The organism is Streptomyces sp. SID8374, from assembly GCF_009865135.1.
Lineage (GTDB): Bacteria > Actinomycetota > Actinomycetes > Streptomycetales > Streptomycetaceae > Streptomyces.
Genome location: NZ_WWGH01000002.1, coordinates 1030549 through 1261234 on the forward strand (window position 1 = coordinate 1030549; position 230686 = coordinate 1261234).

At 71.8% G+C, this 230686-nt stretch carries 194 protein-coding genes and 4 pseudogenes (2 of these 198 running past the window's edge); 101 read left to right on the forward strand and 97 right to left on the reverse strand.

All coding sequences use genetic code 11. From position 1 onward, the window contains the following. Together GTY67_RS28055 and GTY67_RS28060 are read right to left on the reverse strand one after the other, a co-directional pair. A protein-coding gene (locus GTY67_RS28055) for a PaaX family transcriptional regulator C-terminal domain-containing protein (RefSeq protein WP_093686206.1) crosses the window boundary here: on the reverse strand, positions 1 to 438 show its 5' portion. Its footprint begins 384 nt before the window's first position; 438 of the gene's 822 nt are visible here — the first part of the coding sequence; its start codon is at positions 436 to 438; its stop codon lies beyond the left edge, outside the window. 72 nt (positions 439 to 510) lie between these two features. Then, complete coding sequence (locus GTY67_RS28060; RefSeq protein WP_161280719.1) at positions 511 to 2259, reverse strand: AMP-binding protein; 1749 nt, start codon at positions 2257 to 2259, stop codon at positions 511 to 513. A 97-nt stretch (positions 2260 to 2356) separates the two neighbouring features. On the opposite strand from GTY67_RS28060, the gene GTY67_RS28065 reads away from it, so the two are divergent. From GTY67_RS28065 to GTY67_RS28105, 9 genes are all read left to right on the forward strand, one after another. After that, the gene (locus GTY67_RS28065; protein WP_161280721.1) at positions 2357 to 3577 is read left to right on the forward strand and encodes an acyl-CoA dehydrogenase family protein; all 1221 of its coding nucleotides are present in this window, start codon (positions 2357 to 2359) and stop codon (positions 3575 to 3577) included. Beyond that, on the forward strand, positions 3574 to 3975 hold the full coding sequence (locus GTY67_RS28070; RefSeq protein WP_093686204.1) for a RidA family protein: 402 nt from the start codon (positions 3574 to 3576) through the stop codon (positions 3973 to 3975). Before GTY67_RS28065 ends, GTY67_RS28070 begins: the two co-directional genes overlap by 4 nt. Before the next feature lie 297 nt (positions 3976 to 4272). Then, a complete protein-coding gene (locus GTY67_RS28075) occupies positions 4273 to 7176 on the forward strand; it encodes a Na+/H+ antiporter subunit A (protein WP_161280723.1) in 2904 nt (967 codons plus the stop codon). After that, the gene (locus GTY67_RS28080) at positions 7173 to 7793 is read left to right on the forward strand and encodes a Na(+)/H(+) antiporter subunit C (protein WP_093686202.1); all 621 of its coding nucleotides are present in this window, start codon (positions 7173 to 7175) and stop codon (positions 7791 to 7793) included. The genes GTY67_RS28075 and GTY67_RS28080 overlap by 4 nt, the downstream gene beginning before the upstream one ends. Next, entirely contained in the window at positions 7790 to 9442 is a 1653-nt protein-coding gene (locus GTY67_RS28085) for a Na+/H+ antiporter subunit D (RefSeq protein ID WP_093686201.1), read from the forward strand. The genes GTY67_RS28080 and GTY67_RS28085 overlap by 4 nt, the downstream gene beginning before the upstream one ends. Continuing rightward, positions 9439 to 10065, forward strand: a complete 627-nt coding sequence (locus GTY67_RS28090; RefSeq protein WP_093686200.1) for a Na+/H+ antiporter subunit E — start codon at positions 9439 to 9441, stop codon at positions 10063 to 10065. Before GTY67_RS28085 ends, GTY67_RS28090 begins: the two co-directional genes overlap by 4 nt. Next, positions 10062 to 10415 carry a monovalent cation/H+ antiporter complex subunit F gene (locus GTY67_RS28095; protein ID WP_093686199.1) on the forward strand — a complete coding sequence of 118 codons (354 nt, stop codon included), beginning with the start codon at positions 10062 to 10064 and terminating at the stop codon, positions 10413 to 10415. Before GTY67_RS28090 ends, GTY67_RS28095 begins: the two co-directional genes overlap by 4 nt. Further along, positions 10412 to 10783 (forward strand): monovalent cation/H(+) antiporter subunit G, encoded by a 372-nt coding sequence (gene mnhG / locus GTY67_RS28100; RefSeq protein ID WP_093686198.1) that lies wholly within the window; start codon positions 10412 to 10414, stop codon positions 10781 to 10783. The genes GTY67_RS28095 and mnhG overlap by 4 nt, the downstream gene beginning before the upstream one ends. A gap of 88 nt (positions 10784 to 10871) precedes the next feature. Beyond that, entirely contained in the window at positions 10872 to 11600 is a 729-nt protein-coding gene (locus GTY67_RS28105; RefSeq protein WP_161280725.1) for a CDP-alcohol phosphatidyltransferase family protein, read from the forward strand. Here the strand turns inward: GTY67_RS28105 and GTY67_RS28110 are convergent. Beyond that, entirely contained in the window at positions 11569 to 12018 is a 450-nt protein-coding gene (locus GTY67_RS28110) for an adenylyltransferase/cytidyltransferase family protein (RefSeq protein ID WP_015612087.1), read from the reverse strand. The genes GTY67_RS28105 and GTY67_RS28110 overlap by 32 nt on opposite strands. Positions 12019 to 12169: 151 nt before the next feature. Between GTY67_RS28110 and GTY67_RS28115 the strand changes: the two genes are divergently transcribed. The 3 genes from GTY67_RS28115 to GTY67_RS28125 are packed head-to-tail and all read left to right on the forward strand — an operon-like array spanning position 12170 to position 16349. Beyond that, on the forward strand, positions 12170 to 13432 hold the full coding sequence (locus tag GTY67_RS28115; RefSeq protein WP_161280727.1) for a glycosyltransferase: 1263 nt from the start codon (positions 12170 to 12172) through the stop codon (positions 13430 to 13432). Continuing rightward, positions 13429 to 15108 (forward strand): CpsD/CapB family tyrosine-protein kinase, encoded by a 1680-nt coding sequence (locus GTY67_RS28120; protein ID WP_161280729.1) that lies wholly within the window; start codon positions 13429 to 13431, stop codon positions 15106 to 15108. The genes GTY67_RS28115 and GTY67_RS28120 overlap by 4 nt, the downstream gene beginning before the upstream one ends. Beyond that, positions 15105 to 16349 (forward strand): hypothetical protein, encoded by a 1245-nt coding sequence (locus GTY67_RS28125; protein ID WP_161280731.1) that lies wholly within the window; start codon positions 15105 to 15107, stop codon positions 16347 to 16349. The genes GTY67_RS28120 and GTY67_RS28125 overlap by 4 nt, the downstream gene beginning before the upstream one ends. On the opposite strand, the gene GTY67_RS28130 is transcribed toward GTY67_RS28125, so the two are convergent. Next, positions 16318 to 17862 (reverse strand): hypothetical protein, encoded by a 1545-nt coding sequence (locus GTY67_RS28130; RefSeq protein ID WP_161280733.1) that lies wholly within the window; start codon positions 17860 to 17862, stop codon positions 16318 to 16320. The genes GTY67_RS28125 and GTY67_RS28130 overlap by 32 nt on opposite strands. Positions 17863 to 17970: 108 nt before the next feature. Between GTY67_RS28130 and GTY67_RS28135 the strand changes: the two genes are divergently transcribed. Continuing rightward, entirely contained in the window at positions 17971 to 19134 is a 1164-nt protein-coding gene (locus GTY67_RS28135) for a glycosyltransferase (RefSeq protein WP_161280735.1), read from the forward strand. Here GTY67_RS28135 and GTY67_RS28140 read toward each other — a convergent pair. The 5 genes and pseudogenes from GTY67_RS28140 to gmd form a co-directional block, all read right to left on the reverse strand. Further along, positions 19079 to 19986: pseudogene (locus GTY67_RS28140) on the reverse strand (glycosyltransferase family 2 protein). The gene GTY67_RS28135 and the pseudogene GTY67_RS28140 sit on opposite strands and share 56 nt — an antisense overlap. Then, positions 19983 to 20723 (reverse strand): hypothetical protein, encoded by a 741-nt coding sequence (locus GTY67_RS28145; RefSeq protein ID WP_161280737.1) that lies wholly within the window; start codon positions 20721 to 20723, stop codon positions 19983 to 19985. Before GTY67_RS28145 ends, GTY67_RS28140 begins: the two are co-directional and overlap by 4 nt. 3 nt (positions 20724 to 20726) lie before the next feature. Beyond that, on the reverse strand, positions 20727 to 22982 hold the full coding sequence (locus GTY67_RS28150; protein ID WP_161280739.1) for a LamG-like jellyroll fold domain-containing protein: 2256 nt from the start codon (positions 22980 to 22982) through the stop codon (positions 20727 to 20729). Continuing rightward, positions 22979 to 25762, reverse strand: coding sequence for a LamG-like jellyroll fold domain-containing protein (locus GTY67_RS28155; RefSeq protein ID WP_161280741.1), 2784 nt, complete (start codon positions 25760 to 25762; stop codon positions 22979 to 22981). Before GTY67_RS28155 ends, GTY67_RS28150 begins: the two co-directional genes overlap by 4 nt. Continuing rightward, positions 25759 to 26772, reverse strand: coding sequence for a GDP-mannose 4,6-dehydratase (gene gmd / locus GTY67_RS28160; protein WP_093686188.1), 1014 nt, complete (start codon positions 26770 to 26772; stop codon positions 25759 to 25761). The genes GTY67_RS28155 and gmd overlap by 4 nt, the downstream gene beginning before the upstream one ends. Positions 26773 to 26888: 116 nt before the next feature. On the opposite strand from gmd, the gene GTY67_RS28165 reads away from it, so the two are divergent. Next, positions 26889 to 27872 carry a GDP-L-fucose synthase gene (locus GTY67_RS28165; RefSeq protein ID WP_093686187.1) on the forward strand — a complete coding sequence of 328 codons (984 nt, stop codon included), beginning with the start codon at positions 26889 to 26891 and terminating at the stop codon, positions 27870 to 27872. Positions 27873 to 27943: 71 nt separating this feature from the next. On the opposite strand, the gene GTY67_RS28170 is transcribed toward GTY67_RS28165, so the two are convergent. The 18 genes and pseudogenes from GTY67_RS28170 to GTY67_RS28250 form a co-directional block, all read right to left on the reverse strand. Further along, the gene (locus GTY67_RS28170; protein WP_202462370.1) at positions 27944 to 29494 is read right to left on the reverse strand and encodes a sugar transferase; all 1551 of its coding nucleotides are present in this window, start codon (positions 29492 to 29494) and stop codon (positions 27944 to 27946) included. A gap of 377 nt (positions 29495 to 29871) precedes the next feature. Then, complete coding sequence (locus GTY67_RS28175) at positions 29872 to 32139, reverse strand: hypothetical protein (RefSeq protein WP_161280743.1); 2268 nt, start codon at positions 32137 to 32139, stop codon at positions 29872 to 29874. Between the two features lie 76 nt (positions 32140 to 32215). After that, positions 32216 to 32755, reverse strand: coding sequence for a hypothetical protein (locus GTY67_RS28180; protein WP_093686184.1), 540 nt, complete (start codon positions 32753 to 32755; stop codon positions 32216 to 32218). 133 nt (positions 32756 to 32888) lie between these two features. Beyond that, the gene (locus GTY67_RS28185; RefSeq protein WP_161280745.1) at positions 32889 to 35402 is read right to left on the reverse strand and encodes a SpoIIE family protein phosphatase; all 2514 of its coding nucleotides are present in this window, start codon (positions 35400 to 35402) and stop codon (positions 32889 to 32891) included. Positions 35403 to 35530: 128 nt separating this feature from the next. Then, positions 35531 to 36160 (reverse strand): alpha-ketoglutarate-dependent dioxygenase AlkB, encoded by a 630-nt coding sequence (locus tag GTY67_RS28190; RefSeq protein WP_093686182.1) that lies wholly within the window; start codon positions 36158 to 36160, stop codon positions 35531 to 35533. Between the two features lie 80 nt (positions 36161 to 36240). After that, positions 36241 to 37818 (reverse strand): GMC family oxidoreductase N-terminal domain-containing protein, encoded by a 1578-nt coding sequence (locus tag GTY67_RS28195; RefSeq protein ID WP_161280747.1) that lies wholly within the window; start codon positions 37816 to 37818, stop codon positions 36241 to 36243. 14 nt (positions 37819 to 37832) lie between these two features. Next, entirely contained in the window at positions 37833 to 39407 is a 1575-nt protein-coding gene (locus tag GTY67_RS28200) for an APC family permease (protein WP_093686180.1), read from the reverse strand. Further along, positions 39404 to 40873, reverse strand: a complete 1470-nt coding sequence (locus GTY67_RS28205; protein WP_161280749.1) for an aldehyde dehydrogenase family protein — start codon at positions 40871 to 40873, stop codon at positions 39404 to 39406. Before GTY67_RS28205 ends, GTY67_RS28200 begins: the two co-directional genes overlap by 4 nt. Positions 40874 to 41062: 189 nt before the next feature. Next, a pseudogene (locus GTY67_RS28210) lies at positions 41063 to 41418 on the reverse strand (alpha/beta hydrolase); the annotation flags it as partial. Between the two features lie 159 nt (positions 41419 to 41577). Next, on the reverse strand, positions 41578 to 41703 hold the full coding sequence (locus tag GTY67_RS35380) for a hypothetical protein (protein ID WP_272925846.1): 126 nt from the start codon (positions 41701 to 41703) through the stop codon (positions 41578 to 41580). A gap of 106 nt (positions 41704 to 41809) precedes the next feature. After that, positions 41810 to 42364 carry a class F sortase gene (locus GTY67_RS28215; protein ID WP_342636738.1) on the reverse strand — a complete coding sequence of 185 codons (555 nt, stop codon included), beginning with the start codon at positions 42362 to 42364 and terminating at the stop codon, positions 41810 to 41812. Positions 42365 to 42572: 208 nt separating this feature from the next. Next, entirely contained in the window at positions 42573 to 43166 is a 594-nt protein-coding gene (locus GTY67_RS28220) for a hypothetical protein (protein WP_161280750.1), read from the reverse strand. Positions 43167 to 43337: 171 nt separating this feature from the next. Further along, entirely contained in the window at positions 43338 to 44165 is an 828-nt protein-coding gene (locus GTY67_RS28225; RefSeq protein ID WP_093686178.1) for a poly(aspartic acid) hydrolase, read from the reverse strand. After that, entirely contained in the window at positions 44162 to 44485 is a 324-nt protein-coding gene (locus GTY67_RS28230) for a DUF4387 domain-containing protein (RefSeq protein WP_093686177.1), read from the reverse strand. Before GTY67_RS28230 ends, GTY67_RS28225 begins: the two co-directional genes overlap by 4 nt. Positions 44486 to 44490: 5 nt before the next feature. Then, the gene (locus GTY67_RS28235) at positions 44491 to 45852 is read right to left on the reverse strand and encodes an acyclic terpene utilization AtuA family protein (RefSeq protein WP_093686176.1); all 1362 of its coding nucleotides are present in this window, start codon (positions 45850 to 45852) and stop codon (positions 44491 to 44493) included. Positions 45853 to 45893: 41 nt separating this feature from the next. Next, positions 45894 to 47201 carry an MFS transporter gene (locus tag GTY67_RS28240; protein ID WP_237502936.1) on the reverse strand — a complete coding sequence of 436 codons (1308 nt, stop codon included), beginning with the start codon at positions 47199 to 47201 and terminating at the stop codon, positions 45894 to 45896. Between the two features lie 221 nt (positions 47202 to 47422). Next, positions 47423 to 48139, reverse strand: coding sequence for a GntR family transcriptional regulator (locus GTY67_RS28245; RefSeq protein WP_161280754.1), 717 nt, complete (start codon positions 48137 to 48139; stop codon positions 47423 to 47425). A gap of 97 nt (positions 48140 to 48236) precedes the next feature. After that, a complete protein-coding gene (locus GTY67_RS28250) occupies positions 48237 to 49178 on the reverse strand; it encodes a LysR family transcriptional regulator (protein WP_343238776.1) in 942 nt (313 codons plus the stop codon). A gap of 147 nt (positions 49179 to 49325) precedes the next feature. On the opposite strand from GTY67_RS28250, the gene GTY67_RS28255 reads away from it, so the two are divergent. The 8 genes from GTY67_RS28255 to GTY67_RS28290 all read left to right on the forward strand — a co-directional run bounded on the left by GTY67_RS28255 (position 49326) and on the right by GTY67_RS28290 (position 58060). Continuing rightward, positions 49326 to 50426, forward strand: a complete 1101-nt coding sequence (locus tag GTY67_RS28255; RefSeq protein WP_161280755.1) for a tartrate dehydrogenase — start codon at positions 49326 to 49328, stop codon at positions 50424 to 50426. Then, positions 50423 to 51706, forward strand: a complete 1284-nt coding sequence (locus GTY67_RS28260; RefSeq protein ID WP_161280757.1) for an MFS transporter — start codon at positions 50423 to 50425, stop codon at positions 51704 to 51706. Before GTY67_RS28255 ends, GTY67_RS28260 begins: the two co-directional genes overlap by 4 nt. A 55-nt stretch (positions 51707 to 51761) precedes the next feature. Beyond that, on the forward strand, positions 51762 to 52748 hold the full coding sequence (locus tag GTY67_RS28265; protein ID WP_161280758.1) for a phosphoglycerate dehydrogenase: 987 nt from the start codon (positions 51762 to 51764) through the stop codon (positions 52746 to 52748). A gap of 105 nt (positions 52749 to 52853) precedes the next feature. Further along, entirely contained in the window at positions 52854 to 54236 is a 1383-nt protein-coding gene (locus GTY67_RS28270) for an acyclic terpene utilization AtuA family protein (protein ID WP_093686170.1), read from the forward strand. After that, complete coding sequence (locus GTY67_RS28275) at positions 54229 to 54555, forward strand: DUF4387 domain-containing protein (RefSeq protein WP_093686169.1); 327 nt, start codon at positions 54229 to 54231, stop codon at positions 54553 to 54555. Before GTY67_RS28270 ends, GTY67_RS28275 begins: the two co-directional genes overlap by 8 nt. 73 nt (positions 54556 to 54628) lie before the next feature. Then, positions 54629 to 55990 carry an MFS transporter gene (locus tag GTY67_RS28280; RefSeq protein ID WP_237502937.1) on the forward strand — a complete coding sequence of 454 codons (1362 nt, stop codon included), beginning with the start codon at positions 54629 to 54631 and terminating at the stop codon, positions 55988 to 55990. A 235-nt stretch (positions 55991 to 56225) separates the two neighbouring features. After that, a complete protein-coding gene (locus GTY67_RS28285; protein WP_237502938.1) occupies positions 56226 to 56834 on the forward strand; it encodes a hypothetical protein in 609 nt (202 codons plus the stop codon). A gap of 236 nt (positions 56835 to 57070) precedes the next feature. Continuing rightward, positions 57071 to 58060: a hypothetical protein gene (locus GTY67_RS28290; protein ID WP_161280761.1), complete on the forward strand. Its 990-nt coding sequence runs from the start codon at positions 57071 to 57073 to the stop codon at positions 58058 to 58060. 7 nt (positions 58061 to 58067) lie between these two features. Here the strand turns inward: GTY67_RS28290 and GTY67_RS28295 are convergent, their stop codons facing one another. Both GTY67_RS28295 and GTY67_RS28300 read right to left on the reverse strand, forming a co-directional pair. Next, complete coding sequence (locus tag GTY67_RS28295) at positions 58068 to 59294, reverse strand: cytochrome P450 (protein WP_161280763.1); 1227 nt, start codon at positions 59292 to 59294, stop codon at positions 58068 to 58070. Positions 59295 to 59306: 12 nt separating this feature from the next. Continuing rightward, positions 59307 to 60242, reverse strand: coding sequence for a class I SAM-dependent methyltransferase (locus GTY67_RS28300; RefSeq protein ID WP_343238777.1), 936 nt, complete (start codon positions 60240 to 60242; stop codon positions 59307 to 59309). Positions 60243 to 60565: 323 nt separating this feature from the next. On the opposite strand from GTY67_RS28300, the gene GTY67_RS28305 reads away from it, so the two are divergent. The 5 genes from GTY67_RS28305 to GTY67_RS28325 all read left to right on the forward strand — a co-directional run bounded on the left by GTY67_RS28305 (position 60566) and on the right by GTY67_RS28325 (position 64323). Then, a complete protein-coding gene (locus GTY67_RS28305; protein ID WP_343238778.1) occupies positions 60566 to 61324 on the forward strand; it encodes a hypothetical protein in 759 nt (252 codons plus the stop codon). After that, positions 61321 to 61710, forward strand: coding sequence for a GntR family transcriptional regulator (locus tag GTY67_RS28310; RefSeq protein WP_093686164.1), 390 nt, complete (start codon positions 61321 to 61323; stop codon positions 61708 to 61710). Before GTY67_RS28305 ends, GTY67_RS28310 begins: the two co-directional genes overlap by 4 nt. 99 nt (positions 61711 to 61809) lie before the next feature. Next, positions 61810 to 62586, forward strand: a complete 777-nt coding sequence (locus GTY67_RS28315) for a BTAD domain-containing putative transcriptional regulator (RefSeq protein ID WP_161280767.1) — start codon at positions 61810 to 61812, stop codon at positions 62584 to 62586. 179 nt (positions 62587 to 62765) lie between these two features. Next, positions 62766 to 63143 (forward strand): hypothetical protein, encoded by a 378-nt coding sequence (locus tag GTY67_RS28320; protein ID WP_161280769.1) that lies wholly within the window; start codon positions 62766 to 62768, stop codon positions 63141 to 63143. A 757-nt stretch (positions 63144 to 63900) separates the two neighbouring features. Next, entirely contained in the window at positions 63901 to 64323 is a 423-nt protein-coding gene (locus GTY67_RS28325; RefSeq protein WP_093686161.1) for a peptidoglycan-binding domain-containing protein, read from the forward strand. 555 nt (positions 64324 to 64878) lie between these two features. Here the strand turns inward: GTY67_RS28325 and GTY67_RS28330 are convergent. The 4 genes from GTY67_RS28330 to GTY67_RS28345 form a co-directional block, all read right to left on the reverse strand. Then, the gene (locus GTY67_RS28330; RefSeq protein WP_093686160.1) at positions 64879 to 65373 is read right to left on the reverse strand and encodes a phosphatase PAP2 family protein; all 495 of its coding nucleotides are present in this window, start codon (positions 65371 to 65373) and stop codon (positions 64879 to 64881) included. Between the two features lie 406 nt (positions 65374 to 65779). Beyond that, positions 65780 to 67309 (reverse strand): UDP-N-acetylglucosamine 1-carboxyvinyltransferase, encoded by a 1530-nt coding sequence (locus tag GTY67_RS28335; protein WP_093686159.1) that lies wholly within the window; start codon positions 67307 to 67309, stop codon positions 65780 to 65782. A 195-nt stretch (positions 67310 to 67504) separates the two neighbouring features. Beyond that, positions 67505 to 67702 carry a DUF4236 domain-containing protein gene (locus GTY67_RS28340; RefSeq protein WP_093686158.1) on the reverse strand — a complete coding sequence of 66 codons (198 nt, stop codon included), beginning with the start codon at positions 67700 to 67702 and terminating at the stop codon, positions 67505 to 67507. A gap of 119 nt (positions 67703 to 67821) precedes the next feature. Then, positions 67822 to 68658, reverse strand: a complete 837-nt coding sequence (locus GTY67_RS28345; protein ID WP_161280770.1) for an alpha/beta hydrolase — start codon at positions 68656 to 68658, stop codon at positions 67822 to 67824. 195 nt (positions 68659 to 68853) lie between these two features. Between GTY67_RS28345 and GTY67_RS28350 the strand changes: the two genes are divergently transcribed. Then, positions 68854 to 71643, forward strand: coding sequence for a hypothetical protein (locus GTY67_RS28350; protein WP_161280773.1), 2790 nt, complete (start codon positions 68854 to 68856; stop codon positions 71641 to 71643). A gap of 321 nt (positions 71644 to 71964) precedes the next feature. Further along, entirely contained in the window at positions 71965 to 74691 is a 2727-nt protein-coding gene (acnA, locus tag GTY67_RS28355; RefSeq protein ID WP_093686155.1) for an aconitate hydratase AcnA, read from the forward strand. A 69-nt stretch (positions 74692 to 74760) separates the two neighbouring features. On the opposite strand, the gene GTY67_RS28360 is transcribed toward acnA, so the two are convergent. Further along, positions 74761 to 75378 carry a hypothetical protein gene (locus GTY67_RS28360; protein ID WP_161280775.1) on the reverse strand — a complete coding sequence of 206 codons (618 nt, stop codon included), beginning with the start codon at positions 75376 to 75378 and terminating at the stop codon, positions 74761 to 74763. 98 nt (positions 75379 to 75476) lie between these two features. On the opposite strand from GTY67_RS28360, the gene GTY67_RS28365 reads away from it, so the two are divergent. Continuing rightward, complete coding sequence (locus GTY67_RS28365; RefSeq protein WP_161280777.1) at positions 75477 to 76097, forward strand: histidine phosphatase family protein; 621 nt, start codon at positions 75477 to 75479, stop codon at positions 76095 to 76097. 56 nt (positions 76098 to 76153) lie between these two features. Here GTY67_RS28365 and GTY67_RS28370 read toward each other — a convergent pair whose 3' ends face one another. Then, a complete protein-coding gene (locus GTY67_RS28370; protein ID WP_161280779.1) occupies positions 76154 to 80026 on the reverse strand; it encodes a GH92 family glycosyl hydrolase in 3873 nt (1290 codons plus the stop codon). Between the two features lie 509 nt (positions 80027 to 80535). Here GTY67_RS28370 and ngcE point away from each other — a divergent pair. From ngcE to GTY67_RS28415, 9 genes are all read left to right on the forward strand, one after another. Further along, positions 80536 to 81984 (forward strand): N-acetylglucosamine/diacetylchitobiose ABC transporter substrate-binding protein, encoded by a 1449-nt coding sequence (gene ngcE, locus GTY67_RS28375; RefSeq protein WP_093686151.1) that lies wholly within the window; start codon positions 80536 to 80538, stop codon positions 81982 to 81984. Between the two features lie 49 nt (positions 81985 to 82033). Continuing rightward, on the forward strand, positions 82034 to 82954 hold the full coding sequence (locus tag GTY67_RS28380; RefSeq protein WP_093686150.1) for a sugar ABC transporter permease: 921 nt from the start codon (positions 82034 to 82036) through the stop codon (positions 82952 to 82954). Then, a complete protein-coding gene (locus tag GTY67_RS28385) occupies positions 82954 to 83883 on the forward strand; it encodes a carbohydrate ABC transporter permease (protein ID WP_093686149.1) in 930 nt (309 codons plus the stop codon). Before GTY67_RS28380 ends, GTY67_RS28385 begins: the two co-directional genes overlap by 1 nt. Before the next feature lie 239 nt (positions 83884 to 84122). Beyond that, the gene (locus GTY67_RS28390; RefSeq protein ID WP_093686148.1) at positions 84123 to 85322 is read left to right on the forward strand and encodes an ROK family transcriptional regulator; all 1200 of its coding nucleotides are present in this window, start codon (positions 84123 to 84125) and stop codon (positions 85320 to 85322) included. Positions 85323 to 85442: 120 nt separating this feature from the next. Next, entirely contained in the window at positions 85443 to 86555 is a 1113-nt protein-coding gene (locus GTY67_RS28395; RefSeq protein WP_093686147.1) for a sugar ABC transporter substrate-binding protein, read from the forward strand. 444 nt (positions 86556 to 86999) lie between these two features. Then, positions 87000 to 87788 (forward strand): ATP-binding cassette domain-containing protein, encoded by a 789-nt coding sequence (locus GTY67_RS28400; RefSeq protein ID WP_093686146.1) that lies wholly within the window; start codon positions 87000 to 87002, stop codon positions 87786 to 87788. Continuing rightward, positions 87785 to 89095: a sugar ABC transporter permease gene (locus GTY67_RS28405; RefSeq protein WP_176727344.1), complete on the forward strand. Its 1311-nt coding sequence runs from the start codon at positions 87785 to 87787 to the stop codon at positions 89093 to 89095. Before GTY67_RS28400 ends, GTY67_RS28405 begins: the two co-directional genes overlap by 4 nt. 164 nt (positions 89096 to 89259) lie before the next feature. After that, positions 89260 to 91173, forward strand: a complete 1914-nt coding sequence (gene dxs, locus GTY67_RS28410) for a 1-deoxy-D-xylulose-5-phosphate synthase (protein ID WP_093686145.1) — start codon at positions 89260 to 89262, stop codon at positions 91171 to 91173. A 191-nt stretch (positions 91174 to 91364) separates the two neighbouring features. Next, positions 91365 to 92831: an amino acid permease gene (locus tag GTY67_RS28415; protein WP_161281627.1), complete on the forward strand. Its 1467-nt coding sequence runs from the start codon at positions 91365 to 91367 to the stop codon at positions 92829 to 92831. Here GTY67_RS28415 and GTY67_RS28420 read toward each other — a convergent pair. Further along, positions 92828 to 93229, reverse strand: coding sequence for an NYN domain-containing protein (locus tag GTY67_RS28420; RefSeq protein WP_161280781.1), 402 nt, complete (start codon positions 93227 to 93229; stop codon positions 92828 to 92830). The genes GTY67_RS28415 and GTY67_RS28420 overlap by 4 nt on opposite strands. Positions 93230 to 93257: 28 nt before the next feature. Further along, positions 93258 to 94337 (reverse strand): LCP family protein, encoded by a 1080-nt coding sequence (locus GTY67_RS28425; RefSeq protein ID WP_161280784.1) that lies wholly within the window; start codon positions 94335 to 94337, stop codon positions 93258 to 93260. A gap of 290 nt (positions 94338 to 94627) precedes the next feature. Here GTY67_RS28425 and GTY67_RS28430 point away from each other — a divergent pair, with 290 nt between their 5' ends. The 4 genes from GTY67_RS28430 (at position 94628) to GTY67_RS28445 (ending at position 102548) form a co-directional block, all read left to right on the forward strand. Beyond that, complete coding sequence (locus GTY67_RS28430) at positions 94628 to 95710, forward strand: hypothetical protein (RefSeq protein ID WP_202462374.1); 1083 nt, start codon at positions 94628 to 94630, stop codon at positions 95708 to 95710. Between the two features lie 351 nt (positions 95711 to 96061). Beyond that, positions 96062 to 99871 carry a bifunctional glycosyltransferase family 2 protein/CDP-glycerol:glycerophosphate glycerophosphotransferase gene (locus GTY67_RS28435; RefSeq protein ID WP_237502939.1) on the forward strand — a complete coding sequence of 1270 codons (3810 nt, stop codon included), beginning with the start codon at positions 96062 to 96064 and terminating at the stop codon, positions 99869 to 99871. Continuing rightward, entirely contained in the window at positions 99864 to 101333 is a 1470-nt protein-coding gene (locus GTY67_RS28440) for a hypothetical protein (protein ID WP_161280786.1), read from the forward strand. Before GTY67_RS28435 ends, GTY67_RS28440 begins: the two co-directional genes overlap by 8 nt. A 69-nt stretch (positions 101334 to 101402) precedes the next feature. Beyond that, the gene (locus GTY67_RS28445; protein WP_202462375.1) at positions 101403 to 102548 is read left to right on the forward strand and encodes a hypothetical protein; all 1146 of its coding nucleotides are present in this window, start codon (positions 101403 to 101405) and stop codon (positions 102546 to 102548) included. A gap of 4 nt (positions 102549 to 102552) precedes the next feature. Here GTY67_RS28445 and GTY67_RS28450 read toward each other — a convergent pair whose 3' ends face one another. From GTY67_RS28450 to GTY67_RS28475, 6 genes are all read right to left on the reverse strand, one after another. Continuing rightward, positions 102553 to 103476, reverse strand: a complete 924-nt coding sequence (locus GTY67_RS28450; RefSeq protein WP_161280787.1) for an endonuclease/exonuclease/phosphatase family protein — start codon at positions 103474 to 103476, stop codon at positions 102553 to 102555. A 95-nt stretch (positions 103477 to 103571) separates the two neighbouring features. Continuing rightward, complete coding sequence (locus GTY67_RS28455) at positions 103572 to 105701, reverse strand: 3-hydroxyacyl-CoA dehydrogenase NAD-binding domain-containing protein (protein ID WP_093686139.1); 2130 nt, start codon at positions 105699 to 105701, stop codon at positions 103572 to 103574. Beyond that, positions 105698 to 106918 (reverse strand): acetyl-CoA C-acyltransferase, encoded by a 1221-nt coding sequence (locus GTY67_RS28460; protein ID WP_161280789.1) that lies wholly within the window; start codon positions 106916 to 106918, stop codon positions 105698 to 105700. The genes GTY67_RS28455 and GTY67_RS28460 overlap by 4 nt, the downstream gene beginning before the upstream one ends. A gap of 277 nt (positions 106919 to 107195) precedes the next feature. Then, positions 107196 to 108473 (reverse strand): ribonuclease D, encoded by a 1278-nt coding sequence (locus tag GTY67_RS28465; RefSeq protein WP_161280791.1) that lies wholly within the window; start codon positions 108471 to 108473, stop codon positions 107196 to 107198. 116 nt (positions 108474 to 108589) lie between these two features. Further along, positions 108590 to 109252, reverse strand: a complete 663-nt coding sequence (locus GTY67_RS28470; RefSeq protein ID WP_003965521.1) for a response regulator transcription factor — start codon at positions 109250 to 109252, stop codon at positions 108590 to 108592. A gap of 212 nt (positions 109253 to 109464) precedes the next feature. After that, a complete protein-coding gene (locus GTY67_RS28475; RefSeq protein ID WP_093686137.1) occupies positions 109465 to 110124 on the reverse strand; it encodes a DUF3000 domain-containing protein in 660 nt (219 codons plus the stop codon). Between the two features lie 92 nt (positions 110125 to 110216). Between GTY67_RS28475 and hemE the strand changes: the two genes are divergently transcribed. After that, positions 110217 to 111302 (forward strand): uroporphyrinogen decarboxylase, encoded by a 1086-nt coding sequence (gene hemE, locus GTY67_RS28480; protein ID WP_161280793.1) that lies wholly within the window; start codon positions 110217 to 110219, stop codon positions 111300 to 111302. 49 nt (positions 111303 to 111351) lie between these two features. On the opposite strand, the gene GTY67_RS28485 is transcribed toward hemE, so the two are convergent. Both GTY67_RS28485 and GTY67_RS28490 read right to left on the reverse strand, forming a co-directional pair. After that, entirely contained in the window at positions 111352 to 112740 is a 1389-nt protein-coding gene (locus tag GTY67_RS28485; RefSeq protein WP_093686135.1) for an FAD-dependent oxidoreductase, read from the reverse strand. A gap of 43 nt (positions 112741 to 112783) precedes the next feature. Then, on the reverse strand, positions 112784 to 113797 hold the full coding sequence (locus GTY67_RS28490; RefSeq protein WP_161280795.1) for a DUF4349 domain-containing protein: 1014 nt from the start codon (positions 113795 to 113797) through the stop codon (positions 112784 to 112786). A gap of 126 nt (positions 113798 to 113923) precedes the next feature. Between GTY67_RS28490 and hemG the strand changes: the two genes are divergently transcribed. Together hemG and hemQ are read left to right on the forward strand one after the other, a co-directional pair. Beyond that, positions 113924 to 115411 (forward strand): protoporphyrinogen oxidase, encoded by a 1488-nt coding sequence (hemG, locus tag GTY67_RS28495; protein ID WP_161280797.1) that lies wholly within the window; start codon positions 113924 to 113926, stop codon positions 115409 to 115411. A gap of 4 nt (positions 115412 to 115415) precedes the next feature. Further along, a complete protein-coding gene (hemQ, locus tag GTY67_RS28500; RefSeq protein WP_093686132.1) occupies positions 115416 to 116144 on the forward strand; it encodes a hydrogen peroxide-dependent heme synthase in 729 nt (242 codons plus the stop codon). Between the two features lie 161 nt (positions 116145 to 116305). On the opposite strand, the gene GTY67_RS28505 is transcribed toward hemQ, so the two are convergent. The 6 genes from GTY67_RS28505 to GTY67_RS28530 form a co-directional block, all read right to left on the reverse strand. Continuing rightward, positions 116306 to 117871, reverse strand: a complete 1566-nt coding sequence (locus tag GTY67_RS28505) for an alpha/beta hydrolase (RefSeq protein WP_161280799.1) — start codon at positions 117869 to 117871, stop codon at positions 116306 to 116308. A 203-nt stretch (positions 117872 to 118074) separates the two neighbouring features. Next, positions 118075 to 119109 (reverse strand): TIGR04222 domain-containing membrane protein, encoded by a 1035-nt coding sequence (locus tag GTY67_RS28510; RefSeq protein WP_161280801.1) that lies wholly within the window; start codon positions 119107 to 119109, stop codon positions 118075 to 118077. Positions 119110 to 119114: 5 nt separating this feature from the next. Continuing rightward, positions 119115 to 120404 (reverse strand): DUF692 domain-containing protein, encoded by a 1290-nt coding sequence (locus GTY67_RS28515; protein ID WP_161280803.1) that lies wholly within the window; start codon positions 120402 to 120404, stop codon positions 119115 to 119117. A gap of 191 nt (positions 120405 to 120595) precedes the next feature. After that, the gene (locus GTY67_RS28520) at positions 120596 to 121342 is read right to left on the reverse strand and encodes a DUF4142 domain-containing protein (protein ID WP_202462598.1); all 747 of its coding nucleotides are present in this window, start codon (positions 121340 to 121342) and stop codon (positions 120596 to 120598) included. 167 nt (positions 121343 to 121509) lie between these two features. Then, positions 121510 to 122199, reverse strand: coding sequence for a haloacid dehalogenase type II (locus GTY67_RS28525; RefSeq protein WP_161280806.1), 690 nt, complete (start codon positions 122197 to 122199; stop codon positions 121510 to 121512). A 109-nt stretch (positions 122200 to 122308) separates the two neighbouring features. Further along, a complete protein-coding gene (locus tag GTY67_RS28530) occupies positions 122309 to 123061 on the reverse strand; it encodes a peptidyl-tRNA hydrolase (RefSeq protein WP_161280808.1) in 753 nt (250 codons plus the stop codon). A gap of 72 nt (positions 123062 to 123133) precedes the next feature. Between GTY67_RS28530 and GTY67_RS28535 the strand changes: the two genes are divergently transcribed. From GTY67_RS28535 to GTY67_RS28545, 3 genes are all read left to right on the forward strand, one after another. Next, positions 123134 to 123808 (forward strand): AIM24 family protein, encoded by a 675-nt coding sequence (locus GTY67_RS28535; protein ID WP_093686125.1) that lies wholly within the window; start codon positions 123134 to 123136, stop codon positions 123806 to 123808. A gap of 66 nt (positions 123809 to 123874) precedes the next feature. Further along, positions 123875 to 124063 carry a hypothetical protein gene (locus GTY67_RS28540; protein ID WP_161280810.1) on the forward strand — a complete coding sequence of 63 codons (189 nt, stop codon included), beginning with the start codon at positions 123875 to 123877 and terminating at the stop codon, positions 124061 to 124063. A 415-nt stretch (positions 124064 to 124478) separates the two neighbouring features. After that, complete coding sequence (locus tag GTY67_RS28545; protein ID WP_093686124.1) at positions 124479 to 125192, forward strand: restriction endonuclease; 714 nt, start codon at positions 124479 to 124481, stop codon at positions 125190 to 125192. A gap of 72 nt (positions 125193 to 125264) precedes the next feature. Here the strand turns inward: GTY67_RS28545 and GTY67_RS28550 are convergent, their stop codons facing one another. The 4 genes from GTY67_RS28550 to zapE form a co-directional block, all read right to left on the reverse strand. Beyond that, positions 125265 to 125999 carry a polysaccharide deacetylase family protein gene (locus GTY67_RS28550; RefSeq protein ID WP_237503022.1) on the reverse strand — a complete coding sequence of 245 codons (735 nt, stop codon included), beginning with the start codon at positions 125997 to 125999 and terminating at the stop codon, positions 125265 to 125267. 272 nt (positions 126000 to 126271) lie between these two features. Then, positions 126272 to 127675, reverse strand: a complete 1404-nt coding sequence (locus tag GTY67_RS28555) for an alkaline phosphatase PhoX (RefSeq protein ID WP_161280812.1) — start codon at positions 127673 to 127675, stop codon at positions 126272 to 126274. A gap of 204 nt (positions 127676 to 127879) precedes the next feature. Then, positions 127880 to 128305 (reverse strand): OsmC family protein, encoded by a 426-nt coding sequence (locus GTY67_RS28560; protein WP_093686122.1) that lies wholly within the window; start codon positions 128303 to 128305, stop codon positions 127880 to 127882. An 89-nt stretch (positions 128306 to 128394) separates the two neighbouring features. After that, positions 128395 to 129489: a cell division protein ZapE gene (zapE, locus tag GTY67_RS28565; RefSeq protein ID WP_093686121.1), complete on the reverse strand. Its 1095-nt coding sequence runs from the start codon at positions 129487 to 129489 to the stop codon at positions 128395 to 128397. 37 nt (positions 129490 to 129526) lie between these two features. On the opposite strand from zapE, the gene GTY67_RS28570 reads away from it, so the two are divergent. The 4 genes from GTY67_RS28570 (at position 129527) to msrB (ending at position 132968) form a co-directional block, all read left to right on the forward strand. After that, entirely contained in the window at positions 129527 to 130345 is an 819-nt protein-coding gene (locus GTY67_RS28570) for a pyrimidine reductase family protein (RefSeq protein WP_161280814.1), read from the forward strand. Positions 130346 to 130572: 227 nt separating this feature from the next. Further along, positions 130573 to 131025, forward strand: coding sequence for an indole-3-glycerol phosphate synthase (locus GTY67_RS28575; protein WP_176727342.1), 453 nt, complete (start codon positions 130573 to 130575; stop codon positions 131023 to 131025). A gap of 69 nt (positions 131026 to 131094) precedes the next feature. Continuing rightward, on the forward strand, positions 131095 to 132495 hold the full coding sequence (gene murC, locus GTY67_RS28580) for a UDP-N-acetylmuramate--L-alanine ligase (protein WP_161280815.1): 1401 nt from the start codon (positions 131095 to 131097) through the stop codon (positions 132493 to 132495). 65 nt (positions 132496 to 132560) lie between these two features. Then, positions 132561 to 132968 carry a peptide-methionine (R)-S-oxide reductase MsrB gene (gene msrB / locus GTY67_RS28585; protein ID WP_093686117.1) on the forward strand — a complete coding sequence of 136 codons (408 nt, stop codon included), beginning with the start codon at positions 132561 to 132563 and terminating at the stop codon, positions 132966 to 132968. 105 nt (positions 132969 to 133073) lie between these two features. Here the strand turns inward: msrB and GTY67_RS34705 are convergent, their stop codons facing one another. From GTY67_RS34705 to GTY67_RS28605, 5 genes are all read right to left on the reverse strand, one after another. Next, entirely contained in the window at positions 133074 to 133220 is a 147-nt protein-coding gene (locus GTY67_RS34705; protein ID WP_010072536.1) for a hypothetical protein, read from the reverse strand. An 88-nt stretch (positions 133221 to 133308) separates the two neighbouring features. Next, positions 133309 to 133779, reverse strand: coding sequence for a hypothetical protein (locus GTY67_RS28590; protein WP_161280817.1), 471 nt, complete (start codon positions 133777 to 133779; stop codon positions 133309 to 133311). A 356-nt stretch (positions 133780 to 134135) separates the two neighbouring features. Next, positions 134136 to 134348: a hypothetical protein gene (locus GTY67_RS28595; protein WP_237502940.1), complete on the reverse strand. Its 213-nt coding sequence runs from the start codon at positions 134346 to 134348 to the stop codon at positions 134136 to 134138. A gap of 222 nt (positions 134349 to 134570) precedes the next feature. Further along, complete coding sequence (locus tag GTY67_RS28600; RefSeq protein ID WP_161280819.1) at positions 134571 to 134819, reverse strand: DUF397 domain-containing protein; 249 nt, start codon at positions 134817 to 134819, stop codon at positions 134571 to 134573. Then, positions 134816 to 135691 (reverse strand): helix-turn-helix transcriptional regulator, encoded by an 876-nt coding sequence (locus GTY67_RS28605; RefSeq protein WP_161280821.1) that lies wholly within the window; start codon positions 135689 to 135691, stop codon positions 134816 to 134818. The genes GTY67_RS28600 and GTY67_RS28605 overlap by 4 nt, the downstream gene beginning before the upstream one ends. Before the next feature lie 155 nt (positions 135692 to 135846). On the opposite strand from GTY67_RS28605, the gene GTY67_RS28610 reads away from it, so the two are divergent. Further along, positions 135847 to 136311 carry an ATP-binding protein gene (locus tag GTY67_RS28610; protein ID WP_093686114.1) on the forward strand — a complete coding sequence of 155 codons (465 nt, stop codon included), beginning with the start codon at positions 135847 to 135849 and terminating at the stop codon, positions 136309 to 136311. A gap of 60 nt (positions 136312 to 136371) precedes the next feature. Here GTY67_RS28610 and GTY67_RS28615 read toward each other — a convergent pair whose 3' ends face one another. From GTY67_RS28615 to GTY67_RS28630, 4 genes are all read right to left on the reverse strand, one after another. Next, positions 136372 to 136956, reverse strand: coding sequence for a hypothetical protein (locus GTY67_RS28615; RefSeq protein ID WP_161280823.1), 585 nt, complete (start codon positions 136954 to 136956; stop codon positions 136372 to 136374). Between the two features lie 92 nt (positions 136957 to 137048). Beyond that, on the reverse strand, positions 137049 to 137408 hold the full coding sequence (locus GTY67_RS28620; RefSeq protein WP_093686112.1) for a hypothetical protein: 360 nt from the start codon (positions 137406 to 137408) through the stop codon (positions 137049 to 137051). Between the two features lie 92 nt (positions 137409 to 137500). Continuing rightward, entirely contained in the window at positions 137501 to 137791 is a 291-nt protein-coding gene (locus GTY67_RS28625) for a hypothetical protein (RefSeq protein ID WP_161280824.1), read from the reverse strand. Positions 137792 to 137852: 61 nt separating this feature from the next. Continuing rightward, positions 137853 to 140288, reverse strand: coding sequence for a GTPase-associated protein 1-related protein (locus tag GTY67_RS28630; protein WP_161280825.1), 2436 nt, complete (start codon positions 140286 to 140288; stop codon positions 137853 to 137855). Between the two features lie 141 nt (positions 140289 to 140429). On the opposite strand from GTY67_RS28630, the pseudogene GTY67_RS35200 reads away from it, so the two are divergent. Then, a pseudogene (locus GTY67_RS35200) lies at positions 140430 to 140522 on the forward strand (phosphatase); the annotation flags it as partial. 85 nt (positions 140523 to 140607) lie between these two features. Here the strand turns inward: GTY67_RS35200 and GTY67_RS28635 are convergent. Beyond that, the gene (locus tag GTY67_RS28635; RefSeq protein ID WP_161280827.1) at positions 140608 to 143637 is read right to left on the reverse strand and encodes a family 16 glycoside hydrolase; all 3030 of its coding nucleotides are present in this window, start codon (positions 143635 to 143637) and stop codon (positions 140608 to 140610) included. A 281-nt stretch (positions 143638 to 143918) separates the two neighbouring features. On the opposite strand from GTY67_RS28635, the gene GTY67_RS28640 reads away from it, so the two are divergent. The 7 genes from GTY67_RS28640 (at position 143919) to GTY67_RS28670 (ending at position 154006) form a co-directional block, all read left to right on the forward strand. Beyond that, positions 143919 to 144761: an alpha/beta hydrolase gene (locus tag GTY67_RS28640; RefSeq protein ID WP_161280829.1), complete on the forward strand. Its 843-nt coding sequence runs from the start codon at positions 143919 to 143921 to the stop codon at positions 144759 to 144761. A 218-nt stretch (positions 144762 to 144979) separates the two neighbouring features. Then, a complete protein-coding gene (locus GTY67_RS28645) occupies positions 144980 to 145744 on the forward strand; it encodes a hypothetical protein (protein ID WP_343238780.1) in 765 nt (254 codons plus the stop codon). Between the two features lie 9 nt (positions 145745 to 145753). After that, positions 145754 to 148078, forward strand: a complete 2325-nt coding sequence (locus GTY67_RS28650; protein WP_161280833.1) for a bifunctional serine/threonine-protein kinase/ABC transporter substrate-binding protein — start codon at positions 145754 to 145756, stop codon at positions 148076 to 148078. Position 148079: 1 nt separating this feature from the next. After that, a complete protein-coding gene (locus GTY67_RS28655) occupies positions 148080 to 150383 on the forward strand; it encodes an ABC transporter substrate-binding protein (RefSeq protein WP_161280835.1) in 2304 nt (767 codons plus the stop codon). Positions 150384 to 150742: 359 nt separating this feature from the next. Further along, positions 150743 to 151771 carry an L-threonine 3-dehydrogenase gene (gene tdh / locus GTY67_RS28660; RefSeq protein ID WP_093692702.1) on the forward strand — a complete coding sequence of 343 codons (1029 nt, stop codon included), beginning with the start codon at positions 150743 to 150745 and terminating at the stop codon, positions 151769 to 151771. Positions 151772 to 151831: 60 nt separating this feature from the next. After that, the gene (locus GTY67_RS28665) at positions 151832 to 153034 is read left to right on the forward strand and encodes a glycine C-acetyltransferase (RefSeq protein WP_161280837.1); all 1203 of its coding nucleotides are present in this window, start codon (positions 151832 to 151834) and stop codon (positions 153032 to 153034) included. Positions 153035 to 153082: 48 nt separating this feature from the next. After that, positions 153083 to 154006: a LysR family transcriptional regulator gene (locus GTY67_RS28670; RefSeq protein ID WP_093692700.1), complete on the forward strand. Its 924-nt coding sequence runs from the start codon at positions 153083 to 153085 to the stop codon at positions 154004 to 154006. A 235-nt stretch (positions 154007 to 154241) separates the two neighbouring features. On the opposite strand, the gene GTY67_RS28675 is transcribed toward GTY67_RS28670, so the two are convergent. The 3 genes from GTY67_RS28675 to GTY67_RS28685 form a co-directional block, all read right to left on the reverse strand. Further along, a complete protein-coding gene (locus tag GTY67_RS28675; protein WP_161280838.1) occupies positions 154242 to 155516 on the reverse strand; it encodes a low temperature requirement protein A in 1275 nt (424 codons plus the stop codon). Between the two features lie 76 nt (positions 155517 to 155592). After that, positions 155593 to 155985 (reverse strand): VOC family protein, encoded by a 393-nt coding sequence (locus GTY67_RS28680; protein ID WP_161280840.1) that lies wholly within the window; start codon positions 155983 to 155985, stop codon positions 155593 to 155595. Positions 155986 to 156059: 74 nt separating this feature from the next. After that, positions 156060 to 156812 carry a phosphotransferase gene (locus GTY67_RS28685; protein ID WP_161280842.1) on the reverse strand — a complete coding sequence of 251 codons (753 nt, stop codon included), beginning with the start codon at positions 156810 to 156812 and terminating at the stop codon, positions 156060 to 156062. 366 nt (positions 156813 to 157178) lie between these two features. On the opposite strand from GTY67_RS28685, the gene GTY67_RS28690 reads away from it, so the two are divergent. The 4 genes and pseudogenes from GTY67_RS28690 to GTY67_RS28705 all read left to right on the forward strand — a co-directional run bounded on the left by GTY67_RS28690 (position 157179) and on the right by GTY67_RS28705 (position 160390). Beyond that, positions 157179 to 157499 carry an STAS domain-containing protein gene (locus GTY67_RS28690; RefSeq protein WP_202462380.1) on the forward strand — a complete coding sequence of 107 codons (321 nt, stop codon included), beginning with the start codon at positions 157179 to 157181 and terminating at the stop codon, positions 157497 to 157499. Between the two features lie 166 nt (positions 157500 to 157665). Next, entirely contained in the window at positions 157666 to 158283 is a 618-nt protein-coding gene (locus tag GTY67_RS28695; RefSeq protein ID WP_161280844.1) for a hypothetical protein, read from the forward strand. Between the two features lie 93 nt (positions 158284 to 158376). Beyond that, a pseudogene (locus GTY67_RS28700) lies at positions 158377 to 159032 on the forward strand (nucleoside/nucleotide kinase family protein). Between the two features lie 218 nt (positions 159033 to 159250). Further along, on the forward strand, positions 159251 to 160390 hold the full coding sequence (locus GTY67_RS28705) for an aminopeptidase P family protein (RefSeq protein WP_161280846.1): 1140 nt from the start codon (positions 159251 to 159253) through the stop codon (positions 160388 to 160390). Between the two features lie 18 nt (positions 160391 to 160408). On the opposite strand, the gene treZ is transcribed toward GTY67_RS28705, so the two are convergent. After that, entirely contained in the window at positions 160409 to 162169 is a 1761-nt protein-coding gene (gene treZ, locus GTY67_RS28710; RefSeq protein WP_161280848.1) for a malto-oligosyltrehalose trehalohydrolase, read from the reverse strand. Between the two features lie 188 nt (positions 162170 to 162357). Between treZ and GTY67_RS28715 the strand changes: the two genes are divergently transcribed. Together GTY67_RS28715 and GTY67_RS28720 are read left to right on the forward strand one after the other, a co-directional pair. Then, positions 162358 to 163746, forward strand: coding sequence for a GH1 family beta-glucosidase (locus tag GTY67_RS28715; protein ID WP_161280849.1), 1389 nt, complete (start codon positions 162358 to 162360; stop codon positions 163744 to 163746). Positions 163747 to 163760: 14 nt separating this feature from the next. Then, entirely contained in the window at positions 163761 to 164909 is a 1149-nt protein-coding gene (locus tag GTY67_RS28720; protein ID WP_161280851.1) for an alpha-L-fucosidase, read from the forward strand. Here the strand turns inward: GTY67_RS28720 and GTY67_RS28725 are convergent. Beyond that, complete coding sequence (locus tag GTY67_RS28725; RefSeq protein ID WP_161280853.1) at positions 164869 to 165792, reverse strand: GNAT family N-acetyltransferase; 924 nt, start codon at positions 165790 to 165792, stop codon at positions 164869 to 164871. The genes GTY67_RS28720 and GTY67_RS28725 overlap by 41 nt on opposite strands. A gap of 323 nt (positions 165793 to 166115) precedes the next feature. Here GTY67_RS28725 and GTY67_RS28730 point away from each other — a divergent pair, with 323 nt between their 5' ends. Together GTY67_RS28730 and GTY67_RS28735 are read left to right on the forward strand one after the other, a co-directional pair. After that, the gene (locus tag GTY67_RS28730; protein ID WP_161280855.1) at positions 166116 to 166682 is read left to right on the forward strand and encodes an FHA domain-containing protein; all 567 of its coding nucleotides are present in this window, start codon (positions 166116 to 166118) and stop codon (positions 166680 to 166682) included. A gap of 130 nt (positions 166683 to 166812) precedes the next feature. Continuing rightward, the gene (locus GTY67_RS28735; RefSeq protein ID WP_161280857.1) at positions 166813 to 167802 is read left to right on the forward strand and encodes a cytochrome P450; all 990 of its coding nucleotides are present in this window, start codon (positions 166813 to 166815) and stop codon (positions 167800 to 167802) included. A 192-nt stretch (positions 167803 to 167994) separates the two neighbouring features. On the opposite strand, the gene treY is transcribed toward GTY67_RS28735, so the two are convergent. Together treY and glgX are read right to left on the reverse strand one after the other, a co-directional pair. After that, positions 167995 to 170367, reverse strand: a complete 2373-nt coding sequence (treY, locus tag GTY67_RS28740; protein WP_161280859.1) for a malto-oligosyltrehalose synthase — start codon at positions 170365 to 170367, stop codon at positions 167995 to 167997. 69 nt (positions 170368 to 170436) lie between these two features. Then, positions 170437 to 172566, reverse strand: a complete 2130-nt coding sequence (gene glgX / locus GTY67_RS28745; protein ID WP_093693056.1) for a glycogen debranching protein GlgX — start codon at positions 172564 to 172566, stop codon at positions 170437 to 170439. Positions 172567 to 172960: 394 nt separating this feature from the next. Between glgX and GTY67_RS28750 the strand changes: the two genes are divergently transcribed. The 3 genes from GTY67_RS28750 to GTY67_RS28760 all read left to right on the forward strand — a co-directional run bounded on the left by GTY67_RS28750 (position 172961) and on the right by GTY67_RS28760 (position 176331). Further along, on the forward strand, positions 172961 to 174196 hold the full coding sequence (locus GTY67_RS28750) for an SAV2148 family HEPN domain-containing protein (protein WP_093693061.1): 1236 nt from the start codon (positions 172961 to 172963) through the stop codon (positions 174194 to 174196). Between the two features lie 145 nt (positions 174197 to 174341). Continuing rightward, positions 174342 to 175055 carry a 3'-5' exonuclease gene (locus tag GTY67_RS28755; RefSeq protein ID WP_161280861.1) on the forward strand — a complete coding sequence of 238 codons (714 nt, stop codon included), beginning with the start codon at positions 174342 to 174344 and terminating at the stop codon, positions 175053 to 175055. Positions 175056 to 175440: 385 nt separating this feature from the next. Next, positions 175441 to 176331 carry a S1 family peptidase gene (locus tag GTY67_RS28760; protein ID WP_093693054.1) on the forward strand — a complete coding sequence of 297 codons (891 nt, stop codon included), beginning with the start codon at positions 175441 to 175443 and terminating at the stop codon, positions 176329 to 176331. 122 nt (positions 176332 to 176453) lie between these two features. Here GTY67_RS28760 and GTY67_RS28765 read toward each other — a convergent pair whose 3' ends face one another. Beyond that, on the reverse strand, positions 176454 to 177320 hold the full coding sequence (locus GTY67_RS28765) for an aminoglycoside phosphotransferase family protein (protein WP_161280863.1): 867 nt from the start codon (positions 177318 to 177320) through the stop codon (positions 176454 to 176456). 134 nt (positions 177321 to 177454) lie between these two features. Here GTY67_RS28765 and GTY67_RS28770 point away from each other — a divergent pair, with 134 nt between their 5' ends. From GTY67_RS28770 to GTY67_RS28835, 14 genes are all read left to right on the forward strand, one after another. Next, positions 177455 to 178384: a sugar ABC transporter permease gene (locus tag GTY67_RS28770; RefSeq protein WP_343238813.1), complete on the forward strand. Its 930-nt coding sequence runs from the start codon at positions 177455 to 177457 to the stop codon at positions 178382 to 178384. 100 nt (positions 178385 to 178484) lie between these two features. After that, entirely contained in the window at positions 178485 to 179324 is an 840-nt protein-coding gene (locus GTY67_RS28775) for a carbohydrate ABC transporter permease (protein WP_161280867.1), read from the forward strand. Continuing rightward, positions 179324 to 180622, forward strand: coding sequence for a sugar ABC transporter substrate-binding protein (locus tag GTY67_RS28780; RefSeq protein WP_161280868.1), 1299 nt, complete (start codon positions 179324 to 179326; stop codon positions 180620 to 180622). The genes GTY67_RS28775 and GTY67_RS28780 overlap by 1 nt, the downstream gene beginning before the upstream one ends. Positions 180623 to 180679: 57 nt before the next feature. Then, on the forward strand, positions 180680 to 181879 hold the full coding sequence (mgt, locus tag GTY67_RS28785) for a macrolide-inactivating glycosyltransferase (RefSeq protein ID WP_161280870.1): 1200 nt from the start codon (positions 180680 to 180682) through the stop codon (positions 181877 to 181879). Between the two features lie 574 nt (positions 181880 to 182453). Further along, on the forward strand, positions 182454 to 183659 hold the full coding sequence (locus GTY67_RS28790; RefSeq protein ID WP_093693049.1) for a S8 family peptidase: 1206 nt from the start codon (positions 182454 to 182456) through the stop codon (positions 183657 to 183659). A 130-nt stretch (positions 183660 to 183789) separates the two neighbouring features. Beyond that, positions 183790 to 184338 (forward strand): DUF1697 domain-containing protein, encoded by a 549-nt coding sequence (locus GTY67_RS28795; protein WP_161280872.1) that lies wholly within the window; start codon positions 183790 to 183792, stop codon positions 184336 to 184338. Next, positions 184331 to 184714 carry a nuclear transport factor 2 family protein gene (locus GTY67_RS28800; protein WP_093693047.1) on the forward strand — a complete coding sequence of 128 codons (384 nt, stop codon included), beginning with the start codon at positions 184331 to 184333 and terminating at the stop codon, positions 184712 to 184714. The genes GTY67_RS28795 and GTY67_RS28800 overlap by 8 nt, the downstream gene beginning before the upstream one ends. Before the next feature lie 251 nt (positions 184715 to 184965). Further along, on the forward strand, positions 184966 to 185697 hold the full coding sequence (locus GTY67_RS28805; RefSeq protein ID WP_256062351.1) for a DUF1775 domain-containing protein: 732 nt from the start codon (positions 184966 to 184968) through the stop codon (positions 185695 to 185697). A 197-nt stretch (positions 185698 to 185894) separates the two neighbouring features. Beyond that, entirely contained in the window at positions 185895 to 187583 is a 1689-nt protein-coding gene (locus GTY67_RS28810; protein ID WP_161280873.1) for an ABC transporter ATP-binding protein, read from the forward strand. Further along, the gene (locus tag GTY67_RS28815; protein ID WP_161280875.1) at positions 187580 to 189448 is read left to right on the forward strand and encodes an ABC transporter ATP-binding protein; all 1869 of its coding nucleotides are present in this window, start codon (positions 187580 to 187582) and stop codon (positions 189446 to 189448) included. Before GTY67_RS28810 ends, GTY67_RS28815 begins: the two co-directional genes overlap by 4 nt. A 54-nt stretch (positions 189449 to 189502) precedes the next feature. After that, a complete protein-coding gene (locus tag GTY67_RS28820) occupies positions 189503 to 190561 on the forward strand; it encodes an iron-siderophore ABC transporter substrate-binding protein (RefSeq protein WP_093693044.1) in 1059 nt (352 codons plus the stop codon). A 90-nt stretch (positions 190562 to 190651) separates the two neighbouring features. Beyond that, positions 190652 to 191677 (forward strand): iron chelate uptake ABC transporter family permease subunit, encoded by a 1026-nt coding sequence (locus GTY67_RS28825; protein ID WP_161280877.1) that lies wholly within the window; start codon positions 190652 to 190654, stop codon positions 191675 to 191677. Continuing rightward, the gene (locus GTY67_RS28830) at positions 191674 to 192747 is read left to right on the forward strand and encodes an iron chelate uptake ABC transporter family permease subunit (protein WP_161280878.1); all 1074 of its coding nucleotides are present in this window, start codon (positions 191674 to 191676) and stop codon (positions 192745 to 192747) included. The genes GTY67_RS28825 and GTY67_RS28830 overlap by 4 nt, the downstream gene beginning before the upstream one ends. A 3-nt stretch (positions 192748 to 192750) precedes the next feature. Continuing rightward, positions 192751 to 193584 (forward strand): ABC transporter ATP-binding protein, encoded by an 834-nt coding sequence (locus tag GTY67_RS28835; protein WP_093693041.1) that lies wholly within the window; start codon positions 192751 to 192753, stop codon positions 193582 to 193584. A 45-nt stretch (positions 193585 to 193629) separates the two neighbouring features. On the opposite strand, the gene GTY67_RS28840 is transcribed toward GTY67_RS28835, so the two are convergent. Beyond that, a complete protein-coding gene (locus tag GTY67_RS28840; protein ID WP_161280880.1) occupies positions 193630 to 194100 on the reverse strand; it encodes a hypothetical protein in 471 nt (156 codons plus the stop codon). 238 nt (positions 194101 to 194338) lie between these two features. Between GTY67_RS28840 and GTY67_RS28845 the strand changes: the two genes are divergently transcribed. After that, the gene (locus GTY67_RS28845) at positions 194339 to 194956 is read left to right on the forward strand and encodes a DsbA family protein (RefSeq protein WP_093693039.1); all 618 of its coding nucleotides are present in this window, start codon (positions 194339 to 194341) and stop codon (positions 194954 to 194956) included. A 13-nt stretch (positions 194957 to 194969) separates the two neighbouring features. Here GTY67_RS28845 and GTY67_RS28850 read toward each other — a convergent pair whose 3' ends face one another. The 14 genes from GTY67_RS28850 to GTY67_RS28915 all read right to left on the reverse strand — a co-directional run bounded on the left by GTY67_RS28850 (position 194970) and on the right by GTY67_RS28915 (position 208711). Further along, entirely contained in the window at positions 194970 to 195722 is a 753-nt protein-coding gene (locus GTY67_RS28850; protein ID WP_161280881.1) for a sirohydrochlorin chelatase, read from the reverse strand. A gap of 8 nt (positions 195723 to 195730) precedes the next feature. Further along, positions 195731 to 196657 carry an ABC transporter permease gene (locus tag GTY67_RS28855; protein ID WP_161280883.1) on the reverse strand — a complete coding sequence of 309 codons (927 nt, stop codon included), beginning with the start codon at positions 196655 to 196657 and terminating at the stop codon, positions 195731 to 195733. Beyond that, positions 196644 to 197435 (reverse strand): ABC transporter ATP-binding protein, encoded by a 792-nt coding sequence (locus tag GTY67_RS28860; RefSeq protein ID WP_161280885.1) that lies wholly within the window; start codon positions 197433 to 197435, stop codon positions 196644 to 196646. The genes GTY67_RS28855 and GTY67_RS28860 overlap by 14 nt, the downstream gene beginning before the upstream one ends. A gap of 37 nt (positions 197436 to 197472) precedes the next feature. Continuing rightward, entirely contained in the window at positions 197473 to 198588 is a 1116-nt protein-coding gene (locus GTY67_RS28865; RefSeq protein ID WP_161280887.1) for an aliphatic sulfonate ABC transporter substrate-binding protein, read from the reverse strand. A gap of 236 nt (positions 198589 to 198824) precedes the next feature. After that, positions 198825 to 200174 carry a GTP-binding protein gene (locus GTY67_RS28875; protein ID WP_093693033.1) on the reverse strand — a complete coding sequence of 450 codons (1350 nt, stop codon included), beginning with the start codon at positions 200172 to 200174 and terminating at the stop codon, positions 198825 to 198827. A 163-nt stretch (positions 200175 to 200337) separates the two neighbouring features. Continuing rightward, a complete protein-coding gene (cysD, locus tag GTY67_RS28880) occupies positions 200338 to 201273 on the reverse strand; it encodes a sulfate adenylyltransferase subunit CysD (RefSeq protein ID WP_093693032.1) in 936 nt (311 codons plus the stop codon). Continuing rightward, on the reverse strand, positions 201270 to 201839 hold the full coding sequence (gene cysC, locus GTY67_RS28885) for an adenylyl-sulfate kinase (protein WP_161280889.1): 570 nt from the start codon (positions 201837 to 201839) through the stop codon (positions 201270 to 201272). The genes cysD and cysC overlap by 4 nt, the downstream gene beginning before the upstream one ends. Then, positions 201839 to 202555 carry a phosphoadenylyl-sulfate reductase gene (locus GTY67_RS28890; protein ID WP_161280891.1) on the reverse strand — a complete coding sequence of 239 codons (717 nt, stop codon included), beginning with the start codon at positions 202553 to 202555 and terminating at the stop codon, positions 201839 to 201841. The genes cysC and GTY67_RS28890 overlap by 1 nt, the downstream gene beginning before the upstream one ends. Beyond that, on the reverse strand, positions 202552 to 202731 hold the full coding sequence (locus GTY67_RS28895) for a hypothetical protein (RefSeq protein WP_007449013.1): 180 nt from the start codon (positions 202729 to 202731) through the stop codon (positions 202552 to 202554). Before GTY67_RS28895 ends, GTY67_RS28890 begins: the two co-directional genes overlap by 4 nt. Then, positions 202728 to 204425, reverse strand: coding sequence for a nitrite/sulfite reductase (locus GTY67_RS28900; RefSeq protein WP_161280892.1), 1698 nt, complete (start codon positions 204423 to 204425; stop codon positions 202728 to 202730). The genes GTY67_RS28895 and GTY67_RS28900 overlap by 4 nt, the downstream gene beginning before the upstream one ends. Before the next feature lie 117 nt (positions 204426 to 204542). Then, on the reverse strand, positions 204543 to 204626 hold the full coding sequence (locus tag GTY67_RS35585; RefSeq protein ID WP_309500612.1) for a putative leader peptide: 84 nt from the start codon (positions 204624 to 204626) through the stop codon (positions 204543 to 204545). A 174-nt stretch (positions 204627 to 204800) separates the two neighbouring features. Beyond that, entirely contained in the window at positions 204801 to 205436 is a 636-nt protein-coding gene (locus tag GTY67_RS28905) for a GNAT family N-acetyltransferase (protein WP_202462383.1), read from the reverse strand. 85 nt (positions 205437 to 205521) lie between these two features. Continuing rightward, positions 205522 to 206814: a GAF domain-containing protein gene (locus GTY67_RS28910; RefSeq protein ID WP_161280894.1), complete on the reverse strand. Its 1293-nt coding sequence runs from the start codon at positions 206812 to 206814 to the stop codon at positions 205522 to 205524. Positions 206815 to 207061: 247 nt separating this feature from the next. Next, positions 207062 to 208711 carry an acyl-CoA dehydrogenase family protein gene (locus tag GTY67_RS28915; RefSeq protein ID WP_161280896.1) on the reverse strand — a complete coding sequence of 550 codons (1650 nt, stop codon included), beginning with the start codon at positions 208709 to 208711 and terminating at the stop codon, positions 207062 to 207064. A 17-nt stretch (positions 208712 to 208728) separates the two neighbouring features. Here GTY67_RS28915 and GTY67_RS28920 point away from each other — a divergent pair, with 17 nt between their 5' ends. After that, entirely contained in the window at positions 208729 to 209946 is a 1218-nt protein-coding gene (locus GTY67_RS28920) for a YihY/virulence factor BrkB family protein (protein ID WP_343238781.1), read from the forward strand. 28 nt (positions 209947 to 209974) lie between these two features. After that, positions 209975 to 210739, forward strand: a complete 765-nt coding sequence (locus GTY67_RS28925; RefSeq protein ID WP_161280897.1) for a helix-turn-helix domain-containing protein — start codon at positions 209975 to 209977, stop codon at positions 210737 to 210739. Here the strand turns inward: GTY67_RS28925 and GTY67_RS28930 are convergent. The 4 genes from GTY67_RS28930 to GTY67_RS28945 all read right to left on the reverse strand — a co-directional run bounded on the left by GTY67_RS28930 (position 210673) and on the right by GTY67_RS28945 (position 214626). Next, positions 210673 to 211071 carry a VOC family protein gene (locus tag GTY67_RS28930; RefSeq protein WP_161280899.1) on the reverse strand — a complete coding sequence of 133 codons (399 nt, stop codon included), beginning with the start codon at positions 211069 to 211071 and terminating at the stop codon, positions 210673 to 210675. The two genes, GTY67_RS28925 and GTY67_RS28930, sit on opposite strands and share 67 nt — an antisense overlap. Positions 211072 to 211302: 231 nt before the next feature. Next, on the reverse strand, positions 211303 to 212850 hold the full coding sequence (locus GTY67_RS28935; protein ID WP_161280901.1) for a 3-hydroxyacyl-CoA dehydrogenase: 1548 nt from the start codon (positions 212848 to 212850) through the stop codon (positions 211303 to 211305). A 43-nt stretch (positions 212851 to 212893) separates the two neighbouring features. Further along, entirely contained in the window at positions 212894 to 213688 is a 795-nt protein-coding gene (locus GTY67_RS28940) for a CoA-transferase (RefSeq protein ID WP_161280903.1), read from the reverse strand. Continuing rightward, positions 213685 to 214626: a CoA-transferase gene (locus tag GTY67_RS28945; RefSeq protein WP_343238782.1), complete on the reverse strand. Its 942-nt coding sequence runs from the start codon at positions 214624 to 214626 to the stop codon at positions 213685 to 213687. The genes GTY67_RS28940 and GTY67_RS28945 overlap by 4 nt, the downstream gene beginning before the upstream one ends. 121 nt (positions 214627 to 214747) lie before the next feature. Between GTY67_RS28945 and GTY67_RS28950 the strand changes: the two genes are divergently transcribed. Further along, positions 214748 to 215653, forward strand: coding sequence for a LysR family transcriptional regulator (locus GTY67_RS28950; RefSeq protein WP_093686511.1), 906 nt, complete (start codon positions 214748 to 214750; stop codon positions 215651 to 215653). A gap of 121 nt (positions 215654 to 215774) precedes the next feature. Next, positions 215775 to 216995, forward strand: coding sequence for an acetyl-CoA C-acetyltransferase (locus tag GTY67_RS28955; protein WP_161280907.1), 1221 nt, complete (start codon positions 215775 to 215777; stop codon positions 216993 to 216995). Here the strand turns inward: GTY67_RS28955 and GTY67_RS28960 are convergent. Together GTY67_RS28960 and GTY67_RS28965 are read right to left on the reverse strand one after the other, a co-directional pair. Beyond that, the gene (locus GTY67_RS28960) at positions 216985 to 218172 is read right to left on the reverse strand and encodes an FAD-dependent monooxygenase (protein WP_202462384.1); all 1188 of its coding nucleotides are present in this window, start codon (positions 218170 to 218172) and stop codon (positions 216985 to 216987) included. The genes GTY67_RS28955 and GTY67_RS28960 overlap by 11 nt on opposite strands. A 124-nt stretch (positions 218173 to 218296) precedes the next feature. After that, positions 218297 to 219211: a chaplin family protein gene (locus GTY67_RS28965; RefSeq protein WP_161280909.1), complete on the reverse strand. Its 915-nt coding sequence runs from the start codon at positions 219209 to 219211 to the stop codon at positions 218297 to 218299. 600 nt (positions 219212 to 219811) lie between these two features. Here GTY67_RS28965 and GTY67_RS28970 point away from each other — a divergent pair. The 6 genes from GTY67_RS28970 to GTY67_RS28995 all read left to right on the forward strand — a co-directional run bounded on the left by GTY67_RS28970 (position 219812) and on the right by GTY67_RS28995 (position 222705). Further along, on the forward strand, positions 219812 to 220213 hold the full coding sequence (locus GTY67_RS28970) for a rodlin (protein WP_093686514.1): 402 nt from the start codon (positions 219812 to 219814) through the stop codon (positions 220211 to 220213). Positions 220214 to 220557: 344 nt separating this feature from the next. Continuing rightward, positions 220558 to 220749, forward strand: coding sequence for a chaplin (locus GTY67_RS28975; RefSeq protein ID WP_202462612.1), 192 nt, complete (start codon positions 220558 to 220560; stop codon positions 220747 to 220749). A 249-nt stretch (positions 220750 to 220998) separates the two neighbouring features. Beyond that, positions 220999 to 221289 (forward strand): hypothetical protein, encoded by a 291-nt coding sequence (locus tag GTY67_RS28980; protein ID WP_093686516.1) that lies wholly within the window; start codon positions 220999 to 221001, stop codon positions 221287 to 221289. 69 nt (positions 221290 to 221358) lie between these two features. Next, positions 221359 to 221769: a rodlin gene (locus GTY67_RS28985; protein ID WP_093686517.1), complete on the forward strand. Its 411-nt coding sequence runs from the start codon at positions 221359 to 221361 to the stop codon at positions 221767 to 221769. 187 nt (positions 221770 to 221956) lie between these two features. Beyond that, positions 221957 to 222163 (forward strand): hypothetical protein, encoded by a 207-nt coding sequence (locus GTY67_RS28990; protein ID WP_093686518.1) that lies wholly within the window; start codon positions 221957 to 221959, stop codon positions 222161 to 222163. A 134-nt stretch (positions 222164 to 222297) separates the two neighbouring features. Continuing rightward, positions 222298 to 222705, forward strand: a complete 408-nt coding sequence (locus tag GTY67_RS28995) for a rodlin (protein ID WP_093686519.1) — start codon at positions 222298 to 222300, stop codon at positions 222703 to 222705. Positions 222706 to 222879: 174 nt separating this feature from the next. Here GTY67_RS28995 and GTY67_RS29000 read toward each other — a convergent pair whose 3' ends face one another. Then, positions 222880 to 223380 (reverse strand): DUF5949 family protein, encoded by a 501-nt coding sequence (locus tag GTY67_RS29000; RefSeq protein WP_093686520.1) that lies wholly within the window; start codon positions 223378 to 223380, stop codon positions 222880 to 222882. Between the two features lie 332 nt (positions 223381 to 223712). Here GTY67_RS29000 and rsgA point away from each other — a divergent pair, with 332 nt between their 5' ends. Together rsgA and GTY67_RS29010 are read left to right on the forward strand one after the other, a co-directional pair. Then, a complete protein-coding gene (gene rsgA / locus GTY67_RS29005; protein WP_161280910.1) occupies positions 223713 to 224870 on the forward strand; it encodes a ribosome small subunit-dependent GTPase A in 1158 nt (385 codons plus the stop codon). A gap of 69 nt (positions 224871 to 224939) precedes the next feature. Further along, the gene (locus GTY67_RS29010; protein WP_161281633.1) at positions 224940 to 226397 is read left to right on the forward strand and encodes a DNA-3-methyladenine glycosylase 2 family protein; all 1458 of its coding nucleotides are present in this window, start codon (positions 224940 to 224942) and stop codon (positions 226395 to 226397) included. On the opposite strand, the gene GTY67_RS29015 is transcribed toward GTY67_RS29010, so the two are convergent. After that, complete coding sequence (locus tag GTY67_RS29015; protein WP_161280912.1) at positions 226322 to 226804, reverse strand: DUF456 domain-containing protein; 483 nt, start codon at positions 226802 to 226804, stop codon at positions 226322 to 226324. The genes GTY67_RS29010 and GTY67_RS29015 overlap by 76 nt on opposite strands. A gap of 36 nt (positions 226805 to 226840) precedes the next feature. Next, positions 226841 to 227866, reverse strand: a complete 1026-nt coding sequence (locus GTY67_RS29020; protein ID WP_161280914.1) for a LuxR family transcriptional regulator — start codon at positions 227864 to 227866, stop codon at positions 226841 to 226843. A 211-nt stretch (positions 227867 to 228077) separates the two neighbouring features. Between GTY67_RS29020 and GTY67_RS29025 the strand changes: the two genes are divergently transcribed. Then, positions 228078 to 230686, forward strand: the 5' portion of a protein-coding gene (locus tag GTY67_RS29025; RefSeq protein WP_161280916.1) for a S8 family serine peptidase. 1156 nt of this gene lie beyond the right edge of the window; only the first 2609 of its 3765 coding nucleotides appear in the window; it begins with the start codon at positions 228078 to 228080; its stop codon lies beyond the right edge, outside the window.

Here is a 230686-nt window from a genome sequence, read left to right on the forward strand (position 1 = left end):
CCGGGTCTCCTCGTAGAGGCCGGCGGGGGCGATCCACACCCCGGGGGCCGCCGTGCCGAAGCCCAGGCGGGCCAGCCGGGAGCGCAGCAGGTGGCGCTTGGCGCGTTCGGCCTCGGGGACGGAGAAGACCGCGAGGACCCAGCCGTCCGCCGGCCGGTGCGCCGGGCGGCCGTAGATGCGCGCGTCGCCGTCGTCGAGGAGCTGGCGGGCGTCCGGCGACAGGGCGTACCCGGCCGAGCCGTCCGCCGCCCGCGCGGCGACCAGCAGACCGCGCCGCTTCAGGCGCGAGACACAGGAGCGTACGGAAGGGGCGTCCACGCCCACGGCGTGCAGCAGGCGGATCAGCTCGGCCACCGCAAAGGGCGAGCCGTCCGCCGGACGGCCGTAGGCGCCGTAGAGCGTGATGATCAGGGAACGGGGGGTGCGCAGCTCGGCCACGTGATCACTCTAGGGCCTCTCGTCTGGATCATGCCGGGGCCCGAGAGCCCGGCATGATCCAGACGAGAGGCCCTAGAGGTGCCGGTCCCGGAGCAGGAACCGCTGGAGCTTGCCGGTCGCGGTGCGCGGCAGGGACTGTTCGAAGACGAAGGCGCGCGGGCACTTGTGCGGGGCCAGAACGGCTTTCATGTGCGCCCGCAGGGAGTCCGCCGTCTGCTCCGAGCCCTTCGTCAGCACCACGTGCGCCACCACGATCTCCCCGCGCAGTTCGTCCGACCGGCCCACCACGGCCGCCTCCGCGACCTCCGGATGGCGTAGCAGAGCGTCCTCCACCTCGGGGCCCGCGATGTTGTAGCCGGAGGAGATGATCATGTCGTCGGCGCGGGCCACGTAGCGGAAGTAGCCGTCCGGTTCGCGGACGAAGGTGTCACCGGTCATGTTCCAGCCCTGGCGGACGTACTGCGTCTGCCGGGGGTCGGCCAGATAGCGGCAGCCGACCGGGCCGCGTACGGCGAGCAGCCCCGCCTCGCCGTCGGGCAGCTCATCCCCGTGCTCGTCGACCACCTTGGCCTGCCAGCCCGGCACGGGGACGCCGATGGTGCCGGGGCGGATGGCGTCGTCGGCGGCGGAGATGAAGATGTGCAGCAGCTCGGTGGCCCCGATGCCGTTGATGATGCGCAGCCCGGTCGCCTCGTGCCAGGCATGCCAGGTCGCCGCGGGCAGGTTCTCCCCGGCCGACACGCAGCGGCGCAGGGCGGAGAGGTCGTGGCCGTCCAGCTGGCCGAGCATCGTGCGGTAGGCGGTCGGCGCGGTGAAGAGGACCGAGACCCGGTGGCGTACCAGCGCGGGCAGCAGGTGGTGCGGCCCCGCCTGCTCCAGCAGCAGCGCCGAGGCCCCGGCGCGCAGCGGGAAGACCAGCAGGCCGCCGAGGCCGAAGGTGAAGCCGAGCGGCGGGCTGCCCGCGAACACGTCGTCGGGGAGCGGGCGCAGCACCTCGCGGGAGAAGGTGTCGGCGATGGCGAGCAGGTCCCGGTGGAAGTGCATACAGCCCTTGGGGCGGCCGGTGGTCCCCGAGGTGAAGGCGATGAGGGCGACCTCGTCGGCGGCCGTGTCGACCGCGCGGTACGGGCCGGAGCCTGCGTGGGCGGCCGCCCGGCGGGTCAGGTCGTCGGGGCCGTCCCCGCCGAAGAGGACCGTGCGCGGACCGCCCACGTCCGCCCCCACCGGGTCTTCCGCCTTCACCAGGCCCTCCGCCTCCACCAGCTCCGCCGCCTCCGCCAGGTCCTCGGCCGAACGGGCGTCGCACAGCGCGTGGCTGACCCGGGCCAGCGAGCAGATGGTGGCCAGTTCGCCCGCCCGCGCCTGCGCCAGTACGGTCACGGCGACCGCGCCCGCCTTCATGACGGCGAGCCAGCACGCGGCCAGCCAGGGCGTGGTGGGGCCGCGCAGCAGCACCCGATTCCCGGGCGCCACTCCCAGGTCGTCGGTGAGCACATGGGCGATGCGGTCCACCGTCTCGCGCAGCTCGCCGTAGCTCCACACCGTCCCGTCGCCGGAACGCAGCGCGGGGCGGTCGGGGCCGCGCTCCTCCACCGTGCGGTCCACCAGCTCGTGACCGCAGTTCAGCCGGTCGGGGTAGTGCAGCGCGGGGGTGTCCAGGAGGAGCTTCGGCCACTGCTCCGGCGGTGGGAGGTGGTCGCGCGCGAAGGTGTCGGTGTGCGCACCGGGGACGCGCTCGGATCGCTCGGGATGCGCACCGGGGACGCGTACGGACGCGTCGGCGGCGGCTGTGGGCGTGTTCGGCGAGGAATTCGGCTCCATGAAGGATCGCCCCCTTGTCGCCTTCGGAGCGTATCGTTTGGGTGACGGTAGTCAACAGTCCGCGATAAGGCAGAGACGCGACAAGAGAGGCGCCGCCATGACGGCATTCTCCCTCGAACCAGAACAAACCGCCTGGTGCGAAGAGCTGCGCACCCTCGCCGAGCAGGAGCTGCGCCCGCTGGCGGAGAAGGGAGAGCCCGGACGCGTCAACCGCCCGCTGCTGGCCGCCCTCGGCAAGCTGGGTCTGCTGGAGCGGATGTTCGCCTGCGGCGCCCTGGACCTCTGCCTGCTGCGGGAGTCCCTGGCCCGGGGCTGCACCGAGGCCGAGACCGCGCTCGCCCTCCAGGGCCTCGGCACCACCCCCCTCGTCCGGGCCGGCACCCCCGCCCACCGAGAGCGCTGGCTCCCCGAGGTCCGGGCGGGGCGGGCGGTCGCGGCGTTCGCGCTCAGCGAGCCGGGCGCCGGGTCCGACGCCGGAGCCCTCTCCCTGGCCGCCGAACCCACCCCCGGCGGCTGGCGGCTCACCGGCGAGAAGTGCTGGATCTCCAACGCCCCCGAGGCCGACTTCGCCACCGTCTTCGCCCGCACCACCCCCGGCGCGGGATCACGCGGGATCACCGCCTTCCTGGTCCCCGCCGACCGCCCCGGACTCACCGGTTCCGCCCTCGACATGCTCTCCCCGCACCCCATCGGCACCCTGGAGTTCGACGGCGTACCGGTCACCGCCGACGATGTCCTCGGCGAACCCGACCGGGGCTTCCGGGTCGCGATGGACACCCTCAACCTCTTCCGCCCCAGCGTCGGCGCCTTCGCCGTCGGGATGGCCCGCGCCGCCCTCGACGCCACCGTGGCCCACACCGCCACCCGCACCGCGTTCGGCGGCCCCTTGAGCGACCTCCAGGCCGTCTCCCACCAGGTCGCGGAGATGGCCACCCGCACCGAGGCCGCCCGCCTCCTGGTGTACGCGGCGGCCGCGGCGTACGACGCGGGGGAGAGCGGGGTGCCGCGCCGCGCCGCGATGGCCAAGCTGTACGCCACCGAGACCGCGCAGTACGTCGTCGACACCGCCGTCCAGCTGCACGGCGCCCGGGCCCTGCGCCGGGGCCATCTGCTCGAACACCTCTACCGCGAGGTCCGCGCGCCCCGGATCTACGAGGGCGCCAGCGAGGTGCAGCGCGCCATCATCGCCAAGGAGATGTACGCCACAGCCGCCGCCCAAGAGCCTGAGGAGCCCGCAGCCCAGGAGCCCGCAGCCCAGGAGCCGCAGGAGCCCGCCGTCGCACCCCGTATCCAGCGTCCCCAGGAGCCGCCCGTATGAGCCCGTCCCACCGGATCAACCCGCCCGAACTCTCCCCGCCCACCGGCTTCTCCCACGCCGTCGTCGCCACCGGGGGCCATCTGGTCTTCCTGGCCGGGCAGACCGCCCTCGACCCGGACGGCAAGGTCGTCGGCGCCACCCTGCCCGAACAGTTCGCCACCGCCCTCACCAACCTGCTCACCGCCCTGCACGCGGCGGGCGGCGCCCCCGCCGACCTGGCCCGCGTCACGGTGTACGCCACCGACGTGGCCGACTACCGCTCCCACGCCGCCGAACTCGGCCGGATCTGGCGCCGGCTGGCCGGGCGTGACTACCCTGCGATGGCGGTCATCGGGGTGGCCAGACTCTGGGACGAGCAGGCGATGGTGGAGATCGACGGGATCGCCGTACTGCCCTGAGCAGGCCGGGGCCCCGGCACATGCCGCATTCGCGCAGAGAACCCGAAACGCACCCCCCGTAAAGAATTCGTCAAGAGAGTCGCGTTAGGCTCTCCGGGTGCGGCACCACATGGAACACCTTCACCTGCGTTCACAGCGGCCTCCCCGTCCCCGGCTGACGCTTCCTCAGGCCCGTCGGGGGCCTCAGCGGGCCGGAGCACGCGCGGCGTGCCGGTCCGATGAATCCACCGGGGCGATATATCTGTATTTGGTGCCCTCTATCTCGGTTGTCTCTCCGCTCGACCCGGACGCCACGCTGTGATCGGGCTCATCATCGGCCACTTCGTCCTGGCCGCCTTCGCGGGCCCGCTGGTCCACCGGCTCGGCAGGCGCGCCTTCCTCGTGCTGGCACTGCCCCCCGCCGCCGCCACCGTCTGGGCGTTCACCCAGTGGGGCACCGCCGCCTCCGGTGAGGCCGTCACCTGGTCCTGGCAGTGGATCCCGGACTACGACGTCTCGCTCGACCTCCGCCTGGACGCGCTCTCCGAGCTGATGGTCCTGATGGCCGCCGGGGTCGGCGCCCTCGTCCTCGTCTACTGCGCCTCCTACTTCCGCGACAACACCCCGCAGCTGGCCCGGTTCGCCGGGAACCTCCTCGCCTTCGCGGGGGCGATGCTCGCCCTGGTCCTCGCCGACGACCTGATCACGCTGTACGTCTTCTGGGAGCTGACCACGGTCTTCTCCTTCCTGCTGATCGGCCACGGCAGCGAACACCGCCACAGCAGGCGCTCCGCGCTCCAGGCGCTCACGGTCACCACGCTCGGCGGCCTCGCCATGCTGGTCGGCTTCCTGATCGTCGGTCACGCCGCCGGTACGTACCAGATCTCCGCGATCGTCGCCGATCCGCCGGAGACGACGCTCGCCATCTCCGTCGCCCTGGTGCTGATCCTCTCCGGCGCGCTGTCGAAGTCCGCGATCTGGCCGTTCTCCATGTGGCTGCCGAACGCCATGGCCGCGCCCACCCCGGTCAGCGCCTATCTGCACGCCGCCGCGATGGTCAAGGCCGGGGTCTACCTGGTCGCCCGGCTCTCCCCGGCCTTCGCCGACGTACCCGTGTGGAAGCCCGTCATCCTGGTCCTCGGCGGCGCGACCATGCTGCTCGGCGGCTGGCGTGCCCTGCGCCTCAACGACCTCAAGCTCGTCCTCGCCTACGGGACCGTCAGTCAGCTCGGCTTCCTCACCCTGCTCGCCGGGACCGGCAACCGGAACGCGGCCCTCGCCGCCGTCGCGATGATCCTCGGCCACGCCCTGTTCAAGGCGCCGCTCTTCCTCGTGACCGGCATCGTCGACCACTCCACCGGCACCCGCGACCTGCGGAAACTCTCCGGGGTCGGCCGCTCCCTGCCGTACGTCGCCGCCGTCGCCGTCCTCGCCGCCGCCTCCATGGCCGCCCTGCCACCGCTGCTCGGCTTCGCCGCCAAGGAGGCCGCGTTCGAGGCGCTGCTGCACGGCTCGGCCGCCGACCGCTGGGCGCTGGCCGTCGTCGTGCTGGGCTCGGCGCTGACGACCGCGTACACCCTGCGCTTCGTCTGGGGCGCCTTCGCCCGCAAGCCCGGCGTCCCCGACACCCCCGTACACAGCGTGGGCTGGGCCTTCCTCGCCCCGCCCGCCCTGCTCGCCGTCCTCGGCCTGGTGCTCGGCCCCGGCGTCGGGCTGACCGACCGCCTGTTCAGCGCCTACGCCGACACCTATCCGGCCGCCGAGGACCCCTACCACCTCGCGCTCTGGCACGGGCTCGGCATCGCGCTGCTCCTGTCCGCCGCCGCCTGGGCGGCCGGTACCGGCCTCTTCCTCGTGCGCGACACGGTCACCAGGGTCTCCCGCCGCATCGCCTGGCCCACCGCCGACAGCGTCTTCGGCCATCTGCTGCTGGGACAGGAACGGTTCGCCCTCCAGGTCACCGGCTTCATCCAGCGCGGTTCCCTCTCCGTCTACCTGGCGACCACGCTGCTCGTCATGGCCGGCGGGCAGCTGGCCGTGCTCGCCACCGACCAGCCCTGGCAGGGCGCTCCGGCCCCCCGGCTCTGGGACAACGAACTCCAGGGCGGCGTCGCCGTACTCACCTGCATCGCGGCGCTGCTCTGCCTGACCGTACGCCGCCGGATGAAGGCGGTCGTCCTCAGCGGCCTGATCGGTTACGGCACCGCCCTGCTCTTCGTCGTCCAGGGCGCGCCGGACCTGGCGCTCACCCAGTTCTGCGTCGAGACCGTGGCGATGATCGTCTTCGTCCTGGTGCTGCGCCGGATGCCGGTCCACTTCGAGGAGACCGTCTCCCCCTGGCGGCGCGCGATCCGCATCCCGGTGGCCCTCCTCGCGGCCGGCACCATCGGCGTCGCCGTCTGGGTGGCCGCCGCCGCGCGGACCGAGGAACCCGCGGGCGCCGCCATGGTGAAGGAGGTCGCCGACCACGGGTACAAGGACGTCGTCGCCACGATCCTCGTCGACCTCCGTGCCTGGGACACCATGGGGGAGTCCGCCGTACTGGCCGCCGCCGCCATCGGTGTCACCAGCCTCATCTACCTGCACCGCCGCAGCGACGGGCCGATGCTCCCGGACGAGCTGAAGGGCCGTACCGCCTGGTCGATCGCGGCCCAGCACACCGCGCGCCTGCCGCAGGGCGACGAGGTGGCGCCCGAGCGCGGCTGGCTCGCCGCGGGCTCCACCCTCGCCCCCGAGCACCGCTCCATCGTCTTCGAAGTGGTGGCCCGGCTGCTCTTCCACCCGATCCTGATCCTCTCGGTCTACCTGCTCTTCTGCGCCGAGAACATGCCCGGCGGCGGCTTCGTCGCGGGGCTCGTCGCCGGAGTCGCCCTCATCACCCGCTACCTGGCCGGCGGCCGCTTCGAACTGGCCCAGGCCGCGCCCCTGCAACCGGGGCTCTTCACCGGACTCGGCCTGTTCATCTCGACCGGGGTGGGGCTCCTCGGCCTGATCGACGGCACCGTCCTGCACGCCTTCACCTACCACGGGCACCTGCCGGTCTTCGGCGAGTTCCACATGAGTACGCCGCTCCTCTTCGACTTCGGCGTCTACCTGCTGGTCCTCGGCGTCGTCCTGGACATCGTCCGGGCCCTCGGCGCCAAGATCGACCGGCAGATCGAACGGGCCGCCGGCGCCCTCACCGCCTCCAACAGCACGACGGCGGAAGGGAACCCCCGATGACCGTCAGCGCCTCACTCCTCCTCACGGCCGTGGTGCTCTGCGCCGTGGGCGCCATCCTCATGCTGACCCGGCCGCTGACCCGCATCCTGCTCGGCGCCGTCATCCTGAGCAACGGCGTCAACCTGCTGATCCTGGCCTCGACCGGCACCGCCGGCGCCGCACCCCTCCTCTACGGGGTCGACCTGCGCCGGGTCACCGACCCGCTGCCGCAGGCCATCGCGCTGACCGCCATCGTGATCACCCTCGGCACCACCGCGTTCCTGCTCGCCATGGCCTACCGCAGCCACCAGATCACCGGCACCGACGAGGTGCACGACGACCTGGAGGACCGGCGCATCGTGCTCCGCGCCGAAGTGCTCTCCGAACGCGCCCAGCTGCGCGAGGAGTTCCGCTCGGGCGCCGAGCCCACCGCGGACGAGCGCGAACGCTACCGGGAGGAGCGCCGCAAACTCCGCGACCGGCTCCGCGCCGACCGCGCCCGCCAGGCCCGCGGCCGTGACGCCTCCGGCGACCTCTGGAACGACGTCATCGGCGCCGACCCCGAGGACTACGAACGCGACGGCGACGCCAAGGCCGACGACCGCTACCCCCGCGACGACCGAGGAGCCACCGGATGAACGCGCTCGTCCCGCTGCCGGTGCTGCTGCCCCTCTGCGCCACCGGACTCAGCCTCACCTTCGGCACCCGCATGCAGCGCTTCCAGCGCTTCATCAGCGTGGCCGTACTCACCGCCGTACTGGCGCTGTCGATCATCCTGATGATCGCCGCCGACCGGCAGGGCCCGCTCTCCGTCCACCTCGGAGACTTCGCCCCGCCGCTCGGCATCACCCTGGTCGCCGACCGGCTCTCCGGGCTGATGCTCACCGTCTCCTCGGCCGTCACGCTCTGCGTCCTGATCTACTCCCTCGGCCAGGGCATGACCGACCGGGACAAGGAGACCCCGCTGGCGGTCTTCCACCCGGCCTATCTGATCCTCGTCGCCGGGGTCTCCTGCACCTTCCTCGCGGGCGACCTCGTCAACCTCTTCGTCAGCTTCGAGATCATGCTGGTGGCCAGCTTCGTGCTGCTCACCCTCGGCGGCACCGGGCCCCGCATGCGGGCCGGCTCCACCTACGTGATCATCTCGCTGTTCTCGTCGATGGTCTTCCTCATCGCCATCGCCATGACGTACGCCGCCCTCGGCACCGTCAACTTCGCGCAGCTCGCCGAGCGGCTGCCCGGACTGCCCCTCGGCGTGCAGACCCTGATCCAGGCGATGCTGATCACCGTCTTCGCCATCAAGGCCGCCGTCTTCCCGGTCGCCGCCTGGCTCCCCGACTCCTACCCGACGGCGCCCGCGCCCGTCACCGCCGTCTTCGCCGGACTCCTCACCAAGGTCGGCGTCTACTGCATGATGCGGACCGAGACCCTGCTCTTCCCGGGCAACCGGATCGGCGACCTGCTGATGGCCGTCGCCCTGGCCTCGATGCTCATCGGGATCCTCGGCGCGGTCGCCCAGACCGACCTCAAACGGCTGCTCTCCTTCACCCTGATCAGCCATATCGGCTTCATGGTCTTCGGGATCGGCCTCGCCACCCGCGAGGCGTACGGCGGTGCCATCGTCTACGTCGTCCACCACATCACCGTGCAGACCACCCTGTTCCTGGTCGCCGGGCTGATCGAACGGCGCGGCGGCACCACCGAGCTGACCCGGCTCGGCGGACTCGCCAAGGCCGCGCCGATACTGGCTCTCCTCTTCTTCGTCCCCGCGATGAACCTGGCGGGCATCCCCCCGCTCTCCGGCTTCATCGGCAAGCTCGGGCTGATGCGCGCGGGCGTCGCCGACGGTTCCACCTGGGCCTGGATCCTGGTCGCCGGATCGGTGGTCACCAGCCTGCTGACGCTGTACGTCACCGCCAAGGTGTGGAACCTGGCGTTCTGGCGGGCGGCCCCGCCCGGACAGGCCGAGGCGGGCACGGTCCTGGAGTCCGGGGACGACAGCGACGACGACATGGACGAGGGGCCCGACGGAGTCCCCGGCACCGGTGACGAGGGCATCGAGCGCGCACCCGGTCCGGCGGGCCAGGCCGTCGCGGCGACCCTGCACGGACGCGCCGTCACCACCACCAGCCGGCTGCCCCGGCCCATGATGGCGGCGACCGCCGCGACCATCGCGCTGGCCCTCTCCTTCACGGTGTTCGCCGGACCGCTCACCGCCTTCACCGACCGCTCGGCCGTCGAACTGCTGAAGCGCACGCCCTACATCGAGGAGGTGCTGGGCAAGTGAGCCGTTTCCTGCGGTTCTCGTTCCGCGACGCCGAACTGCCGCCGATGAGCTGCAAGGTCGGCCGGCGCGGACGGGTGCTGGACCTGCCGCTGATCGCCTGGCTCACCTTCATCTGGGTGCTGCTCTGGTCCACCTTCAACCTGGCCAACATCATCACCGGCGTCATCGTCGCGAGCGCCGTCTGCCTGGCCTTCCCGCTGCCCCCGGTCGACCTGGGGCTCCGGCTCCACCCGTGGGGCATCATCCGCCTCGCCGGATATCTGCTCTACGACATGTACACCTCGGGCGTGCGGGTCACCCGGCAGATCTTCAGCGGCACCCCGCACCAGGCCGCCGTCATCGGCGTGCCCCTGCGCTGCCGCGGCGACCTGATGCTCGCCGCCGTCGCGGTGGCCGTCTCCAACGTTCCGGGCGGCTCCGTCATCGAGGTGCGCCGGGCCACCGCCACCGTCTTCCTGCACGTCCTGGACGCGGACCGGCCCGAGGAGCTCGAAGCCGCCCGCAACCAGGTCTGGCGACTGGAGGAACTGACCGTACGGGCCTTCGGCACCCGGGACGAGATCGCCCGGGTCGCCGAACCGCCCCCACCGCCGCAGCTCGCCGCCGGAAGGCCCGCACCATGAGCGTTCTCGAACAGGTCGACCGTATTCTGCTGACCGCCGCCGTCGTCCTGGTCCTGGTGGCAGGCCTTCTGCTGCTGGTCCGGATCTGGCGGGGCCCCTCCATGCTGGACCGGGCGATCTCGCTGGACGTGATCGCCGCCCTGATCATCGCCGGCCTCGGCGCCAAGTCGGCCGTCGCGCTGGACTCGTTCTACTTCCCGATCATGCTGGTGCTCGCCTTCCTCGGCTTCACCGGCTCGGTGGGCATCGCCCGCTTCATCGCCGTACGCGACCGGCCCGCCGTCACGGTCCCCTCCCGGGCCGCGAGCCGGGACGCCGACGCAGGCGAGACCAAGGAGGGCCCGCAGTGAACACCTGGCTCCAGATCCTCGACACGGCCGGGGCCCTGCTCGTCCTCCTCGGTGCCGCGATCTGCCTGCTCGGGGTGATCGGCATGCTCCGGCTGCCCGACGTCCTCTCCCGCAGCCATGCCGCGACCAAGCCCCAGACCCTCGGCATGCTCCTGGTGCTGGCCGGGGTCGCCCTGCGGCTGCGCACCGGGATGGACCTCGCCACCCTGGCGCTGATCGGCTTCTTCCAGATGCTCACCGGGCCGGTCGCCTCGCACCTGGTCGCCCGCTCCGCGTACCGCACCGGGCAGGTCCAGCACGAGGAGCTGCTCTTCGACGAGCTGGACGAGCAGCTCACCGACGGAAGGCAGCCGCCCGGCCCGGCATGATCACGGAACCGTCCCGGCCCGGCCAATCGCACCCCGGCCCCGGTGCCCGCATGCCATGATGCGGGCAATGCCGGACGCTGGGGGGCGTATGGGAAGCACGGGCACAGTGCTGCGCGAACTGCGCGGCGCACAGAAGAGCGCCAAAGGCGTCTCGCTCTACTCGCGGTACGTGAACCGCCCGGCCGGGCGGGTGCTCGCGGCGGGCGCGTACCGGGCCGGGCTGACGCCCAATCAAGTGACGCTGATCAGTGCACTGTCCACCTACGCCGCACTGGCGGCGGTCGCACTCGTCGAACCGTCCTGGACGCTGGGGCTCGCGGTCTACGCGGCGCTGGCGATCGGTTTCGCCTTCGACTCCGCCGACGGCCAGCTCGCCCGGCTCACCGGCCGGGGCGGGCCCGACGGGGAGTGGCTGGACCATGTCGTGGACTGCGGCAAGCTGGTGCTCGTCCACACCGCCGTGCTGATCTCCTTCTACCGCTTCGGTGAACTGCCTTCGGACGCTTGGCTGTTGCTACCGCTGGGCTTCCAGCTGGCAGCGGTGGTGACCTTCTGCGCGGGGCTGCTGCGCGAACAACTGGGCAAAGCGGCGGCAGCCACGGCCCCGGCGGCGCCTGGAACCGCTCCCGCGTCAAGGGTGCGGGCCGTCGCCCTGCTGCCCGCCGACTACGGGGTGTTCTGTCTGGTGTTCCTGCTGCTCGGCGCACCCGGGGCCTTCCGGGCCGGGTACGCCGTGCTCGCGGTGGTCCACACGCTCTTCCTGGCGGCCTTCCTCACCAAGTGGTTCAGGGAGCTGAGAGCGCTCCGTCCCGGCTGACCAGCACGTCCAGCGCCCGGCGCAGCTGGGTGCTGGACGTGTGCACGGTGTACGGGAAGTAGACGACCTCCACGCCGACCTCGGCGAAGTCGCGCTCCAGCTTCTTCCCCTTCTCCGTGCCCCGCCAGTCGTCGCCCTTGAAGATCACGTCGAACCGGACCTGCTGCCAGGTCTCGACCTTGTCCGGCACGGTCTCCACGAACGCGGCGTCGACGAACCGCACGCTGCGGACGATCTCCAGCCGTTCGCGCAACGGGATGACGGGCGTGTGGCCCTTGGCGAGGGCGGCCATCTCGTCCGAGACGACCCCCGCGACCAGGTAGTCGCACTGACTGCGGGCATGCCGCAGGATGTTGAGGTGTCCCACATGGAACAGGTCGTACACCCCGGGTGCGTACCCCACCCTGTGCTGCACCATCCGTATCTCTCCCCCCACGGTCGATCTGATCCGGTGATGTTCCAACGACCTTACTGTGAAGAACACTTGTGCAAGCCGTGAACGGATAAGCTCGGCAGGGGGCTGTTCCCGCAGGGAGCAGCGGCTGCTGTGGGGGGAAGGCGATCGTCCGATGTCCGATGCCGAACGGCACAGGCCGTTTCTGAACCGCCGCCTTCTGGTGGTCTCGACGAACTACGCACCAGAGGTCACGGGCATCGGCCCGTACGCCACTCAACTCGCCGAGCACTGGGCCGCGTCGGGCGCCCGGGTGCGGGCGCTCACCGGTATGCCGCACTACCCGTCCTGGCGGCTGGACGAGGCGTACCGGAGCGTATGGCGGACGGTGGAGATACGCGGCGGCGTCGGCGTGCACCGGCGCAGACACTATGTGCCGCCCCGTCAGACCGCCCTCAGGAGGGCCGCGTTCGAGGCGTCCGTCCTCGCCACCGGGCTGTTCGCGCCGCCGCCGGGCAGACCCGACGCCGTGATCGCGCAGATGCCCAGCCTCGCCGGCGGCGTCATCGGCGCCCGGCTCGCCCGCCGCCACCGCGTCCCGTACCTCCCCGTCGTCCAGGACCTGATGGGCGCCGCCGCCGCACAGAGCGGCATCCGGGGCGGGGGCAGGGCGGCAGCCCTCGCCGCGGCGGCCGAGCGGTACGCGCTGAGCGGCGCCGCCCTCGTCGGCGTCATCCACGAGAGCTTCGTCCCCGGCGTCACCGCCCTCGGCGTCGACCCCGGCCGCATCCGGATCGTCCCCAACTGGACCCATGTGCAAGGTCCTACGGCTGACCGGGCCGCCACCCGCGCCCGGCTCGGCTGGGACCCGGCCACCCCCGTCCTGCTGCACTCCGGCAACATGGGCCTCAAACAGGGCCTCGAAGTCCTGATCGACACGGCCCGTCTCGCCCTCGACGTCCGGGTCGTCCTGATGGGCGACGGCAACCAGCGCGACGCCCTGCGCGCCCGCGCCGAGGGACTGCCCAACGTGGACTTCCTGGAGCCCGCCGGGGCCGGGGAGTTCACCGACATCCTCGCCGCCGCCGACGTCCTCGCGGTCACCCAGCGGGCCTCCGTCCTCGACATGAGCGTCCCCTCCAAGCTCACCTCGTACTTCACCTCCGGCCGCCCCGTCGTGGCCTCCGTCGCCGACGAGGGCGGCACCGCCGACGAGGTGCGCCGCTCGGGCGCCGGGGTGCTCGTCGCCCCCGAGGACCCGGCCGCCCTGCTGGCGGCCCTGCGGAAGCTGGCCGCCGACCCGGCCGCCGCCGACGCGCTGGGGGCCGAGGGCCCGGAGTACGTGGCGCGCCACCTGAGCCGCGAGGCGGGCCTCGCCCGCTTCGACGACCTGCTTGCCGAGGCCTTGCAGGACGGACAAGGGAGCCCCCGTAGATGACCCCCGTGAACCGTGTCCTGGACGACCAGGACGAACCGGCGCTGCTGCGCGACCAGTTCCGCCAACTCCTGCGCTACCGCGCCCTCCTGGCGGTCGGCGTCGTCATCGGGCTGCTGGGCGGCGCCTACCTCGCCCTCAGCGGCGAGGACACCTACACCGCCACCGGCGAGGTGCTGGTCCGCTCCGCCATCTCCGACCCCTTCGCCAGCGGCGCCACCGCCGACAAGGGCATCAACATCGGCTCCGAGCGCCAGACCGCCGTCAGCGACACCGTCGGCACCCTGGCCGCCGCCACACTGCTCAAGAAGGGCGACGACGTCGCCGCCCGGGAGCTGCTCGCCGGGCTCCAGGTCACCAACCCGCCCAACACCCTCACCCTCCGCTTCGCCTACACCGGCGCCACCCCCGAGCAGTCCCGGGCCCGCGCCGAAGCCCTCGCCAACGCGTATCTGGCCCACCGCAAGGCGCGCACCGAGGACTCCATCAAGAACATGTCCGACGGCTACCGCGCCCAGCTGGACCCGCTGGAGGAGAAGCGCGACCTGCTGGAGAAGGGGACCACGGGCGCGGCCGACGACGTGTCCAGCGCCCGGGCCAACATCATCGTCTCCATCTCCGAGCTCAGCCGGAAGATCTCCGAACTCAAGGCCCTGGACACCACCCCCGGCTACCTCAACAAGAAGCCCGTCGCCCCCACCTCGCCCACCGGCCCCGGCCTGCCGCTCCTGCTCGGCCTCGGCGGGGTCGTCGGCCTCGCCCTCGGGCTGCTGCTCTCCTGGGTGAGGCTCGTCTTCGACCCCGCCGTACGCTCCACCCGCGAGCTGGTCCGCTCGCTCGGCGCCCCGCTGCTCGGCACCCTGCCCCGGGAGCGCGGAGCCGCCGGGACGGTCCTCGCCATCGGCCGCAGCGGCTCCCGGCTCGCCGAGGAGTACCGCGCCGTCGCCTTCCGGCTCGCCTACGACCCCTCGTTCGCCGAGAGCCGCCGCCTCCTGGTCACCGCCCCGCGCGGCGACAACGAGGAAGCCGCGGCCGCCGCCGCCAACCTGGCCGCCGCCTTCGCCGAGATGGGCCGTGACGTCCTGCTGGTCGAGGCCGACCTGCGTACGCCCTCCCTCGCCCGCGCCCTGGGCTCCGCCGCCCACGAGGTCCGCCCGCCGCGCTGGGCCGCCGAGGAGGGCGACGGCAGCTGGCCCACCGGCGGCCGCTCCAACGTGGACGTCCCCGGCTCCGGCGCCTTCGCCCTGATCCCCGGCACCACCGTCGACAACGTGCCGCGCGCCCTCACCTCCACCCCGGTCGGCCGGATCGTCGCCGAGGCCGACCGGCCCGGCAACGTCGTCATCGTCCTCGCCCCGCCCGTCCTCTCCTACGCGGACGCGGTCGCCCTGGTCGACCGGGTGGAGGGCGTGATGATCGTCTGCGACCCGCGCGATGTGCACCGCAGCGACCTGGAGCGCATCCGCGAGATCATCGGCGCCTCCGGCGGCTCCGTCCTCGGCGCCCTGCTCCACCCGGCCCGGCGCAGGCTGACCCGGTCCGAGCGCCACCCGAAATCCACCCGGCGCCGGGGCGGCGGCCCCACCCCCACCACCGAGCCGGACGAGCCCGAGATCACCGGCGACCCCACCGAGACCCTCGGCCTGCGTTCGCTGACGCTTCCGGCGGCGCGGCGGTGAGAGCCCGTACGGCCGTCCTCTGCTCGGTCGCGGACCAGGGCGTGGCGGCGCTGACCAACATCCTGGTGCTGGTGGCCGCCGCCCGGCTCTCCACGGTGGCCGACTTCGCCCGCTTCTCCGCGGTCTACCTGGTCTTCACGGTGCTGCTCGGCGTCTCGGGCGCGTACACCGGGCAGCCGCTGGTCCTCAAGCGCGGGGCGGGGACGGAGACCCGCGGCGCCTGCCGCTCCGCCGTGGCCTTCACCGTGCTCGCCGCCGCCACGCTCGGCGTGCTCCTGGCCGCCGTCTGCTTCCTCGTCCCCGGGGACACCGCCCGGGCGCTGATGATGCTCGGCCTGGTCCTGCCGGTGGTGCTCGGCCAGGACGCCGTACGGTACGCCTTCTCCACCCTCCAGCAGCCCCATCTCGCCCTGCTCTCCGACCTGTTGCGGCTGACGTGCGTCCTCGGTGCGCTGGGGACGCAGGCGTACGGTGTTTCGCCCGCCCGCCTGATCACGCTCTGGGGCCTCTCCGCCCTGCCCGCGCTCCTGCTCTCCGCCGCCCTGCTCCACCGCGCCACCGCCGGGGCCCCGCTGGTGCTGCGGCCGATGCTCCGGCGCGGGCACCTCGGGCAGCGGTTCACCGTCGAGTTCGGCGTGGGCAACGCGACCAGCCAGCTCTCCGTCCTCGGCCTCGGCGCCGTCGGCAACCCGCTCCTGGTCGGCGCCCTGCGCGGGGCGACCACCCTGTTCGGGCCGCTCAACGTGCTGTTCACCTCCGCCACCTCCTTCGGCCCCCCGCTGCTCGGCCGCATCCCCGACGAGCGGAGCCGTATCCGGGCCACCGCCGCCCTCGCCGCCGCACTCGCCGCCACCGCAGGGCTCTGGGCCACCGCCCTGGCCCTCCTCCCGGACCGCGCCGGACGCCAACTCCTGGGCGACACCTGGTCAGTGGCCGCAGGGCTGCTGCCCGCGACCGGCAGCCAGTACGCGGCGATGGCCGTCGGCACCTGCGGGATGCTCGCCCTGCGGATGCTGGACCCGCGCACCACCCTCGCCATCCAGGTCGTCTTCTCGCTCACCGCCGTGGCGTTCCTCGCGGGCGGTTACGTCGTCGGGGGCGTCCTCGGCGCCGCCTGGGGGCTCTTCCTCGGCTCGCTCTGCAAGGCCGCCGCCACCTGGATCCGGGTGGCCCGCATCCGGCGCCGCAAGCAGACAGCCGGCGAGGCCGTCACCGCCGACGCGCTGTCCGCTGCTCCCTGAACGTGCTGATCAGCAGCAGACACAGCGCCGCGATCGCCAGCTTCCCCGCCGCCTGGAGCAGCGGGCCGCGCAGCAGGATGAAGGTGTATCCGGCGATCAGCGGCGCGGCGATGGCCAGCACACTCCCGGGCCCGGGCCCCGCACGGGTGACGGCCAGGGCATAGCGGCGGTCGGTGCGGGCCGCCGCGTAACCGATCACCGCCATCCCGCCGACCATCCCGGTCGCGCCGAAGTCGACCCAGAACTCCGTCCACAGCGGGGCCGAGAGGTTGGTCATCCGCAGCCCCATCCACTGCCCGACCCGGACCCCGGTGTCCTCCGGCTTCCCGCTCCACACCGCACGCGGCACGAAGAACAGGGCGGAGCCCGCGAGTTGGCGGCCGTAGGTGTGGTCCCGGGTGTCCACCCACGAGATGGTGTTGGCGAACATCACCATCTGGTCGTAGTCCTTGGTCACCAGCGGCTCGAAGACCGAGGCCGACTGCGCGGGCCGCTGCCCCTCGTCGTCGTACCGGAACTTGTCCGCGTACGGGAACACCACCAGCGCCCCCACCACCCCCGCCGCCAGCACCGTGCGGTACACCGCCGCACTGCTCGGCATCGCGGTGAACACGAACGCCATCAGCACCGTCAGGAACCAGTAACGGGCGTTGGAGATCGGGTTGTTCACCACCAGGTTCAGCGCCACCAGGGCCACCCACACCAGCACCGTCGACGGCGTCCGCCGGGCCCGGTAGGAGGTCGCCAGACGGCGGGTGTAGAAGAGCAGCGCCAGCAGCGCCGGGACCTGGCCGAACCCCTTGATGAAGGCCGAGCCCACATTGGACCCTTCGGTGACCACCCCGCTCGCCGCGACGGTCTCGTTGATCTCCTGCCGGCTGGTGAAGAAGACCGCGGGCCCGCCCAGCTTCATCACGTAGAACGCGCTCGCCGCGAACGCCACCAGCACCAGCAGCCGCAGCCGCAGCGGATGCGCCACGGCCGGCCCGCCCCCGCCCGAGCCGCGCGCGGAGGCCGTACGCCGCCGCAGCGGCCGGCGCGAGGCCAGCAGCGCCCCCAGGTCGTAGGCGGCACACCCCACCAGGACCATGGCCGTGGCCGTGATCAGATCCTGGCGCGGCCCCACCATCGGCGTCGGCGTCTGCCCGATCACCACCTGGGCGAACGGCGCCACGCCCATCGCGATGTACACGAACATCCAGAAGACGCCCTGGAGCAGCCGCCGCCGGGTGGAGAGGATCATCGTCGCCAGGCGGGCCCCCGCGTAGCAGGTCAGCACCAGCTGGAGCCAGTACGCCGTGTCCCGGACCCCATTGCCGGGCTGGGCGGCGATCACCGCGGGCAGGAAGCAGACCAGCCCCAGGATGAGCGGCACCGACAGCGCCCGCGACAGCATCGACCACGCGATCGGCCGCTCGGCCGGCTCCAGCACGCCGCCCGGAGCCCCCGGCCACGCGGGCCGCGCGGCAGCGCCGTCGACCTCTCCCCGCGCCGACGTGTGCACCGACGTCATGCGCCCCCCAGAGATCAGTGAACCGCTGAACACTCTAACGAATCAGCCCACTTGGGGAGGGGCGATGGCTAGGCTGTGAACAAGTGGCCATGGTCGAGGGGAACTCTGGTGAAAATCCTGCACGTTGTCACGCTCCATACTCCGGACCACGCCTTCGGCGGTCCGACGCGGGTGGCGTTCAACCTGTCCAAGGTCCAGCGGGCCGCCGGTGACGACGCCCGCGTCATGGCCCTCGGCGACGGCTTCCCCGGTGGCGAACTCCCCAGCCACGTGGAGGGAGTTCCGGTCCACCTCTTCCAGGCCCGGCACCTGCTCCCGATGTTCGAGGTCAGCGGGATCACCTCCGCCGCGCTGCTGCGCACCGCACGCCGCATGATGCGCGGCGCCGACCTCGTACACGTCCATCTGATGCGGGACCTGGTGACCCTGCCCGCGGCGCTGCTCGCCCTCGCCACCCGTACGCCGCTGGTCGTCCAGACCCACGGCATGATCGACCCCACCGAGAAGAGGGTCGCCCAGCTCACCGACGTCCTCGGGGTCCGCAAGGTGCTGCGCGAGGCCGACGCCGTGCTGCACCTCACCGAGATGGAGCGGGTCGATGTGAACGCCGTCGCGGCCCCCGTCCCGCTCACCCGTACCGTACGGCTGGTCAACGGGGTCCGCCCGCAGGAGCGCAAGTCTGCCCGTGACCCCGGCCGCCCGCCCACCATCCTGTACCTCGCCCGGATCCAGGAGCGCAAGCGGCCCGAGGACTTCGTCTCCGCGATGCCGCACGTCCTGGCCCGCCACCCGGACGCCCGCTTCGTGCTGGCCGGGCCGGACACCGGCGCCCTGGCCGAAACCCTCGCCCTGGCCCGGGAGCTGGGCGTCACGGACTCCCTGGACCATGTGGGCCCGCTGGAGCACGACGAGGTCCTCGCCGCCGACCGCGAGGCCGATGTGTATGTGCTGCCCGCGATCGAGGAGCCGTTCCCGGTCTCGGTCCTGGAGGCGATGTCGGTCGGCACCCCGGTGGTCATCACCCGCACCTGCGGGCAGGCGCCCGACGTGGCGGCAGCGGGCTCGGGCCGGGTCATCGACAGCCGGGTCGGCGAGGACGCGGCCAACGCCCGCAAGGTCGCCGACGCGATCCTGGAGCTGCTGGAGCCGGAGGCCGCCGAGCAGGCGGGCAAGGCCGCCTGGGAGCTGGTCAACGAGCAGTTCACCATCGAGGCCGTCACCGCCACCCTCCGGCGGACCTACGAGGACGTGGTCCGCCGGAGGCGAGGGTGAAGAGGCCGCGCGTCAACGTACGGGCTTCTCGCGGGACTTGAGGGCGATCTGCCAGCGGTAGAAGCTCATCGCCAGCGCGAAGTCGAACCCGGCGCGGCCGTCCAGGAAGCCCCGCCGGTAGAGGTACATGTACGCGAACGACACCACCGGCTTGAACGGTGCCTTGTGGAACAACTGCCCCTGGCGTGACTTGACCTGGCGCACCTGCTCCTTCACCTGGGGGTGGTGCTCCAGCCACGCCTCCCAGTCCGAGTACCGGTTGTGCCGCTCGAACCAGGCGGTGACCGGGTCGAGGTCCTGGTGCTCGATCGGGTGCTTGAGCGTCCCCACCGTCGCCGCGACCGGCTGGTAGTGCCCCTCCACCTCCCCGATGCCCGGCGCGTCCAGGTCCCCGACCTCCGGGTAGTAGGAGCGGGTGCGGTCGGTCAACGACCGCTTGCGGATGGTGTATCCGTGCCGCAGCCGCTTCCCCGAGAACCAGTACCCGAGCGGGACGTCGTACGCGGCGGGCTTCGGCGCCGCCGGATCCCGGAAGGTCTCCCGCAGCTCGGCCAGCAGCCCCGGGCTGAGCCGCTCGTCGCCGTCCAGCAGCAGGATCCAGTCCAGATCGGTACGGACGTTCTCCAAACACCACTGCTTCTTCCGCGGATGGCCCCCGTCCCAGGTGTACGTGACCACCTCGGCCCCGCACTCCTCGGCGATCTTCACCGTGTCGTCGGTGCTGTGGGAGTCCACCACGACGACCGCCTCGAAGTGACCGAGCACCGACTTCACCGCCTCGGCGATGTTCAGGCCCTCGTTCTTCGTGGGGATCGCCACGGCTATGGGAAGCTTCGTCTTACCTGCGGTCATCCCTTGGCTCCTTCGGGCAGCCAGGCGTAGCAGCCTGTGGAGGTGAACGTACGGGCGGATTTCGGGATGGTGATCTTCCGGGACTTGCCCGTGTCGGAGGTTCCGGCGGCCAGTTCCTTGCCGCCCGCCCCCTCGATCTGCCATGAGCAGTGCGTGGTGGGGGAGGCGGAGCGGTAGATGCCGGGCCGCAGCGCCTTCCCGGTGTGGGTGCCGTCCGCATAGGCGTACGCGGCCTCGTCGACCAGGTCCTGGTGCTGCGGGCAGAGGCCCGCCACTGCGGCCGGTACGTCGGGGATCTCCTGGGTGGCGATCGCGCCCACGGCGGTGTCCCGGTCGGCCTTGACCAGGTAGCGCAGCTTGTCGCAGGTCTCCTGGCCGGTCTGGAGCACGGCGGCCGGGTCCATGCCCTTGGGCACCCGGTCCTCCAGGTACTCCTTCTGCTGCTTGGTGAAGGTCCCGGTGGCCGGGGTGATCTCGTCGGAGGGTGTCTTGGGGCCCTCGGCGGTGGCCGGGGGAGCGGACGGTCCGGGGGCCGCCGGCTCCTCGGTGGCGGGTGCGGTGGGCGCGTCGGGTGTGGCCGGTGTGGCGGCGGACGGGCCGGGGACGGAGGGCCCGGAGGCCGCGGGGCGCTGGGCGCCCGCGGCCTCCGGCCCGTTCCCGTCCGCGGACGAGCCGCAGGCGGCCAGCGCCGCCACCGTCATGACGACGGCGGCGCCGGCCAGGAACGGATTCCTCATCGATCAGCCATTCCTCAGGGCGTAGTGCGCGCTGACCTGGGAAGCGGTGAGCGCGGTCGGATAGACGGCGGTCTCGTCGATCTGCCCGGCGAAGAAGTTGCTCGTCGGACGGTTCGGCCAGCTGGCGAGGTTGTCCCCGCCGACCCGCCAGTACCCCGGGTAGTTCTCGTTGCCGGAGTACAGGATGTTCGACGCGCGCAGCTGCCCGTCGACGTACAGCGCCATCCCGCTGGCCCCCTGGGTGGCGACGACGTGGTGCCACTGGCCGTCGTTGTACGCCGCCGTGGTGGCGATGGTGCGGGCGGCGCCGCTGTGGACGCCGAAGGTGAGGCGTCCGTCGTTGCGCATGTAGACGTGCTTGTCGTGGCGGGTGCTGTTCTGCTGGTTCAGGTTCCCGAAGCCGATGATCTTCCCGCCCTGGGTGGTGGTGGTCTTGATCCAGGTCTCCACCGAGAACCGGGTCGGCTGGGGGTGCTGCCGGTTGCTGTACGCGTACTGGTTGGTCCCGTTGAAACCGATCGCGGTGGACGGACCGGCGACGGCCGCCGGGGTCTGCCGGTAGGCCGGGGCGTTGCGCAGGAAGCCGTTGTTGAGGTTGCCGCTGCTGTCGTGGGCGAAGGTGGAGGTGCCCTCGTCGTAGCGCCAGTAGAGGGTGGCCCCGTCGGCCTTGACCCGGGCGGGGTACGCCTCGGTCGTGGTCGCCACGGTGGCGGACTGGGCCGGGGACTTGGCGCTGGTGTTGGTGCCGTCGCTCGCGGTGATCCGGTACGAGTAGGTCTGGCCCGGCACGACGTCGGTGTCCGTCCAGCTCAGCTGCGGCCGGTTCCAGAAGACGGAGTAGCCGGTCGTGGTGTGGATGGGGGTGGCGGCGTTGTCCTTGTAGATCCGGTAGGTCAGCTCACCGTCGTCGGTGTCGAAGCTGGTCTGCCAGTTCACCTCGATCTTCCCCGGATTCAGCGTGGACAGGCTGACGTTGGGCACCCAGGGCGCCCCGGTGTCCGGGCCGTCCGCGAACCGGGTCAGCCCCTGCTGGGGGGCGCTGTTGACGGTGGTGAACTCGCCGCCGACCCACAGGTAGTGGCGGCCGCCCTTGCCGGTCTGGGTCATCACCCGCGGACCGACCGGCTCGCCGATGCCGTCGTTGGTGTCCGGGAACCAGGGCAGCAGCTTCGGGTCGTCGACCGACTGGGCCAGCAGGTGCTTGCGCGGCTGGTCGGGGAAGGCGCCCATGGAGGAGCAGTCGTGGGCGTGGCTGCCGCTGTAGAGCACACCGGAGTGGACCGCCACGGCCTGGGTGGCGCCCAGGCAGGTGTCACGCCAGCGCTGCTGGAAGTCGCTCAGGTTCAGGGCGATCCGGCCGTCGAACACCCCGCCGCCGGTGCCCTCGTTGGCGGTGTAGAAGCCGGTGGCGTCGGTGGTGATGTCCTGGACGGTGGAGTTGTTGTGGATGAACCCTGGGTAGGTCTTGGTGAGTTGTCCGGTGGTGGCGTCGACCACGGCCAGGGCGTGGGTGGTCGTGCCGTTGATCCGGAAGAAGTCACCGCCGAGCAGCACCTTCTGTCCGTCCGGGGTCACCTCGATCGCCCGGGCGACCTCGTCGGCGTTGGCCGTGAACGGCAGGAGCGAGGCCCCGGCGGTGGAGACGGCCGCGAACTTGTTCCTGGTCTGGCCGCCGACGGTGTTGAAGTCACCGGCCAGATAGACCGTGTCGGACGTGACGGCGAGACCGCGCACGGTGGCCGAGACGGCGATCTTGAAGTTGTTGCGGACGGTGCAGGTGGCGGTGTCGATCGCCGCGAAGTTGCTGACCCCGACCCCGTTCACCGCCCCGAACTGGCCGCCCGCGTACAGCGTTTCCCCGTCGGGGGAGAGCGCCAGCGAGCGTACGGTCGCGGTCCCCGAGGAGATCGTGAACGACAGGGAGCAGTCGGTGGGCGCCCCTGTCGCCGCGTCGAAGGCGGCGAAGTTCACCGCGGGCTGCTCATTGGTCCCGGCCGCCGCCTTGGGCGGCCGCAGGGTGGAGAAGGTGCCGCCCGCGTAGACGACGCCGTCGCCGGCCGCCAGCGCCCAGACGATGCCGTTGGTCTGCCAGGTGGAGAGGTCGTCGGCGGTGATGGCCACCGGAGGGGTCAGCGCCGTCGCCGGGGAACCCCCGACCGCCGTGGCGGTCAGGGCTCCGGCCAGCAGGCAGAGAGCGGCGGCAGCGGCCCGGAAACGGCCACGTCCTCCGGTTCTTTGCCCCGTACTTCCGTTCATCATTCAGCTCCGAAGGTGAGAACGAGCTGCGGCCTGGCGGCCGCCGATCCTGCCTCGCTCGACCAGATGCGCAGACTGTCCGTCCCGCTGCTGGTCAGGGCGAGTGAGTAGGCGGAGCCGAGGGCCCCGCCCAGTGCCGGCGCGGTGAGCTCCACCGAGTAGTCGGTGGAGACGGCGGTTGCGCCGGTGATGCTCCCCAGCACGGACGCGGAGAGCGCCGGCCGGGAGTTGTAGGTGACCGCCGACTCGGTCCAGGCGCCGGTGACCGGCACCACGGTGTGGCTGTCGGTGGAGCCCGCCGTCGGATCCGGCGACGTACGGAACTGGAGCCGGGCCCCCTTGAGGACCTGCCCGGCCGGGGCGGCGGGCAGGGTGAAGCGCAGATAGCCCAGGTAGGGGGTGGTGCCCCGGGAGGCCAGCTGCTGGTCGTCGTAGTTCACGTTGGGCGATACGCCGTTGGCGTACGCGTCCTCGGTGGGCAGGAGGCTCACCGTGGTGTCGCCGGGCGGGGCGGGCGCCTGGGCCAGCTGGTGGTGGGCGGCGACCTGCGCGGCGGTCAGGGCGGTGGGGTAGATGGCCGTCTCGTCGACCTGGCCGGCGAAGTAGGGGGAGGAGGGCCGGTTCGGCCAGGCGTTGTTCATGGCGTCACCGCCGACCCGCCAGTACCCGTTGTACGAACGGTTGCCCGCGGTCGTGTTGGAGGCGGCCCGCACCCCGTCCACATACAGCGCCATACCGCCGGGCCCCTGGGTGGCGACGGCGTGGTGCCACCGGCCGTCGTTGAAGCTCCCCGAACTGGTCAGGGTGGGGCGGCTGTTGGTGCTGCCGGCCTGGACGCCGAAGGCGAGCCGCCCGTTGTTCGTCAGGTGGAGCAGCTTGTCGGAGACCGAGCTCGTATGCCCTTGCGCCGTGCCGATGTTGTTGCCGAACCCGACGATCCGCCCGCCGCTCGTCGATGTCGTGCGGAACCACGTCTCGATGGAGTACGGGGTGGGCGAGGTGTAGCGGTGCAGCCGGTCGCTGTGGACGTACTCGTCGCTGCCGTTCAGCGAGAGCGCTGCCGAACCGGCGACGGCCGAGGGCGTGGAGCGGTACGTGGGGGCGTTCACGTACACCCCGCCGTCGAGGCTGCCCGACGCGTCCGCCGCGAACGCCCCGCCCGGCTCGTCGTAGCGCCAGTACAGGTTCGCCCCGTCGGCCAGCACCCGCTCCTGGTACGGGGAGGCGGCGGTCACGGAGGCGGCGGGGGAGAGGGCGCTGGTGTTGCCGGCGCCGTCGGTCGCCGTGATCCGGTAGGAGTAGCTCTGCCCGGCGGCCACGTTCCGGTCGGTGAAGGTCAGTTGGGGGCGGCTGAAGAAGAGCGACGAGCCGGTCGTGGTGTGCACCGGCGCCGCGCCCCCGTTGCGGTACACCCGGTACGTCAGCAGGCTGTCGTCCAGGTCCAGCGAGGACCGCCAGCTCACCCGCACCTCACCCGCGCGCGGCGCCGACACACCGGCGGCGGGCACGCTCGGCGCGCCGGTGTCCGGGGTGTTGGCGAACCGGGTCAGCGCCTGCTGCTGCACCCCGTTGACCGTGGTGAACTCCCCTCCTACCCACAGGAAGTCACGGCCGTCACGGGTGGAGACCGTCAGCGCGCGGGGCCCGACCGGCTCCCCGATCCCGTCGTTGGTGTCGGGCAGCCAGCCCAGCAGCGCCGGGTCGTCGACGCTCTGCGCGGTGAGGTGCTTGCGCGCCTGGTTGGGGAAGCCGCCCATCGTGGAGCAGTCGTGGACGTGGCTCGCTGCGTAGAGCACCGACTTGTACACGCGCAGGGCCTGCGTGGCGCCCTGGCAGGTGTCCCGCCAGCGCTGGCCGAAGCCGTCCAGCTCCATCGCGAGGCGGCCGTCGAAGGAGTTGCCGCCCCGGCCCTCACCGGCCGCGTACCAGCCGCCGGAGGCGGAGTCCGTGACGATGTCCTTGATGACGGCGGTGGACGGGATGAAGTTGTTCGGATAGCCCCGGGTGAGGGAGCCGGTGGTGGCGCTCGTCACCGCGATCGCATGGGAGTTGGCGCCGCCCACGGTGAAGAAGTCACCGCCGATCAGCACCGACTGCCCGTCCGTGGTCACCCGCAGCGTCCGCCCCGGGGCGTCCGCGTCCGGATTCCACCCGGTCACCGCACCCGCCGGAGTCAGCGCCCCGAAGAAGCGCCGGGTCTGCCCGTTCACCGACTGGAAGTCGCCGCCCGCGTAGACCGTGCCGTCCGCCGCCACGTCCAGCGCGCGGACCGTCGCCGAGACGTTCGGCGAGAACCCCGCACGCCGGATGCAGGTGGCGGTGTCGACGGCCACCAGCCCGTTGGCGCTGCTCCCGTCGACCGCGTTGAAGTAACCCCCCACGTACAGCGTCGACCTGTCCGGCGAGACGGCGAGCGCCCGGACGGTGGCGGTGCCGCTGGTCCGGGTGAAGGAGAGCGAGCAGCCGGCCGGAGCCCCCGTCGCCGCGTCGAACGCCGCGAAGTTGACGGCGGGCGTGGAGGCGCCGCCGGAGGGCGTACCGGCCCGGCGGACGGTGGAGAAGGTGCCGCCCGCGTAGACGACCCCGTCGGCCTCGGCCAGCGACCACACGATCCCGTTGGTCTGGTAGGTGGGCAGGTGGTCGGCGGTGAAGCCGACCGGGTCGGTGAGCGCGGCTGCCGGGGGCGCGGTGGCCACCGGGGCGAGCACCCCGGCGGCCAGCGCGAGGACGGCGGTGAGAACGCAGCCGCGCGGGGTACGTCCTCGACCGCCCGCCCCCCTCATCTGTCCACCCGGACGGCGGCCCCGGTCAGCTGGTCCGAGAGCAGGCGGATGTCCGCGTCGACCATGATCCGGGCCAGCTCCTTGGACTTGACCTCGGGCTTCCAGCCCAGCAGCTCCTCCGCCTTGGACGCGTCACCGATCAACGCGTCGACCTCGCTGGGGCGTTCGTACTTCGGGTCGTACCGCACATGCTCGGCCCAGTCGAGGCCCGCGTGCTCGAAGGCGAACTCCAGGAACTGCCGGACGCTGACGCCCTCGCCGGTCGCCACCACGTAGTCGTCCGGGGTGTCGCACTGGAGCATCCGCCACATGGCGTCCACGTACTCCGGCGCATACCCCCAGTCCCGGATCGCGTCCAGGTTGCCCAGGTGCAGCCGGTCCTGGAGCCCGGCCTTGATCCGGGCCACCCCGCGGGTGATCTTCCGGGTCACGAAGGTCTCCCCGCGGCGCGGCGACTCGTGGTTGAAGAGGATCCCGTTGACGGCGAACATGTCGTACGCCTCGCGGTAGTTGACCGTCGCCCAGTACGAGTAGACCTTCGCCACGCTGTAGGGGCTGCGCGGGTGGAACGGGGTCTTCTCGTTCTGCGGCGGCGGGCTGGCGCCGAACATCTCGGAGGACGAGGCCTGGTAGATCCGGGTCTGGACGCCGCTGGCCCGGACCGCCTCCAGGAGCCGGATGGTGCCGAGCCCGGTGACGTCACCGGTGTAGAGCGGGGCGTCGAAGGAGACCCGCACATGGGACTGGGCGCCCAGGTTGTAGACCTCGTCGGGCTGGATGTCGCGCAACAGGTTCACCAGCGCCACCCCGTCGGTGAGGTCCGCGTGGTGCAGGACGAAGGAGCGCTCCGGCTCCTCGGGGCCCTGGTAGATGTGGTCGATCCGCTCGGTGTTGAAACTCGACGAGCGACGTATCAGGCCGTGGACCGTGTACCCCTTGTCGAGAAGCAACTCCGCCAGGTACGAGCCGTCCTGGCCGGTCACTCCCGTGATGAGCGCGGTCTTCGCCACGATTCCCCCTTCTCTGCTGTCCGTCTGTGCGACGAACAGGTCACCGACATATCGGAATTGGAGCGTTCTGCGGCAAAACATCACCACAGTCCCTTACTGCTGGCACAATCCGAGCCATGACGACCGAACTCCCCGTCCCACCCCAGGAATCCGCCCGCCCTCTACTGCGCCCGGGCTCCCGCATATTCGTCGCGGGCCACCGCGGTCTGGTCGGCTCTGCGGTGGCCCGCCGCCTCGCCGACGACGGCCACGAGGTCCTCACCCGCGGCCGCGACCTCCTCGACCTGCGCGACGCCGCGCGGACCGAGACGTATCTGCGGGACATCCGCCCGGACGCCGTGGTGCTGGCCGCCGCCAAGGTGGGCGGGATCATGGCCAACAGCACCTACCCGGTGCAGTTCCTGGAGGACAACCTGCGCATCCAGCTCAGCGTGATCGCCGGGGCGCACGCGGCGGGGACCGGGCGGCTGCTCTTCCTCGGCTCGTCGTGCATCTACCCCCGGCTCGCCCCCCAGCCGATCCGCGAGGAGTCGCTGCTCACCGGGGAGCTGGAGCCCACCAACGAGGCGTACGCGCTGGCCAAGATCGCCGGAATCGTCCAGACCCAGTCCTACCGCCGGCAGTACGGCGCCTCCTACATCAGCGCCATGCCCACCAACCTCTACGGGCCCGGCGACAACTTCGACCTGGAGACCTCGCACGTCCTGCCCGCGCTGATCCGCCGCTTCCACGAGGCGCAGCGCGACGGGGCCGAGGAGGTGACCCTCTGGGGTTCCGGCTCGCCGCGCCGCGAGTTCCTCCACGTCGACGACCTGGCCGCCGCCTGCGTACGCCTGCTGGAGGCGTACGACGGTGACGCGCCCGTCAACATCGGCTGCGGCGAAGACCTCACCATCCGCGAACTCGCCGAGACCATCGCCGAGGTGACGGGCTACCAGGGTCGGATCGGCTGGGACACCTCGAAGCCCGACGGCACCCCCCGCAAGCTCCTCGACGTCTCCCGTCTGACCTCCCTCGGCTTCAAGCCGCAGATCCCGCTGCGCGACGGCATCGCCCGCACCTACGCCTGGTGGCTGGGCCAACTCGCCCCCGCCGCATGACCGTTCGCCACCGCGCTCGCCGGACGCGCGGTGGCGCACCGGGGTTCCTCGCATCGCCGCGCCCGCCCGTCTCAGTACGCCCCGCGGCCGTCGGTGACCGCGCGCACCGTACGGGCGAGGAGCCCCATGTCCGTGGCCACCGACCAGTTGTCGACGTACCAGAGGTCCAGCGAGACGGTCTCCTGCCAGGACAGGTCCGAGCGGCCGCTGACCTGCCACAGCCCGGTCAGCCCCGGTTTCACGGCGAGCCTGCGCCCCTCCCGCTCGTCGTACCGGGACGCCTCCTCGGGCAGCGGCGGCCGGGGCCCCACCAGGGACATCTGGCCCAGCAACACGTTGAACAGCTGCGGGAGTTCATCGATCGACGTGCGGCGCAGCGTCCGCCCCACGGGGGTCACCCGGGGGTCCCGGCGCATCTTGAAGAGCGGCCCGTCGACCTCGTTGGCCTCGGTGAGCTGTGATTTGCGCGCCTCCGCGTCCGCCACCATCGTGCGGAACTTCCACATGGTGAACGGCTGGTTGTGCTGACCCTGGCGGACCTGGCGGTGGAAGACCGGGCCGCGCGAGGAGAGCCGCACGCTCAGCGCCACCGCGAGCAGCAGCGGTGAGAGCACCAGCAGGCCGAACAGGGCGCCGCCCCGGTCCAGCGCGGCCTTGAGCGCCCCCTGCGGGCCACCGCGCAGCGGCGGCGCGATGTGCAGCAGGGTGAGCCCGGCCGCCGTCACCGGGCGGACCCGGCCGGCCGCGATGCCGGAGAGCTCGGAGGCCACGCACAGGGCGACGCCCGCGTCGTGCAGCCCCCAGCCGAGCCGCCGCAGCCGGTCCCCGGTCAGCTGGGGTCCGGGAGCCACCAGCACCAGGTCCGCGTCGTGGGCGTAGGCCCCGCCGAGCACCGTCGTCACATCGTCGTCCGCCGGGCAGGAGGCGAGCCGCCCCGGCACCTGCACGCCCTCGAACCCCGGCCGGTCGGGGCCCACCGGGATCGCGGCCACCAGCCGATAGGCGTGGTCCTTACGGGAGTTGAGCAGCTCCGCCGCCCGGTCCAGCCCCGCCGCCTCACCCACCAGCAGCACCCGGCGCACCCCCCGCCCCCGCCGCGCGGTCTGCGGCCAGCGCCGCAGCCCCTCCACGGCGGTGGCGACCAGCAGCCCCGGCGCCACGGCCACGACGGCCGTCGCCGGGTCCACGGAACCCCCCGCCGCCGCGTGCAGGACGGCGAGCACCCCGAGGAGCACCAGCCAGTCCCCGAGGGCGCCGAACGCACCGCCCGGCTCGGCGTGCACCGGGTCGGCGTACCGGCCGCGCGCACCGCGTAAACCGGTCCACAGCAGGCCCGCGACCGCCGCGGCGAGCCACGGGCGGGGCTGTTCGCCCAGGTGGAGCAGGAGCCAGGCGGGTCCGGCCATGGCCGCCAGATCGGTCAGCGCACCGCCCGACGGGTGGTGCCCCGGCTTCCGGCGGGCCGGAGCCCGCCCGGCCGGGTCGCGCTCTGCTGTCGGGGCCCTCCACAGCTGTTCCAGGGCCGCCGTACGATTCCGGGAGGCGGCGGTGCGGGGGCGCGGCGCGCCCCGGACCCCCACCGGTCCGGATATGTCAGTTTCCGGTATTTCGACATGCCCCATGAACCCCCCAGTCACAGTCGCACCCCCACAAACGCGACGCATCCGTCGATCCCATGGACTGACGGATGCGCCCTCGCTCGGTGCACGATATCCACACACGTGCCATTTCGCTGGAGTTCTCGTGAAGTTCAGACGGCTCGGTCCAGACTCCCGCGATCCGGCGCAACCGGCTGATCTCGCCTGTGAGGGGCGGTAGTTGACGGATCAACAGGTTTGCAAGCGCTTGTGGGGCGGGGCCTCCGGTGGCCGGACGCGGAGGCGCGCACTCCGGGCGCACGCCGGAGTGAACGGACGAACCCCCTGGCAGCGACCTGCGCTGCCAGGGGGTTCGGGGTCCGTGGGCGGCCCACCCGGGGTGGAAGGGGGCGCCCACGGAGTCACGCGAGGCCCGTCATCCGCCTCCGGGCCCGGCGGTGGATCAGCAGCCCGCCGCCAAGGAGCGCTGCGGCAAGGAGAGTTACCGAGATCACAGTGAGCCCGGTCGCCGCGAGACTGCCGCCGGACGCCGTCTCCGTACCGGAGGAGCCGCCGACACCGCCGCCGACCGTGGAACCTGCGCCGCCGGCCGGTGAACCGGAGGATCCGGAAGAGCCGGACGCGTCGGCGGAGGAGCCGCCGTCGGGACTGCCGCCGGTGCCGCCGCCACCTGTCGAGGCGTCACCACCGGTGGCCGAGCCACTAGTTGGGGAGCCGCCGGTCTGACCGCCCGTGTCACCGGAGCCGCCGGAGTCACCCGAACCACCGCTGTCACCGGAACCACCGCTGTCCGCGCCGCCGTTCGCCTCGGTGACCGTCAGCGTGACCGGAGCCGTACGCGTGGTGCCGACCTCGTTGCGGAACTCGGCGCGGTAGCGGTAGCCGTCCTGGGCGCTCTTCGCGGTGAACGTCAGCACGGGCTCGGCCGCCCCGTCCAGCTCCCGCCAGGTCTGCGAGCCGTCGGTGCTCACCTGCCAGCGGACCGAGGGCTCCGGGGTGCCCTCCGCGCGCGCCGTGAGGGCCACCTCCTCCCCGGCCTCCACCGAGCGGTCGGCGGGCGCCTGGGTGACCAGGGGCGAGACCTGCCGGATGAGCCGGGTGATCTTCCCCTCGGCCGGGCTGGTCACGTAGACCGTGGCCCCGCCGGGTGCGACGGCGAGCGAGGCGGCGCCGAGCTGTGACTGGTTGCCGGGCAGCGAGAGGTCCTTGGCCGCCGGGGTGAAGTCCGCGCTGTCGTACACCGTGAGCGTGCCGTTGTTGTCGTTGGCCGGGTCCGAGAGGTCGCCGCCGTCCTGCCAGACCACGAAGGCGCGGCCGCTCTCGACATCGAAGGCGGCGTCCCGGGCCAGGTCCTTGCCGGCCAGCGTCTTCACCAGCGTGCCCGTGGCGTCGAAGACCAGCACGGACCGGTCGACGCCCACCCACACCGCGCCGCTCGCCGGGTCCGCCTGGATGAACCCGGCCATGCCGCCGGGCCCCGGCAGGTCGAACGAGTCCGTGACGGCGAAGGTGACCAGGTCGACCCGGTGCAGCTTCCCGGCCGCGAAGTCGCCGAACCAGACCGCGTTCCGGGCGGGGTCGGCGGCGAACCGGTTGCCGCCCGGCAGCGTGAGGCTCCGGGTGGCCGTGCCCGTCGCCGTCCCGATCTCGGAGAGCTTCGCGCCCTGGGCGACCAGCACCGTGCCCGGAGCCGTACCGGGTGCGATGTCGGTGACCGTCGACCCGGCCAGCCAGACGCCCGAGGCGGCCGCGTCGCCCGCCTTGGCGCTCCCGACGCCCCGCAGCGGGTAGTGGTAGACCACGCCGTCGCCCGGCAGCGGTCCGGCGATCCGTGCCGCCGTCGAGGCGCGCGGCTCTCCGGTCGGCCCGGGGGCCTGGCTGATCCAGCTCTCGGCCTTCCCGTCCTCGGGGTCCAGCACATAGAGCCCGCGCTCGTCGATGTCGGCCGTGTCGGGGAGGTTGTCCGCGCCGACGTACAGCTTCTTCGAGTCGGGGTGCAACAGCAGGTCCAGCGGCTTGCCCGCCGAGGTGAAGTCGGCGGCGGGCTTGTAGGAGACGGTCCCGGCGGGTACGTCGACACCCTCGCCGCCCGGTTCGCCGGGCTCCTGGTCCGCGAAGACCACGGGGATGCGCACGTCCTGCGTACGGTCGCCGCTCGCGCGGTGGTCGGCCCGGGTGACGACGGAGCACGGTACGTCGGCGCAGTCCAGCCCGTCGCCCTTGGACCGGATCTCTATCTCGACGTCGAACGTGCCGCCGGGGCCGAAGGGCAGGGCGAGTTCACCCTCGTACGGGTCGCCCGGGGGCACGATCCACTGCGAGTTCTTCGAGCCGCCGCTCATGTCGGCGCCGCCGAGGCAGGGGGAGGGGACCCGGTTCGCCCCGTTGTCCTTGCAGAGCGCGACGTAGATGCCGGTCCTGAGCCCGTACCCCTCGCCGGTGACCCGGATCTTCTGACCCGCGGGATCCAGGCCGGTGGTGGCCGAGACGGTGAGCTTCTGGCCCTCGGGGCCGGTGGCGCTCTTCGGGGTGGCGGCGTCGGCGCTGACCGCGGCGCCCGCGGGGACCGCCGCGAGGAGCAGGGCGGCCACGGCGGCCGCGGAGATGCGGCGGCCGGGTCTGCGGGGTCTGCCGGGGCCGGTCGGCGGGGTGCCCGGGGTGGGTGTCATGTCATTCCTCGTCACGACGCGGGGAGCCCGGCCCCGGCGAGGAGCGCCGGGACCGGGCCGATGGCTGGGTGGTGTCCTACACGAAGTCGATCGGCGTGTGGACGTCGTACTTGCGGTCGTTGGTGTCGGTGTGGTCGGCGCGGGTCACCACGGCGCACTCGACGGTGTCGCCGCAGATGTTGCCGCCGCCGAGGTCGGCCTTGACGTGTATCTGCACGCTGAAGGTGCCGCCCGCGCCGAAGGCCGAGCTGTTGGGGAGCGTGCCGCCGCCCAGGTTCGAGACCCAGTGGGAGGCCCCGGTGGTCCCGGCCTCGTCCTGGCCGCCGAGACAGGGGGAGGGCTTGTTGGCGCCCTGAGCCCCGTCCACCACGCAGAGGGTGACGTAGACGCCCTGCCCCGGGTTGTAGCCGCTGCCGGTGACGGTGATGTTCTGCCCGGAGGCGTTCGCCGTGTCGGGGGCGGTCAGCGACAGGTTGTAGGTGGTGCCGCCGTCGGTGATCGTGCGGGTCCCGGTCGCCGCTGCGGCGGGGGAGGCGAGGGAGAGCGCCAGGGCGGCGGCGGAGAGGAGGGCGAGGCCCGTGCGGGCGACGGTACGGGTGGAGGGAACAGCACTCATCGAATGAGCACCTTTCTCGGCATCGGAACCAGAACCACGGACACCCAGTCGACTTAGGTAAGGCACACCTAAGTCGAAAGATGTTGATGTTGTCAACGAAGGGAGACCATCAGGGTCCGGAAAACGATCAGATTCAGCCGAACTCGACCGGCGGAAAGGCCTGTTCCGTCCAGATGGTCTTGCCGGCCGGGGTGTAGCGCGTCCCCCACCGCTGGACGAGCTGGGCGACGATGAACAGCCCGCGCCCGCCCTCGTCGTCCTCCGCGCTGTGGCGCAGATGCGGCGAGGTGTGGCCGGTGTCGGCGACCTCGCAGAGCAGGGTGCGGTCCCTGATCAGGCGCAGCCGCAGCGGCCCGCCGCCGTACCGGACCGCGTTGGTGACCAGCTCGCTGACGACCAGTTCGGTGGCGAAGGACAGCTCCTCGAGACCCCAGACGCTCAGCTGACGGGTGGCCAGTTCACGCGCCCGCCCCACCGTCACCGCCTCGGCGGGCAGCTCCCACTCGGCGACCTGGCTCTCGTCCAGCTGCCGGGTCCTGGCCAGCAGGAGGGCGGTGTCGTCGGCGGTCGTGGCGTCCGGCACCAGCGTGGAGACGGCCCGGTCGCACAACTCCTCCAGCGAGGCGGCGGGGGCGCCGAGCACCCGGCCCAGCGCGGCGAGTCCCTGGTCGATGTCGTGTTCGCGGGCCTCCACCAGACCGTCCGTGAACAGCGCCAGCAGGCTCCCCACCGGGAGTTCGATCTCCATGGACTCGAAGGGCAGACCGCCCAGCCCCAGCGGCGGCCCGGCCGGCAGATCCGGGAACGTCACCTGCCCGTCGGGGTGCACCACGGCCGGCGGCAGATGCCCGGCCCGGGCCATGACACAGCGCCGCGAGACCGGGTCGTACACCGCGTACAGGCAGGTCGCCCCGGTGGTCAGCTCGTCGTACGCGTCGGAGGCCACGCCGTCCCGCGCGCCCGGCCGCTCGTCCAGCGGCTGCCCCACCAGGTCGTCCAGCCGGGTCAGCAGCTCGTCCGGGGCCATGTCCAGCTGGGCGAAGGCGCGCACGCTGGTGCGGAGCCGCCCCATGGTGGCGGCCGCCTGGAGGCCGTGGCCGACCACGTCCCCGACCACCAGGCCGACCCGGGTCCCGGAGAGCGGGATCACGTCGAACCAGTCACCGCCGACCCCCGTCACATCGTCCGAGGGCAGATAGCGGTAGGCGATCTCGACGGCCGACTGCGGCGGGACGTGGTGCGGCAGCAGTTGCCGCTGGAGGGCCAGGGAGGCGGAGCGCTCGCGGGTGAAGCGGCGGGCGTTGTCGATGCAGACCGCCGCCCGGGCCGCCAGCTCGTCCGCCAGGGCGACCTCACCGTTGTCGAAGGTGTTCGCCGGGCCGTGGGCGACCACCCGGCCGGACGTCTCGGGACGCGGACTCCGTACGAAGGTGACGAGCCCCAGCACGCTGCCGCCGACGCGCAACGGGACGACCAGGACGTTGTCGTCGAGTACGAGACCGCCGGAGGCCAGGGAACGGTCCTGCGGCGAACCGGGCGGATAGGCGACCGGGGGGTAGCGGTGGGCCGGGCTCCCCGGGGCGGCCGGATGGAGCGGCTCGCCCGGATCGGCGATCCCCGGGCCCGCGGAGTGCTCACCGACCCGCAGCAGGTCCATGGCCGCCGAACTCCCGGTCGCCGGGAGCTCCCCGCTCATCACCGTCACCCGCGCGATGTCGACCCGTACGGCGGCGGCGAACTCCGGCACGGTCACCTCGGCGATCTCCTCGGCGGTGGTGACCACGTCCAGGACCGTGCCGATCCGGCGGCCGACCTCCACCAGCAGGGCGAGACGCTGCTGGGCGCGCTGGCGGTCGGAGATGTCGAAGGCGTCCTCGCAGACCCCGAACACATGCCCGTGGGCGTCCTGCAACCGGTAGTAGGAGCAGGACCACAGGTGCTCGGTGCCCGGGTCGCTCGGCGGGATGCCCTGGAAATGCAGGTCGAGGATGGGTTCGCCGGTGTCGATCACGTGGTGCATCACGGCGTCGAGAGTCTGCGGGTATCCCGGGGTGACGAAACGGCCCCCGGAGTACAGCTCGTCGGCCCGCATCCCCCGGTACTCGGCCAGCGGCCTGCCGATCTCCCGCTCGTAGGCGGTGTTGCTCCAGGTCAGCCGGAGGTCGGTGTCGTAGATGGCCAGGCCGACGGGCGACTGGGTGGCGAGCCCCTGGAGCAGGGCGAGCCGGGACTCCCACTGCCGCAGCTCCCCGAGCTCGGCGGCGACCAGCACCCGGCCCGGGGTCTCGGCACCGCCCTCGCCGACCCCGTCCGCCAGCGGGCACATCGTCGTCGCCACCAGCAGCTCCCGGCCGTCCTGGTGGCGCGCGAGGCGGATCTCGCTGCCCTCGGGCGGTCCGGGCCCCGGGCGCTCGGCCGGACCCGGGCGGTCCGACGCGGCCGGGAGGGGCCCCTCGGCGGGCAGCGGTGACAGGAACACGCTCAGGGGCCGCCCGACGGCCTCGTGCGGCCCGTAACCGAGCAGCTCGGTGGCGGCGGGGCTCCAGCCGACGACCGTGTCCCGGCCGTCCAGAACCACCGTGGCCGCCCTGGCGATGTCCAGGGGGCCACGGAAGTCTGCGGCATCCGCCGCTCTGGTCGCGCTCACCGCGCCACACCGGCCTGGTCCATGGTCTTCAGAATCCGCCCTGGCCCCGGCGGGCACAACTGCGGTACGCCCGCGCCACGGCCGATCGGGGCGGATTCCGGCCGTCACCGGTGCGGTCGGCGGTGCGGTCAGCGCACGCCGTCGGGCCGGAACTGGACGCTGATCCTCGGCCCCAGGGCCCGTGCCGTCTTGGGGACCGCGTGCTCCCAGGTCCGCTGGCAGCTGCCGCCCATGACGATCAGGTCGCCGTGCCCGAGCGACCGGCGTACGGGCACGGGACCCGGCCGGCGGGGCCGCAGCGCCAGGTGGCGCGGTGCCCCGAGGGAGAGGATCGCGACCATGGTGTCCTCGGTGGAGCCTCGGCCGATCGTGTCACCGTGCCAGGCGACCCCGTCCCGGCCGTCCCGGTAGTAGCAGAGCCCGGCCGTGGTGAACGGCTCGCCGAGCTCGCTCCCGTAGTGCGCGCTCAGCGCCGTACGGGCGGCGTCGAGAGCGGGGTGCGGCAGGGGATCGCTCCCGCCGAAGAAGGCCAGCAGCCGTGGGACCGCCACCACCCGCTCGTACATGACCCGCTGCTCCGCCCGCCAGGCCACACCACCGGCCAGCGCCTCGAACAGGGCGTCGGCCCCCTGGAGCCATTGCGGGAGTACGTCGATCCAGGCGCCGTGGCCGAGATGCTCACGGCGCAGCCCGTCCAGGGGGCGGACGGTGATGTCGTTCCCCTGGTCGAAGAGGGAGGTCTGGAGGTGTACGGACATGGAACGAGCGTAACGCTATTCGTACGGGTGTGCGAATAGCTGGCCGGTCGGCTCAGCTCTCGTCGATCAGGCCTTCTTGCTCAGCTCTCCTTGATGAGGTCGGCGCACTTCTCGCCGATCATCATGGTCGTGATGCACGGATTGGCCGTGGTCAGCACCGGCATCACCGACGCGTCGGCCACTCGCAGCCCGGTGACCCCCTTGACCCGCAGCTGCGGGTCGAGGGGCGAGTCCGGGTCGTCCACCGCACCCATCCGTACCGTCCCCGCCGGGTGGTAGACGGTGTTGTGGGTCTCGCGGATGTAGTCGAACAGCTCCGCGTCCGTGGTCGCGCCCGCCCCCGGCGCCAGCTCGGTGCCCGCCCAGGCGGCCATCGGCGGCTTCGCCACGATCTCCCGGGCGAGGCGGAGCCCGTACGTCATCACCCGTACGTCGTGCTCGTCGGTGAAGTAGCGCGGATCGACCCGGGGCTTGTCCCGGAAGTCCCGGGTGCGGAGGCGGACCGTGCCCCGGGAGCGGGCGCGGGTGACGTTAGGGGTGAGGCAGAACGCGTTCTCCGAGGTGGGGTAGCCGCGCCGGTAGGTGTTCAGGTCGAACGGGACCGAGCCGTAGTGGAACATCAGGTCCGGCCGGTCCAGGCCCGGCTCCGTGTCGGCGAAGATCCCGATCTCCCACCACTGGGTGGAGGCGGTGACCATGGGCTGCTTCGCCTCCCACATGATCACGCCCTCCGGGTGGTCCTGGAGGTGCGAGCCGACACCGGGGGAGTCGACCCGGACATCGATCCCGGTCTCCCGCAGGTGCGCGGCCGGGCCGATCCCGGAGAGCATCAGCAGCTTGGGGGAGTCGATCGCCCCGCAGGCGACGACCACTTCGCGCCGGGCGTGCACCCTGCCGCTGTGGACGGTGTCGGGCTCCAGGTACTCCACGCCGGTGCACCGCTTGCCGTTCTCGCCGCTCTCACCGTCGAACAGCAGCCGTTTCGCCTGGAGCCCGGTCCGTACCTCCAGGTTGGGCCGCTTGCCGAGGATGGGATGCAGGTACGAGACCGAGGCCGAGGAGCGGGTGCCGTCCTCGCGGGCGTTGATCTGGAACCAGTGCGCGCCCCGGAGGACGGTGGTGCCCGTGTTGAACGGGGTGGTGGGGATGCCGGTCTCCGCGCACGCCTCCAGCAGCGCCGTACCGCACGGGTCGTCCGGCGGGACCGTACGGAGGGTGACCGGGCCCGAGCGGCCGTGGTGGTCGCCGGGTGCGTCGTTCGTCTCCAGCCGCTTGTAGAGCGGGAAGCAGTCCGCCGCGCTCCACCCGGTGCAGCCCAGCGCGCCCCACTCGTCGAGGTCCTCGGCCGGGGCCCAGAAGGCGATGCACGAGTTGTGCGAGGAGCAGCCGCCGAGCACCTTGGCGCGGGCGTGGCGCATGAAGCTGTTGCCGTACTCCTGCGGCTCCACCGGATAGTCCCAGTCGTAGCCGGACTCCAGCAGCGCCATCCACCGGTCCAGCCGCAGGATGCTCTCGTCCCCGACGTCCGAGGGGCCCGCCTCCAGGACGCAGACGGTGACGGAGGGGTCCTCGGTGAGCCGGGCGGCGACGACGGCACCGGCCGTACCGCCGCCGACCACGACGTAGTCGTACACGGGCACAGGGCTCTCTACGGGCATCGCGTCTCCAGGGCTCAAGGATTCTGCGGCGGAACGGTGGGGTCCTCGGGCAGGAAGCGGTGCTCGGCGAGCACGCCCGTACGGTGCCGCTGGACGAACCAGTAGTAGGCGAAGCCGCCCAGCGCGACGACGCCGATGAACAGGAACGCGCCCCACCGCAGGTACCAGTGCTGCGGGCCCGTCGCGTTGTAGACCTCGGCGCGCGGCCAGGCCAGGTTGAGGGACATCGCCGTGCCCCACAGCACCGCCAGCACGTTGACCGGCAGCCCCCACCGGCCCAGCGAGAACGCGCCCTCGCGCGGCTGCCAGGTGCCGCGCAGCCGCTGGAGCAGCATGGGCACGGTGACCAGCAGATAGGCCACGTAGATCATGATGATCGCGATGCTGGTGATCACCGAGAAGATCTGCGGCTGGTTGATGTTGACCACCAGGATCACCACGCCGACCACCCCGATCAGCACGGCGGGCACCACCGGCGTCTGGAAGCGGGGGCTGACCCTGGCCAGCTTCGATCCGGCGGGGAGGTTGTTGTCCCGGGCCATGGCGAACATCAGCCGGATACCGGCCGCCTGCACGGCCAGCACGCAGACGGTGATCGCGACGACCACCGACCAGAGGAAGACCTCCCCGATGGTCTCGCCGAGCGTCGCCAGCACCACGTACTGGAGCCCGCCCGTGGACAGCTCCTCGGCCTGGAGGTCCGGCACCGAGAGCAGCGCGAAGAGCAGGATGAACGCGCCGATCAGGAACGACGCGATGAGCGCCCGCAGGATGGCGCGGGGCGCGTTGCGGCCCGGGTTGTGCGACTCCTCTCCGAGGGAGGAGGCGGTGTCGAAGCCGTACATCACATAGGCGGAGGCGAGCGAGGCGGTGAGGAACGCCCCGAAGTAGCCGAGCGACTGGCCGGTGCCGAGGCCGTACGTCTCCGTCAGCGCGGTGCTGGGGCCGCGGGTGATGTGCGCGCCCAGGAAGATGATCAGGGCGACGGCGGCGACCAGTTCGATGAAGACGCCAGCGGAGTTGATGCGGGCCATCAGCTTGATGCCGAACGCGTTCACCAGCGTGGAGAAGAGGATGAGCACCGTGCCCAGGAGGACGGCGTTGGCCGCCTGGTCGTTCTGGCCGCTGCCGTCGCCGATGAACTGGAACCAGCCGTCGATCTGCGGCAGCGTGATCTGGTACGCCAGCGCCACCGCCGAGAGCGTGACCATGGTGGCCGTCATCATCATCCAGCCGCCGAGCCACCCCACATGCGGGCCGCCCATCTTCTTGGCCCAGTTGTAGACCGAACCGGCCACCGGATAGCGGGCCGCCAGCTCGCAGAAGCACAGGGCCACCATCAGCTGCCCGCAGAAGACCATCGGCCAGGACCACCAGTAGGCGGGACCGCCGAAGCTGACGCCGAAGTAGAAGAGCTGGAAGGTGCCGGTGAGGATCGAGATGTAGCTGATCCCGGCGGCGAAGGTGTGGAAGTTGCCGAGGGTGCGCTTGAGTTCGGGCCGGTAGCCCATCTCCCCGAGCGCGTCGTCGTCGTGCTGCGTCTGGGTTCTCGGCGCTCCGCCCGGCTCCGTACTGCCGTCCGCGCTCACTCGAACCACCGCTGCGGGGTCGCGGCCGCATTGCGCCAGATGTGCTTGGCCTCCTGGTACTCGGCGAGCCCCGCCGGACCCAGCTCACGGCCGAACCCGGACTGCTTCATGCCGCCCCACTCCGCCTGCGGTACGTAGGGGTGGAAGTCGTTGATCCATACGGTGCCGGCGCGCAGCCGCGAGGCCACCCGGTGGGCGCGCCCGCCGTCCTGCGTCCAGACCGCGCCCGCCAGCCCGTACACGGTGTCGTTGGCGAGCCGCACCGCCTCGTCCTCGTCCCGGAACCGCTCCACCGTGAGCACCGGCCCGAACGACTCGTCCCGCACCACCGACATGGACGAGCGGCACTCGTCCAGCACGGTCGGCGGGTAGTAGAAGCCGTCCGCCAGCGCGGGATCGTCGGGCCGCGCGCCCCCGCAGCGCAGTACGGCGCCTTCGGCGATGCCCTCGGCCACGTACGCCTCGACCTTGTCGCGATGGGCGGCGGAGATCAGCGGGCCGCTGCGGGCGTCCTCGTCGAAGGGGCCGCCGAGCCTGATCCGGCGCGCCCGCGCCACCAGCTCGTCCACGAACCGGTCGTGCAGTTCGTCCTGGACGAGGAGCCGCGCCCCCGCCGAGCAGACCTGCCCCGAGTGGAGGAAGACCGCCATCAGCCCGTAGTCGACGGCGGTCTCGAAGTCGGCGTCGGCGAAGACGATGTTCGGGTTCTTGCCGCCCAGCTCCAGGGCGACCTTCTTCACGGTCGGCGCGGCGGCCGCCATGATGGCGCGCCCGGTGGCGAGCCCGCCGGTGAACGAGACCATGTCCACCCGGGGGTCCTCGGTGAGCGGCGCGCCCACGGCGGCCCCCGCCCCGAGCACCAGATTGGCGACCCCCTCCGGCAGCTCGGCCTCGACGAGCAGCCCCATGAGCAGGACGGCGGTGTGCGGGGTCAGCTCACTGGGCTTGAGGACGAAGGTGTTGCCTGCGGCGAGCGCAGGCGCGACCTTCCAGGCGGTCTGGAGGAGCGGATAGTTCCACGGGGTGATGAGCGCGCAGACCCCGACGGGTTCGTACACGATCCGGCTGTCGACGTCCGCGACCCCGGTGTCGACGACCCGGCCCCCGTCCCCGGTGGCGACGAGATTGCCGAAGTACCGGAAGCAGTTGGCGATGTCGTCCATGTCGTAGGCGCTCTCGACGAGCCGCTTGCCGGTGTCCAGCGACTCGGCCCGCGCGAAGATGCCTTTGTCACGCTCCAGCAGCTCCGCGACCCGCAGCAGCAGCCGCCCGCGCTCGGCGGCCGGCGTCCGGGGCCAGGGCCCGTCGTCGAAGGCGGCCCGGGCGGCGGCGACGGCCGCCTCGGCGTCCTTGCGCCCGCCCTCGTCGACGGTGGCCACCAGCGTGCCGTCGGCCGGGCAGCGGATCTCCCGCGTGCCCGCCTCGGCGGCGGCGGTCCACCGGCCGCCGATGAACAGCTCCGGCATGGGCTCCTCCTGTACGGGGTTCCTGTGCGGGGTGGGCGGGCGGCCTCCGGCACCGGTGCCCCGGCACCCTCTGTGGTCACTCCAGGACCGAGGGTAAGGGTGGCCGTGCGCACGTGCACCGCAAGCGCGGCCGTGGCGATACCGCGGCCTCCCACTCCGCGGTTCGTCCCGGCCGCCCGAGGCCCACCTGCCGGCTTCCGCCGCGCAGGCAAGGTCCCGCGCGGGACGCTGCCCGGTGGTCAGGAACGCGGTCACCGCGCCCTTCGCGCACGCATTGTCGTCGAAGGGATGGACGCCGTGGCCGCCCTGGCCGTCCGTCACCGGCGTGGCCCGCTGCCCGAACGCCCGCCGCAGCTCCCGGGCGCCGGCCGGCGGAGTCCCCAGGGCGCGCTCGTTTGCACCATGAGCACGTTCGACGGGCCCCGGCCACCGATCCGCACCGGCGGCTCCACCTGTCCGCCCGGCCAGAACGCGCACGGCCCGATCCCAGCCGTGGAGGCGCCGAGCATCGGATACCTGAGCCGGTCGACCGCGACGTTGCGCTGAACATGTCTATGGACCCCGCTCCGGGACGGTCACCGGACGGGGGCCGAACGAGGTGCGCGGGCTTTCCCCCGCTCATCCGCCGGCGGCGAACCGGCCGCGCGTTCGCTGCCGAAGACCGGCGGCGCGACCGGTTCTTGCCCGGGACGAACCCATGGTCCTCACAGGGACTGGAGTTCTCCCGGGCCGGCGTTCCCCTCCGTTTCGGCCTTGAGAGCACAGTCGACGCAGACCGCGCTGCCGACCAGCACCATCAGCACCGCCAGCCCACCGAAAGCGAATACCATGCAGAATTCCATATCAGCACTCCTCCGGAGTCAGGGACTTTTCGTTGGACCGATGCCGGGCTCGCGGGCCCACACCCGCAAGAACCGGTGGCGGCTGCGAGTCGCGTCACGCTTGTCGGACGCTGGTGAGATGGGCGAAGACGACGACGTTGGCCGCGTAGCCCGCCTTCTTGTCGAAGCGGCCGCCGCAGGTGATCAGCCGTAGTTCCGGCCGTCCCCTTTCTCCGTACACCTCCTTGTCGGGGAAGGACGTCTTCTGGTAGGTGCGGACCGCGTCGACGGTGAAGACGGCGGTACGCCGGTCGGCCCGGGTGACCTGGACGGTGTTGCCGGCGCGCAGCATGCTGATGTTGAGGAAGACGGCCGGCCCGGTGAGGGTGTCCCGGTGCCCGACCGCCAGCGCGGTTCCCGCCTCGCCTGGCGTGGGGCCGTCGCCGTGCCACCCGACCAGTTTCGGTTTGTCGATGGGCGGGGTCCCGGGGTGGCCTGCCGGGTCGAGGGGCAGCGCTACGACCGGTGCTTGCAGTGACAGTGCCGGGATGGCCAGCTTCGTCGCCGGTGAGCGAGGGAGCGGGCCGGGTGGCGGAGCCGTCGGCTTCGCCCTCGGTTTCGCGGCGGCTGTGGGACGGGGGTGTGCCGCCGGTGAGCGGGGTTCCTCCATGGCCCGCCCCGTCGGCGACGGCCGCGGTGATGTCTTCCCGTCGGCACCTGAGGCGGTGGCGGTGCCGTGGTCCGGGGATCCGTTGTCGCATCCCTGGACCACGGTTGCCACCAGCGTGAAGGTGACGCTCAGCGTGATGGTGAGGCGGCAGGCGCGGCTCGGGCCACGGCGCCGCCGACGACGGGGGCGGGGGCGGGGGCGATCGGTGTTACGCGGCGCCATGGGCGCGGCGTCGGGCGGCCCGGCGGGTGAGGAACAGCGCGAGCACGCCTACTCCGCCCGCCGCCACTGCCGAGGTCGCACCGAGCGGCATGCCGTCCTCCGCCGTGGTGCCGCTCTCGACGGTCGGGACGCCACCGCCGCCGGCGGGCACGCCGCCGGTGGGACGGCAGTCGACGGTGAAGATCTTCTGCTTGGGCACGCCGCCCGGGAACGTCCAGGTCACCTTGTACTGGCCGTTGGGCAGGGAGTAGTCCTGGGAGTGGCCCTTGCCCGTGGCCAGGGTGACGGCGGCGGTGAGCGTGGGGCGGGTCGGGGTCGCCGGCTGCGGGGCGATGGTGATGTTGATCAGCGGTACGGTCTCGAAGTTGACGGCGGAGAGGTTGAACCGGCAGACCTTGGTCTCGTCGCGGGAGTCGCCGTACGGCGTACCTGCCCGGTGAACCTTGAGCTCACCGCTGTCGCCGGGCGCGGCGTGGGCCGCGGACGTACCGGCGAGGGACATCCCGGCGACCGCCGAGGCCGCGAGGGCCGCGGTGGTGAGGCGCCGGGCGGACGAGCGCGAGAGCTTGGATGAAGACATGACGACTCCTGGATGGTGGGATTGTCGTACTAATCCGGGTGGGGTTCCAGGAATGCCACATGCATCAGGTGACGTGGTGTCACCACACGGACACGCAGCGTTATTTGCACCGAAAGGAGCACGCCGGGCCTGAGGGCGCACGCGTCCGCCATGCCCCGAGGCCCGGGGCGGCTACGCCGCGATGTGCGCCGCGAGGAAGCGCTGGACGGCGGGCAGGACGCCGAAGTGGTCGTGAGCGACGTCCGGCACGGTGTCCAGACGGGTCCCGATGCCGTGCCGGTGCCAGTTCCTCCGCAGGGTGTCGAGGCGATCGGCGCGGTGGGCGCCGGCCGGGTCGGGGCCGTCCGGGGAAAGGTCCGCGGTGCTGGTGTCGCCCTCGCCGATGACCAGCTGTACGGGCAGGCGCCGCAGTGCGGCCGGGTCGGCCTGGATCCCGAACTTCTCCACCATGTCGGCGGTTCCGTGCCACCAGGGCAGGGAGGGGTCGAGCAGGGTGACGCGGCCGGGCGCCCCGACCGACAGGGACGCCAGCCGGCCGGGGTGCAGGTAGGCGAAGCGGTGGGCGAACTGGCCGCCGCCGGAGAATCCGTGCAGATGGAAGCGGTCCGTCTCCAGGTGCCAGCGGGCGGCGGCCTCCTCGACCATGTGCAGCAGCAGCGTGTCGGCCCGGATCACCGGCGACAGGAGCTTGTAGCTGTCCAGGTCGTTGGGGCCGGTGATCCCCGCCGGGAAGAGCGGCGCCAGGACGACGCAGCCGTGGTCCTCGGCGAAGCGTGCGAAGGCGTCGCGGAGCGTCTCCGCCCGGCGGCGGGTTCCGTGCACGGCGACGACCAGCGGGTAAGCCGGACCGGCCGGGCGGTACTCCCTGGGCACGTAGAGGCAGTAGGAGAAGCGCGGATCGCGGGACAGGGCGAACAGCGGTGTGGGGCCGGTGAGAAGGGACAGGGCGGGGTGGCCCGGGGGGAAGTCGGCCGGTGTGAGCGGGCGTTCCGTCGTCATGGGCGGGGCTCCGTTCCGAAGGTGAGGTCCATCAGGGGCGCGTACTGCTGGCCCGCGTAGCAGTCGGCGTCGCGCAGGTCGCCCTGGACGGTGGGCCGGGGGAGGGAGACCTTGACGGCGAGGGCGAGGGGGTGGTTGACGACGAGGATGTCCTCGGGGTCGGCCCCGTACAGCTGGGCGAAGAGGTCCTCGGTGAGGAAGCCCGAGGCGACGAGGGCGTCGTAGGCGGCCTGGTCGCGGCACATGAAGTCGAAGGTGAGGGTGAAGGGCCCGGCGTTCTTGGAGCGGACCAGGGAGCAGTGGTCGAGCAGGGTGGCCATGGGTTCTACAGCTCCTCGGTGGCGGTGCGGAACAGTTCGGTGGGGGTGACCCCGGTGGCGACGTGGTTGAGCGTGAAGCGGTACAGGGCCCCGCGATCCGTCTCGGGCGGGGAGTAGGGGTAGGCGAGGGTGGAGACCAGGCCGTCGTACTCGGGGATGGGCAGGTGGCTGCTGGCGTGCGCGACGAACGTGGCGACGGCGTGCGCGGTGGCCTGGTCCGGTGCGGTGACGGTGATCAGGACGCCGAGTTCGCGCGGGCGCAGCGGTTCGGGTTCCGCGGCGGCCAGGACGGCGCCGTCGCCGTAGAGGCGGTAGTCGATGTCGATGTCGGCGGGGTCCACGGCCCCGCCGAACACGTCGAGGATCTTGTCCGCGAAGTGCTTCCTGGCGAACGGCAGCAGTTCGGGGAGCCGGCGGATGACGACCTGGTCCCGGACGCCTCCGACGATGACGGTCTGATAGCCGACGAGTTCGGCGCCCTCCAGCTTGTTGGTGTAGACCTCGGCGGGGTGGAAGCGCGCTCCGCGTACCCGTACGGTGCGCTCGTCGACGGCCTCGTACGTCGCACGGGTGGTGTCGAGGACGCCCGAGGGTTCGACGACGTGGAACGGGTCGGCGTTCTCGTACAGGGTGTGCGCGGCCACCGAGCGGGGGGTGAGCCGGCTGTCCTCGGCGAGGGTGGTGACGTCGAAGTGGTCGTCGCGCAGGTGGACCAGGAGCCCGTTGGCGGACGGCGGGACGGCGCAGGCCGCGCCGCACTCGATGGTCTTGGCCATGTGCCAGGTCAGGCCGGGGTCGGCGCCGTGCATCCGCGGCACCGCGGCGAACAGGGCGGTGTCGCTGGCCCGCCCCGCGAGTACGACGTCGCACCCGGCGCCCAGGGCCTCCTGGATGGGCTCCGCCCCCATCATGGCGACGGTGTGGCCGCGGCGGAACAACTCCCTGCCGATGGCGGGGGCGTGGGGCAGCGGCTTGATGCGGCCCTCGTCGAAGAGGGACTCCAGCCGTTCGCGGGGCTGGTCGGAGTAGATCAGGCCGAGGGTGAAGTGCAGGTCCTCCTCGGCGGCGAGGGCCCGTACGAGGGCGGCGACCCGGTCCACACCGACATCGCGCCCGCTGGTGCCGCAGGAGCCGATGATCAGCGGGACGCCGAGCTCGTCCCGGGCCTTCAGGAGCAGGCGCAGGTCCCGGGAGACGGCCTGGTCGGACAGCTTGGGGAGGCCGGAACCGAGTGCGGCGGGCCCGGAGTCGGTGGAGCCCGCGTCGCAGGCGATGACGTGGGGACGGGCAGCCACGCCACGCGCGAAGGCGGCGGCGTCGAAACCGGCGCCGAGGGCTCCGGTGGGAGCGAGGATACGGAGTTCCATGAGTGTCTGTGTCTCCTGATGAAGGGTGTGGCGGGAGCCGGTCAGGCCGACGGCGCGGGGGTGCGCCGGGCCAGGCGGGTGAAGACGGCGAAGGTGACGACGGCGAAGAAGGCGCCGTTCAGGAGCATGTAGCGCCAGCCGGTGAGGTCCACGGTGAAGCCGAGCAGGGCCGGGCCCAGCGCCGCTCCGGTGGAGGAGGCGACGGTGTACAGGCCGGTGTAGGTGCCCAGCACATGGCGGCTCGGGGCCAGGTTCCAGAGGGCGACGAGAGCGTTGACGGCGAAGGTGGCATAGCCGGCCGAGGTGACGATCATCGCGACGACGGTGCCCGGCACCGTGGGTGAGGCGAAGCCGATGAGCAGCCCGGCGATGAAGACGCCGACGCCGTACCGGATGGCCCGTACCTGCCCCAGCCTGGCCGAGACGTAGGCGAGGGGGATCACGCAGACCAGGAAGGCGACGGCGCCCGGCAGGGCCAGTCCGCCGGCCGCGCCCCGAGAGAGGCCCAGCGTCTCCATGCCGTAGGGGGTCAGCTGCGAGCGCAGGGCGGACCACATGCCGGCGAAGCAGAAGATGCCGAGCATGAGCAGGAGCCGGGCCCGGGAGGGGTCGCGCACGAGGTTCCTGACGATGGCCCAGGGGGACGCGGGCTCCTCCTCGGGTGCCGCCTCTCGGCCCGCGGCCGGGGTGTCGTCCCGCGCCGGGTGGACGGTGGGCCCCCGGCCCAGGAAGGCCCGGGACACGGCGAACAGCAGCAGCATGAGCGCGGGCGGGACGGCGAAGGCAAGGGTGATGCTGCGGTCGAGGACCAGCAGGCTGATCAGTGCGGAGACGATGATCGTGAGGCCGACGCCGGCCTTCACGAACCCCTGGGCCTTGCTCCGGTGTGCGGGGGGCACGTAGTCGGAGACCAGCGTCTCGGTCACGCCCTTGAACGCGTTCGCGATCACGGCGAACGCGATGACGCACACCATGAGCGCGGACAGGCTGTTCGTCCACGGGATCAGGGCGAAGGGCACGGAGGCGAGGACGGCCCCGATGAGGATGACCGCCCAGCGCCCTCTGCCCTCGCGCGCTCGCCGGTCGGAGACGAACCCCATCCATGGCTGGATCAGCACCCCGAGCACGTTGTCCAGGCCCATGATCAGCCCGATCAGGCCTGCTGAGGTGAGGTACCGGCGGAGTTCGCCGGGGACCTGCGCGTCGTAGAAGTTCCACACCGATTCCTGGGCGAAGACGGCGAGCGCCACCCACAGGACGGTGCCGCGGTGCATCGGCCGAAGGTCGGGCGGCGGGTCGGCCCCGGGGGCGCGGCTCGTCTTCGAACCGGGGGCGAGGTCGGAGGGCATGGCGGCTCCTTTGCCATATGCCATAGCAAGAGTGGTCTGCGAGTAGCTCGGACAGCCGCGTCCCGTGCGGCCGTCAGACGGGTATGTCCGGTAAAAATTCGGCGGTTTGGGTGGAATGCCCGGACGGGTGGGCGCTCCGGGAAGGCCGACTGCTTACAACCTTCGCAATGTGCTATAGCATCCGAGCTGTGAAGAGGGCGGCTTTCAGCCCGTCAGGCTTCTCAGCCGGAGTACCGCTCCGCGATGAGGGGTGAGTTCGCAGTACGGCTGTGCGCGGCCATGAGCTCCGCCGCGAGGTCGCCGTCACCCGAGGCGATGGCGTCGTAGATGGACCGGTGCTGCCGATAGCGCTCGTCCAGCGCGCTACGGTGGCCGTGCAGATCGGTGAGGACGGCGCTGCGGCGTTCGTCGATCCCGAACGCGTCCACCATGCGCAGCATCTGCATCAGGGTGGGGTTGGCACCGGCCCGGTCCACCAAGGCGTGGAAGCGCCGCATGTGGTCCAGGATCTCCGTGACCAGCCCGCGTTCCTCCTCGCTGCCCTCCTGTGCCGCGGCCGCCTTGCCGCGCAGGGCGTCGGCCGTGTCCAGGAGGTCACGCATCTCCCGCCGCTGGGCGGCGGTCGACTTCTCCGCGGCCAGGCGGGCGGCCAGCGCGCGGAGCACGTCCTGGATCATGGTGAACTCCCGCAGCTCCTCCTCCTCGAACTTCGCGACGCGTACGGAACGCGGGCCGGCCCTCTCCACCAGCCGGTCCTGCTCCAGGCGGCGCAGCGCCTCGCGCACCGGGGTCGGGCTGATGTTCAGCGAATCGGCCAGCCCCCGCTCGGTCACCTTCTGCCCGCGCTCCAGCACGCCCGCCAGGATCGCCTCGCGGATGGCCTGGTAGGCCTGGTCGCCGAGGGATGCGGAAGACGTCAGGTGCGGCAGCTGGTCCATGCTCCGTAGCGTATTTGCTACAGCGCCCGTGTCAACCGTTCCGGCAAGGAGCGCTGCGGGGCCGCGAGCCGTCCGCGGCCGCCCCGGGGCCGGCCCGTCAGGCCGCCAGCCGCCGTGGCAGCTCCGACGCGAGATGGCCGACGAAGCGGCTGACCCGGGGCGGAACATGGTCGCCGTCCGCGTACAGCGCGTAGATGTCGGCGGCCGGGGTGGGAAGGTGCGGCAGCACCCGTACCAGCTCCCCACGCCTCAGGTACGGCGCGACATGCCACTCCGAGCGCATGATCACCCCCCGTCCCCGCAGCGCCCAGTCGGTCACCACGTCACCGTCGTTGCTCGACAGGCTGCCGTGCACCCTCAGCTGCCGGGGGCGGGCCGCGTCCCCGAAACGCCACAACGCGTAGTCGCCCTCGTTCTCCCGCAGCACGATGCAGTTGAGCCCGGCCAGGTCCTCGACGGACTGCGGGACGCCGTGCTCGGCCAGATAGGACGGGGCCGCACAGGGCACCCGCCGATTGGCCGCCAGACGGCGCATCCGCAGGGAGGAGTCGGCCGGCGCGCCCACGTGGACGGCCACGTCGAAGGTGCGGCGGTGCGGACGCAACGGCAGGGCGGAGGTGTGCAGTTGCGCGTGCAGCCCGGGGTGGTCGGCCGCGAACTCGCCGAGCAGCGGGGCCACATGGGCCCGCCCGAGCCCGATGGTCGACTCGACGGTCAGCGAGCCGCGCAACTCCGCCGACCGGCCGGCGAGCGAGCCCTCCAGCTCCCGCACCTGGTCGAGGATCGACTGCGCGCGCGCCGCATACCGCTCGCCCTCGGACGTCAGCGACATCCGCCGGGCTCCCCGCCTGACGAGCCGGACGGCCAGGCGCCGTTCCAGCGCGGCGAGGCGCTTGCTCACGACGGACAGGGAGCACCCCAGCTCGCGGGCGGCGGCCGTGAGCGTCTCATGGGAGGCCACGATCTGGAAGAACCACAGATCGTCCATCGAGGACCGGCCGGCCTCGGTGGGGTACGGCGGGCGGGCAGAGCTTTCCACCAGGGAAAGCCTACCTTGCCGTCCACGGCCTTGTCCGGTGCATCCGCGCTGGCCAAGGTGGGCGGCGCAGGCTGCGCACGACAGGGACAGGAACGGGACTCCTCCCGCCGTCGGCGCCCCCGACCCCGCCACCCGAGGAGCCGCCCCGTGCCCCACCGCTACCGCATCGCAGCTGTTCCCGGCGACGGCATCGGCAAGGAGGTGATGCCCGAGGGGCTGAGATGCCTCCGGGCCGCGGCCGACGCACACGGATTCACCCTCGACGTCACCGAGTTCGGCTTCGCCGCCGCCGACTACTGGCTCCGGCACGGCACCATGCTCCCCGAGGACTGGAAGAGTGTTCTCGGCGACTTCGACGCCATCTACTTCGGTGCGGTCGGCTGGCCGGAGGTGGTCCCGGACCATGTGTCGCTGTGGGGCAGCCTGCTGCAGCTGCGCCGTGGGTTCGACCAGTATGTCAACCTCCGTCCGGTCCGGCTGCTGCGCGGGGTCCGCGGTCCTCTGCGCGACCACGGCCCCGGGGACATCGACTTCTTCGTCGTACGCGAGAACACCGAAGGGGAGTACTCCAGCATCGGGGGCCGGATCTTCGAGGGCACCGAACGCGAGACGGTGCTGCAGGAGACCGTGATGACACGGACCGGAGTCGACCGTGTGCTGCGGTACGCCTTCGAGCTCGCCGCCACCCGGCCGCGCCGGCGCCTCACCTGGGCGACGAAGAGCAACGGGATCTCGATCTCGATGCCGTACTGGGACGAGCGGGCGGCCGAGATGGCGGCGCGCTACCCGGAGGTGGCCGCGGACAAGGACCACATCGACATCCTGGCCGCCCGGTTCGTCCTCCAGCCCGACCGGTACGACGTCGTCGTGGCCAGCAACCTCTTCGGCGACATCCTCTCCGACCTCGGGCCCGCGTGCACCGGCACGATCGGCATCGCGCCGAGCGCCAACATCAACCCCGACCGGGTCTTCCCCAGCCTGTTCGAGCCGGTGCACGGATCGGCACCGGACATCGCCGGGCTCGGCATCGCCAACCCCGTGGGCCAGATCTGGAGCGGCGCGATGATGCTGGACCACCTCGGCGAGCACGAGGCGGCCGCCCGGGTCGTCGCGGCGATCGAGAACGTCCTCGACGCCCGGCCCGACGTGGTCACCCCCGACCTCGGCGGCACCGGCACGACGGCGGGACTGGGGGCGGCGATCGCGGCGGCCGTCGCGGCGGGCGCCGATGTGAAAGAGCCGTCATGACGACGGCATCGGCCGAGGAACAGCACGCACCGACACGCCGCATCACGCTCCTGGTGGCCCTCGCCGTCTTCGCCCAGGAGTCGACCTGGAACTTCTACGAGTCCCAGGTACCGCCCCTCCTGCGCGAACACCTCACCAGCGCGGCCCTCGTCGGGCTGCTGATGGGCATGGACAACCTCCTGGGCATCTTCATCCAGCCCTGGATCGGGAACCGGTCGGACCGGACCCGGACCTCGTGGGGGCGGCGGATGCCCTACCTGCTGGTCGGCATGCCGACCGCTGCCGTGCTCTTCGCCCTCATACCGCACGCCGACGCGTCGCTGCCGCTCCTCATCGCCCTGATGTTCGCCTACGCCCTCGTGGCCAACACCTTCAAACCCATCGCGGAAGCGCTGGTGCCGGACTTCGTCGCCGCCGAACGGCGCAGCCGCGCCAACGCGGTCGTCAAGATCGCCTCCAGTCTCACGGTCATCGTCGCCGCGGTCATCAGCATCCTTCTGATCGACACCCACCTGGAAATCGCGTTCGCCATCCCATCGGTGATCATGCTGCTGTCGATCGGAGTGCTGGCGGCCACGGTGCGCGACAGCCGCTCACCCGCCTACCGGGCGGTGCTGGCCGAGGCCGACGACCGGACGCCCGGAGCCGCGCGCCCGGCGGAGCCGCGGGTCCGCGACACCTTCGTCGAGATCATCAAGGACCGCGACCGCAGCAGGCTGCTCCTGCTCCTCGCGATCCTTCTCTTCGGCGGCGCCTGGGCGGCCTCCCGATCCCTGTTCACCCCGTACGGCATGGAGGCGCTCGGCATGTCGCGCGGAGCCGCCGGCGGCCTGACGCTCCCCAGCGGCATCGCCTTCATCGTGGCGGCCTACCCGGCGGCGGTGCTTGCCGAGCGCTACGGCCGGCTCCGGGTCATGGTGTCGGGCATGTCGGTCTTCGCCGCGGCCATGGTGCTGGGCACCCTGGTCCGGACACCGGCCGGCTCCAGCGTGGCCCTGTGCGTCGCCGCCGCGGGCGGGGCCTGCTTCCTCGTCAACGCGGTCGTGGTCCTGTGGAATCTGGCGCCCTCAGCCCGGGTCTTCGGAACCTACTCCGGGATGTACACGGTCGGCTGGGCCGGCGGCGGCTTTTTGGGACCGGCCCTCGTGGGCGCGATGGTCGACGTCACCGGCTGGCCGCTCATGCTGATCGACATCGCCGTCGTCGCCCTGCTGGCGATCGGCGTGGTGGCCCGGGTCCGCGCGACGCGGCGGCGTGGCGTCACGGCCACGGTGAAATGACACTCCCGCGCGGCGGACCGGATCGCGCACCCGGCAACCCGAGACGAGGAACCCCTTGGCACGCGTCCTGATCACCACGGACTACCTGCGGCCCGGCGACGAGGCCGACCAGTACCTCACCGCCCGCGGACACACCACCGTCCACACCCCACTCGCCGGCGTACGCGACATCCGACGGCTCGCGGCCGCGTACGCCGACGCCGAAGCGGCCCTGGTCGGTCACGAGCCCCTGAGCGCCGAAGTGCTCTCCCGGGCACCACGGTTGCGGGCCGTCGTGCGCGCCGGAGTGGGCTACGACTCCGTCGACACGGACGCCGCCGCCCGGCTGGGCATCACCGTGAGCAACCTGCCCGGGATCAACGCCAACGCGGTCGCCGAGTACACCCTCGGTCTGCTGCTCGCGGCGGCACGGCGGCTGGTGCAGAGCGCCACCGGCGTCGCGGCGGGCGGCTGGCCGCGGCAGGAGGGCCGCGAACTGCGCGGTTCCACCCTCGGGTTGCTCGGGTACGGTGCCGCCGCCCGGGCCGTCGTCCCGCTGGCCCAGGCCTTCGGCATGCGGGTGGTCTGCACGACCGGTGTGCCGCGGGCCGAGCGGGCCGACCCCACGGTGAGCTTCGTCGAGCTGAGCGAACTGCTGCCGAGCGCCGACTACTTGTCGGTTCACACGGCCCTGACCATACGGACCCGGGGCCTGCTGGACGCCGCCGCGTTCGGCCGGATGAAGCCCACCGCCGTCCTGATCAACACCGCCCGCGGCGCCGTCGTCGACGAGCGGGCCCTGGCCGAGGCCGTGCGCACGGGACAGATCGCCGGAGCCGCCCTGGACGTCGTCGGCGAGGAACCGCTCCCGGCCGACAGCCCGTTGCGGAACGTGGAGAACATCAGCGTCTACTCCCACTTGGCCGGTCAGACCGCCGAGGCGCGGGAGGCCTCGGGCCGGGAAGGAGCGGCAGAGCTCGTGGCCTCGCTCGCCGGCCGCCCGCGCTTCGCCGTCAACACCGCCCACTCGCACGGCTCTTCGCCGGAAGGACAGGAGGGCTGACCCGCGCGCCGTCCCGGAGCGCGACAGCGGGGACCGGCGGACAAGAGCAGGACGCAAGAGCAAGACACAGAACGAAGAAGCAGAACCAGCAGGAGGAAGAGGACCATGAAACACGAACCGGTCGCATCGGTCGGCGTCCTGGTGCCCAGCGGCATGCTCGGCGCGGGCTTCCCCGAGGCCACGATCGAGCGCGGGCTGGCACTCGGCGCCGACGTGATCTGCGTCGACGGAGGCTCCACCGACTCCGGCCCCTACTACCTCGGCGCGTCCACCCCCAAGACCACGGCCGCCGCCGTCGCCCGCGATCTGCGTATCCTGCTGAAGGCGGCCGCCCAGGCCTCCATCCCCCTGATCATCGGCTCGTGCGGCACCAGCGGTACCGACGACGGCGTCGATTGGGTCGCCGGCATCGTCGCCGAAATCCAGGAACGGGAAGGCCTCGCCCTGAAGGTCGCCCGGATCTACAGCGAGCAGGACTCCCGCACACTCAAGCGGCACCTGGACGCCGGCCGTATCCACCCCCTGCCGCCCCTGGGCCCGCTCCGGGCCGAGACACTCGACAGCTGCACCCACATCGTCGGCATGATGGGGCACGAACCGCTGGCCGCGGCGCTCGAAGCGGGCGCCCAGGTCGTCCTGGCCGGCCGCGCGACCGACACGGCCGCCGCCGCGGTGGTTCCGCTGATGAAGGGGATGCCCGCCGGACCGGCCTGGCACGCGGCCAAGATCGTCGAGTGCGGCGGCCAGTGCACCACCGACCCGCGCACGGGAGGCGTGTTCGCCACCGTCGACACCGGCGGGTTCGTCATCGAGCCCCTCGACCCCGACGCCTCCTGCACCCCCCACTCGGTCGCCGCCCACATGCTCTACGAGACCGCCGACCCCTTCCGCATGAGGGAACCCGACGGCACCCTCGACGTCCACGAAGCCACGTACACCGCCCTCGACGAACGCACCGTCCGCGTCGAAGGGTCCCTCTTCCACCCCGCCGACCAGCACACCGTCAAACTCGAAGGCGCGCGCGTCACGGGCTACGAGACGATGTCGTTCACCGCGATCCGTGACCCCGGCATCCTCGCCGACATCGAGACCTGGGCCGCCTTCCTGGACACGATGATCAAGCAGCGCGTCGAACAGACCCTGGGCCTCGGCGAGGAGGAGTACGCCTTCGACGTACGCCTCTACGGCTACAACGCGGTCCTGGAAGAACTCGATCCGGCCTCCGGCCCGCCCAGGGAGGTCGGTGTGATGCTCCTCGTCAACGCACCCGAGCAGGCCACCGCCACCGCCGTCGCGAAGATCGCCAACCCGTTGATGCTCCATCTGCCCACGCCCGACATGGACCATCTGCCCAGCCTGGCCTTCGCCACCTCGCCCGCCGAGACCGAGCGCGGTCCCGCGTACGAGTTCGTCCTCAACCACGTGGTCGACAGCCTCACCCCCACCGACCTGTTCCGCATCACCACCGAGGAGACCCCCCATGGCTGAGGCCCCCCGCACCACCCTCGGCGACCTCGCACACGAGATCCGCTCGAAGAACGCCGGACCGTTCTGGGTGACCCTGGAACTCTTCATGCGCGACGAGGAGGGGTACCGCATCGCGGCCGACGGGGCATTCCTCGACGAACGCACCGTCGCGGGGCTCTACGGAGTCGACGAGGCCGGAGTCCGGATGTTCCGGATCCCGTCCCTGAACGTCGTCAAGATCTCCTTCCCGCGACCCGTCAGCCAGGGCTCGCTGCGGGACCGGGACATCCACGCCGGCCAGCACCATGTGCCGCTGGCGGTCCTGCCCGTACCGCGGTGACGCCCCACCGCACCGGTGAGCGGCGGGCGGCCGGGACCGGTCCCCGGCCCCCGCGTCATCGGGGCAGGCGGGCATGAGCGTGCCCGGCCGCCCGCGCCGTAGGCGTCCCCCGGGCTCCGGCTCCCGCCTGCTGCCGCCGATGGTGGCGGGCACCGTCCTCAACCCCGTGAACTCCTCCATGCTGGCGGTGGCGCTGATCCCCATCGGCCGGGCCTTCGACGCGGCCCCGTCCCGGACCGCCTGGCTCGTCTCGGCGCTCTACCTCGCCACCGCCGTCGCCCAGCCGGTGGCCGGCCGGCTCGTCGACCTGTTCGGACCACGGCGGCTCTACCTCCTGGGCGCGGCGCTGGCCGGCTGCGCCGGGCTGCTGGGAGCCCTCGCCCCTTCCTTGTGGGTGCTGGTCGTCTCCCGGGTGCTGCTCGGACTGGGGACCTCCGCCGCCTACCCGGCGTCCATGTCACTGCTGCGTCGCGAAGCCGACCGCACCGGCCGGAGTCCCAGCGGAACGCTGGCCGTCCTGTCCATCTCCAGCCAGGCCGTCTCCGTCGCCGGGCCCGCCCTCGGCGGCCTCCTCATCGGGGCGGGCGGCTGGCAGCTGATCTTCCTGATCAACGTGCCCCTCTCCGCGGCCTGCCTCGTCCTGGGCGCGATGCGCCTGCCGAAGACCGGCGCCGCCCCTCCGGGCTCCCGCAACACCGACAGTGCGGGCGTCATCCTCTTCGCGGTGTCCCTCACCGCGTGCACCCTGTTCCTGATGGAACCCGCTGCCCGCCACTGGTACCTCCCCGTCGTCGGGGCGGTGGCGGGCGGGGCGTTCGTCCACCGTGAGCTGAGAACCGGGCACCCGTTCCTGGACCTGCGGGTACTGGGCGGCAACCTCCCCCTGCTCGCCACCTACTGCCGTCAGTTCCTGGGCTACACCACGCTGTACACCTTCCTGTACGGCTACACGCAGTGGCTCCAGGACGGACGGGGGATCGGGTCCGCGCGTGCCGGACTCATCCAGATGTCCGTGGCCGTCACGGTGGTGGCCACCACCGCCGTGACCGGCCGCCGTCCCTGGGTACGCGGCAAGCTCATCGCCGGAGCCCTCTTCCAACTCCTCGGCTGCGCGGGTCTGCTGCTACTCGACTCGCGCAGCCCGCTCTGGCTCGTCGTGCTCGTCGGAGCCGTATTCGGTATCCCGCACGGACTGGTGGGCCTCGCCAACGACAACGCCCTCTCCGCGCAGGCGGACTCGGACCGCATCGCGGCATCCGCGGGACTCATGCGCACCTTCATGTACCTCGGTGCGCTGGTCTCCTCCGCGACGACCGCCGCCTTCTACCACGCCGGTGCCACGTCCGACGCCCTGCACAGCCTGACGTTCCCGATGATCGGCGTCACCGCCGCCCTTCTCCTCCTCACCCTGGCGGACCGCTCCCTGCGACGGTGATCCCGACGCGAGGTCCCCGCATGCCGATGCGAACGACCGCGGAGCGGGGGAGACGCGCCCCCCCCGGCTCCCCGAACGCTGCGGACGTCGTGGCCGGGGTGTGGCGTACTGCCCCAACGGGATTTCACAGCAGGGCCGTTCGGCCCAGTGCGGGGGCCTGCACGGCTCTTTGCCGAGGGATGCCCCGGGCATGAGGCTGTTGCCGTACACACGACGGTGTGACGGAGCTGAGGGGATGAGGGAGATGGCGCTGGACCACGACTCGACGACAGAGGCCCGCACGGCGACAGGGCGGGCCGAGGACGCGGGGCGGCAGACGGTGGACGGCGCGACGTTCGGCCGTGCGGCCGCAGTGCTGCGACTCCTGATCTCGTTCACCTTTCTGTGGGCTTTCCTCGACAAGGCCTTCGGATGGGGGTACGCGACACCGGCGGCCCGCGCCTGGGTCGAGGGCGGGTCGCCGGCCGAGGGGTTCCTGAGCGGTGTGGCGGTCGGTCCGCTGGAGTCCACGTTCCACTCGATGGCCGGTCAGGCGTGGGTGGACTGGGTCTTCATGCTCGGGCTGCTCGGTATCGGCCTCGCCCTGGCGGCGGGCATCGGCCTCCGGGTCACGGCCGTTGCCGGAACCGTCATGATGGCGCTGATGTGGGCCGCCGAGTGGCCGCCCGCCCAGCACCTGTCGGACGGCACGCCGAGCATGTCGACGAATCCGCTCGTCGACTACCACGTGCTCTACGCGGCCGTCCTCATCGTCCTGGCCCTTGCCTCGGCGGGGCGTATCTGGGGGCTGGGCCGCACCTGGGAGCGCCTGCCCCTCGTGGCCCGGCACCGGTGGCTGCTCTGACGGTACGGGCCCGGGCCCCGGCGCGGTGCCCGGCCGACGCACCGGTCGGCCGGGTGGCCGGCCCGCGAAGCACTGGGCGGCGCACCGGGTGGGTATCCCGGTGGTGAGCCTGTGTGGCCGGGCGGAGCGGACGGAGGGCGAGTGGGATGGGTCTGAACGGTGTAGTGCTGTACCTGCCGTTCCCTACCCGTTTGAACAGCGGGGCCGGGGAGGCGCAGACGGCGTCGGTGGCGTGGATGGACCGTTTCCGCCTGTACGCCGACGCGGCGCACCGGGAGCGGCTGGTGGAAGCGCGGTGCGGGCTGCTGGGTGGATATCTGGCCCCGGACGCGGACCGGGAGCGGCTCCAGCTGGCCGCCGACTTCGCGACCTGGAACGTGGCCTTCGACGACGAGTACTGCGACGAGGGCGAACTCGGCCGTTGCCCGGGGAGGTTCGTCCGCGTCCTGGGGCTCCTCCAGCGCTCGGTGGAGGTGCCCGAGGAGGCGGTGTTCGGCGACCGCTACGGGGTCGCACTGCATGACCTGAGGGGCAGGCTGGAGGAGTTCGGGCCGCCGGAAGGGGTGGCGGCCTGGGCCGCGTCGATGCGGGGCTGGTTCCTCGCCGAGGCGTGGAAGTCGGGCAACGTCGCCGAGGGGCGGGTGCCGACGCTCGGCGAGTACTCATCGCTCGTCCTCGTCAGTGGCAGCGCGGAGGTGTGGACCGTGCTCTCCCCCTTGGCCGAGGGGTACGGCGTTCCCGGGCGGGTCCGCGCGGACCGCGGCGTACGGGCACTGACGGAGATGGCGTGCTGGCTGCTGTCCTGGGACACCGGGCTGCTGTCGTGGCGCAGGGAGCAGCGGGCGGGCGGTGACGGGCACAACGCCATCGACGTGGTGTCCCGTACCTTCGGGACGGACTTCGACGCATCCGTGGAGCTGGCCCTGCTGCTGCGGGACGAGGTGATGGGCCTCTTCATCCGCCTCCGTCGCCGTGTCCTCGACGAGCGGGGGAGCGAGGTGGAGAGGTATGCGGGCATGCTGGAACGGCTGGTGCGCGGAGGGGTGGACTGGGCCGTCGGCTCCCGGCGCTACCGTGAGGAGACGGGCCCCGCGGTCCGGGTGAGTGAGGACCCGGAGGCGCTGCGCACCGGCGCGGGAGGCCGCATCCCGAGGGAAGTGTGGGGCCCGGTGGGCTGGTGGTGGCTCCACGACCCGGACACCCGGCGGAGAGCGGGGACGAGCTGATCCGCAGTCACCAGCCGACAGGCACTTCCAGGGGGTCCGGAGCGATGCCGCCTTCCCGCAGTCGCAGGGCGTCCTCGGGGACGGCCAGGTACAGAGCGGGGAACCGGCGGGACAGCCCGGTGAGGGCCTCGGTGAGTTCCATGCGTGCCAGTGCCGCACCGACGCAGTAGTTGGAGCCGGCGCCGAAGGACAGATGCCTCTTGTCGCCGCGCTCCGGCCGCAGGTGGCCGGGGTCCGGGTAGCGGGCCGGATCGAGGTTGGCGGACTCCAGGCTGATCACCACGACCGAGCCGTGCGGCAGGGTCTCGCCGCCGAGCTGTACGTCTTCGACGGCGAGGCGGGGGAGCGCGGCGGGTGCCGGAGCGGTACGGCGCAGCAGTTCCTCCACCAGGCCCTCCCGGGCCGGACCAGGCTCGGCGAGCGCCGCGTAGAGAGGCCGTTCACGCAGCAGCAGGGGAACACCTTTGCCGAGACTGACCTGGACGGAGTGGCCGCCCGCCGCGGCCACCCGCAGCAGCAGCGTCACCAGGTCCTCCGACGGCACCGGGGTGCCGTCGCGGCGCCGGGCGCCGGCCAGCCGCCCGACCATGCCGGGGGGCTTCCGCCGCGCCCGCCCCGGGGCGGACGGCCCCGTCCCCGTCAGGAGATCGTGGAAGTAGGAGCGCAACTCCGCCACCGCACCCCGGCTTTCCGCCGTGGGAGCGAAGACCACCGTGGAGGACGCCAGCCGCTGGACCCAGGCCCGGTCCCGGGCGGGCACGCCGAGCAGTTCCCCGGTCACCATCGCGGGCAGAGGGCGGGCCAGGTGGGCGATCAGATCCGCGGGCGGGCCGGCCTCGTCCATCGCATCCAGCAGCCGGGCCACCTCCCGCCGTGTGGCCGCCCGCAGCCGCTCGGTCCCGCGCGGGGACAGCATGCCCAGCACCAGTTCGTACGGCGTCGCCTCCGCCGCGCCCTCACTGTTCGGCGCCGGGGGACGGGCGGTGCCCGCGACCAGCTCACCGGGCCCGCTGCGGGACAGGGCCTCGCGGCTCAGACGCGGATCGCTCAGTGCCCGCCGTGCTTCGTGGTAGCCGAGCACCAGGCGGACGTGTGTACCGTCCGGCAGTACGGCGGCGGCCACGGCGCCCCGCTCCCGCCACCGGGCCAGCTCCTCCGGCGGATCCAGCGCGTGCGCGCGCGGCCACGGAAATCCTTGGGCCGGATCCGCGCCCCGACCTGTCCGCTCGGTCATCGCTCCGTCTCCTCACCCATGCCTGTCACGAAGCGGAGGAAGCCCGCCGGGTCCCGGTGCCCGGCGGGTGATGACGCTGCACACCGAGGCCTGGTCGGAGGCGAGAGTGGCGGAGAAGCTGTCGCACATCTCGCGCAGCTCGGCGATGGGTCCCCGCACACCCTCCGGGAACCGGGTGTCGATATTCGCCCGCACCTTGCCGAACCAGTGGATCACCTCACGGTTGCCCGGCAGGACCCTCATGTCCTCCAGCATCATCCCGCTCCGCTCCAGCACCGAGAGGAAGTAGGCGGGCGACTTGCGGTGGCCGCAGGCCAGCCGGTCCACGGTGTCCGTCACCGGAGAGCGGTACCGGGAGATGTCCGTCTTGTACAGGGTGTCGGAGATGACGAGGAGGCCGCCGGGACGCATCCGGGCGGCGACGGCCGCCACCGATGCTTCGAACACCTCGTCGGGGAAGTGGGTGTACACGCCGCGTACGACCACCAGGTCGTACAGTGCCTCCGGCTCCGGCAGAAGGCCGATGTCCTGACCGTCACACAGGTACAGCCGGATGCGGTCCGCGGCAGGGGAACCGGCCAGCTGTGCCGACGCGTACTCCAGCTGCCGACGGCTCACGTTGACCGAGTCCACCCGCCGGGCCCCGGGGAACCGTTCGGCGAGATACCCGGTGAGAAACCCCCAGCCGCTCCCCAGGTCCAGCACGCGCCGCACATCATGCTCCCGGTCCTTGCCGAGGCCGGCTATCTCCAACTGCTTCTCGAAGTGCCGCACTTCGGACGGGCCCACCGAACCCGGCCCGGGACCGGCCGCCAGCTCCGATGCGCCGAACAGGCCGAACTGGAAGAGGAGGTTGCCCGGTCCGAGTGCCGCCTCCCACATCCACGGCGGGTCCTCGTAGGTGCTCTCCACCTTCCTCCGGTAGGGGTTCGGACGCTCCGCAGCCACCTCGTGAATGTCCACGGCCCTCCCTCCGGGGTCCCGGCCGGGCCGCCCCGAAAGCCCGGCGGCCACCCCTCCAGCCCTACACCCGCCGGACGGGCGCGCAGGAGCGCATGCGCCCGGCGCGCAGAGGCACTTCTCCGGTGGGCGGACCGCCGTTCGTGCGCCCATGCCGGCCGGACCATGGTCGCGAGCCGCTCATTTCGTGCAGCACTCCGAGGCTTACGTGCGGTGCCGCGGCGTCAACTGTGTCAACTGCTTGACACAGTTCGCATCCTGAGAAATTGTGTCAGGTGGTTGATACGCCTTGTGTGGGAGAGGGGGTTGGCGTGCCTGCTGCTGCAAGAACGGGCGGCACGTGGCGGGTGGGGGTGGAGACTCCTGTTCGATGGGCCGGCGTGGCGGGAGGTCTTGCTGCCAACGCGCTGGTCACCTTCAGCTCTGAGCCTGATGTCGACCTGCTCTACGGGGTCCCCGTGTTCGGTCTGTGTGTCATGGCCGGCCTGTTCGCGGCAGACACGATCGCGCGACGGGAGCCTCGTTGGCTGCGGGCTGCCGACGTGGTTCCGCGCCGGATCCGGGACTACGCGCCCCGATCTCTCACCACTGCATCGGCCGCGCAGGCGGTCGCCCTGCTGGTTCTGCTGATCGTCGCCGCCGCGACGGCCTCGGCGGACTCCGACGGGCGCCCGGGGCGTGCCTTGTCCGTCACATGTCCGGCGGGCACCTACCTGCTCTCACCCTGGCCCGGCCCTCACTACGCGGTGCCGGTCCTGGGCGGTCTCACGCTCGGCACCGCTGCCTGCGCACTGCTCCTGCGCCGGATCACCGCACGCTCCGGGGACGACGATCAACGCCGCATCAGTGCCCGGGCGGCTGTCGGAGCATGGGGAATCATGGTGAGCGCCCCGCTCTTCGCCGTCTCGGCGACGATGGGCCTCGGGGCGCTGAGCGTGCCTTGCGGGGGTGCGACGAACAGCCTGGCGATCTCGGGGCTGGCTCTCGGAGTCCTCATCTCCGCGATGACCGCGGGTCACTGCCTGTGTGTCCTGTTGCTGCCGCAGGCCTACGTCAAGATTCGGCCATGACGACCAACGGCATCCGTATCAGCGTGAACCACGCGTCCCCTGTCCCTCCGTATGAGCAACTCCGCGCACAGCTCGCCGATCTCATCGCGGTCGGTCGGCTGGGTCAGGGAACCAGACTGCCGTCCGTACGCCAGCTGGCCTCCGACCTCGGACTGGCCAACAACACCGTGGTGCGGGCCTACCGGGAACTCGAGACCGCAGGTCTCGTCAGGAGCCGCCGGGGCTCCGGTACTCAGGTCATCGCCCCGACGGCAACCACCGACATCAAGGCGAAGCTCGCGGAGCACGCAAGCAACTACGCGGCCGCCGCAAGACAGCTCAACGCCACCGACGAGGAAACCCTCGCCGCAATCCGGCACGCCCTCGCGACTCTTGACACGTCGTGACCCGGACAGGCCACCGCAGGGTCCAAGCGGCGCGGTGGGCGGCACCTCCTGGGTGCGGGCCCTGCAACGCCTGGCGGCGAGCGAGAGATAGGGACTGTGATGGAAATAAGGATATTAGGTTCAGTTGAGCTGCGAACGACTGGGAAAAGCATCGCGGCGATTCCAGAAAAGATCCGGCAGGTCCTGGCCGCCTTGGCTTGGCAGCCGAACCAGCCCGTCTCCGATGACGTCGTCATACGGAATATTTGGGGTGACAGTCCTCCCCGGAATCCACGTGCTGCGCTGTGCACCTATGCTTCTCGGCTACGTCAGCTGTTTCGCGAAGATGAGGAGCAGGGCCGTTCTCCCCTGACAAGGCACAGTAGCGGCTACGCCCTGGAGGTCGATCCTCGCTGTATCGACCTCCACAGGTTCAGGCTTCTGGTCGGCCAGGCGCGCCAGGCTTCCCGCGCCCGCGACCATCGGTCGGCCTTAGAACTTTTCGACGAAGCGCTGTATTTATGGGGAGCTGTCCCGCTGGCGAACATCAGATCCTCTTGGGCGGAAACTGCTCGCGTGGGACTTGAGCATGAGCGGCTTGCGGCCCTGGTCGACCAGCTGCGCACCAGTTTACTGTTAGGGCGGCATCTGGAGGTAATTCCCCTCCTTCGTCACGTGGTCGCGCAGAACCCATTGGACGAGAACCTGACAGCAATGCTGATGGTCGCCCTGTGCCGAAGCGGGCGAAGCAGTGAGGCGCTGCAAGCTTTCGGGGTGATATACGAGCGCTTGGTTGAGGAGCTGGGAATTTATCCAGGCGTTCCGCTTCGGGACCTGCACTGCAAAATTTTGAGCGAAGATCAATCGATCATGCAGATCGCTTGGTTCATGGCGTGACCGGAGAGTTCACCCTGGATCATCGGTGATATCACTGCTCGGAGTTCATGACAGATCTGTGAAATATACCCGTGGGAGGCTCTACGAGTGGACGGAACACGGCGCGATGCCCGCCTGACGCCATTCACAGGAAGGGCCGATATGCGAAATACGCTACGGCACGTACAGGAAGGTGAACCATGAGTCCTGCACGGAGATTCGGAACCATCGTCGCTGTTACCGCCCTGCTCGTCGGCGGTGCCGGCACCATCGGTGCCGGCACGGCGTCTGCGGGCAGCGCGGCCCCAGCGGCCAGCCCCTGTGATGCCCGCGCGTTCCAGAACAACTCAAGCGCCTGGGGCTACCTCAACGGCTCTTACAACCTCAAGACCCGCCCGGCAACGGAATGCTCCAACGTCAAGAAGCTCAGCACCGGCACGAAGTTCTACGTCTGGTGCGTCGTCACCAACTACTACGGCAACGTGTGGGCCTACGGCCGCGTCGCCGGAACGGAGACCAAGGGGTGGATGTCCGGCGACAACATCTCCTACGAGGGCGGGTCCATCAACTACTGCTGAACCAGGGCCAAGCACGTCAGAACCGCCTGACCGGCTGACGCCGGAAACATGAAGCCTCGTGCCGCGTCGAGGGCGCACTCCCCACCCGCCCCCTGTCTCGTGGGGCTCGCACGCGGTCGGACGAGGCGAAGCTCAGGTGACGGTCGGAAGCCGGGGCGGGGGTGAACACCAGCCCGCGGTTGGGGCAACTCGTCGCTCCCACCGGCTTCCCCCTCTTCGGCCGGTCCGCTTTCGGTCCGGTCCCGCTGCGCACGATGTTCGCGGCGGCGGGACCGGGGCGGTCACTCCGGGCCACGTTAAGGGCCACCGCCCATGGTGACGATCAAGAGTTTTCAGCCCGCACAGCGCATTCTTCGATCCCCCACCGCTGCGAAGCCCACCGGCCACATGCGCTCCAGGATTTCCGAGCACACTGCCGTCACCTTCCCCGCTGCGGGCACTTTCGCAAGCTTCTTTGTTTTGCACAGGTGGGTCTGCCTGCGGCATGGAGCACGAGCCGACGGAGACCGGAGCATCAAGTCGCCGATCACCTGGCCGCATCGCAGTCCTGGGCGGGAAAAGGACGCTCGTCGCCCTCCAGTGGATTCCGGGCAGTCGCATCACGGTTCGCCGTTGCGCAAGGTAGCCGCTGGACAGCTTCGGTCTGTCCGGAACAGAGTCCTGCCTCAGATGGGAATTCTCTTGTCATGCCAGTGTGTCGCCGCATCAGCTGACTCGGCCTGATGCGTAACAAACTGCACCCATCAAGGAGAGACTTATGAGCATGTGGTCCTCGACGCGGTTCCGTAGCGCGTTCACCGGAGCGGCTGTCTGCTCCGCCCTCGCCCTGGGGACCGTGCTGGCCGGCCCCGGCACGGCAGTGGCCTCGACGGAGACGGAGCGGAATTCGACGGCCGCTTCGGCGCAGGCCGCGTGTTCCGTCTACTGGAAGGTGGGCGTGGACTACGCGGGACTGACCGCGGGCTACAGCTGGGCGTGGAACGTCGTGATCAGGCAGGGAGACAGCGGTGACCGGGTCCGGGAGATCCAGTGCCTCGCCATCTACCACGGCTACAGCCTGACGGTCGACGGGCAGTTCGGCCCTGCGACCAAGAACGCGGTCACGGCGTTCCAGCGCGCCCGGGGAATCGGGGCCGACGGCATCGTCGGACCATCCACATGGCGCCAGCTGCGCAAGTAGTGGCCCCGGCCCACAACCCCCGGTCCGCCACCATGGGGCCGGGGGTTGTGGGTTCGCGGAACGCCCGGCACGGACCGAACGCCACCCCGGCCGCTGCGGCGCGCTGGGCGTCAGCGGCTTCGGGTTTCCGCAGCCGCATCCGCATCTTCGGTTGCCCTTGGAGCAGGTGCGGTGTGGGGGTTCGGCAGTTCAGGGGGCGCCGGTTTGTGCCCGGCCTGAATGCCGTCCGTTCGTGCTGATCGTCCTTGTGCCATTTCGACGAACCACCAGGTGCCTGCGAATATGCATGCCCACAGCAGAGCGTTCGTCACAGCCGTCGGCCACGGGGTCTCCCCGTGCCACCGCTCCATGGTCGTCATCAGGGCCCAGGCAACCAGGAGCGCACATGCCACCCTGGTCCGCCGATGCTTGAACATGTGCGTCCAGGTACCCAGGCCCATGTCGATCATGCCGGGGAACCGGATCGGGAGTTGTGGCCGCTGACCGCGCGGCGCCGCCGAGGCGACAAGAACGGCGCCCCTGATCAGCCGATTGCCGGCACGCTTCCGCCTCGGATCATTTCCAGCCGGCCAGGAGGCGCGGCGTTGCCCGTACGAGGGCGGCCGTGGTCAGCCCGATGGCGGCGCCGGCGGCGACATCGGAGGGGTAGTGCGCGCCGCTGTGGACCCGCTCGATCGCGACCAGCACCGCAGGTACGGCGCAGGCGGCACCGGCCCAGGGCCAGGAGAGCGCGACGGCGGCGGTGAAGCCGACGGCGGCGGCGGTGTGGCCGGAGGGGAAGGAGGGGCTGTCGGGCCGGTCTTCGACATCGTCGTGCGGTATCCACTCCTTCGGCGGCCGGTGCCGCTCCACGAGCTGCTTCACGACGCCGTTCGACAGAAGTTCTGCCGCTGCCATGCTCATGATCCCGGCGGCTGCGGCCTTGCGGCCACGCCGGCCGCCCCCGGCCGCCATGGCGACGGCGGCGACCCACCACAGTTTCGTGTGCTCGGCTGCTTTCTCGGCAGGTGGCAGGCACTGGCGGGCCCAGTCGGAGTCCCAGGCAGCCATTCGCCTGGTCAGACGTCGATCGCCGTCGCGTAGCACCGCCAGGATTTCCATACCGTGTCCCTTGCCCGCCCGCGGCACTTCGACACAGCGATCACTCCAGGCGGCAGCGGTCCTCAGCACTCCACCTGCGGATGTCGCGGTGCTCGGCATGGGCCTCCTCGTCCTCCGGCGCGAGTGTGTGCGCTCCGCCACTCAGCGCCGGCCGGCCCGGGCGGGGGCAGCGGCGCGCTCGCGGCGGCGCATCGGTCCTTCGGCGCGTGGAGCGGGCCGTGACCTGTGGGCCAGTCACGTGCGGGCGGTCTTTTCTCATCCGGCCCGAAGCCCCGGAGAGGTCCCGGAGATGCCGCCGCACCCCTCCCTGACCCGCTGGGCGGCAGGTCGGACGGGGTGCGGCGGCATCCTCGTATCAGATGTCCCGGAAGATCTCGATCTGCGCCCCCACCGAGTTGAGCCGCTCCGCCAGCTCCTCGTAACCCCGGTTGATGACATAGACGTTGCGCAGTACGGAGGTGCCCTCGGCCGCCATCATCGCCAGCAGCACCACCACGGCGGGCCGCAGGGCGGGCGGGCACATCATCTCGGCGGCACGCCAGCGGGTGGGGCCCTCGACCAGGACGCGGTGCGGGTCGAGGAGTTGGAGGCGGCCGCCGAGGCGGTTGAGGTCGGTGAGGTAGATCGCGCGGTTGTCGTAGACCCAGTCGTGGATCAGGGTCTGGCCGTGTGCGGAGGCCGCGATCGCCGCGAAGAACGGCACGTTGTCGATGTTGAGGCCGGGGAACGGCATCGGGTGGATCTTGTCGATCGGCGCCTCCAGCTTGGAGGGCCGCACGGTCAGGTCGACCAGCCGGGTGCGGGCGTTGTCGGCCGCGTATTCCGGGGTGCGGTCGCAGTCGACGCCCATCTCCTCCAGGACCGCGAGTTCGATCTCCAGGAACTCGATCGGCACCCGGCGGATGGTGAGTTCGGACTCGGTCACCACCGCGGCGGCCAGCAGGCTCATCGCCTCGACCGGGTCCTCGGAGGGGGAGTAGTCCACGTCCACGTCGATCTGCGGGACCCCGTGCACGGTGAGCGTCGTCGTGCCGATGCCGTCGACCCGTACGCCCAGCGCCTCCAGGAAGAAGCAGAGGTCCTGGACCATGTAGTTGGAGGAGGCGTTGCGGATGACCGTCGTACCGTCGTGGCGGGCGGCGGCCAGCAGGGCGTTCTCGGTCACGGTGTCACCGCGCTCGGTCAGCACGATGGGGCGGCCGGGGGAGACCGAGCGGTCCACCTGGGCGTGGTACAGCCCCTCCGTCGCGGCGATCTCCAGGCCGAACCGGCGCAGCGCGATCATGTGCGGCTCGATCGTGCGGGTGCCCAGGTCGCAGCCGCCCGCGTACGGCAGGGTGAACTGCTCCATCCGGTGCAGCAGCGGACCCAGGAACATGATGATGGAGCGGGTGCGGCGCGCGGCGTCGGCGTCGATCGCCTCCATCTCCAGCTGCGCGGGCGGCACGATCTCCAGATCCACGCCGTCGTTGACCCAGCGGGTGCGCACCCCGATGGAGTTCAGCACCTCCAGGAGGCGGAAGACCTCCTCGATCCTGGCCACCCGGCGCAGGACCGTACGGCCCTTGTTGAGCAGCGAGGCGCACAGCAGCGCGACGCAGGCGTTCTTGCTGGTCTTGACGTCGATGGCGCCCGAGAGCCGACGGCCGCCGACGACCCGCAGATGCATGGGCCCGGAGTAACCGAGCGACACGATCTCGCTGTCGAGAGCTTCGCCGATGCGGGCGATCATCTCAAGGCTGATGTTCTGGTTGCCGCGCTCGATGCGGTTGACGGCGCTCTGGCTGGTGCCGAGAGCCTCGGCCAACTGCGTCTGTGTCCAGCCCCGGTGCTGCCGGGCGTCACGGATGAGCTTGCCGATGCGTGCGAGGTAGTCGTCTGACATAGCGGCAGGTTATCTCAGATATGAGATGAGGCCGATGTGGGGGTGCGCCGTTCGAGTGATGGGAGTGCAACCGTCCCCGGGAGGGCGGCGCACCGCGCTCCCTTCGCGAACGCGCGAACGTGCCCGCGCCGCCATCGTCCCCCGGGAGGGGCGACGGGGCGCGGGGCGCGCGGCCGTACGGGGAGGTGACCCGGTTCAGCCGCTGCGCTTACGGGTCGTCCGGCGCCAGCCGAACGGGCCCGGCAGGTCCATGGACGTGGTGCGCCGCCCGGTGCTGCTGACCGTGCGCCGCGGCCCGCGCCCGCCGCCGGTGGTGACCGACCAGGAGCGGCGGTTGATGTTCAGCCGTACGCCGGGCAGGATCCGGAAGCTCTTACGGAAGGTGATCGCCATCTCGGCCTCCTTGTGTTCAGGACTTCCGGGTGTCCCGAAGCGGCCGGGGTATTCCCGTGCCGGTACGGAACAGCGGCCGGCAACGCGACGCCGGGCCCCGGCCGGAGCCGTGGCGGACGTCAGGCCGCTCGTCCCGCCAGCCACTCCAGGGCCTCCGCGCCCGCGCCGAGCACGGAGATGTGGCCGTCCGCCTGGCGCACCCGCAGTTCGGCCGTCGGGCAGCGGTCGGCAAGCCAGCGGCTGTGGGCGACCGGAGCTATCCGGTCCTGGCCGCCGTGGAGCAGGAGCAGAGGTGCGGTGATCCGCGCGGGGTCGAAGCCCCACGGGGCGACGTACGCGAGGTCGTCGGTGATCAGGCCGTCCGGGCCGGCCTCCAGGGCGGGCCCCACCACCTGGTCGAACCAGGACCAGTCACCGGCCAGCGCCTCGTGGTCGGCGTCGGTGAACATCTCCGGGTCGTACCCGGCGCCCGCCTCGTACGCCTCCTTCGCCGCCCGCCCCCCGGCGGCCGCCCGCAGCGAAGCCGCCGAGGACGGCACCATGCCCGCGTACCAGTCGAGTCCCTCGGCACCGTACGGCGCGAGTCCCGCGGCCGTCACCACCCCGACGACCCGGTCGGGCAGCAGGGCACCGCAGGCCAACGCGTGCGGCCCGCCGCCGGAGTGGCCGAGGACGGCGAACCGGTCGGTGCCCAGCGCGTCGGCGACCGCCCGCGCGTCGGCGGCGGCCGATGCCACGTCCCGGCCGGGCAGCGGGGACGAACCGCCGTAACCGGGACGGTCGTACGAGACCCAGCGGATGCCCAGCCCCTCGGCGGCGGCGAAGAGCGGCGCGGGCGGCGAGCCGATGTTCGGCGTGCCGTGGTGCCAGAGGACCACGAGTCCGTCGCCGCCGGTGTCGTACACATGGAGCGTGCGGCCGTCCTCCAGCCGCAGATCGCTCTCCCTGACCTTCACTCCGCCACCCCTCCGCCCCGCAGAACGCATCCGCCTCACGACCCTACCGACCGCCTACGACAGAGGTCCCGGCGATCACTCCGCCCGCAGAGGCAACCCACAGGTTCGACTCCCCGTCTCGATCTCCGAGAGCGCGTTCGACCCGGAACAGACCACCGGAACGGACGCGCGGGTGACCAGGGTTGAGGAGGAGCTTTGATACGTGGCCGGAAAGCATGGGCCACCGCGATAGCGGTGCTGACGGTGGCGGGGGTGGCGCCGACGGGGGCGTACGCCGCCCCCGCGCCGCCGGAGATACCCGGCGCCACCGCGACACCCCAGCCGGGCGACGCGCTGCCACCCGGCTGGCGCATCGCCGGTGAGAACGGGCGCAGCCACCTGGAGTGGCGGGCGCCCGAGCCGGTCCCCATGGGCGACGCCCGCGTGGAGTTCCGCGCGAACGGCGAACTCGTGGGCGTACCCGAACCGCAGGGCGACGGCCGGACCTTCCGGCTCCCCGTCGACGAGGTCCGCACCGCCGATCTCGGTGACCTCGCGGTCGAGGCGGCCGGGCGCCGACTCGACCAGGCCCCGGGCGCGGGCGCGAACCGCAAGGCCAAGCCGCCCGTCCCGAAGCTCCCGCCCAAGCTGCCCGCGGGGTCCGTCGACCCGGGCAAGGCGGGCAAGTACGCCACCACCACCGGCGAGTACAGCCTCTCCTCCGTCAAGCTCCCGGGCCTCCCCGCGCCGGTCGAGATGCGCGGAGTCGTCGTCGCCCCGAAGAAGGCACCCGGCAAGCGCCCCATCGCCCTCTTCCTGCACGGCCGCCACGCCACCTGCTACGTCCCCGGCAAGGACGGGGAGGCCTCCGGCAACTGGCCCTGCGAGAAGGGCAGCAAGCCGATCCCCAGCCACCGGGGCTATCTGCGCGACCAGAAGCTGCTGGCCTCCCAGGGGTACGTGACCGTCTCGATCTCCGCCAACGGCATCAACGGCCAGGACTGGAACGCCGAGGACGGCGGGGCGCAGGCCCGCTCCTCGCTGATCCGCAACCACCTCGGCCGCTGGGCCGACTGGGCCGCCAAGCCCGCCTCCGCGCCCGCCGCCGTACGCAAGGGCCCGAAGGCCGACCTGTCCCGGGTGCTCCTCGTCGGGCACTCGCGCGGCGGCGAGGGCGTCAACCGCGCGGTGATGGACAGCCTCTACAAGCCGCCGGCCGCCCAGGACGGCTACCGTTCCAAGGCCCGCTGGAACATTCGCGGCACCGTCCACATCGGCCCCACCATCTTCGGCCAGAACCCGGTGCCGGACGTCCCCTCGCTGACGATCCTGCCCGGCTGCGACGGCGACGTCTCCGACCTCCAGGGCCAGGTGTTCACGGACGGCACCCGGGGAGTGAGCCGGGGCAAGGCCCTGCACAGCTCGGTCTACATGGTCGGCGCCAACCACAACTACTTCAACACCGAGTGGACGCCCGGCCAGGCCAAGGCCCCGGCCGACGACGACTTCTGGCACGAGCCCGAGTCGCCGGACCCGCTCTGCTCGCCCGGCGCCGCCGGACGGCTGACCGCCAACCAGCAGCACAAGGCGGGCGCGACCTACATCGCCGCCGCCGCACGGCTGTTCGTCGGCGGTGACGACCGCGTACGCCAGCTCGTCGACGGCACCGGCCGCCGCGCCCCCTCCGCCGACCCCGCCCGGGTGCTGACCCACGCGGTCGGCGGCAACCGGAGCGCCGGCTTCCTCCCCGACGACCCGCAGGGCGGGCCCAAGGTCAGCGGCGCCAGGCTGTGCGACGCCGTCGCCCCCGGCCGCTCCGCCTGCCTGGGCGAGAAGGACCCTGGATCCTCGCCGCACTTCGCCCAGTGGCGCCCCGAGCACGAGGCAGGCCGCCGCGCGGTCGCCCTGGACTGGAAGAAGCCGGGCACCGTCGCCCGCGTCACCCCGAAGAAGCCGGTCTCGGTCAAGGGCGCGGGGAGCCTCGCGCTCCGCGTCGCCGTACCGCCGAACACCAGCGGCACCCGCTTCGACGTCCACGTCAAGGACGCCAAGGGCAAGCGGGCCAAGCTGGGCAGCGTCAAGATCGACGGGCTGCCGGGCACCGAGCGCACCACCTCGTACTGGGCCCAGGAGGTCCGCGTCCCGCTGACCGCCGCGACCCGCGCCAGGCTGAACCTCGCCGCGATCGCCTCCCTGGAGCTGACCCCCAAGTCCTCCTCCGGCAAGGCGCTGCTGATGGACGCCTGGTCCTGGAAGCCGGGCACCCCCGCGGTGAAGGCCGCAGGACTCGCCCGCGTCGACATCGGCACCCTCACGGTCAAGGAGGGCGACTCGGGGTTCCGTACGTACCAGGTGCCCGTCCGCACCACCGGCAAGAACGCGGGCGCGGTCCGGCTGTACGTCGACGACCCGGAGACCGGCAAGTCGACCAGCCGGCTGGTCGAGGTCGGCCCCGGCACCGCCGGGATCAAGGTCAAGGTGAAGGTCGAGGGCAACAAGCGCTACGGCTGGGACAAGACCCACGGGGTCGCGGTCAAGGCGGTCCGCGGCACGGTCGTCGGCTCCGACGCCGGCGGCGTCCTCGCCGAGAACGACGACCCGATGCCGAAGGTGAGCATCAAGCCGGTGGCCGCCGATGTCACCGAGGGGGAACCGCTGACCTGGCGGATCTCGCTCTCGGAGAAGGCGGACGTCGAGATCTGGACCGTGGCCCAGCTGCTCCCCGTCCCCGACGGCCGCCCGGAGCTGTCCACGGCCGACGTCGACCAGGAGTGGCTGTCGCAGCTCGTGGAGAAGGTCCCGAACCCGGCGATCCCGCTCTCGAAGGTCGAGTACGGGACGCTGTGGACGACGGTCGAGGCGGGTCAGAAGTCCGCCGACCTGACCGTCCCGACCGTCCGTGACCAGCTGAAGGAGCCGGCCGAGTACGTCCGCTTCCAGCTCTCGGACAACGACGACAAGCCGCTGGGCCCGCCCTTCGAGGGCACGGTCCGCGACGCGCCGTAGCCCCGCCCGGTGCACCAGGTCCGGCCCCTCCGCCATCGCGCGGAGGGGCCGGACCGCTGTCCGGAGCGGGTGCGCCCATTCTTTACGGCGGCGCGGGTAGGAGCGCACAAGGGCACCTGGGCATGACCGAGCGGCGGCTATGTACTAGAGTTATCTCGACATCGAGATATCTGCCGAGGCGCACCGCAGCCGCCGCCCGGTAAGGCATACCTAACTAAGCCTTACCTTAGCGGATGGTCGGGGCCGTAGGCGGCACAACGCGGCGCCCGCTGCCAATGAGGCGCGGCGCGGTAGACGCGCACATTGAAGAAGGAGACTGTCGTGTCGGCGAACAGCTTCGACGCCCGCAGCACGCTGCGCGTGGGCGACGAGTCGTACGAGATCTTCAAGCTGGACAAGGTAGAGGGCTCCGCGCGCCTCCCGTACAGCCTGAAGGTCCTGCTGGAGAACCTGCTCCGTACCGAGGACGGCGCGAACATCACCGCCGACCACATCCGGGCCATCGGCGGCTGGGACTCCCAGGCGCAGCCCAGCCAGGAGATCCAGTTCACGCCGGCCCGCGTGATCATGCAGGACTTCACCGGCGTGCCGTGTGTCGTGGACCTCGCCACCATGCGTGAGGCCGTCAAGGAGCTCGGCGGCGACCCGGCGAAGATCAACCCGCTGGCCCCGGCCGAGCTGGTCATCGACCACTCCGTCATCGCCGACAAGTTCGGCACCAACGAGGCGTTCGCCCAGAACGTGGAGCTGGAGTACGGCCGCAACAAGGAGCGCTACCAGTTCCTGCGCTGGGGCCAGACCGCCTTCGACGAGTTCAAGGTCGTCCCCCCGGGCACCGGCATCGTCCACCAGGTGAACATCGAGCACCTGGCGCGTACGGTCATGGTCCGCAACGGACAGGCGTACCCCGACACCCTCGTCGGTACCGACTCGCACACCACCATGGTCAACGGCCTGGGCGTGCTGGGCTGGGGCGTCGGCGGCATCGAGGCCGAGGCCGCGATGCTCGGCCAGCCGGTCTCCATGCTCATCCCGCGCGTCGTCGGCTTCAAGCTGACCGGCGAGCTCCCGGCCGGCACCACCGCCACCGACCTCGTGCTGACCATCACCGAGATGCTCCGCAAGCACGGCGTCGTCGGCAAGTTCGTCGAGTTCTACGGTGAGGGCGTCGCCGCCACCTCGCTCGCCAACCGCGCCACCATCGGCAACATGTCGCCGGAGTTCGGCTCCACCGCCGCGATCTTCCCGATCGACGACGAGACGCTGAAGTACCTGCGCCTGACCGGCCGCGACGAGCAGCAGGTCGCCCTCGTCGAGGCGTACGCCAAGGAGCAGGGCCTCTGGCTGGACCCGGCCGCCGAGCCGGACTTCTCCGAGAAGCTGGAGCTGGACCTCTCCACGGTCGTCCCCTCCATCGCCGGCCCGAAGCGCCCGCAGGACCGCATCATCCTGGCCAACGCCAAGGCGCAGTTCGCCCAGGACGTCCGCAACTACGTCTCCGACGACGAGGAGGCGGGCAAGGAGTCCTTCCCGGCCTCCGACTCCCCGGCCACCTCCAACGGTGTCCCGTCGAAGCCGACCACCGTCACGGCCCCCGACGGCTCCACGTACGAGATCGACCACGGCGCCGTCACCGTCGCCGCGATCACCTCCTGCACCAACACCTCGAACCCGTACGTCATGGTCGCCGCCGCGCTCGTGGCGAAGAAGGCGGTCGAGAAGGGCCTGACCCGCAAGCCGTGGGTCAAGACCACCCTCGCCCCGGGCTCGAAGGTCGTCACCGACTACTTCGACAAGGCGGGCCTGACCCCGTACCTCGACAAGGTCGGCTTCAACCTCGTCGGCTACGGCTGCACCACCTGCATCGGCAACTCCGGTCCGCTGCCGGAGGAGGTCTCCAAGGCGGTCAACGACAACGACCTCGCGGTCACCTCGGTGCTCTCCGGCAACCGTAACTTCGAGGGCCGGATCAACCCCGACGTCAAGATGAACTACCTGGCGTCGCCGCCGCTGGTCGTCGCGTACGCCATCGCCGGTTCGATGAAGGTCGACATCACCAAGGACGCCCTCGGCGTCGACCAGGACGGCAAGCCCGTCTACCTGACCGACATCTGGCCCACCGAGGCCGAGGTCAACGACGTCGTGGCCAACGCCATCGGCGAGGACATGTTCAACAAGTCCTACCAGGACGTCTTCGCGGGCGACGCCCAGTGGCAGGCGCTGTCGATCCCGACCGGCAACACCTTCGAGTGGGACTCCGAGTCCACCTACGTGCGCAAGCCCCCGTACTTCGAGGGCATGACGATGGAGACGACCCCGGTCGAGGACATCACCGGCGCCCGGGTGCTCGCCAAGCTCGGCGACTCGGTCACCACCGACCACATCTCCCCGGCCGGCGCCATCAAGGCCGACACCCCGGCCGGCAAGTACCTCACGGAGCACGGCATCGAGCGCCGTGACTTCAACTCCTACGGCTCGCGCCGAGGCAACCACGAGGTCATGATCCGCGGCACGTTCGCCAACATCCGCCTGCGCAACCAGATCGCGCCGGGCACCGAGGGCGGCTACACCCGCGACTTCACCCAGGCTGCGACTGCTGACGCGGCTCCGGTGTCGTTCATCTACGACGCCTCGCAGAACTACCAGGCCGCCGGCACCCCGCTGGTGATCCTCGCGGGCAAGGAGTACGGCTCCGGCTCGTCCCGCGACTGGGCCGCCAAGGGCACCGCGCTCCTGGGCGTCCGGGCCGTCATCGCCGAGTCCTACGAGCGCATCCACCGCTCGAACCTCATCGGCATGGGCGTCCTCCCGCTCCAGTTCCCCGAGGGCCAGAACGCCGAGACCCTCGGCCTCACCGGCGAGGAGACCTTCTCCTTCACCGGCGTCACCGAGCTGAACAACGGCACCACCCCCCGCACGGTGAAGGTCACCACCGACACCGGTGTGGAGTTCGACGGCGTCGTCCGTATCGACACCCCCGGCGAGGCGGACTACTACCGCAACGGCGGCATCCTGCAGTACGTGCTCCGCAGCCTGATCCGCAAGTAGGCAGCAGAGCGGAAGGGCCGCACCCCGGGGAGACCCGGGGTGCGGCCCTTCCGCGTTGCCCGCCGGCTCTCACTCCTCCGAGGAGGGCGTCCGCGAGAGGTCGTTGATCCGGCACGTCGTGCCCTGCGGCACCTCGCCCACCCCCTGGGCCTTCTTCACCGCGGTCTTGCCGGGGCCGAGACCGAGCACCCCGGCACCCCCTTCCGCGACCCTGACGCCGTTCTTGTCCAGGAACTCCACGCTGATGTAGTAGTCCGCCGGGCTGGACGACCCGTTCACGACCTTCACATCGGCCGACTGCCACCCGATCTGCGGGTCCCGCGTGCACGCAGTGATCGTGACGTCCTTCTTCACGTCCGGCTCGGGCGCGACGGGCTCCTCCACCGGCTCCTCGTCTAGAGGCTCTTCCTCCTCGTACTCGTACGGGTCCGAGTACGGCGCGTCCGACCGTGCCGGCGGCAGCTCCATCGCCTCCGAGACCGAGCCCATCAGCGAGTAGACCAGCGCCACGATCGCCCCCGCCGCCACCAGCCCACCGCCCACGGCGAGCGTCACGATCAGCCCGGTACGCTGCTTGCCCGGCGGCGGGGCGGGAGCCGCCCAGGGCGACGGCCACGGCGCCCCCACCGGCACCTGGCGCTCCGGCTGCGGCTGTTCGGGCGGCGGAGGCGGAAAGTTGTCGGACATGCGGTCCCCCCACGGGAAGTCGGCCAGGTGAGGGACTTACGGTACGTGGCCCCGACCGCACCACCCGCACCACCCGTACAGAAAGTGAACGGACCTCCATGGGCGAGCTGATCCTCATCCGGCACGGCGAGACCGAGTGGTCCCGCTCCGGGCAGCACACGAGCTGGACCGACCTCCCCCTGACCGACGCCGGCGAGCGCCAGGCCCGCGCCCTCGTCCCCCTGCTGGCCGACCGGAACATCGGGCTCACCCTCGTCAGCCCCTCGATCCGGGCCCGCCGCACCGCCGAGCTGGCCGGGCTCCACGCCCCCCGCGTCACCCCCGAGCTGCGGGAATGGGACTACGGCGGCTACGAGGGCATCACCACCCAGGCGATCCGCCGCACCCGCCCCTTCTGGAACCTGTGGACCGACGGCGTCGACCCCGGCTCCGACGAGCACCCCGGGGAGAGCCCCGCCGAGGTCGGGCAGCGCGCCGACCAGGTGCTCGCGGGCGTCCGGTCGGCCGCCGAGGGGATCGGGAACGCGGACATCGCGCTCGTCGCCCACTCGCACTTCCTGCGCGTCCTCACCGCCCGCTACCTGGGGCTGACCCCCGCCGAGGGGCGCCTCTTCCAGCTCGCCACCGGGGCCGTCTCCCGGCTCGGCACCGAACACGGCCGGCCGGTCGTCGCCGCCCTCAACGTGGCCCTGCCCGAAGCGCTTCAGGACACCCCCTAGAACGCCGACGGCCGGCACCCTAAGGATGCCGGCCGCCCGCGTGGATCACGTACAGGTCAGGAGAGCAGCTCCACCTCCGCCAGCGTCGCCGAACCCGTCAGCACCAGCCGGTACTTCGCGTACGCGCCGGGCTTGCCCACCGAGAACGCCCGGGTCTGCTTGTCCCAGGCGAAGGACTCGCCGGAGCGGCGGTCGAGGTCCGTCCACTTCTCGCCGTCGGACGAGCCCTGGAGCGTCCAGCCCTTCGGGGCCTTGTCGGCGGCCGCCGACGTCAGCGTGTACTGGAGCGCCTTGGTGGACGCGGGGACGGGCAGCTCCACCGACCCGACCTCCGCCGAGGTCGCCGAGGTGTTGTCGAACAGCGCGCCGTCACCCTTCAGCACATCGCCCTTGGGCGCCGGGGCCTTGTCGTCCTGCTGGATGGAGACCGGCGCCGCGTCCTTGCCCGTGCCCCAGGCCGACGGCTTCGGACCCATGTCGAACTCCAACGTTCCGCCCTTGGCCAGCACGTCGTGGGGGAGCGCGGTGGAGGTCCACTTCTTGCCGTTGACCTTCACGCCCTGCACGTAGATGTTCTTGTCGCTGTTCTTCGGCGCCTTCACGGTCAGCTTGCGGCCGTTGTCCATGCGGACGGTGACCTTCTTGAAGAGCGGCGAGCCGATGGCGTACTCCCCGCTGCCCATCACCAGCGGGTAGAAGCCGAGCGCCGAGAAGAGGTACCAGGCCGACTGCTCGCCGTTGTCCTCGTCGCCGTGGATGCCCTGCCCGATCTCGCTGCCGACGTAGAGGCGGCCCAGCACCTCGCGGACCTTCTCCTGCGTCTTGTACGGCTGCGAGGCCGCGTTGTACATGTACGTGGCGTGGTGGGCGACCTGGTTGCTGTGCCCGTACTGGCCCATCCGTACGTCACGGGCCTCGGTCATCTCGTGGATGACCCCGCCGTAGCTGCCGACGAACTCCGGGCCCGCCGTCTCCGGCGTCGAGAAGTACGTGTCCAGCTTCTTGCCGAGCCCCGCGCGGCCGCCGTACAGGTTGGCCAGGCCCCGGCTGTCCTGCGGGGCGGTGAAGGCGTAGCCCCAGCCGTTGGTCTCGGTGTAGTCGTAGCCCCACACGCGCGGGTCGTACTGGTCCGAGGGGAGGCGCCAGTCGCCGTTGGGCTTCCTGCCCTGGAAGAAGCCCGCCTTCTCGTCGAAGAGCTTGACGTACTTCTGCGCCCGGTTGAGGAAGTACGCCGACTCCTCCTTGTACCGCGCCTTCTTCGTCTTCTTGTAAAGCTCCTCGCCCATGCGCGCGATGCCGTAGTCGTTGAGGTAGCCCTCCAGCGACCAGGACAGGCCCTCGTGCGTCGCGGTGTTGGCGTAACCGGTGAAGACCGAGGTCTCCATGCCCTTGCGGCCGACGCCCGAGGACGGCGGGGCCACCGTGGCGTTCTTGACCGCCGCGTCGTACGCCGCCTCCGCGTCGAACTTCACGCCCTTGACGTACGCGTCCGCGAAGGCCACGTCCGAGCTGGTGCCGGTCATCAGGTCCGCGTAGCCGGGGGAGGACCAGCGGGAGGTCCAGCCGCCGTCCTTGTAGTGCTGGACGAAGCCGTCCACCAGCTCGCCGGCCTTCTTCGGGGAGAAGAAGGAGTAGGCGGGCCAGGTCGTGCGGTAGGTGTCCCAGAAGCCGTTGTTGACGTACACCTTGCCGTCGACGATCTTCGCGCCGGTCTGCGTGGGGGTGTCCGTGCCGGTCGGCTTGGTGAAGGGGCTCGCGTACTTGTTCTTCCCGTCGACCTTCTCGTGGCCGGAGTTCGGGTAGAGGTAGAGGCGGTAGAGGCTGGAGTAGAGCGTGGTCAGCTGGTCCTCGTTGGCGCCCTCGACCTCGATCGTCCGCAGGATGTCGTCCCAGGCCGCCTGCGCCCTGCGCTGCACCTTCTCGAAGGAGGTGGACTCCGGGATCTCCATCGCCAGGTTCTTCTTCGCCTGGTCGACACCGATCAGCGAGGTGGCCAGCCGCAGGTTGACCGTACGGTCCCTGCCCGCGTCGAAGCGGAAGAAGCCCGTGACGTCGTCACCGCCCCCGCCCTTCAGCTTGCCGCTGTCGGTCACCGGCGCGTCGAAGACGCCGTAGACGAACATGCGGGTGGCGCCGGTGGACAGGCCGCTCTTCACGTCCGTGTAGCCGGAGAAGGAGCGGGTCTCGGGATCCAGGGTGAGACCGCCGGCGTTCGACACGTTGTCGAAGACCAGGCTCGCGTCCTTGCCGGGGTAGGTGAACCGCATCCGGGCCGCGTGGTCGGTCGGCGCGATCTCCGTCTTGAGGCCGTTCTCGAACGTGACGCCGTAGTAGTGCGGCTTCGCGGTCTCGTTCTCGTGCCGGAACGGCAGCGCGCGGGCCGTGCGGGCGGCGTCCGGGGTGCCGCTCGCGGCCGACGGCATCACCTGGAAGGTCTGCCGGTCGCCCATCCAGGGGCTCGGCTCATGGCTGGCGCTGAAGGCCTGGAGCGTGGGGAGGTTCTCCTCGTTGTTGCCCCGGTGGTAGTCGTACAGCCAGCTCAGCGAACCGGCGTTGGTCACCGGCGTCCAGAAGTTGAAGCCATGGGGGACGGCGGTGGCCGGGATGTTGTTGCCGCGCGAGAAGCCGCCGGAGGAGTTGGTGCCGCGCGTGGTCAGCGCGTAGTCCGACAGATGCGCCTTGCGCTTCTCGGGCGCCTTCGGGGCGATAGCGATGTCGTCGACCCAGCCCTGGAACTTCGCCGGGCCCTTGGGGGAGTCGTACGCCACCAGGATCCGGTCGACCGTCTTGCCCGCCGCGACCGTGCCGATGCGGGAGGAGACCTTGTTCCACTGGTCGACGTAGAGGCGCTTGGCATCCGCCTGGCCCTGCGGGGTCAGCAGCCCGCCGTGGCTGTCGGTCGCCTTCAGCTCGCTCAGGTAGGTGCCGTCGGTGAAGGCGAGGTCCACCGCGATGTGGGTCGCGGGGTAGTTGAGGTCCGTCTCGCCCATCTGCGGATAGACGAGGTAGGAGAGCTCGGTGTCCTTGGTGACGGCCGTGTTCACATCGAAAATCTTGTTGTACGCGTACGCGCGGCCGTCCGGCTTGTGCGTACCCGCGTAACGCAGTGCCTTCTTTCCGGTGAATCCCGCCCCTGCCTTGGCGGTGGGCGAGCCGGAGGGGCCGCGGTCGGCCTGGCTGCGCATCTCGTCGGGGACGGGCGCGGAGGTGTCACCGTTCGAGAACTGAACGTCGGCGAGCTGGAGGATGTCCGACGCGCCGTTGTTGGCGGTGATCTCCAGCCGGAAGTGCCGGTAGGCGGTGTCGGAGGCGAAATCGTACGATTTCGTCTGGTGCCGCTCGGTGAAGGTCTCGCCCTTGCGGGTGTCGAGGTCGGTCCACTCCTTGCCGTCCGCCGAGCCCTTGAGCGTCCAGTCCTTCGGGTCGCGCGGGGCGTGGTCGTTGGCGGAGGTGAGCGCGTACGTCACCACCTTCACCGGCTCGTCCAGGTCGAACTCGACCCAGCCGGTCGTCGCGAACGCCAGCCACTTGGAGGCCGGTTCGACATCGACCAGGTTCTCCTTGACCTCGCCGCCTGCGGTGTTCTCGGCGCTGGCGCGGACATCGGTCACCCGGTCGGTGACATTGCCCGGTATGCCGGTGGAGAAGCCGCCGTCGACACCCGAGGAGCGCTCCTTGCCGTCCGGTCCTTCCTCTACCGTGTTGCGCCAGTCCGGCTGCTTCTCGTCCGCCTCGAAGGAGGAGCGGAACGTCCGTTCGCCGGACGGCTTCCAGGGCCCCGTGGACGGGCCGGCGACGGCTGCCGTGGGGGCCGCGAGGGCCAGGGCGAGTGATGCCGCGAGGACGGCGGCCGTGCGGCTCCGTCTCGTACGGGCGGCGCTGCTGAAGGCTTTTCCAGCGCCATGGTGGAGACCTCGTGGTGGCTGCATACCGAGCCATTCCTCCCCGGAGCGTGCTTGGACAACGTTGTCATAGCGGGATGCAAGGTCCAGTAGGGAGCCAAGTGACAGGACGTGTCAAGGGTGTTGCCACAGGTGCGGCGCGCGAATCGGCCGTAAGGGGAGAAAGCCGCCCCTGCGCGAGGGCGCACGGTGCCGAGGAGTCCGCGAGGTCTCAACTCGGGAAAGACTGGCGTCCCAACGTGCATTCGATCTTGCTCAGTTGGCGACAAGTGGACTATACCTGTCGCCATCTGCACAGCCGTTTCCGACGGATGCGCACACGGGGGAACAAGGGGACGGCCGCGAGGGCGTCATGGACGCCCTGGCGGTACGGTTCTCCGACCACCCCCACTCCGCCGGTTCTTTTCTCCGGTACACCTGCATATCTGCACGACCCGAGCGCAACCGACCGCGGTGGCGGGGCCCTTCGCCTGAGGCGAATTTTCGACGGGTGACCGGTACACCGCCTGAGTCCTGGAGAAGGCGAGGACTTGAGCATGGGATCCACCTCCGCTCAGAACAATGAGGGCCTTGGCCGTCGCGATCTGATCAAGCGTTCTGCCGCACTCGGCCTGATCGCTGTTCCGACGATGAGCTTCCTCTCCGCCTGCGCGAGCGGCAGCGGCGACAGCGACGACAACAAGGTCGAAAAGGGCGAGAAGAGCGAGAAGAACCCGCTGGCCGTCAACGGCAGCGCCCCGCTGGAGATCGTGATCTTCGACGGCGGGTTCGGCACCAAGTACGCGGAGGACGCCCGGGACGTCTACAAGAAGACCTACCCCGAGGCGCAGGTCAAGTTCTCCGCGACGCAGAAGATCCAGTCGGTCCTCCAGCCGCGCTTCAACGGCGGCACCCCGCCGGACCTGATCGACAACTCCGGTGCCCAGCAGATGGACATGGGCGTCCTGGTCGGCAAGAAGCAGCTCACCGACCTCACCCCGCTGCTGGACGCCCCGTCCATCGACGACCCCGCCAAGACGGTCCGCGACACCCTGCGGCCCGGCATCGTCGAGATGGGCCAGTTCGACGGCGACCCGGTCTGGATCATGTACTACGCGTACACGGTCTACGGCGTCTGGTACTCCCAGACCGCGCTGGACAAGCTGGACGCCACGTACCCGGAGACCTGGGACGACATGCTCGCGCTCTGCGCGAAGGCGAAGAAGCAGGGCATCGCCGGCTGGACCTACCCCGGCAAGCACCCTTACTACATCCCGTTCTCGCTCTACCCGTTCATCGGGAAGATCGGCGGCGTCGAGGTCCTGAACGCCATCGACAACCTGGAGCCGAAGGCCTGGGAGCACCCCGCGGTCAAGGCGGCCTTCGAGGCGTACTACGAGCTCTACGCCAAGGGCTACATCCTCAAGGGCACCCCGGGCCTGGACCACCGCGGTTCGCAGGGCGCCTGGGCCCGCGGCAAGGCGCTGTTCATCCCGAACGGCTCCTGGGTCGAGAACGAGGAAGCGGCCATCATCCCCAAGGACTTCAAGCTGTCCGTGGGCGCCCCCTCCTCCCTCGACTCCTCGGACAAGCTGCCCTTCGGCACCATCTGGGCGTCCGGCGGCGAGCCGTTCATCGTCCCGGCCAAGGCGAAGAACCCGGCGGGCGGCATGGAGCAGCTGCGCATCATGCTCAGCGAGGCCTCCTCCAAGTCCTTCACCACCAACACCAAGTCGCTCTCCGCCTTCAACGGCGGCACCGACGGCATCGAGTTGTCGGACGGCCTGAAGTCCGGTGTCGCGGCCCTGGAGAAGGCCGGCACCAATGTGGTCAACCCCCGTCTCCAGGACTGGTACGTGAAGCTCCAGAAGGAGCAGATCGGCGTCGCGGCGCTCGGCGAGATGATGGCCGGCCGCGCCACCCCGGCCGAGACCATCAAGAAGATCCAGGCGTTCGCCGACGCGGCCGCCAAGGACCAGTCCATCAAGCACTTCAGGCACCAGTGATCACGCGTCACCAGCGGCAGCAGCTCGGGGAAGGTCGGAGTCGGTAACGATGCAACACGGTAAGTACCGGTTCATAGTCGGGTTCTTGGTGGCCCCGATGTCGTTGTATGTCATCTTCGTCATCTGGCCGTTCATCCAGTCCATCTACTACTCGTTCACGGACTGGACAGGTCTGAGCCCCGACTTCAAGATGGTCGGGTTCGACAACTACACCAAGATGCTCGACGACGACATCTTCTGGAAATCGCTACAGCACAGTGTGCTGCTGGCCGTTCTGCTGCCGCTGGTGACGCTGGGCCTCGCGCTCTTCTTCGCCTTCATGCTCAACGTGGGCGGCCGGCGCCGCAAGGGCGCCGCCGTCACCGGCGTACGGGGCTCCGGCTTCTACAAGATCGCCTACTTCTTCCCGCAGGTGCTCTCGATCGCGATCGTGGCCATCCTGTTCCAGTTCGCCTTCGACCCGGCCCAGGGCATGGTCAACGGCACGCTCAAGGCCGTGGGCTTCGACGACGTACCGGACTGGCTGGGCGATCCGAACCTGGCCCTGTGGGTCATCATGGCGGTCCTCGTCTGGTGCACCACCGGCTTCTTCGTGGTGCTGTTCTCCGCGGGCATGGCCTCCATCCCCAAGGACTTCTACGAAGCCGCCCTGCTGGACGGGGCGAGCCGCTTCACGACCTTCTTCCGGATCACGCTGCCCCTGCTGTGGGACACGGTCCAGTCCGGCTGGGTCTACATGGGCATCCTGGCCCTCGGCGCCGAGGGCTTCGCCATCGTCCACATCATGAGCGTCGGCCCCGGCGGGCCCGACTACTCGACCACCGTCCTGCCGCTGTACGTCTACCAGGCGGCGTTCCGTGACGGACAGGCGGGCTACGCGACCACGATCGGTGTCGCCCTGCTCATCGTGACCCTGGCGTTCGCCGCCATCGTCATGCGGGTGGGCCGGCGCGAGCGGCTGGAGTTCTGATGAAGACCACTGACACCCCTCCCTCCGGCACCGACGCGTCCAAGGTGCCCGCCCAGCGCACCGGCACGGACCCCAAGGGCTCCTCCGCCCCCGCGAAGAGCAGCGAGGGCCAGGTCCTCAACGTCTTCTCGCACGGGATGCTCATCCTGTGGGCGATCATGGTCGTGCTGCCGCTGTTCTGGGCGGTGATGTCCTCGTTCAAGACCGACTCGGACATCTTCAACACCCCCTGGTCGCTGCCGAGCTCGCTGAGCTTCGACGCCTGGGGCCGGGCCTGGAGCCAGGCCCATATGAGCGAGTATTTCCTGAACACCATCCTGGTGGTGGGCGGTTCGCTCGTCGGCACCCTGGTCCTCGGGTCGATGGCCGCCTATGTGCTCGCGCGCTTCGAGTTCCCGGGCAACCGCTTCATTTACTTCTTGTTCGTCGGCGGCATGAGCTTCCCGATCATGCTGGCGCTGGTCCCGCTGTTCTTCGTCATGGACAACATGGGGCTGCTGAACACGATCCACGGCCTGATCCTCGTGTACATCGCGTACTCGCTGCCGTTCACCGTGTTCTTCCTGACCTCGTTCTTCCGTACGCTGCCGACCTCGGTGGCGGAGGCGTCGATCATCGACGGGGCCTCGCACACCCGGACGTTCTTCCAGGTGATGCTGCCGATGGCCAAGCCCGGTCTGATCAGCGTCGGCATCTTCAACTTCCTGGGGCAGTGGAACCAGTACATGCTGCCGACGGTGCTCAACACCGACCCGGAGAAGCGGGTGCTCGCCCAGGGGCTGGTGGAGCTGGCCTCCAGCCAGGGGTACAAGGGCGACTACTCGGGCCTCTTCGCGGGCCTGGTGATCGCGATGCTCCCGGTGCTGGCGGCGTACATCATCTTCCAGCGCCAGGTCGTCTCCGGTCTGACCGCGGGCGCGCTCAAGTAGGTCACGCGTCAGCAGAAGAAGGTCACATATCCACAACGGCCCGGTGCCCCGGCGGAGATCATCTCCACCGGGGCACCGGGCCGTTGCGGGGTGCGCGCCGGTGCTCAGGTCTTGACGGAAGGCACCCCCGAACGGTCAGCTTAGAGTTCACATGTTGGAGGAAGCCGGGGTGTCATCGCTGCTGCCCCGGCCGGGGTGGTCCTCTGGGCCGCCCGCCAAGGGCAGGAGTGGATGAGTCGATGGAGACTCCCGGGTCGCAGACATCGCTGCACAGGGCCAATCTGGAGCGGGTCGTACGCGCCGTACGGATGGCGGGGTCGCTCACCCAGGCGGAGATCGCCCGGAGCACCGGCCTCTCCGCGGCCACGGTCTCCAATATCGTCCGGGAGCTGAAGGACGGCGGGACGGTCGAGGTGACGCCCACCTCGGCGGGCGGCCGGCGGGCCCGCAGCGTCTCCCTCAGCGGGGACGCGGGCATCGTCATCGGGGTCGACTTCGGCCACACCCACCTGCGGGTCGCCGTCGGCAACCTGGCCCACCAGGTGCTGGCCGAGGAGTCCGAGCCGCTGGATGTCGACGCCTCCTCCGCGGAGGGGTTCGACCGGGCCGAAGTGCTGGTCAACCGGCTGATCGAGGCCACCGGGATAGGCCCGGACAAGATCATCGGCATCGGTCTCGGTGTGCCGGGCCCCATCGACGTCGAGTCCGGAACGCTGGGCTCCACCTCGATCCTGCCGGGCTGGACGGGCATCAACCCCAGCGAGGAGCTCTCCGGCCGCCTCGGCGTCCCGGTGTACGTCGACAACGACGCCAACCTCGGAGCCCTGGGCGAGCTGGTCTGGGGGAGCGGGCGGGGCGTCAAGGACCTCGCGTACATCAAGGTCGCCAGCGGGGTCGGCGCCGGTCTGGTGATCGACGGGACCATCTACCGGGGCCCCGGCGGCACGGCCGGCGAGATCGGCCACATCACCCTGGACGAGTCCGGCCCGGTCTGCCGCTGCGGCAACCGCGGCTGCCTGGAGACCTTCACCGCCGCGCGCTACGTGCTGCCGCTGCTCCAGCCCAGCCACGGCCCCGGGCTCACCATGGAGCGGGTGGTCCAGCTGGCCCGTGAGGGCGATCCGGGGTGCCGCCGGGTGATCGGGGACGTCGGCCGCCACATAGGCAGCGGCGTCGCCAACCTGTGCAACCTGCTCAACCCCAGCCGGGTCGTCCTCGGCGGCTCGCTGGCGGAGGCCGGGGAGCTGGTCCTGGGGCCCATACGGGACTCCGTGTCGCGTTACGCGATACCCAGCGCGGCCCGGCAGCTCTCGGTGCTCCCCGGGGCCCTGGGCGGCCGTGCCGAGGTGCTGGGCGCCCTGGCCCTGGTGCTGAGCGAGATGGGGGATTCAACCCTTTTGGAGAGCACCCTCCCTGCGGCGACTCCTGCCTTCACTTAGATAACGAATGGCACCGTTGTCATCTCGTTAAGGATTTACTCCTTGACGCTGGCGCTGCGGCCGAGTTGACTTCCAGCCACCTCGGCCGCAACGTCGCGGCCTCGTCAGGGAGGTTCGAGAATGAACACGCGTATGCGTCGTGCCGCCGTTGCCGTTGCCGCCACCACGATGGCGATCTCGCTGGCCGCTTGCGGGAGCGCCAAGGAGTCCGGCGACAAGGCCGAAAAGGGCTCGGAGAAGAAGGGCAACGACCTGAAGATAGGTCTGCTCCTCCCCGAGAACCAGACGGCCCGTTACGAGAAGTTCGACCGTCCGATCATCGAGAAGAAGATCGACGAGCTCACGGACGGCAAGGCGAAGGTCACCTACAACAACGCCAAGCAGGACGCGACCACTCAGGCGCAGCAGATCGACACGATGATCACCAACAAGGTCGACGCGCTGATCATCGGTGCCGTGGACGCCAAGGCGATCGAGAACAGCGTCAAGAAGGCCAAGGACGCCGGCATCCCGGTCGTCGCCTTCGACCGCCTCGCCGAGGGCCCGATCGACGCCTACACCTCCTTCGACAACGAAGAGGTCGGCCGCGCACAGGGCACCGCGCTCCTGGAGGCCCTGGGCGACAAGGCCGACGGCGCCACGATCGTGATGATGAACGGCGCGATCACCGACCCGAACGCCGCGCTCTTCAAGAAGGGCGCCAAGTCCGTCCTCGACGGCAAGGTGAAGTACGGCAAGGAGTACGACACCAAGGAGTGGAAGCCGGAGAACGCCAACGCCAACATGGAAGCGGCGATCACCGCGCTCGGCAAGGACAAGATCGACGGCGTCTACTCCGCCAACGACGGCATGGCGGGCGGCATCATCACCGCCCTCAAGGGCGCCGGCCTCTCCCCGCTCCCCCCGGTCACCGGCCAGGACGCCGAGCTGGCGGGCGTGCAGCGCATCGTCACCGGTGAGCAGTTCATGAGCGTCTACAAGTCCTACCCGGCGGAGGGCGTCGTCGCCGCCGAGATGGCCGTCGCGCTCGCCAAGGGCGAGAAGCTGGACTCGATCGCCACCTCGAAGGTCGACAACGCCAGCCAGAAGGGCATCCCCACGGTCCTCGTCCCGGTCATCTCGCTGACCAAGGACAACATCAAGGACACCGTGGTCAAGGACGGCATCTGGACGCTGGACGAGATCTGCTCGGGCAAGTACAAGGCCTCCTGCGACAAGATCGGCCTGAAGTAGGCCCTGGGGCGTGTCCGGCGGATCTTGACCGGGTCCGCGACGCCTGGCACGGCGCCTCGCCGCGTTGCCGAAACGCCCGAATCGCTCCGCGATGAGGACGTTCCAGCGCCTTGCGATGCACCGCACCGGACGCCGCGGCCTACCCGGCCCTGATCCGCCGGACACACCCCAGGTGGCGTCCGACCGGTCACGGCCGGCAGGACGCCCCCTCCCGCCGTACGCCCGACGCGTCCTCGCGAAGGCGCCACGGCATCACCGCCCGCGCACGGGCCCGCCGCACAGCGGTCCGCGCGCGCCACGAAGCCTGTCCGGTGTCCCGCCCACCAACCGTCCCGCTACCGGGCGGGGCGCCGGACGGAACGCTTCCCCCTTTTTCTGTTCTTCTGCTCGACCGCCGCGCCTTCCCCCGGGCGCGGCATCCCCGCCGGTCAGGCGGCGAAGGAGATGGTTCACGTGACCGCTACGCCCGTGTTGGCGTTGCGAGGGGTCTCCAAGCGATTCGGTGCCGTCCAGGTACTCACCGATGTAGAGCTTGAGGTCCACGCCGGTGAGGTGGTCGCCCTGGTGGGCGACAACGGCGCCGGTAAATCAACGCTGGTCAAGACGATCGCCGGAGTGCACCCCATCGATGAGGGAGTCATCGAGTGGGAGGGCGAGGCGGTCGCGATCGACAAGCCGCACGACGCCCAGAACCTCGGCGTCGCCACCGTCTATCAGGACCTCGCGCTGTGCGACAACATCGATGTCGTCGGCAACCTCTACCTGGGCCGGGAGCTGCGCCGCTTCGGCATCCTGGACGAGGTGGAGATGGAGCGCCGCTCCCGCGAGCTGCTCTCCACGCTCTCCATCCGGATCCCGAGCGTCCGCATCCCGATCGCCTCGCTCTCCGGCGGCCAGCGCCAGACCGTGGCCATCGCCCGGTCGATGCTCGGCGAGCCCAAGCTCGTCATCCTCGACGAGCCGACCGCCGCCCTCGGCGTGGAGCAGACCGCCCAGGTCCTCGACCTCGTCGAGAGGCTCCGTGAGCGCGGTCACGCGGTCATCCTCATCAGCCACAACATGGCCGATGTGAAGGCCGTGGCCGACAAGGTCGCCGTGCTCCGGCTGGGCCGGAACAACGGTGTCTTCGATGTGAAGACCACCTCCCAGGAAGAGATCATCTCCGCCATCACGGGCGCCACGGACAACGCCGTGACCCGACGTGCGGCGCGCAACGCGGAGGTTTCCAAGTGACCACCGACAAGTCCGCGGCCTCGCTGGACAAGACCCCCGCCCCGGCGGACGCGCCGGTCGGCAACCCCGACGCGGCCGAGGGCGCGGCCACGGTCGTCGACCCCCGCCTGCTCATCCGCGAGCAGGGCTTCGCCGGATACATCACCGAGTTCAAGCGCAAGATCAGCGGCGGTGACCTGGGCTCCATCCCGGTGGTCGTCGGCCTCGCGATCATCGCCATCGTCTTCCAGAGCATGAACTCCGAGTTCCTCTCCGCGAAGAACATCAGCGACATCGCCACCACGATGGTCGCCACCGGCATGATGGCCGTCGGCATCATCTTCGTCCTGCTGCTCGGCGAGATCGACCTCTCGGTCGGCTCGGTCAGCGGTGTCTCCGGCGCCCTCGTCGCGGTGCTCAGCGTCACCCAGGGCATGAACGAGTGGCTGGCGATCCTCGTCGCCATCGTCAGCGGCGCGGTGATCGGCGCGATCCACGGCTTCTTCTTCGCCAGGATCGGCGCCCCGGCCTTCGCCGTCACCCTGGCCGGCCTGCTGTTCTGGCTCGGCTTCATGCTCCAGCTGCTCGGCGACTCCGGCACCATCAACCTGGACGGCGACGGGGTGGTCGGCAAGCTGACCACGTACTACTTCACCGATGTCGCCGCCGCCTACGGGCTCGCCGCCGTCGCGGTCATCGGCTACTTCGCCGCCGCCTTCCTGGACACCCGCCGCCGCGAGGCCGCGGGCATCCCGTCCCGGCCGATCGCCGACATCGCCCTGCGCACCGGCGTCCTCGCGGTGTTCGCGTTCGCCGCGGCGTACATGTTCAACCAGTACCGCGGCCTGCCGCTCGCCTTGGTCCTCTTCCTGATCGTCCTGGTCGGCACGGACTTCGTGCTGCGCCGCACGGCGTACGGGCGGAAGATCTTCGCGCTCGGCGGCAGCGTCGAGGCCTCCCGGCGCGCCGGTATCAACGTCACCGCGATCCGGATCTCCGTCTTCTCCATCGCGGGTACGTTCGCGGCGATCGGCGGCCTGTTCTGGGCCTCCAAGATCGCGGCGGCCAACCAGGGCTCCGGCACCGGCGACCTGCTGATGAACGTCATCGCGGCGGCCGTCATCGGCGGCACCAGCCTCTTCGGCGGCCGCGGCCGCACCTGGAACGCGCTGCTCGGTGTCATGGTGATCGTCTCCATCCAGTACGGACTGTCGCTGGAGGGCATCGCCACGCCGATCCAGTACATGGTCACCGGCGCCGTGCTGCTCGCCACGGTCGTCATCGACTCCGTCACCCGTAAGACCCAGAAGACCGCGGGCCGCGCCTGACCGCGGATCCGCGCAGGTGCCCGGCGCCCCACAGGGGTGCCGGGCACCTGCGCGTCCCGGTCCGCCCGCGTTCGAACACAGGCTCCCGCTGCCCACGCCCGGCGGTGGAACATTAGACTCATCGGATCGGCACGCTCGATCAGCTCAAACGCAAGGAGGCACGGGTGGATCTGCTGACCCGCATCAAGGGACCGCGCGACCTGGACCGACTCGGCCTCGACGAGCTGGACCAGCTCGCGGAGGAGATCCGCACCTTCCTCGTCGACGCGGTGTCCAAGACCGGCGGACACCTCGGCCCCAACCTGGGAGTGGTGGAGCTCACGATCGCCCTGCACCGGGTCTTCGAGTCGCCCCGCGACAAGGTGCTCTGGGACACCGGCCACCAGAGTTACGTGCACAAGCTGCTCACCGGCCGCCAGGACTTCTCCCGCCTCAAGATGAAGGGCGGCCTCTCCGGCTACCCCTCGCAGGCCGAGTCCGAGCACGACGTCATCGAGAACAGCCACGCCTCCACGGTCCTCGGCTGGGCCGACGGCCTGGCCAAGGCCAACGAGGTACTGAAGAAGGACGACCACGTCGTCGCGGTCATCGGCGACGGCGCGCTCACCGGCGGTATGGCCTGGGAGGCGCTGAACAACATCGCCGCCGCCAAGGACCGCCCGCTGGTCATCGTGGTCAACGACAACGAGCGCTCGTACGCTCCCACGATCGGCGGCCTCGCCAACCACCTCGCCACGCTCCGTACGACCGACGGCTACGAGCGGTTCCTGGCCCGCGGCAAGGACATCCTGGAGCGCACGCCCGTCGTCGGCCGCCCGCTCTACGAGACCCTGCACGGCGCCAAGAAGGGCCTGAAGGACTTCATCGCCCCGCAGGGCATGTTCGAGGACCTCGGCCTGAAGTACGTCGGCCCCATCGACGGCCACGACATCGAGGCCCTGGAGTCCGCGCTCCAGCGCGCCAAGCGCTTCGGCGGCCCGGTCATCGTGCACTGCCTCACCGAGAAGGGCCGCGGCTACACCCCCGCCCTGGAGGACGAGGCCGACCGCTTCCACGCGGTGGGCAAGATCCACCCGGACACCGGTCTGCCGATCTCCACCTCCGGCCTCGACTGGACCTCGGTCTTCGGCGAGGAGATGCTCAAGCTCGGCCAGGAGCGCGAGGACATCGTCGCGATCACCGCGGCCATGCTCCAGCCGGTCGGCCTCGGCAAGTTCGAGGAGGCATTCCCGGACCGGATCTACGACGTCGGCATCGCCGAGCAGCACGGCGCGGTCTCCGCGGCGGGCCTGGCCACCGGCGGCCTCCACCCGGTCTTCGCGGTCTACGCCACCTTCCTCAACCGCGCCTTCGACCAGGTCCTGATGGATGTGGCCCTGCACAAGTGCGGCGTCACCTTCGTCCTGGACCGGGCCGGCGTCACCGGCACCGACGGCGCCTCGCACAACGGCATGTGGGACATGTCGATCCTCCAGTGCGTGCCCACCCTCCGGATCGCCGCCCCGCGCGACGCCGACCAGGTCCGCGCCCAGCTGCGCGAGGCCGTCGCCGTCGACGACGCGCCCACCGTGGTCCGCTTCTCCAAGGGCGCGGTCGGCCCGGCGGTCAAGGCCGTCGGCAAGGCCGGGGGCATGGACATCCTGCGCGAGCCGAAGGCGGCCCGCCCGGACGTCCTGATCGTCTCCGTCGGCGCGCTCGCCCCGATGTGCCTGGAGATCGCCGACCTGCTGGACGCCCAGGGCATCTCCTCCACCGTCGTCGACCCGCGCTGGGTCAAACCGGTGGACGAGGCGCTCGCCCCGCTCGCCGAGCGCCACCGCGTCGTCGTCACCGTCGAGGACAACAGCCGCGCCGGAGGGGTCGGCTCCGCCGTCGCCCAGGCGCTGCGCGACGCGGGCGTCGACGTACCGCTGCGCGACTTCGGCATCCCGCCGGTCTTCCTCGACCACGCCTCGCGCGGCGAGGTCATGGCCGAGATCGGACTGACCGCCCCGGACATCGCCCGCCAGGTCACCGGCCTGGTCGCGAAGCTGGACGGCCGCTTCGAGAGCCGCGCGGTGGAGCCCGCCCGCGACTGACCCGCGTATCTCTCCGTACGGCCGACGGGCCGGGAGAGCCGCCCCTGTACGGGTGGTTCTCCCGGCCCATTCGCATGAAACGGGCCAGATGGCGCGTTCTTACGCCTACCGGGTCCCAATCATGGCGTGCACAACGAGTGCGTGGAGGTACGCAGGTGAGCGCGCAGGTCACACCACCCCGCGGAAACGGCATGTTCCGCACCAAGTCCGTCGAACAGTCGATCCTTGACACCGAGGAGCCGGAGCACGCGCTCAAGAAGTCCCTCTCCGCCCTGGACCTCACGGTCTTCGGCGTGGGCGTCATCATCGGTACCGGCATCTTCGTCCTCACGGGCAAGGTCGCCAAGGAGACGGCCGGCCCGGCGACCGCCATCGCCTTCGTCGCGGCCGGCGTCGTCTGCGCCCTGGCCGCGCTCTGTTACGCCGAGTTCGCCTCCACCGTCCCCGTCGCCGGCTCCGCGTACACGTTCTCGTACGCCTCGCTCGGCGAGCTGGTGGCCTGGATCATCGGCTGGGACCTGGTGCTGGAGTTCGCGCTGGGCACGGCGGTGGTCGCCGTCGGCTGGTCCGGCTACGTCCGCTCGCTGATGGACAACGTCAACTGGACGATGCCCGAAGCCCTTTCGGGACCGGACGTGGCGGAAGGACTCGGCTTCGACATCCTCGCCTTCGCCCTGGTCCTGATCCTGACCGTCATCCTGGTCATCGGCATGAAGCTCTCCGCCCGGGTCACCTCGGTCGTCGTGGCGATCAAGGTCGGCGTGGTCCTCATGGTGATCGTCGCGGGCCTGTTCTTCATCAAGGCCGAGAACTACAAGCCCTTCATCCCGCCGGCCGAGAAGCAGCCCACCGGCTCCGGCTGGGACGCCCCGCTGGTCCAGCTGATCTTCGGCTACGAGCCCACCAACTTCGGCATCATGGGCATCTTCACCGCCGCCTCCATCGTCTTCTTCGCCTTCATCGGCTTCGACGTGGTGGCCACCGCCGCCGAGGAGACCAAGCTGCCCCAGCGCGACATGCCGCGCGGCATCCTCGGCTCGCTCATCATCTGCACGGTGCTCTACGTGGCGGTCTCGATCGTCGTCACCGGCATGCAGCACTACAGCGAACTCTCCGTCAGCGCCCCGCTCGCCGACGCCTTCAAGGCCACCGGGCACCCGTTCTACGCCGGTCTGATCAGCTTCGGCGCGGCGGTCGGCCTCACCACGGTCTGCATGATCCTGCTGCTCGGCCAGACCCGCGTCTTCTTCGCGATGAGCCGGGACGGACTGCTGCCGCGCTTCTTCTCCAAGACGCACCCGCGCTTCCGCACCCCGTACCGCCCGACGATCCTGCTCGGTGTGCTGATCGCGATCATCGCCGGGTTCACGAGCATCGACGAGCTGGCCACCCTGGTGAACATCGGCACGCTCTTCGCGTTCGTCGTCGTCGCGCTCGGCGTCCTGGTCCTGCGCCGCACCCGCCCCGACCTGCCCCGCGCCTTCCGCACCCCGTGGGTGCCGCTGCTGCCGATCGCCTCGGTGGCCGCCTCGGTCTGGCTGATGCTCAATCTGCCGGTGGAGACCTGGGTCCGGTTCGGGGCCTGGATGGTGCTCGGAGTGATCATCTACTTCGTGTACGGGCGCCGCCACAGCCTGCTGGGCAAGCAGGCCCGCTAGGACCTTCCCTCCGGACCGGGCCGTACGGTACGGGGCCCGACGCACCGTGCCCCGTACGCCTCGACCCGCTGCCGCAGCCCCCGGTCGGCGGTGACGACGACGCAACCGCGCTCCGGCCCGGCGGCCGCCGCCAGTTCGGCGATCAGGTCGTCACCGCTGCCGGGGGCCGAGGCGACCTCGACGCCCGGCACGGACGCGACACCCCGGGCGGCCCCTTCCACGACGAGCAGGATCTCGACGGGACCGGGCACCCCCGGCAGCCCGTCCGCGGCGTACGGGACCAGCGCGTCCCGCAGCCGCTCGGCCGCCCCGCGCCGGTCCCGCCACCACCCGTCGGGCACGGACCCGACCACGTTGGCCCCGTCCACGATCACCAGTACCGCCGCGCCGTCGTCCATCCCGGCAGCGTACGAGCTCCGGGTGCCGTCAGCCGCCGGTGGCGGGCGACTTCTTCGCTTCCTCGGGGATCGCGGTGTCCTCGCGGATCGCCTTCCACAGCTGACCGGCCTGCGGCTCGGCGGCGACCACCCGGTTCGGGTCGGCCTTGTCGTACGCCACCGGCAGCATGATGGTCTCCATCGTGGCCGGGTCGACGCCGTTCATGGAGCGGCCGAACTCCGCCAGCGAGGTGAGCGAGGCGAGCTCCGAGTCGGTGGTGAGCGACTTGGTGGCCGAGTTGGCGATCTTGTACGAGTTGGCCGGACTGCCCAGCAGATCCTGCGACTTGACCTCGCTCAGCAGGGCGATCAGGAACTGCTGCTGGAGCCCGATACGGCCGAGGTCGCTGCCGTCACCGATACCGTGCCGGGTCCGTACGTACGCGAGGGACTCGGTCCCGTCCAGCTTCTGCGGACCCGCGGTGAGGTTGAGCCCCGACGCCTTGTCGTCGATGTCCAGCGGTACGTCGACGGTGACACCGCCGATGGCGTCGACCAGGTCCTTGAACCCGGCGAAGTTGATCTCCAGGTAGTGGTCGATGCGGACGCCGGACATCTTCTCCACCGTCTTCACCACACAGGCCGGACCGACCTGCGCGTAGACGGAGTTGAACATGACGCGCTCCTTGGCGGGCACGGTCGCCCCGCCGTCCTTGGCGCACTCGGGCCGGGTCACCAGGGTGTCGCGCGGTATGGAGACGGCGACGGCCTTGGCACGGCCCTCGGGTATGTGGACCACCAGCGCGGTGTCGGACCGGGCACCGCTGACGCTCCCGCCCCCGCCCAGCGCCTCGTTCTCCGCCCCGTCCCGCGAGTCCGAGCCCAGGACCAGCAGGTTCTGCCCGCTGGTGGGGAGCTTCTCCGGGCGGTCCTCACCGAGCGCCTTGTCGATGTCGACGCCCTTGATGTTCCCGTCGAGACTGCTGTAGAGCCAGTACGCGGTGCCACCGCCCGCGAGCAGCAGGACGAGGAGGACGCCGAGCGTGATCTTGAGGCCGCGGCGGCGCTTGCGGGGCTTGGGGGCGCGGCGGGAGGCGCGGGGGCCCGGAGGCATGACGTCGTTGCTCATCCTGTTTTCGAGTCCCTAGGTCTCGCGGCCCCGTGGGGCTGTGGCGGGTGGACTCGGGTGGGGGGAGGAGCCGGTCCGACAATCGTGGTCCGTAGAACTATAGACAATGTGTCGATCGTGCGTGCGACTCCCAGATGACATCGCCCGGCCATGCGGTCGCCGTGGCGGCGTCGGTCCGTAAGGGATCTTCGTATTCCGAGCGCCATCTGTTCGCTCGCTGTGAGGGTCTAGGATGAGCCGGATTCGAAATTATGTGCAATGGGTCGAACGTCTGGAAGGTGACTCGGAACATGCTCGGACGGACCGCCCGTCCGGCCGCCAGGGTTGTTCCTGAGGCCGGCACCCTGCGGGGAATCTGGGTCGCCAAGGGCAGGGACGGCAGGCTCGCCGTCTACGTTCCGGCGGAGGGCGGACTCCGGCGCTGGACCGAGACGCGGCCGGGGGCGCGGGACTGGGGGCAGCCCGTCCTCGTCCCGATCGCGGGCCTCACCCATCTCTCCGTGACGCAGGACGCCAACGCGTACGTGCACTTCGTCGGCCGTCGCGAACGGCGGAAGGCCGACGGACGGACCGTCGTCGACATCGTGTACGCCATCCAGTACCAGCCGGGCCGCCCCGTCTCCGAGTGGCGTTCTCTCGGGAATCCGCACAAGGCCGCGGAGCCGGCCGGCCGGCTCGGGGAGCCCGTGGCGGTGGTGACACCTTCGGGGATGGTCCACATCTTCGTCCGCAACGCGGACGGCGGACTGACCCTGCGCCGCGAGCAGAGCGACGGCAAGTGGCGCCCCTGGGACGACCGTCGGGGCAGCGGCATCGAGTCGACCCTCGCGGCGATCGCCCTCGAATCCGGCCGCATCGAACTGTTCGCCACCACGGCGGACGGCATCCTGCACTGGTCCCAGCAGGCCGCGGGCGGGGCGCTCGGCGAAGGGCATCCGGCCCGCCTCGCGGTGGTGCCGGGGACGGTGGCGGTGCTGGAGACGGGGCCCGACCGTCCCACCTTCTACTGGACCGATCCCGACGGCCGCGGAGTGGTGGCCTACCGTGCGGGGGCCTGGCCGACGGCTCTGGGCGGGGTGCCGGGCGAGGGCCCGAACGCCGCGCTCCGCGCACACCTGGACGGGTACGACTGCACGGTCCTGGCCCATCGTGGCGTCGACGGAAGCGCCGTGGTCGGGGTGGGCGTCACCGAGGACGAGGGGAACGGGGTCTGGTGGTCCGACACGGGTGTGCCGTGTCTCGCGCCGCCGGTCCTGGCCCTGGACGCCTTCGGGCGGGTCGTGATGGCGGTCGTCGGCGAGGACGGGGTTCCCCGGGTGGCCCGGCAGCTGGACGAGCCCGGTCTGACGCTCTCGGAGTGGCGACGGCTCTGATCCCGGCACCCGGGCCGACGGACTGTCAGGCCACCATGGCGCTTCCCGCGCGAAATGCGTATGACACAGATCGCTGAGAACCTTCGAAGGTTGTGCGCGGCACAGCATGGCGCATGTCACGTACGTGTGTCGAGTGCGAAGTCGAGTCATGTGCAGAATCTGCACATTGACATCCTTTAATGTTCACTTAAGATTTGCGTCTGACGCAACAGTTCGAGAGCCGAGCCGCAGGCGATCGGCGGGGGTGCGCCCGACTCCGAGTCAAGGGGGACTCGTCGGGCGCAGTGTGCGGTGGTCGGGAAGTCGTAGGTGTGCAGGTGGTTGTCCCTGCCTCGAACTGGAGTGTGAAGCATGGCCGCTGGGCCCCGTTTGAGTGTCATCGTTCCGTTCCAGGACGTTGAGACCTACCTCACGGAGTGCCTGGAATCCATCGCGCGGCAGACCTTCCGCGACTTCGAAGTGATCATGGTGGATGACGGCTCCACCGACACCTCCACGGCGATCGCCCAGGGCTTCTGCGCCGACGACCCGCGCTTCCGGCTGATTCGCCAGGAGTCGCACGGCCCCGGACACGCCCGCAACACCGGGCTCCGGGCCATGCACCCCGACGGCGAGTTCCTCGTGTTCGCGGACGGCGACGACGTCATCCCCGAATACGCCTACGAGCTGCTCGTCCGCACGCTGACCGAATCCGGATCGGATTTCGTCTCCGGCAATGTCCAGATGATGAACTCCACCAAGAAGTGGCAGTCGCCGCTCCACAAAGGCCCCATGCAACGGGACCGCAGGGGCACGCATATTACGCGTTTCGAGGCCCTGATCTACGACCGCACCGTGTGGAACAAGGTGTTCCGCCGGTCCTTCTGGGACCACCACTTCATCGAGTTCCCCGAAGGAGTCCTCTACGAGGACTCCTGGGTGAACATGTTCGCCCACTTCCGGGCGGCCAAGGTCGACGTCATCTCCGACATCGTCTACTTCTGGCGGCGCCGTGACGGTGGTGCCGCTCCCTCCATCACCCAGCGCCACACCGAACTGTCCAACCTGCGGGACCGGGTCGCCGCCGTGCAGTCGGTGAGCCGCTTCCTGGGACAGCACCGCTCGCGCCAGTTCCGGGACCACAAGCGCAAGTACGATCTCGCCTGCCTGAAGTCCGACCTCATGCTCCACCTCAAGGTCCTGCCGGACGCGGACGACGACTACCGCGACGCCTTCATGCACTGGGCCCAGGAGTTCCTCGCCGAGGCCGCCTACGACATCATCGAGGAGCTCCCCGCCGACGCCCGGGTCAAGTGGCTGCTCGTGCACCAGGGCCGGCTCGGCGAACTTCTCGACGTCCTGGAGTTCGAGCGCAAGGGCGGGCCGCTGCCGGTGCGCCGACGGCTGCGCCGCTACCTCAACTACCCCCACCTGGAGAACCGGAAGACGGGTCTCTACAAGAGCGACTACCGGCTCGACAAGGAGCTCTCGCCCTACAGTTCGCTCTCCGGGGCGGAGTGGGACGGCGACTCCCTGGTCCTCAAGGGCTCCGCCTACATCCGGTTCATCAATGTGCACAAGCGGCACATGTCCACCAAGATGCTGGCGCTCCGCAACAAGAAGACCGGCAGCAAGCTCGTCAACCTGGCCAGGACCACCTACTTCCCGCAGGCGACCGAGCACTCCAACCAGAGCCGCTACTGCTACGACTGGTCCGGCTTCGAGAGCCGCTTCGACGTCACCCGGCTCCAGCGCAAGGGCCAGTGGGTGGAAGGGACTTGGGACGTCGCCGCCGGTGTGTTCAGCCGGGGCCTTTTCCGGTACAAGGGCATCAGCCGCGGCAGTGCGGGAACCGCCGCCAACCCGGCGTACCGCTATGTCGACAAGAACACCCGGATACTCCCGCTCTTCGTCCAGGGCAGCCTGAAGCTCCGCGTCGAGATCGTCCGCTGCCGCATCACGCGTCACCGCGTGGCCGGAGACCACCTGGAGGTCGGCGGGGTCCTGCTCGTGCCCGCCGTCCCCGAATGGGGCAAGTTCCGCGTCACCAGCATGAACGGCGCCGGCCGGCACGACTCCTGGATGAAGTTCCAGCCCGGCGGTGAGGGCTGGTGCACCTTCTCCACCCGCGTCCCGCTCGCCGGCCTCGTCCCCGGCTCCCGGGCTGCCGGCGACACCGTCCCCCAGGCCTGGACGATGGGCAGCAACGGCTGGAAGGTCACCCTGCACGTGGAGGGCCGCAAGACGCCGCTCTACCCCGTGATGGCCCCGGACGTCGAGGATGGCCACTACCGCATGCCCGAGCCGCTCCAGACCGAGGAGCGGGACCGCGAGGTCGTCGTCCACCGCAACGGCTCCGGCTATGTGGTGCTCTTCGAGCGCGCCGCCCTGCCCCTGCTCAGCGACGGCGAGTGGCTCGCCGACGGCTCACTGGAACTCGTCTGCGACTATCCCGGAGTCGACCTGCTCCCGCCCGCGGAGCGGATCAGCGCCCATCTCGTCGTACGCTCGCGGGCCCACGGTGCCGAGCGGGCGGTGCCGATCCAGTGGGACGGGCCGCGGTTCCGTGCCGTGCTGACCCCGGCCGCCATGCGCACCCTCGCCGGGGGCATACCGCTCGCCGCCGGCCGCTGGGACTTCTTCCTGCGCCGCCAGGACCCGTCCGCGGTGGCCCCCGAGGACCGTTCCCCGGACCTCATGGTCAAGATCGAACAGGGCATCATCCCGTCCATGCCCCAGGAGCTGGAGGTGGGGGAGCGGCGTTACGAGCTCCAGGCCGAGGCGTACGACAGGCTGTCGATGCTCGTGCACTCCGCCATGCCGGAGGAGGCGCGGGGCCCGTACCGGCAGAAGCTGCTGCGGACCAGGGCCTACCCGCAGGCCCGCCGCGAGCCCGTCCGCCCCGCCGTACTGTTCGACGCCTTCAAGGGCACGCAGTGCTCGGACAGCCCCCGCGCGGTCCACGAGGAGATGGTCCGGCGCGGCGTGGACCTCGAACACCTCTGGGTCGTACGGGACGACCAGGTCGACGTACCGCCGACGGCCCGGGCCGTGCGCATGTGGTCGCCCGAGTGGTACGAGGCCCTGGCGACGTCCCGGTACGTGGTCGCCAACAACCACCTCCCCGACTGGTTCAGCAAGCGCCCCGGCCAGACCGTCGTACAGACCTGGCACGGCACCCCGCTCAAGAAGATCGGCCACGACATCGAGTCGGTGCACTTCGCCGACCAGCGGTACCTGGAGCGGGTCGAGAAGGAGGTGCAGAACTGGGACATGCTCGTGTCGCCCAACAGCTTCTCCACCCCGATCCTCCAGCGGGCCTTCAAGTTCCCCGGCGAGATGGTCGAGTGCGGCTACCCGCGCAACGACATCCTGCGCCGCCCCGGAACGGAACGCCGGGCCGAGGAGATCCGGCAGCGCATCGGCCTGCCCCTGGGCAAGCGCGTCATCATGTACGCGCCCACCTGGCGGGACGACCAGTTCTACGCCCCCGGGAAGTACAAGTTCGACTTCCGGATCGACCTCGACGACGCCCGGGCCCGGCTGGGCGCCGACCACGTCCTCATGGTCCGCCGCCACCCCAACGTGGTGGACCCCGTCCCCGGCGCGGGCGACGGCTTCGTCTTCGACGTGTCCGACTACCCGGACATGGCGGACCTGTCGCTGATCAGCGACGTGATGATCACGGACTACTCGTCCCTGATGTTCGACTTCGTCAACACCGGGCGCCCCATCCTGTTCTTCACCTACGACCTGGACCACTACCGGGACACCCTGCGCGGTTTCTACTTCGACTTCGAGCGGAGCGCCCCGGGGCCGCTGCTCTTCGAGTCGGCCGAACTGATCTCCGCGATCCGGAACATCGACCGGATCGAGGCGGAGTACACCGACCGCTACCGCTGGTTCCAGCGGGAGTTCTGCGACCTGGACGACGGATACGCCGCCGCCCGGCTGACGGACCGCATCCTCGTGGCGGGCGGCGACCTCGACGCCCAGCAGGCGTCCGCCCCGGCCGTGGGCACCGTGACGCCGCCTCACCCCGCCGCCCGGCAGCCGCAGCGGCCGACCGAAGCCGGCCGGCGGACGCAGTGGCACCCGCGCACCGGTCCCGCTGCCCATCACCCGACGAGCACCCCTACCGCTGATCCGTCCCGGCACGAAGTGGATGTCGTACATGTCTGACGCAGACCCGAACGCCCGCCGGGTGTTCAGCGGTGTCGAGGCCTCGGGCCCCCACCCCCTGGAGTACCGCTTCGCCCACGCCAAGAACGGCAACCGCCACCTGGTCGTGGTCTTCGCCAACCTCAACGCCCCCGGCGAATGGGGCTGGGCCAACGGCGTACTGGACAGGACCCGGGCCAACATCCTCTGGATCCGCGACCAGTTCGACGGGCAGAACAGCTACTACCTGTGCAGGGAGATGGACTTCACCCTGGAGCAGTCCGTCATCAACCTCATCTCCCGGGTCATGAACGCCCTCGGGCTGACTCCGGACGAGTGCACCATGTTCGGCAGCTCCAAGGGCGGGACCGCCGCCCTTCACTTCGGCCTGAAGTACGGGTTCCGGAACATCGTGGCCAGCGTGCCGCAGTTCCGCATCGGCTCCTTCGTCAGCGAGTCCATGCCGGGCGCCGCCCGTCTCATGATGGGCGAGGTGACCGAGGAGAAGGTCCGCGTCCTCGACTCCGTGCTCCCCGAGGTCGTGCGGACGAGCCCCAACCGCGACGCCAACATCTATCTGATCTCCTCGCCCCAGGACGAGCAGTACACCCGCCACGTCGAGCCGTTCCTCGGGCTGTTCCGGGACTACACGAACTTCAACTTCGTCTACAACGACTCGCCGCTGATCGCCGGCCACGGCAAGGTGACGCTGCGCAACCTGCCCACCATGATGGGGCTGCTGAACCTCCTGGTGGACGGCATCACCCCCCGTATCGGTGTGATCAGCAACGGCGGGGAGCAGCCGGAACGCGACACCTCGGCCATCGACGCCTACCTCAAGGCGACCTCCCAGGTGCAGGCCGAGGCGTTCCCCAGGCCTGCCGTCACCCTGCCGGCCCAGCACGCGGAAGTCCCGGGCAACCAGCTGCGGTTCGCCGGCAGCGCGCCCGGCGCCGTACGCGTCAGCATGTGGGAGAACGGCAAGTACCTCGGATCGCCTCCGGTCCAGGCGGACGGCAGCTGGTCCTGGGAGCCCGAGAAGACCTGGTCCCCGGGGCGGCACGTCATCCGCCTCTTCGCGGTGAACGCGCAGAAGTTCCACAGCGAGCGCACCGAGATCGTCTTCACCGCGCTGGAACCGGCTCACGCTCCGGTGCACCGCCGGCCGGCCACCCCGGTCATCACGGCACCGTTCCCGCAGCAGCAGGTGCGCAGCCAGGGCATCATCCTCACCGGGTACGGCGACGGGGGCACCCGGATCGTCTTCCGCCGGGAGGGCGCGGTCCTGGGCACCACGACGACCGGACCCGACGGCACCTGGTTCTGGGAGCCCGGCTGGACCTGGCCCGAAGGGCAGCACACCGTCGAGTGCTCCGCGGTGGACGGGACGGGCGCCGAATCACCGGCGGCCGCGATCGTCTTCACCGCGACCGGAGCCCTCGGCGTACCGGTGAACTCCTCCTACGCCGAACCGCGTTACTGACGCCGCCCCAGAACCACGGGGCGTGCGTCAGCCGGATGCGAGCCCCTACCCGATCGGAGCCCGCCACCCATGTCCGCAGCACCGTCCGGCCTGCACACCGGCATCGACACCTCCGACGCGTACCCCGTGCAGTACCGCTTCAGCCACGCGAAGAAGGGCAACCAGCACCTGCTGGTCGTCTTCGCCAACATCGCCGCGCCCGACGACTACGGCTGGTCCAACGGCGTCTTCGACAAGCTGCGCTGCAACGTCCTGTGGATCCGCGACCGGTTCGACGGGCAGAACAGCTACTACCTGTGCAAGGGGATGGACTTCTCCCTGGAGAGGTCCGTCGTCACGCTGATCGCCAACGTGATGAACTCCCTGGGGCTCACCCCGGAGCAGTGCACCCTGTGGGGCGGCTCCAAGGGCGGCAGCGCGGCTCTGTACTTCGGGCTCAGATACGGCTTCCGCAACATCGTCTCGCTCGTCCCGCAGTTCCTGATCGGGACCTACCTCCACAAGCACCCCGCCATCGGCGAGTTCATGATGGGGCAGGTCACGGAGGCGAACATCCGCGTCCTCGACCGGGCCATCCCGGACCTCGTGATGTCCGGGGCGAACCGCGGGGCCAACATCTACCTGCTCTCCTCCGCGCAGGACGAGCAGTACCCCGTCCAGGTGGAGCCGTTCCTCCACCTCTTCCACGGCTACGAGAACTTCAACTTCATCTTCAGCGACTCCCCGTTCATCACCAGCCACACCGACGTCACCCGGCGCAATGTGCCGATGCTCATGGGGCTGGTGAACTTCCTCATCGACGGCATGGCCCCGCGCCTGGGCCAGGTCGTCAACGGGCGGGAGCGCCCGGACACCGACCGCTCGGCCATCGACGGCTACCTCAAGGCCACCTCGCAGGTCCGCGTCTCCTTCCCCGCACCCGTCATCCACGGGCCGGTCCCCGGAGAGCGGGTCCAGGGGCCGGCGGTGCGGTTCACCGGATTCGCCCCGGGGGCGGTGCGGGTCAGCATCTGGGAGCACGGCAAGTTCCTCGCCTCCCCCGACGTGGCGCCCGACGGAAGCTGGTCCTGGGAGGCGGCCGGCCGGTCCTGGTCGCCCGGCGAGCATCTGGTGCGCGTCTTCGCGGTGGACGCCTCCGGGTTCGCCTCCCCGGCCACCGACCTCGCCTTCCTGGTGGAGAACGCCTACGCGGCGCCCGCCGGGCCCCGCCCCTGACCGGTCAGCCGGTGGCCACCCGCATCAGCAGGGCCCAGTGGTCCGATGCGGGGGAGCGGAGCACCGAACACCCCTGACGGGGCAGGCCGGTGAAGAGGTAGTCGATCTTGTAGCCGCTCCGGTGGGTCACCCGCGGCGCACCGGCCGAGGCGGACTGGTCGCACTCCCGGTAGGTGCTGTACGGGCCGTCGGTCCGGGCCCACGCATCCGTTCCGGCCTCCGTGGGCGGCCCGGTGTTCAGGTCGCCGCCGAAGACGGTGCGCGGCCCGGAGGCCGCACGGACCAGCGCCCGCAGCTGACCCTCGCGCAGCTGGGCCGACCCCGGAGCGGCCCCGCCCTGCTGCGGGTTGAGGTGGGTCGTGCAGAGCCGTACGTCCTCCGCCCCCGCCGTCGCGCAGAGGATGCCCCGGCGCAGACCGGCGGCCGGCTGGGGCAGCGGAACGTCGGCGACCCGGGTCAACGGCAGGGCGGACAGCATCCCGTACCCCGCCGTGCCCCGCCCGTCCCCCGTGCAGCGGACGGTGGAGCGGCGCCCTTCCCGGACCGCCGTGTACGGGCGGAACAGGCTCTGCCAGCTGCCGCCCAGCGACTCCCGTACGGCGGTGAGGTCCTCGGAGCACATCTCCTGGAGCAGGATGACGCGCGCCCCGGACCGGTGGGCCAGGGCTTCGATCCGGGCCCGCTTCTCCGCGGCCGACCCGGTGTCCTCGCAGTTCCACTGGCGTACGCCGCAGACGTTCCACGTCGCGACGGACAGGGTGCCCTGCGCGTCGGTGCGGCCCGGGGCGTCAGGGGCGTCGTCCTGCGTACCGCCGGACAGCCGCAGTCCGAAGACCACTCCCGCCAGCGCCGCCAGAATTCCGGCCCCCGCCGCCCACAGCAGCACAACCCTGTGGCGGCGTGGTGCGGCCGTCCGTCGTTCCGGCATCGTCCGGCCTCTCCTCGCCATTTCCCCGCATGACGGAGCGGGCCGCACAGCCTCTCGGCCGTGCGGCCCGCTCCGGGACCACTCCTACCCCGTGACTAGGCGGGCACGCTCGCCACGCCCCGCGCCAGGAACGGCTTCCCGTTCACCCGCTGGGAGACGCCTTCGCGGTCCAGGTACGGCGTGATGCCGCCCAGGTGGAAGGGCCAGCCCGCGCCGGTGATCAGGCACAGGTCGATGTCCTGGGCCTCGGCGACGACGCCCTCGTCCAGCATCAGGCCGATCTCCTGCGCCACCGCGTCCAGGACGCGGTCGCGGGTCTGCTCCTCGGTGAGGACCGTGTCGCCCTGCTTGAGGAGGGCGGCGACCTCGGGGTCGAGGACCGGGGCGCCGGAGTCGTAGACGTAGAAGCCGCGCTTGCCGGCCTTCACGACCGCCGCGAGGTTCTCGGAGACGGTGAAGCGCTCCGGGAAGGCGCGGTTCAGGGTCTCGGAGACGTGCAGGCCGATGGCCGGGCCGACCAGCTCCAGAAGGACCAGCGGGGACATCGGCAGGCCGAGCGGCTCCACGGCCTTCTCCGCGACCTCGACCGGGGTGCCCTCGTCGATGACGTTCTGGATCTCGCCCATGAAGCGGGTGAGGATGCGGTTGACGACGAACGCCGGGGCGTCCTTCACCAGGACCGCGGTCTTCTTCAGCTTGCGGGCCACACCGAAGGCCGTCGCCAGCGAGGCGTCGTCCGTCTGCTCGCCGCGCACGATCTCCAGCAGCGGGAGGATCGCGACCGGGTTGAAGAAGTGGAAGCCGACGACCCGCTCGGGGTTCTTCAGCTTCGACGCCATCTCGGTCACCGAGAGCGAGGAGGTGTTGGTGGCGAGGATCGCGTGCGCCGGGGCGACCGCCTCGACCTCCGCGAACACCTGCTGCTTGACGCCGATCTCCTCGAAGACGGCCTCGATGATGAAGTCGGCGTCGGAGAAGCCCTCCGCCTTGTCCAGCACACCGGAGACCAGGGCCTTGAGGCGGTTGGCCTTGTCCTGGTTGATGCGGCCCTTGCCGAGGAGCTTCTCGATCTCGGCGTGGACGTAGCCCACACCCTTGTCGACGCGCTCCTGGTCGATGTCCGTGAGGACGACCGGGACCTCCAGGCGGCGCAGGAACAGCAGCGCCAGCTGCGAGGCCATCAGACCGGCGCCGACAACGCCGACCTTGGTGACCGGGCGGGCCAGGTTCTTGTCGGGGGCACCGGCCGGGCGCTTGGCGCGCTTCTGGACCAGGTTGAAGGCGTAGATGCCGCTGCGCAGCTCGCCGCCCATGATCAGGTCCGCGAGGGCCTGGTCCTCGGCGTCGAAGCCGGCGGACAGGTCGCCGTCCTTCGCCGCCGCGATGATGTCCAGCGCGCGGTACGCGGCCGGGGCCGCACCGTGCACCTTGGAGTCCGCGATGGCCCGGCCGCGGGCGACAGCCGCGTCCCAGCCCTCGCCGCGGTCGATCTCGGGGCGCTCCACGGCCAGTTCGCCCTTGAGGACGGCCGCGGTCCAGATCAGCGACTGCTCAAGGAAGTCCGCGCCCTCGAAGATCGCGTCGGCGATCCCGAGCTCGAAGACCTGCTTGCCCTTGAGCTGGCGGTTCTGGTTGAGCGAGTTCTCGATGATCACCGAGACCGCGCGGTCGGCGCCGATCAGGTTCGGGAGCAGCGCGCAGCCGCCCCAGCCGGGGACCAGGCCGAGGAAGACCTCGGGCAGCGAGAACGCCGGGATGGCGGTGGAGACGGTGCGGTAGGTGCAGTGCAGACCGACCTCGACACCGCCGCCCATCGCCGCGCCGTTGTAGTACGCGAACGTCGGGACCGCGAGGCCGGAGAGGCGGCGGAAGACGTCGTGGCCGCCCTTGCCGATCGCCAGCGCGTCCTCGTGGCGGCCGAGCAGCTCCACGCCCTTGAGGTCGGCGCCGACGGCGAAGATGAACGGCTTGCCGGTGATGCCGACGCCGGTGATGGTGCCGTCGGCGGCCTCCTTCTCGACCTGGTCGATCGCGGCGTTCAGGTTCGCCAGCGACTGCGGTCCGAAGGTGGTCGGCTTGGTGTGGTCCAGGCCGTTGTCCAGCGTGATGAGCGCGAACCGCCCGGCACCGGACGGCAGGTCCAGGTGGCGTACGTGCGCCTGCGTGACGACCTCGCCGGGGAACAGCTCGGCCGCACCCTTCAGAAGCTCAGTGGTGGAGCTCACTTGTTGCCTCCGTCGAAATTCGGGTTCTCCCAGATGACCGTGGCGCCCATGCCGAAGCCGACGCACATCGTCGTCAGGCCGTAGCGGACCTTGGGCTGCTCCTCGAACTGCCGGGCCAGCTGCGTCATGAGCCGGACACCGGAGGAGGCGAGCGGGTGGCCGTACGCGATGGCGCCGCCGTACTGGTTGACGCGGGCGTCGTCGTCGGCGATGCCGTAGTGCTCCAGGAAGGCGAGCACCTGCACGGCGAACGCCTCGTTGATCTCGAAGAGACCGATGTCGTCGATGGTGAGACCGGCCTGGGCCAGTGCCTTCTCCGTCGCCGGGATCGGGCCGTAGCCCATGACCTCCGGCTCCACGCCCGCGAAGGCGTAGGAGACCAGGCGCATCTTGACCGGGAGGCCCAGCTCGCGGGCGACGTCCTCGGCGGCGAGCAGCGAGGCGGTGGCGCCGTCGTTGAGACCCGCGGCGTTGCCGGCCGTCACGCGGCCGTGGGCGCGGAAGGGGGTCTTCAGGTTGGCGAGGGACTCCAGCGTGGTGCCCGGGCGCATCGGCTCGTCGGCGGTGACCAGGCCCCAGCCCGTCTCACCGGCCTCGGCGTTGGTGCGGCGCACGGAGACCGGCACCAGGTCCTGCTGGATCTTGCCGTTGGCGTACGCCTTGGCGGCCTTCTCCTGCGAACGCACCGCGTACTCGTCGGCGCGCTGCTTGGTGATCGTGGGGTAGCGGTCGTGCAGGTTCTCCGCGGTCATGCCCATGAACAGGGCGGACTCGTCGACCAGCTTCTCCGACACGAACCGCGGGTTGGGGTCGACGCCCTCGCCCATCGGGTGGCGGCCCATGTGCTCCACGCCACCGGCCACGACGACGTCGTACGCGCCGAAGGCGATGGAACCGGCCGTCGAGGTGACGGCGGTCAGGGCGCCCGCGCACATGCGGTCGATCGAGTAGCCGGGGACGGACTGCGGCAGACCGGCCAGGATTCCGGCGGTACGGCCGAGGGTGAGGCCCTGGTCGCCGATCTGGGTGGTCGCGGCGATGGCGACCTCGTCGATCTTCTTCGGGTCCAGGTCCGGGTTGCGGCGCAGCAGCTCCCGGATGGCCTTCACGACGAGATCGTCGGCGCGGGTCTCGTGGTAGATGCCCTTCGGGCCCGCTTTGCCGAACGGGGTGCGGACGCCGTCGACGAAGACGACGTCCCGGATGGTACGAGGCACGATGGCTCTCCTCCAGGGTGCGGGATGGCACTGCTGCGGGGCACGCCCGTGGGGCGCACCGCCTGCCCTCATGCTACTTGCGGGTAACCAGACTGCCCACCCCTCATGGCCGGAGCGTCGAAGGTCACACCGTCCGGGTGCCCGCCCGGGCGCCGGTGAGACGGCGGAGGGACCGGAGAACCTGGCGTGATTTCGACCATCGGTTCGGCGTCTGAACAGGGCTCGGAGAGCGGAAAACCCCCGGCCGGTGACCGGGGGTGCCGTCCGTGCGAGCGGGTCAGGCGGTGGCGGCGAGCGCCCGGACCAGGAGCGGGCTGACCTGTTCGATCTGCCAGTGCCGGGCCCCGTAACCGGCGAGCGTGTCCTCGACGGCGCTCGGCGTCACGATCTTCGGCGGCTCCCAGCAGACCCGGCGCACGGTGTCCGGGGTGATCAGGTTCTCCTGGGGCATGTGGAGCCGCTCGGCCAGCTCGGAGACGGCCGCACGGGCCGCCGAGAGCCGGGCGGCGGCCGCCGGGTCCTTGTCGGCCCAGGAGCGCGGGGGCGGCGGTCCGGCCGGCTGCTGGCCGGGCTGCGGCAGCTCCGACTCCGGCAGCGCCTTCGCCCGCTCCACGGCCGCCTGCCACTGCTCCAGCTGACGGCGGCCCATGCGGTGGCCGAATCCCGGCAGTGCGGTGAGCGCCTGGACGTTCGCGGGCACCGCGAGGGCGGCCTCCACGATCGCGGCGTCGCCGAGCACCTTGCCGGGGGAGATGTCCCGGCGCTGGGCCACCTGGTCCCGGGTGTTCCACAGCTCGCGGACGACCGCCATCTGACGGCGGCGGCGGACCTTGTGCATGCCCGAGGTGCGGCGCCAGGGGTCCTTGCGCGGCGGGGCGGGCGGCGCCGAGGCGATGGCGTCGAACTCCTCCCGCGCCCACTCCAGCTTGCCCTGCCGCTCCAGCTCGTCCTCCAGCGCGTCGCGCAGGTCGATCAGGAGCTCCACGTCGAGGGCGGCGTACCGCAGCCAGGGCTCGGGCAGCGGGCGGGTGGACCAGTCGACGGCGGAGTGGCCCTTCTCCAGGGCGTAACCGAGGACGTTCTCGACCATGGCGCCGAGGCCGACGCGCGGGAAGCCCGCGAGCCGTCCGGCCAGCTCGGTGTCGAAGAGCGAGGTGGGAGCCATGCCTATGTCCCGCAGGCAGGGCAGGTCCTGGGTGGCGGCGTGCAGGATCCACTCGGAGCCGGTCAGGGCGGTGGAGAGGCCGGAGAGGTCGGGGCAGCCGACGGGGTCGACCAGGGCGCTGCCCGCGCCGTCGCGGCGCAGCTGCACGAGGTAGGCGCGCTGGCCGTAGCGGTAGCCGGAGGCGCGCTCGGCGTCGACGGCCACCGGTCCGGTGCCGCGGGCGAAGTCCGCGATCACCCGGGCGAGGGCGTCGTCGGAGGCCACCACCGGGGGAATGCCCTCGCGAGGTTCGAGCAAGGGGATCGGCGCCGGGGCGACGTCGTCCGGGGGGGGGGCGCCCCCGGTGGTTCGCAGTGAACTGTCTGCTGCGGTCTCTTGGGCGTCGGTCACGCGTCAAGGGTATCTGTGTATACGCGCCACCCGTCGACGGAACGTTCCGTCGACGGGTGGCCATGCGCGTAATCCAGCCGGAGACGCATCGGTGCACGTCCCGGCGGGGGTGGGGGTCAGTGGATGATGCCCGTCCGCAGGGCGACGGCGACCATGCCGGCGCGGTCCCCGGTGCCGAGCTTGCGGGCGATGCGGGCGAGGTGGGACTTGACGGTCAGGGCGGAGAGGCCCATCGAGACGCCGATGGCCTTGTTGGACTGGCCTTCGGCGACCAGGCGGAGCACCTCCACCTCACGTCCGGACAGTTCGCGGTAGCCGCCCGGGTGGCTCGGGGACCCGGGGGGCCGGCGGTGCATACGTGCGGCATTGGCGCCGATGGGGGCGACGCCGGGGCGGGTGGGGTGGCCGATGTTGGTTCGGGTGCCGGTGACGACGTAACCCTTCACACCGCCCGCGAGGGCGTTGCGAACGGCGCCGATGTCGTCGGCGGCGGAGAGGGCGAGACCGTTCGGCCAGCCTGCGGCGCGGGTCTCGGACAGCAGGGTCAGCCCGGAACCGTCGGGCAGGTGGACGTCGGCAATGCAGATGTCGCGCGGGTTGCCGACGCGGGGACGTGCCTCCGCGATGGACGATGCCTCGATGACGTCACGTACTCCGAGGGCCCACAGATGGCGGGTGACGGTGGAACGGACGCGCGGGTCGGCCACGACGACCATGGCCGTCGGCTTGTTCGGGCGGTAGGCGACCAGGCTTGCGGGCTGCTCAAGGAGAACGGACACCAGGCCTCCTGGGGGGAGTGGCGGGACGGGGCCGGCTCGGGGGATGAAGCCGGGGCGAACCGTGCTTGAAGGGTCATTGACCTCTTCGGCAGCAGACCCGTCCTCCTTTAGAGGAAGATCACGATTTGGTGAGTAACAATTCGGGCAAATAGGACGCGCGATCGATTGTACGAAAAGAGAGTCGGCAAGTGTGCGAAATGGGTGACGGGGTGTTACGAAACCTGCGGCCCGCGCCGCTGCGGCAGCGTCACCACCGCCGCGTCCGTCGGGTCCGACGGCGGCAGCCCCGCGATCTGGCAGAGCAGATCACCCCAGGCCATCAGGTGCGACGCCGCGTCCGGCACCCCGCCGCGCCCCTCGCGCGGCGTCCACGAGGCCCGGATCTCGATCTGCGTCGCCGGACGGCGCGCGCCCAGCGCACCGAAGTAGTGCGATCCGGCGCGTGTCACCGTCCCTCCGGCTTCCCCGTACGACAATCCGCGCGCGTCCAGCGCCCCGGTCAGCCAGGACCAGCACACCTCCGGCAGCAGCGGATCGGCGGCCATCTCCGGCTCCAGCTCCGCCCGCACCAGCGTCACCAGACGGAAGGCGCCCTGCCAGGCGTCGTGCCCCGCCGGATCGTGCAGCAGGACGAGCCGGCCGTCCGCGAGATCGTCCTCGCCGTCGACCACCGCCGCCTCCAGGGCGTACGCGTGGGGTGCCAGGCGCTGCGGGGGCCGTGTGGTCTCCACCTCCAGCTCCGGGCGGAGCCGGGCTGAGCGCAGCGCGTCGACCGCCGACCGGAACGCGGGCGGGACGGGAGGACCCTCCGCACTGTCCTTGCTGTCAGCGCCATCGGAATGATCGGAAAATTGTCCCTGAGCCGGAGCCATGCCGGGAAGAGTAGGCGGAACGCGGGCCTCGCGCAGGGAGAGACACCCGTGCGGCGCCGGGCTCCTTCGCCATGCGTGCGAAGATTTGGTGCGTGAGTGCCAACACCAGCCCCTCGGGCCAGCAGACGACGACCGCCGCCAGCAACGACGCCCTCCGTGACTCGGCGTTCCTCAAGGCCTGCCGGCGCGAACCCGGGCCGCACACGCCGGTCTGGTTCATGCGGCAGGCGGGGCGCTCGCTGCCCGAGTACCTGAAGGTCCGCGAGGGCATCGCGATGCTGGACTCCTGCATGATGCCGGAGCTGGTCACCGAGATCACGCTCCAGCCCGTACGCCGCCACAAGGTCGACGCCGCGATCTACTTCAGCGACATCGTCGTGCCCCTGAAGGCCATCGGCATCGACCTCGACATCAAGCCCGGCGTCGGCCCCGTCATCGCCGAGCCGATCCGCACTCGAGCCGACCTGGCCCGGCTGCGCGACCTGACCCCCGAGGACGTCCCGTACGTCACCGAGGCCATCGGGATGCTCACCGCCGAGCTGGGCGCCACCCCGCTCATCGGCTTCGCCGGGGCCCCCTTCACGCTGGCCAGCTACCTCGTCGAGGGCGGCCCCTCGCGCAACCACGAGCGCACCAAGGCCATGATGTACGGCGACCCGCAGCTCTGGGCCGACCTCGTGGACCGGCTCGCGGAGATCACCGGCGCCTTCCTCAAGGTCCAGATCGAGGCCGGGGCCTCCGCCGTGCAGCTCTTCGACTCCTGGGTCGGCGCGCTCGCCCCCGCCGACTACCGCCGCGCCGTGCTCCCCGCCTCCGCGAAGGTCTTCGACGCCGTCGCCCCGTACGGCGTCCCCCGCATCCACTTCGGCGTCGGCACCGGCGAGCTGCTCGGGCTGATGGGCGAGGCCGGGGCGGACGTCGTCGGCGTCGACTGGCGCGTCCCGCTGGACGAGGCCGCCCGCCGCGTCGGCCCCGGCAAGGCGCTCCAGGGCAACCTGGACCCGGCCGTGCTCTTCGCCCCCACCCCGGCCGTCGAGGAGAAGACCCGTGAGGTGCTGGACCAGGCCGCCGGTCTGGAGGGCCACATCTTCAACCTGGGCCACGGCGTGATGCCGTCGATGGACCCGGACGCGCTGACCCGGCTCGTCCAGTACGTGCACGAGCAGACCGCGCGCTGACTTCGGGGCTTCCGGGGCGCGGGAGGCTCCATCGCCATCCCGCGCCCCGTCAGCTCCCCGCGCCCCGCACCGCCGCCACCGTCTTGCGGGCCGCCACCAGCACCGGGTCCCACACCGGCGAGAACGGCGGCGCGTAGCCCAGGTCCAGCGCCGTCATCTGCTCCACGGTCATCCCGGCCGTCAGCGCCACCGCCGCCACGTCCACGCGCTTCGCCGACCCCTCACGGCCCACGATCTGCACCCCGAGCAGCCGCCCCGTACGCAGCTCCGCGATCATCTTCACCGTCATCGGCTTCGCCCCCGGGTAGTACCCCGCCCGCTGCGTCGACTCGATGGTCGCCGTGACATACCGCAGCCCGACCGCCCGGGCGTCCTTCTCCCGCAGCCCGGTCCGGGCGATCTCCAGGTCGCAGACCTTGCTCACCGCCGTACCGACCACACCCGGGAACGTGCCGTAGCCGCCGCCGACGTTCGACCCGATGACCTGGCCGTGCTTGTTGGCGTGGGTGCCCAGCGCGATGTGGCGCGTGCGGCCCGCCACCAGGTCCAGGACCTCCACGCAGTCGCCGCCCGCCCAGATGTTCTCGTGGCCCACCGCCCGCATCGCCAGGTCGGTGAGGAGACCGCCGTGCGACCCGACCGTGAGGCCCGCCTCCCGGGCCAGCTCCGCCTCCGGCTCCACGCCGATCCCGAGGACCACCACATCCGCCGGATAGCTCCGCTCCTCGGTCACCACCTCGCTGGCCCGGCCGTCGGGACCGGTGAGGATCTTCGTGACCGAGGCGCCGTTGACCGTGGTGATGCCCAGGCCGTCCATCGCCTCGTGGACCAGCTCGCCCATGTCCGGGTCGAGGGTCGCCATCGGCTGCTCGCCCCGGTTGAGGACGGTCACCTCGAAGCCGCGCTTCAGCATCGCCTCGGCCATCTCGACGCCGATGTACCCGGCGCCGACCACGACCGCCCGCCGCCTCTTCCCGGAGCCCACGGCGTCCAGCGAGTCCAGCAGCGCCTGCCCGTCGCCCAGGGTCTGCACCCCGTGCACGCCCGGCGCGTCGATGCCCGGCAGCTCGGGGCGGACGGGACGGGCCCCGGTGGCGATCACCAGCTTGTCGAAGCCCGTCCAGTAGGAGTCCCCGCTCTCCCGGTCCAGCGCCCGCACCCGCTGCCCCGCCACGTCGATCTCGGTGGCCTCGGTGCGCATCCGCAGATCGATGTCCCGCTCGCGGTGCTCCTCGGGGGTCCGGGCGATCAGGTCGTCCGGACCCCCGACGTCCCCGCTCACCCAGTACGGGATGCCGCAGGCGGAGTACGAGGTGAACTCGCCGCGCTCGAAGGCGATGATCTCCAGCTCGTCCGGCTTCCTCAGCCTGCGGGCCTGCGACGCGGCGGACATGCCCGCCGCGTCGCCGCCGATGACCACGAGTCGCTCCGCTGCCATTTGGGGTCCCTTCCGCCGTGTCAGGGAGCCCACGCTACGGCGCTCAGGGAGCGGGTGCGGTCTCCGGCTCCGGCTTCGGTGCCGGCGGGGCCGTACGGGCCGTCCGCCGGGCGCGCAGCACCCGCCACAGCACCAGCAGCAGCGCGGCCGTCACCAGGAACGGGGCGCTCGCGCCGATCGCCACCGCGATCCACCGGAACATCGTCACGAAGGCGTCCCAGCCGCCGCCCAGCGCGTCCAGGAACCCGGGGTCGTCGTCCTTCCCGCCCTTGCGCGGGGCGTCCGGCTCGCTCAGGTCCAGCGTGATCGTCGCCAGCGAGGTGCGGTCCTTCAGACCCGACTGCCGGGCCAGCAGCGACTCCAGGTCGGCCTGACGGCTGCTCAGCTCGCCTTCCAGGGCGACGACATCGGTGAGCTTCTCGGCCTTGTCCATCAGCTCCCGTACGCGGGTCACGCTCGCGCGCTGGGTGGCGATCCGGCTCTCCACGTCGACGACCTGGTCGGTGACGTCCTTCGCGTTCGAGGAGCGGGAGAGCAGCTTCCCGGCGCCGGTGAGCTTGCGCAGCACCTCCTGGTAGCTGTCCTGCGGCACGCGCAGCACGAGGTGCGAGGACTCGTGCCTGTCGTCGATCCGCTCGGTGTTCTCGGTGGCCACCAGGCCCCCGCTCGCCTCCACCGCGCTCCGGGCGGCTGCGGCCGCCTTCGGTGCGCTCTTCACCTCGACGGAGAGCTCGGTGGTCCGGATGACATGGCTGCCCGCGGCCCCCGGCTTCGGCGCCTTGTCCTGCCGCTCGCCGCTCTTCGCCACCTCGGGAGCGGCGGAGGCCGCCGAGTCGCCCGGGGCGTACTGCTCGTCCACGAGCCCCTTCTGCGCGCCCGCCTTGATGTCCTTCGCCCCGCTCGCGTCGGACGCGGTGTTGTCGGAGGCCCCGCAACCGCCGACGAGCAGCACCGCGCCGAGCGCACCCGCCGTCAGAACGGCACGGAGGCGGGAGCGGCGGTGGTGTGCCGCACGCGGTGGACGGGCGAGGAAGCGGGCGTCGATATCGCTGTTCATAACAGGTCCCCCCAGGACGCGTGTTGATACTGCCGGTTCGACGTGGGCCCTCCCGAACCGGTTTCCGACCGCAGGTTTCGAAGTGGTCACGGCCGGGACCCGGCAGGCGTTTGAGAGAGTGGACCCATGCAGCGTTCACAGCAGGATGCGGAGCCGGCCGCGCGCCATGTCGTCGTCATCGGCGGCGGCATCGCCGGACTGGCCGCCGCCCACCGCCTGGTCGCCACCGGCCTGCGGGTCACGCTCCTGGAGGCGACGGAGCGGCTGGGCGGCAAGCTCATGACCGGCGAGGTCGCGGGCGTCCGGGTCGACCTCGGCGCCGAGTCGATGCTGGCCCGCCGCCCCGAGGCGGTCTCCCTGGCCGAGTCGGTCGGCCTCGGCGGCCGACTCCAGCCGCCCGCCACCGCGACCGCCTCCCTCTGGACGCGCGACGCGCTGCGCCCGATGCCCAAGGGGCACGTGATGGGCGTCCCCGGCGATCCGGCGGCCCTCGACGGGGTGCTGTCGCCCGAAGGCCTCGCCCGGATCGCCGAGGAGCGCGACCTGACCCCGACGCCCGTCGGCGACGACGTGGCGGTCGGCGCATACGTCGCCGACCGGCTCGGCCGCGAGGTCGTCGACCGGCTGGTGGAGCCCCTCCTCGGCGGGGTCTACGCGGGCGACGCCTACCGGATCTCGATGCGCGCCGCCGTACCCCAGCTCTTCGAAGCGGTGAAGGAGGGCGGCCCGCTGCTGGAGGCCGTCCGCCGCATCCAGGAGCGAGCAGCGGCGCGGCAGCAGACCGGGCCCGTCTTCCAGGGCATCGAGGGCGGCATCGGCACCCTGCCGGACGCCGTGGCCGACGCCGTACGGGCCTCGGGCGGCGCGATCCTCACCGAGACCCCCGTCCTCGGCCTGACCCGTACGGACGCGGGCTGGGCGGTCCGCACCGACACCGGGGTGATCACCGCCGACGGCATCGTCCTGGCCACCCCGGCCTGGTCCGCCTCCGCCCTGCTCGCCGCCGAGTCCCCGGCCGCCTCCGCCGAGCTGGCCGGCGTCGAGTACGCGTCGATGGCCCTGGTCACCCTGGCCTTCCGCCGTACCGACATCGAGGCGTACGAGGCCCTGCGCGGCCGCTCCGGCTTCCTCGTACCGCCGGTCGACGGCCGCACCATCAAGGCCTCCACCTTCTCCAGCAACAAGTGGCAGTGGGTGGCCGACGCCGCCCCCGACCTCTTCGTGCTCCGCACCTCCGTCGGCCGGTACGGCGAGGAGGACCACCTGCACCGCGAGGACGGCGAACTCGTCGCCGTATCCCTGCGCGACCTCCAGGCGGCCACCGGACTCGCCGCCCGCCCGGTCGACAGCGAGGTCACCCGCTGGATCGGCGGACTGCCGCAGTACCCGGTCGGCCACCACAACCGCGTCGCCCGCATCCGCGACGAGGCGGCGAAACTGCCCGCGCTGCGGGTCTGCGGCGCCGTCTACGACGGGGTCGGCATCCCCGCCTGCATCGCGAGCGCGCAGCGGGCCGCCGACGAGATCGCGGCGGAGATCGGGGAGAAGATCGCGGGGGAGATCATCGCCACGCCCACCCTGGTTCAGGGCACCGGGAGCGAGGCGGGACAATAGCCGTATGAGTGCTCCTGAGACTGTGACATCCAGCAAGAGTCCGAACGCCGGAAAGAAGGCCAAGGACCTCAACGAGGTCATCCGCTACACCCTCTGGTCGGTCTTCAAACTGCGCGACGTACTGCCGCTGGACCGGGCGGGATACGCGGACGAGGTCCAGGAGCTGTTCGACCAGCTCGCGGCCAAGGACATCACCGTGCGCGGCACCTACGACGTCTCCGGTCTGCGCGCCGACGCCGACCTGATGATCTGGTGGCACGCGGAGACCTCGGACGAGCTCCAGGAGGCCTACAACCTCTTCCGCCGCACCAAGCTCGGCCGCGCTCTGGAACCGGTCTGGTCGAACATGGCCCTGCACCGGCCCGCCGAGTTCAACAAGTCGCACGTCCCGGCGTTCCTCGCCGACGAGACGCCCCGCGACTACATCAGCGTCTACCCCTTCGTACGGTCCTACGACTGGTACCTGCTGCCCGACGAGGACCGCCGCCGCATGCTCGCGGACCACGGCAAGATGGCCCGGGGCTACCCGGACGTCCGCGCCAACACCGTCGCCTCGTTCTCGCTCGGCGACTACGAGTGGATCCTCGCCTTCGAGGCGGACGAGCTGTACCGCATCGTCGACCTGATGCGCCACCTGCGCGCCTCCGAGGCACGGCTCCACGTGCGCGAGGAGGTCCCGTTCTACACGGGCCGCAGGAAGAGCGTCGCAGACCTGGTGGCCGGGCTCGCATAGCCAGCGAGTTCCCGCACCACCCCAACCCGGAAGATCAGAAGACGGGCACCAGGCACCGACCGTGCCGCCCGCCGTTCCAGCGACACCGGGTTCGGCTTCGGGCCCTGCCGGAGTGCATTCGCTGCACTCCGGCAGGGCCCGTCCGCGTTCCTGGAGACCGCTCAGTCCAGCGAGACGGGGTTCGGCTCCGCGTGCGGGGCGCACTCCGCGTCCCCGTCCGGTGTCGCCCCCGTCAGCAGATAGCGCCGCAGATGGTCGTCCACGCAGGTGTTCCCGGCCCCGCCGATGCCGTGCGTCCCGGCGTCCCGCTCGGTCACGAGCACCGCGCCGCGCAGCCGCCGCTGGAGCTCCAGTGCCCCCTTGTACGGGGTCGCCGCATCGCGCTCCGCCGCCAGGATCAGCACCGGCGGCAGCTCGCCCCACTCGGTCGAGACGTCAAGCGGCTGCTGCCGGGGCGCGGGCCAGAAGGCGCACGGCAGGTTGGTGAAGGCGTTGTCCCAGGTCTGGAAGGGCGCGACGGCCGCGAGGTCCGTGTGGTCGCGGTCCCAGACCTCCCACTCCTCGGGCCACGGCGCGTCGTTGCACTCGATCGCGGTGTAGACGGCCCGGGCGTTCTCGTCGCCCTGCGCCGTGATCGCGCGCGGCGACATCTGGGTGATCAGCGGCTCCGGGTTCCCCCGCACGTACTCGGAGAGGGCGGTCGCCCGCATCGCCCAGTAGTCGTCGTAGTACCCGGCCTGGAGGAACGCCGCGTGGAACTGCCCCGGCCCCACATTCCCGCCCGCCGGCTCGGTCGCGAGGCGGGTGCGCACGTCGTCGTAATGACGCTGTACGGACTCGGGGGTGGTGCCGAGGCCGTAGACGTCGTCGTGCTTGGCGACCCAGCGCCGGAAGTCCTCCCAGCGGGACTCGAAGGCCAGCGACTGGTCGAGGTTGGAGCGGTACCAGATCTGCTCGGGGTCCGGATCGACCGCCGAATCGAAGACCATACGGCGTACGCGTGAGGGAAAGAGGGTCGCGTACAAGGAACCTAGATACGTGCCGTACGAGGCGCCCATGAAGGTCAGCCGCTCGTCCCCGAGCGCCGCCCGCAGCACCTCCAGGTCACGCGCGTTGTTGAGCGAGGTGTAGTGGCGCAGCGCCTCGCCCGCGTGCTTCTCGCACCCCCGCGCGTACGCCCGCGCCTGGGCGATCCGCTGCTCCTTGTACGCGGCCGTGGGGTGGGCGGGGGAGTCGGTGGGGCTCTGCGCGAAGGCGGCCGGGTCCTGGCAGGAGAGCGGGGCGGAGGCGCCGACGCCGCGCGGGGCGTAGCCGACCATGTCGTACGCCTCGGCGACCTCCTTCCACTCGGACATCTCGCCCATCAGCGGGAAGGTGATGCTGGAGGCGCCGGGGCCGCCCGGGTTGTAGACCAAGGAGCCCTGCCGACCGGCCGCCTCGCCGGTTGCCAGGGCGCGGCTGACGGTGAGTTCGATGGTCCGCCCGTCGGGCTCCGCGTAGTCCAGGGGGACGCTGACGGTGCCGCACTCCAGGGTGTCCGGCAGCTGCTCCTCCTCCGGGCACGCCCCGAAGGAGATCCCGGCGGCTGCCGCGCGGGCCGCCGCCACCGCCGTACCGCGCTCCTCGGCGGAGGCCGGACCGGGGCCGCCCGATGCGGTGGCGGGGGCGGCGGCCAGGGCGGACAGGACCAGGGAGCCGATCGTTGCGTACAGCGGTACTGCTCTCACGCCGGGACCTCTCTGCGGATGCGGAGAGGGGATGGTGAGGGGCGGGGCGGGTGAAGTACAGCACCGGGCCGGTGTGTTGCGCGGAACGACCCGGTTGCCGCAGTCTCTTTTACTGTTGGTGATTCAGCAGCACTGCTCGTGGTTCAGAAGCACTGCTCGTGGTTCAGAAGCGCCGCTCGTGGTTCAGGAGCACCGCTCGTGGGTCAGGAGCTGCTGCCGCAGCTGGAGCCGCCCGAACTCCCGCAGCTGGACCCTGAGCTCCCGCAGCTGGACCCGCCACCGCAGCTGGAGCCCGAACCGCCGCAGCCGGACCCGCCGCCGCAGCCACCTCCGCCCCCGCCTCCGCAACTCGTGTGCCCCGGGCCCGCGTCGGCGCACCAGACCGTGGTCGCCGCGAAGCCCGACGCCGCCGCCGTACCTCCCACGTACCCCGCCGACCGGCTCCCCGAGAAACCGGACCGCGTCCGCCGGCCCCGCATGTGCAGCCGGGCCGCCGCGATCAGCTGGGCCTGGAGCACCGGGTCGGGGAGCGCGCGCAGCCCCCGGTTGGCGACGAGGTACGGCGGGGTCAGCAGGTAGGCGTTCGCGGCCCGGAAGGCGTGTGCGGCCCGGCGGCCCGCCCGGGTGATCCGGTTGGCGGCGGCCGCGGCCACGACGAGCCCGCTGATCCCGCCCAGCAGGATGCCGGGCAGCATCTTCAGGACGAACGGGAACGGCATGTCGAACGGGGAGTCGTGCGAAATGTACTGAAGGACCGTGAGCAGGATCGAGACCGGGAGCGCGGCGAAGCAGCCCACCCCCTGGACCAGTCCCCACCGCCGTACGGGACGGCTGTCGGCGGGCCGGACGAGCAGCCCGCGCTGGGCGAGCCCGTCACCGATCTCCTGCACCGCCGGGTGGTGCATCACCGCCTCCCGCACCGCGTGCAGAGCCCCGCTCGGCGCGGTCGACAGCGCCTGGAGCACGGCGCGTTCGACCGGGTCGTTCGCCTGCGGACGCTGTACGGAGATGATGCCGGGGCCGCCGATGAGGACCCGGCCGTCGGAGTGCAGCGCGGTGAGCGCGGTGTCCGCGACCCTGGCCGGACCGCCGTTCAGGAACGCCGCCTCGTAGAGGTCGTGGACGGCGGGGGAGGGGCCGGCCGACGGGCGGCGGGACCGGGAGACGATCACCTTCGCGATGAGGAGCACGGTGGAGAGGACGACCGCGAGGGTCCACAGCTGGGCGAGCGTGTTCATGGCGGTCACTTCCCCACGAGGACGGCACGGGCCGCCCGGACGATACGGCCGGCCCGGCTCGGCGGCCGGGGCCCGGAGCGGTCCTCCCACCAGTGCGTCAGCCGACGCTGCGCCACGGGGTCGGGGAGGCCGCCCGAGATCAGGATCCGCTCCACGAAGTCGAGGGCGTCGCGCCGGTAACCACCGCTCATCGGGCGCGACTTGGCGTAGTCGATGAACGCGGCGCGGTAGCCGTCGCCGAGGATCTCCGGCAGCTCGGGCGCCACCTTGGCGACGACGTCGGCGCGCTTGGCGGCCAGCGCCCGGCTCTGCACCCGCAGCCGCCGGTGGTCGAAGCCCTCGGGCGCCGGGGTGCCCGCGACGAGCGCGGAGAGCAGTGCGGTCTGGGCGACGGCGGTACGGTCGCGGGCTCCGGGGGCGGCGGTGCGCGCCGAGGGCGTCGCCGTACGAGGGCGGGCTCCGCGTGGGTCGGCGGCCCCGGCCCGCAGTGTGGCCCGGATCGTCTCCAGCTCACCGGCCAGCTCCGTACCCGGCGGGAAGGCGTCGTCGCGCTCCAGCAGCACGCCCGGCGGGTCGACCCGGGAGCGCAGCTCGGCCAGCACGTCGAGGACCGGGGCGGTCACCGGGTGGGCGTGCGTGTCGTGCCAGACGCCGTCCTTCTCGACCCCGCCCGCCACATGGACGTACGCGATGGCCTCCACCGGCAGTTCGTCCAGCGCCTTCGCCGGGTCCTGGCCGAGGTTGACGTGGTTGGTGTGCAGGTTGGCCACGTCGATCAGCAGCCGCACCCCGGTCCGGTCGACCAGCTCCGCCAGGAACTGCCCTTCGGTCAGCTCCTCGTCCGGCCAGGAGATCAGCGCCGCGATGTTCTCCAGGGCCAGCGGCACGGGCAGCGCGTCCTGGGCGATGCGCACGTTCTCGCAGAGCACCTCCAGCGCGTCCCAGGTGCGGGGCACCGGCAGCAGGTGGCCCGCCTCCAGCCGCGGTGACGCGGCCAGCGGCCCCCCGGCCCGTACGAACGCGATGTGCTCGGTCACCAGCGGCGTGCCCAGCAGCTCGGCCCGCGCCGCCAGTCCGGCGAGCCGCTCGGCGTCCGGGCGGTCCGCACCGCCCAGGCCGAGCGAGACGCCGTGCGGCACGACCGTCACGCCCCGCTCCCTCAGACGCACCAGGGAGTCCGGGAGGTGGTCGGCACAGAGGTTCTCCGCCACCGCCTCGACCCAGTCGATCCCCGTGAGCGCCTCCACCTCGGCCGCGATCTCCGGCCGCCAGCCGATCCCGATGCCCAGCTTCATGGTGTCCCCCTCCTCCGCTCGGTCCCCGGGGTGATGGCCCCGGGGAGCGGCGTCCAACCCGAACAGGGGGACGTTCAGAGGAGGATTTGAGGTTCCGGGCGGGCGGGTCTCGGTACGGCATCGGCTGGGAAGGCTGTCTTACGGGAGCGGCTTCGGAGGCCGCATCACGGCGGAGGGCTTGGCAGAGGGCTTTACGGCAGCGGCGGCATAGTCGGCGGCACCGGGCGCGAGGTGAACGACTGGTCGCCGGTCGGTGTCACCGGCACCGGAACCTGCGGCACCTGCCCGCCCTGCGGCATCGGCGGGCCCGAGGGGCTGGCCGTGGACCCGCCGGCCGCCTCGCGCGCCAGGGCGTCGAAATCGACGAAGCCGGTGCCCTCCAGCATGGTGATGTGGTCCAGCACGGTCTGGTTCGCGTCGCTGGCGAGCTGCCGGATCAGGGTGTTGCGGGTGGTGTGCCTGACCTGGCCTATCAGCCCGAACACCTTGCCGTGGGCGGCCCGCAGGATGTTGGCGAACTTCCGCTCGTACTCGTCCCCGCTCGCCGCCGTCAGTTCCGCCAGCCACGCCTGCTGCTGCTCGGTCGGCTGGTTGGGCAGCTCCACCCCGAGCTTCGCGGCCACGTCCCGGGCCCGCCGGTCCAGGTCCGTGTGGCCGACGACCAGGTGGTCCCCGGCGGCCTTCGTCGCCTCGCTGGGCGCCCGTTCGATCGCCTGCTGCCCGGCGGGCAGCTCCCACAGCCCGGCGAGGCGCACCTTGACCAGGAAGTCCCGGTCGGTCGCGGAGAGCGGGCCCCACTGGGTGGCGACGCTGGACGCGTTCAGGTTCGCCTCGCCGGTGCCCGAACGGTCCGCGTAGGACCAGACGGGGAAGGCGAGCGCGCCGACTGTGGCGACCAGTGCCGCGATGATGAGGGCCGTTCCGTTGATGCGTCGCAACAAGGTGTCTCCCGGGGCGAGGCGAGGCGTGACAGCGTCGATCAGGCGTCAATCAACCGCCTACTGGCTCGCCGTGCAGGCTATTTGGCGGTAATGCCGGTGGGGCGGTATCGGGAGATACGTAGTCGGGCGCAGGAATACTCAGCCGCGGGTGGACCGGTTCGGGCCTACGGGGCGCCGAGCCGGTCGGCGAGACCGGCCAGCCCGTCGGCGTACACGTCGAACTTGTCCGACGTGGCGGGCGGATCGCCGACGGGCCGGGCGACATAGGCGGTACGCAGCCCGAGGGCCTGGGCCCCGCGCAGGTCCCAGGAGTGCGCGGCGACCATCAGAAGCCGCTCCGGCGGCAGCCCGGAGACGGTGACGGCCAGCCGGTAGACCTCCGGGTCCGGCTTGTAGGCCCGGGCGTCCTCGGCGGACAGGGCCTGGTGCCAGCGGAGTCCGGCGTGGGCGTCGATCCCGAGCAGCGCGGTGCGGCTCGCGTTGGAGAGCCCGACCAGGGGGAACCGCCCGGCGAGCCGGGCGAGACCGGCCACGGTGTCGGGCCACGGCGGAAGCTGGCGGGCCGACAGGGCCAGCGCCGCCACGGCGGCCGGATCGTCGACCCCGGCGGTCTCGGCGACGAGCCCGGCGGCCTCCCGGTCGAGGACGTCACTGGGGGCGTAGGGCCGGTCGCCGTCGAGGATGCGGCGCTGCTCGTCCTCGATGTGCCGCTGCCACAGCAGCAGGAGCCGTTCGGTCCCGGCATCGTCGAGTGAGGGGTCGAGGGCGCGGATACCGGCCCGGATCCCGGCGGGCTCGTCGACGAGGGTGCCGAGGATGTCGAAGACGAGGACGTCGATGTCCAGCTCTGCCATGTCCGGGCTCTCCTGGCTTCCGAGGGCGGGGGGGGAGTGTGTGCGTTCACCGGCGGGTTTCCGAGGGGCGTGTGCGTTCCCCGGCGGGACTACGACGGGGTGCGCGCGTTCACCGGCGGACGCGTACGCCCCCGAGAGGGCAGAACCGCAGACCGCCCTCCACGGCGACGGTAGGCCCGGGAGCGATCTCCGTGAACCCCGCGTCGCGTACCACCGGCAGGCCGCTCGTGGTCAGCTGCCGCCAGCGCTCCGGGGTGGCCGTGGCCACGGAGAGCGGGAACCCCGCCTCGCGCCAGGCCTTGCGCTCGGTGTCGGACAGCTCCCACCAGGCGAGCTGGGCACCGTGGCCGACCTGCGCCATCGTCTTGCCCGCCGACATCTCCAGCTCCGGGTTGAGCCAGAGGACCGGGCCCTGGGGGTCGGGGGCGGCGGGCGGTTCGGGGTCGTCCAGGTCGGTGCCCGACACCTGGAGCTTGGCCAGCTCCTTGGGCCAGCCGTCCAGGGGGATCGGCGGGTACACCCGTACCTCCGCGCTGTCGCCCGTCACCGTGATCCCGGGCAGGGCGGCCGCCTTGCGCCACTCCGCGCCGCGCGCCCGGCGCACCACCTTGCGGATCCGGGCGTCCTCCCAGTCCCGCATCGCCCGGGCCCACTCGCCCTCGCCGAGGGACCGCTCGTCGGACAGGATCGTCAGTACCGCGCGGGCGGCGGTGCGCAGGGCGTCCGTGCGGGCGGGCGGGTCCGTCTTCTCCAGGTGCACCACGAGCGGGAGCACGTACTGCGGGGCTTCGTCCCGGTCGGTCGGGCCGTTGTGGAAGGGGCTCGGGGAGGTGGTGTTCTGGGAGGTGTCGTCGCTGCTCACGGTCCCAGTCTGCCAGGCGGAGCCCTACCGGCTCCTTGGCTTGACGGGCCGGCCCGGGTGAGGATGCTCCGCATGAAGAGCGACCTTTTCTCCAGCGAGCACATGGCCCAGCCGGCCACCGCCCCCGGCATGACCTTGCAGAACTCCAAGTCGATCAAGTACGCCGTCAACGGGGAGATGCACGCCCGTCAGGGGGCGATGATCGCCTTCCGCGGCAACCTCCAGTTCGAGCGCAAGGGCCAGGGCATCGGCGGCCTGCTCAAGCGCGCGGTCACCGGCGAGGGACTCGCGCTCATGGCCGTACGCGGGCAGGGCGAGGCGTGGTTCGCGCACGAGGCCGCCAACTGTTTCATCGTGGAGATGGACCAGGGCGACCAGCTCACCATCAACGGCCGCAACGTCCTCTGTTTCGACGCCACCCTCTCGTACGAGATCAAGACGGTGAAGGGCGCCGGAATGGTCGGCGGCGGCCTGTTCAACAGCGTCTTCTCCGGCTACGGCAAGCTCGGCCTGATGTGCGAGGGCACGCCCATCGTGATCCCGGTGACGGGCGCCCAGCCGGTGTACGTCGACACGGACGCGGTCGTCGGCTGGAGCCAGCAGCTCACGACCACCCTGCACCGCTCCCAGAGCGTCGGTTCGATGGTGCGCGGCGGCTCGGGCGAGGCCGTGCAGCTGATGCTCCAGGGCGAGGGGTTCGTCATCGTGCGGCCGAGCGAGGCGAGGCCGGAGCGGACCTCCAACTGACAGCCCGTTCCGACGGTACGGCTCTGGTAGCCCGGCCTGACAGCCCGGTTACGTACGCTTGTGGGCATGGACGACGCCTCGTACTGCGCAACGCCCGCGCCCGCGCCCGCGATCACGGAGGCGGACGCGGGCCCGCCGTTCGCGGAGTGCGTGCTCTGCCGTGAGCCGACCGAGTACCCGGAGTCGGCCAAGGGCGCCACGCTCTGCCCGGTCTGCGCCTGGCAGGAGGCGGGGCGCTCGGCCTGCTCCGGCTGAGTCCGGTCCGGCCTCCCAGCCGGAGAACTCCGTCAGGGCCCGTTTCAGTTCGGCGCGAACAGGGCCTCGGGGGACGGGATGGAGCCGCGGCACACCGTCACGGTTCATGCCGAGGCGGCCCGACCTTCGACGCGGCTCATCCCGCGCTGCGTGAAGCCCGGTCGATTCTCGTCATTGACCCTGTGGTGGGCCGGGTCGTCGTATCCGGCCAGGGCACCACCGGATAGCGCCAACTCCCGGCAACCTCGGCACGGCGTCGCTCCGCGCGCGTTAGAAACGGGCGTCGGTGATCGGGGGAGAGGCGTGGGGGAATGCTGACCATCAACGTTGCTGTGCTTCTGGCCCCGACGGCTTTCGGGCAAGGGCTCCTCGACATCGTGACCCAGCTGGTCACCGGCGTCTCCGACGCCGGCCGATGAGCGCCCGCCGCCGTCCTCCGGCCCGCCGTTCCGCCTCCCGGCCGCGTAGGAAGCAGCTGTCGCGCAAGCGGCAGCAACGGCATCCGGCGGCAGTCCTCATCCCCGTCGTCATCACCCTGTGGGTGGTCGGCCGGCTACTCGACTGGGTCGCCGCGAACCGGTGGGTCGTGGTCGTCGCCCTTGCCCTCGCCGTGGCGGGCGGTGTGCTCTGGTACCGCCATCGGGCCGCCCAGCTCCAGGAGGAGCAGGAGCGCGCCCGGGCGCTGCGCTACCAGGTGGAGCAGCTGGACCACCTGCACCACCGCGCGTTCGAACACGCCGTACGGGACCTGATGTTCCGGGACGGCTGCACCGACGCCGTCCAGGTCGGCGGCGCCGGGGACCACGGGGCCGACGTCAAGGCGACCGACCCGTACGGGCGCCGCTGGGTCATCCAGTGCAAGCACCGCAAGGCCGGTTCCGCCGGGTCTGCGGTCGGAACCCCGGATCTGCATGTCCTCAACGGCACCGGCCGCCCTGTGCACCGCGGGGACGTCGTCGTCCTCGTCACCAACGGGCGGTTCTCCAGGCCCGCCGTGGAGTTCGCGCAGTCCCAGCGGTTGCACCTGGTCGACCGCGCCACCCTTGCCGCTTGGGCCGGTGGCGGCCGGCCCCTCTGGGAACTCCTGCGGGCGGTGCCGCCTCCGAGAGGCCCCAGCCCGTTGTCCTGACCCCGGACCGCGCAGGGGTCGCTCAGACCGGCCCCCTGCCCGATGGCTAGGAAGTCGCCGCGCCCCGACCCCTCAGCCCTCCATCAGCTCCGACACCTTCACGAACCGGTAGCCCCGCTTCCGCAGCTCCGGAACGATTCTGCCGATCGCCTCCGCGGTGACCGGCGCCGCGCTGCGCGTGCAGTGCAGCACCACCAGCGACCCCGGCCGCACCCCGTCCAGCACCTGCTCGGCCACCGCACCCGCATCCGTCGCGAACGCGTCGCCGCTCACCACGTCCCACTGCACCGCTGTCACGTTCGCCGGGGCCAGCGCGCGCAGCGCCGTGTCGTCGTAGCAGCCGCCGGGGAAGCGGAAGTACGGCACCACGTTCCGTACCCCGGCCTCGCGGAACGCCGAGAACGCCCGCTCCACGTCGCGGGCCATCGAGTCCTTCGCGACCACCGGCAGGCCGTAGCAGTCGGCGGTGAAGGCGTGGTGGCTGTACGAGTGGTTGGCGACCTCGAACAGGTCGTCCGTGCCGATGCCCTTCGCCTGCGCCGGGTACTCCTCCGCCCACCGCCCGGTCATGAACACGGTCGAGGGCACCTTCAGCCGCCGCAGCAGGGCGATCAGCTCCGGGTTGTCGAAGCGCTCGCCCGCCTTCGCCCGGGGGCCCTGGTCGGCCGTCATGTCGGCGTCGAAGGTGAGCGCCACGACCTTCTCCGCCGCGGCCCCTCCCGCTGTGCCCCCGCCTCCGCCCCCGGCACCCTCGGCCTTCGGGCGCCGCTCGAAGACCGGGGTGCGCCCCGCCGGGCCGGGGGCCATGGTGGGCGGCTTCTTCGGGGGTGCGGAAGCGAGTGGGGAGGCGGCAGCGGGAGCCGTAGAGGTGGGTGCGGGTGCGGGGGTGGCGCCCCCGCACCCGGCCAGGGCGCCGCCGAGCAGCGCCCCCACGGCCGTCAGAGCAGCCGTCTTCCATTTCCGTGCAGTAGTGATCACTCACGGAAAATATCTGACATTCCGCTTATGTGGTTATAGCGGCACTCCGGCGCGGCCCGGCGCGGCCCGTCAGGACGAAGGCGCCCCGGAGCGGCAGCCCCTCAGCGCCAAGGCCCCGTCACCGCGAACGTCGTCCCCGGCGTGTAGCAGTTCACGTACATCGTCGAACCGTCCGGCGAGAACGTGACCCCCGCGAACTCACCCCACTCCGGCTTCTCGGGCGTCCCGATGTTCTGCCGCCCGCGCGCCATCGCGTACACCTCGCCCCGCCGCGTCACCCCCAGCACGTGCTGCGCCCCGCCGCCGTCCTCGCAGACCATCAGTCCGCCGTCGGCCGCCAGGCAGATGTTGTCCGGGGACTCGCCGGGGAGCTGGATGTCGGTGTCCGGGCCGAAGACCACGACCAGGGTGAGGCGGCGCTTCTTCGGCTCGTACCGCCAGACCTGGCCGTAGTGGTCGGCCGCCGAACCCTCGGCGCTGCGGGCGAAGCTGGAGACGAAGTAGACGGACGAGCCGCCCCAGTAGCAGCCCTCCAGCTTCTGGGCGTGCGTGATGCCCTTCGGGCCGAAGTCCTGGAGCCGGATGGGCGTCTCTGCCGCCAGCGGGTCCGGTACGGGCACCCACTCCACCCGGTCGAAGCTCGCCCCGGTCTCCTGGACCACGGAGAGGTCCGGCAGCCCCGGTACCCGCATCGCCTCCAGTGCCCCGCCCGCCCGCAGCGAACCGGTGCCGCCGAGCGGCTCGGCCGGGAGGAAGCGGTAGAAGAGGCCGAACGGCTTGTCGAACGCGTCCTCCGTCTCGTACACGATCCCGTTCTTTGGGTCGACCGCGATCGCCTCGTGCTGGAAGCGGCCCATCGCGGTCAACGGGACTGCCCCGGTGCGGCGCGGGTCGGCGCCGTCGACCTCGAAGATGAAGCCGTGGTCCTTGGTGTACCCGTTGGTTCCGGCCCTGTCCTCGGTCTCCTCGCAGGTCAGCCAGGTGCGCCAGGGGGTGGGCCCGCCCGCGCAGTTCACCGCCGTACCGGCGATGGCGACCCGTTCGCCGAGGACCTTGTTCCGGCCGTCCAGCTCCAGGGACGTACAGCCGCCCTTGGCCGCCGGGTCGTAGGTCAGCCCGTCGACGGTCGGCACGCCGATCTTCGCCGTGTGCCGGTTCTCGTGGTTGCGGACGAGGTGGACGCGGCCGTTGCGGCCCGCGAAGGCGGCCATGCCGTCGTGGTTGCTGGGCACCTTGCCCTCGCCGGAGCGCAGCGGGTCGCCCTCCCGGGACAGCACCCGGTAGCGGAAACCTTTCGGCAGGTCGAGGAGGCCGTCCGGGTCGGGGAGCAGGGGGCCGTAGCCGCCGTGGCCGCGCGCGGCGGCCGTACCCGCGAAGAGTTCGGAGAAGGCCCCGGTGAAGGCGATCGCGGCCGCTGCGCCGCTGCCGGCCAGGACCTGTCGTCGTGTCGCGGTGTGCCGGGGTGCGGTTGCTGCGGTCGCTGTGTTCCGGATTTCGGATGACATGAGGCAACTCCCTGTTGGCGGACAGGTGACGTGACCCGCATGTGTGTAGCACGCACGAAGGCGCGGGGGAACCATGCGCGCCCCCGCGCCTCGTGTTGCTGCTGGGACGGCCCACCGAGCCGGACCGCCGCGCTGCCGGGCCGTCCGGAGGGAGGCCGCCGGGGTGCCGGTCGGCGCTCGTGGGCTCCGGCCGGCCCGCGCGGGTCAGGCCAGCGAGGCCGACAGCGTGATCGGCGTACCCGACAGCGCCTGGCTGACCGGGCAGTTCGCCTTGGCCTCCTCGGCCGCCTTCACGAAGCCCGACTCGTCCAGACCGGGGACCTCGCCCTCGACGGTGATGTGGATGCCGGTGATACCGGTGCCGGGCTGGAAGGTGACGTCTGCCTTCGTCTCCAGCTTGGTGGGAGGAGTGCCGGCCCCGGCGAGAGCGTGCGAGAGCGCCATCGAGAAGCAGCTGGAGTGGGCGGCCGCGATGAGCTCCTCGGGGCTCGTCCTGCCGTTCGCCTGCTCCGAGCGGGACGGCCAGGAGACGGGGTAGTCACCGATGCCGGAGGAGTCGAAGGTGACGACCCCCTTGCCCTCGATCAGGTTGCCTTCCCAGACCGTGTGCGCCTGACGCGTGGTAGCCATGGTGGATCCCTTCAAACGGTGTACGCGGTTGTACGGAAGCGGAGTTACGGGCACGCCGCCGAACGGGCACCCGGTGTCACCCCCCGAACCTACTGCGTCACCAGGCCCTTTGCGTCACGTGCCAGTGCCGTCAGCCGCGAGATCGCCCGGAAGTATTTCTTCCGGTACCCGCCGTTCAGCATCTCGTCGCTGAACAGCTGGTCGAAGGGCAGCCCGGAGGCCAGCACCGGCACCTCGCGGTCGTACAGCCGGTCGGCCAGCACCACCAGGCGCAGCGCGGTCGACTGGTCCGGCACCGCCGTCACCCCGGTCAGGCAGACCGCGCCCAGCTCGTCGGTCAGCGCCCCGTACCGGCTCGGGTGCACCTTCGCCAGGTGTTCCAGCAGCCCCGGGAAGTCGTCCAGCGACGCGCCCGGCGTGGCGTACGCGGCCCGGGTGACCTGCTCGTCGGAGTACGGCGGCGGGGCCTCGGGCAGTCCGCGGTGCCGGTAGTCCTCACCGTCGATGCGCAGCGGGCGGAAGTGCGCGGACAGCCCCTGGATCTCGCGCAGGAAGTCGGCGGCGGCGAACCGGCCCTCGCCGAGCTTGCCCGGCAGCGTGTTCGAGGTCGCGGCCAGCGCCACCCCGTGCTCCACCAGCCGGCTGAGCAGCGAGGAGACCAGGACGGTGTCGCCCGGGTCGTCCAGCTCGAACTCGTCGATGCACAGCAGCCGGTGCCCGCTCAGCGTCTGCACGGTCTGCTGGAACCCCAGCGCACCGACCAGGTTCGTCAGTTCCACGAACGTGCCGAACGCCTTCAGCGACGGCTCGGCGGGCGTGGCGTGCCAGAGGGAGGCGAGGAGGTGGGTCTTGCCGACGCCGTAGCCGCCGTCGAGATACACCCCGCGCGGACCGCTCGGCGCGGCCGGCTTCTTGCCCCCGAACCACTTCCGGCGCCCGGCACCCGTCGCGTGCGACCCGCCGAGCCCGGCGGCGAAGCCCGCGAGGACGGTCACGGCCTCGCTCTGGCTGGGCTGGTTCGGGTCGGGTACGTAGGTGTCGAAGCGCACCGAATCGAAGCGCGGCGGCGGCACCATCTCGGCGACCAGACGGTCGGCGGGGACGCGCGGCTCGCGGGCGCACAGGGACAGCGGGGCCGTTTCGGCAAGGGGGCTCTGCCCCGGAAACGCGGTGGAGGACGACACAACTCTCCACCCTAAGGCCCGTGCCAGACTGCAACCCATGCGAAGCCTGTTCCCTGTGACGGACCTGACAACAACAGCCGCTGCCTCCGACCCCTCGGAGCTGCTCACGGACCGCGAGTGGAGCCTCGACGAGCTGGCCGAGGCGTACGCGTACCCCACCGGCCTCCCCGCCGAAGGCCCCGGGAACGCCTGGCTGCGCGCCAACATGGTCTCCACCCTCGACGGCGCCGCCCAGCACGACGGCCGCTCGCAGCCCATCTCCTGCGCCGCCGACATGCGCATCTTCGGCACCCTGCGGGCCCTGGCCGATGTGGTGATCGCGGGGGCCGGGACCGTACGCCAGGAGGGGTACCGTCCGGCCCGCGCCCGGGAGGCCTTCGCGGCGCGGCGGGCGGCGGCCGGGCAGGGCCCCGCGCCGGCCATCGCGGTGGTGACCGGTTCGCTGGACCTGGACTTCTCGCTGCCGCTCTTCACCGAGCCGCTGGTCCCGACCCTTGTGGTGACCGGTGCCGGGGCTCCCGCCGACCGGATCGCCGCCGCCCGGAAGGCGGGCGCGGAGGTGGTGATCGCGGGCGAGGGCACCCGGGTGGACCCGGCGCGCGCGGTGCGGGAGCTGGCGGACCGGGGACTGCGGCGGCAGCTGACCGAGGGCGGGCCCCGGCTGCTGGGCCAGTTCGTGGCGGCGGGGGCGCTGGACGAGCTCTGCCTGACGCTCTCCCCGATGCTCACGGCCGGGGACGCGCAGCGGATCGCGGGCGGCCCCGGAGTGATCGTGCCGGAACGTTTCGCCTTGGCGTCGCTGCTGGAAGAGGACGGGTTCCTCTTCGGGCGGTACCGGCGGCGGGATGCCCGGTAACCGGCGGTAGGGACGCGCGGTGACCCCCTCGGGGGCGCGGGTTCACCGGCGGGGGGACACTTAGCGGAATTACCCGTTCCGGTTAGCTTCGGCTGGGCACACTTACCTCTGCAGTCCCCGTGGAAGCACGGGGAAGGATGGTTTCAGCAAACGACCGTCGACGGCCGAGCCGGCTGTCGGCGAGACGCAGAAGCGGAAGGGCGCCTGTCGTGTTCACAAGCGTTTTGATGATCGAGAAGCCGCTCACTCCCGAGGACGTGGACTTCGTCACCACCCTCCACGGCGAGGAGCGGATCTCGTTCGTCGTTCTGTTGCAGCCGCGCGGCGACCAGGCCGATGTCCTGCTGCGCGCGATCGACGACGTGGCGATGGGGGAGCTCAAGGAGGCCGTCCGCGAGGGCGAGGAACCGGAGGGCAAGGAGGCCCGCGAACCCGCCGAGATCGGCCTCGAATACTCGCTACGGGCGCTGCGCGAGGCGGGCGCCGAAGCGGTCGGACAGGTGATCGAGGACCACCCCCTGGACAAGCTGAAGACCGTCGTCGACGACGCGGGCGCGGACGAGGTCATCGTCCTGACCGCCCCGCACTACGTGGAGGAGTTCTTCCACCGCGACTGGGCCTCCCGCGCCCGGCACAAGGTCGGCGTCCCGGTGCTCAAGCTCTTCGCGCACAGCGAATAGGCTGAAGCCGCGCGGCCACCGGAGGCAAGCCGGACCGCGCCACCACACCACGAGCACGGAGGATCACAGATGGCACCCGGCATTCCCGCCGCCATGGAACGACCGCACTTCATCGGCATCGGCGGCGCCGGAATGTCGGGCATCGCGAAGATCCTCGCCCAGCGCGGGGCGAAGGTGGCGGGCAGCGACGCCAAGGAGTCCGCCACCGCCGAGTCGCTGCGGGCGCTGGGGGTGACCGTGCACATCGGGCACGACGCCCGGCACCTGGCCGACGACGCGTCCTGTGTGGTCGTCTCCAGCGCCATCCGCGCCGACAACCCGGAGCTGCTGCGGGCCAACGAGCTGGCCATCCCGGTGGTCCACCGCTCCGACGCGCTGGCCTCCCTGATGAACGGCCTGCGCGCCATCGCGGTGGCGGGCACCCACGGCAAGACGACCACCACATCGATGCTGGCCGTCGCCCTCTCCTCGCTGAGCCTGGCCCCCTCGTACGCCATCGGCGGCGACCTGGAGGGCCCCGGCACCAACGCCACGCACGGCGAGGGGGACATCTTCGTCGCGGAGGCGGACGAGAGCGACCGCAGCTTCCAGAAGTACGACCCCGAGGTCGCGATCGTCCTCAACGTGGAGCTGGACCACCACGCGAACTACGCCTCGATGGACGAGATCTACGACTCCTTCGAGACGTTCGTCGGCAAGGTCGTCCCCGGCGGCACCCTGGTCATCTCCGCCGACCAGCCCGGCGCGGTGGAGCTGACCCGCCGGGTCCGCGACCTCTCGGACCTCAAGGTCGTCACGTACGGCTCCGCCGAGGACGCCGACGTACGTGTCCACAAGGTCACCCCGCGCGGCCTGACCAGCGAGGTCACGGTCCTGCTGAACGGCAAGTTCCTCACGTTCACCGTCTCGGTCCCCGGCGCCCACTACGCCCACAACGCGGTCGCCGCCCTCGCCGCCGGGGTCGCCCTCGGCATCCCGGCGCACAACCTCGCCTCGGCGCTCGGCAGCTATACCGGGGTCAAGCGCCGCCTCCAGCTCAAGGGCGAGGCGGCGGGCGTGCAGGTCATCGACTCGTACGCGCACCACCCCACCGAGATGACCGCGGACCTGGAGGCCATGCGCGGCGCCGCCGCCGACGCCCGCATCCTGGTCGTCTTCCAGCCGCACCTGTTCTCCCGTACGCAGGAGCTGGGTGCGGAGATGGGCCAGGCCCTCGCGCTGGCCGACGCCTCCGTGGTCCTGGACATCTACCCGGCCCGCGAGGACCCGGTCCCGGGCATCACCAGCGCCCTGATCATCGACGCGGCGAAGGCGGCGGGCGCCGAGGTCACCGCCGTCCACGACCAGGACGCGGTCCCGGCCGCCGTCGCGGGAATGGCGAAGCCCGGTGATCTCGTTCTCACCATGGGAGCGGGCGATGTCACCGACCTCGGCCCGCGCATCCTGGACCACCTGTCGAACGACCAGTAGCCGAGCGACAACGGATCGAACGACAACCGATCGAACGACGACCTGTCGAACCGAGGGAGCGAGCCGTGCCGTACGACGTCGAGAAGCCGGACGAGCAGTGGCGGGCGGAGCTGTCCCCCGCCGAGTACCAGGTCCTGCGCCAGGCCGGCACCGAACCCGCCTTCCGGGGGGAGTACACCGACACCAAGACGGCGGGCGTCTACTCCTGCCGGGCCTGCGGGGCGGAGCTGTTCCGCTCGGACACCAAGTTCGAGTCGCACTGCGGCTGGCCGTCCTTCTACGACCCGAAGGACACCGACGCGGTGGAGCTGATCGAGGACCGCAGCCACGGCATGGTCCGCACCGAGGTGCGGTGCGCCCGCTGCGGCTCGCACCTGGGCCATGTCTTCGAGGGCGAGGGCTACCCGACCCCGACGGACCAGCGGTACTGCATCAACTCGATCTCGCTGACCCTGGCGCCGGACGAGAGCTGAGCCGGGCGCCCACGGAGGGCCCGATGCCCGCACAGGAAGACCTGTGCGGGCATCTGAGGCATACGCTTCCCGGCACCGCTCCGGCTCTCCGCCGAAGCGCCGAAGTCACCGGCGTCCGCGCAACCGTCCGAACAGGCTGCGTGCCTGGGCGCGCTTACGCGGGTCGGCCGCCGCGCGTCGGGCCGACTCGATGGTCCGCCGGCCCTGCGGGCTGCGGGTGAACTGGGTGATGCGAGCGATCAGGCGGGACATGGTTCCTCCTTGAAGGGCCTGCCGCTCGCCTACCCCGTAAACGCCCGGCCGCACGCTCACGGTGACGGCGGGTTCACCGAGGGGTGCCTCACCCCTGGTGGGGATCCTCGGCCGCCTCCGACCGCAGCAGCGGGTGGATGACTCCGGGGAAGACCCGGGCCCGTACGACCTCCTCGGCCGACCCGCCCTGCACGACCGTCTCCGCGACACCCCAGGGACGCCCGGCCAGGTGGATGGTGAGGGTGTACGAGGAGGAGCAGCCGGTGCACTCGTAGCGGTCGGCCCAGGTCTCGACCTCGGTGGTGGAGCCCGGGTAGCGCTTCACATGGCGGTGGAGGGCGTGGCAGTGGCCGCAGGTCTCGCCGGGCTCGCAGGTCCCGCCGCACGGACACGGCACGTCGAAGCTCTCGGCGGGGGTCCAGCGCTGGACGAGGACGGCCTCGCGGGTGGCGCCCATGTCCTTCATGGCCTTGAGGTTGCGGGCGGCGACGTTGTACGACTCGCCGGTGGCGGCCATCCGGTCACGGATGACGTCCTTGCGTCCACGGTTGGTCGTCATGCGGCTCCTCCTGGGTTCACGCAGCCCGCCAGGAGGCCCATGAGTGACATCGGTACCTCTTTACGGTACCTGTCCGGGCCCGGCGCCCGGACCCGGCCGTCCGGCCACTTCGGCGCCGCCGGGCAAGCGGCTGGGCGGCCAGGACCGGGGCGTGGCCCTGCCGGCCATCGTGACCGGCCGGCTGCTGATGCTCTGCGCGCTGGTGCTCGCGTACGTGGGGCTGGTGGCGGGACTCGGGGTCCTGGCCGACTCCGCGAGCTGAGCACCGCGAGGTGAGCACCGCTGAGCTGAGCGGTCCGGGTGCACTCCCGGCGAGGACGGGCAGGATCATGACGTGATGGCCGCTGCCGGTGTGATCACTCCGGCGGTGTCCGCCCACCGGCCTGCCCGTCGGCCTCCCGCGCCCGGGTCAGTTCGGCCGTCGACCGGCGCAGGATCTCGACCGTGCCCGTGAGCCGGCGGGTGACCGCCGCGCGCTCCACGTCGTCCATGCCGTCCACGAGGCCGTTCATCGCCTCGGCCATCGGGGCGAAGAGCCGGGCCAGGTCCCGGCGGTGCTCAGCCGTCACGCTCAGCGCGTACCTGCGCCCGTCCGAACGGTCCTAGCGGCGGTCCCCACTGGCTCCCGTGGAGCGCCAGGGCCCGGGTCCGCACCCTGAGACGCGAGAACCGGCGCACCTACCTGTGGCGCCTGGGGGCATTCCTGGCGCTCTACGTCGCGGCTGCGCGCGGAGTCCGTAGGGTCAGCCGCCCGCGAGCAGCAAGGCGGCTGACGGAGGCTCAGGGCCCGCTCAGCCCTGGGCGGCGTACGAGAGGAAGCGCGTCCAGGCGGTCGGGGCGAGGGCGAGCTGCGGGCTCTCCTCGATCTTGGAGTCGCGGACGTGGACGGTGGAGGGGCAGGCGGCGACCTCGACGCAGTCGTCACCGGAGCCGCTGCTGTAGCTCGACTTGTGCCATTCCAGGGCCACTTCCACGCAGGAGTCGCCGGAGCCGCTGCTGTAGCTGCTCTTGAACCAGGCCAGGTCTGTGGTGGTGCTCATCTCGCTCCTCGCATACGCCGCATCAGGCTCTTGGAGTCGTCCAACGAGAGAGCCTGTGAACGCATACTGGCACACCGCATCTGGAGTGCGCTGATCACCTTGGGGTCGGAGATGAACTGCCCGTGCTCCTGCCCCTCCAAGTAGCCGAACCACTGGTGCTCCGGTGTCTCCAGCAGCCGCATCGGCCCGTGCAGGCCCGCGTGGTGATGCCGTACCAGCGGCATGATCTGGATGTCCACGTTGCGCAGCTCGGACAGGTCGAGAATGTGGTCGATCAGCTCATTGGTGACCTCCTCGCCGCCCAACTGCCGCAGGAACAGGTGCTCTTCCAGGATGAAGGTGAACGCGGTGTTGGGGCGGTTCCGCAGGAGTTGCTGACGCTCCAGCCGAGCCGCGAGCTGTGCCTCGATCTGCTCGTCGTCGAGGGGCGGCAACTGGTCCGCGAACAGCGTCCGCGCGTACGCCGGTGTCTGCAACAGCCCCGGAATCAACCGGCACTCGTACGTGTACAGACTCAGCGCCCCCAACTCCAGCAGCGCCCACTGCCGGAACCAGCTCGCCAGCCCCTTCCGCCGCGTCAGATGCTTCGCCGCCGCCAGAATCACGCCGAACGCGTCGAGAACGCTGTCCGCGCGCTCCGCGAAGTCCGGCGGCGGGAGGCGGCGGCCCTGTTCGATGGAGGCGATGGTCTCCAGTGAGTACCCGACGAGCGGTGCGAACTGTTCCTGCGTCAGCCGGGCCCGCTTGCGGAAGGTCTTGACGACTTCTCCGAACATCTTGAGGTTGTAGTGGGGTTCGGATCCAGGGCGGATCGCGCCGCCGTTGCCGAAGGTCCCGTACGTACTGTCGATGCCATCCGTGCCGTGCGTCATGTACGGCCACCTCCCCGTGGGCCTGTCCTGGTTCTCCAACCCGTCCATGCTCACGGAACGTGATTCGTACTGTCTACCCTTTGCGCCCGTACGCTGACTCAGCGTACGGGTCGCTGACCTGGTGGAGACGGGCCTCGCGCCCGGAATCTGGGGGCATGGAAGCACCTACGAAGGCCCAACCCGACGTAACCGTACGTGTGTTCAAGCGGCAGTTCAGCTCGAATCCGCGCGGCGCCCGGCTCGCCCGCCGCGTCGGCCTCTACCAGCTGCACACCTGGGGCATCCCGTACCTCAGTGACGCCTCGGAGTCGGCCGCGCTCATCATCGGGGAGCTGACGGCCAACGCGGTGACCCATGGGCGCGTCCCCGGCCGTGACTTCGAGCTGCGCCTGACGCACACGCCCGGCGACCGGGAGATCCTGGGGGTCCTGCGGATCGAGGTGTCCGACACCCGGGGCGAGTGCCGGCCCCCGGGGCCGGGGGAGATCACCGCACCGGCGGACGGCGACGACAGCGGGCGCGGCATGCTGATCGTGGACGCGCTGGCGGACCGCTGGGCGGTCGTCGACCGCGAACCGCCGGGCAAGACGGTCCGCGCGGAGCTGGACCTGCTGTACTGACCAGGCCCGGCGCGCTGCGCCCGGGCATGCCGACCGGTTCGGGCGGCGGTGTGCGGGCCTTCAGGTGTCGCAGTCGGCCGTGGCCCGTGCGGCGGCGATTCCGCAGGCCCAGCCGGGGGCCCGTCCGGTGCCGGGCGGGGTGATGCGGGTGGCGTCGACACCGCTGGTGTGCAGGAGCCAGGAGATGAGGGAGTTGGAGTTCCACATGTCACCGCTCCCGAAGGCGTCGCGTCCCCAGGTCAGGGCGGGCACGGTGGAGACACGTGCGAGCAGGCTCCGCGCACCGTCCGGAGTGAGGGCGAACTGCCGGGGTGCGCCGACCGCCAGGTCGCGGTCGGGCAGGACGCCCTCCGGCCAGCAGCGGACCTCGTAACGGAACAGGCGCCACCGCCCCAGCGGCCTCCACCCGACCGGGCCCGCCGCCACGACACCACGGGACGGAGAGGTCTGACCCCAGGCAGGGCCCATCTCGATGACGTGGCGTCCCCCGTCCGAGAACACCTCCAGGGCGGCATGGAACAGCGGCCGCGGTTCACGGTGTTCCCGGCGGGCCGCCAGCTCCTCCCACCACCGGCTCGTACGGACCACCACGCGCCCGCCGGCCCCGACGGGCAGCCACCAGAGCGCGGCGCTCGGCTCGGTCATCACGGCTCCCAGGCGCGCGAGGTCTGCCGACGGGCCGGGCGGGACCGGCGGGCGGAGGCCGAGTAGGTTCAGCGGGCGGAGGCGGGGTGAGGTCAGTGGTCGGAGTAGCTGAAGTCGCCCATGGTCCAGGCGCTGACGTCCTCGATCGCCACGCGGTACATCCCGCCCGTCTCCGGGATCCCCACGGAGCCCTGGAGGATGCGCGCCACATGGAAGTGCAGATGTGTGGGCGGCCCCTCCTTGCGCGATGCGGCGGTGAAGGCGGCGGAGAACTCGCTCAGCTGGGAAGAGTCCGCCAGGACCTCCGAGACCCGCTGCCTCCAGACGGCCTCGGGGGCCAGCCGGCCGGTGATGACGGCACCCCCGGCGACGACGGTCAGCGACATCTGGTTGCTGTTTCCGGACTCGACCAGGGCGGCCACATCAACGAGCAACTCGTCAGGCTTCGACATGGAACCCGATTCTAGTCGCCAGTTCCCCGGTTTCGCGGAGGGGCCCCGGACGCACACTCCGGGACCCCCGGCCTTCTTCGATGGATCAAAGGTCACCGCAGGGCGGCGGCCAGCTTCGCGATGGGAGGGTTGCGCAGTGCGGCGGGGCTTTCGTCGGTGACGGAGATCCGCCGGTCCGGGTTGGCCCAGCTCGTCGTCGCCTCGGTCCGCTCGCCCGTCGCCTCGATCCGACGGTCCTGCAAGCGCGCCATGAGCAACGCCGAAGCGGGGTCCTTGACCTGTGGTTTCTGCACGGGAGCCGTGGGCGACTCGGCCATCGCCGCGCCGCCCTCGACCAGGGGCACGGACAGCGCGAGTGCGACGGCGAGGGCTATGCGCCGCATCCGAGAGGGCGACGGCAGGGGCTGCCGCTCCTCCTGTGCTGATGGTGTGTGGTGCCGACGCTCAGCCCCGCCGCACCCGCCCCGCGATCCGCCGCCCCAGGCGGCCCAGCGCGCGCGACCGGTTCCAGTCGCGGAAGGCGTTGGCCCGGCCGCTGCTGCCCGTCCGGCCCACCGTCTCCTCCACCTCCGCCACGGCCTCCGCCGTCATCCCGCGCACCGCCGGGCGCAGCACCTCCTCCAGGAGGGCGGCGGCCGTGGTCGTCCAGGCGGGGCCCGCGTGCGGGTGGGCGGTCCAGTGGGTGAAGCAGTCGGCCGCGTAGGCGGGGTGGGTGCGGAGGCGGGCGCGGGTCGGCTCGGCGCGGGCCGCGCGGTCGTAGGCGGCGATCAGGTCGGCGTCGTCGCTCCGGACGAAGGCGTACAGCTCCGCCCCGGGCCGGTCCGGGGCCAGCAGGCGTTCCACCAGGGCGGTGAACGCCCGCTCCTGGACGGCTGGTTCGAGCGGGGCGGCCCGGTCGCGCAGCGTGCGGACCTGCTCCGCCCAGCCGGGCTCCGGCGCTCCTGTGCGCAGGTCGCGGCAGAGGTCCAGGAGCTGGAGCGCGGCCCGTTCCCGGCCGCCGATCTCCTGTGGGAAGCCTTGCAGCAGGTCGTGGGCGAGCGCGGTGGCCTCCTCCGTCTCTGCCGGGGCGCCGAGCGCCGCGTCGACCAGGCGGGCCCACGTACCGGCCGCCCGGTGCGCGTCCGAGGTCGCCGCCTCCAGCAGCAGCCGGGCCTCCTCCACCGTGGGCGCGCGGTCCTCCCAGACCAGGCCCACCGCCGTCCGCAGGACCAGGGGCTCGGCGAAGGGGGAGAGGCCGGCCGCCCGCAGGACCCGGTGCCAGACCGCCGTACGGTCCCGGCCCAGCGTGGTCATCGCGCCCGGCACCTCGGCACACATCCGCAGGTGCGGCAGGGCCTGCGTCCCGGTGAACGGCAGCGCGACCCGCTCCAGGAACCGGGCCACCGCGCCCGGGTCCTCGGGCGCGATCCGGTCCAGCGCGCCGAGCAACGCCGTCCGTACGTCGAACTGCTCGTCCAGCAGCTCAAGAAGGGCCGGGGCGAAGACAGGTGCCCCTTCGGCCCCGTCCGCCTCCGCCAGGATCGTCCGGGCCAGCCGGTCGACGACCTCCGGCAGCACCTCCGTACCGTCCACACCCAACAGCCGTGCTACCCGCAGCAGTTGTACGGTGCGTGCGACCGGGCGCGCACCGCCCGCACCGCTCTCCAGCTCGGCCAGGATCTCCGGGCCGAGCGCCCCGGCGATCGCCTCCCCGTCCGGGCCCGTGAACGCGTCCCGGCGCGGCAGCTCCAGCGAGCCGTTCCCGCCCCGCACCGCCTCCGTCACCAGCATCGCGGCGAGCGGCGCGGTGACCGAGGCCGGGCACCGCCCGTCCAGCGCGCCGAACAGCCGCCCCACCGCGTCGAATTCGGAGCCCGTACGGTCATCGATACCCGGCGAGGTCAGCGCCTCCACCAACTGGCCGATCCGCTTCGCGTCCAGCGCGTACGGCCGCTCCGCCGCCCAACCGGCCGCCGCCGCCCGCTCGTCGGGCCCGAGCGTGACCCCGGCGCACAGTGCGATCACCGCCAACGGCCCGGCGGCGAACGGGTCCCCGGGCAGCCCGCGCGCCTCTTCGAACAGCTCCGGCGCCCGGCTCCGCCACACCCGCGCCGCCGTCCGCGCCCATACGTCCGCCGTGGCGTCCACCGGGGGCCGGTCCGCGCACACATGGACCCGCAGCCCCGCCTCCCGCGCCGCCGCCGCGTCCTCGGGCAGCACCCCCACCACCCGCAGCGCCGAACTCCCCGGCCGCCGCGTGTACGTGGTGAACGTCAGCCGCTCCACGCTCTCCCTCGGCAGCGCCACCGCCGCCAGCCCCAGCCAGCGCGCCACATCCGCGCACTGCCTCTCCGCCAGCACCACCGGCCCGCCCGCAGGGGCCTCCTCCTCGCTCGCCCGGCGCAGATCGGCGAGGACGGCCGCCAGCCAGGGGCCGCGCGAGACGGCGAAGTCGTCGAGACCCTCCCGTACGGGGGCGGGGCCCGGCGGCAACGTGCCGAGCGGGTCGGGCAGCGCGCCGCCGACCGGTGTCGCGGAGACCCAGTGCGGCGACCGCCACGCCTCCACCGGCAGCCGGTCGCCCGGCAGCGGCACGCCTGCCGGTATGTGCACCGCGTGCGTGTGGAACCGGACCGGCGCCGTGCCCTCGCCGCGCGCCGGAGCCGTGCGCCCGACCAGGCGGCTGCCGTCGGAGAGCACGGTGTACGTGAACGCCTGCGGGAGGGAGCGGAGTTCGGCGTCCGTGGGCCGGTGCGAGGCCCCGTCGGGGAGTGTGTATCCGACCAGCGGTTCCATCTCGGCGAGCAGCGCCGCCGACACCCCCGGCCCGACCGCCGTGAACCGGCCCGTCGACTCTTCCCCCGGCGCGGCGGAGATGTGGTGCACCTGTGCAAGGCTCATCTGTCGGCCCTCTTCGTCCTGCCGCGACCGGTCCCCGTTCCACCCACCCACGCGACCGGGTCGGGGGAGAAGTCCACGGCCGCGGGGGCGACGTTATCAAGGACGGGGGCGGTCTCCCTACGCTGCGTCAGGTGCTGGCCTGAAGGCCGTTCCCCGATCGGCGAGGGCCACGGGCTGGTGGCCGCCGCCGACGAGGAGACCCACGGGCTGCTGATGTCGATGATCCGCCGCTGACGCCGCCCACCGCCGTTCTCCCGTTCCCCTGGCGTGACGGAGGGGCGGCGGCCACCGGCCGCCGCCCCTCTCCTGGACCGCCGCCCTACGTCAGCGGCTCCACCCACACGTTCCGGTAGCGGATCTTGCTGCCGTGGTCCTGGAGCTTGATCGCGCCCGCCGTCGCGGCCTCGGCCGCTCCGCCGCCGGTCGGGCCGTCGACCGCCACGTCGTCGTGGACGGTGACGCCGTTCCAGACGACGCTGATCCTGGCGTCCTCCGTCTTGTTGCCCGATGAGTCGAAGCGGGCGGCGCGGAAGGTGATGTCGTACGTCTGCCAGGTCTCCGGCGCGGTGGCCGCGTTCACGTCCGGGGCCTTCTTCGTGTAGATCGCCCCGGCCTCGTTGTCGGCGAGCGTGTCGTCACCGTACGAGTCCAGGATCTGCACCTCGTACCGCTCCTGGAGGTAGACCCCGCTGTTGGCCCGGTCCTGGCCGGTCACGTCCGGCGGGAGGTTCGGCAGCCAGAACTCCACGTGGACACGGAAGTCCTCGAACCCCTGCTTCGTGCGCAGATCGCCGTTGTTGATCTCCATCTCCCCGCCGCTCACCGGCCATTCGGGGGTGCGCCCGTCCGGGTGCTGCCAGGCCGCCTGGGTCGTGCCGTCGAAGAGCGGGATGCGGGCGCCCTTCGGGTGGACGGCGATCATGTCGAGGTTCACATGGCCGGTGTCGCCGCTGTCGACGGAGTACGTGATGGTGTTGTGGCCCTCGTCCAGCTCCAGTTGCTCGTTCTTCGTCGCCCAGGTCTTCCAGTCGGTGGTGGAGGCCAGGCTCGTCTGCCGGACCTTCGTACCGTTGACATGGACGCTGATCGTCTTGGTGCCGGGGGCCGGATTCGGGCCGTTGGAGTAGCGCAGGCCGACGTCGTACGTCCCCGCCTTCCCGGTCCGCACGTCGAAGGTGACCGCCGCGCCCTCGTTGCCGAAGTCGTCGACGAAGCCGCCGCCCGAGTAGCCCGCGTGCTCGGTGTCGACGCCCGCGCCGCCGGTGAGGGTGCCTTCCTCCGCCTCGTACAGGGTGGGCAAAGGCTGGTCACCGGGAAGGGAGTTGAGCGTGTACCAGGCCTCCGTGGACCACAGCTCCGTGCCGCTCGCTGAGGAGAAGGGGCGCGGGGAGCGGACGTGGACGACGCGGTTCGGCTTGAGACCGGGAAGGGCGAGCGTGACCTTCTTGCCGTCCTCGGAGAGCGTCGCCGAGCTGACCGTGAGGGCCTCCTCGTCGATCTTGGGGCCGCCGTAGGCGGGGGTGGGCGCGTACGTCCACTGCTCCACCTGGTAGCTCTCGGCGAGCTTCGCCGCCGTCTCCTCCGAGAGCGGCTCGGTGTACTCCAGCTCGAAGCCACCGGGCTTGGCCCGCATCGCCAGGATGTCGAACGCCTTGTCCCCGCTGGGGGAGAGCTTCTGGAGCCCGTACGTCAGCTTGCCCTCCTGGCCCCAGTTGCCGCCCGCGCCGAGCCCGCCCGCGTAGATCGCGCCGTCCGGGCCCATGCTGATCCGGTTGACGCCCGCCTCCAGGCCCTGGGTGAAGCGGAAGACCGCGCCCTGGTACTCGCCGTCGACCTTCTCCAGGTAGGCACGTTGGATGCCGCCGTACGTCACGTCCCCGAACAGCATCTGCCCGGCGAACCGGCCCTCAGTCAACTGGAGAGGAGTGGAAGGAGAGTTGGCTATCTCGTTCTGCGGGAGCCAGAGCACCGGCTTGGTGACCGGCTTCGTGTCGAAGGGGCCCGACGGGTTGGTGAAGTGGTTGAAGAAGCGGTCCTGCTTGACGTGGAGCAGCTTCGAGGACGGCAGCCAGCCGCCCTGGTTGTCCAGGACGAACAGGTCGTCGTCCGGGCCCCAGCCGATGCCGTTGGGCGTCCGCAGGCCACCGGCGATGTAGTCGACCTTGCCGGTCTCCTTGTTCACCTTGATCGTCGTGCCGCGGTTCTGGGCCGGCTGCGGGTTCGTCGTCGCGCCGCCGTAGTCGATCGCCACGGACAGGTTCAGGTAGAAGTAGCCGTCCCGGTAGAGCAGGCCGAAGGCGAACTCGTGGAAGTTGCCGCCGTACGGCCACGTCGCCACGGTCCGCTGCTCGTCGGTGACGTCGTCGCCGTCGGTGTCGGTCAGCTCGGTCAGCTTGTGCTTCTGCGAGACGTAGAGCTTGCCGTCGACGGCCTTGATGCCCATGGGCTCCTTGAGCCCCTCGGCCACCTTCTTCGCCTTCACCTTGTCCGGACCGGTCTCGCCCTGGACGTCGTCGAGGAGGTAGACCTCCCCGGTCTCGTTGTCCGTACCGCCCCAGGTCGTCACCGCGAGGCGGCCGTCCGGCAGCCAGTCCATCGCGGAGACCTGCGGCTCGAAGCCCGCCGGGCGCAGATCGGTGAGCGCGTAGTCCGGGTGCGTCTCGGTCAGCGGCAGCCCGTCGCCGGGGGAGTCGAGGGCGCCCTCGCACTCCTTGCGGCCCGGCGCCGTCACCCGTACGACGTCGGCGTCCGTGGAGAGCACGGAGTTCGGTACGACGGCGAAGTCACCGGCGCCCGGCGGCTGCCAGGCGAGCGTGACCTGCTGGCCGCCGGTGCGGTCGAAGTGGTCGATACGCAGCGAGTGGTAGCCCGCCGTGAGGGTGACCGTGCCGTCCTTCGGGTCGGCGCCGTGCAACCCGTCGTGGTCGATGACGAGTTGGTCGTCGAGGAACAGCCGCGACCCGTCGTCGCTGGTGAGCCGGAACGTGTACGAACCGTCCTCGGGCACATTGATGTTGCCCGTCACCTGGGAGACGAAGCGGTCCTCGAAGCCGAAGTCGTCCGCCGAGTCCCAGTCGATCTGCGGCATCAGCTTGTCGACGTTGGGCGTCTGGCCCGCCTTGATGTCGCACAGCTCGTCCAGGGGCACCTGCACATCGAAGACGCGCAGGGTCACCCCCGGTTCCTGCGGGGGGAGTTCGGCCGGGGCCGCCGGTGCGGCGGTGGCCGGGACGGCGGCGAAGGCGCCGATGAGGAACGAGGCGGCCACCAGGCCGGTGAGGTGCCTGCGGAGCGGTCGGTGCCGCGATGCGGATGGTCTGCGGAAGGGGTGGAACGGCCGTGGATGCATTCTTCCTCCTGGCCCCTCGCAGCGAGAGGCACGTCGCGGCGGTGGGTGGGGCCACCCGTCGCCCGGGGGTGAACGGTTCGGCTCGTGCGGGTCAGGCTGCGTGACCCCGCCGTAACTCCGGCGGGTCGCGACCGAAACAGTAGGAGGCTTCTGCTGACGCCGTCCATACTTCGTCACCACTGTGTTCAAAGTTCGCCGGTCTTCGTGCAAAGGTCTGAACGTGGTGTGGCCTGAAAGTTTCTGTCGGTTTGTCAGCACCGGGTCCGTACTACGTTGGCGCCATGAACGAAGTGAGGCTCTCCGCCGGTGTGATCGCGTACGAGGACAGCGGTGGCGACGGACCCGTGGTGGTCCTCCTGCACGGTGTCGCCATGGACGGTTCGCTCTGGCGCCATGTCGTCGCCGGGCTCGGCGACGGGGTCCGGTGCATCGTGCCGACCCTGCCGCTCGGCGGGCACCGGCGGCCGATGGAACCCGACGCGGACCTGACGGTGCTCGGCGTCGCCCGGCTGGTCGCGGAGTTCCTGGAGGCGCTCCAGCTGGACGGTGTGACCCTGGTGATGAACGACTGGGGCGGCGCCCAGGCCCTCGTCGCCGACGGGCGGGCCGACCGGATCGGCCGGCTCGTCATCACGTCCTGCGAGGCGTTCGACAACTACCCGCCCGGACTGCCCGGCCGGAACCTGGCCACCCTCGCGAAGCTGCCCGGCGGGCTGGAGTTCGCCTTCACCCTGCTGAGGTCGAAGCGCGCCCGGCGGCTGCCCATGACCTGGGGGTGGATGAGCAAGCGGCCCGTGCCGGACGCCGTGATGGACGGCTGGTTCCGGCCGCTGTGGGCCTCCAAGGAGATCCGCCGCGACCTGCGGACGTATGTGCTCGGCGTGCCGGACCGGGCCGAACTGCTGCGATGGGCCGACCAGTTGCGCACCTTCGACCGCCCCGCCCTCGTCATCTGGGCCACCGAGGACCGCGTCATGCCCCTCGACCACGGACGTCGGCTCGCCGAACTCCTCCCGCAGGGGCGGCTGGTGGAGGTCGACGACAGCTACACGCTGCTCCCGGAGGACCGGCCGGACGCCCTCGTCGAACACCTCACCGCGTTCCTCGCGGAGACCGCCGCCTGACCGCCGAAGCCGCCCGTGTGCGGGCCCTGTCACGCATGTTCCGATGGGGCAACAGTCCCTGACCGTGCCGCTCCGGGCACACGCGGTGAACCTATGATCGGCCACGGCGTCGAGGGAGAGCGGGGGAGAGCGCTGTGGGCTGTCAAGGGCCGTTAGGTGCGCGGAGGTTCGGGCGGCGGGGGCGAGGGTGGGGGCGGCGCGCTCCGGTCCTCTTGATCGTGCCCGTGCTGCTGCTCGTCGGGTGTTCGGGCGGGGGCGGTGACAGCCCCGGTCCGGAGGGCCGGAAGACGACGGGCAGCTCCGGCCCGGGCGCGGAGGCCGCCGCCACCGCGTCCGGTGGACCGGCCGAGCCCGACCCCGCCCGACTTCCCCGGACCCGGGCCGCCGCTCTCGACCTCATCGGCCAGGTCATCGCCGGTCCCGACAGCTTCGGTCCCGGGGTGGTGAAGCGGAGCCCGTACGAGAGTGATCCGGCCACCTGGCCCGTGCTCGGCGCCGACTGCGTCTGGAAGCAGGGCAAGCCGGCCGACACCGTCCTGGCCACCCGCACCCGGTACTTCGAGGTGCCCGCCGCCGCGGGCAAGGGGCCGGTCCGGCTGGCCGCCGTCGTCACCGTCCACCGCACCCGTGAGGACGCGGAGTGGGAGATGGCGGAGTCCATCGAGGAGACCATGCGCTGCCCCACGCAACAGCTCACCGCCGACGAGCAGATCGGCTCCATGGTCGCGGCCGCGCTCCTCGGGGGCGAGGAGGTCCAGCGCAACTCCGACGACGCGCTGACGGAGTCCGGCGAGTACCGCTCCACCGAGCTGGGCGGGCCGCACCCCTACACCTGGCAGCAGGCGCAGACGTCCCAGGTCACCGTCGCCGTGACCGGCAAGGGGGCTAAGGGGCGCACGGAGAAGGAGATCGACGCCCTCGTCACCCAGGCGCAGGCCACCATGCTGGTCCGGCTGGAATCCGCCGTCGAGAAGCAGAGCTGAGGCCGGGCGATGGACGCACTGCGACTGAACGATCCCGCGCGCATCGGCGGACACCGGCTCCTGGGCCGCCTCGGAGCGGGCGGCATGGGCGTCGTCTACCTCGGGCGCACCGACGCCGGAGCGCTCGCCGCCCTCAAGGTGATCCTCCCCGAGTACGCCGGGGACGCGGACTTCCGGACCCGCTTCCGCCGCGAGGCCGAGGCCGCCCGCCGGGTGGACAGCCCCTGGGCCGTCCCGGTCACCGGAGCCGACACCGAGTCCGAAACCCCATGGCTGGCAACGGAGTTCGTACCCGGGCCGACGCTCTCGGAGGTCGTCGCCCGCTGCGGCCCACTGCCCGCCCGCAGCGTCCTTGTGCTCGGCCGGCTGCTCGCCCGCGCCCTGACCGCCGTACACGGGGCGGGACTTGTCCACCGGGACGTCAAACCGGGCAACGTCCTCCTGACGGCCGACGGCCCCCGGCTCATCGACTTCGGGATCGCCCGCGCCGCCGACGCCACCGCGCTCACCGCCACCGGCCTCGTCGTCGGCACCCCCGGCTTCCTCCCGCCCGAACAGGCCACCGGGAACGGGGCGGGCGCCGGGCCGGCCGGGGACGTCTTCTCGCTCGGTGCGCTCCTGGCGTACGCCGCCACCGGCCGGCCGCCCTTCGGCAGCGGGGCCGTCGACGCCCTGCTCTACCGCACGGTCCACGACGCCCCCGACCTCGACGGGGTCGACGACCCCGGCCTCCGTACCCTGCTCACCGACTGCCTGGCCAAGGACCCGGCCGCCCGGCCCACCGCCGCCGACCTGGACGCCCGGATCGCCGAGGACATGCCGGGCGACGGCGCGAGCGCCGCCGATATGGACAACAAGACCGCCGAGGACGTGCCAGGGCCCGGCGCGAGCGCCGACTGGCTGCCCGAGGACGCCGTCCGCATCATCGCGGAACGGTCCGCCGCGATGCTCGAACTGCCCGACATCGACGCCACGGTGAGCGATCCCCCCGCAGAGCCCGCACCGGCCCGGCGACGGTTCCTGGCGCTCGCGGCGGGTGGTGTGGTGGCGCTCGGAGCGGGCACCTTCGCCGCCGTGCAGCTGATGGGCGACGAGCCCGACGGCCGGAACGGCGCAACGGCCATGCGGGGATGGACAATTGGCGTACACGCTGACCTGACGGGGGCTCAGAAGGCGGCCGGGCGAGCGCAGGAACGCGGGGTGCGGCTGGCCGTCGAACGGTTCAACGCCCGTACGGACAAACCCTTCACGCTCACCGTGAAGGTCCTCGACGACCGGGGCGACCCGGCGCGTTCCGTGCGCGTCGCCGAGGAGTTCGCCCGCGACCGGGACGTACTCGCGGTCATCGGCCCGACCGGCGACGCGACCACCACGGCCGCACTGCCCGCGTACGACGAGGCGGTGCTGCCCTTGCTGACGGTGTCGTCCCTCCAGATCGCCTACCCGGCCCGCGTCAACTCCGCCTTCTTTCAAGCCTCCCCCTCCTACGCAGCGCTCTCCGTGCCCATCGTCAACCGCCTCCTCCTGCGCCCGGACGTGGAGCGCCTCGGCGTCCTGATCGACAGGTCCGGCGGACAGGCCGCCTACCAGGCGGGGTACGCGGCCAACCTGATGACCCCCAGCCTCACCACCGGCACCACCCGTCCGCGCGTGGTCCCGGCCGGGACGTCCGACCTCGGGCCGGTGGTCGCGGACCTCCTCACCCACCGCAGCGACGCGCTCTTCTACGCGGGGGACGCGGCCGGGGCCGCCCGAACGGCGCTCGCCCTGGCCGCCACGCCCTTCAAGGGGCCGCGCATGGCACAACACACCGTCATGGGGCCCGAGTTCCTGGAGCGGGCGGGGGAGGCGGCCGAGGGGTGGGAGTTCGTCACGCCGTTCACGGACGCCGGTGCGGCAGCCGGTGCCGCCGACTTCGCGGCCGCGCACCGCAAGCGGTTCGGCACCGCCCCCGCCACCTGGTCCGCCGAGGCGTACGACGTCGCCGGGCTCGTGGCACAGAGGGTGGCCGCCCTGGTCAGCTCCGGCACGAACGGCGGTGCGGGGGCCACCGGTTCACCGAGCGCCGTGCCGTCCGGTTCACCGGGCGCTGCGTCGTCCGGTTCACCGAGTGCTGTGCCGTCCGGTTCACCGAGCCCCACGCGCACCGGGGACGGGCGCCCCACCCGTGCCGCGCTCGCCGCCGCCGTCACCACGTCCATGTACGAGGGCGTCTCCCGCACCTACGCCTTCGACGAGCAGCGGCAGGTACTGGCGGGTCGGGACGCCCACCTCTACCGGGTGGAGGGCGGCCGCTACCGCTACCTCGGCCCGGCCCCGCAGCCGAAGAGCTGACGTGCGGCCCCTCACCTCCCAGGACCCCCGCACGGTCGGCCCGTACCGCACGCTGGCCCGGCTCGGCGCGGGCGGCATGGGCGTGGTCTACCTGGCGCGTTCGGCGGGCGGGGCCCTCGCCGCCGTGAAGGTGATCCGCGCCGAGCACGCCGCCGACCCCGGCTTCCGGGCCCGGTTCCGGCGCGAGGCGGAGGCCGCCGGGCGGATCACCGGGCCGTGGGTGGTCCCGGTGCTCGGCGCGGACACGGAGGCCCGGGAACCGTGGCTGGCGACCGCCTTCGTCCCCGGCCCGTCCCTGGGCGAGGTCGTCGGCGACCGGGGCGCCCTGCCCGCCGAGACCGTACGGGCGCTCGGGGCGCGGCTCGCGGACGCCCTGGTCACCGTGCACGAGGGCGGGCTGATCCACCGCGACGTGAAACCCGGCAACGTGCTCCTCGCCCTGGACGGGCCCCGGCTCATCGACTTCGGGATCGCCCGGCACGAGGGCGCCACCGCCCTCACCGCCACCGACGCGGTGATCGGGACCCCCGGCTACCTCGCCCCCGAACAGGCGTCGGCCGGAGCGGCGGTCGGACCGGCGTGCGACGTGTTCTCGCTGGGCTGCGTCCTCGTGTACGCGGCCACGGGGCGGCGCCCGTTCGGCGACGGCAGCCCGGCGGGCGTCCTGTTCCGGACGATCCACGAGGAGCCGGACCTCGACGGGGTGCCGGGTGCTTTGGCGCCGCTGGTCACGGCCTGCCTGGCCAAGGACCCGGCTGCCCGGCCGACGGCGGGGGAGGTGCGGGACGCGCTGGCGGGCGGGGGAGCGGACCCGCGCGAGGCGCTGGCCCGGCCCTCCCCCTCTCGTACGCCTCCCCACCTCCGTACGCCCGACGACCCCGCTCCCCGTACGCCTCCCCACCCCCGCGGGCCCACCGACCCCGCACCCCACCCCCGTACCCCCTCCGGCCCCAGCCCCCTGACGCCCCCTGCCCCCTGGTCGCTTCCCGGCCTCTCCGCCCTGGTCGCCGAGCGTTCGGCCGCCGCCCTCGCGCTGCCCGACCCCGAGCCCCTCATCCCCGCCACCGTCACCGTCACACCGGACGGTGACCCGGCCCCCTCCCTCACCCGCCGCCGGCTCCTCATCGCCGGGGCGGCCGGGGCCGTGGTCCTGGCGGGTGGCTCCACGGCGGCCTGGATCGCCTCGCGGCGGCGCGACCAGGGCGCCGCCGGGCCGCGGGGCGACCTCCCCACCCGCACCATCGGCCTCCACGCCGACCTCACCGGACCCGGCCGCGCCACCGGCCTGGCCCACCGGCGCGGCGCGCAACTCGCCGTCGACGACCACAACTCCCGTACCGCCAAAGCCTTCCGCCTAGCCCTGCGCATCGAGGACGACGCCGGGGACGAGGCGCGGGCCCTGCGCGTGGCCGACCGGCTGGTGGCCGACCCCGAGGTCATCGCCGTCCTCGGGCCGACCGGTGACGTGCTGCCCGAGGCGGTCGTCCTGCGGTACGGAAAGGCGCGGCTCGCCACGGTCGTCGTCGCGGCCGGGACCGCCACCGGCGCGTGGGACGCGAGCCTCCAGCTCTGTGTGACCCGCCCCTACGACGGCAGCCTCGCCCCCGGCCTCGTCAGCTACCTGGTCCACACCCGTCCCGCCGAGCGCATCCTCCTCGTCCCGGACGCGGCGGACGCCGACCGGAGCTGGAAGATCGGCTCCGCCGTCCGCGAGGCGGCGCTCACCGGCGCCACCCTCACCGAACACCCGCTCCCCGAGGGCGAGTCGGGGTTCCGCGCGGCGGCCCGCCGCGCCACCGCCGTGGGGGCCGACGCCGTGATCTACGCGGGCGGCTCCGCACCCCGCGCCGCCCGCCTCGCCACCGCGCTCGCCGCCGAGGGCTTCACCGGCACAAGGGTCGGAGCCGGACCCGCCCTCGGGCCCGCCTTCCTCCAAGGCGCCGGGAAGGCGGCCGACGGCTGGGTCTTCGCCGAGGCGTACGCGGACGCGGCGGCGCTCCCTTCGGCCGCGGAGTTCACCGCCGCCCACCGCAGGCGCTTCGGCGCACCGCCCGCCACCTGGGCCGCCGAGGCGTACGACGCGGTCGGCCTGATCGCCCGGGCCGCGGCGGCGACGAGCGCGGGCGGTGAAGGCGAGGAGCGCGGCGGGCTGGCGCAACGGCTGTTCCGGACCGAGCACCGGGGGATCGTCCGCACCCTGACGTTCCAGACCTCGACACGCCAGGTCCGGCATCCGGGCGGGATCTTCCTCTACCGGGTCGAGAAGGGCCGCCCCCGCTTTCTGGGACCGTACGGCGATCTCTGACCGCGAAACGAAGGCCTGCGGATGGCAGCGGTCAGTGAACCGTTGCCCAGGCGTGAAGATCTCCTGCGACCCCGCTTAAGAAATCCTCGATGGACCCGGGACCCCGCCGTACGGCAGCCTTCTCGGTGACGGCCGAAGACGGTCGACGGCCGAAGACGGTCGACGGCCGAGGACGGTCGACGGCCGGAGACGGTACGTGGAGCCGCACGGGCGTGTTCCGTCCCGTCCCGCCGTGACTCCGCCCCCACCATGGGAGCGGGACCCCCCCCCAAGACCACCCCGGGCCGCAGGGCTCCTCCGACAGGCCCCAAGGCCCGGGGTATCCACCACCCGCGTACCACGTGCAGGGAGCCGCAGCCGTGAAGGCACTCGTCAAGCAGAAGGCCGAACCGGGACTGTGGCTCATGGACGTGCCGGAGCCGGAGTACGGCCCCACCGACGTCCTGATCAAGGTCCTGCGTACCGGGATCTGCGGCACCGACCTGCACATCCGCGCCTACGACGGCTGGGCCCAGCAGGCGGTCACCACCCCGCTGATCCTCGGCCACGAGTTCGTCGGCGAGGTCGCGGCCCTCGGCTCCGACGTCGCGGACATCGCCGTGGGCGACCTGGTCAGCGGCGAGGGCCACCTCGTCTGCGGGAAGTGCCGCAACTGTCTCGCCGGCCGCCGCCACCTCTGCCGCTCCACCGTCGGCCTGGGCGTCGGCCGGGACGGGGCGTTCGCGGAGTACGTGGTCCTGCCCGCCTCCAACGTGTGGGTGCACCGGGTCCCCGTCGACCTCGACATCGCGGCGATCTTCGACCCGTTCGGCAACGCCGTGCACACCGCGCTCTCCTTCCCGCTGGTCGGGGAGGACGTCCTGATCACCGGCGCCGGGCCGATCGGCATCATGGCCGCCGCCGTCGCCAAGCATGCCGGTGCCCGCAACGTCGTCATCACCGACGTCAGCGAGGCCCGCCTCGCCCTCGCCCGCAAGGTCGGCGTCAGCCTCGCCCTCAACGTCGCGGACCGCACCATCGCCGACGGCCAGCGCGAGCTGGGCCTGCGCGAGGGCTTCGACATCGGCCTGGAGATGTCCGGCCGCCCCGAGGCGATGCGCGACATGGTCGCGAACATGACGCACGGCGGCCGCATCGCGATGCTCGGCCTGCCCGCCGAGGAGTTCGCCGTCGACTGGTCCCGGATCGTCACCTCGATGATCACGATCAAGGGGATCTACGGCCGCGAGATGTACGAGACCTGGTACGCCATGTCCGTCCTGCTGGAGGGCGGCCTCGACCTCGCCCCCGTGATCACCGGCCGGTACGGCTTCCGCGACTTCGAAGCGGCCTTCGACGACGCGGCGAGCGGCCTCGGCGGCAAGGTCATCCTCGACTGGACCGTCTGACCGTCGTACTTCTTCTCGCCTTCTCGGACCTCTTCTCGCATCCCTTTTAAGGAATCCAGCATGTTCGACTCCGTACGCGACGATCTGCGCACCACCCTCGACGAGATCCGCGCCGCCGGGCTGCACAAGCCCGAGCGCGTGATCGGCACCCCGCAGTCCGCGACCGTGGCCGTCACCTCCGGCGGCCGCGCCGGTGAGGTCCTCAACTTCTGCGCCAACAACTACCTCGGCCTCGCCGACCACCCCGAGGTCATCTCCGCCGCCCACGAGGCGCTGGACCGCTGGGGCTACGGGCTCGCCTCGGTCCGCTTCATCTGCGGAACCCAGGAGGTCCACAAGGAGCTGGAGGCGCGGCTCTCGGCCTTCCTCGGCCAGGAGGACACGATCCTCTACTCCTCCTGCTTCGACGCCAACGGCGGAGTCTTCGAGACCATCCTCGGCCCCGAGGACGCGGTCATCTCCGACGCCCTCAACCACGCCTCGATCATCGACGGCATCCGCCTCTCCAAGGCCCAGCGCTTCCGCTACGCCAACCGCGACCTGGCCGACCTGGAGAAGCAGCTCAAGGAGGCGTCCGGCGCCCGCCGCCGTCTGATCGTCACCGACGGCGTGTTCTCGATGGACGGGTACGTGGCCCCGCTCCAGGAGATCTGCGACCTCGCCGACCGCTACGACGCCATGGTCATGGTCGACGACTCGCACGCCGTCGGCTTCGTCGGCCCCGGCGGCCGCGGCACGCCCGAGCTGCACGGCGTCATGGACCGGGTCGACATCATCACCGGCACCCTCGGCAAGGCGCTGGGCGGTGCTTCCGGCGGTTACGTCGCGGCCCGCGCCGAGATCGTCGCCCTGCTGCGCCAGCGCTCGCGCCCGTACCTCTTCTCCAACTCCCTCGCCCCGGTCATCGCCGCCGCCTCCCTCAAGGTCATCGACCTGCTGGAGTCGGCCGGCGACCTGCGCGACCAGCTCAACGCCAACACCGCGCTCTTCCGCTCCCGGATGACAGAGGAGGGCTTCGACATCCTGCCCGGCGACCACGCCATCGCCCCCGTGATGATCGGGGACGCGGCGAAGGCAGGCCGGATGGCGGAGCTGCTGCTCGAGCGCGGTGTGTACGTGATCGGGTTCTCGTACCCCGTCGTCCCGCAGGGGGCCGCGCGCATCCGCGTCCAGCTCTCCGCCGCGCACTCCACCGCCGACGTGAACCGCGCAGTGGACGCGTTCGTCGACGCGCGGGCGGCCCTGGAGGCGGAGGCTGCCTGACCTGCCTGCCGGGTCGGGGCCTCGGCCGCGACCTGGGACAATGGGCACATGATCGATGCGCGGCGGCTGCGAATCCTCCGTGCGGTGGCCGACCACCGCACCGTGACCGCGGCCGCCGCCGCGTTGTACCTGACGCCCTCCGCCGTCTCCCAGCAGCTCGCCGCCCTGGAGCAGGAGACCGGCCACCGCCTCGTCGAACGCAGCGCGCGCGGCGCCCGGCTCACCGCCGCCGGGGAGATCCTGCTCAGTCACGCCAACGTGGTCCTGGCCCAGCTGGAGCGGGCAGAGGCGGAGCTGGCGGACTACAGCGCGGGCGTCGCCGGTACGGTCACGGTCGCCGCGTTCGCCACCGGCATCGGCCTCGTCCTCGCCCCCGCCCTCACCGAGCTGGCCCGCACCGCGCCCGGCATCCGGGTCAAGGTGCAGGACGCGGAGGGCGACGCGAGCGTGCCGATGGTGCTGGACCGGCAGGTGGATGTGGCGGTGGCCGTCGAATACCGGGGCGCCCCCGCCGAGGACGACCGCCGCCTGACCCGCGTACCCCTCTACTCGGAGCCGTTCGACGCGGTGCTCCCGGTGGACCACCGCCTCGCGGACCAGGACCACGTGGCGGTCGCGGACCTCGCCAAGGACCCGTGGATCGGGCCGTACCCGGGGAACCCCTGCCATGACGTGGTGGTCCTGGCCTGCGAGTACGCCGGTTTCGCCCCGCGCCTGGAGCACTCGTCGGACGACTTCCGGGCGGTGGTGGCGCTGGCCGGGGCGGACGCGGGGGTGGCGCTGGTGCCGAGGTCGGCGCTGCGCGGGATGGAGCTGACCGGGGTGGTCGTCCGCCCGGTGGAGGGCAGCGCCCCCACCCGCCGCGTCTTCGCGGCCGTACGCCAGGGAGCCGAGGGCCATCCGCTGATCCGGCCGGTGCTGGACGCGATGGAGGCGGTGGCGGTACGGGAGGCGGGGCTGGCGCGGGGGTGAGCGGTGCTCTTGGTGTGAGGCGTGGGTCGCGGGGCGTGAGCGGTGCTCAGGGCTGGGGGCACGGGGCGCGGGGGTGAACGGTGCTCTTGGTGTGAGGCGTGGGTCGCGGGGGTGAGCGGTGCTCAGAGCCGAGGGCAGGGAGCGCGGGGGTGAGCAGTGCTCTTGGTTTGGGGCGCGGGTCGCGCGCGTGAGCGGTGCTCAGGGCTTCGGGCTGGGCGCGGGACGTGAGCGCTGCTCAAGGCCGGTCGGCTCGGCTCGTGCGCCGGATTCTCCCGCCCCGCCACCGCCCGGCGGGCGCAGGCATCCCCGCCCGCCCCGGGTCGTAGAGGATCTGCCAGCACACCAGCGCCACCAGGATCCCGATCGTCGCCCACACGGGCAGCCGTACGCCCAGCGGGGCGAGCGCCACGGCCACCGCCACACACGGCAGCCCCCAGCCCAGCACCCACACCCGGTCGGCCCGCTCCGCCAACGGCAGCGCCGCCACCACGCCCGCCGCGAAGTACCCCGCCATCGCCCCGCACAGCAGCCAGTGCTGCCCCTTCGGCAGTACGTCGTCGAAGTGGGCGATCGCCGAGCCGAGGGCCGTGGCCAGGGCGACCAGGAAACCGGTCATCACCGCGTGCAGCAGCATCGCCAGCCGGTGAGGGAGCGCGTCCTTGCGCAGGTGCGGGATGCCGTTGGTGCCGTACAGCAGGCTCAGGGTGCAGATCCCGGCCAGCAGGCAGAACGCCCCTAGCCCCGTGGCAGCCAGCGGCAGATCCCAGTCGTCGCGCTCCGAGGCGGCGTCGATGATCTGGATGACCCCTTCGCCCAGCACGATGATCACGTACAGCCCGAGTCGTTCGCCCATGTGCGCGGTGTCGATGCGCGACTCGCTGAGCTGAGGAGGCGCGGGCGAGGAGGCGTGCGGCGGGCCCGGTGGCGGGCGGTCACCCCGGCGCGCGGCGGCCCGCTCGGATGCGTGCCGGAGGGTGCGGCCGCGGGTGGCGACCAGCAGGGTGACGATGTCGACGGCGATGCCCAGCGCCCAGAGCCAGTAGCGCCACGGCGTCGGGACGAAGAGCGAGACGAGCCAGGGCAGAGCGCCCGCGCCGAACTGCGCCAGCGGCCAGTCCACGACGATGCTGCCCCGCTGCCAGACACGGCCCGCCTGCCAGCGCAGGGCGACATAGGCGAGGACGAAGGTGACTGCGTGGTGGGTCAGGACCGCGTGGACGGAGGCCGCCATCACGGCCATGCCGAGCATCGCGATCAGCAGGGTACGGACGCGGGTGGCGGAGGCGGCGATGTCCCCGTAGACGGCGAACCCGGCCCAGACGGTCCAGAAGGCGAGGTAGAGGACCCCGTACAGGGCGAGGTCCGCCAGGCGCGGCCCGTCGTGCAGGAGGTGGGCCAGCTGCCCGGCCCCGGCGACGACCACCAGGTCGAAGAACAGCTCGTTCCACCCGGCGTGCCGCCCGGGCTCGGCCGCCACGGGGGAGGCGCTGGGGTCCGCGGGCTGCTGCATGGGCCCATGGTCACTGCGGGCGCCCCCGGGGAGCGCGCCGACTGTGGGCCGAATGGCGACCCGTGCTCCGGGAAGGTCAGGCCGCCGGCTGGAGCAGGTCCCACCGGTTGCCGTACAGGTCCTCGAAGACCGCGACCGAGCCGTACGTCTCGTGCCGGGGCTCCTCCAGGAAGCGGACCCCCGCCGCGCTCATCCGGGCGTGGTCACCCGCGAAGTCCTCGGTGTGCAGGAAGAAGCCGACCCGCCCGCCGGTCTGCGCCCCCACGCTCGCCTCCTGCGCCCCGTCCTTCGCGCGGGCCAGCAGCAGCCCCGTGCCGGCCGCCGCCCCGCGCGGGCGCACCACCACCCAGCGGGAGCTGTCACCCCGGTCGGTGTCCTCCACCAGCTCGAAGCCGAGCGCGTCACGGTAGAAGGCGACGGCCTCGTCGTAGTCGCGGACGACGAGGGTGACCAGGGCGATGCGGGACATGGGCCCCTCCAGAGGATCGGGAAGCGGTTATACGTAACACTAACGCTTGCGGCCCCTGAAGTGTTCGCAGCGGCTCACATCCGGGATCTCAGCACGTCGACCTCACAGCCCGGCGCGAACGGGTCGAAGCCGTGCTCGGTCAGCCAGCGCACGGCCAGCAGGCTCCGCACCGACCACCAGGCGCGGATCACGTCGATGTCGACGCGGATATCGGAGCCGTAGCCCGTGAGGACGTCGTCGAGGTGCTTCTCGTGTCCGAGCGTGAAGGTGGCGAGGTCGTACAGGGCATCGCCCTGGCCCGCCTCCGACCAGTCGATGATGCCCGTCACCTCGTCGCCGTCGACGAAGATGTGCGCGATCTGGAGGTCGCCGTGTGTGAACGCCGGAGCCCACGGCCGGAGCGCGGTCTCGGCCACCCGGCGGTTACGGGCGACCAGGTCGGCGGGCAGAAGGCCGTCCGTCACGAGCAACGCGCACTCGGCGTCCAGCTCCGCCGCCAGCGCGGCGGCGCTCCGGCCGGCCCCGCCGGGCCGGGGCGGCAGCGGCGCCTCGTGCAGCTTCCGGATGGCGGCACCCGCCGCGGCCCATGCCGCCGGCGACCCGGTCGAGGGCCCGCCGAGGCGCCCGAGCGTCGTCCCCGGGAGCGCGGCGATCGCGAGTACGGGCGGTTTCCGCCACAGGACCTTCGGGGTCGGGACCGGTGCGAGGGACATCGCCTCGACCTCGACGTCGATACGGGCCTGATCGGCGTCCACCTTCAGGAACACGTCGCCGACGCGCAGGGTCGCGCGCTCGGAATGGGCGACGACGACTTCGACCTCATCCACGGGCGACGAGTATCCCGGAGGTGAGTGCCGGCGGCGCCGGATTTATCGCAGGCGGTCACACGGCCGACCGCGTCCCACCGTCCCACCGCCTGACGGCCTCGTACACGACACCGTGTCCCGCCGCCGGGTGCAGTCAACCAGGACCGCAACGTCTGCGACAGCCGGACGTGCACCAGACGGCCGGATGCGCACCTGGCGTCAGTACGCGCAACAGGCATCCGGATCCGCACCAGACATCCGGACTCGGACCCGGCGTCAACACGCGCACCTGGCGTCAGCACGCGCATCAGGCGTCCGGACTCGCCCCTCGCCTCAGCACGCGCACCTGGCGTCAGCACGCCCCGGGCGCTTGGCGATAATCACCCGATGAGGACTTCAGACCCCCTGGGCTCCAGACCCGAGCCGCTGCCCGTGATCTCCCCGCGCGGAGAGTTCGACATGGACAACGTCACCTCGCTGGGAGCGGAGATCGAGACGATGGCCGCCGTCCACGGCGGTCTGGTCCTGGACGCCAGCAACATCACGTTCGCCGACTCCTCCTTCCTGCGCATGATCCTCAACGCCCACCAGCGCACCGACCTCCGCATCGCTGCCCCCACCCAGCGGGTCGCCCGGCTGTTCGACCTGGCGGGCGTCGACGCCTATCTGCGGATCTACCCGACCCTGGACATGGCCCGCTCCACCTGACGCGACCACTTGCGCGCGTCGCTTCTGATGCGGGCTGATGCCCTGACAGGCAGCGGCGGGTCGTCAAAGATGGAGCTCCGTCTCCCAGGCTTCGAAGGGTGGTTCGACCTCCCTCGACGGAAAGGTGTTCCACCAAGGCATCGTGCGCGGTGGATAGCCTGCGGGCATGAGCAACGCGATATGGGAAGCCCTGGCAGCGACGCCCCTCCCGGAGGTGCGGCGTCGCGCGGCCGTCATGGACGAGCTCGCCGAGGTCGGCCCGGTGACGGTGACCGGCGCCCACCGGCTGGCCTGGAACGACGGTGGCGGCCAGTCCGCGGTCTGGTACTTCGTGCAGGACGGCCGGGCGCTGCTGCTGACGTTCGACCACGAAGCGACGCTGAATCTGTACGCCGAGGAAGATTTCGACCTTCAGGAGTCCTTCTACCAGGGGGTCCCCGAATCCCTCGTCGCCCTGGTCCGCGACCGGCCCGAGAACTACGAGTCGCTGAACCTCACGGACTCCGCGACGGGCCGGACGATTCACTACGCGGGCGGTGTCTTCTGGTACGACGGCACGCGCTGGCACGTGTCCGACGGCCTGGCGGATCACTGCCGCCGCGAGGAGGTGGACCTCTTCGGCGAGTCCGGCTTCGACTACTGCCTGGGCGCCTACCGCTTCGGCCAGGACTTCACCCCGGAGAGCTTCGTGGCGGCCCGGGACGAAGAGGGCTGCTACAAGGACGAAGAGGAGAAGGCAGCGGACCTGGCCGCAGTCCGCGAGGTCTTCGCCCGGCACGGCTAGCCGGGCGCCCGGTGGCACGGCGGCGGCCGACTCCGTCGGCTTCGCGGAGGCAGCGCACGCCGCACCTTTGAAGACGGGCCCCCGCCCCGCACAATGCCCCGCATGGACATCCTGGACACCACGACCGCCCGCGGCCTCGCCGACGCGACCGACCGGGCCCGCCGCCTCGCGGAGACCGGGCGGCGCCGCATCCTCGGGATCGCGGGGCCGCCCGGGGCCGGGAAGTCCACCGTGGCGCAGCGGCTGGCCGAGGCCCTGGAGGGGCGCGCCGCCCTCGTCCCCATGGACGGCTTCCACCTGGCCGGTGCCGAGCTGGAGCGGCTGGGCCGGGCCGACCGGAAGGGCGCCCCGGACACCTTCGACGCGGCCGGGTACGCGGCCCTCCTGTGGCGGCTGCGCGATCCGGACCCGGTTTACCCGGTGTACGCCCCCGCCTTCGACCGGGCCCTGGAGGAGCCGGTCGCCGGGGCCCTGGCCGTACCGCCTGACGTACCGCTCGTCATCACCGAGGGCAACTACCTGCTGCTGGACGAGGGGCCGTGGGCGGCGGTGCGCGGGCTGCTGGACGAGGTCTGGTTCCTGGACCTCGACCGGAGGTCCGGGTGCGCCGGCTCGTTGAGCGCCATGTCCGGTACGGGAAGCCTCCGGCGTACGCGCGGGAGTGGGTGGAGCGCTCCGACGAGGCGAACGCCCGCCTGGTGGAGAGCGGCCGGGAGCGGGCGGACGTGGTAGTGCAACTGCCGTCGTGACCGGGCGGACGTGGTGGTGCGGTTGCCGTCGTGACCGGGCGGACGTGGTGGGGCAACTCCTGTCGTGACCGGGCCGCCCGCCGGACGGGGCGTACGCGCGCGAACCCGTGCGCGTACGCCCCGTCCGGCGAGGCGTGCGCCCCCCGAACCCGCTCGCATACGCCCCGCCCGGCGGGCAGGATGCAGAGAGCCACGCCCTCACCCCCAGGAGGCCCCCGATGTCCAGCCCGAACCCGCCCGCGCCGCACCCCGTGCCCTTCACCGCCGAGGTCTACCGGGCCCGGATGGCGAAGGCTGCCGAGTCCGCCGCCGAGGCCGGGCTGGCCGGGGTGATCGTCGCGCCCGGGCCCGATCTCGTCCATCTGACCGGCTACCAGCCCGTTTCCACCGAACGCCTCACCCTCCTCGTGCTGCGGGCCGGTGAGGAACCCGTCCTGGTCGTCCCGACCCTGGAGGCGCCCGACGCGGCGGCCGCCGCCGGGGCGCCCGCGCTCGCCCTGCGGGACTGGACCGACGGTGTGGACCCGTACGCGGTGGCCTCACCGCTGCTCGCGGCCCAGGGCCGCTTCGGCGTCAGCGACAACGCCTGGGCCATGCACCTCCTCGGCCTCCAGCGGGCCCTGCCCGACACCACGTACACCGCCCTCACCGAGGCGCTCCCGATGCTCCGGGCGGTGAAGGACGCCGCCGAGCTGGAGCGCCTGACGGCGGCGGGGGAGGCGGCGGACGCCACGTACGAGGAGATCCTGAAGGTGCGGTTCTCCGGCCGCCGCGAGACCGACGTGGCCGCCGATCTCGCCGCGCTGCTCCGGCACTTCGGCCACTCCCAGGTCGACTTCACCGTCGTCGGCTCGGGCCCCAACGGCGCCAACCCGCACCACGAGGCGGGTGAACGCACCATCGAGCGCGGCGACATGGTGGTCCTGGACTTCGGCGGCCTGAAGCACGGTTACGGCTCCGACACCTCCCGTACGGTCCATGTCGGCGAGCCCACCGCCGAGGAGCAGCGGGTCCACGACATCGTCCGCGAGGCCCAGCAGGCGGGCTGCGCCGCCGTCCGGCCCGGCGTCGCCTGCCAGGAGATCGACCGCGCGGCCCGCGCGGTGATCACCGAGTTCGGCTACGGCGAGCGGTTCATCCACCGCACCGGCCACGGCATCGGTGTCACCACCCACGAACCCCCGTACATGATCGAGGGCGAGGAGCAGCCGCTCGTCCCCGGCATGTGCTTCTCCGTGGAGCCGGGCGTCTATCTCCCCGGCCGCTTCGGGGTCCGCATCGAGGACATCGTGACCGTCACCGAGGACGGCGGCCGCCGCCTCAACGCCACCGCACGCGAGCTGGCGATCGTCGAGTAGCCCTGCGGGAAAGGGAGTTCAGTCGTCGGCCAGCAGCACGCACGACTCCGGCGGCAGATGCAGCACCCCGTCCGCCCCCGGCGCCTCGACCGGTTCCCAGGCCGCCACCACCCGTCCCCCGACGCGCCGGTGGCGGCCGGAGCCGAGCGGAATCGCGGCCGGCTTGTCCGCCAGGTTGACCGCGACCCGCAAATCGCCTCTGCGGTAGGCGATCCAGCGTGCGTCCTCGTCGAACGCGGTCTTCACCGCGGCCAGATCGGGGTCGTGGAGGTCGGGCAACGTCCGCCGCAGCGCGATCAGTTGGCGGTACCAGGCCAGCAGCCGGGCGTGCGGTTCGCGCTCCGGCTCGGACCAGTCCAGACAGGAGCGGTCGCGGGTCGCCGGGTCCTGCGGGTCGGGGATCTCCTCCTCCGCCCAGCCGTGCGCGCCGAACTCCCGCCGCCTGCCGTTCCGTACGGCCTCCGCCAGCTCCGGATCGGTGTGGTCGGTGAAGAACTGCCACGGCGTACGCGCCCCCCACTCCTCGCCCATGAACAGCATCGGCGTGAACGGGCCGGTCAGGACGAGGGCGGCGGCGCACGCCTGGAGGCCGGGGGAGAGGGAGGCGGCGAGGCGGTCGCCGAGGGCCCGGTTGCCGATCTGGTCGTGGGTCTGGGCGTAGCCGACGAAGCGGTGGGCGGGGGAGCGGGAGACGTCGACCGGGCGGCCGTGAGTGCGGCCCCGGAAGCTGGAGTACGTCCCGTTGTGGAAGAACGCCGACGTCACCGTCTTGGCCAGGGCGGCGAGCGGGGCCCGGGCGAAGTCCGCGTAGTAGCCCTGGGACTCGCCGGTGAGCGCGGTGTGCAGGGCATGGTGGAAGTCGTCGTTCCACTGGGCGTGCAGCCCGAGGCCGCCCTCCGGGCGCGGGGTGGTGGTGCGCGGGTCGCAGAGGTCGGACTCGGCGATGAGGCCCAGCGGCCGCCCCAGCTCCGCCGCGAGCGCGTCGACCGCCGTGGACAGCTCCTCCAGGAACGTGAGCGCCCGGGTGTCGGCGAGCGCGTGCACCGCGTCCAGGCGCAGCCCGTCGAGGCGGTAGTCGCGCAGCCAGGCCAGCGCGCTGCCCAGCAGGAACGCCCGCACCTCGTCCGAGCCCGGGGCGTCCAGGTTGACCGCCGCGCCCCACGGGGTGTGGTGGGTGTCGGTGAAGTACGGGCCGAAGGCGGGCAGGTAGTTGCCGGAGGGGCCCAGGTGGTTGTGGACCACGTCCAGGACCACCCCGAGCCCCAGCCCGTGCGCCGTGTCGACAAAGCGCTTAAGTCCCTCGGGTCCGCCGTACGGCTCGTGCACCGCCCAGAGCGAGACGCCCTCGTACCCCCAGCCGTTGGTGCCGGGGAACGGGCAGACCGGCATCAGCGACACATGGGTGATCCCCAGCTCCGCCAGATGGCCCAGCCGGGCCGCCGCCGCGTCGAACGTGCCCTCCGGGGTGTACGTCCCCACGTGCAGCTCGTACAGGACCGCGCTGGTCAGCCGCCGCCCCGCCCAGCCGTTGCGCCAGGCGTACGCCTCCTGGTCCACGACCGCGCTCGGGCCGTCGGGCCCGTCCGGCTGGCGCCGCGAACGGGGGTCCGGCAGCAGCGGCCCGTCGTCCACCCGGAACCCGTAACGCTCCCCGTCCGCCGCCTCCGCCTCGGCGCTCCACCACCCCTCCCGCTGCGGATCGCGCTCCATCGGGTAGCGGACCTCCGCCGCCTCCAGCACGACCGTGTCCGCCTCAGGGGCCCACACCTCGAACCGCATCCACCACTCCTCGTCGTAACGGATCGTCAGATCGCCGGACGGCCCGCACGGCCCGGGGCCGAGGCCCCGCGACCGCGCACCCCTAGAACCGGCCCGTCACCGGCCATTAAGGTCTGGTCCTGATCATTGCCCGGCCTGCTCCCCGCTCATACAGGCTCCGTTCATCCGTACGGCTCATGGAGGCCGCGATGCCCGTACCGCAGTTCCCGCCAGGTTTCCTCTGGGGAGCCTCCGCCTCCGCGTTCCAGACCGAAGGGGCGGTGGACGCCGACGGCAAGGGGCCCTCGGGGTGGGACGCGTTCGCCGCCCAGCCCGGCCGGATCAAGGACGGCACCGACACCACCCGGGGCACCGGCTTCCACGCCCGCTACCGCGAGGACGTCGCCCTGCTCTCCGGGCTCGGCGCCGACGCCTTCCGGTTCTCCATCAGCTGGCCCCGCGTGGTCCCGGGCGGCAGCGGCGCGGTCAACGCCGACGGCCTCGACTTCTACGACCGGCTCGTCGACGAGCTCTGCGCCCACGGCATCACCCCCGCCCCCACCCTCTACCACTGGGACACCCCGCTCCCGCTGGAGAAGGCCGGCGGCTGGCTGGACCGGGACACCGCCTACCGCTTCGCCGAGTACGCCGGAATCGTCGCCGAACGCCTCGCGGACCGGGTCCCGATGTGGATCACCATCAACGAACCCGCCGAGGTCACGATGCTCGGCTACGCGCTCGGCGAGCACGCCCCCGGCCGCACCCTCCTCTTCGACGCCCTGCCCGCCGCCCACCACCAGCTCCTCGCCCACGGCCTCGCGGTCCGCGCCCTGCGCGCGGCGGGCGCCGACAACATCGGCATCGCGCTCTCCCACGCCCCGGTGTGGACGGCCGGCGACTCCGACGAGGACCGCGCCGGGGCCGAGCTGTACGACACGCTCACCAACTGGCTCTTCGCCGACCCCGTCCTCACCGGCCGCTACCCGGACGAGGCCATCGCCGCCCTGATGCCGGGCCCGGTCGCCGACGACCTCAAGGTCATCTCCACCCCCCTCGACTGGTACGGCGTCAACTACTACAACCCGACCCTCGTCGGCGCCCCCAGGCCCGAGGCCCTGGAGACCTTCTCCGGCTTCGCGATACCCGCCGAACTCCCCTTCGGGATACGGGAGATCGAGGGGTACGAGAAGACCGGCTTCGGCTGGCCCGTGGTCCCCGAGGGGTTCACCGAGATCCTCACCCTGCTGCACCGCCGCTACGGCGACCGCCTCCCGCCGCTCCACATCACCGAGAACGGCTGCGCCCTGGACGAGCCGCTCGCCGACGACCGCCGGATCGCCTACCTGGAGAGCCACCTCACCGCCCTGCGCGCGGCGATGGACGCCGGGGTCGACGTACGCGGCTACTTCACCTGGTCGCTCACCGACAACGTGGAGTGGACGGAGGGCGCCTCGCAGCGGTTCGGCCTGGTCCACATCGACTACGAGACCCTCACCCGTACGCCGAAGGCCTCGTACGCCTGGTACCGCGAGCTGATCAGGGTGCAGAAGTCGCAGATCCGGGCGGCCGAAAGGGCTTACGCACAGCCCCCCGAATGATCAATACTCCCGCCATGGTCGCTTCATGGTGGTCCCGGGCCCGGCTGGGGATCTTCGTTCACTGGACACCCGCCTCCGTCCCCGGCTGGGCCCCGCCGTACGTCTCCCCGGACGAACTCCCGGCGGCGGGCCGGCGTGCGCCGCTCGGCTGGACCTCGTACGCGGAGTGGTACGAGAACTCCCTCCGCTTCCCCGGCTCCCCGGCCGCCGCCCACCACCGCGCCACCTACGGCACCCGCCCCTACACCGACTTCGGCCGCGACTTCGAGGACGGGCTGAGCGACTGGGACCCGGCTGCCTGGGCGCGCTCCTTCCGGGAGGCGGGCGCCGGGTACGCGGTCCTGGTCACCAAGCACCACGACGGGTTCTGCCTCTGGCCCTCCGAGACGGAGAACCCGCACCGCACCGGCTGGCACACCACCCGGGACGTGGTCGGCGAGTTCGCCGAAGCCGTACGGGCCGAGGGCCTGCGCTTCGGCGTCTACTACTCCGGCGGACTCGACTGGACCTTCGACGACCGGCCCATCGGCACCGCCGCCGACATGTTCTCCGCCGTGCCGCGCGGCCGCTACCCCGCCTACGCCGACGCGCAGCTGAGGGAGCTGATCCGGCGCTACCACCCCGACATCCTCTGGAACGACATCGCCTGGCCGGCCTCCGCCACCGAGATCCGCTCCCTCACCGACTTCTACCGCTTCACCGTCCCGCACGGCGTCGTCAACGACCGCCTGCTCCCGTACGCCCCGCACTGGCGAGCGCTCCATCTGCCCGGCGCCAAGTCCCTCTACAACTGGTGGGACCGGCGCACAGTGGCGCAGGGCGAGGGCTTCGTGCCGCGCACCCCGCCGGACTTCGACTTCCGTACGCCGGAGTACGCCCGGTACACCGGCTCCGGCCCGTACGAGATCACCCGGGGCATCGACCACAGCTTCGGCTACAACCGCAACTCCGCCCCGGACGCCTTCATCGACCGCCGCGCGCTGGCCTCACTGGTCCGCGACACGGCGGCCGACGGCGGGAACCTGCTGCTCAACGTGGGGCCGCGCGGTGAGGACGCGACGATCCCCGCCGAGCAGCAACTCCGCCTGGACTGGCTAGCCGAGGAGTCGGCGAGCGGGTCACTCAGCCCTGGTCAAACACCAGATCGATGCGTTCCTGAGTGACGGGATGACCGGCGCGGGCGAACGCGGCCGCCATCGGCGCGTTCCCGCGGTCCGTCGCGCCCGCGATGGACTCCGCGCCCCGTTCGACCAGGAAGCGGGTGCACTCCACCAGCAGGTCGTAGCCGTACCCGTGACCGCGCGCCTCGGGGACCACCCCGATGAAGCCGATGCACGGGCCGGACGGGTTGTGCGCCGGCACATGGATGCCCGCCACCTCGCCGTCCGGCGTGTACGCGAGCTGCCACCACTCACGGGGCGAGGGGCACCACCGGAAGAAGTCCAACTCCTCCTGAGCCGCGGCCTCCAGACCCCCCGGCCCCTCGATCGCCCGCCGGGCATGGGCGTCCAGGGTGGCCGAGTGGACCCGGCGCAGTACGTCGAGGATCACGGCGTCGTCCGGCTCGGGGCGGAAGGTGAGCCGGCCCGGCCGCTCGGGCAGCGGGCACTCGGGCGTCCACACATAGCGGAAGCGCTCCACGAGGACCGCCATGCCGGCCGCCCGCGCCGCGCCGATCCGCGCCTCGGCGGCGGCCCGTACCTCGGGCACCTCCCGCCAGCCGGGCGGCACGAGCAGGGAGTATTCGCTACGGAAGGGGGCCCGGCGCAGCAGTTCGGCGCCCGCCTCCTCCTCGCCCGGCGCGAAGTCGAACCAGTCGAGGGCGATGGGCGCGGTGTCGTCGGGGGCGCCCCACCAGGCGGCCCTGGCCACGACCTTGCCGTCGCGCAGGGCGGCCCAGGTCCAGTCGGGGCGGTACTCGCCGCCGTCCGCCACGGTGGCGTAACGGTGGCCGAAGGCGCCACGGCCGACGAGAGCGGTGTCGTGCAGGGTAGGGAAGAGATCGGCGTCGCTCGGGGTGAGCGCGCGAATGACCAGGTCGGTCATGAAGGTGTCCTCCGGGGACGGGATACCGCGCTCCCGGTCGGACGTCGGGCGTCAGACGTTCAGGCGTCAGACGGAGTCCGACACCGCCCGGTGGGCGGGGCGGGGGCGCGGGGACGAAAAGTTGCGGTGTCCGGTCATGCCGGTGGTGTTCTCACGCACGGTCTCGCCTCCTCCATGAGCTGGGCCGATGTCGATGCCGACCGTAGCCGCGGCCCGGACACCCTGTCCAACGATTAACGCGCCGAGCCCCGGTGCAGGTCAGCACGGGCGAGGAGGGGGACCCTTCTGGACACTCCGGCCCCCTCGGCCCGACAATCGACGATGTGACGTCGTCCCCCGAGTTCCACACGTATCCCGCGCGGCTGTCGGACGCCCAGCGCGACCGTGTCCTCGGCGTGCTCAGGGAGGGTGCGGCACAGGGCAAGCTGTCGCACGACACCTTCATGCGGCGCATGGAGCTCGCCCTCGTCGCCCGCCGTCCCGAGGAACTGGCGGCCCTCACCTCGGACCTGGACACCGGCAGCCGCTTCTCGCAGGGGCTGGTCCGGGCCGTCGGCGGGATATCCGCCTTCCCCGGACGGCTGCGCCGGGCCTGGCAGACCGAACGGCTCCCGAAGCTGCTGCTGCCCGCGCCGAGCCCGTATCCGCTGCTCATCGGGCGCGACCCGGGCAACGGACTGCGCCTCAACCACGAGACGGTCTCCCGGCTGCACGCCGAACTCACCGTCCAGCACGGCCGCTGGATCCTGCGCGACCTCGGCTCCACCAACGGCACCTGCGTCAACGGCCAGCGCCTCGTCGGCTCCATCCCGGTGCGCGACGGCGACCAGGTGAGCTTCGGCCGGATGAGCTTCCGCCTGACCACCCCTTCACTGCGCCCGCCCGCCTGATCGGAGCCCGCGCCCCCGGCGCCCCGTCACCCGAACGGGCGTACGCCGACTGCGCCGGGCCCCCGGCGGTGGTCCGCTGAGAGGCAGGTGCGTCGACAGGCGACGCCACGACCGCAGGGGGCGACGAGGGATGCCGGCCGACCGCTCCGAGGCCCTGCCCGCCGCCCGCCGCCCGCACCGGCTCGCGGGCGGACAACCGGGACTGCTGGAGCCGGGCGCCTCGACCGACCCGTACCGCCTGCGCCTGTACCGGACCCTCCGTACGGACTTCCCGCTCGGTTACGACCCGGGTCTCGGCGCCTGGCTGCTGAGCCGGTACGCGGACGTGGCCCTCGCCCTCACCGACCCGCGCTTCACCGGCTACCCGCACGACGGGGCCCCGCGCGGTCCGGTCCCCGCCCCGCTCGGGCTCTGCCGGGGCAGCCTCGTCTGTACGCCGCTGCCCGGCAGCGGAACCGCCCGGGCCCCCGGCAGCACACCGGCCACCGCCGCCGCCGTGGAGCGCGCCGCCTACGTCCTGGCCCGCCGCATAGCCGGGCGCGACCAGGCCGATCTCGTGGGCGAGTTCTGCCGCTGGCTCCCGGCCGGGCCCACCTCCACGGAGTTCGGCCAGGGAGCCGCCGACTGCGCCCGGCACACCGGGCTCCGGGAGCGGGCCCTCGCCTCGTTCCTCGCGAACATGCTGGACGACCCCGACCTGCTGGCCGCCGTGGCGGGCGGAGCGGGGGCCGGGATGCTCCTCGGCCGGTCCTGGAAGGAGACGCTGCGACGCGACCCGCCCGTCCAGATCGTGCTGCGCCGCACCCGCGCCGAGGTCCGCGTCAGCGGCGGCACGCTGCCCGGCGGGGCGCCCGTCGCCTGTCTGATCGGCGCGGCGGGGCGCGACCCGGCCCGGTTCGCCGCCCCCGACCGCTTCGACCCGCTGCGCGCCGACGCCGCCCCGCTGCTCACCGGCCCGGCCGGCTGCCCCGCCGCCCTGCTCGGCCGCCTGGAGGCCGAACACGGCCTGCGCGCCCTGCTGACGGCGATGCCCCGCATCCGCTGGGCCGACGGCTTCCGCCCGGCGTCCAGCGGGGTGCTCACGCGGGGGCCACGCACCCTGCTCGTACGCCCGTCGTGACCGGACGCGCGTGCGGCGGTCCGTCGTGCCGGATGCCCGCCCGCCCGCCGTCCCCGGACACGCGCGCGCCCGCCCCTCCTGACCGGATGCCCGTACGGGGATGCCCCGCCCTGACCGGACACGCGTATGCCCCTCCTGCCCGGGCACCGCCCGCCCCTCACCCCCTCCTGTCCGATCTCCCCGGCCCGCCCCTCACCCCCGCACCCGCCGCAGCAACACCACCGGCCGCTCCCCGAACAGCTCGTCCGCCGCCACCGCGCCCCCGTTGAACTCCCGCCCCGCCGCAGGGGCCAGCACATCGCGCCACGGCCCCCCGTCCGGCAGCTCCACCACCGTGTCCCGCCACCCCCCGTCCTCCGCGAGCCGCAGCGACAGCCGGGTCACCGCCACCGCCACCTCGCCCGACCGGGAGAACGCCACCACATGGTCGGCCGCCGCACCCCGCGCGGCCAGCGGAACGTACGTCCCCGACTCCCCGAACACCTCCGGCAGCTCCCGCCGCAGCCCCAGTGCCGCCGCCGTCAGCTCCTGCTTCTCCTCCGCCTCCTCCGGCCGCCGGAACGGGCGCCGGTTGTCCGGGTCGACCAGGGCCAGGTACTCGCTCTCCGTGCCCTGGTACAGGTCCGGCACCCCCGGCATCGTCAGCTGCACCAGCGCCGCACCCAGCACATTGGCCCGTACATGCGGGGCCAGCGACTCGGCGAAAGCGGTCACCAGCCTCCGGGCCGTACCGGAACCGCTCCCTGGCCCGGCCGCCACGAAGTCCGCCACCGCCCTCTCGTACGCCTCGTCCGGCTCCGTCCAGCTCGTGAACAGCCCCGCCTCGCGTACCGCCTTCAGCAGCGCGGGCTCCAGCCGGGCGCCCAGCTCCTCGGCGGGCAGCGGCGCGCAGCCGTAACTCGACTGCCAGGCCTGCCAGGCGAGCTGCGGGTCCGGAGCCGCGACGGGTGTGGCGTCCGTCAGCTCGGCCACCAGGCCCGCCCACCGTTCCGGACACTCCGTCAGGACCGCGATCCGGGCCCGTACATCGGCACTCCGCTTGGCGTCGTGCGTGGTCAGGACCGTCCCCGTGGTGGGCCAGTCGCGGGCGATCCGGGTGGCGAAGGCGTGGAACGCGTCCACCGTCACCGCGGGCTGCCCCGGGTCCCCGCCGACCTCCGTGGCCGAGACCAGCGGCACGTACCGGTAGAACGCCGTGTCCTCCACCGACTTGGCGTGCAGAGCGGACGCGGTCTGCGCGAACCGGGCGCAGAAGGACGCCTGTTCCTCGCCGTCCCCCAGCCGCCCGAGCGCCAGATCCCGTACGACGTCGACGGCGGCGGCCTCCTCCGGCACGGAGAACACCGCCTTCGCGTCCCGTACGGCATCGTCCGGAAGCGTCTCCTCCGCGATCCGGGTCGGCGGAACGCCCGCCGTGACGTACGGCCGGTAGACCGGGACCCGTACCAGCAGCTCCCGGATCGCCGTCCGCAGCGCCCAGGGCGCGTGGTCGCGCAAGGCCGGGTCGGCGGCGCAGACCGAGGCGGCCAGGCGGGTCAGCCAGGCCGTCTCGGAGGCCAGTTCGTGGGTGGCCACCCGGTACGCGGCCCGGCGGACGGTCGCCTTCCAGTAGCCGCCCCGGTCGCCGGGCGGACCCGCGAACTCCCGGTAGCGGCCGAGCAGCTCCGCCGCGCCCGCCGGGTCGGTGAACAGCCCGTCGATCCGGTGCAGCGCGTCGTACCCCGTCGTCCCGGCGACCGCCCAGCCGGCCGGGAGGGGCTCGTCGCCGGTGAGGATCTTCTCCACCACCGTCCACCGGCCGCCGGTGGCCTCGTTCAGCTGCCGCAGGTACGCCGCCGGGTCGGCGAGGCCGTCCGGGTGGTCGATGCGCAGGCCGTCCAGCACCCCGTCGCGGAGGAGTTCGAGGACCTTGGCGTGGGTGGCGTCGAAGACCTCGGGGTGTTCGACGCGGACGCCGATCAGCTCGGAGACGGTGAAGAAGCGGCGGTAGTTCAGCTCGGTGCGCGCCAGCCGCCACCAGGCGAGCCGGTAGTGCTGGGCGTCGAGAAGCTCCGGAAGCGGAAGGTCCGCCGTGCCCGCCCGCAGCGGGAACTCCTGCTCGCCGTAGCGCAGCACCTCCCCGTCCACGGAGAGGGCGTCCAGCTCGCCGCCGAGCGGACCGGCCAGGACCGGGAGCAGCACCTTGTCGCCGCCCGCCGCCCAGTCGATGTCGAACCAGCGGGCGTACGGGGATGCGCGGCCCTCGCGGAGCACCTCCCAGAGCTGCCGGTTGTGGCGGGGCAGGGCGGCCATGTGGTTCGGCACGATGTCCAGGACCAGCCCGAGCCCGTGCTCCCGGGCGGTCGCGGCGAGGCTCCGCAGCCCCTCCTCACCGCCCAGCTCCTCCCGTACGCGGCTGTGGTCGACCACGTCGTAGCCGTGCCGGGAGCCGGGGACCGCCTCCAGGACGGGCGAGAGGTGCAGATGGGAGACGCCGAGCGCGGCCAGATAGGGCACCGCCTTCTCGGCCGCCGGGAAGGGGAAGTCGGGCTGGAGCTGAAGCCGGTACGTGGCGGTGGGCGTCATGCCCTTCTACGTACCCCGCCCGGGGCGACCTGTGTCACCCCGGGCGGGACGCTCACCCTTGCCGCCCTGTCACGCGGGGCGTTTCAGCACGGTGAGGCTGCGTCCGATCAGCGTCAGCTGTTCGCCCTCGGTCACCTTCGGCCCCGACCCGGGCGGCACCCCTGCGGGGAGTGCGGTGTCCACGACGACCTGCCACTGCTCCCCGTGGTCCACCGGGACGGCGAACTCCAGTGTCTCGGCGCTCGCGTTGAACATCAGCAGGAACGAATCGTCGGTGATCCGCTCACCGCGCGGCCCCGGCTCCGAGATCGCCTGGCCGTTGAGGAAGACCGTCATGGCCTTGGCGTGGGCCGCCTGCCAGTCCTGCTGGGTCATCTCCTCACCCTCGGGGGTGAACCAGGCGATGTCGGAGAGCTCGTCGTGCGTGCCCTCCACCGGCCGCCCGTGGAAGAAGCGGCGGCGCCGGAAGACCGGGTGGTCGCGGCGGAGCCAGACCATGGCCCGGGTGAACTCCAGCAGGTTCCGGCGGAACTCGTCGTCCGGGGCGTCCGGGTCGGGCCAGTGGATCCAGGAGAGCTCGTTGTCCTGGCAGTAGGCGTTGTTGTTGCCCTTCTGCGTACGGGCGAACTCGTCCCCGTGGCTCAGCATCGGCACGCCCTGCGACAGCATCAGCGTGGCGATGAAGTTCCGCATCTGCCGGCCCCGCAGCTCCAGGACCTCGGGATCATCCGTCTCGCCCTCGACGCCGCAGTTCCAGGAGCGGTTGTGGCTCTCGCCGTCCCGGTTGCCCTCGCCGTTGGCGTCGTTCCGCTTGTCGTTGTACGACACCATGTCGTGCAGCGTGAACCCGTCGTGGCAGGTGGTGAAGTTGATCGAGGCGAGCGGGCGCCGCCCGTCGTCCTGGTAGAGGTCGGACGAGCCCGTCAGCCGCCCGGCGAACTCCGCGAGCGTGCGCGGCTCGCCCCGCCACAGGTCGCGGACCGTGTCGCGGTACTTGCCGTTCCACTCGGTCCACAGCGGCGGGAAGTTGCCCACCTGGTAGCCGCCCTCGCCGACGTCCCACGGCTCGGCGATCAGCTTCACCTGGCTGACCACCGGGTCCTGCTGGACCAGGTCGAAGAACGAGGAGAGCCGGTCCACCTCGTGGAACTGGCGGGCCAGCGTCGCCGCCAGGTCGAAGCGGAAGCCGTCGACGTGCATCTCGGTCACCCAGTACCGCAGCGAGTCCATGATCATCTGGAGTACGTGCGGGGACCGCATGAGCAGGGAGTTCCCGGTGCCCGTGGTGTCCATGTAGTACCGCTGATCGTCGGTCAGACGGTAGTACGAGGCGTTGTCGAGGCCGCGGAAGGAGAGCGTGGGGCCCAGGTGGTTGCCCTCGGCGGTGTGGTTGTAGACGACGTCGAGGATGACCTCGATGCCCGCCTGGTGCAGGGCCTTCACCGCCTGCTTGAACTCGAGCACCTGCTCGCCCCGCTCACCCCAGGAGGCGTACGCGTTGTGCGGGGCGAAGAAACCGATGGTGTTGTAGCCCCAGTAGTTGGCGAGCCCCATGTCGACCAGGCGGTGATCCTGGACGAACTGGTGAACGGGCATCAGTTCGATCGCGGTGACGCCCAGTTCGGTGAGGTGGGCGATGACCTCCGGGTGCGCCAGCCCCGCGTACGTACCGCGCAGCTCGGGCGGCAGCCCCGGATGGAGCATCGTCAGGCCCTTCACATGGGCCTCGTAGATCACGGTGCGGTGGTAGTCCGTACGGGGCCGGCGGTCATCGCCCCAGTCGAAGTAAGGGTTCACCACCACCGAGCTCATGGTGTGCGGCGCCGAGTCGAGGTCGTTGCGGGCGTCGGGCTTCCCGAACGGGTAGCCGTACACCGCCTCGCCCCACTCGATCTGTCCGGCGACCGCACGCGCGTACGGGTCCAGGAGCAGCTTCGCGGAGTTGCACCGCTGCCCGTTCTGCGGTTCGTAGGGCCCGTGCACCCGGAAGCCGTACCGCTGACCCGGCATCACCCCGGGCAGATAGGCGTGGCGCACGAAGGCGTCGGTCTCGCGGAGCTCCACCGCCGTTTCTGAACCGTCGTCGTGCAACAGGCACAACTCGATCCGGTGGGCGGCCTCGGAGAAGACCGCGAAGTTGGTTCCGGCGCCGTCATAGGTGGCGCCGAGGGGATAAGCGTGTCCCGGCCAGACCTGCATAGATGAGACTCTTCCACTTCTGATCCGGGTGTGGTGGCTTTCCTCGGCCCGTTACCCCTCGAATACTCCCCGAAAGTGGGTCGCGCACCTAGTAGGTCACGCGGTGCGGCCGGGTCCCGTCGCCCGGCTCCGGCCACACCGGTCAACTTCGGACACCGGGGTGCCGCCCCGGACGCGATTACGGACGCGCCCGCCCCTCCGGCGTCCGGAACGCGGCCTTCGTCGGGGTGCCTAATCACTATGAATCAGCTCACTCCACCCGATCTCGCCGTAAGGAACAGGCCGTCGCGAAACGGGAGTTGAGAAACCGGCCCGGCCATCGGGCTGCACCGGATCCCGCTCCCGGAGTACCCTTCCTTGATCGTTGGGTGGGGGAGTGGAAGGCGGTACGCGGGTGAGCTCGGGAGGGTTCGAGCTACCCCCAGGTGACGCAGGTCACGAGGGGGAATCGACCGATGCGCCGCCCGGGGCGGTGTCCCTTGCGCAGCCCATGGAGATCGGCGCGGAGCTGGACTGGGGCGCCGAGGCCTGGAGCGAGGTACGCACCCGGGCGCAGCGGGCCGGGCGTGCCTATATCTGGCTGAATCTGGTCGAACAGAGGCTGCGCGCGGTGGTCGCCGCGGTGCTTCGGCCGATCTACGAGCCGGTGCACGGCGAGGACTGGGTGGTGGCCGCGGCCGGGCCCGCCGGGCAGGAGTGGGTGCAGAGAGCCGTCGCCGTACGCGAGGTGTCACGCCGCAAGGGCTACCTGCTGGACCCGGCCGACGACAACGTCCTGAGCTTCCTCACGCTCCCGCAGCTGCGGGAGCTGATGGTCCAGCACTGGCCGTGCTTCGAACCGTACTTCGACGACCGGCGGGATGTGGAGCTGGCCCTGGACGAGCTGGAGGTGGCCCGTAACGTCGTCTCCCGCAACCGTGCCCTGAACGAGGCGGTGCTCGCCCAGGCGGAGCGCGCCTCCGCCCGGCTCCTGGACATCCTCGGCAGCGGGGCGGGCGTGCCGTCCGCCGACCGGCTGCCGGTGGACGCGGTGGAGGAGCTGGTCGGCGACCGGTACGCGGACGTGGTCTCCGTCCACCCGGACCGGGTCCGGCTCCAGCGCCAGCTGCCCGCCGAGGACCTGTTCGGCGGGGCGCGGCGGCTGGACGCCATCGGCATAGGCCTCAACCTGCTCGTCCAGAACTTCTCCGGCCGCCGGCTCGTCCGGCTCGCCGAGTCGGGGTGCCGGGTCCGGCTGCTCTTCATCAACCCGGCCAGCAGCGCGGTCAAGCGCCGGGAGCGGGAACTGGGCATCAAGAAGGGCGAGCTGAGCCGCTCGGTGGAGATGAACATCCTCCATATGCGCCGGGTCCGCTCCAAGCTCCGCGACCCCGGCGCCTTCGAGATCCAGGTCTTCGACGAGACCCCGCGCTTCACCGCGTACCTGGTCGACGGCGACGGAGCGGACGCGGTGGGCGTCGTCCAGCCCTATCTGCGGCGCGCCCGGGGCATGGAGGCGCCGGTGCTGGTGCTGCGCGGCGGCGGGCGGCGCACGGTGGTGCGGGCGGGGCAGGACAGCGAGCACGGCCTCTTCGAGACCTACCGCGAGGAGTTCGAGTCGGTCTGGACGGACTCGCGGCCGGTGTCGTAGGGCTGCCGTCCCGGTGTGGTGGGGCTGCCGTCCTGGTGTCGTGGGGCTGCCGCCACCCGTGCCCTTCGTTGTCAGTGCTGCGTGCGAAGGTGGTCATCACTCGGGGGAGAGCACCACGGGGGAGCACCACGAAGGAGGTATCGGGATGAGCTGGCATCAGGGACCACTGGTCGGCTTCGACCTGGAGACGACGGGGACCGACGTCGAGACCGACCGGATCGTCACCGCCGCACTGGTCCGGCTGGAGCCGGACGGCACGGTCGCCGAGCAGCGGACCTGGCTGCTGGACCCGGGGGTGGCGATACCCGAGCAGGCGTCCGCGATCCACGGCATCGGCACCGACCACGCCCGCAAGCACGGCGCCCGGGCCGCCTCGGCCGTCGAGGAGATCGCCCACGCGGTCGCCGAGGTGCTGCGGTCCGGGGTGCCGCTGGTGGTGATGAACGCGCGCTACGACCTCTCGCTCCTGGACCGCGAATGCGCGAGGCACGGGGTGGAGTCGGTCGACGAGCGGATCGGCGGTGTGCCCTCGCCCGTCATCGACCCGCTGGTCATCGACAAGCACGTGGACAAGTACCGCAAGGGCAAGCGGGCGCTCCAAGCCCTGTGCGAGCACTACGGCGTGACGCTGTCCGACGCCCACGACGCGACCGCCGACGCGGTGGCGGCGGTCCGTGTGGTCCGGCGGATGGGCGAGCGCCACCGCCCGGTCAGCACCCTGCCCCCCACCGAGCTGCACGCCCTCCAGGTCCGCGCCGCCGCCGAGCAGTCCGCCTCGCTCCAGGCCTACCTTCGCCGCACGGCCAACCCGGCGGCGGTGGTGGAGCAGGCGTGGCCGGTGATTCCCCGGAGCAGGTGAACGGTGGGCCGGGGCCCGTGGAGCAGGGGCCCGGCGGAGCGGGTGAAGGGCCGGCGGCGGCCCCGCGTCGGCTCGCGGCGGGGGAAGCCGTTTCGTCGGCCTTGATGTCGGAGTCGGCCTTCTCGTCCGGCGAAACTCCGCCGCTCGTTTTCCGCCATCTCCCGTCCTCCCAGGGTCACCAATCGGCCAGTTTGGTGGTGTCTGGGTCTCACGGGACAGCTACTTGTCGGCCACTGCTGTCCCGGGGGTCTTGTGTGGGCGTGCTGATCTATCCAGCATGAATAACGTTGTCAGGGACACGTCGGAATGATCGTGTTCCTGAGGACGTGTCATGGGCGTCCACCCAAACGCCCCCGAGTTCCCCCCACGATCTGGAGGACTTGCAGTGCGACTCTCTCACCCCCACAGCATGTCGAGACGAGCACGACTCATCGCCGGGGCGACCGGCCTCGCTGCCGCAGCAGCGCTGGTCATCCCCGCCGCCACCGCTTCCGCCCAGCCCGCCCCGAAGACGTTCAGCGCCGCCGAGCTCAACCGGACGGCCGACTCCGTGCGCACCGCCGACATCGGCGGCACCGCCTGGTACGTCGACGCCGAGTCGGGCAAGGTCGTCGTCACCGCCGACAGCACGGTCACCAAGGCCGAGATCGCCAAGATCGAGAACGAGGCCGGCGTGAACGCCGACGCTCTCGAGGTCAAGCGCACCCCCGGCAAGTTCACCAAGCTCATCGCGGGCGGCGAGGCCATCACCACCGGCGGAGCCCGGTGTTCCCTGGGCTTCAACGTGCAGGACAGCGCGGGCACCAAGTACGCCCTGACCGCCGGCCACTGCACCAACATCGGCAGCTCGTGGTCCATCGGCACCACCGCCGGCTCCAGCTTCCCCGGCAACGACTACGGCATCATCCAGCACTCCGACCCCGGCGCGGCCGACGGCCGTGTCTACCTCTACAACGGCAGCTACCAGGAGATCACCGGCGCCGGTGACCCCTCGGTCGGCCAGTCCGTCCAGCGCAGCGGCAGCACCACCGGCCTGCACGGCGGCTCGGTCACCGGCCTCAACGCCACCGTCAACTACGGCGCCGACGGCATCGTCTCCGGTCTGATCCAGACCAACGTCTGCGCCGAGCCCGGCGACAGCGGCGGCGCGCTCTTCTCCGGGAGCACCGCGCTCGGCCTCACCTCCGGCGGCAGCGGCAACTGCTCCTCCGGCGGCACCACGTTCTTCCAGCCCGTCACCGAGGCGCTCAGCGCCTACGGTGTGAGCATCATCTGATCCCCGCACCGACCAGGGTCATTCGCCATCGGCCCTGAGCACTGTCCCCGCCCGGTCCGCCGGGCGGGGACAGAGTGCGTTGTCGGGCACGCCCGGCCCGCCGCCGTACCGGGTGAAGGCTCTCAGAAGGGGTACCACCGCACCTCGGCGTCCCCCTCGCGCAGCGAGGCCACCCTGCGGCGGAACTCCGTGAGCGCCTTCGGGTTGGCCGGGGCGTGCTGGGCGACCCAGGCACAGCTGGCCGTCTCGCGGGCCCCGCGCAGGACCGCGCACCCCTCCCACTCCCGTACGTCCCAGCCGTACGCGGCCGTGAACGCGTCGTAGGCCGCGGCGGGCAGGCCGTAGCGGTCGCGGGAGAGGGCCAGGACGACCAGATCGTGTTCCCGCAGGTCCGTGGAGAAGGTCTCCAGGTCGACCAGGACCGGGCCCTCGGGGCCGACATGGACGTTGCGGGGGAGCGCGTCGCCGTGGATCGGGCCCGGCGGCAGGTGCGGGGTCAGGGCGGCGGCCGCGGCCGCGAAGCCGTCGCGGCGGGCGCGGAGGTAGTCGGCGTCGGCCGGGTCGATGGTGTCGCCCGCCAGGGTCAGCCAGCGCTCCACCCCGCCGAGCAGTTCCCGGCGCGGGAGCGTGAAGCCCGCCGGGGCCGGGAGCGCGTGCACCCGGGAGAGCAGGGGCGCCAGGTCGCGCGGTTCGGCGGGGCGTACGGGGTCGGGCAGGCGGTGCCACACCGTCACCGGGTGGCCCTCGACCAGCCGCACCCCGGGCTCGGCGGCCCGCACGGCCGGGACCCCCGACGCCGCGAGCCACTCGGCGACCGCCACCTCCCGCTCCGCCCGGGCCGCCAGCTCCGGGTGGCCGGTCGCGTCCCGGCCGACCTTCACCACCAGGCCGTCGGCCGCGAAGACCGCGTTCTCGCCCAGCGCCAGCAGCTCCGCCGCGCCCGGGAAACCGGCGGCCGTCAGCACCTCGCGCGCACGCATCTCGTCCATGGGTGCGATTTTCGCATCCGCGCAGGCCACCTTGACGAACCGACGGCCCGTCAGCACGATGACCTAGGCCACCGGAACGGCCAGAACGGGATGAACTCCTCCTAGGTGATGAAGAGGGTCTATTCGTGACATCGGTGACCGCGAAGAGGCGGTCCGGGCCGAGACACCCACGTAACGGACAGGCGGACGCCGCCCGGGACCGGGCGGCCTGGTTCCTCGTCCTGCCCGCGCTTCTGCCCATCCTGGTCCTCAGTGTCGGCCCGCTCCTCTACGGCATCGCCCTCGCCTTCACCGACGCCCAGTCCGGCCGCACCCGCTCCACCCAGTGGATCGGCACCCTCAACTTCCAGGATCTCCTGCACGACACCCTGTTCTGGGACTCGTTCCGGATCGGGCTCCTGTGGGCGTTCGGCGTCACCGTCCCGCAGTTCCTCCTGGCCCTCGGCCTCGCCCTGCTCCTCAACCAGAAGCTGCGGATGCGCTGGCTGGCCCGGGCGCTGGCGATCATCCCCTGGGCGATGCCCGAGGTCGTGGTCGGCATCATGTGGCGCCTGGTCTACAACCCCGACGCGGGCATCCTCAACGAGACCATCCGCGACCTCGGCCTCGGCGACGGCCGCGACTGGCTCACCGGCCTGGCCACCGCGCTCCCCGCCGTGATCCTCGTCGGCATCTGGGCCGGCATGCCCCAGACCACCGTCGCCCTGCTCGCCGGACTCCAGAACACCCCGCACGAACTCCACGAGGCGGCGGCCCTGGACGGGGCGGGCGCCTGGCGCCGGTTCCGTACGGTCACCTGGCCCGCGATCAAGCCCATCGCCCTCGCCATCAGCGCGCTCAACTTCATCTGGAACTTCAACTCCTTCGCCCTCGTCTATGTGCTGACCAGCGGCGGGCCCGGTGGGCGGACCCGGCTGCCGATGCTCTTCGCGTACGAGGAGGCCTTCCGCTACGGACAGTTCGGGTACGCCGCCGCCATGGGGTGCGTGATGGTCGCGGTGATCTCCGTGATCCTCGCCGTCTACCTCGTCGGCCGGATCAGAGGAGGAGGCGAGGAGCGATGAGCACCCTCAGGAGAGGCGTCCTCAGGAGAGGCACCCTCAGGAACGGCGTCCTCAGCAGAGGCACTTTCAGGAACGGCGTCCTCCGGAGAGGCGGGGCGCCATGAGTCTTCCCACCAGCAGGGCAGCCCGCACCGGCCAGTACCTCGCGCTCCTCGCGTATCTGGTGTTCCTGGCCTTCCCGTTCCTCTGGCTGCTCTCCACCGCCTTCAAGCCCGCCCGCGAACTGGGCTCGCTGCACCCCACCTGGATCCCCGAGCATCCCACCCTCGACAACTTCCGCCAGGCCTTCGACGAGCAGCCGCTGCTCCAGGCCGCCGCCAACTCGCTGATCGCCGCCGTCTCCGCCGCCCTGATCGCCGTCGTCATCGCGACCCCGATGGCCTATGTGATGGCCCGCCACCGGGGCCGGCTCGCCACCGCCGCCACCGGGTGGGTCGTGGTCAGCCAGGCGTTCCCGTTCGTGCTGGTGATCATTCCGCTCTTCCTGGTGCTGAAGAACCTGCACCTGATCAACACCCTGTGGGGGCTGATCCTGGTCTACGTCGTCTGGTCGCTGCCCTTCGCGCTGTGGATGCTCGCCGGGTACGTCCGGGCCGTGCCGGCCGAGCTGGAGGAGGCCGCCGCCGTCGACGGGGCGGGCCGCGTACGGACGCTCGTCTCGGTCGTCGCCCCGCTGCTCGCCCCCGGAATCGTCGCCACCGGACTCTTCGCGTTCATCACCGCATGGAACGAGTTCTTCTTCGCGCTCGTCCTCCTCAAGACCCCGGAGAAGCAGACCTTGCCGGTCGTCCTCACCCACTTCCTCGGCGCGGAGGGGGTGGCCGACCTCGGGCCGCTGGCCGCCGCCGCGTTCCTCGCCACGCTGCCCTCGCTCGTGCTCTTCGCCTTCATCCAGCGGCGGATCACGGGCGGGATGACGGCCGGGGCGGTGAGGGGCTGATGCGCCGCACCCTGCCCCGGCGTGCCGCAGCCGCCGTCACCGTCCTCGCCCTGCTGCTCACCGGCTGCTCGGCCACCGACGACGGACGGGACGCCGACGGCACCATCCGGCTCAGGTTCCAGTCGCTGGCCTGGCAGAAGGAGTCCGTCGACGCCAACAAGCAGCTGGTGAAGGAGTGGAACGCCGCCCACCCCGACGTACAGGTGGACTATGTCCAGGGCAGCTGGGACAACGTCCACGACCAGCTGCTCACCTCCTTCGAGGGCGGTGAGGCGCCCGACATCATCCACGACGCCTCCGACGACCTCGCCGACTTCGCGTACGGCGGCTACCTCGCCGACCTGCGCCCCCTCCTGCCCGAGCGGCTGAAGGCGGACATCCCCGAGCGGTCCTGGCGCACGACCACCTTCGACGGCGGGATCCACGGCGTCCCCTTCCTCCAGGAGCCCCGCGTCCTCATCGCCAACAGCAGGATTCTCCGGGCGTCGGGCGTGCGGATCCCGACGCCGGAACGGCCCTGGAGCTGGGCGGAGTTCCGCAAGGTGAGCAAAGAGCTGACGGGCAGAGGGCGTTACGGGGTCGCCTGGCCGCTCAAGGAACCCGTCTCCGTCACCCTCAACCTTGGCCTCTCCGGCGGCGGGCAGCTCTTCCACCGCGACCCGGACGGCAAGGTGGAGCTGCGCTTCGAGGAGGGGGACGCGGTGGTGACCGGCACCATCCGCGACCAGGTCAACTCCGACCGCAGCGCGGCCCGTACGGCGCTGGGGATGGGCGGCTCGGACGCCCTGCCCGGCTTCTTCGGCGGCCGGTACGCCATGCTCCCGCTCGGCTTCGCCTACCGCCAGCAGGTCGTCGAACAGGCCCCCGAGGGGTTCGAGTGGACGGTCCTGCCCGCCCCGGCGGGCAGCGGAGGCCTGGCCCAGGGGGTGAGCCCGCAGACCCTTTCCGTCGCCGAGGACAGCCCGCACAAGAAGGAGGCCGTCGCCTTCATCGACTTCCTGCTGCGGCCGGAGAACATGGTCCGCCTGGCCCGGGGCGACTGGATGCTCCCCACCGGCACCACCGCCCTCGCCCACCCCTCCCTGCGCACCGCCGAGCACGGCTGGGCCACCGGGACGGCGCTCGCGCAGCACCTGCGCCCGGCGCCCGCGCAGACCGTGCGCGGCTACCCCGAGTGGAAGGACAAGGTGGCGACCCCGGCCCTCCAGGAGTTCTACAGCGGTGCGATCACCACCGATGAGCTGCGCAAACGGCTGGTCGATGACGGAAACCGGGTCCTGGCGCGCTATCAGCGCTGACGGGGAGGGAGCGAAAACGACTAGACGAGACGTTGCGTCTCGCTTATGGTGGGGCACATGCCGGAATCGCCGCGTGCCCACATCGCCATGTTCTCCATCGCCGCCCACGGACATGTGAACCCGAGCCTCGACGTCATCCGCGAGCTCGTCAGCCGTGGGTACCGCGTCAGTTACGCCATCCCCGCCCCGTTCGCCGACAAGGTCGCGGCCACCGGTGCCGAGCCGGTGATCTACACATCGACCCTGCCGACGGACGACGACCCCGACGCCTGGGGCACCGAGCTGATCGACAACATCGAACCCTTCCTGGACGACGCGATCCAGGCCCTCCCGCAGCTGATCGCCGCCTTCGACGGCGACGAACCCGCCCTCGTCCTGCACGACATCACCTCCTATCCCGCCCGCGTCCTCGCCCACCGCTGGGGCGTCCCCGCCGTCTCGCTCTGGCCCAACCTGGTTCCCTGGGAGGGGTACGAGGAGGAGGTCGGCGAGCCGATGACCGCCGGGCTGAAGCGGACCGAGCGCGGCAGGGCGTACTACGAGCGCTTCGCGAACTGGCTCTCCGGCAACGGCCTCGGCCACCTCTCCAGCGACGACTTCGTGGCCCGCCCGCGCCGTGGCCTCGTCCTGATCCCCGAGGCGCTCCAGCCCAACGCGGACCGGGTGGACCGCGCGATGTACACCTTCGTCGGCGCCTGTCAGGGCGACCGCGCCGACCAGGGGGAGTGGGTGCGGCCGGCCGGGGCCGAGAAGGTGCTCCTGGTCTCGCTCGGCTCCTCGTTCACCAAGCAGCCCGCCTTCTACCGGGAGTGCGTCGCCGCCTTCGGCGAACTGCCCGGCTGGCACGTGGTGCTCCAGATCGGCGCCCATGTCGACCCGGCCGAGCTCGGTGACGTACCGGCGAATGTGGAAGTGCACGCGTGGGTGCCGCAGTTGGCGGTGTTGCGGCAGGCGGACGCCTTCATCACCCATGCCGGGGCGGGCGGCAGCCAGGAGGGGCTCGCCACGGGGACGCCGATGGTGGCCGTACCGCAGGCCGTCGACCAGTTCGGCAACGCCGACATGCTCCAGGCGCTCGGCGTGGCCCGGCATGTCCCGATGGAGGAGGCCGACGCGGCGACGCTGCGCGAGGCGGTGCTCGCCCTGGTCGGCGACCCGGAGGTGGCGGAAAGGTCCGCCCGGCTGCGCGAACAGACGGCCGAGGAGGGCGGCACGCGCCGGGCGGCCGACGTCATCGAGGCCGAGCTGTCTCGCTGAGCGGCGCTGAACCCTCTCGCCGAGCGGATCCGAACTGTCCCTCTCAGCGGATCGGTTGGACTGATATCCGGACGTTGTCCGCCCCGCCGTACAGCGCGGTGCGCGAGGCGGGGCGTTCGTCTGTGCGATGCCCGTGGTCGTTGCATCTGCACGCACATCCCGGGTGACTCCACATCTCCGGCAGGGGACTTCACCCCTCTCGCGCACTTCTTCACGCACGTTCACATGTCTTCACGCATACTCGTGGGCACCCGGTGGTGTCGGAACCCGGGTGCGCACGGGTGCGGTGTGCGGTGGTGCCAAGTGCCGTACAGCGGCCATGAGCTGGCATTTTCCCGCGCGAGAGCCCCATCTCGGCTCGCCGATCCGGCGTTGTTGCCGGCGTGTTGACTCCCGCCGCCCGTTGTGGCCCGCCGTGGCCGATTTCTTATTACGAAACCTTGTTGAGTAAGTCACAGCTGCAAGGGGGTCTTGATCTGTGCTCGTCAATCGGTCAGGGTTTCGAGCCAACCCCCGGAGATCTTCCGGCCGGAGGTCAATCCCCCCACAGAGATTGACGAGGAGACCCCTCTTCATGGCCAAGCACCAGCGCACCACCACCCGCCGGACCAAGCTGACCGCCGCGATCACCGCCGTGGCAGCCGCAGCCGGAGTCACCCTGTTCGGAACCTCGTTCGCCGGAGCCTCGCCGGCTCCCATGGGCACGGTCTACGGCGCGGACGCCGAGACCGCCGTCTCCGGCAGCTACATCGTCATGCTGGGCGAGAAGGCGGACAAGTCGAAGCTCGCCAAGGAGTACGGCGGCAAGCTCCAGCGCAACTACTCCTCCAGCATCAACGGCTTCTCCGCCAGCGGCCTTTCGGAGACCGAGGCCAAGCGCCTCGCCGCCGACCCGGCCGTCGCCAAGGTGGTCCAGAACAAGAAGTTCAGCATCAACGCCACCCAGGAGAACCCCCCGTCGTGGGGTCTGGACCGCATCGACCAGACCGAGACGGCGGGCGACAACGCGTACACCTACCCCGACGCCGCCGGTGAGGGCGTCACGGCTTACGTCATCGACACCGGTGTCCGCGTCACCCACGAGGACTTCGAGGGCCGCGCCACCTCGGGCTTCGACGCCGTGGACAACGACGACGACGCCGACGACGGCAACGGGCACGGCACCCACGTGGCGGGCACCATCGCCGGGGCCGAGCACGGCGTCGCCAAGAAGGCCAAGATCGTCGCCGTCCGCGTCCTGGACGACAACGGCTCGGGCACCACCGAGCAGGTCATCGCCGGGATCGACTGGGTCGCCGCCAACGCGTCCGGCCCGTCCGTGGCCAACATGAGCCTCGGCGGCGGCGCCGACCCGGCCCTCGACGAGGCCGTCCAGAAGGCCATCGCCGCAGGCGTCACCTTCGGCGTGGCCGCCGGCAACGAGTCCAGCGACGCCGGTCAGAGCTCGCCGGCCCGCGTCCCCGAGGCGATCACCGTCGCCTCGTCCACGGAGGCCGACGAGCAGTCCTCGTTCTCCAACTACGGCTCCATCGTGGACATCTACGCCCCGGGCTCGGACATCACGTCGACCTGGAACGACAGCGACACCGGCACCAACACCATCTCCGGTACGTCCATGGCGACCCCGCACGTCGTCGGCGCGGCCGCCGTCTACCTGGCGGGCCACCAGGACGCCACCCCGGAGGAGGTCGCCACGGCGCTGACCGAGGGAGCCACCCCGGACGCCATCTCCAACGCGACCGAGGGCACGGCGAACAAGCTCCTCAAGATCGTCGAGTAGGACCCGCTGCCGGACGGTGGCGCCCCACCGTCACCGTCCGGCCGCCCTCGCGCACAGCAGCCGCCGCGCCCTCCCCCACGGGGCGCGGCGGCTGCGCGCCGGGAGGAAGATCGCTCTAGTGTGGGGGGCCATGACGACGAAGTACGCGGCGCTGCTGCGCGGGATCAATGTGAGCGGCCACAAGAGGGTCCCGATGGCGGAACTGCGCACCGTGCTCGGCGAACTGGGGCACACCGACATCGCCACCCATCTACAGAGCGGCAACGCCGTCTTCCGCAGCACCGACGAGGACGAGAACGCGCTGGCCGCCGCCCTGGAGGAGGCCCTCCATGAGCGGTTCGGATTCTCCGTCGGCTGCATCGTCCGCAGCCACGCCTATCTCGCCGCCGTCGCCGACGCCTGCCCCTACCCGGCCGCCGAGCTGGAGGGCAAGCAGCTCCACGTCACCTACGTGGACCGGCCCGTGGACGCCGGGCGCTTCGCCGGACTCGACCCCCAGGCCTATCTGCCGGAGGCCTTCGAGATCGGGGACCGCTGCCTCTATCTGTACGCCCCCGACGGACTCGGCCGCTCCAAGCTGGCCGAAGCGCTGGCGCGCCCCCGGCAGACCGAGGGCCTCACCGCCACCACCCGCAACTGGAACACCGTGGCCAAACTCGTGGAGATGACCCGTGTCTGAGCCGTCGCCCGCCGTGGCGGCGGCCATCGAAGGTGAACTCCGCCTGCTGGACCCGGTGGTACGCGCCTCCGCGGATCTCCTCGCCGCCCTCCTCCACCCGGAGTTCCGGGAGATCGGCACCAGCGGACGGCTCTGGAACCGGGAGTCGATCATCGCCGCGCTCACCGCCGACGGCGCCCCGCGCCCCGGCCCGCTGACCGCCTCCCGGATGCAGGGCGCGGAACTCAGCTCGGACCTGGTGCACCTCACCTTCGACACCGAGTCCAAGGGGCTGCGCTCGCACCGCAGCTCCCTGTGGCGGCTGACCGGGGCGGGGTGGCGCCTCTACTTCCACCAGGCGACCCCGTTCGTCGGCGACCCGTTCGCCGAGGTATGAGCCTGGCCGAGGTGTGAGCCTGCCCGGGACCTGGGCGTGCCCGGAGTCCGAGCCTCTTCTGACAGTGGCTGAGGGCGAGTTCGGGAGGGCCGCCGACTTTCCCGGCGGGCTGACGGACCGGGCCCGCCGTGCCTCATGATGGGGCAGCCATGCCGAGGGCCGCCGGGAGACGCGACGTACGTGGTGATGGCGGCCGTACAACCGCACAGCGCCGGTGACCTCACACCGCCACACCACCATGGGAGATCCCTGTGTCCACCTCCATACGCCCGCGCACCGTCCGCCGCAGCGTCGGCGTCGTCGCCGCCGCGACGGCCGCCATCCTCGTTCTCGCCGCCCCGGCCTCCGCGCATGTGGAGGTCGCGTCCGAGGGCGCCCAGGCGCTCGCCGAGAACGTCACGCTGAACTTCGACGCGGCGACCGAGTCCGACTCCGCGGGCATCACCAAGCTGGAGGTGTTCCTCCCCAAGGGGATCGCGCCCGCCGATGTCACCTACGGAGAGGGCCCCACCGGCTGGAAGCTCGCCCCGACCGAGAAGGGCTTCACCGTGTCGGGCCCGGCCGTGGCCGTCGGCAAGGACGTCACGTACTCCGTCGTCGTCCGGCAGCTGCCGGACGCGAAGTCGCTGGTGTTCAAGACGCTCCAGACGTACGACGACGGGCGCGTCGACCGCTGGATCGAACTGGAGGAGTCCAGCGGCGGCGGGCACGGACACTCCGCGCCGGTGCTGGAGCTGAAGGAGGCGGCCCCGGGCGCCCAGCCGGTCGACCCCACCCCGACCGCGCCCCCCTCGCCGTCCGCCCCGCCCACCACCGAACCCGCGGACGCGAAGCCGACGGCGTCGGACCGGCCGATGGTCAGGGCCGAGGAGGACGGCGACTCGTCGCCCGCCCTGCCGATCGGCATCGCCGTCGCCGTACTGGCTCTGGCGGGCGGCGGTCTGTGGTGGTTCCTCAAGCGCCGTCGCGGCGGCACCGCCTGACCCGCCCGGCCCCACGGCCCCTGCCCCCGGGGCGGTGGGACTCGCGGTCGGGCCGTACGCCCGCGACCGGAGTCCCGCGGGGGGCGGGGGTCCCGGTCGCGGCGGATGCAGGTTAGCCTTACCTCTGTTTGGCTGGAGACGAGTGGCTGGAAGTCGCCCCTTCTCCCTTGTCCGGTACACGCTAGAGGAGCAGGTGAGTGGGGGCTGACAGGTCCGGGCGCGGTGTCATCCGCCGTGCCGTCGCCGGGCAGCGCCGGGACGTCGTCGTCGGTTCGCTGCTGGGCGCCGCCCATCAGACCGGCGAAGCGCTCGTCCCCGTACTCATCGGCCTGATCGTCGACCGTGCCGTGGTCCGCCCCGACGGGGGAGCGCTCGCCCTCTGGCTGGTCGTCCTCGCCGTCGTCTACGCGATGCTCTCGTACGGCTTCCGCTTCGGCGCCCGGGCCGGTGAGCGCGCCGCCGAACAGGCCGCGCACCAGCTGCGCCTCGATGTCGTACGCCGGGTCCTCGCCCCGCACGGCGGCGCCGAGGCCGGACGGCCGCCCGGCGCCCTGGTCAACGTGGCCACCGAGGACGCCCGGCGGGTCGGGGCCTTCAACATGGCCCTCACCCTCGGCATCGCCGCCGTCGTCGGCGTGGTCGCGGGCGCGGTCCTCCTGCTCCGCGCCTCCGTCCCCCTCGGGCTCCTCGTCCTGATCGGCGCCCCGGTCCTCATGGCGCTCGGCCACTACCTCGCCCGCCCCCTGGAACACCGCAGCCAGGCCGAACAGGAGCGCGCCGCCCACGCCTCCGGGGTCGCGGCCGACCTGGTCGCCGGGGTCCGCGTACTCAAGGGGCTCCGGGCCGAGCGCGCCGCCGTCACCCGTTACCGCTCCACCAGCCAGGCCTCCCGCGAGGCCAACGTGCGCGCCGCCCGCGCCGCCGCACTCCAGACCGGCCTGATGCTCACCCTCACCGGTGCCTTCATCGCCCTGGTCGCCCTCGTCGGCGGCCGCCTGGTGCTCAGCGGCTCCATCGGCCTCGGCGCCCTCGTCTCCGCCGTCGGCCTCGCCCTCTTCCTGCCCGGCCCGATCGCCGTACTGGCCTGGGTCGGCGCCGAACTCGCCAAGGCCCGCGCCTCCGCCGCCCGCATCGCCGACGTACTGGCCGCGCCCGGCGGGACCACCGGCGGCACCACGGAGCCCGGCCCCTCCTCCGGCGAGCTGCGCCTGCACCGCCTCGGCCACGCCGGGCTCCACGGGATCGACCTCACCGTCCGGCCCGGCGAACACCTCGGCATCGTCGTCACCGACACCGCCGACGCGGCCACCCTGCTCCACTGCCTGGCCCGTCGCTGCGACCCGGACCAGGGACACGTCGCACTCGACGGCACACCGGTCACCGAACTCGCCCCGGCCGCCCTGCGCTCCGCCCTGCTGGTGGCCGAGCACGACGCCCAGCTCTTCGACGGCACCCTCCTCGACAACGTGACGGCCGCCGCCCCGGCCGGAGCCGACCCGCAGCCGGCCATGGACGCCGCCGCCGTCGACGAGGTCGCCGCCACCCTCCCCGGCGGCACCGCGGGGCGGATCGGCGAGCGCGGCAGCTCCCTCTCCGGCGGCCAGCGCCAGCGCGTCGCCCTGGCCCGCGCGCTCGCCGCCGACCGCCCGGTCCTCGTCGTCCACGACCCGACCACCGCCGTCGACGCCGCCACCGAGGCGCGGATCGCCACCGGCATCCGCCGCGCCCGCACCGGCCGCACCACGGTCCTGGTCACCAGCAGCCCCGCGCTCCTCGCCGCCACCGACCGGGTCGTCCTCATCGACGGCGGCACCGTCACCGCCGAGGCCCCGCACGAGGACCTCGTACGCGACCATCCCGTCTACCGCTCGGCGGTGCTCACATGACCACGCCATCGGGCATACCGGGCGCAGCCGACGACAGCGCCGAGCTGCTGCCCATCGCCACCGGCGCCCGCACCCGGGCCGCCCTGCGCACCCTGATCCGCCCCCACCGGGGCCGCGCGATCCTGGGCCTGGGCGTGCTGGTCGGCGCGACCGCCGTCGGGCTCCTGGTCCAGCCGCTGCTGGGCCGCATCGTCGACATCGTTGCCGACGGCCGCCCCGCCGACGCCCTCACCCTGCCGGTGGTTCTCCTGGTGGCGGTCGCCGTCGTCCAGGGCCTCACCACCACGCTCGGGCTCACCCAGATCGCCCGGCTCGGCGAGACCGTACTGGCCCGGCTGCGCGAGCAGTTCGTCGAACGCGCCCTCCAACTCCCCGCCGACCGCCTGGAACGTGCCGGGGCCGGCGACCTCACCGCCCGGGTCACCGGCGACGTCGCCCGGGTCGCGGAGGCCGTCCGCTCGGCCCTGCCCGAGATGGCCCGCTCGGTCCTCGCGATCGTGCTGACCCTCGGGGCGATGGCCCTGCTGGACGTACGGTTCCTCCTCGCCGCGCTCCTCGCCGTACCGGTCCAGGCGCTCACGGCACGTTGGTACGTACGCCGGGCCACCACCGTCTACGCCGACCAGCGGGTCGCCAACGGGGCCCAGCAGCAACAGCTCCTGGAGACCATCGGGGGAGCGGTGACCGTACGCGGCCACCGGCTGGAGGAGCAGCACACCGAGAAGAGCGCGGCCCGCTCGCGCAAGGCCGTCGAACTGACCATGCGCAGCGTCCACCTGGTGCTGGGCTTCTACGCGCGCCTGCACATCGCGGAGTACATCGGGCTGGCCGCCGTCCTGGTCACCGGGTTCTTCCTGGTCCGCGACGGATCCGTCTCGATCGGTACGGCGACGGCCGCCGCCCTCTACTTCCACAGCCTGTTCGGACCCGTCAACGCGGCCCTCGTCCTCCTTGACGACGCCCAGTCGGCTGCGGCCGGGCTGGCGCGGCTGGTCGGGGTGACCGACCTGGAGGAGAGCGCGGTACGGCTGCCGCACCAGCGGGCGGAGACGGAGGCGGAGGCCGGGACCGCGCCCGGGACCACACCCGGGGCCGGACCCCAGGCCGCGCCCGAGACCGGGACCGACGCTGCGACGCCCGCGCCCGCCGTCACCGTCGATGCCGTGAGCCACGCGTACGGCCCCGGCCGCACCGTCCTCCACGATGTCTCCCTCACCCTCCGCGCGGGTGAACACGTGGCCCTGGTCGGGACCAGCGGCGCCGGGAAGTCCACCCTCGCCCGGCTCGTCGCGGGCGTCCAGCAACCCACCGGCGGCACGGTCTCCGTAGCGGCGGCGGGAGAGACAGGGCCCTCCGTCGTCCTGGTCACCCAAGAGGTCCACGTCTTCACCGGCACCCTCGCCGACGACCTCCGCCTCGCCCGCCCCGACGCCACCGACGACGACCTCCGTACCGCCCTCGCCACCGTGCACGCCCTGGAGTGGGCCGAGGCCCTGCCCGACGGGCTCGCCACCGTCGTAGGGGAGGGCGGTCACCGCCTCGACCCCGCCCGCGCCCAGCAACTCGCCCTCGCCCGGCTCGTCCTGGCCGACCCCCCGGTCGCCGTCCTCGACGAGGCGACCGCCGAGGCGGGCAGCGCGGGCGCCCGGACCCTGGAGCGCTCCGCCGAGGCCGCGCTCTCCGGCCGCACCGCCCTGGTCGTCGCCCACCGCCTCACCCAGGCCGTCGCCGCCGACCGGATCGTGGTGCTGGAGGCCGGCCGGGTCGTCGAGAGCGGCACCCACGACGAACTGCGCACCGCCGACGGCCCGTACGCGGCGCTCTGGCACGCCTGGTCCGGCAGCCGCGCCGCGCCCCACCTCTGACCCTCCAACTCCCCGTCGCCCCCGGCACACCCACCCTCCCGAAGGAATCCCGCCATGTCCCGCATGTTCCAGCGCACCCGGCTGACCGCCGTGGCCGCGTCCGCCCTGCTGCTGTTCGGAGCCGCCGCCTGCGGGTCGGGCGAGAGCGACGACAAGGCCGCGCCGTCCGCCGACAGCGCGCAGAAGGGGGCCTTCCCGGTCACCCTCGACCACAAGTACGGCGCCACCACCGTGAAGAACGAGCCGCAGCGCATCGTCACCGTCGGCCTCTCCGACCAGGACGCGGTGCTCGCGCTCGGCAAGGTCCCGGTCGGCACCACCGAGTGGTTCGGCGAGTTCAAGGGCGCCATCGGCCCCTGGGCCGAGAAGGCGCTCGGCGACAAGGCGCGGCCCACCGTCCTGCACGACGACGGCACCGGCCCCCAGGTCGAGAAGATCGCCTCCCTGCGCCCCGACCTGATCCTCGCGCTGTACTCGGGCCTCACCAAGGACCAGTACCGCACCCTCTCCAAGATCGCCCCGGTCGTCGCCCAGCCGAAGGACGGCGCGGACTGGGGGATCTCCTGGCAGGACCAGACCACCCAGGTCGGCAAGGCCCTGGGCAAGAGCGACGAGGCGAAGGCGCTGGTCGCCAGAACCGAGAAGTACATCGCCGACGCCGCCGCCGCGCACCCGGAGTTCAAGGGCAAGACCGCCGTCATGGCGACCCCGTACGAGGGCATGTACGTCTACGGCCCGCAGGACAACCGCTCCCGCGTGCTGACCGGCCTCGGCTTCCAGCTCCCGGCGGACCTCGACAAGGTCGTCGGCGATGCGTTCGGCGCCAACATCAGCAAGGAGCGCACCGACCTCCTCGACACGGACGCCGTCGCCTGGATCGTCACCGACCCGGACAAGGACGCGAAGAAGCTCCACGCCGACCCCCTGTACGGAAAGCTGGACGCGGTCAAGGAGGGCCGTGAGGTCATGATCAAGGAAAGCAGCCACTTCGGCAGCGCCATCTCCTTCGTCACCCCGCTGAGCATCCCGTACACCGTCGACCGCCTGGTCCCGATGCTGGCGGCCGCCGTCGACGGCAAGCCGGACACGAAGGTCGTCCACCCCGCGTCCTGACGCCTCTTCCGGCCCGTCCCGCCCCACGCGGGACGGACCGGGCGCCCTGACCGACCCACCCCTGAGGAACCGGACCGTGGAGCCAGCCCCGTGACCCGCCCCGCCCGATGGCGCCCCGCCCTGCTCGTGGCCGTGCTCGCCGCCGTGCTGGTGGTGCTCTGCCTGCTCTCGCTCGGTCTCGGCGCCCTCCAGATCCCGCCCGGCGAGGTCCTCAAGGCGCTCGTCGGCCGCCCGACCGGACCCCGTGTCGAGGACGTCATCTGGTCGGTGCGCGTGCCGCGTACGGCCCTGGGGCTGGCCGCCGGTGCCGCACTCGGGCTCTCCGGCTGTGTGATGCAGGCGCTGACCCGCAACCCGCTGGCCGACCCGGGCATCCTCGGGGTGAGCGCCGGGGCCGCGTTCGCCATCGTGCTCGCCGCCGGGGTCGCCGGGATCGGCTCGCTGCTCGGCTACATCTGGTTCGCGTTCGCCGGAGCCATGGCGGCGAGCATCGTCGTCTATCTGCTGGGGCGGATGGGGCGTTCGGGGTCCACGCCGGTGAAGCTGGCCCTCGCCGGGGTCGCCGTCACCGCCGTGCTCTCCTCGCTGACCAGCGCCGTCGTCCTCACCGACCCGGCCGCCCTGGACCGCTTCCGCTTCTGGTCGGCGGGCTCGCTCGCCAACCAGGACGCCTCCACCGTGCTGCGCATCCTGCCCTTCCTCGGCCTCGGCGCCCTCCTCGCGCTGGCGAGCGCCCCCGCCCTCAACAGCCTCGCCCTCGGCGACGACGTGGCCGCATCGCTCGGCCGCAAGCTCGGCCTCGTCCGCCTCCAGGGCGTCGTCGCCGTCACCCTCCTCACCGGGGCGGCGGTCGCGGTGATCGGCCCCGTCGTCTTCATCGGCCTGGTCGTCCCGCATGTCGCCCGGGCCCTCGCCCAGTCCGCCGGACTCGGCCCGGACCACCGCTGGCTGCTGCCGCTCTCGGCCGCGCTGGCCGCCGGGCTGCTGCTCGGGGCGGACGTCCTCGGCCGGGTGATCGCCCGGCCCGTGGAGGTCCAGGCCGGGATCATCGTCGCTTTCATCGGCGGCCCGTTCTTCATCGCCCTGGTCCGCCGACGCCGGCTCGCGGAGGTATGACCGTGACCACGCCTTCCCTGAGCTCCAAGACCGCTCCCCGCCCCTTCCGGCTGGCCTTCCCGCCCGTCTCCGGCACCCTGCGCCCCCGCCAACTCGCCGTCTGCGCGGCCCTCGTGGTCGCCGTGTTCGTGGCGCTGTGCTGGAACGTCTCCATCGGCGAGTACGGCATCCCGCTCACCGATGTCGCCCGCGCCCTGACCGGTTCCGGCGACCCGGGCACCCTCCTCGTCGTCCAGGAACTGCGGCTGCCCCGCGCCATGACCGGGCTGCTCGCGGGCCTCGCGTTCGGCATGTCCGGGGCCCTGTTCCAGACGATGACCCGCAACCCGCTCGCCAGCCCCGACATGATCGGCCTCACCCAGGGCGCCGGGACCGCCGTCGTCGCGGGCATCGTCCTCGGCTGGGACTTCGGCCTCGGCACCCAGGCCCTCGGCCTGCTCGGCGCCCTCGCCAGCGCGCTCCTCGTCTACGGGCTCGCCTGGCGGCGCGGCACCACCGGCTACCGCATCATCCTCGTCGGCATCGGCGTCTCCTGGGTCTGCCTCAGCATCACCGACTTCCTGCTCGCCCGGGGCGGCCGCTTCCAGGCACAGGCCGCGCTCGGCTGGCTCGTCGGCAACCTCAACGGCCGCGACTGGCAGCAGGCCGCGCCCCTGGCCGCCTCGCTCGTCGTGCTGGTGCCCGCCGCCCTGCTGATCGGCCGGCTGATGCGTACGCTGCAACTCGGCGACGACGTCGCCAAGGGGCTCGGCACCCGCGTCCAGGCCGTCCGCCTCACCGTCCTGCTCACCGGCGTCGGCCTGGTCGCCTTCGCCACGGCGGCCGCAGGGCCCGTCGCGTTCGTGGCGCTCGCGGCCCCGCAGATCGCGCAGCGCCTCTGCCGTACGGCCTGGCCGCCGCCGCTCGCCGGCGGACTCACCGGCGCCGCCATCGTCCTCGCGTCCGACGTCCTGGCACGCGAACTGATCCCCGGCACCGAACTGCCCGTCGGGATCGTCACCGGAGTGCTCGGCGCCCCGGTGCTGCTCTGGCTGCTCATCCGCGTCAACCGCGCGGGCTCAGGAGGCTGACCGATGTCCACCGCCGAACCCGACCTGAGGGCACAGGACTTGCACCTCGGATACGACGACCGGGCCGTCGTATCCGGCCTCGACCTGGCGGTCCCGCCCGGCCGGATCACCGCCATCGTCGGCGCCAACGCCTGCGGGAAGTCGACCCTGTTGCGCGCCCTGGCCCGGCTGCTGGCCCCGCGCGAAGGAGCGGTCAGTCTGGACGGCCGGGCCCTGCACGCCATCCCCACCCGGGAGTTGGCCCAGCAGCTCGGCATCCTCCCGCAGTCACCCGTCGCCCCCGAGGGCCTCACCGTCATCGACCTGGTGAACCGGGGCCGCTCCCCGCACCAGACGTGGTGGCGGCAGTGGACCAAGGCGGACGAGCAGGCGGTGCACGACGCGCTCGCCGCCACCGGCACCACCGACCTGGCCGACCGTGCGGTGGACGAACTCTCCGGCGGCCAGCGCCAGCGCGCCTGGATCGCCATGGCCGTCGCCCAGGGCACCCCGGTCCTCCTCCTCGACGAGCCGACGACGTACCTCGACCTCGCCCATCAGATCGACGTCCTGGACCTCGTCGTCGACCTCAACCGCCGCGAGGGACGCACGATCGTCATGGTCCTGCACGACCTCAACCAGGCCTGCCGGTACGCCGATCACGTCATCGCGATGAAGAAGGGCAGCATCGTCGCCGAGGGCGCCCCCGCCGACGTCATCACCGCCGCCACCGTCGAGGACGTCTTCGGCCTCCGCTGCCAGGTCACCACGGACCCGGTCAGCCGCACCCCGCTGGTGATCCCGGTCGGCCGCCACCACACCCCGGAGCCGGACGGGCCCGGGAAGACACTCGCCTGACGGGCTGCCGTACACGTCGCACGCGTACGGCAGCCCGCCCCGGCTTCAGATGCCGGCCGACGCCATCTCGATGATGGAGCGGTAGTACGCCGCCGTCGAGACCACGCACGCCCGGTAGGTGCGGTTGTCCTTCACCACCAGGAAGTAGTCCCGCAGGTTCTTCCAGTATTGGACCAGATAGCCGAGACCGGGCACGAAGCCCGGCGGCCGGGGCACCAGGGAGAAGGCCTCGGAACAGTGGAGGATGCGCTCGGTGGCCTGCGAGAGTACGTCGGCGACCTCGGCGTTCATGTTCCAGCCGGCGGCCAGCTGCGGCGTCCAGATCGCGCCCGCGATCTCCCTCAGGTGCTCCTGCTCCTCGGGCGTCGGATCGGCCTGGATCCGCAGGACCTGCACCGAGGGCGCGGTGCCGCTGTTCCCCGTTGCCAGGGCGGGTGCGGCCGCGCCGACGGCGAGGAGAGCCCCGGACAGCGCGAGCGCCATCGCCGGAATCGTCGCGGCCTTACGTCTTCTCATGATGCGTCCCCTCACGATCGCCCACCGTGTCGGCGGAGCTGCGTACGGTCACTTACGCGAAGTGACGCTGGCACGGCGCCCGTTGCCCGTCAACGGCGCCTGATCGGCCGTTCAGGAAGTGCCGCACGACCCCCTTGCGTCATTCGGCAGGCACCCGGTGGATCACCCGGAATGGCCCACCGCACCGAACCGTGATTGGCCCGGGAATCCGCGCCAATCCCTTCATAGGCTCGAACCCATGAGCACCCACGACCGCACGACCGTCGATTTCTACTTCGACCCCGCCTGCCCGTTCGCCTGGATCGCCTCCCGCTGGATCCTGGAGGTGGAGCAGCTGCGCGACCTCGACCTCCGCTTCCGCCCCATGAGCCTGTACCTGCACAACCAGGGCAACGAACTGGCCCCCTGGTACCGCGAGTTGGTCGACAAGTCGATCGGCCCGGTCCGGGTCGCCGTCGCCGCGTCCGCCGCCCACGGCGACGGCGTCCTCCGGGACCTCTACACCGCGCTCGGCACCCGCATCCACCAGCACAAGGAGGAGGACTTCGACGCGGTCATCGCCGCCTCCCTCGCCGAACTGGGCCTTCCCGCCGCCCTGTCGGAGGCCGCGCACTCGACGGCGTACGACGAAGAGGTGGCCCGCAGCCACGACGCGGGCAAGGACCCGGAGCAGGACGCGTACGTGGGCACACCGACGATCCACGTCGACGGCACGGTCTGGTTCGGCCCGGTCCTGAACGCGATCCCGCGCGGCGAGAAGGCGGCCGAACTCTTCGACAGCTTCCGGGTCCTCGCCAACCACGAGGGCTTCTTCGAGCTCAAGCGGGCACGGTCGGGGGGCCTGTCCTACGAGTGAGCTGCAAGGCCCCTCACGCCGACAGCGAAGCCCTCACCGTCACCCGCGCCTCGTCGTACCGGTCCAGCAGCAGCCGCGCCAACTCCGGCGCCGGGCCCAGGACATCGGCCAGCACGTCCGCGCCGGCCGCCTCGGCGCCCGCCGTGATGCGGTCCGGGAGGCGGCCGGGGGCGATGACGTACGGGGCCACCGCCACCCGGTCGACGCCCTCGGCGCGCAGGGCCCGTACCGCGTCCTCGGTGCGGGGAAGGGATGCGGAGGCGAACGCAGGCCGCACGGCGCACCAACCGGTGTGCCGCAGCTCCCGCGCGATTTCAGCGATCACTGCGATCGCCTCCGGGTCGGATGATCCCGCCGAGGCCAGGACGAGCCCGGTCCGGGGGAGGTCGCCGGGGCGGACCCCGGCCTCCCGCAGCCGCCGCTCCAGGGTGGCGTTGAGCAGCGGGGAGGGGCCGAGCACGTCGGACTGCCGGATGTGCAGCCTCGGCAGCCGGGCGCGGGCCTCGCGCAGGACCGAGGGGATGTCGGTCTTGGCGTGGAACGCCCGGGTCAGGAGGAGCGGCAGGGCGATGACCTCGTCGGCCCCCTCCGCGGCCAGGCGCTCCAGCACCCGGGGCACGGAAGGGGCGTTGAACTCCAGGAACCCGGTCTCCACGCGCAGCCCCGGCCGCTGCGCCCGTACCCGCTCGGTGAGCGCGTGCACGGTCGCGGCGTGCCGAGGGTCGCGGCTGCCGTGGGCGATGACGAGGAGGACGGGGTGGGACATGGCGTGACTCAGTTCTTGACGAGGAGACCGCGGCTGCGCAGCACCCACCGCTCCAGCGGACTGAAGATCAGCAGGTCGATCGCGATGCCGACGAACAGGATGAGCAGGATCGAGAGGAAGATCCCGGGCATGTCGAAGTTGCTGCGGCCGTTCTCCAGCAACTGACCGAGCCCCAGACCCAGTTCGGGCGAGGAGGCGATGATCTCGGCGGCCATCAGCGAACGCCAGGAGAACGCCCAGCCCTGCTTGAGGCCCGAGAGATAACCGGGCAGCGCGGCCGGGAGCACGATGTGCCAGGTGCCCCGGATGCCGGTCGCGCCCAGCGTGCGGCCCGCCCTCAGGAACAGCGGCGGCACCTGGTCCACGCCCGAGACCAGCCCGTTGGCGATCGAGGGCACCGCACCCAGCAGGATCACCGCGTACATCATGCTGTCGTTCAGCCCGAGCCAGATGACCGCCGGGGCCACCCACGCGACCGACGGCAGCGACTGGAGCCCGGCCAGGATCGGCCCGATCGCGGCCCGGATCAGCTTCACCCGGGCGACCAGCAGCCCCAGCGGCGTACCGATGGCCACCGCGAGGAGGAAGCCCAGCAGACCGCGCGAGACGCTGGTCCAGACGACCTCGAGGAGCGTGCCCTTGAGCCACAGGTCCTTCGCGCTGTCCCACACCGCCGACGGCGGCGGCAGCTTGTAGACCTCGGTGACCTCGGCCCGGACCAGCAGCTCCCAGACGATCAGGACCAGCGCCACCGCCACCACGGGCGGCAGCACCTTGCTCTGGAGGACCTCGCGCACCGGGGTGCGGCGGATCTGCACCGCGTCCAGCGCGTCGAGACCGGCCTCCAGACCGGCCAGGTCGTCCGGCTTCGCGTCGACGGGGCCGGCCGCCCCGTCCGGCCGTTTCCGGTCGGACGTGATGTCAGTGCTGGCCATGTCGGCGGATCTCCCCACGCAGTTCTTCGGTGATCTCGACGGACAGCTCCGCCACGGCGGTGTCCTCGATGCGGCGCGGCTGCTCGATGTCGACCGTCCACTGCCGGGCGATCCGGCCCGGCCGGGACGACAGCAGCACGACGCGCTGCGCGAGCCGTACGGCCTCGCGCACGTTGTGCGTGACGAAGAGGACCGAGGCGTTCGTCTCGCGCCAGATCCGGGTCAGCTCGTCGTGCAGCACATCGCGGGTGATGGCGTCCAGCGCCGCGAACGGCTCGTCCATCAGCAGCAGTTGGCTGTCCTGGGCGAGCGCGCGGGCCATCGCGACCCGCTGCCGCATACCGCCGGACAGCTCGTGCACCCGCTTGCCGTACGCGCCGCCGAGGCGGACGAGTTCGAGCAGCCGCTCGGCCTCGGTACGGCGCTCCGACTTGGCGACCCCGCGCAGCCGCAGGGCCAGTTCGATGTTCTTGCCCGCGGTCAGCCACGGGAAGAGGGCGTGCTCCTGGAACATCAGGGCCGGCCGCCCGCCGGGGGTCTCGATGGACCCCGCGGACGGGCGGTCGAGTCCGGCCACCAGGTTGAGCAGCGTCGACTTACCGCACCCGGAGGCCCCCAGGAGGGTGACGAACTCACCCGGAGCGACATCGAGTGAGATGTCGTCCAGGACGAGCTGTTGACCCGTGGGTCCGGCGAAGGACTTCGAGACGTGCGAGAGACGGGCGGCGTACTCGACCGTCGTACGGTCCTCGGCCTTGGTGAGGGTGGTGGTCGCCATGGTCGTCACCTCCTGGGAATCCTGGGTCCGGTACGGGTTACTTGACGCCGAGACCGGCGTCGGAGACCTCGGTCTGACCCTCGGCCTTGAGGATCTTGTTCAGCGGGCCCAGGTCGTAGATGCCCTCCAGCTTCGGGTTCTCCAGCAGACCGGCCTTCACCGAGTACCCCGCCTGCGTCTTCAGCGTGGTGGCCAGCGGGTCGTTGGTGAACTCGACGGACTCCCACGCCGGGTCGAGGATCTCCTGCGGCAGCGGCTTGCCGCTCAGCTTCTCCAGCGCCTTGTTGGCGGAGGCCTTGGCCTCCTCCGGGTTGGCGTTGATCCACTTGTTGGTGGAGACCGAACCCTTGATCACGGCCTCGACGACGTCGGGGTGCGCGTCGAGGAACTTCTGCGACACGATGATGTGCGTGATCACGAACTTCTTGTCCGGCCACAGGTCCTTCTCGTCGAGGAGCACCTTCGCGCCCTCGGAGACCAGCTTGGACGCGGTCGGCTCCGGGACCCACGCGCCGTCCAGCGAACCGGACTTGTAGGCGTCGGGCGTCACCTTGTTGTCCGAGCGGACCACGGAGACGTCGCCCTTGCCGCTCTGCGGGTCGACCTTCCAGCCCTTCTCGGAGATCCAGTTGAGGAAGGCCACGTCCTGCGTGTTGCCGATCTGCGGTGTCGCGATCCGCTTGCCCTTGAGGTCGTCCAGGGTCTTGATCTTCTCCGGGTTGACGACCAGCTTCACCCCGCCGGAGGCCGAACCCGCCACGATCCGCAGCCCCTTGCCCTGGGACTTGACGTAGGCGTTGATGGCGGGGGAGGGGCCGATGAAGCCGATGTCGATCGATCCGGCGTTCAGCGCCTCGATCTCGGAGGGCCCGGCGTTGAAGGTCGTGGACTCGACCTTGGTGCCGCCCAGCTCCTTCTGGATGGTGCCTTCCTGGATGCCGACCAGGGCGGTGGCGTGCGTGAGGTTCGGGAAGTAGCCGATCTTCACGGTGTCCGCGGAGAGCTTCTTCTCACCGCTGGAGACGTTCGCCTTCTTCGCGTCGTCGTCCTTGGCGTCGGAACCGTAACCGCAGGCGGTGGCGGCCAGGGCGAGCAGCGGCAGGGCCGCGACAGCGGCGATGGAGCGGCGAACGGTGGAACGGGGGGCAGGCACGGGAGGCTTTCCTCTCGTTGGCCCGGTGCTCGCGTCCCGCTGGTGGTCAGGGGGGCGCGGCCGGGAGATCGGCAGGTCTTCGGCGGTACGGGCGGTGCGGATGGTGCGGGTGGGCGCGCAAGCGGTGCGCGTACGTCATCACGCACATCGCCCCACGCCTCCCTGGCCGCTGCCGAGGGCGCCGCTGCCCACGCGGCCGCCCTCCTTCGCGAAGGTGGAGAAGAAATCGGTCACGGTCAGAAGTCCCATTCGGCGTCGTCGTCGGCCACGACCGGTTCCGGGGCCGTGGCGAACGCGGCGCCCGCCATGCCGGCGCTCAGCGTCGTACCGTCCGCCGGGTCGATCAGCAGGAACGATCCGGTACGCCGGGAGTCGGCGTACGCGTCCAGTGCGAGCGGCTCGGCGGTCCGCACGACGACCCGGCCGATGTCGTTGGCGACCAGCTGCCCGGGCGCCGGGTGCTGGGAGAGGTCGTCCAGGGTGAGCCGGGACGGGATGTCCTTGACGATCGCCTTGACCGTACGGGTGGTGTGCTTCAGCAGCACCCGCTGGCCCACCGAGAGCGGCTGGTCGGCCACATGGCAGACGGTCGCCTCGACGTCCTGGGTGACCGGCGGCGCGTCATCGGCCGGGGCGATCAGGTCGCCGCGCGAGATGTCGATGTCGTCGGCCAGCCGGAGCGTCACCGACTGCGGCGCCCAGGCGATGTCCACGCTCTCGCCGAGCGCGTCGATGCCGGTGATCGTGGTGGTGCGCCCCGAGGGGAGTACGGAGACGGACTCGCCGACGCGGAAGACCCCGGCGGCGATCTGACCGGCGTACCCCCGGTAGTCGGGGTGCTCGGCGGTCTGCGGGCGGATCACGTACTGCACGGGGAAGCGCGCGTGGCAGGCGGTGAGGTCATGGCTGACCGGGACCGTCTCCAAGTGCTCCAGGACGGTGGGCCCGCCGTACCAGTCCATGTGCGCCGACGGCTCCACCACGTTGTCCCCGGCCAGCGCCGAGATGGGGATCGCGGTGATCTCCGGGACGCCGAGGGAGGCGGCGTACGCGGTGAACTCCTCGGCTATCGCGGCGAATACAGGCTCCGCGTACTCGACCAGGTCCATCTTGTTGACGGCCAGCACCACGTGCGGGACGCGCAGCAGCGCGGCGACGGCGGCGTGGCGGCGGGTCTGCTCCACGACCCCGTTGCGGGCGTCGACCAGGACCACGGCCAGCTCGGCGGTGGAGGCGCCCGTCACCATGTTGCGGGTGTACTGCACATGGCCCGGGGTGTCCGCGAGGATGAACCGGCGCCGGGCGGTGGCGAAGTAGCGGTAGGCGACATCGATGGTGATGCCCTGCTCGCGCTCGGCCCGCAGCCCGTCGGTCAGCAGCGCCAGGTCCGGCGCCTCCTGGCCGCGGCTCAGCGACACCTGCTCCACGGCCTCCAGCTGGTCCGTGAGGATCGACTTGGAGTCGTGCAGCAGACGTCCCACGAGGGTGGACTTGCCGTCGTCGACCGACCCGGCGGTGGCGAACCTCAGCAGGGTGGTGGCCGACAGCTGCTCGGCGGAGAGAGCCGAGAGGATGGGTGTGGTCATGGTGGGCCTCTCTTGTGGATCAGGCCGGATCAGGGAGCGGGGTCTGGTGCCGTGCATCGCAAGGCGGAGGAGGGAGTCATGGCGGAGCCATGGCGAGTGACGACAACGCGGCGAGGTGCGGTGCCAGGGCACGCGAGCCCGGCATGATCCGCACGAGAGGCCCTCAGAAGTACCCCTCGCGCTTGCGGTCTTCCATCGCGGCCTCGGACATCTTGTCGTCGGCGCGGGTCGCGCCCCGCTCGGTGAGCCGGGAGGCGGCGATCTCGGTGATCACGGCCTCCAGCGTGGTGGCGTCGGAGTCGACGGCGCCGGTGCAGGACATGTCGCCGACCGTGCGGTAGCGCACCAGGCGGGTCTCGGTGGTCTCGTGCTCCTTGGGGCCGCCCCAGCCGCCGGCCGTCAGCCACATGCCGTTGCGGGAGAAGACCTCGCGCTCATGGGCGAAGTAGATCTCCGGGAGTTCGATGCCCTCGCGCTCGATGTACTGCCAGACGTCCAGCTCGGTCCAGTTGGAGATCGGGAAGACCCGGACGTGCTCACCGGGAGCGTGCCGGCCGTTGTAGAGCTGCCACAGCTCGGGGCGCTGGCGGCGCGGGTCCCACTGCGAGAACTCGTCGCGCAGCGAGAAGACCCGCTCCTTGGCGCGCGCCTTCTCCTCGTCGCGCCGCCCGCCGCCGAACACCGCGTCGAAGCGGTGCTGCTGGATCGCCTCGGTGAGCGGGACGGTCTGGAGCGGGTTGCGGGTGCCGTCGGGGCGCTCGCGGAGCTTCCCGGCGTCGATGTACTCCTGCACGGAGGCGACATGGAGCCGCAGCCCGTGCTTCTTCACCGTACGGTCGCGGTACTCCAGGACCTCGGGGAAGTTGTGCCCGGTGTCCACGTGCAGCAGCGTGAACGGCACCGGCGCGGGCGCGAACGCCTTCAGCGCCAGGTGCAGCATGACGATGGAGTCCTTGCCGCCGGAGAAGAGGATCACCGGCCGCTCGAACTCCCCCGCCACCTCACGGAAGATGTGGACCGCCTCGGACTCCAGGGAGTCCAGGTGGCTGAGCGCGTACGGGTTGACCGTGCCCTCCGGCACGCTGGTGACGGTGCTCACGCCAGGCCCCTCTCGGTGAGCAGCGCGTGGAGCGCCGCCGCTGACTCCTGCACGGTCTGCTGGTGCGATTCGATGCGCAGATCGGGCGATTCGGGCGCCTCGTAGGGGTCGTCGACCCCGGTGAGACCGCTGATCTCGCCCGCCGCCTGTTTGGCGTAAAGACCCTTCACATCCCGTACGGAGCACACCTCGACGGGCGTCGCCACGTGCACCTCCAGGTAGGTGGTGGACTCGGCGGCGTGCCGCTTGCGCACGGCCTCGCGGCTGTCGGCGAACGGGGCGATGACGGGGACGAGCACCTTCACGCCGTTGGCGGCGAGGAGTTCGGCGACGAAGCCGATCCGGGCCACGTTGGTGTGCCGGTCCTCGCGGGAGAAGCCGAGGCCCGCGGAGAGGAACTGCCGGATCTCGTCGCCGTCGAGTACCTCCACCTTGTGGCCCTCGGTCCGCAGCCGGCCCGCCAGCTCGTACGCGATGGTGGTCTTGCCCGCGCTCGGCAGACCGGTCAGCCAGATCGTGGCTCCCGTCTCCGTCACGCTCATCGAACTCTCCTGATCAGTCGTCATCAGCCGTGCAGCCCGCATTCGGTCTTGCCCCGGCCGGCCCAGCGGCCGGCCCGTGCGTCCTCGCCCTCCAGCACCCGGCGGGTGCAGGGCGCGCAGCCGACGGAGGCGTAACCGTCCATCAGCAGCGGGTTGGTGAGCACCCCGTGCTCCAGCACGTAGGCGTCCACGTCGTCCTGGGTCCAGCGGGCGATGGGGGAGACCTTCACCTTGCGGCGCTTGGCGTCCCAGCCCACCACCGGGGTGTTCGCCCGGGTGGGGGACTCGTCGCGGCGCAGCCCCGTCGCCCATGCGGCGTACGCGGTCAGGCCGTCCTCCAACGGCTTGACCTTGCGCAGCGCGCAGCACAGGTCGGGGTCGCGGTCGTGCAGCTTCTCGCCGTGCTCGGCGTCCTGCTCGGCGACGGTCTGCCGGGGGGTGATGGTGATGACGTTGACGTCCATCACCGCGTCCACCGCGTCCCGGGTCCCGATGGTCTCGGGGAAGTGGTAGCCGGTGTCCAGGAAGACCACGTCCACGCCCGGCATCACCCGGGAGGCCAGGTGCGCGACGACGGCGTCCTCCATGGAGGAGGTGACGCAGAAACGCGGCCCGAAGGTGTCGGCGGCCCACTTGAGGATCTCGGTGGCGGAGGCGTCCTCCAGTTCGCGCCCGGCCTGCTCGGCCAGCTCCTGGAGTTCGCGGTCGGTGAGCTCTCCGCTGATCAGAGTGTCCGTCATATCCGGTCCCCTTCACCGTCGTTGCGCTGAACGCCCCGGGTCAGCAGACCCAGGAACTTCAGCTGGAACGCACGGTTGCAGGAGGCACATTCCCAGGCGCCGTGACCGGTCTCGTTGGGGCGCAGGTCCTCGTCGCCGCAGTACGGGCAGTAGAACGGGGCGGCTCGCTCGCTCATGACAGCGACTCCGCACTGGCGCGCGCCGCCCAGGTCGCGAAGCGCTCGCCGTCCTCGCGCTCCTCCTGGAACCGGCCGAGCACCCGCTCCACGTAGTCCGGCAGTTCGGCCGAAGTGACCTTCAGGCCACGGACCTTGCGGCCGAACCCGGCCTCCAGGCCGAGCGCGCCGCCGAGGTGCACCTGGTAGCCCTCGACCTGGTTGCCGTCGCCGTCCAGCATCAACTGGCCCTTGAGACCGATGTCCGCGACCTGGATGCGGGCGCAGGCGTTCGGGCAGCCGTTGATGTTGATGGTGATCGGGTGGTCGAAGTCCGGGATGCGGCGCTCCAGTTCGTCGATGAGCGAGGCGCCGCGCGCCTTCGTCTCGACGATCGCCAGCTTGCAGAACTCGATGCCGGTGCAGGCCATCGTGCCGCGCCGGAACGGGGACGGCGTGACCCGCAGGTCCAGCGCCTCCAGACCGGCGACCAGGGAGTCCACCTGCTCCTCGGCCACGTCCAGCACGATCATCTTCTGCTCGGCGGTGGTCCGCACCCGGCCCGAACCGTGCTCCTCGGCCACCTCGGCGATCTTGGTGAGGGTGGCGCCGTCGACGCGGCCCACCCGCGCGGCGAAGCCGACGTAGAAGCGGCCGTCCTTCTGCCGGTGCACCCCGAGGTGGTCGCGCCAGGTCTGGGCGGGCTGCTCGGGCGCGGGGCCGTCGATCAGCTTGCGCTGGAGGTAGTCGTCCTCCAGGACCTGGCGGAACTTCTCGGCGCCCCAGTCCGCGACGAGGAACTTCAGGCGGGCGCGGGTGCGCAGCCGCCGGTAGCCGTAGTCGCGGAAGATCCCGATGACCCCGCCGTACACATCGGCCACCTCGTCCAGCGGCACCCAGGCGCCGAGCCGGACCCCGAGCTTGGGGTTGGTGGAGAGGCCGCCGCCGACCCAGAGGTCGAAGCCGGGGCCGTGCTCGGGATGGTTCACGCCGACGAAGGCGATGTCGTTGATCTCGTGCGCCACGTCCAGCTGCGGGGAGCCGGAGACGGCGGACTTGAACTTGCGGGGCAGGTTGGAGAAGTCGGGGTTGCCGATGAACCGGCGCTGGATCTCGTCGATCGCGGGCGTGCCGTCGATGATCTCGTTCTCGGCGATGCCCGCCACGGGGGAGCCGAGGATCACGCGGGGCGTGTCACCGCAGGCCTCGGTGGTGGAGAGGCCCACCTCTTCGAGGCGCCGCCAGATCTCCGGCACGTCCTCGATCCGGATCCAGTGGTACTGCACGTTCTGCCGGTCGGTGAGGTCGGCGGTCCCGCGCGCGAACTCCTGGGAGATCTCTCCGATCACCCGCAGCTGCTGCGTGGTCAGCCGGCCGCCGTCGATCCGGACGCGCAGCATGAAGAACTTGTCGTCCAGCTCCTCGGGCTCCAGCACGGCCGTCTTGCCGCCGTCGATACCGGGCTTGCGCTGGGTGTACAGCCCCCACCAACGCATGCGTCCCCGCAGGTCGTTGGGGTCGATGGAGTCGAAACCGCGCTTGGAGTAGATCGTCTCGATACGTGTCCGTACGTTGAGACCGTCGTCGTCCTTCTTGAACTGCTCGTTCCCGTTGAGGGGTGTGTGGTGGCCCACGGCCCACTGACCCTCGCCACGGTGGCGTCCGGCCTTGCGGCGGGGCGTGGTGGTCGCAGGCTGTTCCGGGGTAGCGGCCATGACAGTACGTCCTTCGGGACTGCAGGAGGGCGGCTCTGAACGGCGCACTCGCGCTGAGGCGCGGCGGTGCGCTGGGTTCGGGCAGAGATGTAAGAGGGTGCGGCGGTGCTGGGTCTCTCAGCCCGCCGGACAGATGGCGCTGGACATGCGGCCGAGGTCGACGTGGCGTCGACTCACCAAGGCAATTCCAGTTCCAGACATGACGGAAGCGTGTCACGCGGATCTCGGGGCAGTCCACCACTATCCACGATGTGGACGAGATGGTCTCGAAGGGTGAGACATTGTGGTGTCAGTCACACGTTACGTCCGTGGCAATGGGGGCAAATCACCCCGGGGCGGGGCCGGTGAGGGCCCCGAACGGGGTCGGGGGGCGGATCAGGCGCTGTACGCCCCCGGCCACGGTCCCGGGGTCGCCACGACCGGCTCCACCTCGGTCTTCGTGTCGAAGAGCCGGAAGCCCCGGCGCAGGTAGTTGTCCATCGCGTACGGGCCGTCCTTGGAGCAGGTGTGCAGCCACACCCGCCGCGTCGCCGGCCGCTCGGGCCACCGCTCCGCCAGGTCCCAGGCGCGCGCCACCCCGTACGACAGCAGATGGCCGCCGATCCGCCGCCCCCGGAAGGCCGGGATCAGCCCGAAGTACAGGATCTCGACCGCGCCGTCGTCCTGCGCGTCCAGCTGGACGTACCCGGCCGGCGTCCCGTTCGCGTACGCCACCCAGGTCTCCGCCCCGGGCCGATCGAGGAGCTCCTGCCACTGGGCGTACGTCATCCCCAGCCGGTCGGTCCACCGGATGTCGCCGCCCACCGCCGTGTAGAGGAACCGGCTGAACTCGGGCAGCGCCACCTCGGACCGGACGATGCGCAGATCGCCCTCCGGTACGGCGGCGGGCCGCAGATCGGCGGGGGAGGTCTGCTCCAGCGACCAGACGGTGACCTCGACGGTCGACTCGGCGGTCTCGGTCGTCCCTGTCGCCTCGGTGGCCGGTACGGGGGGCTGTGCGGGGTTGCTCATGGCGGCCAGAAAACCATGCCGCCACCGGCCGGCGCACAGCGGGCCCGCCCATCGCCCCGCGTACCGCCCCGCCCATCGCCCCCGGTCAGGCCGGTGCCGCCCCCCGCCGCGCCCCTGTCACCACCGGCGCCTTCGAGTGCGGTAACAGGTCGGCCGGGTGCTCCGGGTGGACGACCTCCACCTCCACGCCGTCCCCGAAGCGGTACGGGCGGTGGGCCAGCACCTCCGCCAGATGGCGCCGGAGCCGGGAGATCTCGGCCCGTACCGTCACCGTCCGGGTCGCGTCCCCGAAGATGTCCTGCGCCAGCTCGGAGGCGCTGCGCCCCTCCCGGTGCACCGCCAGCGCGTACAGCAGCTCCGCGTGGCGCGGCGAGAGCCGCTGCGTCGAGGTGCCCAGCGGACCCACCAGGTGCACGGCCAGCGCCCGCGGCCGGCTCAGGTCCAGCACCGCCCGGCGCGGCGCCCCCTCCGCCGTACTGTCCGACACCTGCACCAGCCAGCCCCCCGGCAGCGGCTCCACCCGGCACATCCCGAGCGAGGGCAGCCACACCCGCCCCGCCACCAGCGACTTCGGCAGCGGCAGCCGGTCCACCGGCGGCATCCCCGTCACCGCCGCCAGCCATCCGTTGGTGTCCACGGCCAGCGCACGGCCCCCGATCCGGCACAGGATCGGCGCCGCCACCGCGCGCAGCCGTTCGATCGCCACCAGATGCCGGGTGCGGATCTCGCCCTCGGCGAGCCGCGCCACCGAGTCCACCAGGGCCAGCGTCGCAGGATGGAAGGTGGAGGCCGGGCCGCTGATGTCGACGATCCCCACCAGCCGCCCGTCGCGCGGATCGCGGACCGGGGCCGCCGCGCAGGTCCAGTTGTGCAGGGCCCGGATGAAGTGCTCGGCCGAGTGGACCTGGATGGGCGCGCGGGCCGCCAGCGCCGTACCGATCGCGTTCGTCCCCGTCGCCTCCTCCGCCCAGGCGGCCCCCTCCTCCAGGCAGATGTCATGGGCCCGGTGGAGCACCCCGGAGTTGCCCTGGCGCCACAGCACCCGGCCCTCCACATCGGTGACCACCATGATCTGCTGCGCCGCGTCGGCTATCGAGGCGAGCCCCGCCCGCAGCAGCGGCATCACCTCGCCGAGCACCGTGCTGTGCCGCCGGTGTTCGATCTCCTCGGTGTGGAGCAGCTCGCTCTCCGGCGACTGCCCGGGGTCGATGCCGCTGCGCATCACCCGCTCCCAGGAGGCGTCGATCTCCGCGCGCGGGGCGACGGAGGACCGCTCACCCGCCAGCCGGGCCTCCCTCGCCCGGTGGAGCAGCCGGGTCGCGCGGTCGGCCTCCTGACCGATCACCCGCACCGCTCCGGCAGAACCCGTCTCCCTCATGGTCCCCACCCGTTCCCCCCGAAACACTCCGAGCTGCTCCGGCCCCATCCTGCCGCTGCCCGGGTGCGCCCGCCGCGCAGTCCACACAATGGTTGCAACCCTTTGCAACTCTGGCGATGCCCCTCCGAACCGTACGAGAGTGGCAGCGTGCCGTACGCCGGGCCCGTGCCCGGCGATCGGTGCGGTTCAAGCATGGAGGGTGGTGCCGTGTCGGCGCAGCACCACCCTCCGTCGCTTCCCCCGGCTGCTACTCCGCGACCGGCCGGGCCCGGGTCACCACCGAGGCCAGATCCAGACTGTGCGGCAGCGTCCCGAACGCCGAGCCCCAGTCCCCGCCCAGCCGCGAGGCGCAGAACGCGTCGGAGACCTCCGGCGGCGCCCACCGCACCAGCAGCGAACCCTGGAGCACCAGCGCCATCCGCTCCACCAGCCGCCGCGCCCGCGCCTCGATCCCCTCCAGGTCCGCCAGCTCGGTCAGCACGTCCTTGATCGCCGCGTCCAGCCGGTGATCGGCCCCCCGCGCCTTCCCGACCTCCCGCAGGAACGCGTCCAGCGCCTGCGGCTCCCGCTGGAGCGCCCGCAGCACATCAAGCGCCTGTACGTTGCCCGAGCCCTCCCAGATCGAGTTGAGCGGCGCCTCCCGCAGCAGCCGGGGCATCCCCGACTCCTCGACGTACCCGTTGCCGCCCAGGCACTCCAGCGCCTCGCCGACGACCGGCGTGCAGCGTTTGGTGACCCAGTATTTGGCGGCGGGCACCGCGAGCCGCAGGAAGGCGCGCTCCTCCTCGGTGTCCGTGTCGTACGCCGAGGCCAGCCGCATCGCCAGCACGGTCGCCGCCTCCGACTCCAGCGCCAGATCGGCCAGCACGTTGCGCATCAGCGGCTTGTCGATCAGCAGCCCGCCGAACGCGCTGCGGTAGGTGGCGTGGTGGATCGCCTGCGCCACCGCCTGCCGCATCAGCGCCGCCGAACCCACCACGCAGTCCAGCCGGGTGGCCGCCACCATCTCGATGATGGTGCGCACCCCGCGCCCCTCCTCGCCGACCCGGCGGGCCCAGGTCCCGTCGAACTCGACCTCGCTGGAGGCGTTGGACTTGTTGCCCAGCTTGTCCTTCAGCCGCTGGATCGCGAACACGTTGCGCGTCCCGTCCGGCAGCACGCGCGGCACCAGGAAGCACGTCAGCCCGCCCGGCGCCTGCGCCAGCACCAGGAACCCGTCCGACATCGGCGCCGAACAGAACCACTTGTGCCCGGTGAGCAGATACTCGCCCTCCCCGGAGACCGGCTGGGCGACCGGCTCCGCCCGGGTGGTGTTGGACCGTACGTCGGTGCCGCCCTGCTTCTCCGTCATGCCCATCCCGAAGAGCACGCCGGCCTTCTCCTGCGCGGGCCGCAGCCCTTCCTCGTAGACGTACGAGGTCAGCTTCGGCTCCCACTCGGCGGCCAGCACCGGGTCGGTCCGCAGCGCGGGCACCGCGGCGTGCGTCATCGAGAGCGGGCAGCCGTGCCCCGCCTCCGCCTGCGTCCAGACCAGGAACCCGGCCGCGCGCCGGACATGACCGGCCGGACGGCCCCAGGCGTCGGTCAGCCCGGCGGCGACCGCGTGCCCCAGGAGCCGGTGCCAGGACGGATGGAACTCGACCTCGTCGATCCGATGCCCGTACCGGTCATGGGTGCGCAGAACGGGTGGGTGCTCGTTCGCCTGCGCACCCCACGCCTGGGCCTGCGCGGAGCCCGCGGACTGCCCGAGCGCCCCCAGTTCTTGCCTGGCCTCGGGCAGGACGGCCGGGTCGATGTGCCGCTCCACGGCCTCGGACAGGGCCCGGTCGGCGGTGAACACGTCATAGCCGACCAGCGGCGGAACCTGATTGGTCACTGTGTGGGTGGTGGCTGCCATGCCGATACGGTAAGGAGGTGCAGGCAGCAAATGAAACACCCGAGCGGCCACCGGGCCGGCTCCACCGGGCCCGAGTCCTCTACCGCAACGTCTCGAAGCGGCGGATGGCATGGCAGTTGCTCAAGGACACCGTCAACTCGTGCATCGAGTACCGGATCCTCGGGCTGGCGGCCGAGGCGGCGTTCTTCACCCTGCTCTCCCTGCCGCCGCTGCTGCTCGGCATGATCGGACTGCTCGGTTACGTCGACGAGTGGACGACCACCACCACGGTCGCCTCCATCGAGCGCAACATCCTCTCGGCCTCGCAGACCGTGCTCTCCGAGCGCGGGGTCAACGACTTCGCCAAACCGCTGCTGGCCGATGTCACCACCGGCGCCCGTCCCGATGTCATCTCCATCGGCTTCGCCATCGCCCTGTGGTCCGGCTCCCGCGCGGTGAACGTCTTCATCGACACCATCACCGTCATGTACGGCCTCGACGGCCACCGCGGCATCGTCAAGACCCGGCTGCTCGCCTTCCTGCTGTACGTCGTCGCCCTGCTGCTGGGCGCGGTGGTGCTGCCGCTGCTCGTCGTCGGCCCGGACCGGGTGGTCGAGTTCGTGCCCTGGGGCACCGAAGTCGTCGCCGTCCTGTACTGGCCGGTGGTGATACTCCTGACGATCGCGTTCCTGACGACTCTCTACCACGTGTCGGTTCCCGTGCGTTCGCCGTGGATCGAGGACGTCCCCGGGGCGCTCGTGGCGCTCGGGATGTGGGTGGTCGGCAGCTTCCTGTTGCGGATCTACCTCACGAACACGGTCGAAGGCCCCACCATCTACGGCTCCTTGGCGGCGCCCATCGCCGTCCTGCTCTGGATCGGTATCTCCGCTTTCGCCGTCCTGGTCGGGGCGGCGGTCAACGCGGCCATCGACCGGGTGTGGCCCTCGCTCGCCACGGCCGCCGCCCGCGAGGCCACCGAACGCGTCCGGGCCGCGCAGGCCGCCGAGTTCGTCGCCCGCACCCGCCCGGCCGCCTACGAGGGGGCGGACGACGAGGAGGACGAGGACGAGGGCCCGGCGTACATGCCCTCGGAGTTCCCCGAGCGCTGGTCCCGCTTCCTGCCGCCCGACGACGTCAAGTCGCGGCTCCAGTCGACCTGGGAGAAGGAGCCCAAGGAAGCCAAGGAGCCGAAGGAGCCCAGGGAATCCAAGGAGCCCGGGCAGCCCCCGGACAGCTCCGGACCGCCGCCCTCCTGAGCCTGGGCCTTCGCGCTAGCGTGGAGACATGATCGAGGAACAGCAGCGGTACCGGGAGCGGCCCTCCCGGCTGCCCGGTGCCGTCGTCTGGACCTGGGACGCCCCCGACCACCCGCTGCGGGAGCCCCACTCCGTGCTGCCCGACGGCTGCATGGACCTGATCTGGAGCGACGGCCGCATCGTCGTCGCCGGGCCGGACACCCACGCCTTCGAGGTGGAACCCCCGAACCGGGTCCCCTCCGCCGCGATACGGTTCGCCCCCGGCACCGCGCCCGTACTCCTCGGCGTACCGGCGTCACTGCTGCGCGACCACCGGGCCGACCTCGCCGACCTCTGGCCGTCGGCAGCCGTACGCCGGCTCACCGAGCAGATCGACGAGGCCCCCGACCCCGCCGAGGCCCTCGAACGGTTCGCCCTGGACCGGATCGCCGACACCGGGCCCCCGGACCCGCGGACGGTGGCCGTCGCCGAGGGGCTGCGCCGGGGCAGGTCCGTCGCGGCGACGGCGGCGGAGGCCGGACTCGGCGCCCGCCAGCTCCACCGCCGCTCCCTGGCCGCCTTCGGCTACGGCCCCAAGAGGCTGGCCAGGATCCTCCGCCTCCAGCGCGCCCTGGAGCTCATCCGCACCGGCCTCCCGTACGCCGAAGCGGCCTGCGCGGCGGGCTGCACCGATCAGGCCCACCTCGCCCGCGAGATGCGCGACCTGGCCGGTACGACCCTCGGGGCCTACTTCGCGTCGGCGGCGGCGAACAGCGAGACCCCGCTGCCGTCCGGGTCCAGCACCACCGCGTAGCGCTGCCCCCACACCGCGTCCCACGGCTTCAGATGCCCGGTGTGACCGGCACCCGTCAGCTCCCCGTACAGGGCGTCCACCTCCGCCGGACTGTCGCACAGGAACGCCAGCCCCAGCCGCTCCCCGCCCGCCGGGCGCTCCCAGCTCGGGTCGTAGGAGAGGATGACGTCCTCGGTGTCCCACAGCAGCCGCTGTCCGCCCGGCAGGACCACCTCCACATGCGGGGCGGACTCCGCCCCGGCCGGGATGTCGAGGCCGAGCCTGCGGTAGAAGGCGAGCGAGGCCGCCAGGTCGGCCGTGATGATGCTGATCGCGTCGAGTCGTGGAGTCATGGAACGACGGTAGGCGCCCGCCGTCCCCAGGGTCTTGTACGAATCGGACGTGCGGGCTGCCCCACGTCAGCGCCGCTGCGTCAGCGCCCTGACACCTCCGCCCCCTACGCCAGCGCCCTTGCACCTTCGCCCGAACGCCTCCGCCCCAACGCCAGCGCCCTTACATGTCCGCCCTTACGTCAGCGCCCTTACGTCTGCGCCACTGCGGCCCCCGGCAGCCCCCGCCAGGGGTCACCCCCAGCAGTCGTCCACCGACGTCCCCGCATCCGTCAGCGCCAGCCCCAGATCCGCCCGCTCGGTCACCCAGCGCGTCGGCCGGTGGCGCGGGTCGCCCGTCGCCGTGTGCAGCGCCCGCTGGAGCTCCAGCAGCCGCCGGGCCCCGATCCGCTCGCCCCAGGCCAGCGGTCCGGCCGGATAGCCGAGCCCGGTCGTCACGGCCAGGTCGATGTCGGCCGGGGTGGCGAGCGACCGCTCCGCGATCGAGGCGCCGACCGCCACGATCGACGACAGCAGCCGCTGCGCGACCGAGCCCGCCGTGTCCCGTACCACCGTCACGGCGTGCGGCTCGTCCGCCGCCGCCCGCGCCAGCACCGCCCGCGCGTCCCGGGCCGCCGCCGGATCGGTGGCGGCCGTCACCGCCAGGACCCGCCGCAGCCCGGCGGCGGGCAGCACCTCCACGCCGAGCGTCCGCTCCGGCGGCAGCCCGCCCGCCCGGATCGCCCCGGACACCGTCGTCCCCCAGACCGGCACCAGAACCAGCGCCTCGGCGGACGGCCCCTCGCCCCGCTCCACGCGGACCCCGGCCGCCTCCAGCGCACCGGCGAGGGCGTCCACGTACGCCGTCGTCTCCACCGACCCGTCCGGGGCCAGGTACACCGGCCGATCGCCGTTCCCCGTCACCGCCGGCTCCGGGGCGGGCCCCTCGGCGCCCTCGCCGTACGCGTACCAGCCCTGCCCGGTCTTGCGGCCGTGCAGCCCCGCCACCACCCGGTTCGGCGTGAGGTAGGAGGGGCGCAGCCGGTCCTCGTGGCGGAAGCCCTGCCAGATGGAGTCGATCACCGCGGCCGTGACGTCGAGTCCGGTGAGGTCCATCAGCTCGAACGGGCCCATCCGCAGGCCCAGCACGTCCCGCGCGATCCGGTCGATGTCGGCGGGGCGCGCCACCGACTCCTCCAGCAGCGCCAGCGCCTCCGTCACCAGCCCGCGCCCCGCGTGGTTGACCAGGAACCCGGGGGTGTCGGCCACGGTCACCGCCTTGTGCCCGCACCCCTCCACCAGCTCGGTCAGCAGGGGCGGGATCTCCGGGCGGGTCGCCGCCCCCGGCACCACCTCCACGATCCGCATCAGCGGCACCGGGTTGAAGAAGTGCAGCCCGGCCAGGCGCGTCGGGTCCTGGAGCGCCGCCGCGATCCGGGTCACCGACAGGGAGGAGGTGTTGGTCGCGAAGACGGCGGAGGAGGGCAGCGCCCGCTCCAGCTTCCCGAACACCTCGGCCTTGGTCTCCAGGTCCTCCCGTACGGCCTCGATGACCAGCTCCACCTCGGGCCCGGCCGCCCACGGGTCGCCCAGCGGCACCAGCCGCCCCACGGACGCGTCCCGGTCGGCGGCGGACATCCGGCCCTTGGCCACCGCCCGGTCCAGCATCGAGACGACGAACTCCACGGCGTCCGTCACCGCCTCCGCCCGTACGTCGCCCAGCTCCACGGTGTGTCCCGCGCTCGCCGCCCACTGGGCGATGCCGCGGCCCATGGCCCCGGCTCCGACGATCCTGATACGCATGGCAGTTGAGCCTTTCCGGCGGAGATGGTCATGAAAAGTGGGGTCAGCGGAGGTAGACGCGGTGCGGGTCGACATCGTCGCGCAGGAGCCGCAGCTCCGCATCCGTGGGCGGCGCCACCGTGGCGACCGTGTCGGCCACCTTCAGCTCCCAGCCGGTGGCGGCCCGCACCTGTTCGACGGTGACGCCGGGGTGCACGGCGACCAGCCGCAGCTCGTCGCCGACGCCGTCGCGGGCGAGGATGCCCAGCTCGGTGATGACCCGGGTGACGCCGGTGCCGAGCGGGCGGATGCCGTCCGCGAGCGCCCGGTCGGGCCCTGGCGTGGTGCAGAAGTCGAGGGCGTCGGCGAAGGAGCGCGGGGTGTGGCGGCGCATCACGACGAAGACCTCCCGGGCGTTCGCCATCACCTCGACCGCGCCCCCGGAGCCCGGCAGCCGTACCGTCGGGCGCTCCCACTCCCCGATCACCGAGGTGTTGAGGCTGCCCCACCGGTCGATCTGCGCGGCGCCCAGGAAGCCGACGTCGATGTGGCCGCCCTGGAGCACGGAGCCGAAGAGCGCGGGCATCGACAGCACCGCCTCGGCACCCGTGATCAGCACGGCGTCCGCGATGGTCTCCGGCAGGTGCGAGGGGTGGGCCCCGCAGACCCCGGACTCGTACACCACCTCGATCTCCGGCGCGACCGTCAGATGCGCCAGCTCGGCGGCGAGCGTCGGCAGCCCGATCCCCGCGAACACGGTCCGCCTGCCCGCGAGTTCACGCGCGGCGACGACGGAGAGCAGCTCCGACGAGGTGACGGCCCCCACGGCCCCCACCGCCTCCGTACGCTCCACGCTCACAGCCGCCTCCCGTAGTCCACCGGCCCGCTCAGCGCCTCGCCCACCGCGAGCGACGCCCAGAAATCCTCGCCGAGCTTCGCCACGTACGCCGCGTGGTCGGCGGTCCCGTACACCCACTCCTCCAGCCACGCCCGCAGCCGCACCGGGTCCTTGCTGATCGCGGACCAGGACCGGTAGAAGGCGTTGTCCCGGTCGTAGTAGCCCTGGGCGAACGACGGGTGCGCGCCGCGCGGGCAGAGGACCACCGCGTCCACCGCGTGGGCCGGGACGAGCGTGCGGTTCGGGTCCGCGCGGACCACCTCGTCCGCCACCAGCTCCTCCACCACCACGACCGCCTTCTCGGCCGCGTACACCGCCTCGGCCTGGACGCCGGTGAGACCCCAGATCTGGGTGTTGCCCCGGCGGTCGGCGCGCTGGGCGTGGATGAACGTCACGTCCGGGTTGACGGGCGGCACGACGTAGATGTGCTCGGTGGTCCCGTCGGCGGCGGGATAGGGGGACGCGACTTTACGTATCCCGGGGTTGACCGACGGCAGATCGCTGCCCGCGTACGAGCGCAGCGGGTAGAACGGCAGCCGCTGGGCACCGGCGAGGTAGCGGCAGATCATCCCGTAGTGGCTGTACTCCTCGTACGCCAGCGGCTCGGGATCGGCGTGTTCGATGCGCCGCCGCAGCTCACCGAGCGAACCGGCCGAGGAGTTCCCCACGAAGGAGGAGACCAGCCGCGTCACGCACCCGGCGGCCAGCATCTGGTCCACCACGATGTCCGCCGTCATCCGGACGACCGTCAGATCCCGGCGGCCCTGCCGGATGATCTCGTGCCCGGCGGCGGTCGGGATGAGATGGGTGAACCCTTCGAGGCTCACGGTGTCCCCGTCGTGGACGAAGGCGGCGACGGCCTCCCTCATCGACATGACCTTGCCGGCCGTCCGGTCCACGGTTCTCCTCGTCGTCCGTATACGACGGCCCACGGTGTCAGCGTCCATTGATGGCTGTCCAATACCGAATTAAGGTCGTATCGAGACGTCACGAGTATCAATGGCCCGAGGGGGTGTCCGCATGGAGCTGCGCCACCTCAACGCGTTCCTCGCCGTGGCCGAGGAGCTGCACTTCGGCCGGGCCGCCAAGCGGCTCCAGATGGCCCAGCCGCCGCTGAGCCAGCAGATCCGCCAGCTGGAGCGGGAGCTCGGCGTCCAGCTCTTCCACCGCAACACCCGCTCGGTCCGGCTCACCAGCGCGGGGGAGTCGTTCCTCGAACCCGTACGGACCGTCCTCGACGATCTCGACACCGCTGTCCGGGCCGCCCGATCGGCGGGGATCGGTGAGTACGGCCGGGTCACCATCGGCTTCGCCGGGGCCTCCAGCCACGAGACACTGCCCCAGCTCACCCGGGCGGTGCGCGCCGCCCACCCCGGGCTCGAACTCGTCATGACCGGACAGACGTACGCCAACACCGCCCTGTCCCGGGTCGCGGACGGCTCACTCGACCTCGGCTTCGTCCGGCTGCCGGTGACCCGGCCGGGCGTCGCCCACCGGGTGATCGACGAGGAGGAGCTGGTCTGCGCCCTGCCCTCCGACCACCCGCTCGCCCGGCGGGAGACCGTCCCCCTCGCCGTACTCGCCGGGGAACCGTTCGTCTCCTTCCCCGCCAACTCCGGCTCCACGGTCCGCGACGCCATGACCGAGGCCTGCGAGAGCGCCGGGTTCACCCCGCGCGTCGTCCAGGAGGCCCCCGACTCGTACACGATCCTCGCCCTCGTCGCCGCCGGGGTCGGCGTCACCCTCACGGTCACCTCCGTCCAGCACATCCAGCAGAACGGCCTGGTCTACCGCCCCCTCGCCGGGCCGCCCATCCGCCTGAGGGCCGCCCTGGCCTGGCGCCCCGACAACCCCTCCGCCGCCCTGCGCGCGGTGCTCGCCGTGGCGGAGGACGCCCTGCCGACCCCCGTGCGCCACCACGATTGAGACGGGCGACCACTCAATGCCGTGCACACTCGATATTGGACCGACTCAGTGACGTAATGCGAAGGTCATCCCACCGCCATCCGCCCATGCCGCCCGCCGCCACCCCGAGGAAGGCCCCGCCGTGCCGCTCGAAGTCGTCATCTGCGAACCGCTGCGCACCCCCATCGGCCGCTTCGGCGGAGCGTTCGCGCAGCAGACACCGGCCTCGCTCGCCGCACACGTCATCGCCGAGGTCGTCGCGCGTACGGGCATCGACCCCGACCGGGTCGACGAGGTGATCCTCGGCCACGCCTACCCCTCCAGCGAGGCCCCCGCCATCGGCCGGGTCGCCGCCCTGGACGCCGGGCTGCCCACCACCGTCACCGGCACCCAGATCGACCGCCGCTGCGGCTCGGGGCTCCAGGCGGTCCTGGACGCGGCCATGCAGATCCGGACCGGCTTCAGCGACATCGTGATCGCGGGCGGCGTCGACGTCATGAGCGCCGCGCCCTACTACACCCACGACGGCCGCTGGGGCATCAAGGGCCCCGGCCTCCAGCTCCACGACTCCCTGGCCCGGGGTCGCGTCACCGCCGGAGGCATCCACCACCCCGTCCCCGGCGGCATGATCGAGACGGCGGAGAACCTGCGCCGGGAGTACGGGATCAGCCGCGCCGACCAGGACGCCCTGGCCCTGCGCTCCCAGCAGCGGGTCGCCCACGCCGTGGCCGAGGGGCGGTACGCGGCGGAGACCGTCCCCGTCACCGTACGCACCCGCAAGGGCGAGACCACCGTCACCGCCGACGAGCACCCCCGCCCCGACACCACCGCCGAACAACTCGCCGCCCTGCGCCCGGTGATGGCGAAGTCGGACCCGGAGGCCACCGTCACGGCGGGCAACGCCAGCGGCCAGAACGACGCGGCCGCCGCCTGCCTGGTCACCAGCGCCGAGACCGCCGAACGCCTCGGCCTCACCCCGCTCGTCCGCCTGGTCTCCTGCGCCCGCACGGGCGTCCCCGCCGCCACCATGGGCATCGCCCCCGTCGCCGCGACCCGCACGGCACTGGACCGCGCCGGACTCAGCCTCGCCGATCTGGACCTGATCGAGTTGAACGAGGCGTTCGCCGCCCAGGTCCTCGCCTGCACACGGGAGTTGGGCCTCGGCGAGAAGGACCACGAACAGCGCATCAACGTCAACGGGTCGGGCATCTCGCTGGGCCACCCGGTCGGCGCCACCGGAGCCCGCATCCTCGCCACGCTCACCCGCGAACTCCACCGCCGCGAGGGCCGCTACGGCCTGGAGACGATGTGCATCGGCGGCGGCCAGGCGCTCGCCGCCGTCTTCGAGCGCGTCACGCCGTGACCCCGGCCCCCGGCCGCTCGTACAGGTAGTGCCGCGTCCCCGCCAGCACATCGCGGAACCAGACGTCCACGTCGTCCTGGCCCATGGCCGCCCGGTCGGGGGTCTCCTCCACCTGCGCCCGGCCCATGCGGCGCCCCAGCTCCACCAAGTGGGCGCCCGCCGCCGTACGTTCGTCCGCGTACCGCTCCAGCGCCGCGCCGACCGTCGGCCCCTCGCGCAGCACCCGCTCCAGGCAGCGCGCGTCCTGCAACGCCTTGACCGCACCGCTCGCCGTGTGCGGCCTGCTCACCCCGGCCGCGTCCCCGGCGAGCAGCAGCGGCGCCCGGGCGGCCCGGGGCACCTGGACGTCGGCCACCGGGTGACAGGCCGTCGTCCGATGCGTCCCCCGGGCGACGATCTCCGCCCACGCGGCCGGGAAGTGCTCCCTCGCCAACTCGCGTACGTACGGCCCCGGATCGGCGTTCGCATCCGACGAGGCGGGCGGCCTGCCGTAGATGGCGTACGCGAGCAGCCGGTCGCCCGCTCCGGGGATCAGGTAGAAGATCCCGTGCCCGCCCGGGAACCCCAGCGTCACCCCTGCACCGCGCAGCAGCTCCAGCTCCCGGGGGTGGTCCGCCAGCGCGCTCAGCGGGATCGCCCCGCGCCAGACCAGATAGCCGGCCGGCTCCGGCGTCAGCCCCGGAGCGAGCAGCTGCCGGGTGCGCGAGGCGTGTCCGTCGTCCCCCACCACGATGTCGTACGGCTCCTCACCGCGCGCGGTGGTGATCACCGCCCGCCCGTCGGGGGCCGCGCCGACCGAGGTGACGGGCTCGCCCCGCAGATACCGCACCGCCCCGGCGCCCGCGCGCAACGACCGCCACAGCAGACCCCAGTTGCACGGCGTCACGGGGGAGGAGTGGCGGGCCGGCTCCCGCGTCGAACGCCCGCCCGGCTCCCGGGTCAGCCAGACCCGCGTCGCCACCGGAGCCGTCTCCATCGCCGCGTCCGGATAGCCGGAGGTGACCAGCTCCCGGTGGAGCGGCGGCGGGATGACGATGCCGAAGCCCCGGTCCTGGAGCTCGGCGCCGCTCCGCTCGTAGACGGTGACGTCCGCCCCGGCGCGGAAGCCCGCGACGGCGGCCGCACACCCGGCGATGCTGCCGCCGACCACCCCGATACGCAACGCTGCTGCTGCCATGCTCCGGCCCCTCTCCGGCGCCCTTGGTTCTCGAAGCCGCACGCCCCGCTTCCGGGCGTGCGAAAGGTCCGGCCGGACAGTCCCCGCTGTCCGGCCGGACCTCGTCTGCGCTGCGGGTGGGGTGTCAGTCCCGCGCGTTACGGGTGCGGCGCATCAGCATCGTCCCGCCGAGCAGCAGCGCGGCGCTCGCGCCGCCCGCCAGGCCGAGACCGGCCGCACCGGTGTCGGCCAGGCCCGGGGTCTCCGAGCCGGGGGTGTGCGTACCCGGGGTGTTCGGACCGGGGTTGTCCGATCCGGGGGTGTCGGTGGGCGGCTGCTCGGCCGGGGGCTCGTCGACCGGCGGCTGGTCGACGGGGGGCTCCTGGGTCGGGGGCTCCTCGACCGGGGGCTCCTGCGTGGGCGGCTCGTCGACCGGCGGCTCCTGGGTCGGAGGCTCCTCGACCGGCGGCTCCTCGGTGGGCGGCTCCTCGACCGGGGGCTCTTCGGTGGGCGGCTCCTCCGTCGGGGGCTCCTCCGTGGGCGGCTCCTCGGTGGGGGGCTCCTCGACCGGCGGCTCGGTCGGCGGGTAGTCGTCCTTCGGGCCGCTCACGTTCGCGCACTTGTTGCCGAAGACCGGGTTGAGCGCACCGACCACGTTCACGGTGTTGCCGCACACGTTCAACGGGACGTGGACCGGGGCCTGGACGAGGTTGCCCGAGAGCACCCCGGGGGAGCCGACCGCCGCGCCCTCGGCACTGGAACCGCCCGTGCGGTTGCCGCCCTGACCGTTTCCGTAACCGTCGTCGTGGCCGCTGGAGCTCACGTTGGCGCAGGAGTTGCCGAACGCGGGGTTCAACAGGGCGATCACATTGACGGTGTTGCCGCACGCGTTGACCGGGACGTGCACCGGCACCTGCACGGCATTGCCCGAACCGACGCCCGGCGAACCGACGGCGGCGCCCTCGGCCGAGGAGTCGGCGTGCGCGGCGCCGCCGGCCGCGGCCAGGAGGCCCGACGCGGCCGCCATGACGATCATGCTTTTGTTCAAGGCCTGTCGCATTACTTGCCCTTCCTTAGGACATTCGCGAGAGATTCGCGTGGGTGCTTCGCGCGCGGAGCCGTCGGTCGGTGCCGCTGCTGTGGCGGCCCTCCCGGATCCCCACGGGAAGCCATGGTGAAAGTCGTTACACATGCGCGCTGGACGACTGCCATAACGATCGAAGGACGTGCGGGAAACTCCGGGCGGCGTGCGAATTGTGTAATCACCCGAACGGATGGATCGAGTAAACCTCGCCTTTACCTCGCCTCCGTTGAAGGGAAACGATTCATCCCCAACTTTGCCTTCGGTGGCCGGTGTTGACCTTCGCGGGGGCACCGTGGCGGAAGTTGCGGGAAGAGGGGCGGTCCGGGGCTCGGCGACCCGATCGGGCGAACGTGCCGTACGGTCCGTCCGCAATTCCTTCACGAACAGATGGTCGTGCGAACAGAGGCGGTGTTATAGGTACGCGGTTACCGGTGCGCACAGGCGCGGACCGGGTGCACTCCCGCGCTCTGCGCCCCCCTGAGCCCGGCATTCGGGTGAACACGCGGAACCAAACACCTGGTGCCGAGTTGATCAGGGCGCTCCGCTACGGGGCGACCAGTGCGAGAAGGGTTAATCGTGATCAAGAAGGTTCTGGCTACGGGCGCTGTCGCCGCCTCCATCCTCGGGCTCGGCTCGACGCAGGCCATGGCGATCGCCAACGACGGCGGCACCACGACGGTCAACGGCAACGGCGCTTCGCAGTCGTACGGGAACTCCGAGACCCACGGCGACTGGAGCCCGCAGTTCGCGCTGATCCAGGGCTCGCTCAACAAGCCCTGCATCGCCCTGCCGGCCAAGGCCAACCTCGGTTCGCTCGTCGGCCTCGTGCCGGTCACGGTCCAGGACATCAACGTCCTGTCCTCGCCGCAGAACCAGCAGTGCACCGAGAACTCCACCCAGGCCAAGGGTGACGAGGCGCTGTCGCACATCCTGGAGGACATCCCGATCCTCTCCGGCAACGGCGTCGGCAACCGCTGATCCGCAGCCTCACTACTCGGGCCCGGGCCCTCGGCGTTCCTCCACCGAGCGGCCCGGGCCCGTCGCTCTCCCCGAAATGCGGCATCGTTTCTCCAGCTGTTTCCCGCCGTGTTTCCCGCCGCACACCCCACGGGCGTTGCGGCATTCGGGCGGATATCCGGGAATCTTCCCGTCGAACAGTTTCGATCCCGGGCGTTCATCGTTACGTAGGACAGCGCCGGAGTCGCGAGCGATCAGTACCTGGCTCGGGCGGTCACGACAGTCGTGACCGCACATGGCTCCGCCGAGGAAAGGGATAAAAAGTGAAGTACACCAAGGTTGCCGCAGTCGCCGCCGGAACGCTCATGGCGATGGGTGCCGCTGCGCCGGCCATGGCCGACTCGGGCGCCGAGGCCATCGCCGCGGGCTCCCCGGGCGTGCTGTCCGGCAACATCGTGCAGGTGCCGGTGCACATCCCGGTCAACGTCTGCGGTAACACCGTCAACGTGATCGGCCTGCTGAACCCGGCCTTCGGTAACACCTGCGTCAACGCGTGAGCATCTGACCGGCCGGGCCCCGCGCCCGGAACCGGTCGGCCCCGGGACGGCATCGGCCGCCCGGGGCCTTTGCCATGTCCGGCGCAATTTCCCATCCCCTCCGCCGGAGAAAGTCGCACGAGCGCAGTTTCCCGTACGCGCGCTGATCGTTATCCCGGGGGAAAGCGGCAGAAGTCACAGGTAAAGAAAGCTTGTGTGCGGCACGGAGACGTGACCGAAGCAGACGCCGCGCAGAAGGGAACCAGAAAAGTGAAGTACGCGAAGACCGCCGCACTCGTCGTCGGTTCCGTGGCTGCCCTGGGAACGGCCGCTCCCGCCTTCGCCGTCACTACGCCCACGGCCCCCAGCTTCAGCCTCGACGGCGGCCTCAACCAGGTGATGGCCAGTGCCCCGCAGGTCGTGAACCCGGTGGTGGGCACGGTCGTCGAGACCGCCGCGACGGTCGCCGAGGACGACACGGTCGGCAAGCTGGCGGGCGAGGCCACCGAGGTGGCAGAGAGTGCGGCTCCGCTGCTCGGCGGAGTTCCCCTCGGCCGCTGACCGCCGCGGGACAGCCGTTCCCCCTGGTTCCTTCACCGATCCGCATCATTTTCCAGAAGGGCTCTTTACATGCTCAAGAAGATCATGGCCTCGGCAGCGGTTGCCGTCTCCGTCGTCGGCGTCTCCGCCGCGGCCGCCCCGTCCGCCATGGCCGTCGCCAACGACGGCGGCACCACGACGGTCAACGGCAACGGCGCCTCGCAGGCGTACGGGAACTCCGAGACCCACGGCGACTGGAGCCCGCAGTTCGCGCTGATCCAGGGCTCGCTGAACAAGCCCTGCATCGCCCTGCCGGCCAAGGCCAACCTCGGTTCGCTCGTCGGCCTCGTGCCGATCTCGGTCCAGGACATCAACGTCCTGTCCTCGCCGCAGAACCAGCAGTGCACCGAGAACTCCACCCAGGCCAAGGGTGACGAGGCCCTGTCGCACCTGCTGAACGACATCCCGATCCTCTCGGGCAACGGCACCGGCAACAACTGAGACCGGGTAGCCCCGGTCCGCACCGCGTGACCGCGTGGGGCCGGTCCATCCGTACGGCGACCGTTCTTCGCCGGACCGGACGGACCGGCCCTTCGTCATGTGGGGGCGCCTCCGGCCGGGGCATCCGGTTGGGCCGGATGCCGTAGCCCCGGCTGACGATCCGGGCCCGGCCGGGTAGGGCATCTCCATGGATCCGTACGACAGTCAGACCCCGCAGAGCAGAGAGCCGTGGCCCGCACCGGGCGGCACACCGATCTACGACCGGCTCGTCGCCGAGTGGCGGGCGGCCGGGCACGGCCACCCGACGGCCGAACCGCACCAGGAGCCCGCCCCGCGTCGCAGCGGCGGATTCGTACCGGCGGCACGCACCTCGGACGAGGCTCCCGGCGGCTGAAGCCCGGGGGAACTGGGCAGTGGCGTCGACCTTGCGCCGGATCGAACCCATTTGAGTGGTACTGCGCAACCGATCGGGACCCTCGGCAGTTGATCAGTACGTTCCACAACGGGACGCTCCGAAAGGTGAAGTTGATGAAGAAGATGATGGCCGGCGCCGCAGTGGCCGTGTCCCTGCTCGGTCTGTCCGCAGTCGCGGCTCCCACGGCCATGGCGATCGGCAACGACGGTGGCACCACCACCGTCAACGGCAACGGTGCCGAGTCGGAGATCGGCAACGCCGAGACCGAAGGCAAGTGGAGCCCGCAGAACCAGCTCGTCCAGGGCACCCTGAACAAGCTCTGCGTCGGCCTGCCCGCCAAGGTCAACGTCGGTTCGCTCGTCGGCCTCGTGCCGGTCACGGTCCAGGACATCAACGTCCTGTCCAACCCGCAGAACCAGCAGTGCACCGACAACTCCACCCAGGCCAAGGGCGACGAGCCGCTGTCGCACATCCTGGACGACATCCCGGTCCTCTCGGGCAACGGCGTCGGCAACAACTGACGCGCCACAGCCTGACGTTTCGCGTGCGGGCGGTCCGGGGGTCACTCCCCGGGCCGCCCGCCCTCGTTGTCCCGGCACCGCGCCCGCGCACCACCGGGGAACGCGGCGATGCCCACCACTCCACGGGGGGTGGTGGGCATCGCCGTGTCCCGGTGACCGGGGGAGGGGGGAGCGTCAGCCGAGCGAGCGGACCGGGAGCAGGCAGTGGGCGGCGGTACGGACGACCTCCTCGTTCGTCGCGAAGGCCCGCAGCTGGTCCTCGGTGACCGGCTGCCCCGGAACGGCCTCCGGCCACGGGGTGGTGGCGAACATGCCGTACACCTGGCCCTGCCCCAGCGCGGCCGCGAGCCATTCGTCGGGGGCCGGGTACTGCGCCTTGAGGTGAGGCATCGTCAGGACGGCCTGGCCCGCCTGGACGAGGAGCTTCGCCTGGATGCCGGGGGCCTCCGCCGCGTCCTGGATCGGGCCGCCGACCTGGAGGCCCGCCCGCTCCAGCGCGACGCGCAGCGCCTCCCGGCCGACCACCGGACCGTCCTGCCCGTCCCCCAGCGAGTAGGCGAGGAGGTAGGCGGTGTCCTGGTCGGCGTCGGGCTGCCGGCTGCTCCAGCCGATCAGGATCTGGGTGCCCAACTGGGCCGGTGTGAACGTGCCGGTGGAGGTCTGAGGTGTGGTCATGACCGGCACCCTAACGGCCCCGGACCGGTCGGTATGCATGCGTATCACCCGATCGTGGGAGATCGGGGAGATCGCGGGGTAACTCCGGCGCGGGCGCCGGAAAACCTGTTGACGCCGCCGGGAGCGGCGCGGCTAAGCTCGGCGGCGTAAGAGAGCAGGGAATGCGGGACCCGAGGAATCAGGAGGTGAGGACATTGATGACTGTCGTTGCGATGGGCGCTGCCCACAACCAGAAGAGCTCTGTTCCCACCCCCGTGGCCACCGGCTGACCCACATCACACCCATCCCGCGCCGAGCGCGCGGTGCCGGGGCCACCCTGTGAAGGGTTTCCCTTGTCTTCCTCGTTTCTTCCGGTTCCCTCCTCCTCGCACCCGCTGACTCCGTGCGGCTGGGACGACGACTGGGCCGCCGCCTTCTCCCCCTACGCCGAGCAGGGGCTCGTGCCGGGGCGGGTCGTGCGCGTGGACCGCGGTCAGTGCGACGTGATCACCCCCGGCGGCCCGGTCCGGGCCGACACCGCGTTCGTGGTGCCGCGCGACCCGATGCGGATCGTCTGCACCGGTGACTGGGTGGCACTCGACGCGGACGGCGACCCGCGGTTCGTCCGTACGCTGCTGCCGCGCCGTACCGCCTTCGTCCGCTCCACCTCCTCGGAGCGGTCCGAGGGCCAGGTGCTCGCCACCAACATCGACCACATCGTCATCTGCGTCTCGCTCGCCGTGGAGCTGGACCTCGGACGGATCGAACGCTTCCTCGCGCTCGCCCTGTCCAGCTCCGACGGTGCCGCGCTGCTGGGCGACGGACACGGGCCCGGGGAGCACCGGCCCGAGCCGATCGTCCTGCTCACCAAGGCCGACCTGGTGCCCGACGCGGTCACCCTGTCCCACCTCGTCCAAGACGTCGAGGCCATCGCGCCCGGCGTCCAGGTGCTCCCCGTCAGCTCCACCACCGCTGAGGGGCTGGATGTGTTCGGCGCCGTCGTCTCCGGCGGTACGAGCGTGCTGCTCGGCATCTCCGGCGCCGGCAAGTCCACCCTCGCCAACACTCTGCTCGGCCGGGACGAGATGGAGGTGCGGGCCGCCCGGGACGTCGACGGCAAGGGCCGGCACACCACCACGACCCGCAACCTCCTGCTCCTGCCGCACGGCGGCGTCCTCATCGACACCCCCGGGCTGCGCGGAGTGGGGCTCTTCGACGCCGGGACCGGGGTCGGCGAGCTGTTCGCGGAGATCGAGGAGCTGGCGGCCCGGTGCCGGTTCCACGACTGCGCGCACCTGAGCGAGCCCGGGTGCGCGGTCCTCGGCGCGCTGGAGGACGGCACCCTGCCCGACCGGCGGCTGGAGAGCTACCGCAAGCTGCTCCGCGAGAACCAGCGGATCGTCGCCAAGACCGACGCCCGGATGCGCTCGGAGATCCTGAAGGACTGGAAGCGCAAGGGCGCCGAGGGGCGGGCGGCCGCGCACGCCAAGCGGGGCGGCCGGGTGCGGTAGCCGACTACGTACGCGACGTCCGAAAACCGCGAGTGCGGCAGCTGCGGCTGCCGCACACTGGACGGTGTGATGGACGACCGGACCAGATACGAGGCGGTGAGCAGCCGTGACGCGCGGTTCGACGGCGCGTTCTTCTTCGCCGTCGTGACCACCGGCATCTACTGCCGGCCGAGCTGCCCCGCCGTCACCCCCAGGCGCGCCAACGTGCGCTTCTACCCGACGGCGGCGGCCGCCCAGGCGGGCGGCTTCCGGGCCTGCCGCCGCTGCCGCCCCGACGCCGTGCCCGGCTCCGCCGAGTGGAACGTCCGCGCCGATGTCGTCGGCCGGGCCATGCGGCTGATCGGTGACGGCGTGGTGGACCGCGAGGGCGTCCCCGGACTCGCCGGGCGGCTCGGCTACAGCGCCCGGCAGGTCCAGCGCCAGCTCAACGCGGAGCTGGGCGCCGGACCCGTCGCGCTCGCCCGCGCCCAGCGCGCCCACACCGCCCGGGTGCTCCTCCAGACCACCGGCCTGCCCGTCACCGAGATCGCCTTCGCGGCCGGGTTCGCCAGTGTGCGCCAGTTCAACGACACCATCCGCCGGATCTACGCCCGCACCCCCAGCGCCCTGCGCGCGGAGGCCGGAACCGGGCTCGGCGGGGGCCGGGGCGAGGGGCTGCGGGCCGGAATCCCGCTCCGGCTCGCCCATCGGGGCCCGTACGCCACCGGCGCCCTGTTCGACCTGCTGGGGGAGGGGGCCGTGGCCCGGGTCGAGGAGATGGCCGGGGAGCCGGGGCGCCGCACCTACCGGCGTACGCTGCGGCTGCCGTACGGGACCGGGATCGCCGCCGTCGACGAGGCGTCCCCCGGACCGTGGCTGGAGGCCCGGGTCCACCTCACCGATCTGCGCGACCTGACCACCGCCGTACAGCGGCTGCGGCGCCTGTTCGACCTGGACGCCGATCCGTACGCCGTCGACGAGGCCCTAGCCGCCGACCCCCGGCTCGCCCCGCTGGTCGCCGCCCGCCCCGGGCTGCGCTCGCCGGGAGCGGCGGACCCGGAGGAGGAGGCCGTACGGGCGCTGGTGGGGCGGGAGCGGGCGCGGGAGCTGGTGGAGCGGTACGGGAAGGTGCTGGACGTGCCGTGCGGCGCCCTCACCCATGTGTTCCCCGAGCCGGGCGTCCTGGCCGGGGCCGCCACCGAACCCGCCCTCCGGACCCTGGTCACCGCGCTCGCCGACGGGAAGCTGCGGCTGGACGCGGGGGCCGACCGGGAGGAGGCGGAACGGACCCTGGCCACGCTGCCGGGGGTGGACGGGCCGACCGCCGCGCTGATCCGGATGCGGGCCCTCGGCGACCCGGACGTGGACCCGTGCGGGACAGCGGGGGCCGAGCGGTGGCGGCCGTGGCGCTCGTACGCCGTACGCCATCTGGAGACGGCCGCGCGAGAGCCAGCTCTCCGCGCCGGGCGGCGTCAGCCCCGGATCAGCGCGCCCAGCCAGGCCCCCGCCACCAGCAGGCAGGCGAACAGCTCCACCAGCACCGCGTAGCCCGTCGCCCGCATCACCGAGCGCACCGACGCCCAGCCCGCCCCGCGGCTGCCCAGCCGCAGCCTCTCCGCCCCGTAGATCGCCCCCACGAACCCGGCGACCCCGCCCACCACGGGCACCACGAAGAACCCCACGATCCCCGCGACCCCGCCGAGCAGCACCGTCCGGCGGGGCGCGCCCGACTCGGCCGGGCGGCGCGGCGGCAGCAGCGGCTTCAGGGCCTGGTTCAACAGCATCAGGGCCGTTGCGCCGATCAGTACGCCCCAGGCCGTCGGGGACATGTCCGTCAGCGCCCACCACAGGACAGCCGCCCAGACGATCGCCTGCCCCGGCACGCCCGGCACCAGGACCCCGACCAGGCCCAGCAGCATGACCAGGCCCACGGCGACGAGCTGCCACACACTCATCCGACCAGACTGCCGGAGAGTGCACCGCTCCGCCCGTCAGCGCACCCCCGCGACCTGCGCCGATGGTGAGCCGGGCGGCCCGGAGCGGGCGACCCAGCCGCGTTCGTACGCATGCCAGCCCAGCTGGAGCCGGGTGGAGACCCCGGTCAGCTCCATCAGCCCCTTGACCCGGCGCTGCACGGTCCGCAGCCCCAGCTCCAGCTGTTTGGCCACGCTGGCGTCGGTCAGCCCGGCCAGCAGCAGCGACAGGATCTCCAGATCGGTGGGGTCGGGCCCGACCCCGTCCTCGCGCACCCCGCAACCGCCCTCGCCGAGCCGCAGCGGCATCGCCTCGCGCCACACCGCCTCGAAGAGGCCCATCAGCGACTCCAGCAGCCCGCTGGCGTGCACGACCAGGGCGGCCGGCTCGGCGTCGCGCCCGGTCAGCGGGACCATCGCCGTGGCCCCGTCGGCGATCATCAGCTTCGTCGGGACCCGGTCGACCACCCGGCACTGCTCGTCGCGGCTCAGCGCGGCCGACAGCTCCAGGATCCCCGACGGCAGCGACAGCACCTCACGCTCCACGACCACCCGGTAGGCGACCCCGCGCGAGGCCGCCCGCTCCTCGGACTCGTTCTCCGTCCCGGTCACCGCGATCGGCTTCCCGGTGACCAGGGCGCACACCTCGGACGCGGCCCCCAGCTGCAACTGGTGGAACCGCTGGGTGACCGCCGCCGCCCCGGTCACCACCTCCACCAGATCGTGCACCTCGGGCTCGCTCGCCTCCGCCCGGTACTCCTCGGCCAGCAGCGCCGACGCCAGCTCCGCCTGCTCCAGCTCGTGGCGCTGCTGGATCAGCAGCGCCCCCAGCGCCACCCCCGGCGGAGCCGCCACCCAGCGGCCCGGGCGCGCCGAGGACTGCGCGGCCAGCCCCTGCTGCTCCAGCCGCCGCAGCACCCGCTCGGTCTCCGCCTCCGGAAGGCCCAGCCGGTGCGCGAGACCGGAGAGTTCCGCCGCCCCCGCCGCCACCAGCGCGCGGTACGCGGCCTCCTGCCTCTCGTCGAGACCTATCGCCCCCAGCATTCCCCGACCCTCCCCAGGTGTCGTGATCACGCGTCGCAGCGCCCGTTCCGGCCGGTCGGCCGTGGCGGAAAAGGGCCACGGCGTAAACCCGCCGCGCACATCATCCCCTGTCCCCCTGGCCCCTCTGCCAGTGTGGCGCCACCGCAGCACCAACAACCTCCGGAATGCGGCCTCTTCGGCTGCTTCGTTCCGGAACGACCTGGGGAGAGCGATGCGCCCGATATCGCGTACGGCACTCGGGGCGGCGTCCGCCGCCGTCCTCGCCGTCACCGCGATCGCACCGTCCGTGGCGGCGCCACCGGACGAGCGAGCCGCCGACCGACCGCTCACCGGCCGTGCGGCCCCGGCCGGCCCGAAGCCCGTCACGCTGACCCTCGTCACCGGCGACAAGGTGCTGGTGACCACGGACGCCTCGGGCGCCTCCGCCGCCACGGCCCTGCCCCGCCCGGACGGTTCCACCCCGCTCGTCCAGACCCGGCAGTCCGGCCGCGACCTGTACGTCTACCCGGACACCGCCGTCTCCGCGCTCGCCCGGGGCGCCGTCGACGAGGAACTCTTCAACGTCACCGGACTGATCCGCCAGGGCTACGACGACAGCCGCACCGGCTCCGTCCCGCTGATCGCCACCTACACCGGCGACACCGCCCGCACCGCCCCCGCCACCCCGCGCGGCGCCGAGCGCGGCCAGGCCCTCGGCGTGATCGACGGCCTCGCGCTGAAGGCCGACAAGAAGCGGACCGCCGCCTTCTGGGCCGACATCACCGCACCCCGCTCCCGGGCGGGCTCCGGACTCAAGAAGCTCTGGCTGGACCGCAAGGTTCAGGCCACTCTCGACAAGTCGACGAAACAGGTCGGCGCCGACCGTGCCTGGGCCGCCGGATACGACGGCACCGGCACCAAGGTCGCCGTCCTGGACACCGGCGCCGACGCCCAACACCCGGACCTGGCAGGCCGGATCACCGCAGCGCAGAACTTCACCGACTCCGACACCACCGACGACCGCCAGGGCCACGGAACCCATGTCGCGTCCACCGTGGGCGGCTCCGGCGCGGCCAGCGACGGAAAGAACAAGGGCGTCGCGCCCGGCGCCGGCCTCATGGTCGGCAAGGTCCTCAACGACAGCGGCTCGGGCGCCGCCTCCTGGATCATCGCGGGCATGCAGTGGGCCGTCGACAACAAGGCCGACGTCGTCTCCATGAGCCTCGGCAGCGCGGAGCCCACCGACTGCACCGACCCGATGAGCCTGGCCGCCGAGGAGCTGGGCAAGAACAAGGACACCCTGTTCGTGGTCGCCGCCGGAAACCTCGGCCCGTCCCTGAACACCGTCTCCTCGCCCGGCTGCGCACCCGGCGTCCTGACGGTGGGCGCGGTCGACCGCGACGACACCACCGCGAACTTCTCCAGCCGGGGCCCCACGATCGTCTCGCACACCCTCAAGCCCGAGATCACCGCACCCGGCGTCGCCATCTCTGCCGCGTCCGCCGGGGGACGAGGCTCCCAGGCGTACCGGGCCATGTCCGGTACGTCGATGGCGGCCCCGCACGTCGCCGGTGCCGCCGCCGTCGTCAAGCAGCGCCACCCGGAGTGGAGCGCCCAGCAGGTCAAGGCGGCGCTGGTCTCCTCCGCGAAGAGCGCCGTCCCCGGCGACGTACGCGAGATCGGAGGCGGCCGCCTCGACGTCGACCGCGCGATCCGTACGCCGGTGCTCGGCGCCCCCGCCCTCCAGGGCGGCACCTTCAACTGGCCCCAGGACAGCAGCGATCGCACCACCGTCTCCGTGCCGTACACCAACACGGGCGACAAGCCGGTGAAGCTCTCCCTGAAGGTCGCGGGCGTCACCGGCAACGACGGCTCGGCCGTCCGCTCGAAGGCCGCCACCCTCGGCCGGAAGTCCGTCACCGTGCCCGCCGGGGCGAGCGTCGAGATCCCCCTCGCCCTCGATCCCACCGCGCGCCTGACCGCCGCCCAGTACGGGGACGTCACCGGCCGGGTCCTCGCCACGGCCACCGGGGGAGTGGCGGTCTCCACCCCGTTCTCCCTGTACGTGGCCCCGGAGACCGTCACCCTGCGCGTCAAGCTCATCGACCGGGCGGGCAAGCCCGCGGACGGCGTCTCCTCAGTCGACCTCATCGGCACCGACACCGCCTCCGGCGAACGCCGCTTCAACGAGGGCGCCACCGACCAGACGTACCAGCTCCGCCCCGGCGCCTACTTCGTCTCCAGCTTCATCGCCACACCCGACACCACGGACGCCACCGGCCAACTCGTCGCCTCCGTCGGCTATCTGGCACGCCCTCAGCTGAACCTGACCAAGGACACGACCCTCGTCCTGGACGCCCGGAAGGCGCACCGCCTGCGGGTGGCCACCGAGGACCGGGCGAGCGAGACACGCGGCGCGACCCTTTCGTTCGGGCGCAGTTGGGACGACACCTGGCTGCACGCCGGGTCGATCTCCGGGTCCGGGACCGTGAAGGACTATCTGGTGGATGTCCAAGGGAAGGCGAAGGGCGGGGAGTTCGAGTTCGCCTCCTTCTGGCGCGCCTACGCCCCGCAGATCCAGAAGTTCTCCCTCATCGGCGGCGCCGACCTGCACCCCCGGCCCGCCACCACCGGCTCGGTCAACCTGGACGGCACCGGCCGCGCCGAGGTCGTCGACGCCGGTACGGGCACCCCGGCCGAACTGGCAGCCGCCGGGGCGCGGGGCAAGGTCGCCCTGGTGAAGGTGGACGACGGGGCATCCAGCGTCCTCACCCAGGCGCGGGACGCCGAGGGGGCCGGAGCCACCGCGCTCCTGGTGCACCGCCCCTCGGCCGGTGACTG

Bases quoted from the DNA above. Each gene is read 5' to 3' on its own strand.
- GTY67_RS28060 (WP_161280719.1), bottom strand. From the start codon at position 2,259: ATGGAGCCGAATTCCTCGCCGAACACGCCCACAGCCGCCGCCGACGCG.
- GTY67_RS28065 (WP_161280721.1), top strand. From the start codon at position 2,357: ATGACGGCATTCTCCCTCGAACCAGAACAAACCGCCTGGTGCGAAGAG.
- GTY67_RS28070 (WP_093686204.1), top strand. From the start codon at position 3,574: ATGAGCCCGTCCCACCGGATCAACCCGCCCGAACTCTCCCCGCCCACC.
- GTY67_RS28080 (WP_093686202.1), top strand. From the start codon at position 7,173: ATGACCGTCAGCGCCTCACTCCTCCTCACGGCCGTGGTGCTCTGCGCC.
- GTY67_RS28085 (WP_093686201.1), top strand. From the start codon at position 7,790: ATGAACGCGCTCGTCCCGCTGCCGGTGCTGCTGCCCCTCTGCGCCACC.
- GTY67_RS28095 (WP_093686199.1), top strand. From the start codon at position 10,062: ATGAGCGTTCTCGAACAGGTCGACCGTATTCTGCTGACCGCCGCCGTC.
- GTY67_RS28105 (WP_161280725.1), top strand. From the start codon at position 10,872: ATGGGAAGCACGGGCACAGTGCTGCGCGAACTGCGCGGCGCACAGAAG.
- GTY67_RS28110 (WP_015612087.1), bottom strand. From the start codon at position 12,018: ATGGTGCAGCACAGGGTGGGGTACGCACCCGGGGTGTACGACCTGTTC.
- GTY67_RS28115 (WP_161280727.1), top strand. From the start codon at position 12,170: ATGTCCGATGCCGAACGGCACAGGCCGTTTCTGAACCGCCGCCTTCTG.
- GTY67_RS28120 (WP_161280729.1), top strand. From the start codon at position 13,429: ATGACCCCCGTGAACCGTGTCCTGGACGACCAGGACGAACCGGCGCTG.
- GTY67_RS28130 (WP_161280733.1), bottom strand. From the start codon at position 17,862: ATGACGTCGGTGCACACGTCGGCGCGGGGAGAGGTCGACGGCGCTGCC.
- GTY67_RS28145 (WP_161280737.1), bottom strand. From the start codon at position 20,723: ATGAGGAATCCGTTCCTGGCCGGCGCCGCCGTCGTCATGACGGTGGCG.
- GTY67_RS28150 (WP_161280739.1), bottom strand. From the start codon at position 22,982: ATGATGAACGGAAGTACGGGGCAAAGAACCGGAGGACGTGGCCGTTTC.
- GTY67_RS28155 (WP_161280741.1), bottom strand. From the start codon at position 25,762: ATGAGGGGGGCGGGCGGTCGAGGACGTACCCCGCGCGGCTGCGTTCTC.
- GTY67_RS28165 (WP_093686187.1), top strand. From the start codon at position 26,889: ATGACGACCGAACTCCCCGTCCCACCCCAGGAATCCGCCCGCCCTCTA.
- GTY67_RS28170 (WP_202462370.1), bottom strand. From the start codon at position 29,494: ATGGGGCATGTCGAAATACCGGAAACTGACATATCCGGACCGGTGGGG.
- GTY67_RS28175 (WP_161280743.1), bottom strand. From the start codon at position 32,139: ATGACACCCACCCCGGGCACCCCGCCGACCGGCCCCGGCAGACCCCGC.
- GTY67_RS28180 (WP_093686184.1), bottom strand. From the start codon at position 32,755: ATGAGTGCTGTTCCCTCCACCCGTACCGTCGCCCGCACGGGCCTCGCC.
- GTY67_RS28190 (WP_093686182.1), bottom strand. From the start codon at position 36,160: ATGTCCGTACACCTCCAGACCTCCCTCTTCGACCAGGGGAACGACATC.
- GTY67_RS28195 (WP_161280747.1), bottom strand. From the start codon at position 37,818: ATGCCCGTAGAGAGCCCTGTGCCCGTGTACGACTACGTCGTGGTCGGC.
- GTY67_RS28205 (WP_161280749.1), bottom strand. From the start codon at position 40,873: ATGCCGGAGCTGTTCATCGGCGGCCGGTGGACCGCCGCCGCCGAGGCG.
- GTY67_RS35380 (WP_272925846.1), bottom strand. From the start codon at position 41,703: ATGGTATTCGCTTTCGGTGGGCTGGCGGTGCTGATGGTGCTGGTCGGC.
- GTY67_RS28215 (WP_342636738.1), bottom strand. From the start codon at position 42,364: ATGGAGGAACCCCGCTCACCGGCGGCACACCCCCGTCCCACAGCCGCC.
- GTY67_RS28220 (WP_161280750.1), bottom strand. From the start codon at position 43,166: ATGTCTTCATCCAAGCTCTCGCGCTCGTCCGCCCGGCGCCTCACCACC.
- GTY67_RS28225 (WP_093686178.1), bottom strand. From the start codon at position 44,165: ATGACGACGGAACGCCCGCTCACACCGGCCGACTTCCCCCCGGGCCAC.
- GTY67_RS28230 (WP_093686177.1), bottom strand. From the start codon at position 44,485: ATGGCCACCCTGCTCGACCACTGCTCCCTGGTCCGCTCCAAGAACGCC.
- GTY67_RS28235 (WP_093686176.1), bottom strand. From the start codon at position 45,852: ATGGAACTCCGTATCCTCGCTCCCACCGGAGCCCTCGGCGCCGGTTTC.
- GTY67_RS28240 (WP_237502936.1), bottom strand. From the start codon at position 47,201: ATGCCCTCCGACCTCGCCCCCGGTTCGAAGACGAGCCGCGCCCCCGGG.
- GTY67_RS28245 (WP_161280754.1), bottom strand. From the start codon at position 48,139: ATGGACCAGCTGCCGCACCTGACGTCTTCCGCATCCCTCGGCGACCAG.
- GTY67_RS28260 (WP_161280757.1), top strand. From the start codon at position 50,423: ATGACGACGGCATCGGCCGAGGAACAGCACGCACCGACACGCCGCATC.
- GTY67_RS28270 (WP_093686170.1), top strand. From the start codon at position 52,854: ATGAAACACGAACCGGTCGCATCGGTCGGCGTCCTGGTGCCCAGCGGC.
- GTY67_RS28275 (WP_093686169.1), top strand. From the start codon at position 54,229: ATGGCTGAGGCCCCCCGCACCACCCTCGGCGACCTCGCACACGAGATC.
- GTY67_RS28280 (WP_237502937.1), top strand. From the start codon at position 54,629: ATGAGCGTGCCCGGCCGCCCGCGCCGTAGGCGTCCCCCGGGCTCCGGC.
- GTY67_RS28285 (WP_237502938.1), top strand. From the start codon at position 56,226: ATGAGGGAGATGGCGCTGGACCACGACTCGACGACAGAGGCCCGCACG.
- GTY67_RS28290 (WP_161280761.1), top strand. From the start codon at position 57,071: ATGGACCGTTTCCGCCTGTACGCCGACGCGGCGCACCGGGAGCGGCTG.
- GTY67_RS28295 (WP_161280763.1), bottom strand. From the start codon at position 59,294: ATGACCGAGCGGACAGGTCGGGGCGCGGATCCGGCCCAAGGATTTCCG.
- GTY67_RS28310 (WP_093686164.1), top strand. From the start codon at position 61,321: ATGACGACCAACGGCATCCGTATCAGCGTGAACCACGCGTCCCCTGTC.
- GTY67_RS28315 (WP_161280767.1), top strand. From the start codon at position 61,810: ATGGAAATAAGGATATTAGGTTCAGTTGAGCTGCGAACGACTGGGAAA.
- GTY67_RS28320 (WP_161280769.1), top strand. From the start codon at position 62,766: ATGAGTCCTGCACGGAGATTCGGAACCATCGTCGCTGTTACCGCCCTG.
- GTY67_RS28325 (WP_093686161.1), top strand. From the start codon at position 63,901: ATGAGCATGTGGTCCTCGACGCGGTTCCGTAGCGCGTTCACCGGAGCG.
- GTY67_RS28330 (WP_093686160.1), bottom strand. From the start codon at position 65,373: ATGGCTGCCTGGGACTCCGACTGGGCCCGCCAGTGCCTGCCACCTGCC.
- GTY67_RS28335 (WP_093686159.1), bottom strand. From the start codon at position 67,309: ATGTCAGACGACTACCTCGCACGCATCGGCAAGCTCATCCGTGACGCC.
- GTY67_RS28340 (WP_093686158.1), bottom strand. From the start codon at position 67,702: ATGGCGATCACCTTCCGTAAGAGCTTCCGGATCCTGCCCGGCGTACGG.
- GTY67_RS28360 (WP_161280775.1), bottom strand. From the start codon at position 75,378: ATGTCCGACAACTTTCCGCCTCCGCCGCCCGAACAGCCGCAGCCGGAG.
- GTY67_RS28365 (WP_161280777.1), top strand. From the start codon at position 75,477: ATGGGCGAGCTGATCCTCATCCGGCACGGCGAGACCGAGTGGTCCCGC.
- GTY67_RS28370 (WP_161280779.1), bottom strand. From the start codon at position 80,026: ATGCAGCCACCACGAGGTCTCCACCATGGCGCTGGAAAAGCCTTCAGC.
- ngcE (WP_093686151.1), top strand. From the start codon at position 80,536: ATGGGATCCACCTCCGCTCAGAACAATGAGGGCCTTGGCCGTCGCGAT.
- GTY67_RS28380 (WP_093686150.1), top strand. From the start codon at position 82,034: ATGCAACACGGTAAGTACCGGTTCATAGTCGGGTTCTTGGTGGCCCCG.
- GTY67_RS28385 (WP_093686149.1), top strand. From the start codon at position 82,954: ATGAAGACCACTGACACCCCTCCCTCCGGCACCGACGCGTCCAAGGTG.
- GTY67_RS28390 (WP_093686148.1), top strand. From the start codon at position 84,123: ATGGAGACTCCCGGGTCGCAGACATCGCTGCACAGGGCCAATCTGGAG.
- GTY67_RS28395 (WP_093686147.1), top strand. From the start codon at position 85,443: ATGAACACGCGTATGCGTCGTGCCGCCGTTGCCGTTGCCGCCACCACG.
- GTY67_RS28400 (WP_093686146.1), top strand. From the start codon at position 87,000: ATGGTTCACGTGACCGCTACGCCCGTGTTGGCGTTGCGAGGGGTCTCC.
- GTY67_RS28415 (WP_161281627.1), top strand. From the start codon at position 91,365: ATGTTCCGCACCAAGTCCGTCGAACAGTCGATCCTTGACACCGAGGAG.
- GTY67_RS28420 (WP_161280781.1), bottom strand. From the start codon at position 93,229: ATGGACGACGGCGCGGCGGTACTGGTGATCGTGGACGGGGCCAACGTG.
- GTY67_RS28425 (WP_161280784.1), bottom strand. From the start codon at position 94,337: ATGAGCAACGACGTCATGCCTCCGGGCCCCCGCGCCTCCCGCCGCGCC.
- GTY67_RS28430 (WP_202462374.1), top strand. From the start codon at position 94,628: ATGCTCGGACGGACCGCCCGTCCGGCCGCCAGGGTTGTTCCTGAGGCC.
- GTY67_RS28435 (WP_237502939.1), top strand. From the start codon at position 96,062: ATGGCCGCTGGGCCCCGTTTGAGTGTCATCGTTCCGTTCCAGGACGTT.
- GTY67_RS28440 (WP_161280786.1), top strand. From the start codon at position 99,864: ATGTCTGACGCAGACCCGAACGCCCGCCGGGTGTTCAGCGGTGTCGAG.
- GTY67_RS28445 (WP_202462375.1), top strand. From the start codon at position 101,403: ATGTCCGCAGCACCGTCCGGCCTGCACACCGGCATCGACACCTCCGAC.
- GTY67_RS28450 (WP_161280787.1), bottom strand. From the start codon at position 103,476: ATGCCGGAACGACGGACGGCCGCACCACGCCGCCACAGGGTTGTGCTG.
- GTY67_RS28475 (WP_093686137.1), bottom strand. From the start codon at position 110,124: ATGGCTCCGGCTCAGGGACAATTTTCCGATCATTCCGATGGCGCTGAC.
- GTY67_RS28485 (WP_093686135.1), bottom strand. From the start codon at position 112,740: ATGGCAGCGGAGCGACTCGTGGTCATCGGCGGCGACGCGGCGGGCATG.
- GTY67_RS28490 (WP_161280795.1), bottom strand. From the start codon at position 113,797: ATGAACAGCGATATCGACGCCCGCTTCCTCGCCCGTCCACCGCGTGCG.
- hemG (WP_161280797.1), top strand. From the start codon at position 113,924: ATGCAGCGTTCACAGCAGGATGCGGAGCCGGCCGCGCGCCATGTCGTC.
- hemQ (WP_093686132.1), top strand. From the start codon at position 115,416: ATGAGTGCTCCTGAGACTGTGACATCCAGCAAGAGTCCGAACGCCGGA.
- GTY67_RS28510 (WP_161280801.1), bottom strand. From the start codon at position 119,109: ATGAACACGCTCGCCCAGCTGTGGACCCTCGCGGTCGTCCTCTCCACC.
- GTY67_RS28515 (WP_161280803.1), bottom strand. From the start codon at position 120,404: ATGAAGCTGGGCATCGGGATCGGCTGGCGGCCGGAGATCGCGGCCGAG.
- GTY67_RS28525 (WP_161280806.1), bottom strand. From the start codon at position 122,199: ATGGCAGAGCTGGACATCGACGTCCTCGTCTTCGACATCCTCGGCACC.
- GTY67_RS28535 (WP_093686125.1), top strand. From the start codon at position 123,134: ATGAAGAGCGACCTTTTCTCCAGCGAGCACATGGCCCAGCCGGCCACC.
- GTY67_RS28540 (WP_161280810.1), top strand. From the start codon at position 123,875: ATGGACGACGCCTCGTACTGCGCAACGCCCGCGCCCGCGCCCGCGATC.
- GTY67_RS28545 (WP_093686124.1), top strand. From the start codon at position 124,479: ATGAGCGCCCGCCGCCGTCCTCCGGCCCGCCGTTCCGCCTCCCGGCCG.
- GTY67_RS28550 (WP_237503022.1), bottom strand. From the start codon at position 125,999: ATGGCCCCCGGCCCGGCGGGGCGCACCCCGGTCTTCGAGCGGCGCCCG.
- GTY67_RS28555 (WP_161280812.1), bottom strand. From the start codon at position 127,675: ATGTCATCCGAAATCCGGAACACAGCGACCGCAGCAACCGCACCCCGG.
- GTY67_RS28560 (WP_093686122.1), bottom strand. From the start codon at position 128,305: ATGGCTACCACGCGTCAGGCGCACACGGTCTGGGAAGGCAACCTGATC.
- GTY67_RS28570 (WP_161280814.1), top strand. From the start codon at position 129,527: ATGCGAAGCCTGTTCCCTGTGACGGACCTGACAACAACAGCCGCTGCC.
- GTY67_RS28575 (WP_176727342.1), top strand. From the start codon at position 130,573: ATGATCGAGAAGCCGCTCACTCCCGAGGACGTGGACTTCGTCACCACC.
- murC (WP_161280815.1), top strand. From the start codon at position 131,095: ATGGCACCCGGCATTCCCGCCGCCATGGAACGACCGCACTTCATCGGC.
- GTY67_RS34705 (WP_010072536.1), bottom strand. From the start codon at position 133,220: ATGTCCCGCCTGATCGCTCGCATCACCCAGTTCACCCGCAGCCCGCAG.
- GTY67_RS28590 (WP_161280817.1), bottom strand. From the start codon at position 133,779: ATGACGACCAACCGTGGACGCAAGGACGTCATCCGTGACCGGATGGCC.
- GTY67_RS28600 (WP_161280819.1), bottom strand. From the start codon at position 134,819: ATGAGCACCACCACAGACCTGGCCTGGTTCAAGAGCAGCTACAGCAGC.
- GTY67_RS28605 (WP_161280821.1), bottom strand. From the start codon at position 135,691: ATGACGCACGGCACGGATGGCATCGACAGTACGTACGGGACCTTCGGC.
- GTY67_RS28610 (WP_093686114.1), top strand. From the start codon at position 135,847: ATGGAAGCACCTACGAAGGCCCAACCCGACGTAACCGTACGTGTGTTC.
- GTY67_RS28615 (WP_161280823.1), bottom strand. From the start codon at position 136,956: ATGACCGAGCCGAGCGCCGCGCTCTGGTGGCTGCCCGTCGGGGCCGGC.
- GTY67_RS28620 (WP_093686112.1), bottom strand. From the start codon at position 137,408: ATGTCGAAGCCTGACGAGTTGCTCGTTGATGTGGCCGCCCTGGTCGAG.
- GTY67_RS28625 (WP_161280824.1), bottom strand. From the start codon at position 137,791: ATGCGGCGCATAGCCCTCGCCGTCGCACTCGCGCTGTCCGTGCCCCTG.
- GTY67_RS28630 (WP_161280825.1), bottom strand. From the start codon at position 140,288: ATGAGCCTTGCACAGGTGCACCACATCTCCGCCGCGCCGGGGGAAGAG.
- GTY67_RS28635 (WP_161280827.1), bottom strand. From the start codon at position 143,637: ATGCATCCACGGCCGTTCCACCCCTTCCGCAGACCATCCGCATCGCGG.
- GTY67_RS28640 (WP_161280829.1), top strand. From the start codon at position 143,919: ATGAACGAAGTGAGGCTCTCCGCCGGTGTGATCGCGTACGAGGACAGC.
- GTY67_RS28650 (WP_161280833.1), top strand. From the start codon at position 145,754: ATGGACGCACTGCGACTGAACGATCCCGCGCGCATCGGCGGACACCGG.
- GTY67_RS28665 (WP_161280837.1), top strand. From the start codon at position 151,832: ATGTTCGACTCCGTACGCGACGATCTGCGCACCACCCTCGACGAGATC.
- GTY67_RS28670 (WP_093692700.1), top strand. From the start codon at position 153,083: ATGATCGATGCGCGGCGGCTGCGAATCCTCCGTGCGGTGGCCGACCAC.
- GTY67_RS28675 (WP_161280838.1), bottom strand. From the start codon at position 155,516: ATGCAGCAGCCCGCGGACCCCAGCGCCTCCCCCGTGGCGGCCGAGCCC.
- GTY67_RS28680 (WP_161280840.1), bottom strand. From the start codon at position 155,985: ATGTCCCGCATCGCCCTGGTCACCCTCGTCGTCCGCGACTACGACGAG.
- GTY67_RS28690 (WP_202462380.1), top strand. From the start codon at position 157,179: ATGAGGACTTCAGACCCCCTGGGCTCCAGACCCGAGCCGCTGCCCGTG.
- GTY67_RS28695 (WP_161280844.1), top strand. From the start codon at position 157,666: ATGAGCAACGCGATATGGGAAGCCCTGGCAGCGACGCCCCTCCCGGAG.
- GTY67_RS28705 (WP_161280846.1), top strand. From the start codon at position 159,251: ATGTCCAGCCCGAACCCGCCCGCGCCGCACCCCGTGCCCTTCACCGCC.
- treZ (WP_161280848.1), bottom strand. From the start codon at position 162,169: ATGCGGTTCGAGGTGTGGGCCCCTGAGGCGGACACGGTCGTGCTGGAG.
- GTY67_RS28715 (WP_161280849.1), top strand. From the start codon at position 162,358: ATGCCCGTACCGCAGTTCCCGCCAGGTTTCCTCTGGGGAGCCTCCGCC.
- GTY67_RS28720 (WP_161280851.1), top strand. From the start codon at position 163,761: ATGGTCGCTTCATGGTGGTCCCGGGCCCGGCTGGGGATCTTCGTTCAC.
- GTY67_RS28725 (WP_161280853.1), bottom strand. From the start codon at position 165,792: ATGACCGACCTGGTCATTCGCGCGCTCACCCCGAGCGACGCCGATCTC.
- GTY67_RS28735 (WP_161280857.1), top strand. From the start codon at position 166,813: ATGCCGGCCGACCGCTCCGAGGCCCTGCCCGCCGCCCGCCGCCCGCAC.
- treY (WP_161280859.1), bottom strand. From the start codon at position 170,367: ATGACGCCCACCGCCACGTACCGGCTTCAGCTCCAGCCCGACTTCCCC.
- glgX (WP_093693056.1), bottom strand. From the start codon at position 172,566: ATGCAGGTCTGGCCGGGACACGCTTATCCCCTCGGCGCCACCTATGAC.
- GTY67_RS28755 (WP_161280861.1), top strand. From the start codon at position 174,342: ATGAGCTGGCATCAGGGACCACTGGTCGGCTTCGACCTGGAGACGACG.
- GTY67_RS28765 (WP_161280863.1), bottom strand. From the start codon at position 177,320: ATGGACGAGATGCGTGCGCGCGAGGTGCTGACGGCCGCCGGTTTCCCG.
- GTY67_RS28775 (WP_161280867.1), top strand. From the start codon at position 178,485: ATGAGTCTTCCCACCAGCAGGGCAGCCCGCACCGGCCAGTACCTCGCG.
- GTY67_RS28780 (WP_161280868.1), top strand. From the start codon at position 179,324: ATGCGCCGCACCCTGCCCCGGCGTGCCGCAGCCGCCGTCACCGTCCTC.
- mgt (WP_161280870.1), top strand. From the start codon at position 180,680: ATGCCGGAATCGCCGCGTGCCCACATCGCCATGTTCTCCATCGCCGCC.
- GTY67_RS28790 (WP_093693049.1), top strand. From the start codon at position 182,454: ATGGCCAAGCACCAGCGCACCACCACCCGCCGGACCAAGCTGACCGCC.
- GTY67_RS28795 (WP_161280872.1), top strand. From the start codon at position 183,790: ATGACGACGAAGTACGCGGCGCTGCTGCGCGGGATCAATGTGAGCGGC.
- GTY67_RS28815 (WP_161280875.1), top strand. From the start codon at position 187,580: ATGACCACGCCATCGGGCATACCGGGCGCAGCCGACGACAGCGCCGAG.
- GTY67_RS28820 (WP_093693044.1), top strand. From the start codon at position 189,503: ATGTCCCGCATGTTCCAGCGCACCCGGCTGACCGCCGTGGCCGCGTCC.
- GTY67_RS28830 (WP_161280878.1), top strand. From the start codon at position 191,674: ATGACCGTGACCACGCCTTCCCTGAGCTCCAAGACCGCTCCCCGCCCC.
- GTY67_RS28835 (WP_093693041.1), top strand. From the start codon at position 192,751: ATGTCCACCGCCGAACCCGACCTGAGGGCACAGGACTTGCACCTCGGA.
- GTY67_RS28840 (WP_161280880.1), bottom strand. From the start codon at position 194,100: ATGAGAAGACGTAAGGCCGCGACGATTCCGGCGATGGCGCTCGCGCTG.
- GTY67_RS28845 (WP_093693039.1), top strand. From the start codon at position 194,339: ATGAGCACCCACGACCGCACGACCGTCGATTTCTACTTCGACCCCGCC.
- GTY67_RS28850 (WP_161280881.1), bottom strand. From the start codon at position 195,722: ATGTCCCACCCCGTCCTCCTCGTCATCGCCCACGGCAGCCGCGACCCT.
- GTY67_RS28855 (WP_161280883.1), bottom strand. From the start codon at position 196,657: ATGGCCAGCACTGACATCACGTCCGACCGGAAACGGCCGGACGGGGCG.
- GTY67_RS28860 (WP_161280885.1), bottom strand. From the start codon at position 197,435: ATGGCGACCACCACCCTCACCAAGGCCGAGGACCGTACGACGGTCGAG.
- GTY67_RS28875 (WP_093693033.1), bottom strand. From the start codon at position 200,174: ATGACCACACCCATCCTCTCGGCTCTCTCCGCCGAGCAGCTGTCGGCC.
- cysC (WP_161280889.1), bottom strand. From the start codon at position 201,839: ATGACGACTGATCAGGAGAGTTCGATGAGCGTGACGGAGACGGGAGCC.
- GTY67_RS28890 (WP_161280891.1), bottom strand. From the start codon at position 202,555: ATGACGGACACTCTGATCAGCGGAGAGCTCACCGACCGCGAACTCCAG.
- GTY67_RS28895 (WP_007449013.1), bottom strand. From the start codon at position 202,731: ATGAGCGAGCGAGCCGCCCCGTTCTACTGCCCGTACTGCGGCGACGAG.
- GTY67_RS28900 (WP_161280892.1), bottom strand. From the start codon at position 204,425: ATGGCCGCTACCCCGGAACAGCCTGCGACCACCACGCCCCGCCGCAAG.
- GTY67_RS35585 (WP_309500612.1), bottom strand. From the start codon at position 204,626: ATGTCTGGAACTGGAATTGCCTTGGTGAGTCGACGCCACGTCGACCTC.
- GTY67_RS28905 (WP_202462383.1), bottom strand. From the start codon at position 205,436: ATGAGCAACCCCGCACAGCCCCCCGTACCGGCCACCGAGGCGACAGGG.
- GTY67_RS28910 (WP_161280894.1), bottom strand. From the start codon at position 206,814: ATGAGGGAGACGGGTTCTGCCGGAGCGGTGCGGGTGATCGGTCAGGAG.
- GTY67_RS28915 (WP_161280896.1), bottom strand. From the start codon at position 208,711: ATGGCAGCCACCACCCACACAGTGACCAATCAGGTTCCGCCGCTGGTC.
- GTY67_RS28925 (WP_161280897.1), top strand. From the start codon at position 209,975: ATGATCGAGGAACAGCAGCGGTACCGGGAGCGGCCCTCCCGGCTGCCC.
- GTY67_RS28930 (WP_161280899.1), bottom strand. From the start codon at position 211,071: ATGACTCCACGACTCGACGCGATCAGCATCATCACGGCCGACCTGGCG.
- GTY67_RS28935 (WP_161280901.1), bottom strand. From the start codon at position 212,850: ATGCGTATCAGGATCGTCGGAGCCGGGGCCATGGGCCGCGGCATCGCC.
- GTY67_RS28950 (WP_093686511.1), top strand. From the start codon at position 214,748: ATGGAGCTGCGCCACCTCAACGCGTTCCTCGCCGTGGCCGAGGAGCTG.
- GTY67_RS28960 (WP_202462384.1), bottom strand. From the start codon at position 218,172: ATGGCAGCAGCAGCGTTGCGTATCGGGGTGGTCGGCGGCAGCATCGCC.
- GTY67_RS28965 (WP_161280909.1), bottom strand. From the start codon at position 219,211: ATGCGACAGGCCTTGAACAAAAGCATGATCGTCATGGCGGCCGCGTCG.
- GTY67_RS28975 (WP_202462612.1), top strand. From the start codon at position 220,558: ATGGCGATGGGTGCCGCTGCGCCGGCCATGGCCGACTCGGGCGCCGAG.
- GTY67_RS28985 (WP_093686517.1), top strand. From the start codon at position 221,359: ATGCTCAAGAAGATCATGGCCTCGGCAGCGGTTGCCGTCTCCGTCGTC.
- GTY67_RS28990 (WP_093686518.1), top strand. From the start codon at position 221,957: ATGGATCCGTACGACAGTCAGACCCCGCAGAGCAGAGAGCCGTGGCCC.
- GTY67_RS28995 (WP_093686519.1), top strand. From the start codon at position 222,298: ATGAAGAAGATGATGGCCGGCGCCGCAGTGGCCGTGTCCCTGCTCGGT.
- GTY67_RS29000 (WP_093686520.1), bottom strand. From the start codon at position 223,380: ATGACCACACCTCAGACCTCCACCGGCACGTTCACACCGGCCCAGTTG.
- GTY67_RS29010 (WP_161281633.1), top strand. From the start codon at position 224,940: ATGGACGACCGGACCAGATACGAGGCGGTGAGCAGCCGTGACGCGCGG.
- GTY67_RS29015 (WP_161280912.1), bottom strand. From the start codon at position 226,804: ATGAGTGTGTGGCAGCTCGTCGCCGTGGGCCTGGTCATGCTGCTGGGC.
- GTY67_RS29020 (WP_161280914.1), bottom strand. From the start codon at position 227,866: ATGCTGGGGGCGATAGGTCTCGACGAGAGGCAGGAGGCCGCGTACCGC.